Annotated in this window: 223 protein-coding genes, 4 tRNA genes, 3 pseudogenes and 1 riboswitch (2 of these 231 only partly in view); of the genes and pseudogenes, 64 read left to right on the plus strand and 166 right to left on the minus strand. The window is 71.1% G+C overall.

Annotated elements, in window-relative coordinates:
- On the plus strand, positions 1–533 hold the 3' portion of the coding sequence (locus tag ACFQUZ_RS00530) for a hypothetical protein (protein ID WP_377436681.1). It extends 28 nt beyond the left edge of the window; only the last 533 of its 561 coding nucleotides appear in the window; the start codon falls outside the window, past its left edge; its stop codon occupies positions 531–533.
- On the opposite strand, the gene ACFQUZ_RS00535 is transcribed toward ACFQUZ_RS00530, so the two are convergent.
- The 7 genes from ACFQUZ_RS00535 to ACFQUZ_RS00565 all read right to left on the minus strand — a co-directional run bounded on the left by ACFQUZ_RS00535 (position 479) and on the right by ACFQUZ_RS00565 (position 10,696).
- Complete coding sequence (locus tag ACFQUZ_RS00535; protein ID WP_377436683.1) at positions 479–1,249, minus strand: DUF4184 family protein; 771 nt, start codon at positions 1,247–1,249, stop codon at positions 479–481. The genes ACFQUZ_RS00530 and ACFQUZ_RS00535 overlap by 55 nt on opposite strands.
- A 13-nt stretch (positions 1,250–1,262) precedes the next feature.
- The gene (locus ACFQUZ_RS00540) at positions 1,263–2,885 is read right to left on the minus strand and encodes a DUF885 domain-containing protein (protein WP_377436684.1); all 1,623 of its coding nucleotides are present in this window, start codon (positions 2,883–2,885) and stop codon (positions 1,263–1,265) included.
- Positions 2,885–3,301 (minus strand): hypothetical protein, encoded by a 417-nt coding sequence (locus tag ACFQUZ_RS00545; RefSeq protein WP_377436685.1) that lies wholly within the window; start codon positions 3,299–3,301, stop codon positions 2,885–2,887. The genes ACFQUZ_RS00540 and ACFQUZ_RS00545 overlap by 1 nt, the downstream gene beginning before the upstream one ends.
- Before the next feature lie 426 nt (positions 3,302–3,727).
- Positions 3,728–4,765 carry a nucleoside triphosphate pyrophosphohydrolase gene (locus tag ACFQUZ_RS00550; protein WP_377436686.1) on the minus strand — a complete coding sequence of 346 codons (1,038 nt, stop codon included), beginning with the start codon at positions 4,763–4,765 and terminating at the stop codon, positions 3,728–3,730.
- Positions 4,762–5,538: a SurA N-terminal domain-containing protein gene (locus tag ACFQUZ_RS00555; RefSeq protein WP_377436687.1), complete on the minus strand. Its 777-nt coding sequence runs from the start codon at positions 5,536–5,538 to the stop codon at positions 4,762–4,764. Before ACFQUZ_RS00555 ends, ACFQUZ_RS00550 begins: the two co-directional genes overlap by 4 nt.
- 98 nt (positions 5,539–5,636) lie before the next feature.
- Entirely contained in the window at positions 5,637–9,311 is a 3,675-nt protein-coding gene (gene mfd / locus ACFQUZ_RS00560; protein ID WP_377436689.1) for a transcription-repair coupling factor, read from the minus strand.
- Positions 9,312–9,661: 350 nt separating this feature from the next.
- Positions 9,662–10,696: a S66 peptidase family protein gene (locus ACFQUZ_RS00565; protein ID WP_377436691.1), complete on the minus strand. Its 1,035-nt coding sequence runs from the start codon at positions 10,694–10,696 to the stop codon at positions 9,662–9,664.
- Positions 10,697–10,839: 143 nt separating this feature from the next.
- Between ACFQUZ_RS00565 and ppc the strand changes: the two genes are divergently transcribed.
- Positions 10,840–13,626, plus strand: coding sequence for a phosphoenolpyruvate carboxylase (ppc, locus tag ACFQUZ_RS00570; RefSeq protein ID WP_377436692.1), 2,787 nt, complete (start codon positions 10,840–10,842; stop codon positions 13,624–13,626).
- A gap of 4 nt (positions 13,627–13,630) precedes the next feature.
- On the opposite strand, the gene ACFQUZ_RS00575 is transcribed toward ppc, so the two are convergent.
- The 4 genes from ACFQUZ_RS00575 to ACFQUZ_RS00590 are packed head-to-tail and all read right to left on the minus strand — an operon-like array spanning position 13,631 to position 17,143.
- Positions 13,631–14,344: an ABC transporter permease subunit gene (locus ACFQUZ_RS00575; protein WP_377436693.1), complete on the minus strand. Its 714-nt coding sequence runs from the start codon at positions 14,342–14,344 to the stop codon at positions 13,631–13,633.
- Between the two features lie 4 nt (positions 14,345–14,348).
- Entirely contained in the window at positions 14,349–15,314 is a 966-nt protein-coding gene (locus tag ACFQUZ_RS00580; protein WP_377436695.1) for an ABC transporter ATP-binding protein, read from the minus strand.
- Positions 15,315–15,354: 40 nt separating this feature from the next.
- Positions 15,355–16,236: an ABC transporter permease gene (locus ACFQUZ_RS00585; RefSeq protein ID WP_377436697.1), complete on the minus strand. Its 882-nt coding sequence runs from the start codon at positions 16,234–16,236 to the stop codon at positions 15,355–15,357.
- The gene (locus ACFQUZ_RS00590) at positions 16,223–17,143 is read right to left on the minus strand and encodes an ABC transporter ATP-binding protein (RefSeq protein WP_377436699.1); all 921 of its coding nucleotides are present in this window, start codon (positions 17,141–17,143) and stop codon (positions 16,223–16,225) included. The genes ACFQUZ_RS00585 and ACFQUZ_RS00590 overlap by 14 nt, the downstream gene beginning before the upstream one ends.
- A 153-nt stretch (positions 17,144–17,296) precedes the next feature.
- Here ACFQUZ_RS00590 and ACFQUZ_RS00595 point away from each other — a divergent pair, with 153 nt between their 5' ends.
- The 3 genes from ACFQUZ_RS00595 to galT all read left to right on the plus strand — a co-directional run bounded on the left by ACFQUZ_RS00595 (position 17,297) and on the right by galT (position 20,737).
- Positions 17,297–17,893, plus strand: a complete 597-nt coding sequence (locus ACFQUZ_RS00595; protein WP_377436700.1) for a DM13 domain-containing protein — start codon at positions 17,297–17,299, stop codon at positions 17,891–17,893.
- Positions 17,894–17,968: 75 nt separating this feature from the next.
- On the plus strand, positions 17,969–19,498 hold the full coding sequence (gene cysC / locus ACFQUZ_RS00600) for an adenylyl-sulfate kinase (RefSeq protein ID WP_377436702.1): 1,530 nt from the start codon (positions 17,969–17,971) through the stop codon (positions 19,496–19,498).
- A gap of 162 nt (positions 19,499–19,660) precedes the next feature.
- A complete protein-coding gene (gene galT / locus ACFQUZ_RS00605) occupies positions 19,661–20,737 on the plus strand; it encodes a galactose-1-phosphate uridylyltransferase (RefSeq protein WP_377436704.1) in 1,077 nt (358 codons plus the stop codon).
- A 662-nt stretch (positions 20,738–21,399) separates the two neighbouring features.
- Here galT and ACFQUZ_RS00610 read toward each other — a convergent pair.
- The 9 genes from ACFQUZ_RS00610 to purN form a co-directional block, all read right to left on the minus strand.
- Positions 21,400–22,800 (minus strand): RNA polymerase sigma factor, encoded by a 1,401-nt coding sequence (locus ACFQUZ_RS00610; RefSeq protein ID WP_377436705.1) that lies wholly within the window; start codon positions 22,798–22,800, stop codon positions 21,400–21,402.
- 21 nt (positions 22,801–22,821) lie between these two features.
- Positions 22,822–23,214 carry a YciI family protein gene (locus tag ACFQUZ_RS00615; RefSeq protein ID WP_377436706.1) on the minus strand — a complete coding sequence of 131 codons (393 nt, stop codon included), beginning with the start codon at positions 23,212–23,214 and terminating at the stop codon, positions 22,822–22,824.
- Positions 23,215–23,372: 158 nt separating this feature from the next.
- Positions 23,373–24,590: an NADP-dependent isocitrate dehydrogenase gene (locus ACFQUZ_RS00620; RefSeq protein ID WP_377436707.1), complete on the minus strand. Its 1,218-nt coding sequence runs from the start codon at positions 24,588–24,590 to the stop codon at positions 23,373–23,375.
- Positions 24,591–24,852: 262 nt separating this feature from the next.
- Complete coding sequence (locus ACFQUZ_RS00625; RefSeq protein WP_377437463.1) at positions 24,853–25,356, minus strand: DinB family protein; 504 nt, start codon at positions 25,354–25,356, stop codon at positions 24,853–24,855.
- Between the two features lie 71 nt (positions 25,357–25,427).
- Positions 25,428–26,378 carry a malate dehydrogenase gene (gene mdh / locus ACFQUZ_RS00630; protein WP_377436708.1) on the minus strand — a complete coding sequence of 317 codons (951 nt, stop codon included), beginning with the start codon at positions 26,376–26,378 and terminating at the stop codon, positions 25,428–25,430.
- Between the two features lie 148 nt (positions 26,379–26,526).
- Positions 26,527–27,387 (minus strand): bifunctional methylenetetrahydrofolate dehydrogenase/methenyltetrahydrofolate cyclohydrolase, encoded by an 861-nt coding sequence (locus ACFQUZ_RS00635; protein ID WP_377436709.1) that lies wholly within the window; start codon positions 27,385–27,387, stop codon positions 26,527–26,529.
- 102 nt (positions 27,388–27,489) lie between these two features.
- On the minus strand, positions 27,490–28,167 hold the full coding sequence (locus tag ACFQUZ_RS00640) for a hypothetical protein (protein WP_377436710.1): 678 nt from the start codon (positions 28,165–28,167) through the stop codon (positions 27,490–27,492).
- 10 nt (positions 28,168–28,177) lie between these two features.
- Entirely contained in the window at positions 28,178–29,737 is a 1,560-nt protein-coding gene (gene purH / locus ACFQUZ_RS00645) for a bifunctional phosphoribosylaminoimidazolecarboxamide formyltransferase/IMP cyclohydrolase (protein WP_377436711.1), read from the minus strand.
- A complete protein-coding gene (gene purN, locus ACFQUZ_RS00650) occupies positions 29,734–30,354 on the minus strand; it encodes a phosphoribosylglycinamide formyltransferase (protein WP_377436713.1) in 621 nt (206 codons plus the stop codon). Before purN ends, purH begins: the two co-directional genes overlap by 4 nt.
- 309 nt (positions 30,355–30,663) lie before the next feature.
- Here purN and ACFQUZ_RS00655 point away from each other — a divergent pair, with 309 nt between their 5' ends.
- A complete protein-coding gene (locus ACFQUZ_RS00655; protein WP_377436714.1) occupies positions 30,664–31,338 on the plus strand; it encodes a hypothetical protein in 675 nt (224 codons plus the stop codon).
- A gap of 77 nt (positions 31,339–31,415) precedes the next feature.
- Here the strand turns inward: ACFQUZ_RS00655 and ACFQUZ_RS00660 are convergent, their stop codons facing one another.
- Positions 31,416–32,753, minus strand: coding sequence for a DUF6350 family protein (locus ACFQUZ_RS00660; protein WP_377436715.1), 1,338 nt, complete (start codon positions 32,751–32,753; stop codon positions 31,416–31,418).
- 144 nt (positions 32,754–32,897) lie between these two features.
- Here ACFQUZ_RS00660 and ACFQUZ_RS00665 point away from each other — a divergent pair, with 144 nt between their 5' ends.
- Positions 32,898–33,155: a hypothetical protein gene (locus ACFQUZ_RS00665; RefSeq protein ID WP_377436716.1), complete on the plus strand. Its 258-nt coding sequence runs from the start codon at positions 32,898–32,900 to the stop codon at positions 33,153–33,155.
- Positions 33,156–33,220: 65 nt separating this feature from the next.
- On the opposite strand, the gene sucD is transcribed toward ACFQUZ_RS00665, so the two are convergent.
- From sucD to ACFQUZ_RS00680, 3 genes are all read right to left on the minus strand, one after another.
- Positions 33,221–34,108: a succinate--CoA ligase subunit alpha gene (gene sucD, locus ACFQUZ_RS00670; protein WP_377436717.1), complete on the minus strand. Its 888-nt coding sequence runs from the start codon at positions 34,106–34,108 to the stop codon at positions 33,221–33,223.
- 1 nt (position 34,109) lies between these two features.
- The gene (sucC, locus tag ACFQUZ_RS00675; RefSeq protein ID WP_377436718.1) at positions 34,110–35,285 is read right to left on the minus strand and encodes an ADP-forming succinate--CoA ligase subunit beta; all 1,176 of its coding nucleotides are present in this window, start codon (positions 35,283–35,285) and stop codon (positions 34,110–34,112) included.
- A 532-nt stretch (positions 35,286–35,817) separates the two neighbouring features.
- On the minus strand, positions 35,818–36,222 hold the full coding sequence (locus ACFQUZ_RS00680) for a cobalamin B12-binding domain-containing protein (protein WP_377436719.1): 405 nt from the start codon (positions 36,220–36,222) through the stop codon (positions 35,818–35,820).
- Between the two features lie 492 nt (positions 36,223–36,714).
- On the opposite strand from ACFQUZ_RS00680, the gene ACFQUZ_RS00685 reads away from it, so the two are divergent.
- Entirely contained in the window at positions 36,715–37,419 is a 705-nt protein-coding gene (locus ACFQUZ_RS00685; RefSeq protein ID WP_377436720.1) for a M23 family metallopeptidase, read from the plus strand.
- A 283-nt stretch (positions 37,420–37,702) separates the two neighbouring features.
- Positions 37,703–38,491: a M23 family metallopeptidase gene (locus tag ACFQUZ_RS00690; protein WP_377436721.1), complete on the plus strand. Its 789-nt coding sequence runs from the start codon at positions 37,703–37,705 to the stop codon at positions 38,489–38,491.
- 57 nt (positions 38,492–38,548) lie between these two features.
- Here ACFQUZ_RS00690 and pcrA read toward each other — a convergent pair whose 3' ends face one another.
- Positions 38,549–40,957, minus strand: a complete 2,409-nt coding sequence (gene pcrA, locus ACFQUZ_RS00695; RefSeq protein ID WP_377436722.1) for a DNA helicase PcrA — start codon at positions 40,955–40,957, stop codon at positions 38,549–38,551.
- Positions 40,958–41,295: 338 nt separating this feature from the next.
- On the opposite strand from pcrA, the gene ACFQUZ_RS00700 reads away from it, so the two are divergent.
- Positions 41,296–41,607 carry a chorismate mutase gene (locus ACFQUZ_RS00700; protein ID WP_377437465.1) on the plus strand — a complete coding sequence of 104 codons (312 nt, stop codon included), beginning with the start codon at positions 41,296–41,298 and terminating at the stop codon, positions 41,605–41,607.
- Between the two features lie 219 nt (positions 41,608–41,826).
- Here ACFQUZ_RS00700 and ACFQUZ_RS00705 read toward each other — a convergent pair whose 3' ends face one another.
- From ACFQUZ_RS00705 to ACFQUZ_RS00740, 8 genes are all read right to left on the minus strand, one after another.
- Positions 41,827–42,840, minus strand: coding sequence for an ABC transporter ATP-binding protein (locus ACFQUZ_RS00705; protein ID WP_377436723.1), 1,014 nt, complete (start codon positions 42,838–42,840; stop codon positions 41,827–41,829).
- Positions 42,833–43,876 (minus strand): ABC transporter ATP-binding protein, encoded by a 1,044-nt coding sequence (locus tag ACFQUZ_RS00710; RefSeq protein ID WP_377436724.1) that lies wholly within the window; start codon positions 43,874–43,876, stop codon positions 42,833–42,835. The genes ACFQUZ_RS00705 and ACFQUZ_RS00710 overlap by 8 nt, the downstream gene beginning before the upstream one ends.
- Before the next feature lie 11 nt (positions 43,877–43,887).
- On the minus strand, positions 43,888–44,853 hold the full coding sequence (locus ACFQUZ_RS00715) for an ABC transporter permease (protein WP_377436725.1): 966 nt from the start codon (positions 44,851–44,853) through the stop codon (positions 43,888–43,890).
- Entirely contained in the window at positions 44,846–45,772 is a 927-nt protein-coding gene (locus ACFQUZ_RS00720) for an ABC transporter permease (protein WP_377436727.1), read from the minus strand. Before ACFQUZ_RS00720 ends, ACFQUZ_RS00715 begins: the two co-directional genes overlap by 8 nt.
- Positions 45,773–45,911: 139 nt before the next feature.
- Positions 45,912–47,552: an ABC transporter substrate-binding protein gene (locus ACFQUZ_RS00725; RefSeq protein WP_377436729.1), complete on the minus strand. Its 1,641-nt coding sequence runs from the start codon at positions 47,550–47,552 to the stop codon at positions 45,912–45,914.
- A gap of 577 nt (positions 47,553–48,129) precedes the next feature.
- Complete coding sequence (locus tag ACFQUZ_RS00730; protein WP_377436730.1) at positions 48,130–49,200, minus strand: thioester domain-containing protein; 1,071 nt, start codon at positions 49,198–49,200, stop codon at positions 48,130–48,132.
- Positions 49,201–49,431: 231 nt separating this feature from the next.
- Positions 49,432–50,118, minus strand: coding sequence for a response regulator (locus ACFQUZ_RS00735; protein WP_377436731.1), 687 nt, complete (start codon positions 50,116–50,118; stop codon positions 49,432–49,434).
- Between the two features lie 2 nt (positions 50,119–50,120).
- A complete protein-coding gene (locus ACFQUZ_RS00740; RefSeq protein WP_377437466.1) occupies positions 50,121–51,437 on the minus strand; it encodes a PspC domain-containing protein in 1,317 nt (438 codons plus the stop codon).
- Between the two features lie 129 nt (positions 51,438–51,566).
- Between ACFQUZ_RS00740 and ACFQUZ_RS00745 the strand changes: the two genes are divergently transcribed.
- The 3 genes from ACFQUZ_RS00745 to ACFQUZ_RS00755 all read left to right on the plus strand — a co-directional run bounded on the left by ACFQUZ_RS00745 (position 51,567) and on the right by ACFQUZ_RS00755 (position 55,270).
- On the plus strand, positions 51,567–53,327 hold the full coding sequence (locus tag ACFQUZ_RS00745) for a PspC domain-containing protein (protein WP_377436732.1): 1,761 nt from the start codon (positions 51,567–51,569) through the stop codon (positions 53,325–53,327).
- Positions 53,324–53,872 (plus strand): hypothetical protein, encoded by a 549-nt coding sequence (locus tag ACFQUZ_RS00750; RefSeq protein ID WP_377436733.1) that lies wholly within the window; start codon positions 53,324–53,326, stop codon positions 53,870–53,872. The genes ACFQUZ_RS00745 and ACFQUZ_RS00750 overlap by 4 nt, the downstream gene beginning before the upstream one ends.
- 150 nt (positions 53,873–54,022) lie before the next feature.
- Positions 54,023–55,270: a phosphatidylserine decarboxylase gene (locus tag ACFQUZ_RS00755; protein WP_377436735.1), complete on the plus strand. Its 1,248-nt coding sequence runs from the start codon at positions 54,023–54,025 to the stop codon at positions 55,268–55,270.
- Between the two features lie 60 nt (positions 55,271–55,330).
- Here ACFQUZ_RS00755 and ACFQUZ_RS00760 read toward each other — a convergent pair whose 3' ends face one another.
- The 3 genes from ACFQUZ_RS00760 to ACFQUZ_RS00770 form a co-directional block, all read right to left on the minus strand.
- Positions 55,331–56,332 (minus strand): CDP-alcohol phosphatidyltransferase family protein, encoded by a 1,002-nt coding sequence (locus ACFQUZ_RS00760; protein WP_377436737.1) that lies wholly within the window; start codon positions 56,330–56,332, stop codon positions 55,331–55,333.
- Positions 56,333–56,598: 266 nt separating this feature from the next.
- Positions 56,599–57,507 carry an NUDIX domain-containing protein gene (locus ACFQUZ_RS00765; protein ID WP_377436738.1) on the minus strand — a complete coding sequence of 303 codons (909 nt, stop codon included), beginning with the start codon at positions 57,505–57,507 and terminating at the stop codon, positions 56,599–56,601.
- A gap of 177 nt (positions 57,508–57,684) precedes the next feature.
- Entirely contained in the window at positions 57,685–58,632 is a 948-nt protein-coding gene (locus tag ACFQUZ_RS00770) for an NUDIX domain-containing protein (protein ID WP_377436740.1), read from the minus strand.
- A 146-nt stretch (positions 58,633–58,778) separates the two neighbouring features.
- Here ACFQUZ_RS00770 and ACFQUZ_RS00775 point away from each other — a divergent pair, with 146 nt between their 5' ends.
- A complete protein-coding gene (locus ACFQUZ_RS00775; protein WP_377436741.1) occupies positions 58,779–59,132 on the plus strand; it encodes a PspC domain-containing protein in 354 nt (117 codons plus the stop codon).
- A 6-nt stretch (positions 59,133–59,138) separates the two neighbouring features.
- Here the strand turns inward: ACFQUZ_RS00775 and guaA are convergent, their stop codons facing one another.
- Entirely contained in the window at positions 59,139–60,692 is a 1,554-nt protein-coding gene (guaA, locus tag ACFQUZ_RS00780) for a glutamine-hydrolyzing GMP synthase (protein WP_377436743.1), read from the minus strand.
- Positions 60,693–60,703: 11 nt separating this feature from the next.
- The gene (locus ACFQUZ_RS00785; RefSeq protein ID WP_377436745.1) at positions 60,704–61,591 is read right to left on the minus strand and encodes a bacteriorhodopsin; all 888 of its coding nucleotides are present in this window, start codon (positions 61,589–61,591) and stop codon (positions 60,704–60,706) included.
- 147 nt (positions 61,592–61,738) lie between these two features.
- Here ACFQUZ_RS00785 and ACFQUZ_RS00790 point away from each other — a divergent pair, with 147 nt between their 5' ends.
- Entirely contained in the window at positions 61,739–62,446 is a 708-nt protein-coding gene (locus ACFQUZ_RS00790; RefSeq protein WP_377436746.1) for a bacteriorhodopsin, read from the plus strand.
- A complete protein-coding gene (locus tag ACFQUZ_RS00795; RefSeq protein WP_377436747.1) occupies positions 62,443–63,516 on the plus strand; it encodes a Brp/Blh family beta-carotene 15,15'-dioxygenase in 1,074 nt (357 codons plus the stop codon). The genes ACFQUZ_RS00790 and ACFQUZ_RS00795 overlap by 4 nt, the downstream gene beginning before the upstream one ends.
- Before the next feature lie 12 nt (positions 63,517–63,528).
- Here ACFQUZ_RS00795 and ACFQUZ_RS00800 read toward each other — a convergent pair whose 3' ends face one another.
- Positions 63,529–65,235, minus strand: a complete 1,707-nt coding sequence (locus ACFQUZ_RS00800) for an FAD-dependent oxidoreductase (RefSeq protein ID WP_377436749.1) — start codon at positions 65,233–65,235, stop codon at positions 63,529–63,531.
- Positions 65,236–65,431: 196 nt separating this feature from the next.
- On the opposite strand from ACFQUZ_RS00800, the gene ACFQUZ_RS00805 reads away from it, so the two are divergent.
- The gene (locus tag ACFQUZ_RS00805) at positions 65,432–66,559 is read left to right on the plus strand and encodes an LCP family protein (protein ID WP_377436750.1); all 1,128 of its coding nucleotides are present in this window, start codon (positions 65,432–65,434) and stop codon (positions 66,557–66,559) included.
- Positions 66,560–66,775: 216 nt separating this feature from the next.
- On the opposite strand, the gene ACFQUZ_RS00810 is transcribed toward ACFQUZ_RS00805, so the two are convergent.
- From ACFQUZ_RS00810 to guaB, 3 genes are read right to left on the minus strand one after another with little or no spacing between them, the layout of a single operon-like run.
- Positions 66,776–68,224: a M1 family metallopeptidase gene (locus tag ACFQUZ_RS00810; protein WP_377436752.1), complete on the minus strand. Its 1,449-nt coding sequence runs from the start codon at positions 68,222–68,224 to the stop codon at positions 66,776–66,778.
- A 29-nt stretch (positions 68,225–68,253) separates the two neighbouring features.
- A complete protein-coding gene (locus tag ACFQUZ_RS00815; protein ID WP_377436754.1) occupies positions 68,254–69,372 on the minus strand; it encodes a GuaB3 family IMP dehydrogenase-related protein in 1,119 nt (372 codons plus the stop codon).
- Positions 69,373–69,406: 34 nt separating this feature from the next.
- Complete coding sequence (guaB, locus tag ACFQUZ_RS00820) at positions 69,407–70,906, minus strand: IMP dehydrogenase (RefSeq protein WP_377437468.1); 1,500 nt, start codon at positions 70,904–70,906, stop codon at positions 69,407–69,409.
- Positions 70,907–71,166: 260 nt separating this feature from the next.
- Here guaB and ACFQUZ_RS00825 point away from each other — a divergent pair, with 260 nt between their 5' ends.
- Entirely contained in the window at positions 71,167–71,568 is a 402-nt protein-coding gene (locus ACFQUZ_RS00825) for a DUF5319 domain-containing protein (protein ID WP_377436756.1), read from the plus strand.
- Between the two features lie 86 nt (positions 71,569–71,654).
- Here ACFQUZ_RS00825 and ACFQUZ_RS00830 read toward each other — a convergent pair whose 3' ends face one another.
- The gene (locus tag ACFQUZ_RS00830; RefSeq protein ID WP_377436758.1) at positions 71,655–72,617 is read right to left on the minus strand and encodes a LuxR C-terminal-related transcriptional regulator; all 963 of its coding nucleotides are present in this window, start codon (positions 72,615–72,617) and stop codon (positions 71,655–71,657) included.
- A gap of 332 nt (positions 72,618–72,949) precedes the next feature.
- Between ACFQUZ_RS00830 and ACFQUZ_RS00835 the strand changes: the two genes are divergently transcribed.
- Together ACFQUZ_RS00835 and ACFQUZ_RS00840 are read left to right on the plus strand one after the other, a co-directional pair.
- Positions 72,950–73,339, plus strand: a complete 390-nt coding sequence (locus ACFQUZ_RS00835; protein WP_377436760.1) for a WhiB family transcriptional regulator — start codon at positions 72,950–72,952, stop codon at positions 73,337–73,339.
- Positions 73,340–73,719: 380 nt separating this feature from the next.
- The gene (locus tag ACFQUZ_RS00840; RefSeq protein ID WP_377436762.1) at positions 73,720–74,340 is read left to right on the plus strand and encodes a TetR family transcriptional regulator; all 621 of its coding nucleotides are present in this window, start codon (positions 73,720–73,722) and stop codon (positions 74,338–74,340) included.
- Positions 74,341–74,382: 42 nt separating this feature from the next.
- On the opposite strand, the gene ACFQUZ_RS00845 is transcribed toward ACFQUZ_RS00840, so the two are convergent.
- The 3 genes from ACFQUZ_RS00845 to groES all read right to left on the minus strand — a co-directional run bounded on the left by ACFQUZ_RS00845 (position 74,383) and on the right by groES (position 78,366).
- Positions 74,383–76,041 carry a sulfite oxidase gene (locus tag ACFQUZ_RS00845; RefSeq protein ID WP_377436763.1) on the minus strand — a complete coding sequence of 553 codons (1,659 nt, stop codon included), beginning with the start codon at positions 76,039–76,041 and terminating at the stop codon, positions 74,383–74,385.
- Between the two features lie 289 nt (positions 76,042–76,330).
- Positions 76,331–77,977 carry a chaperonin GroEL gene (gene groL, locus ACFQUZ_RS00850; protein ID WP_377436764.1) on the minus strand — a complete coding sequence of 549 codons (1,647 nt, stop codon included), beginning with the start codon at positions 77,975–77,977 and terminating at the stop codon, positions 76,331–76,333.
- A gap of 74 nt (positions 77,978–78,051) precedes the next feature.
- Entirely contained in the window at positions 78,052–78,366 is a 315-nt protein-coding gene (gene groES, locus ACFQUZ_RS00855) for a co-chaperone GroES (protein ID WP_377437469.1), read from the minus strand.
- A gap of 223 nt (positions 78,367–78,589) precedes the next feature.
- Between groES and ACFQUZ_RS00860 the strand changes: the two genes are divergently transcribed.
- The 11 genes from ACFQUZ_RS00860 to ACFQUZ_RS00910 all read left to right on the plus strand — a co-directional run bounded on the left by ACFQUZ_RS00860 (position 78,590) and on the right by ACFQUZ_RS00910 (position 90,267).
- Complete coding sequence (locus ACFQUZ_RS00860; protein WP_377436765.1) at positions 78,590–79,834, plus strand: methyltransferase domain-containing protein; 1,245 nt, start codon at positions 78,590–78,592, stop codon at positions 79,832–79,834.
- The gene (locus ACFQUZ_RS00865) at positions 79,831–80,457 is read left to right on the plus strand and encodes a TetR/AcrR family transcriptional regulator (protein WP_377436767.1); all 627 of its coding nucleotides are present in this window, start codon (positions 79,831–79,833) and stop codon (positions 80,455–80,457) included. The genes ACFQUZ_RS00860 and ACFQUZ_RS00865 overlap by 4 nt, the downstream gene beginning before the upstream one ends.
- Before the next feature lie 122 nt (positions 80,458–80,579).
- Positions 80,580–81,578, plus strand: coding sequence for an ATP-binding cassette domain-containing protein (locus tag ACFQUZ_RS00870; RefSeq protein ID WP_377436768.1), 999 nt, complete (start codon positions 80,580–80,582; stop codon positions 81,576–81,578).
- A 31-nt stretch (positions 81,579–81,609) separates the two neighbouring features.
- Complete coding sequence (locus tag ACFQUZ_RS00875; protein ID WP_377436770.1) at positions 81,610–82,758, plus strand: ABC transporter permease; 1,149 nt, start codon at positions 81,610–81,612, stop codon at positions 82,756–82,758.
- Between the two features lie 10 nt (positions 82,759–82,768).
- The gene (locus ACFQUZ_RS00880; protein ID WP_377436771.1) at positions 82,769–83,878 is read left to right on the plus strand and encodes an ABC transporter permease; all 1,110 of its coding nucleotides are present in this window, start codon (positions 82,769–82,771) and stop codon (positions 83,876–83,878) included.
- Positions 83,879–83,914: 36 nt separating this feature from the next.
- Positions 83,915–84,403 carry a Cys-tRNA(Pro) deacylase gene (gene ybaK, locus ACFQUZ_RS00885; RefSeq protein WP_377436773.1) on the plus strand — a complete coding sequence of 163 codons (489 nt, stop codon included), beginning with the start codon at positions 83,915–83,917 and terminating at the stop codon, positions 84,401–84,403.
- A gap of 282 nt (positions 84,404–84,685) precedes the next feature.
- Positions 84,686–85,777 (plus strand): sugar ABC transporter substrate-binding protein, encoded by a 1,092-nt coding sequence (locus tag ACFQUZ_RS00890; RefSeq protein ID WP_377436774.1) that lies wholly within the window; start codon positions 84,686–84,688, stop codon positions 85,775–85,777.
- Between the two features lie 139 nt (positions 85,778–85,916).
- Complete coding sequence (locus ACFQUZ_RS00895) at positions 85,917–86,729, plus strand: ATP-binding cassette domain-containing protein (protein WP_377436776.1); 813 nt, start codon at positions 85,917–85,919, stop codon at positions 86,727–86,729.
- Positions 86,726–87,988, plus strand: a complete 1,263-nt coding sequence (locus ACFQUZ_RS00900) for a sugar ABC transporter permease (protein ID WP_377436777.1) — start codon at positions 86,726–86,728, stop codon at positions 87,986–87,988. The genes ACFQUZ_RS00895 and ACFQUZ_RS00900 overlap by 4 nt, the downstream gene beginning before the upstream one ends.
- A gap of 25 nt (positions 87,989–88,013) precedes the next feature.
- Positions 88,014–89,189: an ROK family protein gene (locus ACFQUZ_RS00905; protein ID WP_377436778.1), complete on the plus strand. Its 1,176-nt coding sequence runs from the start codon at positions 88,014–88,016 to the stop codon at positions 89,187–89,189.
- A gap of 358 nt (positions 89,190–89,547) precedes the next feature.
- Positions 89,548–90,267 (plus strand): DUF4142 domain-containing protein, encoded by a 720-nt coding sequence (locus ACFQUZ_RS00910; protein ID WP_377436780.1) that lies wholly within the window; start codon positions 89,548–89,550, stop codon positions 90,265–90,267.
- A gap of 57 nt (positions 90,268–90,324) precedes the next feature.
- On the opposite strand, the gene ACFQUZ_RS00915 is transcribed toward ACFQUZ_RS00910, so the two are convergent.
- The 8 genes from ACFQUZ_RS00915 to ACFQUZ_RS00950 all read right to left on the minus strand — a co-directional run bounded on the left by ACFQUZ_RS00915 (position 90,325) and on the right by ACFQUZ_RS00950 (position 98,273).
- Positions 90,325–92,130 carry an ABC transporter ATP-binding protein gene (locus ACFQUZ_RS00915; RefSeq protein WP_377436782.1) on the minus strand — a complete coding sequence of 602 codons (1,806 nt, stop codon included), beginning with the start codon at positions 92,128–92,130 and terminating at the stop codon, positions 90,325–90,327.
- On the minus strand, positions 92,127–93,890 hold the full coding sequence (locus ACFQUZ_RS00920) for an ABC transporter ATP-binding protein (RefSeq protein ID WP_377436783.1): 1,764 nt from the start codon (positions 93,888–93,890) through the stop codon (positions 92,127–92,129). Before ACFQUZ_RS00920 ends, ACFQUZ_RS00915 begins: the two co-directional genes overlap by 4 nt.
- Before the next feature lie 60 nt (positions 93,891–93,950).
- Positions 93,951–94,205, minus strand: a complete 255-nt coding sequence (locus tag ACFQUZ_RS00925) for a hypothetical protein (protein WP_377436784.1) — start codon at positions 94,203–94,205, stop codon at positions 93,951–93,953.
- A 15-nt stretch (positions 94,206–94,220) separates the two neighbouring features.
- Entirely contained in the window at positions 94,221–95,267 is a 1,047-nt protein-coding gene (gene tsaD / locus ACFQUZ_RS00930; RefSeq protein ID WP_377436785.1) for a tRNA (adenosine(37)-N6)-threonylcarbamoyltransferase complex transferase subunit TsaD, read from the minus strand.
- Positions 95,260–95,697: a ribosomal protein S18-alanine N-acetyltransferase gene (rimI, locus tag ACFQUZ_RS00935; protein WP_377436787.1), complete on the minus strand. Its 438-nt coding sequence runs from the start codon at positions 95,695–95,697 to the stop codon at positions 95,260–95,262. The genes tsaD and rimI overlap by 8 nt, the downstream gene beginning before the upstream one ends.
- Positions 95,694–96,464: a tRNA (adenosine(37)-N6)-threonylcarbamoyltransferase complex dimerization subunit type 1 TsaB gene (gene tsaB / locus ACFQUZ_RS00940; protein ID WP_377436789.1), complete on the minus strand. Its 771-nt coding sequence runs from the start codon at positions 96,462–96,464 to the stop codon at positions 95,694–95,696. The genes rimI and tsaB overlap by 4 nt, the downstream gene beginning before the upstream one ends.
- Positions 96,465–96,532: 68 nt before the next feature.
- A complete protein-coding gene (gene ung, locus ACFQUZ_RS00945; protein WP_377436790.1) occupies positions 96,533–97,237 on the minus strand; it encodes a uracil-DNA glycosylase in 705 nt (234 codons plus the stop codon).
- Between the two features lie 58 nt (positions 97,238–97,295).
- On the minus strand, positions 97,296–98,273 hold the full coding sequence (locus ACFQUZ_RS00950) for a helix-turn-helix transcriptional regulator (RefSeq protein WP_377436791.1): 978 nt from the start codon (positions 98,271–98,273) through the stop codon (positions 97,296–97,298).
- 63 nt (positions 98,274–98,336) lie between these two features.
- Between ACFQUZ_RS00950 and ACFQUZ_RS00955 the strand changes: the two genes are divergently transcribed.
- Positions 98,337–99,494, plus strand: a complete 1,158-nt coding sequence (locus ACFQUZ_RS00955; RefSeq protein WP_377436792.1) for an epoxide hydrolase family protein — start codon at positions 98,337–98,339, stop codon at positions 99,492–99,494.
- On the opposite strand, the gene tsaE is transcribed toward ACFQUZ_RS00955, so the two are convergent.
- From tsaE to ACFQUZ_RS00980, 5 genes are read right to left on the minus strand one after another with little or no spacing between them, the layout of a single operon-like run.
- Positions 99,495–99,968 carry a tRNA (adenosine(37)-N6)-threonylcarbamoyltransferase complex ATPase subunit type 1 TsaE gene (tsaE, locus tag ACFQUZ_RS00960; RefSeq protein WP_377436794.1) on the minus strand — a complete coding sequence of 158 codons (474 nt, stop codon included), beginning with the start codon at positions 99,966–99,968 and terminating at the stop codon, positions 99,495–99,497.
- Complete coding sequence (locus ACFQUZ_RS00965; RefSeq protein WP_377436796.1) at positions 99,965–101,074, minus strand: alpha/beta fold hydrolase; 1,110 nt, start codon at positions 101,072–101,074, stop codon at positions 99,965–99,967. The genes tsaE and ACFQUZ_RS00965 overlap by 4 nt, the downstream gene beginning before the upstream one ends.
- Positions 101,071–102,189 carry an alanine racemase gene (gene alr, locus ACFQUZ_RS00970; protein ID WP_377436798.1) on the minus strand — a complete coding sequence of 373 codons (1,119 nt, stop codon included), beginning with the start codon at positions 102,187–102,189 and terminating at the stop codon, positions 101,071–101,073. The genes ACFQUZ_RS00965 and alr overlap by 4 nt, the downstream gene beginning before the upstream one ends.
- A gap of 26 nt (positions 102,190–102,215) precedes the next feature.
- Positions 102,216–103,679: an NAD(P)H-hydrate dehydratase gene (locus ACFQUZ_RS00975; protein ID WP_377436800.1), complete on the minus strand. Its 1,464-nt coding sequence runs from the start codon at positions 103,677–103,679 to the stop codon at positions 102,216–102,218.
- A gap of 10 nt (positions 103,680–103,689) precedes the next feature.
- Positions 103,690–104,058 carry a holo-ACP synthase gene (locus ACFQUZ_RS00980; RefSeq protein WP_377436802.1) on the minus strand — a complete coding sequence of 123 codons (369 nt, stop codon included), beginning with the start codon at positions 104,056–104,058 and terminating at the stop codon, positions 103,690–103,692.
- A 195-nt stretch (positions 104,059–104,253) separates the two neighbouring features.
- Between ACFQUZ_RS00980 and ACFQUZ_RS00985 the strand changes: the two genes are divergently transcribed.
- Together ACFQUZ_RS00985 and ACFQUZ_RS00990 are read left to right on the plus strand one after the other, a co-directional pair.
- Positions 104,254–104,544: a hypothetical protein gene (locus ACFQUZ_RS00985; RefSeq protein WP_377436804.1), complete on the plus strand. Its 291-nt coding sequence runs from the start codon at positions 104,254–104,256 to the stop codon at positions 104,542–104,544.
- Positions 104,541–106,115, plus strand: coding sequence for an alpha/beta hydrolase (locus tag ACFQUZ_RS00990; RefSeq protein WP_377436805.1), 1,575 nt, complete (start codon positions 104,541–104,543; stop codon positions 106,113–106,115). Before ACFQUZ_RS00985 ends, ACFQUZ_RS00990 begins: the two co-directional genes overlap by 4 nt.
- A gap of 121 nt (positions 106,116–106,236) precedes the next feature.
- Here the strand turns inward: ACFQUZ_RS00990 and glmS are convergent, their stop codons facing one another.
- Positions 106,237–108,147, minus strand: coding sequence for a glutamine--fructose-6-phosphate transaminase (isomerizing) (gene glmS, locus ACFQUZ_RS00995; RefSeq protein ID WP_377436807.1), 1,911 nt, complete (start codon positions 108,145–108,147; stop codon positions 106,237–106,239).
- Between the two features lie 142 nt (positions 108,148–108,289).
- A complete protein-coding gene (locus ACFQUZ_RS01000; protein WP_377436808.1) occupies positions 108,290–109,126 on the minus strand; it encodes an alpha/beta fold hydrolase in 837 nt (278 codons plus the stop codon).
- Between the two features lie 94 nt (positions 109,127–109,220).
- Between ACFQUZ_RS01000 and ACFQUZ_RS01005 the strand changes: the two genes are divergently transcribed.
- Positions 109,221–110,408 (plus strand): pyridoxal phosphate-dependent aminotransferase, encoded by a 1,188-nt coding sequence (locus tag ACFQUZ_RS01005; RefSeq protein WP_377436809.1) that lies wholly within the window; start codon positions 109,221–109,223, stop codon positions 110,406–110,408.
- 98 nt (positions 110,409–110,506) lie between these two features.
- On the opposite strand, the gene ACFQUZ_RS01010 is transcribed toward ACFQUZ_RS01005, so the two are convergent.
- Entirely contained in the window at positions 110,507–111,070 is a 564-nt protein-coding gene (locus ACFQUZ_RS01010; protein ID WP_377436811.1) for an NADPH-dependent FMN reductase, read from the minus strand.
- Between the two features lie 449 nt (positions 111,071–111,519).
- On the opposite strand from ACFQUZ_RS01010, the gene ACFQUZ_RS01015 reads away from it, so the two are divergent.
- From ACFQUZ_RS01015 to ACFQUZ_RS01025, 3 genes are all read left to right on the plus strand, one after another.
- Positions 111,520–111,945: a winged helix-turn-helix transcriptional regulator gene (locus ACFQUZ_RS01015; protein WP_377436812.1), complete on the plus strand. Its 426-nt coding sequence runs from the start codon at positions 111,520–111,522 to the stop codon at positions 111,943–111,945.
- Between the two features lie 83 nt (positions 111,946–112,028).
- A complete protein-coding gene (locus ACFQUZ_RS01020; RefSeq protein WP_377436813.1) occupies positions 112,029–112,241 on the plus strand; it encodes an RNA polymerase subunit sigma-70 in 213 nt (70 codons plus the stop codon).
- A gap of 54 nt (positions 112,242–112,295) precedes the next feature.
- Positions 112,296–112,847 (plus strand): Clp protease N-terminal domain-containing protein, encoded by a 552-nt coding sequence (locus ACFQUZ_RS01025; protein ID WP_377436814.1) that lies wholly within the window; start codon positions 112,296–112,298, stop codon positions 112,845–112,847.
- Positions 112,848–112,989: 142 nt separating this feature from the next.
- Here the strand turns inward: ACFQUZ_RS01025 and glmM are convergent, their stop codons facing one another.
- From glmM to ACFQUZ_RS01060, 7 genes are all read right to left on the minus strand, one after another.
- Positions 112,990–114,345 (minus strand): phosphoglucosamine mutase, encoded by a 1,356-nt coding sequence (glmM, locus tag ACFQUZ_RS01030; protein WP_377436816.1) that lies wholly within the window; start codon positions 114,343–114,345, stop codon positions 112,990–112,992.
- Positions 114,346–114,459: 114 nt separating this feature from the next.
- The gene (gene rpsI, locus ACFQUZ_RS01035) at positions 114,460–114,942 is read right to left on the minus strand and encodes a 30S ribosomal protein S9 (RefSeq protein ID WP_377436818.1); all 483 of its coding nucleotides are present in this window, start codon (positions 114,940–114,942) and stop codon (positions 114,460–114,462) included.
- A 20-nt stretch (positions 114,943–114,962) separates the two neighbouring features.
- Positions 114,963–115,406, minus strand: a complete 444-nt coding sequence (gene rplM / locus ACFQUZ_RS01040; protein WP_377436819.1) for a 50S ribosomal protein L13 — start codon at positions 115,404–115,406, stop codon at positions 114,963–114,965.
- A 159-nt stretch (positions 115,407–115,565) separates the two neighbouring features.
- Positions 115,566–115,859, minus strand: coding sequence for a hypothetical protein (locus ACFQUZ_RS01045; RefSeq protein WP_377436821.1), 294 nt, complete (start codon positions 115,857–115,859; stop codon positions 115,566–115,568).
- Complete coding sequence (locus ACFQUZ_RS01050) at positions 115,849–116,121, minus strand: DUF6364 family protein (RefSeq protein WP_377436823.1); 273 nt, start codon at positions 116,119–116,121, stop codon at positions 115,849–115,851. The genes ACFQUZ_RS01045 and ACFQUZ_RS01050 overlap by 11 nt, the downstream gene beginning before the upstream one ends.
- Positions 116,122–116,210: 89 nt before the next feature.
- Positions 116,211–116,621 (minus strand): roadblock/LC7 domain-containing protein, encoded by a 411-nt coding sequence (locus ACFQUZ_RS01055; protein ID WP_377436825.1) that lies wholly within the window; start codon positions 116,619–116,621, stop codon positions 116,211–116,213.
- A gap of 51 nt (positions 116,622–116,672) precedes the next feature.
- Positions 116,673–116,915: a hypothetical protein gene (locus tag ACFQUZ_RS01060; RefSeq protein WP_377436826.1), complete on the minus strand. Its 243-nt coding sequence runs from the start codon at positions 116,913–116,915 to the stop codon at positions 116,673–116,675.
- A 160-nt stretch (positions 116,916–117,075) separates the two neighbouring features.
- Between ACFQUZ_RS01060 and ACFQUZ_RS01065 the strand changes: the two genes are divergently transcribed.
- Positions 117,076–119,622 (plus strand): hypothetical protein, encoded by a 2,547-nt coding sequence (locus ACFQUZ_RS01065; RefSeq protein ID WP_377436827.1) that lies wholly within the window; start codon positions 117,076–117,078, stop codon positions 119,620–119,622.
- 132 nt (positions 119,623–119,754) lie between these two features.
- On the opposite strand, the gene thiC is transcribed toward ACFQUZ_RS01065, so the two are convergent.
- From thiC to ACFQUZ_RS01120, 11 genes are all read right to left on the minus strand, one after another.
- On the minus strand, positions 119,755–121,338 hold the full coding sequence (gene thiC, locus ACFQUZ_RS01070) for a phosphomethylpyrimidine synthase ThiC (protein ID WP_377436828.1): 1,584 nt from the start codon (positions 121,336–121,338) through the stop codon (positions 119,755–119,757).
- A 17-nt stretch (positions 121,339–121,355) separates the two neighbouring features.
- Positions 121,356–122,144, minus strand: coding sequence for a bifunctional hydroxymethylpyrimidine kinase/phosphomethylpyrimidine kinase (thiD, locus tag ACFQUZ_RS01075; protein ID WP_377436829.1), 789 nt, complete (start codon positions 122,142–122,144; stop codon positions 121,356–121,358).
- Positions 122,141–122,773, minus strand: coding sequence for a thiamine phosphate synthase (locus ACFQUZ_RS01080; RefSeq protein ID WP_377437471.1), 633 nt, complete (start codon positions 122,771–122,773; stop codon positions 122,141–122,143). Before ACFQUZ_RS01080 ends, thiD begins: the two co-directional genes overlap by 4 nt.
- Before the next feature lie 68 nt (positions 122,774–122,841).
- Positions 122,842–123,627, minus strand: coding sequence for a thiazole synthase (locus ACFQUZ_RS01085; protein WP_377436830.1), 786 nt, complete (start codon positions 123,625–123,627; stop codon positions 122,842–122,844).
- A 5-nt stretch (positions 123,628–123,632) separates the two neighbouring features.
- Positions 123,633–123,833 (minus strand): sulfur carrier protein ThiS, encoded by a 201-nt coding sequence (gene thiS, locus ACFQUZ_RS01090; protein ID WP_377436831.1) that lies wholly within the window; start codon positions 123,831–123,833, stop codon positions 123,633–123,635.
- A complete protein-coding gene (thiO, locus tag ACFQUZ_RS01095; protein ID WP_377436833.1) occupies positions 123,824–125,125 on the minus strand; it encodes a glycine oxidase ThiO in 1,302 nt (433 codons plus the stop codon). Before thiO ends, thiS begins: the two co-directional genes overlap by 10 nt.
- Positions 125,119–125,745: a thiamine phosphate synthase gene (locus ACFQUZ_RS01100; protein ID WP_377436835.1), complete on the minus strand. Its 627-nt coding sequence runs from the start codon at positions 125,743–125,745 to the stop codon at positions 125,119–125,121. Before ACFQUZ_RS01100 ends, thiO begins: the two co-directional genes overlap by 7 nt.
- Positions 125,740–125,848, minus strand: a riboswitch (TPP riboswitch). (Overlaps the previous gene by 6 nt.)
- A gap of 129 nt (positions 125,849–125,977) precedes the next feature.
- On the minus strand, positions 125,978–126,922 hold the full coding sequence (locus tag ACFQUZ_RS01105; protein ID WP_377437472.1) for an aldo/keto reductase: 945 nt from the start codon (positions 126,920–126,922) through the stop codon (positions 125,978–125,980).
- Positions 126,923–127,007: 85 nt separating this feature from the next.
- The gene (locus tag ACFQUZ_RS01110; RefSeq protein ID WP_377436836.1) at positions 127,008–127,805 is read right to left on the minus strand and encodes a nucleotidyltransferase domain-containing protein; all 798 of its coding nucleotides are present in this window, start codon (positions 127,803–127,805) and stop codon (positions 127,008–127,010) included.
- Complete coding sequence (locus ACFQUZ_RS01115; RefSeq protein ID WP_377436838.1) at positions 127,802–129,481, minus strand: ABC-F family ATP-binding cassette domain-containing protein; 1,680 nt, start codon at positions 129,479–129,481, stop codon at positions 127,802–127,804. The genes ACFQUZ_RS01110 and ACFQUZ_RS01115 overlap by 4 nt, the downstream gene beginning before the upstream one ends.
- Before the next feature lie 62 nt (positions 129,482–129,543).
- Positions 129,544–130,797 carry an MFS transporter gene (locus ACFQUZ_RS01120; RefSeq protein ID WP_377436840.1) on the minus strand — a complete coding sequence of 418 codons (1,254 nt, stop codon included), beginning with the start codon at positions 130,795–130,797 and terminating at the stop codon, positions 129,544–129,546.
- Between the two features lie 54 nt (positions 130,798–130,851).
- On the opposite strand from ACFQUZ_RS01120, the gene ACFQUZ_RS01125 reads away from it, so the two are divergent.
- Complete coding sequence (locus ACFQUZ_RS01125; RefSeq protein ID WP_377436842.1) at positions 130,852–131,607, plus strand: AraC family transcriptional regulator; 756 nt, start codon at positions 130,852–130,854, stop codon at positions 131,605–131,607.
- A gap of 29 nt (positions 131,608–131,636) precedes the next feature.
- On the opposite strand, the gene ACFQUZ_RS01130 is transcribed toward ACFQUZ_RS01125, so the two are convergent.
- The 61 genes from ACFQUZ_RS01130 to ACFQUZ_RS01430 all read right to left on the minus strand — a co-directional run bounded on the left by ACFQUZ_RS01130 (position 131,637) and on the right by ACFQUZ_RS01430 (position 176,992).
- Entirely contained in the window at positions 131,637–132,242 is a 606-nt protein-coding gene (locus ACFQUZ_RS01130) for a class I SAM-dependent methyltransferase (RefSeq protein ID WP_377437474.1), read from the minus strand.
- 12 nt (positions 132,243–132,254) lie between these two features.
- Entirely contained in the window at positions 132,255–133,100 is an 846-nt protein-coding gene (truA, locus tag ACFQUZ_RS01135) for a tRNA pseudouridine(38-40) synthase TruA (protein ID WP_377436843.1), read from the minus strand.
- A gap of 166 nt (positions 133,101–133,266) precedes the next feature.
- A complete protein-coding gene (gene rplQ, locus ACFQUZ_RS01140) occupies positions 133,267–133,845 on the minus strand; it encodes a 50S ribosomal protein L17 (protein WP_377436845.1) in 579 nt (192 codons plus the stop codon).
- 33 nt (positions 133,846–133,878) lie between these two features.
- Entirely contained in the window at positions 133,879–134,901 is a 1,023-nt protein-coding gene (locus ACFQUZ_RS01145) for a DNA-directed RNA polymerase subunit alpha (protein WP_377436846.1), read from the minus strand.
- Positions 134,902–134,998: 97 nt separating this feature from the next.
- Entirely contained in the window at positions 134,999–135,625 is a 627-nt protein-coding gene (gene rpsD, locus ACFQUZ_RS01150; protein ID WP_377436848.1) for a 30S ribosomal protein S4, read from the minus strand.
- A gap of 14 nt (positions 135,626–135,639) precedes the next feature.
- Positions 135,640–136,047, minus strand: coding sequence for a 30S ribosomal protein S11 (gene rpsK / locus ACFQUZ_RS01155; protein ID WP_377436850.1), 408 nt, complete (start codon positions 136,045–136,047; stop codon positions 135,640–135,642).
- A gap of 18 nt (positions 136,048–136,065) precedes the next feature.
- Positions 136,066–136,446 carry a 30S ribosomal protein S13 gene (gene rpsM, locus ACFQUZ_RS01160; protein WP_377436851.1) on the minus strand — a complete coding sequence of 127 codons (381 nt, stop codon included), beginning with the start codon at positions 136,444–136,446 and terminating at the stop codon, positions 136,066–136,068.
- Positions 136,447–136,629: 183 nt separating this feature from the next.
- The gene (gene rpmJ / locus ACFQUZ_RS01165; protein WP_012184307.1) at positions 136,630–136,743 is read right to left on the minus strand and encodes a 50S ribosomal protein L36; all 114 of its coding nucleotides are present in this window, start codon (positions 136,741–136,743) and stop codon (positions 136,630–136,632) included.
- Between the two features lie 90 nt (positions 136,744–136,833).
- Positions 136,834–137,055 carry a translation initiation factor IF-1 gene (gene infA / locus ACFQUZ_RS01170; RefSeq protein WP_007073013.1) on the minus strand — a complete coding sequence of 74 codons (222 nt, stop codon included), beginning with the start codon at positions 137,053–137,055 and terminating at the stop codon, positions 136,834–136,836.
- A gap of 247 nt (positions 137,056–137,302) precedes the next feature.
- On the minus strand, positions 137,303–137,839 hold the full coding sequence (locus tag ACFQUZ_RS01175) for a DUF1707 domain-containing protein (RefSeq protein WP_377436852.1): 537 nt from the start codon (positions 137,837–137,839) through the stop codon (positions 137,303–137,305).
- A 96-nt stretch (positions 137,840–137,935) separates the two neighbouring features.
- On the minus strand, positions 137,936–138,787 hold the full coding sequence (map, locus tag ACFQUZ_RS01180; RefSeq protein ID WP_377436854.1) for a type I methionyl aminopeptidase: 852 nt from the start codon (positions 138,785–138,787) through the stop codon (positions 137,936–137,938).
- Between the two features lie 19 nt (positions 138,788–138,806).
- Positions 138,807–139,460 carry an adenylate kinase gene (locus ACFQUZ_RS01185; protein ID WP_377436856.1) on the minus strand — a complete coding sequence of 218 codons (654 nt, stop codon included), beginning with the start codon at positions 139,458–139,460 and terminating at the stop codon, positions 138,807–138,809.
- A complete protein-coding gene (secY, locus tag ACFQUZ_RS01190) occupies positions 139,461–140,792 on the minus strand; it encodes a preprotein translocase subunit SecY (RefSeq protein WP_377436858.1) in 1,332 nt (443 codons plus the stop codon).
- 271 nt (positions 140,793–141,063) lie between these two features.
- The gene (rplO, locus tag ACFQUZ_RS01195) at positions 141,064–141,507 is read right to left on the minus strand and encodes a 50S ribosomal protein L15 (RefSeq protein WP_377436860.1); all 444 of its coding nucleotides are present in this window, start codon (positions 141,505–141,507) and stop codon (positions 141,064–141,066) included.
- On the minus strand, positions 141,507–141,689 hold the full coding sequence (gene rpmD, locus ACFQUZ_RS01200; protein WP_377436861.1) for a 50S ribosomal protein L30: 183 nt from the start codon (positions 141,687–141,689) through the stop codon (positions 141,507–141,509). The genes rplO and rpmD overlap by 1 nt, the downstream gene beginning before the upstream one ends.
- A complete protein-coding gene (rpsE, locus tag ACFQUZ_RS01205; protein ID WP_377436862.1) occupies positions 141,689–142,303 on the minus strand; it encodes a 30S ribosomal protein S5 in 615 nt (204 codons plus the stop codon). Before rpsE ends, rpmD begins: the two co-directional genes overlap by 1 nt.
- A gap of 32 nt (positions 142,304–142,335) precedes the next feature.
- Entirely contained in the window at positions 142,336–142,725 is a 390-nt protein-coding gene (rplR, locus tag ACFQUZ_RS01210; protein ID WP_377436864.1) for a 50S ribosomal protein L18, read from the minus strand.
- Positions 142,722–143,264: a 50S ribosomal protein L6 gene (gene rplF / locus ACFQUZ_RS01215; RefSeq protein ID WP_377436865.1), complete on the minus strand. Its 543-nt coding sequence runs from the start codon at positions 143,262–143,264 to the stop codon at positions 142,722–142,724. Before rplF ends, rplR begins: the two co-directional genes overlap by 4 nt.
- A 20-nt stretch (positions 143,265–143,284) precedes the next feature.
- Positions 143,285–143,692, minus strand: coding sequence for a 30S ribosomal protein S8 (rpsH, locus tag ACFQUZ_RS01220; protein ID WP_377436867.1), 408 nt, complete (start codon positions 143,690–143,692; stop codon positions 143,285–143,287).
- Between the two features lie 101 nt (positions 143,693–143,793).
- Positions 143,794–143,979: a type Z 30S ribosomal protein S14 gene (locus tag ACFQUZ_RS01225; RefSeq protein WP_007073023.1), complete on the minus strand. Its 186-nt coding sequence runs from the start codon at positions 143,977–143,979 to the stop codon at positions 143,794–143,796.
- A gap of 1 nt (position 143,980) precedes the next feature.
- The gene (rplE, locus tag ACFQUZ_RS01230) at positions 143,981–144,550 is read right to left on the minus strand and encodes a 50S ribosomal protein L5 (protein WP_377436868.1); all 570 of its coding nucleotides are present in this window, start codon (positions 144,548–144,550) and stop codon (positions 143,981–143,983) included.
- The gene (gene rplX / locus ACFQUZ_RS01235; RefSeq protein WP_377436870.1) at positions 144,550–144,864 is read right to left on the minus strand and encodes a 50S ribosomal protein L24; all 315 of its coding nucleotides are present in this window, start codon (positions 144,862–144,864) and stop codon (positions 144,550–144,552) included. The genes rplE and rplX overlap by 1 nt, the downstream gene beginning before the upstream one ends.
- A gap of 82 nt (positions 144,865–144,946) precedes the next feature.
- Positions 144,947–145,315: a 50S ribosomal protein L14 gene (rplN, locus tag ACFQUZ_RS01240; protein ID WP_007073026.1), complete on the minus strand. Its 369-nt coding sequence runs from the start codon at positions 145,313–145,315 to the stop codon at positions 144,947–144,949.
- Positions 145,316–145,406: 91 nt separating this feature from the next.
- Complete coding sequence (rpsQ, locus tag ACFQUZ_RS01245; RefSeq protein WP_377436871.1) at positions 145,407–145,691, minus strand: 30S ribosomal protein S17; 285 nt, start codon at positions 145,689–145,691, stop codon at positions 145,407–145,409.
- Positions 145,688–145,924 (minus strand): 50S ribosomal protein L29, encoded by a 237-nt coding sequence (gene rpmC, locus ACFQUZ_RS01250; RefSeq protein ID WP_377436873.1) that lies wholly within the window; start codon positions 145,922–145,924, stop codon positions 145,688–145,690. Before rpmC ends, rpsQ begins: the two co-directional genes overlap by 4 nt.
- Positions 145,924–146,349, minus strand: coding sequence for a 50S ribosomal protein L16 (rplP, locus tag ACFQUZ_RS01255; RefSeq protein WP_377436875.1), 426 nt, complete (start codon positions 146,347–146,349; stop codon positions 145,924–145,926). Before rplP ends, rpmC begins: the two co-directional genes overlap by 1 nt.
- 3 nt (positions 146,350–146,352) lie before the next feature.
- Entirely contained in the window at positions 146,353–147,285 is a 933-nt protein-coding gene (rpsC, locus tag ACFQUZ_RS01260; RefSeq protein WP_377436876.1) for a 30S ribosomal protein S3, read from the minus strand.
- Positions 147,285–147,791: a 50S ribosomal protein L22 gene (rplV, locus tag ACFQUZ_RS01265; protein ID WP_377436878.1), complete on the minus strand. Its 507-nt coding sequence runs from the start codon at positions 147,789–147,791 to the stop codon at positions 147,285–147,287. The genes rpsC and rplV overlap by 1 nt, the downstream gene beginning before the upstream one ends.
- Positions 147,792–147,831: 40 nt before the next feature.
- A complete protein-coding gene (gene rpsS, locus ACFQUZ_RS01270; RefSeq protein WP_095563690.1) occupies positions 147,832–148,113 on the minus strand; it encodes a 30S ribosomal protein S19 in 282 nt (93 codons plus the stop codon).
- A 12-nt stretch (positions 148,114–148,125) separates the two neighbouring features.
- On the minus strand, positions 148,126–148,965 hold the full coding sequence (gene rplB / locus ACFQUZ_RS01275; protein WP_377436879.1) for a 50S ribosomal protein L2: 840 nt from the start codon (positions 148,963–148,965) through the stop codon (positions 148,126–148,128).
- Between the two features lie 12 nt (positions 148,966–148,977).
- Positions 148,978–149,280, minus strand: a complete 303-nt coding sequence (gene rplW, locus ACFQUZ_RS01280; protein WP_377436880.1) for a 50S ribosomal protein L23 — start codon at positions 149,278–149,280, stop codon at positions 148,978–148,980.
- Positions 149,277–149,957: a 50S ribosomal protein L4 gene (gene rplD / locus ACFQUZ_RS01285; protein WP_377436881.1), complete on the minus strand. Its 681-nt coding sequence runs from the start codon at positions 149,955–149,957 to the stop codon at positions 149,277–149,279. The genes rplW and rplD overlap by 4 nt, the downstream gene beginning before the upstream one ends.
- Entirely contained in the window at positions 149,954–150,616 is a 663-nt protein-coding gene (gene rplC, locus ACFQUZ_RS01290) for a 50S ribosomal protein L3 (protein WP_377436882.1), read from the minus strand. The genes rplD and rplC overlap by 4 nt, the downstream gene beginning before the upstream one ends.
- An 11-nt stretch (positions 150,617–150,627) precedes the next feature.
- Positions 150,628–150,936 carry a 30S ribosomal protein S10 gene (rpsJ, locus tag ACFQUZ_RS01295; protein WP_007073037.1) on the minus strand — a complete coding sequence of 103 codons (309 nt, stop codon included), beginning with the start codon at positions 150,934–150,936 and terminating at the stop codon, positions 150,628–150,630.
- Positions 150,937–151,301: 365 nt separating this feature from the next.
- Positions 151,302–152,495, minus strand: coding sequence for an elongation factor Tu (gene tuf, locus ACFQUZ_RS01300; protein ID WP_377437475.1), 1,194 nt, complete (start codon positions 152,493–152,495; stop codon positions 151,302–151,304).
- 261 nt (positions 152,496–152,756) lie between these two features.
- Positions 152,757–154,853, minus strand: coding sequence for an elongation factor G (fusA, locus tag ACFQUZ_RS01305; RefSeq protein ID WP_377436883.1), 2,097 nt, complete (start codon positions 154,851–154,853; stop codon positions 152,757–152,759).
- A gap of 34 nt (positions 154,854–154,887) precedes the next feature.
- Positions 154,888–155,358, minus strand: coding sequence for a 30S ribosomal protein S7 (gene rpsG, locus ACFQUZ_RS01310; RefSeq protein WP_377436884.1), 471 nt, complete (start codon positions 155,356–155,358; stop codon positions 154,888–154,890).
- 1 nt (position 155,359) lies between these two features.
- Entirely contained in the window at positions 155,360–155,734 is a 375-nt protein-coding gene (rpsL, locus tag ACFQUZ_RS01315; protein WP_014440718.1) for a 30S ribosomal protein S12, read from the minus strand.
- A gap of 479 nt (positions 155,735–156,213) precedes the next feature.
- Positions 156,214–156,828: a phage holin family protein gene (locus ACFQUZ_RS01320; protein ID WP_377436885.1), complete on the minus strand. Its 615-nt coding sequence runs from the start codon at positions 156,826–156,828 to the stop codon at positions 156,214–156,216.
- A gap of 79 nt (positions 156,829–156,907) precedes the next feature.
- A complete protein-coding gene (locus ACFQUZ_RS01325; protein ID WP_377436886.1) occupies positions 156,908–157,267 on the minus strand; it encodes a hypothetical protein in 360 nt (119 codons plus the stop codon).
- 65 nt (positions 157,268–157,332) lie between these two features.
- Positions 157,333–157,659, minus strand: a complete 327-nt coding sequence (locus ACFQUZ_RS01330) for a hypothetical protein (protein WP_377436888.1) — start codon at positions 157,657–157,659, stop codon at positions 157,333–157,335.
- Between the two features lie 171 nt (positions 157,660–157,830).
- Positions 157,831–161,718, minus strand: coding sequence for a DNA-directed RNA polymerase subunit beta' (locus ACFQUZ_RS01335; RefSeq protein ID WP_377436889.1), 3,888 nt, complete (start codon positions 161,716–161,718; stop codon positions 157,831–157,833).
- A 133-nt stretch (positions 161,719–161,851) separates the two neighbouring features.
- The gene (locus ACFQUZ_RS01340) at positions 161,852–165,292 is read right to left on the minus strand and encodes a DNA-directed RNA polymerase subunit beta (RefSeq protein WP_377436890.1); all 3,441 of its coding nucleotides are present in this window, start codon (positions 165,290–165,292) and stop codon (positions 161,852–161,854) included.
- Between the two features lie 582 nt (positions 165,293–165,874).
- Positions 165,875–166,264 (minus strand): 50S ribosomal protein L7/L12, encoded by a 390-nt coding sequence (rplL, locus tag ACFQUZ_RS01345; RefSeq protein ID WP_377436892.1) that lies wholly within the window; start codon positions 166,262–166,264, stop codon positions 165,875–165,877.
- A gap of 57 nt (positions 166,265–166,321) precedes the next feature.
- Entirely contained in the window at positions 166,322–166,882 is a 561-nt protein-coding gene (gene rplJ / locus ACFQUZ_RS01350) for a 50S ribosomal protein L10 (protein ID WP_377436893.1), read from the minus strand.
- A gap of 353 nt (positions 166,883–167,235) precedes the next feature.
- Entirely contained in the window at positions 167,236–167,358 is a 123-nt protein-coding gene (locus tag ACFQUZ_RS01355) for a hypothetical protein (RefSeq protein WP_377436895.1), read from the minus strand.
- A gap of 76 nt (positions 167,359–167,434) precedes the next feature.
- Positions 167,435–168,151, minus strand: a complete 717-nt coding sequence (gene rplA / locus ACFQUZ_RS01360; RefSeq protein WP_377436897.1) for a 50S ribosomal protein L1 — start codon at positions 168,149–168,151, stop codon at positions 167,435–167,437.
- Between the two features lie 62 nt (positions 168,152–168,213).
- The gene (rplK, locus tag ACFQUZ_RS01365) at positions 168,214–168,645 is read right to left on the minus strand and encodes a 50S ribosomal protein L11 (protein ID WP_377436898.1); all 432 of its coding nucleotides are present in this window, start codon (positions 168,643–168,645) and stop codon (positions 168,214–168,216) included.
- Between the two features lie 222 nt (positions 168,646–168,867).
- Positions 168,868–169,584, minus strand: coding sequence for a transcription termination/antitermination protein NusG (gene nusG / locus ACFQUZ_RS01370; protein WP_377436900.1), 717 nt, complete (start codon positions 169,582–169,584; stop codon positions 168,868–168,870).
- 35 nt (positions 169,585–169,619) lie between these two features.
- Positions 169,620–170,003 carry a preprotein translocase subunit SecE gene (gene secE / locus ACFQUZ_RS01375; RefSeq protein WP_377436902.1) on the minus strand — a complete coding sequence of 128 codons (384 nt, stop codon included), beginning with the start codon at positions 170,001–170,003 and terminating at the stop codon, positions 169,620–169,622.
- A 125-nt stretch (positions 170,004–170,128) separates the two neighbouring features.
- Positions 170,129–170,201 (minus strand) — tRNA-Trp (locus ACFQUZ_RS01380).
- A 135-nt stretch (positions 170,202–170,336) separates the two neighbouring features.
- Positions 170,337–170,732, minus strand: coding sequence for a MaoC family dehydratase (locus tag ACFQUZ_RS01385; protein WP_377436904.1), 396 nt, complete (start codon positions 170,730–170,732; stop codon positions 170,337–170,339).
- A gap of 1 nt (position 170,733) precedes the next feature.
- Complete coding sequence (locus ACFQUZ_RS01390) at positions 170,734–171,183, minus strand: MaoC family dehydratase N-terminal domain-containing protein (protein WP_377436905.1); 450 nt, start codon at positions 171,181–171,183, stop codon at positions 170,734–170,736.
- Between the two features lie 209 nt (positions 171,184–171,392).
- Positions 171,393–171,560 (minus strand): 50S ribosomal protein L33, encoded by a 168-nt coding sequence (rpmG, locus tag ACFQUZ_RS01395; protein ID WP_377436906.1) that lies wholly within the window; start codon positions 171,558–171,560, stop codon positions 171,393–171,395.
- Between the two features lie 130 nt (positions 171,561–171,690).
- Positions 171,691–171,763, minus strand: a tRNA-Met gene (locus ACFQUZ_RS01400).
- A 27-nt stretch (positions 171,764–171,790) separates the two neighbouring features.
- Positions 171,791–171,863 (minus strand) — tRNA-Thr (locus tag ACFQUZ_RS01405).
- An 87-nt stretch (positions 171,864–171,950) separates the two neighbouring features.
- Complete coding sequence (locus ACFQUZ_RS01410) at positions 171,951–174,482, minus strand: putative bifunctional diguanylate cyclase/phosphodiesterase (protein WP_377436908.1); 2,532 nt, start codon at positions 174,480–174,482, stop codon at positions 171,951–171,953.
- 39 nt (positions 174,483–174,521) lie between these two features.
- Entirely contained in the window at positions 174,522–174,674 is a 153-nt protein-coding gene (locus tag ACFQUZ_RS01415; protein ID WP_377436909.1) for a hypothetical protein, read from the minus strand.
- 1,005 nt (positions 174,675–175,679) lie between these two features.
- On the minus strand, positions 175,680–176,021 hold the full coding sequence (locus tag ACFQUZ_RS01420; protein ID WP_377436911.1) for a hypothetical protein: 342 nt from the start codon (positions 176,019–176,021) through the stop codon (positions 175,680–175,682).
- Between the two features lie 89 nt (positions 176,022–176,110).
- A complete protein-coding gene (locus ACFQUZ_RS01425; RefSeq protein ID WP_377436913.1) occupies positions 176,111–176,368 on the minus strand; it encodes a hypothetical protein in 258 nt (85 codons plus the stop codon).
- 540 nt (positions 176,369–176,908) lie between these two features.
- Positions 176,909–176,992: transfer RNA gene (locus ACFQUZ_RS01430), tRNA-Tyr, on the minus strand.
- Positions 176,993–177,190: 198 nt separating this feature from the next.
- On the opposite strand from ACFQUZ_RS01430, the gene ACFQUZ_RS01435 reads away from it, so the two are divergent.
- On the plus strand, positions 177,191–177,685 hold the full coding sequence (locus ACFQUZ_RS01435) for a YajQ family cyclic di-GMP-binding protein (protein WP_377436915.1): 495 nt from the start codon (positions 177,191–177,193) through the stop codon (positions 177,683–177,685).
- Between the two features lie 112 nt (positions 177,686–177,797).
- Here ACFQUZ_RS01435 and ACFQUZ_RS01440 read toward each other — a convergent pair whose 3' ends face one another.
- Positions 177,798–178,247 carry a winged helix-turn-helix transcriptional regulator gene (locus ACFQUZ_RS01440; RefSeq protein ID WP_377436917.1) on the minus strand — a complete coding sequence of 150 codons (450 nt, stop codon included), beginning with the start codon at positions 178,245–178,247 and terminating at the stop codon, positions 177,798–177,800.
- A 92-nt stretch (positions 178,248–178,339) separates the two neighbouring features.
- Between ACFQUZ_RS01440 and ACFQUZ_RS01445 the strand changes: the two genes are divergently transcribed.
- Genes ACFQUZ_RS01445 through ACFQUZ_RS01460 form a run of 4 tightly spaced genes read left to right on the plus strand, consistent with a single transcriptional unit; the run spans position 178,340 to position 180,555 of the window.
- Complete coding sequence (locus ACFQUZ_RS01445) at positions 178,340–179,002, plus strand: DUF899 domain-containing protein (protein WP_377436918.1); 663 nt, start codon at positions 178,340–178,342, stop codon at positions 179,000–179,002.
- Positions 178,999–179,517, plus strand: coding sequence for a pyridoxamine 5'-phosphate oxidase family protein (locus ACFQUZ_RS01450; protein ID WP_377436920.1), 519 nt, complete (start codon positions 178,999–179,001; stop codon positions 179,515–179,517). The genes ACFQUZ_RS01445 and ACFQUZ_RS01450 overlap by 4 nt, the downstream gene beginning before the upstream one ends.
- 39 nt (positions 179,518–179,556) lie before the next feature.
- On the plus strand, positions 179,557–179,817 hold the full coding sequence (locus ACFQUZ_RS01455) for a hypothetical protein (protein WP_377436921.1): 261 nt from the start codon (positions 179,557–179,559) through the stop codon (positions 179,815–179,817).
- Positions 179,818–179,850: 33 nt separating this feature from the next.
- The gene (locus ACFQUZ_RS01460; RefSeq protein WP_377436922.1) at positions 179,851–180,555 is read left to right on the plus strand and encodes a hypothetical protein; all 705 of its coding nucleotides are present in this window, start codon (positions 179,851–179,853) and stop codon (positions 180,553–180,555) included.
- Between the two features lie 99 nt (positions 180,556–180,654).
- Here the strand turns inward: ACFQUZ_RS01460 and htpX are convergent, their stop codons facing one another.
- A complete protein-coding gene (gene htpX / locus ACFQUZ_RS01465) occupies positions 180,655–181,533 on the minus strand; it encodes a zinc metalloprotease HtpX (RefSeq protein ID WP_377436924.1) in 879 nt (292 codons plus the stop codon).
- A gap of 346 nt (positions 181,534–181,879) precedes the next feature.
- Here htpX and ACFQUZ_RS01470 point away from each other — a divergent pair, with 346 nt between their 5' ends.
- Positions 181,880–182,737 (plus strand): phosphatase PAP2 family protein, encoded by an 858-nt coding sequence (locus ACFQUZ_RS01470; protein ID WP_377436925.1) that lies wholly within the window; start codon positions 181,880–181,882, stop codon positions 182,735–182,737.
- Here the strand turns inward: ACFQUZ_RS01470 and ACFQUZ_RS01475 are convergent.
- The 6 genes from ACFQUZ_RS01475 to ACFQUZ_RS01500 are packed head-to-tail and all read right to left on the minus strand — an operon-like array spanning position 182,682 to position 189,383.
- A complete protein-coding gene (locus ACFQUZ_RS01475) occupies positions 182,682–184,193 on the minus strand; it encodes an NADH-quinone oxidoreductase subunit N (protein WP_377436926.1) in 1,512 nt (503 codons plus the stop codon). The two genes, ACFQUZ_RS01470 and ACFQUZ_RS01475, sit on opposite strands and share 56 nt — an antisense overlap.
- Entirely contained in the window at positions 184,190–185,779 is a 1,590-nt protein-coding gene (locus ACFQUZ_RS01480) for a NuoM family protein (protein ID WP_377436927.1), read from the minus strand. Before ACFQUZ_RS01480 ends, ACFQUZ_RS01475 begins: the two co-directional genes overlap by 4 nt.
- 55 nt (positions 185,780–185,834) lie before the next feature.
- Entirely contained in the window at positions 185,835–187,790 is a 1,956-nt protein-coding gene (locus ACFQUZ_RS01485; RefSeq protein WP_377436928.1) for an NADH-quinone oxidoreductase subunit L, read from the minus strand.
- Positions 187,787–188,179: an NADH-quinone oxidoreductase subunit NuoK gene (nuoK, locus tag ACFQUZ_RS01490; RefSeq protein ID WP_377436929.1), complete on the minus strand. Its 393-nt coding sequence runs from the start codon at positions 188,177–188,179 to the stop codon at positions 187,787–187,789. Before nuoK ends, ACFQUZ_RS01485 begins: the two co-directional genes overlap by 4 nt.
- Positions 188,176–188,742, minus strand: coding sequence for an NADH-quinone oxidoreductase subunit J (locus tag ACFQUZ_RS01495; protein ID WP_377436930.1), 567 nt, complete (start codon positions 188,740–188,742; stop codon positions 188,176–188,178). Before ACFQUZ_RS01495 ends, nuoK begins: the two co-directional genes overlap by 4 nt.
- Positions 188,739–189,383, minus strand: a complete 645-nt coding sequence (locus ACFQUZ_RS01500) for a NuoI/complex I 23 kDa subunit family protein (RefSeq protein ID WP_377436931.1) — start codon at positions 189,381–189,383, stop codon at positions 188,739–188,741. The genes ACFQUZ_RS01495 and ACFQUZ_RS01500 overlap by 4 nt, the downstream gene beginning before the upstream one ends.
- Positions 189,384–189,476: 93 nt before the next feature.
- Between ACFQUZ_RS01500 and ACFQUZ_RS01505 the strand changes: the two are divergent.
- Positions 189,477–189,761: pseudogene (locus ACFQUZ_RS01505) on the plus strand (Uma2 family endonuclease); the annotation flags it as partial.
- A gap of 65 nt (positions 189,762–189,826) precedes the next feature.
- The gene (locus ACFQUZ_RS01510) at positions 189,827–190,045 is read left to right on the plus strand and encodes a hypothetical protein (protein WP_377437513.1); all 219 of its coding nucleotides are present in this window, start codon (positions 189,827–189,829) and stop codon (positions 190,043–190,045) included.
- Here ACFQUZ_RS01510 and ACFQUZ_RS01515 read toward each other — a convergent pair.
- Entirely contained in the window at positions 190,005–190,721 is a 717-nt protein-coding gene (locus tag ACFQUZ_RS01515) for a TetR/AcrR family transcriptional regulator (RefSeq protein WP_377436932.1), read from the minus strand. The genes ACFQUZ_RS01510 and ACFQUZ_RS01515 overlap by 41 nt on opposite strands.
- A 26-nt stretch (positions 190,722–190,747) precedes the next feature.
- Between ACFQUZ_RS01515 and ACFQUZ_RS01520 the strand changes: the two genes are divergently transcribed.
- From ACFQUZ_RS01520 to ACFQUZ_RS01535, 4 genes and pseudogenes are all read left to right on the plus strand, one after another.
- Complete coding sequence (locus tag ACFQUZ_RS01520) at positions 190,748–191,515, plus strand: CPBP family intramembrane glutamic endopeptidase (protein ID WP_377436933.1); 768 nt, start codon at positions 190,748–190,750, stop codon at positions 191,513–191,515.
- A 55-nt stretch (positions 191,516–191,570) separates the two neighbouring features.
- A pseudogene (locus ACFQUZ_RS01525) lies at positions 191,571–191,702 on the plus strand (DALR anticodon-binding domain-containing protein); the annotation flags it as partial.
- Between the two features lie 93 nt (positions 191,703–191,795).
- Positions 191,796–192,314 (plus strand): SigE family RNA polymerase sigma factor, encoded by a 519-nt coding sequence (locus tag ACFQUZ_RS01530; protein WP_377436934.1) that lies wholly within the window; start codon positions 191,796–191,798, stop codon positions 192,312–192,314.
- A complete protein-coding gene (locus ACFQUZ_RS01535) occupies positions 192,311–193,456 on the plus strand; it encodes a hypothetical protein (RefSeq protein WP_377436935.1) in 1,146 nt (381 codons plus the stop codon). Before ACFQUZ_RS01530 ends, ACFQUZ_RS01535 begins: the two co-directional genes overlap by 4 nt.
- Positions 193,457–193,600: 144 nt before the next feature.
- On the opposite strand, the gene ACFQUZ_RS01540 is transcribed toward ACFQUZ_RS01535, so the two are convergent.
- Together ACFQUZ_RS01540 and ACFQUZ_RS01545 are read right to left on the minus strand one after the other, a co-directional pair.
- Positions 193,601–194,563 (minus strand): NADH-quinone oxidoreductase subunit H, encoded by a 963-nt coding sequence (locus tag ACFQUZ_RS01540; RefSeq protein ID WP_377436936.1) that lies wholly within the window; start codon positions 194,561–194,563, stop codon positions 193,601–193,603.
- The gene (locus ACFQUZ_RS01545) at positions 194,563–195,393 is read right to left on the minus strand and encodes an NADH-quinone oxidoreductase subunit C (protein ID WP_377436937.1); all 831 of its coding nucleotides are present in this window, start codon (positions 195,391–195,393) and stop codon (positions 194,563–194,565) included. Before ACFQUZ_RS01545 ends, ACFQUZ_RS01540 begins: the two co-directional genes overlap by 1 nt.
- Before the next feature lie 129 nt (positions 195,394–195,522).
- Here ACFQUZ_RS01545 and ACFQUZ_RS01550 point away from each other — a divergent pair, with 129 nt between their 5' ends.
- Complete coding sequence (locus ACFQUZ_RS01550) at positions 195,523–196,566, plus strand: glucose 1-dehydrogenase (RefSeq protein WP_377436938.1); 1,044 nt, start codon at positions 195,523–195,525, stop codon at positions 196,564–196,566.
- 92 nt (positions 196,567–196,658) lie between these two features.
- Here ACFQUZ_RS01550 and ACFQUZ_RS01555 read toward each other — a convergent pair whose 3' ends face one another.
- Positions 196,659–197,243, minus strand: coding sequence for an NADH-quinone oxidoreductase subunit B (locus ACFQUZ_RS01555; protein WP_377436939.1), 585 nt, complete (start codon positions 197,241–197,243; stop codon positions 196,659–196,661).
- 144 nt (positions 197,244–197,387) lie between these two features.
- On the opposite strand from ACFQUZ_RS01555, the gene ACFQUZ_RS01560 reads away from it, so the two are divergent.
- Together ACFQUZ_RS01560 and ACFQUZ_RS01565 are read left to right on the plus strand one after the other, a co-directional pair.
- Complete coding sequence (locus tag ACFQUZ_RS01560; protein WP_377437477.1) at positions 197,388–197,951, plus strand: SigE family RNA polymerase sigma factor; 564 nt, start codon at positions 197,388–197,390, stop codon at positions 197,949–197,951.
- A complete protein-coding gene (locus ACFQUZ_RS01565) occupies positions 197,944–199,182 on the plus strand; it encodes a hypothetical protein (RefSeq protein WP_377436940.1) in 1,239 nt (412 codons plus the stop codon). The genes ACFQUZ_RS01560 and ACFQUZ_RS01565 overlap by 8 nt, the downstream gene beginning before the upstream one ends.
- Positions 199,183–199,271: 89 nt before the next feature.
- On the opposite strand, the gene ACFQUZ_RS01570 is transcribed toward ACFQUZ_RS01565, so the two are convergent.
- Entirely contained in the window at positions 199,272–200,165 is an 894-nt protein-coding gene (locus tag ACFQUZ_RS01570) for a GNAT family N-acetyltransferase (RefSeq protein ID WP_377436941.1), read from the minus strand.
- Positions 200,166–200,234: 69 nt separating this feature from the next.
- Between ACFQUZ_RS01570 and ACFQUZ_RS01575 the strand changes: the two genes are divergently transcribed.
- Positions 200,235–201,071: an RNA methyltransferase gene (locus ACFQUZ_RS01575; protein ID WP_377437478.1), complete on the plus strand. Its 837-nt coding sequence runs from the start codon at positions 200,235–200,237 to the stop codon at positions 201,069–201,071.
- A gap of 233 nt (positions 201,072–201,304) precedes the next feature.
- Here ACFQUZ_RS01575 and ACFQUZ_RS01580 read toward each other — a convergent pair whose 3' ends face one another.
- From ACFQUZ_RS01580 to ACFQUZ_RS01590, 3 genes are read right to left on the minus strand one after another with little or no spacing between them, the layout of a single operon-like run.
- Entirely contained in the window at positions 201,305–202,870 is a 1,566-nt protein-coding gene (locus tag ACFQUZ_RS01580) for a pyridoxal phosphate-dependent decarboxylase family protein (protein ID WP_377436943.1), read from the minus strand.
- Between the two features lie 10 nt (positions 202,871–202,880).
- A complete protein-coding gene (locus ACFQUZ_RS01585) occupies positions 202,881–204,203 on the minus strand; it encodes an MFS transporter (protein ID WP_377436944.1) in 1,323 nt (440 codons plus the stop codon).
- A 58-nt stretch (positions 204,204–204,261) separates the two neighbouring features.
- Positions 204,262–204,573, minus strand: coding sequence for an MGMT family protein (locus ACFQUZ_RS01590; protein WP_377436946.1), 312 nt, complete (start codon positions 204,571–204,573; stop codon positions 204,262–204,264).
- 82 nt (positions 204,574–204,655) lie between these two features.
- Between ACFQUZ_RS01590 and proB the strand changes: the two genes are divergently transcribed.
- Positions 204,656–205,765, plus strand: a complete 1,110-nt coding sequence (gene proB / locus ACFQUZ_RS01595; RefSeq protein ID WP_377436947.1) for a glutamate 5-kinase — start codon at positions 204,656–204,658, stop codon at positions 205,763–205,765.
- A 39-nt stretch (positions 205,766–205,804) separates the two neighbouring features.
- Here proB and ACFQUZ_RS01600 read toward each other — a convergent pair whose 3' ends face one another.
- The gene (locus ACFQUZ_RS01600; RefSeq protein ID WP_377436949.1) at positions 205,805–206,467 is read right to left on the minus strand and encodes a TetR/AcrR family transcriptional regulator; all 663 of its coding nucleotides are present in this window, start codon (positions 206,465–206,467) and stop codon (positions 205,805–205,807) included.
- A gap of 125 nt (positions 206,468–206,592) precedes the next feature.
- On the opposite strand from ACFQUZ_RS01600, the gene ACFQUZ_RS01605 reads away from it, so the two are divergent.
- Positions 206,593–207,030, plus strand: coding sequence for a DUF6069 family protein (locus tag ACFQUZ_RS01605; protein WP_377436951.1), 438 nt, complete (start codon positions 206,593–206,595; stop codon positions 207,028–207,030).
- 56 nt (positions 207,031–207,086) lie between these two features.
- On the opposite strand, the gene ACFQUZ_RS01610 is transcribed toward ACFQUZ_RS01605, so the two are convergent.
- The 6 genes and pseudogenes from ACFQUZ_RS01610 to ACFQUZ_RS01635 all read right to left on the minus strand — a co-directional run bounded on the left by ACFQUZ_RS01610 (position 207,087) and on the right by ACFQUZ_RS01635 (position 214,249).
- Positions 207,087–207,899 carry a squalene--hopene cyclase gene (locus tag ACFQUZ_RS01610; RefSeq protein ID WP_377437479.1) on the minus strand — a complete coding sequence of 271 codons (813 nt, stop codon included), beginning with the start codon at positions 207,897–207,899 and terminating at the stop codon, positions 207,087–207,089.
- 121 nt (positions 207,900–208,020) lie between these two features.
- Positions 208,021–209,267: pseudogene (moeZ, locus tag ACFQUZ_RS01615) on the minus strand (adenylyltransferase/sulfurtransferase MoeZ).
- A 109-nt stretch (positions 209,268–209,376) separates the two neighbouring features.
- Entirely contained in the window at positions 209,377–210,225 is an 849-nt protein-coding gene (locus ACFQUZ_RS01620) for a DUF3152 domain-containing protein (RefSeq protein WP_377436953.1), read from the minus strand.
- A 73-nt stretch (positions 210,226–210,298) separates the two neighbouring features.
- Positions 210,299–210,892, minus strand: a complete 594-nt coding sequence (locus ACFQUZ_RS01625) for a DUF3152 domain-containing protein (RefSeq protein WP_377436954.1) — start codon at positions 210,890–210,892, stop codon at positions 210,299–210,301.
- A 400-nt stretch (positions 210,893–211,292) separates the two neighbouring features.
- Entirely contained in the window at positions 211,293–212,282 is a 990-nt protein-coding gene (locus ACFQUZ_RS01630) for an alpha/beta fold hydrolase (RefSeq protein ID WP_377436955.1), read from the minus strand.
- A gap of 83 nt (positions 212,283–212,365) precedes the next feature.
- Entirely contained in the window at positions 212,366–214,249 is a 1,884-nt protein-coding gene (locus ACFQUZ_RS01635) for a hypothetical protein (RefSeq protein WP_377436956.1), read from the minus strand.
- A 1,511-nt stretch (positions 214,250–215,760) separates the two neighbouring features.
- On the opposite strand from ACFQUZ_RS01635, the gene ACFQUZ_RS01640 reads away from it, so the two are divergent.
- The 5 genes from ACFQUZ_RS01640 to ACFQUZ_RS01660 all read left to right on the plus strand — a co-directional run bounded on the left by ACFQUZ_RS01640 (position 215,761) and on the right by ACFQUZ_RS01660 (position 220,943).
- The gene (locus tag ACFQUZ_RS01640; RefSeq protein ID WP_377436957.1) at positions 215,761–216,396 is read left to right on the plus strand and encodes a TetR/AcrR family transcriptional regulator; all 636 of its coding nucleotides are present in this window, start codon (positions 215,761–215,763) and stop codon (positions 216,394–216,396) included.
- 154 nt (positions 216,397–216,550) lie between these two features.
- Positions 216,551–216,775, plus strand: a complete 225-nt coding sequence (locus ACFQUZ_RS01645; RefSeq protein WP_377436958.1) for a DUF3107 domain-containing protein — start codon at positions 216,551–216,553, stop codon at positions 216,773–216,775.
- Between the two features lie 559 nt (positions 216,776–217,334).
- Entirely contained in the window at positions 217,335–219,056 is a 1,722-nt protein-coding gene (locus ACFQUZ_RS01650; RefSeq protein WP_377436959.1) for a DEAD/DEAH box helicase, read from the plus strand.
- A 3-nt stretch (positions 219,057–219,059) separates the two neighbouring features.
- The gene (locus ACFQUZ_RS01655; protein WP_377436960.1) at positions 219,060–220,247 is read left to right on the plus strand and encodes a class I SAM-dependent methyltransferase; all 1,188 of its coding nucleotides are present in this window, start codon (positions 219,060–219,062) and stop codon (positions 220,245–220,247) included.
- Between the two features lie 210 nt (positions 220,248–220,457).
- On the plus strand, positions 220,458–220,943 hold the full coding sequence (locus tag ACFQUZ_RS01660; RefSeq protein ID WP_377436961.1) for a multiprotein-bridging factor 1 family protein: 486 nt from the start codon (positions 220,458–220,460) through the stop codon (positions 220,941–220,943).
- A 10-nt stretch (positions 220,944–220,953) separates the two neighbouring features.
- On the opposite strand, the gene ACFQUZ_RS01665 is transcribed toward ACFQUZ_RS01660, so the two are convergent.
- Positions 220,954–221,934, minus strand: coding sequence for a hypothetical protein (locus tag ACFQUZ_RS01665; protein ID WP_377436963.1), 981 nt, complete (start codon positions 221,932–221,934; stop codon positions 220,954–220,956).
- A gap of 139 nt (positions 221,935–222,073) precedes the next feature.
- Here ACFQUZ_RS01665 and ACFQUZ_RS01670 point away from each other — a divergent pair, with 139 nt between their 5' ends.
- Positions 222,074–223,057: an NlpC/P60 family protein gene (locus tag ACFQUZ_RS01670; RefSeq protein WP_377436965.1), complete on the plus strand. Its 984-nt coding sequence runs from the start codon at positions 222,074–222,076 to the stop codon at positions 223,055–223,057.
- 62 nt (positions 223,058–223,119) lie between these two features.
- On the opposite strand, the gene ACFQUZ_RS01675 is transcribed toward ACFQUZ_RS01670, so the two are convergent.
- On the minus strand, positions 223,120–224,619 hold the 3' portion of the coding sequence (locus ACFQUZ_RS01675; protein WP_377436966.1) for a DEAD/DEAH box helicase. 690 nt of this gene lie beyond the right edge of the window; 1,500 of the gene's 2,190 nt are visible here — the last part of the coding sequence; its start codon lies beyond the right edge, outside the window; its stop codon occupies positions 223,120–223,122.

Below are 224,619 nucleotides of genomic sequence, written 5' to 3' on the forward strand. Positions count from 1 at the left end.
TCAGCTGCGTGGTGACCGGCCACGTCGCGGACGGTGTGCTCGTCCGCCTCACCACAGGGGAGGACGGACTCGTCGAGCGTGACTCGGTGGAGGAGGCGCCACCCGGCCCGGAGCACCGACCGCCGGTGGGCACCACCATCCCGGCCGTCGTCCTGGGAACCAGAGACGGCCGGATCCGGCTGGGCGGTCGTCCGGGATACGTGGCGCTGGTGCGCGAGGTCGACGACCCGGAGGCCATCCTCGGCGCGTGGGCACGGGTGCGAGCCGCCGACGAGGCGTACGCGGAGGCCCGCGGCGAGCTGTTCGACAGCCCGGACGCGGCCGCGGTGCTGCGCTGGGCGCTGAACCAGGCAGCGGACTCGCCGCAGGTGGCGTTCGCGCTACGGGCACTCCGGGACGCTCCGGCGGAACTCCAACTCGACCTCGCCGAGGAACTACGGCGGCTGTCCGCCGACGAACGGCACGGCTACCGGGTACGTCAGGTGCTGGCCGGAGCGGGCCGTGCGGTGCCGGATTCCCTCGGCTCGGACTGAGCCGGTGACCCGAACCGGACGGCTGCCGCGCCGAGCAACAGAGCGACCGCGCCGAGGTGTAACAGCCGGACTCCCAGGGCGGCAACGGTCCAGGCCGCGGGAAGGAACGGGAGCACGGCGAGACCGAGACCCATGGTCACGGCCGCCACGGTCCAGAACAGCCACCGCCGACCCGGTGGCGCCGACCGGTCCGCCCCGACCACCTCGGTACGCCCGGCGAATCGTGCCGCGACCAGGACCGCCACGACTCCCCCGACGACGGTGCTGGTCAGGTCCGAGACGGTCCACCAGTGGATGCCGGTGGCGGCGTGAAAATCCATACCGACCAGGGCGCGCAGCCAGCCGTCGGTGTGGGTCAACCAGTCCCAGCCGAGGTGGCTGAGCGAGCCGACCAACGCGGAACTCAAGGTGATCCACAAGCGATGCCGGTGCCCGCCGATACCCGCGTACGCCCGCCACCGGCCGGGCAGCTGCCGGGCCACGGGACCGACCGTCCGCCGGAAGATCCAGGTGTAGACCAGTGCCACCGGCAGGCACCACCAGATCAGGCCGGCCAGCGAGTGGGTGGGCATCGGCTCGGCGGCGGTGCCCCGGAGCAGGTAGCCGGCGTCGGGGGTGACGGTGCCGGCGCAGAGCGCCACACCGTCGAACCAGCGCGGACGCCACAGCTTGAGCGGCAGCACCGGTGCCGCGTGCGAGGGGAAGGTCAGCGGCATCGCGACGGTCGCCTCAGTCGGACGACAGGAGGGTCCGCAGGTGACGCGGGGGCGGCGAGCCGTGCGCCAGCATCTGGTCGTGCCAGCGGCGCGCCGGCGTGCCGGCCGGACGCGACGCGGCGATCGCGCTGACCTCGCTGTAACCCACGAAGTACGTCGAGAGTTGGGTCGAGGTGAGCAGCGCGCGTCGCCACTTGCCGGCCGCCTCACCCTCCTCCTGGAAACCACGGCGGGTCATCAGGTCCATGCCGTCGGCCTCGGACAACCCTTCGCAGTGCACGAGCTGGTCCAGGATGGCGTTGATGGTCATCCGCAGCTGCATCTTGAGCTGCTGGAGGCGGATCGGCAAGCCGCCGAACCCGGTGCCGACCATCAGCTCCTCGGCATACACCGCCCAGCCTTCGACGAACGGACCGGAGTAGCCGAGCGCACGCACCCGGCTGCTGCCCCGGTACCGCCGGGCGTGGGCGAGCTGAAGGAAGTGGCCCGGCATCGCCTCGTGCACGGTCAGGTTGCGCACCATGTGGTCGTTGTATTCGCGGTAGAACGACGCGACCCGCTCCGCCGGCCAGTCCGCCGGGGTGGGCGAGATGCAGTAGAACGTCGGCAGGTCCGCCGTTTCCAGCGACCCGGGCGGGTCGCAGTAGGCGACCGCGACCCCCCGGGCGAACTCGGGCATCTCCATCACGACGCACGGGTCGTCGATCAACGACACCAGGTCGTGCTCCCGGACGAAATCCGTGCACTCAGCGAGCGTGGCAGCGGCCAGACCGACGATGGAATCGTTGTCCGGCCGGTGCTCGGCGAGCTGGTCCAGCGCCCGGCGGACCGTACCCGCGTCCGCCGGGCCACCCACCAGCTCCGCCGCCGCCGCGGTGATCTCCTCGGTGACCCGTTCCAGATTGGCCTCGGCCCGGGCGAGCACCTCGGTCGCGGGAAGCTCGGTGTCCAGGGTGTGCCAGAGCCGCGCCTCCCACAACCGACGTCCCAGCCGAGGGTCGCGACCATCCGCCCCGTCGGTCGACAACCGGCCGCGCAACCAACCGACGAACGCCTCCAGCTCCCGGATCGCCTCGTCCGCGAGCGGCTGCACCCGGTCCCGCATCCCGGGCGCTGATTCGAGCAGCCGCGGCAGCTCGTCACGGACCAGCGCGGCGGTGCCGGCGAACTGACCGATCGCCGTCTCGACGTGAATCCGCGGCATGTCGTGGAGCGTGTCCCGGGCGGTGGCGAGCGCGTCCGGCACCGCGGCAAGCCGTCCGGCGAGGCTGGTCAGCCGCACGTCCGCCGGGGCGAACGGGCGGTCGAGCACCGCGTGCAGCGCCGCGCCCGGATTGTGCGTCAGCGGATCCCACTCGTACGACCGCACCTCGGTCGCCTCGAAGAGGAAGCGGTCGACATGTGAGGAGAGGATGGCGTGGTCGACTCGTTCCTGGACGTCCAACTGGTCAGGGTCGAGTTCGGACAGCGCGTTGGCGGCGTCGACAAGCATCGCCCCGGTGGCGGCCACGGCGGTGCCGGACAGGTCGGTCAGCCGGTCGTCGAACCGGTGATCACCCGCCTCGGTGGCGAGGTCGGGTCGGCTGGCCAGCAGCGCGTCGACGATCCGTTCGGCGAGCGGCACGAAGTCCTGCATCAGGCGACTCTACCGACCCGCCACCCGGGCCATCCCGGCAGCGCGGCGAGCCGGGCTACCGCGTGGTCCATATCGTCCGGCGGGCCGGCGGCGTACCCGAGCACCAGGCCGGCGGCCCGGACCGGCGCGGGCGCAGCTCGCTCAGCGGCACCGGACCGAGACCGCGGCCCGCGCGACAGCAGCCAGTGCCGTGTCATCGGTGCCGGGGGGCAGTTCGAACACCAGGTGCCGTTCGGCCGCCACGCCGGTGGCACGGTCAGCCAGCCCAGGCGCAATTGCCCGGCGCCGGACAGGCGCTCGGGGTGCTGCTGGTCGCCGCGGGCCTGGCCCTCGGCCTGACCAGCCGGTCCACCGGACTTGCCGGCACCGAACGGCCAGGATTCCACAAGGTTCCGCTGGCATGGCGCCGGCGGCACGTCGACGTTATATGCGGATCGTGACAACGATCGACGGTTTCCGGATGCGTACCGTCTGTGACGTCTCGGTAATCGTCGAGGTGGCCCCGACCCCCCTTTGCGCTGCTGCAGCCTACGCAGCACCCCGGTCGAACTCGAATAATAGTCGATTGTCGATGTTTGTCGTCGACCGTCGTCACTACTGCCAGTTGCTGTTGCATGGGCTACAGCAGCGCAAAGCGCTGCAACCGGGTCGCAGCACGCTCCCGTCATCTGTGACTGTGGGTGTTTCTTGTCGCCAGGCCGACCGGGATTGCCCGGGGGCGTCGCTTCGTGCTTCTTGTCGCAGTCCTTTGCGAGGAGTTCTCGGCGGGTTTGCCCGCCTGGGGTGAGCAGGCAAGGGCCTCCGTTGGGCCCGTCGATGTCGGCGACCGGGAACGGCGGTCGTCAGCGTCGCGGAACGTCGCCTCGCTCAGCGACGCGGACGGCGTCGGCATAGCGCGAGGTGGCGGTCCGCAGCGCCAGCTCCGGATCGAGTCCGGCCTCGTGCGCCCGGGCCACCAGCGCCAGCAGCTCGGCGCCCAGCCGGTCCTGCGGACTCCCGGCCGCCGGCTCGGGCCCCGGCTCCGACCCTGCCCCCGGCCCCGCCTGGACACCAGGTTGCGGCTCGGGCAGCGGCACAGCCAGCCCGGCCCGGGCCGTCCGCTCCAGGATCTTCGTCGCCAGCGCCAGCGCCGGCTGCCCCGTCGCGATCCCGTCGAGCACCGACTCCCGTGGCCTCTCCGCCTGCTTGATCCGCTCCCAGTTGGCGGTGATCTCCTCGACCGTCTTGACCGTCGCGTCCGCGAAGACGTGCGGATTGCGGCGGATCATCTTGTCCACCAGCCCACCCGCGACGTCGTCCACCGTCCACCGCTCGCTCTCGGGCAGCTCCTCGGCCAGCCGGGCGTGCAACACCACCTGTAGCAACACGTCACCCAGTTCGTCGCGCAGGGCCCCCAGGTCGCCGGTCGCGATCGCGTCGTACGCCTCGTAACACTCCTCCAGCAGGTACCGGGCGAGAGTGTGGTGCGTCTGTTCCCGCTTCCACGGGTCCCCGCCGGGCGACACCAGCCGGTCCAGCACGGCGACCGCGTCCAGCAGCCGGGCACCGGGTGGATCCCAGGAGCCGTACATCAGCTCCAGCTCGGCCCGACCCGGCTCCCGGGCCAGCCGCAGCCCCAACTCCCGGGCGAGCGCCTGATCGCCGGCCGGCCCGGCCAGCCACACCGCCGTACCGTGCTCGGCCGCCCCGGCCAGCAGGGCGTCCATCGCGCCGGCACCGACCAGCCGGACCTCGACGCCGGCCGCGCGCAGGGCCACCGTCAGCTCGCTCTCCTCGCCGGCGAGCGTCGGCGCCGCCCGTACGATGTCCCAGGCCGCCGCGGTCAGCAGCCCGGCCGGCAGCCGGGGCGAGGTGACCAGCAGGACGACCCGGGCGGTCACGGCTGCCGCGGCGCCGCGGAGGTCGGGGCGGTCGAGGGCGCCAGCTCGGTTACCGGGCCGGCCCCGTCGACGTACGGCAGCTCGTAGAAGATCGTCCCGTTCGGCCCGGCCACCACGCCCGGCACCGCGAGCGGCAGGAACCGTGGATTCACCGAAACGTCCAGCCGCTTGGCCTCCTCGGCCAGCGCCTCACTGATCGCGGTGTCCCGCTGCACGAACTCGCCGGTGCCGAACAACTGGCGCACCTGCTGGATCGGCAGCCCGGGGTCGATCGCGCCAGCCTTCACCAGAGACTGGTAGACGGCCAGCACCGAGTCGTCGCTCAGCTCGGCGGGTGAGAGCTTGCCGCCCAACGCGGTGTAGATGTCGAGCCACTCGGCCCAGAGCCGGGCGTACTCGGTGTCCGGCGGCATCCGGATCAGGCCGGCGACCCGGTCGGCCTGGTACTGGTCCGGCACGTCGATCTGCTTGGCCTCCGCCACCCGCCGGCCGAGGTCCAGGCCGACCAGGAGATTGACCACGTCCTGCCGGGTCACCGCCGAGCGGAGCTGATCCGGCGACGGCGAGATGTCCGCCTGCCGCGCCTCGGACTCGACGGCGGTGCGGTACCTCGCCTGGGCCTCGTCGTAGATCTGCTCCACCTGGTCGGCGGAAATTCGCTTGTCACCCACGTACACGGCCACGTCCGGCGCGGACCGCCCGCACGCGGAGACGGCGAGGATGCCCACGAGGACGAGCGAGACGACCGAACTGAGACGACGGACACGCTGCATGGCGGTCACTCTTTCATGACCCCCTTCCCGGCCGGGCGACGGCCTCAGGCTCGCCGGACCCTCCTCTCGCTCGCGACTGCGGGGCTCGCAAAACCGGCTCACTCCGCACGCTCGCCGAGGACGTCTTTCAGGAGTTGGCCGCACCACTCCAGCAGCGCCTGGTCGCGCAGCGGGTCGCCGCCGATCCGCCGGGTGCTCGGCCGCGGCACGCTTACCTGGTCGGCGGTCGACTTGTAGACCGCGTCGGGGTGGTAGCGCTTGAGCCGCAACTGCTTGGAATCGGGCAGCGGCAGCGGGCTGAACCGGATGTGCCTGCCCTGCATCGACACGTCCGCCAGTCCGTACCGGCGGGCGAGCAACCGGAACCGGGCCACCGCCACCAGGTTCTGCACCGGGGCCGGCGGCTCGCCGTACCGGTCGGTCATCTCCGCGACGACCTCCCGGAGCCGGTCCGCGTCCCGCGCCTCGGCGAGCTTGCGGTACATCTCCAGGCGCAGCCGTTCGACGCCCACATAGTCGTGCGGCAGGTGCGCGTCCACCGGGAGGTCGATCTTGACCTCGGTCTCCTCCTCCTGCCGTTCGCCCTTGAACGCCGAGACGGCCTCGCCGACCATCCGGACGTACAGGTCGAAGCCCACGCCCTCGATGTGCCCGGACTGCTCGCCGCCGAGCAGGTTGCCGGCTCCCCGGATCTCCAGGTCCTTCATCGCCACGTACATGCCGGCACCCAGCTCGGTGTGCTGCGCGATTGTCGCCAGGCGCTCGTGGGCGTGCTCGGTGAGCGGACGCTCCGGCGGATAGAGGAAGTACGCGTACGCCCGCTCGCGACCCCGGCCGACCCGGCCGCGGATCTGGTGCAACTGGGCCAGGCCGAGCAGGTCGGCCCGCTCCACGATCAGCGTGTTGGCGTTGGGGATGTCGATGCCGGACTCCACGATCGTGGTGCAGACCAGGACGTCGAACTCCTTCTCCCAGAAGCCGACCATCACCTTCTCCAGCGCGTCCTCACCCATCTGGCCGTGCGCCACGGCGACCCGGGCCTCGGGCACCAGTTCCCTGATCCGCCGGGCCGCCTTCTCGATCGACTCGACCCGGTTGTGCAGGTAGAACACCTGGCCGTCGCGCAGCAACTCGCGATGGATGGCCGCCGCCACCTGCTTGTCGTCGTACGCCCCGACGAACGTCAGCACCGGGTGCCGTTCCTCGGGCGGCGTGGCGATTGTGGACATCTCGCGGATGCCGGTGATCGCCATCTCCAGGGTGCGCGGGATCGGGGTGGCCGACATGGCGAGCACGTCGACCGAGGCGCGCAGCGTCTTGAGATGTTCCTTGTGTTCCACCCCGAACCGCTGCTCCTCGTCCACGATCACCATGCCCAGGCTCTTGAACCTGGTGGCCGACTGAAGCAGCCGGTGGGTGCCGATCACGATGTCGGCGCTGCCGTCAGCGACCTGTTCGAGGACCCGCTCCGCCTCCTTCGCCGTCTGGAACCGGGAGAGCTGCCGGATCTCCATCGGGAACTGGCTCATTCGCTCGGTGAACGTGTTGTAGTGCTGCTGGGCCAGCAGGGTGGTGGGCACCAGGACCGCGACCTGCTTGCCGTCCTGCACCGCCTTGAACGCCGCCCGTACCGCGATCTCGGTCTTGCCGTAGCCGACGTCGCCGCAGATCAGCCGGTCCATCGGGACCGACTGCTCCATGTCCCGCTTGACCTCCTCGATGGCGGCCAGCTGATCCGGCGTCTCGGTCCACGGGAACGCGTCCTCCAGCTCCCGCTGCCACGGCGTGTCCGGGCCGAACGGGTGACCCTTGGCCGCCTTGCGGGCCGCGTACAGCTGGATGAGCTGGGCGGCGATCTCCCGGACCGCCTTGCGGGCCCGGGCCTTGGACTTCTGCCAGTCGGTGCCGCCCATCTTGTGCAGCGCCGGCTGCTCGCCGCCGACGTACCGGGAGAGCTGGTCGAGCTGGTCGGTCGGGACGAACAACCGGTCGCCGGGCTGGCCGCGCTTGCTCGCGGCGTACTCGATGACCAGGTATTCCCGCGACGCGCCGTTCACGGTGCGCTGCACCAGCTCCAGGTAGCGGCCGATGCCGTGCTGCTCGTGCACCACGAAGTCGCCGGCCCGCAGCTCCAGCGGATCGATCGTGTTGCGCCGCCGGCTGGGCATCTTGCGCATGTCCCGGGTCGACGCGCCGCGCCCGCCGGTGATGTCGTTTCCGGTCAGCACCGCCAGCCGGGCCGTCTCGTCGAGGAAGCCGTGGTTGAGCGACCCGCAGGCCACCACCAGCTCACCGGTACCGGGCGGGTCGATGATCGTCTCGGTGGTGGCCGCGCCCAGTCCGGCGTCCCGGAGCACCTCGACGGCCCGCTGCGCGGGCCCGTGCCCCTCGAACACCAGGGCGACCCGCCATCCGTCGCCGACCCAGCGCTTCAGGTCGTCGACCACCCGCCCGGTCTCGCCGTGGTAGAGCGGGATGGCCTGGGCTGCCAGGGTGACCGCCACCCCCTCGTCGGGGGTGACCGTCACCGGCTCCGGCTCGTCCATCCAGTCCTCGACCGGTCGCGCCGGATCGGCCTCGGTGAGGCCGAACGGCGAGATCGACCACCATGGCTGGCGCAGCAGCGCGGCGGCGGCCCGCACATCGGCGAGGCTGCGGAACGCGGCCGCGCCGAGATCCACCGGCGCCTCAGCGCCGACCGCCGCCGCCGCCCAACTGGCCTGCAGGAACTCGTCCGAGGTACGAACCAGGTCGTGCGCCCGGGTGCGGATCCGCTCCGGGTCGCAGAGGAGGACGTGGGTGCCGGCCGGCATGCAGTGCAGCAGCAGTTCCAGGCTGTCCGGCCCGAGCAGCGCCGGCGCCAGCGACTCCATCCCCTCCACCGGGATGCCCTCGGCCAGCTTGTCCAGGATCTCGGCGAGTTCCGGATGTGCCTGCGCCAGGGCCCGGGCCCGCTCCCGCACCGCCGGGGTGAGCAGCAACTCGCGGCAGGGCGGCGCCCACAGCTGCGGCACCTGCTCGATGGTCCGCTGGTCGGCGACGGCGAAGGTGCGGATCTCCTCCACCTCGTCGCCCCAGAACTCGACCCGGGACGGGTGCTCGTCGGTGGGCGGGAAGATGTCCAGGATCCCGCCGCGGACCGCGAACTCGCCCCGCTTGGTGACCAGGTCCACCCGGACGTACGCCAGGTCGGTCAGCCGCCGGACGACGCCCTCCAGCGCGGCCTCGACCCCGGTGGCGAGCCGCACCGGTTCCAGGTCGCCAAGCCCCTTGAGCTGTGGTTGCAGCACCGACCGGACCGGCGCCACGATCACCTGGAGGGGTCCGGTGCGGCCGGCGGCGGGATCGCCGTCGTCCCCGCCAGCGGCGGTCCCGCCGGGGCCGGCGACCGGCGGACCGGCGTCCGGATGGGCGAGCCGGCGCAGCACGGCCAGCCGACGACCCACCGTGTCCGACCGGGGGGACAGCCGCTCGTGCGGCAGCGTCTCCCAGGACGGGAAGACGGCCACCCGGTCCGGTGGGAGCAGGCTGCCCAGCGCCGCTGCGAGATCATCCGCCTCCCGCGAGGTCGCCGTGACCACGAGCACCGGTCGGTCGGCCCCACCCTGACCGGTGGCGGCGGCCACCGCCGCCACGACGAACGGGCGGAGCGCGGGTGGTGCGGTCACGTCCAGTCCGTCCGCGCGGGCGTAGTCGCCGCGGGCGACGTCCCGGGCACGGGTCAGCGCGGGATCGTCGAGGGCCGCCGTCAACAGGCCGGCGAGCGTCGTCATGATCACAACCTTCGGGTACGCGGCGGAGTCGACGGGTGGGCTACGGATCGACCGATCGGCGGTGCCGATTCACAGTCGAGCGGGCACGCCGAAAAGTCCCCGCGCCCGGGTCGGGCGGGGGTGCCGGTTCGAGCCTATCTCCAACCAGCGACAATCCGAACGGGGAAGCCGTGTGGCGTGCACGGCGCCGGGGGAGGGCGGGATGGGCGAGGACGGCCGGGACGGGGGCGGCCGCGGCCCGTCCGAGGCGTCACCCGCCGGGGCCGCGACCCAGGCAGCCCGGCACGGAACGATCGTGGATTCGAGGTGCCCCTGGAGGAGCCTCAGGAATCCACGATCCACGTGGCCGGTCAGTAGCGCACGGAGATTCGGCGCTCGGCGGCGTCCACTCGGACGTCGCCGCCGTACGGGAGGATGAGCTGCGGGTCGGTGTGCCCGATGTCCAGGTCGAACACGAGCACAGCGTCCGGGGCGTACTCGGCGACGGCCCGGCGAACGGCGGCCCGCTGCGCCTCGACATACGCCCGCTTCTCCGGCTCGGCGAGCGGCCGGGGGATGTTCCAGGCCTTGGCCCGGCCGACCAGGATCGCCGGGAAGCCGGCGAGCAGTCCCCGCTCCCCCAGGTTGCGCAGCGTCCAGTAGACCTCCTGGTCCGAGGGCATCTCCTCGGAGGTCTCGATCACCAGTACGCGACCGGCGTAGTCGGCGTTCGGCCCGAACCGGCCAGCCTGCGCGATCCAGGACAGGATCTCCAGGTTGCCGCCCCACAGCAGGCCGGTGACCACGGTGTCCGGGCCGGACCACAGCCAGTCCGAGCCGGGGAACATCCGCGGCGCGGTGGTCGGAAACGCGGGATCGCGCCAGTCGCCCGGCTCGTCGGTCCACTCGGCGGCGGCGGTCAGCTCGTACCAGCCGCTGGTGAACAGCGCGGCGCGCAGCGAGTCCATGCTGGCCGGGTGGCTGGCGCCGCCCCGGCCGAGGTGGACCATCACCGAGCCGCCGTGGTAGCTCACGATGCCCAGCCCGTACAGGTGGTGCAGCAGATTGGTGTTGTCCGAGTAGCCGAAGAACGGCTTCGGGTTGGCCCGGATCACCTCGTCGTCCAGGTGCGGGATCACGGTGATCTGGTCGTCGCCGCCGATGCTGGCCAGCACCGCGGTGACCGACGGGTCGGCGAACGCGGCGGTGACGTCGCGGGCCCGGTCCCGCGGGTCGGCGCCCATCACCCGGGTGGTCGGGTACTCGACCGGATCCAGGCCGAGTTCGTCGCGGAGCCGGCGCAGGCCCAACTCGTACACCTCGGGAAAGACGCCCGGCAGCCCGGCGCCTGGCGAGACGATCGCGACCTTGTCGCCGGGGCGGGGTTTGGGGGGATAGCTCACCATGGGTAAACGGTATCGAGGCCAGCAAAGAGTATAAAGACGGCGATAAGGGACTAAATTGGCTCGCCGACGTGGTCGACGGCGCGAGCGATACCATCACAACGTGTCGGACAGCGCTGTCCTTCGTCGCACGGGAGGAGCGCCTGATGACCGACCACCATCACCCGCACGGCCCGGACGCCGCGTTGCGAGCGGACATCCGCCGCCTCGGCACCCTGCTCGGCCAGACCCTGGCGCGCCAGGAGGGTCCGCCGCTGCTCGACCTGGTGGAGGAGATCCGCGCGCTGGTCCGCTCCGATGCCGAGGCCGCCGCGCAGCGGCTCGGCGCGATGGACATCGCCACCGGTACGCAGCTCGCCCGCGCCTTCTCCACCTACTTCCACCTGGCCAACATCACCGAACAGGTGCACCGGGCGCGGGACCTGCGCCGGCAACGGGCCGTGCACGGCGGCTGGCTGGACCAGGCCGCGACCCTGATCGCCGAACGCGGCGTACCGGCCGACGAGGTTGCCGAGGCGGCCCGCCGGCTCGCCGTCCGCCCGGTGTTCACCGCCCACCCGACCGAGGCGGCCCGGCGCTCCATCCTGACCAAGCTGCGGGCCATCGCCGACGAGTTGGACGCCGAGGCGTCCGCCGCGATCCTGTACGGGGCCGCCGACGAGGAGCCGGCCAACCGCCGGCTGGCCGAGTTGCTCGACCTCCTCTGGCAGACCGACGAACTGCGGCTGGACCGGCCGGACCCGACCGACGAGGCCCGCAACGCGATCTACTACCTGCGCGACCTGTACGCCGAGGCGGCCCCGCAGGTGCTCGACGATCTCGCGGACACGCTGCGCCGGTTGGGGGTGGAGACCCCGCCGACGGCTCGACCGCTCACCTTCGGCACCTGGATCGGCGGTGACCGCGACGGCAACCCGTTCGTGACCCCCAGGGTGACCCGCGAGGTGCTGCACATCCAGCACGAACACGGGCTCACCGCCACCGAGCGGGCGATGGAGTCGCTGATCAACGAGGTCTCGGTGTCCCGCCGGCTGCGTGGCGTGTCGCTGGACCTCTCCGCCAGCCTGGCCAAGGACCTCGACGCGCTGCCCGAGGTGGCGGACCGGTTCCGCCGGGTCAACGCCGAGGAGCCGTACCGGCTGAAGGCGCGGTGTGTGTTGGCCAAGCTGGCCAACACGCGCCGACGGCTGCGTCAGGGCACCCCACCGGTGCCCGGCCGCGACTACCGGGGCGCCGCGGACCTCATCGCCGACCTGGAGCTGATGCGCGCCTCGCTGGCCCGCAACTCGGGCCAGCTCACCGCGATGGGTCGCCTCGCCTCGGTGATCCGCACCATCTCGACGTTCGGTCTGCATCTGGCCACCATGGACATCCGTGAGCACGCGGAGGCGCACCACGCCGTGCTGGCACAGCTCTACCAGCATGTCGGCGAGAGCACCGACTACGCCGGGATGAGCCGGACCGAGCGCACCAAGCTGCTGGCCGAGGAGCTGGCCGGGCGGCGCCCCTTGTCCACGGTGGACACCCCACTCACCGAGTCGGCCCGCAAGACATTCGATGTGTTCTGCGCCATCCGCGAGGCCCAGGAACGGTTCGGCGACGAGGTGATCGAGTCGTACGTCATCTCGATGACCCTGGGCGTCGACGACGTACTCGCCGCGGTGGTGCTGGCCCGCGAGGCCGGGCTGGTGGACGCGCACAGCGGCCGGGCCCGGATCGGCTTCGTGCCGTTACTGGAGACCCCGGCCGAGTTGGACTCCGGCGGTGAACTGCTGGACGAGTTGCTGTCCCTGCCGGCGTACCGGGCGCTGGTGGCCGCCCGCGGCCAGGTGCAGGAGGTGATGCTCGGCTATTCCGACTCCAACAAGGAGGCCGGCATCACCACCTCGCAGTGGTCCATCCACCGGGCCCAGCGGGCGCTGCGCGACGTGGCGGCCCGGCACGGCGTACGACTGCGGTTGTTCCACGGTCGGGGCGGCACCGTCGGCCGCGGCGGTGGGCCGACGCACGAGGCGATCCTCGCCCAGCCGTACGGCACCCTGGACGGAGCGATCAAGGTGACCGAGCAGGGCGAGGTGATCTCCGACAAGTACAGCCTGCCCTCGCTGGCCCGGGAGAACCTGGAGCTGACCCTGGCCGCCGTGCTGCAGAGCGCGCTGCTGCACACCGAGCCGCGCCAGCCCGCCGAGCAGTTGGAGCGCTGGGACGCGACGATGGACGCGGTGTCCCAGGCCGCGTTCCGGTCCTACCGGAACCTGGTGGAGAATCCGGACCTGCCGGCGTACTTCTGGGCGGCCACCCCGACCGAACTGCTCGGCGCGCTGAACATCGGCTCCCGCCCGGCGAAGCGGCCGAACACCGGTGCCGGCCTGTCCGGCCTGCGGGCCATCCCGTGGGTGTTCGGCTGGACCCAGACCCGGCAGATCGTGCCGGGCTGGTTCGGCGTCGGGTCCGGGCTGGCGGCCGCCCGGGAGGCCGGACTCGGCGACGTCCTCGCCGAGATGCACCGTGGTTGGCATTTCTTCCGGACGTTCCTGTCCAACGTGGAGATGATGCTCACGAAGACCGACCTGGACATCGCCCGGCAGTATGTCGAGACGCTGGTCCCCGAGCCACTGCATCCGATCTTCGACACGATCCGTGCCGAGTACGAGCTGACCAAGCGGGAGGTGCTGGCCATTACCGCGTCGCCGGCGCTGCTGGAGAACTCCCCCGTGTTGCAGCGGACGCTCGCGGTCCGGGACACCTACCTGCGACCGCTGCACCACCTCCAGGTCGCTCTGCTCCGCCAGTACCGGGAGTCCGGACTGGCCCGCCGGGCGGTGGCGACCGCTCCGGGCGGCCGGCGGGCGCCCGGCGAGGGGACGGCCCTGGAGCGCGCGCTGCTCACCACGGTCAACGGCATCGCCGCCGGCATGCGCAACACGGGCTGAGCCGTCAGCTCGTCTCGCCGGCGACGCTGAACGAGCGCAACCGCCGCACGGCGAGCACCGTGAAACCGATGGCGATCAGCCCACCCATGATCAGGGTGACGGGTACCGAGACCCTCGGTTCGAGCAGCACGGTCGGTGCGATCCGGTCGGCGAGCGCCACGACGTACTGCTGGACCGAGAGGACGGCGGTGCCACGCACCAGGTTGCCGAGCAGCCCCTCCCAGATCAGCACGTAAACCAGCCCGAGCAACACCGGGCGCCGGGTGATCAGGCTCAGCGCCAGGAAGAGGGCCGAGTACACCACCGCGCCGACCGCCGCGGCGGCGGCCATCCCCAGCCCCAACCGGACCGACTCGGCGAGCACACCCGCCACGTACAGCGGGATGGCAGCGGTCACCGCGGTCACCCCCGCCGCGACGCCCAGCTTCGGCAGGATGATCTGCCACCGTGGGATCGGCTTGGTCAGGATGTGCACGATGGTGCCGTCGTCGATCTCCGAGCCGAGCACACCGGTGCCGACGATCAACGCGATGACCGGCAGCACCACCCCGAGCCCGAGGCCGACCAGCACCGGCGGCGCCCAGTCCCGGGGGTCGACCTGCGCCGACCGGCTCAGCACCGCCAGCCCGACCAGCAGCAGCGGCAGGGGCAGCAGCAGCAGGAAGCGGCGGCGGCCGAACAACCCACGGGCGGTGATCCAGGCGATCGTGGAATTCATGAGGTCAGGCCTCCACCAGGTAGGAGAAGACGCTCTCCAGCGATTCGTCGGACGGCAGCAGCCGGCGGACCCGGATGCCGGAGGAGAGCGCGATCTTGGGCAGCTCCCGGGTGAAGCTGCCGTAGTCGCTGGCCCGTACCACCAGCCCGGCCCGATCCAGCTCCACGCCGGTCACCGAGGGCAGGCCCATCAGGGCCACCGCGAGGGCCCGGTCGTCGGTGGACTGGATGGCGAAGACGTGCGGCCGGTTGGTCATCAGCCGGCGGATGGTCCGGAAGTCGCCCGAGGCGGCCAGCCGACCGGCGACGATCACCTGGATGGTGCCGGAGAGCTGCTCGACCTCCTCCAGGATGTGCGAGCTGAACAGGATGGTCCGGCCGGCCGCGCCGAGCGAGTGCAGCAGGTCCATCATGTGCATCCGCTGCCGGGGATCCATCCCGTTGAACGGTTCGTCCAGCAGCAGCACCCGCGGATCGTGCACCAACGCGGCGGCCACCCGGGTGCGCTGCCGCATGCCCTTCGAGTACGTGCCGATCCGGCGGTCCTGGGCATCGGTCATCTCGACCAGTTCGATCGCCCGCCGAGCCGCCTCCTCCGGCCGCGCCAGCTTGTGCAGCCGGGCGCTGGCCAGCACGAACTCGTACGCGGTCAGGAAGGTGTGCACGGCCTCGCGCTCGCTGACCAGGCCGAGGTGGCGGTAGACGTCGGGGTTGCGCCAGCTCGGCGCGCCGCCGACGGTGACCGTCCCGCGCGACGGCGCCAGGAAGCCGGCCATCATGTGCAGCAGCGTGGTCTTGCCCGCGCCGTTCGGCCCGAGCAGGCCGGTCACCCCGGGCCCGAGTTCCATGCTGATGTCGTTGACCGCCACCACGTTGCCGTACCAGCGGGAGACGCCGTCGAGCTTGAGCAGCGTCGGCTCGGCCGGGGCGGACGCGACCGCCGGAGCGGCCGGCGAGGTTTGGACACTCATGACGACTCCTCGCCGCGCTCGCTGTCTGTGCTTCGCTCGCTCATTGGGCGGCCACCTTCCGGTAGCGGGCCAGCAGCAGGGCTACGCAGGTGACCACCAGGGCCAGCGTCACCAGCCCGTACAGCGGGCCGAAGTCGCCGATCCCCAGGTCGCCACTCGATTCGAACAACCAGTCGCCGACGCCACCAACCAGGGTCGCCGGGCTGGCCAGGCCGGCCAGTTGGTTCGCCGTCCGGGACGGCAGCACGGACAGCACCCCGACCACCGGCGTGGTCAGCAGGAACACCCCGACGATCGCGCCGGCGGCCACCGCCCGCCGCTTGACCAACGACGCGACGAGCAGCGCGACGGCCGAGAAGACCACGGCATGGATCGCCAGGTACGCGAGCCCGGGTGCGAAGTCGCCGAACTCCCGCCACACGGCCCCGAGATCGTCCAGGGTGAACGCGATCGCGGCGAACATCAGGGTGAGCGGGCCGGCGAGCATCAAGAACGCCGCCGTGGCCAGCGCACCCCACTTGGCCAACGCGTAGTCGCCCCGGCGCAGCGGCCGGGCGAAGTACAGCGGAAGCACCCCACTGTGCAGGTCGCGGGAGACCAGTTCGGGGGCGACGACCGCGCAGAACAACAGGATCAGCAGGATCAGCGTCTGCGGGAACTGGGCATAGCTGAGCGGCATCTGGCCGAGTTGTGCCCGGATCGCGGCCAGTACGGCCGCCACCACGGCGACGATGCCCACGATCAACCAGGGAAAGATCTTGGCCTTGGCGCTGCGGCCCAGCCCGAAGGCGGTGCGCAGGCTGTGCGCGTACAGCGAGCCGACCACGTACCCGCGGCCGAGCCGGACCCCCTGGTAGCGCTGATAGCCGATGTCGTGGATGACCCCGGCGGGCGCCGGGGTGGCGGTCTCAGGCGTCGGCACCGCTCACCTCCCTCTTCGCGAACAGCTCGGCCACCCGGTGCCGCCGCTGGTCGAGCCGGTGCAGCGGCAGGTCGAGGTCGGCCACCGCGGTCAGGATCAGGTCGTACGTTCCCTCGTCGGCCAGCGGGACGAGCAGCAACCGGCCGTCCCGGCGGACCGGCAGCCGCAGCGTGTCCAGCCGGGCGGCCAGTTCCTCGGTGCCCTCGCTCACCTCGATGGAGAGCACGTCGGTGGCCGAGGTCATCGCCGCGATGTTGGCCGACCGCAGCAGCCGGCCGCCCTCGATGGCGACAAGCGCGTCGCAGATCCGCTCCACCTCGCCGAGGAGATGCGAGCAGACCACGACCGAGATGCCGAACTCGTTGCCGATGCGCTGGATGAGCGTCAGCATGGCGTCCCGGCCGGCCGGGTCGAGGCCGTTCGTGGGCTCGTCGAGCAGCAGCAGATCGGGATCGTGCACCAGCGCCTGGGCGAGCTTGACCCGCTGTTTCATGCCGGTGGAGTAGCCGCCGATCTGCCGGTAGCGCTCCTCGTACAGGCCGACGTGCCGCAGCGCCTCGGAGGCCCGTTCCCGGGCGGCGGTCTTCGGCAGGCCGCTGATCCGCCCCATGTGGGTGACGAACTCGGCGGCGGTCAGGTCGGGGGGCAGGCAGTCGTGCTCGGGCATGTAACCCACCCGGGCCCGAACGGCCGCCGCGTCCGTCGTCGGGTCGATACCGAGCACCCGCGCCGAGCCGCTGGTGGGCTCGAGCAGACCCAGCATGATCTTGATGAAGGTGGACTTCCCGGCGCCGTTGGCGCCGACCAGCCCGACCACGCCCGGTTCGACGGTGACCGTCAGGTCGGCGAGCGCGGTGATCCGGCCCCCGTACGTCTTGGTCAGCGACTGGGTCGCGATGACTGTCACGGGACCAGCCTAGGAAATCAACGCGTCTCAAGGGGGGCACCTCGACCCTGGTCGTCCCCTGATCCTGACCCAGGCGGGATCGGGGTATCGCCGTAATCCTCCAGTAATGCCGATGGGCCGCCCGGCCGGCCACCGGTGCGCTTGACTGAGGTCATGGTCGTCCGGCTCCTCCGTTCACCCCTCACCTGGGCCGTCGTGGTGGTCCTCGCCATCGGCGCGGCAATCGGTCTCTACTGGTTCCAACCCTGGAAGCTGGTCACCGACACCACCGTGGCCGAGTCCCTGTCCACCCCGGCGCCGCCGCCGTCCGCGACGAGCGGCCCGCCCGGCAGCCCCGGACCTTCGGGTACGCCGGAGGCGAGCGCCCCCGGCCCGACCGGCTCTCCGGCGGCCGGCCCCGTGCTGCTCAGCCAGGGTGGGTTCGTCACGCACGAGCACGACACCTCCGGAACGGCCCGGATCGTGCGCCTGCCCGACGGCAGCCGCCGGCTGGAGCTGGTCAACTTCTCCACCTCCAACGGGCCCGACCTGAGGATCTGGCTGACCGACCAGCCGGTGCGGGAAGGCCAGGCCGGCTGGCGGGTGTTCGACGACGGTCGGTGGGTCGAGCTCGGCCGCCTCAAGGGCAACAAGGGCAACCAGGCGTACCTGATCCCGGCGGGTGTCGACCTGACCGGTCTGGGTAGCGTCAGCATCTGGTGCAAGCGGTTCGCCGTCTCGTTCGGCGCCGCCAGCCTGCGCCCGGCCTGACCTGAGGGAGTGGCACTCTCGACCGATCGGCGGTCGGCTGAGAAACTGTGTGCCGATCGGCCAGTTGGGGGTGCGATGAGCAACGGGTGGGTGCTGCCCGATGAGGTGCTGCGCGAAGCGCCGGCGTACACGCCACGGCCACACGAGTTGGCCGACCTCGAACTCCTGCTCAGCGGCGCGTACGCGCCGCTGAGCGGCTTCATGAGCCGGGCCGACCTCACCTCGCTGACGCGCCGGGGCCGGCTCGCCGACGGCACCCCGTGGCCGGTGCCGGTCACGCTGCAGGTGCCGGCCGGGGTCGCCAGTGATCTGGAGCTGGGTGACCCGCTGCGGCGGGCGCTGGTGCTTACCGACACCGAGGGCGCGCCGGTTGCCCTCATGGAGATCCAGGACGTCTGGTCGGGCCGGGAGGGCGTGGCCGGGCTCGGCGGACCGGTGCGCGCGCTCGGCGACGGCGGGCACGGGCCGTTCCAGCGGCTGCGCCGGACCCCGGACGAGGTCCGGGCGTTGCTCCCGCCGGGACGGGTGCTGGGGGTGATCGCCGACCGCCCGCTGCATCGGCCACAGCTCGCGCAGATCGCCCATGCCGCCCGCACGCTCGCCGCGCACCTGCTGGTGCTGATCCCGACCGCTGGCCCCACCCCGGACGGCCTGCCGCCGGAGGTGCTGGTCCGGACCGTCTTCGCGGCCCGGGACCGGATGCCACCGGCCACCCTGATCACGGTTCCGCTGGCTCGCCGCGGTGACGAGATCACGGACGCGCTGCTGCGGGCCAGGGTCGCCGCCGCGTACGGCGTGACCCACCTGCTCTCCACCGGCGAGATGCTCTCCGGCGGGGGGCCGCGAGTGCTGGTGCCCCGGGAGCTGGCGTACGACAACCGGGACGGCCAGTGGCGGTGGCGCGACGACATCCCGCCGCCGGTGCGGCGGCTCGCGTTGCGCTCCGAGGAGATCGACGACCTGCTCGATCGGGGCTTCCCGCTTCCCGAGTGGCACACCCCGCCGGCGGTGGCCAAGGAGTTGGCCCGGGCTCGGCCGCCGCGCCGGCACCGCGGCCTCGTCGTGTTCTTCACCGGGCTGTCCGGCTCGGGCAAGTCCACGATCGCCCGTGGCCTGGCCGACGTGCTGCGGGAGAGCGGCGACCGCACGGTGACCCTGCTGGACGGGGACGTGGTGCGCCGCGAGTTGTCCGCCGGGCTCGGCTTCAGCAAGGCGGACCGGGACCTCAACGTCCGCCGCATCGGCTGGGTCGCCGCCGAGGTGGCCCGGCACCGCGGCATGGCGCTGTGCTGCCCCATCGCGCCGTACGCCAGGGCCCGCCGGACCGCCCGGGAGATGGCGCTCGCGGCCGGCGCCGGGTTCGTGCTGGTGCATGTGGCCACCCCGATCGAGGTGTGCGAGCGGCGCGACCGCAAGGGGTTGTACGCCCGCGCGCGGGCCGGGCTGCTGCCCGGAATGACAGGCGTGGACGATCCGTACGAGGCACCCACGGATGCCGAGCTGGTTCTCGACACCAGCGACATGACCGTCGACGAGGCCATCCAGCGGGTCCTGGTGCACCTCACCGACACCGGCTGGGTGGAGCCGCGCCTACAGCCCGCCTGACGGCCTGGAACCACCCGCCTGATCTGCCGGAAGCCGCCTGGCGCAGACTGTGATCTCCGGCGCGGCGCGGCGCGCGTCGGCCGGGCGGCCCCGGCCGCGTTCCGTTGGCGCCGTGCCGGCGGGCGGTCGCGACCGCGTCGCCGATCGTGGAAGGTGGAACCGATGAAACGCACCTCCGTCGAACTCGCCGACGGGCGTGAGCTGGTCTACTTCGACGAGCGGGAGGACGCCGACCGCAGCGTGCCGGACCGGCGGGACCTGCCGCCGCCACCGCCGGCGTCGGAATTGCGGTACGACCCGCTTGTCGACGAGTGGGTGGCGGTGGCCGCACACCGGCAGACCCGGACCTTCCTGCCGCCGACGGACCAGTGTCCGCTGTGCCCCTCGACGCCGGACCGATCCACCGAAATCCCCGCGTACGACTACGACGTCGCCGTCTTCGAGAACCGCTTCCCGTCGTTCAGCGACCGGCTGGTGGATCTCCCCGCCGAGTTGACGCCGTTCAGCCCTGTCCGTCCCGGCCGCGGCCGGTGCGAGGTGGTGTGCTTCACCGCCGACCACAACGCCTCCTTCGCCGCCCTGTCCCCGGCCCGAGTCCGCACCGTGCTGGAGGCGTGGGCCGACCGGACCAGCTACATGTCCGGGTTGCCGGGCGTCGAACAGGTGTTCTGCTTCGAGAACCGGGGGGTGGAGATCGGCGTGACGCTGCACCACCCGCACGGCCAGATCTACGCGTACCCGTTCGTGACGCCGAAGGGCCGGGCGATGCTCGGTGCCGCCCGCGCGCACGCCGAGCGGACCGGCGGGGCGAACCTGTACGCCGACGTGCTCGCCGCCGAGCGGGCCGCGAAGGTCCGGGTGGTGGCCGCCAACGAGCACTGGACGGCGTACGTGCCGGCGGCGTCGCGGTGGCCGTTCGAGGTGCAGGTCGCCCCGCACCGCGTGGTGCCCGACATCCCGGCGCTGAACGACGCCGAGCGGGACGCGTTCGGGCCGCTGTACCTCGACGTGCTGCGCCGGTTCGACGCGCTGTTCGACAAGCCGATGCCGTACATCTCCGCCTGGCACCAGGCCCCGGTGCGCGACGGCCGGGAACTGGCCCACCTGCACCTCCAGGTGTTCAGCATCCGGCGGGCCGCGGACAAGCTGAAGTACCTCGCCGGTTCCGAGTCGGCGATGGGCGTTTTCATAAACGACGTCGCCCCCGAACAGGCCGCCGCCCGCCTCCGCGAGGTGTAGGCCGACCCGCGACTCACCCGGTCTCTTCGGGACGCCTCGCAGGCGTGAAGCGCCGCCGGGTCGGGCCGGCCGGCGCCGACGCGGCGGCTCTGCTGATGCGCGCCTGCCCGCGGTGTCTGACCACTTCGCCCATGATCGTTGCCACCTTTCGGAGTCGACACGCCGCCCGATCGCACCGTTTTCCTCCTTCGATCATGAGTGCCGTGCCGTGCCGGGCGCGCGGCGTCAGGCGCCCGGATGACGTCGTCGAACCCGGCAACTGTCCGCGAGTCCGGGTCAGTGGCGCAGCAGAACGCGAGTCGCTCGGATACCTCTGGGAATCATGATGACGGAGAGGTATATCGGATCGAGGGTGTTCTTCTCTGACGAGGTAACGCACGGTAGTCGAGGCTCTCGCCCCGCGCGACGACCTGGTTCGCGCCACGCGCCGGCCCGCAACCGGCCGCAACCGGAGGTCGGGGGGTGACGCGCCGCTGAGGTCACGAGGGCGCGGGGGCGCGGGCGCGGGGGCGCGGGCGCGGGGGCGCGGGGGGCCCGGGACAGGGCCCCCCGCTGGGAAGGGACGGCTGGCTGTAGCGACAGCCGGGGGACGCCCGACCGGCACCCGTCTGGTGCCGCCGGCTGGGCAGATCCCCGGAGGTGACTGGCATCACATCCATCCTTTACAACGACGGTGGTCGCTGTCCGGTGACGGGTGCCGCGCCCGACTGGGCGGCCGGCGGGGGCTGGACGGCCGGCGCTGCCGGCGGGGCCTGGACGGCCGGTGCTGCCGGCGGGGCCTGGGCGGCCGGCGCTGCCGGCGAGGAGGCGGCGGCCGGTGCTGCCGTCCCGATCAGCCGGAGTCGTCGCCGGTTGAGGTAGCGCTGCTCGGGCAGGCTCGCGGTCAGCCGCGCGGCCCGCTGGTAATGCTCGATCGCGGCGGCCACCTCGCCGCCCCGCTCCAGCAGATGGGCCCGGACGGCGAACAGCCGGTGATACCGCCGCATGGCGGGATCGGTCAGCAGCGGATCGAGCAGGGCCAGGCCGGCGGCGGCGCCGTGCGCCATCGCGACGGCGACGGCCTGGTTGAGCGTGACGGTCGGGGCGGGGGCGACCCGGCTCAGCATGTCGTAGAGGACGCTGATCTGCATCCAGTCGGTCGACTCGTAGGTCGGCGACTCCGCGTGGACCGCGGCGATGGCCGCGTGCAGTTGGTACCGGCCGAGATGACCCCGCGGCAGGGTCCGTTCGAGCAGCGTGACACCCTCGTCGATCAGGTCGCGTCGCCACCGCGAGCGGTCCTGCTCGGCGAGCGGCACGAGGTCGCCCGAGGCGTCGACGCGCGCGGCCGAACGCGCGTGCGTGAGCAGCATCAACGCGAGCGCGCCGGTCACCTCGTCATGGTCGGGCAGCGTGTGGTGGACCTGGCGGGTGAGCCGGATCGCTTCCTCGGCGAGCGGGACGTCGACCAGGGACTCGCCGGACGTACGCGTGTATCCCTCGGTGAACACCAGGTGGCAGACGTCGAGCACGGCGGCAACCCGGTCGGCCAGTTCCTCGTCCGACGGCATCACGAACCGGGCCCCCGCCTGCCGCAGCACGGCGCGGGCCCGGCTGAGGCGCTGCGTCATCGTGCGGACCGGCACCAGGTACGCGGCCGCGATCTGCGGGACCCCCAGCCCGGCCACGGCCCGCAGACTCAACGCCACCTGCGACGGCCGGCTCAACGCGGGATGGCAGCACAGGAAGAGCAGGCGGAGCGTGTCATCCACCGCCGGACCCGGGTCCTCGTCCACCGCCGGCACGGCCTCGACACCGCCCGGCCGACGGGCTCCGTCGAGCGCTTCGCGGCGGGCCCGGGCCGAGTCCGCCCGCACCCTGTCGATGAGGCGTCGCGACGCCACCCGCACGAGCCAGGCCCGTGGATCGTCCGGCACCCCCTCGGTCGGCCACTGGGCGACGGCGGCCTCGACGGCCTCCTGCACCGCGTCCTCGCAGTCGCCGAGGTCGCCGTGCCTGCGTAGCAACGCGCCGAGGACGTGTGGCGCCTCCCGACGCCACACGTCCTCGATGATCCGCTGCACCGTACGACTCCGGACGGGTTCCTACTGGTCCTCGCCGCCGGGCCACATCATCGGCCGCAGTTCCACCGTCTCGTCGGGGCCGGCGAACCTCGCGGCCACCTCCTCGGCGCGGGCCTGACTCTCGACGTCGATGAGGAAGAAGCCGGCGAGGTGCTCCCGGGTTTCCGAGTACGGGCCGTCGCTGGCCAGCGGCGCGCCGTCCCGCCACCGGTACAGCCGGGCGGCCGCCGGATCGCCGAGCGCTTCCCCGCCGATCAACTCACCGTTGGCCTGCAGGTCGGTCATCACCTGCTCGAACTCGGCCTGCAGCCGCTTGCGTACGTCGTCGGGCAGCTCTCGGTGGGCGGCCAGGTAGTCGCTCGTCGGATGTCCCCACGGCTGGGGGTTGGAGTGAATCATGATGACGTACTTCATGGGGATCACCTCGTCTGGTACGACGGCGGTTCCGTCGCTCGACCGGGACGTCGGTGCGGCCCCGGCGATGTCGACATCGTCCGGGTTATCTCGTGACGTTCCGTGGAACGCCGCACCGGTCGGCCATGGTGTCCGAGGCCGACCGGTGCGTCCAACGATCAGGCGTTGAGCTTGCGGGCCAGGTTGGCGTCGAGCGCGGCCATGAACTCGTCGGTGGTCAGCCACGGGGCGTCCCGGGAGACCAGCAGCGCCAGGTCCTTGGTCATCTGGCCGCCCTCCACGGTTTCGACGATGACCTGCTCCAGCGTGTTGGCGAACTCGGTGACCGCGGGGGTGTTGTCCAGCTTGCCGCGGTGGGCCAGGCCCCGGGTCCAGGCGTAGATCGAGGCGATCGGGTTCGTGGAGGTCTTCTCGCCCTTCTGCCACTGCCGGTAGTGCCGGGTGACCGTGCCGTGCGCGGCCTCGGCCTCGACGGTGCGGCCATCCGGGGTCATCAGCACCGAGGTCATCAGGCCGAGCGATCCGAAGCCCTGCGCGACCGTGTCGGACTGCACGTCACCGTCGTAGTTCTTGCAGGCCCAGACGAAGCCGCCCTCCCACTTGAGCGCGGCGGCCACCATGTCGTCGATCAGCCGGTGCTCGTAGGTGATGCCGGCGGCGTCGAACTCGGTCTTGAACTCGTTCTCGAAGACCTCGGCGAAGATGTCCTTGAACCGGCCGTCGTACGCCTTCAGGATCGTGTTCTTGGTCGACATGTACACGGGGTAGCCGCGGTCCAGCCCGTACCGCAGCGAGGCGCGAGCGAAGTCGCGGATCGAGTCGTCGAAGTTGTACATGCCCATGGCGACGCCGCCGCCCGGGAACTGGGCGACCTCCATCTCCATCGGCGCGCCGCCGTCCGCGGGGGTGTAGGTGATGGTCAGCGTGCCAGGCCCGGGGACCACGAAGTCGGTCGCCTTGTACTGGTCGCCGTGCGCGTGCCGGCCGATGATGATCGGCTGGGTCCAGCCGGGGACCAGGCGCGGCACGTTGGACATGATGATCGGCTCACGGAAGACCACGCCACCGAGGATGTTCCGGATCGTCCCGTTCGGCGAGCGCCACATCTTCTTCAGGCCGAACTCCTCGACCCGGGCCTCGTCGGGGGTGATGGTGGCGCACTTGACGCCCACGCCGTGCTGCTTGATGGCGTTCGCCGCGTCGACCGTGATCTGGTCGTCGGTCGCGTCGCGGTGCTGGATCGACAGGTCGTGGTACAGCAGGTCGACGTCGAGGTAGGGCAGGATCAACTGCTCGCGGATCTGCTTCCAGATGATCCGGGTCATCTCGTCGCCGTCGATCTCCACGACCGGGTTGGTCACCTTGATCTTCGCCATCGGCCGGCGCTCCTCTCTGGGGACATGCTCAAGCAGTACGAGCGTACTGCATAGGACGGCGCCACCCGCACCCGGGCGTGCCACGCGCGGCTCGGCCGCCGTTCAGCCGGCGTCCGCTCCGCACCGGTCCACCACTTCCCAGGTACGCGAAGAGCCATGCCATGATCACGCTATGTCCCTCGTGATCCGGCGTAGCGGCCCTTCCCTCATCCCACCGCCGCACGCGGCCGGCTTCCCCGGACTCACTCCGCTCGGCTGACGGCTACTCCCCCGTCCGGCCGTCGATCGCCTCGCGCAGGATGTCGGCATGACCGTTGTGCCGGGCGTACTCGTCGATCATGTGGTTGAGCACCCAGCGCAGCGAGTGCTCACGGCCGGTGTCCGAGGACCGGCCGACCGCCTCCAGCGGGCGCTCGGCGGTGATCCGGCGGGACCGCTCGACCTCGCCCCGCCAGATCGCGAACGTCTCCTCGCCGGTCGCCGAATCGACGTGGTTGAAGTCCTCCTCGCGATCGTCGGTCTCGGTGAACAGGTCGCCGGGAAACTCGTCGGCGATCACCGCCTGGAAGTACCACCGCTCCACCGTCGCCAGGTGCCGGACCAGGCCGATCAGGCTGAGCCTGGACGACGGTACGGGTCGCCGGCGTAGCTGCTCGTCGGTGAGTTCGGCGCAGTTGCGCAACAGTGCGGCGCGGTGGAAATCGAGGAAACAGGTGAGCAGGGTCCGCTCGTCGACCGTGGGTGGGAGTTCGACACGCTCGTCCATCACGAGCGGAGCGTAGCCACGGGATGCGACAAGGCCCGCCGGCGCCTTCGCCGGCGGGCCCGGTCGACGGCTCAGAGGTTCGCGACGTCGCCCTGCTTGGCGCGGACCGCCTCGGCCGCCTCCTTGAGGCTGGCCAGCTCGTCGGCGTCCAGGTCGGTCTCCACCACGCGGCGGACCCCCTCGGCCCCGATCTCGGCCTCGACGCCCAGGTAGACGCCCGAGATGCCGTACTCGCCGTCGACCCACGCGCAGACCGGCATGACGGCGCCGGAGTCCTCGGCGACCGCCTTGGCCATCCGGGCGGCGGCCGCGGACGGGGCGTAGTACGCAGAACCCGTCTTGAGCAGCGCCACCACCTCGGCGCCGCCGTTGCGGGTACGCACGACCAGCTCCTCGATCTGCTCGGCCGGCATCGCCTCACGCAGCGGCTTGCCGTCCACCGTGCTCTTCGACGGCACCGGGACCATGGTGTCCCCGTGCGAGCCCAGGGTCAGCGTCTTCACCGAGGCCACCGGGACGCTCAGCGCCTCGGCGACGAAGTTGCTGAACCGGGCGGTGTCCAGCATCCCGGCCTGGCCGAGCACCCGGTTCTTCGGGAACTGGGTGGCGAGCTGCGCCATCGCGGTCATCTCGTCGAGCGGGTTCGAGACGACGATGACCACGGCGTTAGGGGCGTACTTGGCCACCTGCTCGGACACCTGCCGCACGATTTTGGCGTTGGTCTCCAGCAGGTCCATCCGGCTCATCCCCGGCTTACGCGGCAGACCAGCGGTGATCACGACGACGTCGGAGCCCTCGATGACCTCGTAGCCCTCGCCGTTCTTACCGGTGGTCTTGCCGACGACCGTGGTCTCGAAGCCCTCGATCGGTCGCGACTGGTTCATGTCCAGCGCCAGGCCCTCGGGCTTGCCCTCGATGATGTCGGTGATCACGACCGTGTCGAACACGTCGTACTCGGCGAGGCGCTGCGCGGTCGTCGAACCGTAGAAACCGGCGCCGACGACGGTGACCTTTTTACCCATGGTCGTCCCACTCTCTGATACCAGACGGGTTTTCCGGACCGTATCAGCCATCGTGTCACCCGGCCGGTCAGGGGCGGTGCCGGTTGACCGGATCACCAGCCTCCGGTGTCGACGGCGGGTCAACCCGCCCGAAGGCGGGGACGATTCCCTACCGCGACTCGGCCCGCTCGACCACGTTGGTGAGCAGCATGGCCCGGGTCATCGGACCGACCCCGCCGGGCATCGGCACGACGGATCCGGCGACCTCGGCCACCTCCGGTGCCACGTCCCCGGTGTAACGGCCCTTGCCGTCCGCGTCGATCACCCGGGTGATGCCCACGTCCACCACCACCGCACCGGGACGCACCATGTCCGCGGTGAGCAGTCCCGGTACGCCGGCCGCCACGATCACGATGTCCGCCGTACGAGTGTGCCTGGCCAGGTCGAGGGTGCCGGTGTGGCACAGCGTCACGGTGGCGTTCTCGCTCCGGCGGGTCAGCAGCAGCCCCAACGGGCGGCCCACCGTGTTGCCCCGGCCGACCACGGCGACCTCGGCCCCGCGCAGCGGGACGTCGTGCCGGCGCAGCAGGTCGACGATGCCGCGCGGGGTGCACGGCAGCGGTCCGGGATAGCCGAGCACCAGCCGCCCGAGGTTCACCGGGTGCAGCCCGTCGGCGTCCTTGTCCGGGTCGATCAGCTCCAGCACCCGTTGGGTGTCCAGCCCTGCCGGCAGCGGCAGCTGGACGATGTAGCCGTGGCAGGCCGGGTCGGCGTTCAGCTCGGCGACCACCGCCTCCACCTGCTGCTGGCTGGCATCAGCCGGCAGTTCCCGGCGGATCGAGGCGACGCCGACCTCGGCGCAGTCGCGGTGCTTGCCGTTCACGTACGCCCGCGAACCCGGATCGTCGCCGACCAGGACCGTGCCCAATCCCGGCGTCACGCCGCGTTCGGCCAGCGCCTTCACCCGTGTCCGCAGCTCTTCCTTGATGTCCGCCGCGGTCGCCTTGCCGTCCAGTACGGTCGCCGTCACGCCTCGATCGTCTCACGCGGGCCAGGGTGGGGGTCCCGGGGCCGGCGGATCGGCGGTCCGACCGGTCGGGCGCCGCACGGTCGGCTCGGGTTGGCCACGGTCTCAGGGGCTGGCCGGCGGGATGTCGTCCACCGAGGTGCCGCGCAGCGGAACCAGACTCCCCCACTTGATCATGGTCCGGATGCGGGCGGCCGCGACCCGCGCCTCGGGGCGGGACGAGCGCCCGACAGCGTCCGCGAGCGCGGACAGTTCGTCGGCCGGGCGCAGGCGCCGGGTGGTCATGTCCGACAGCGGGAGCACCCGCGCCGGCCGGAACCGTCCAGCGGCGAGTTCGTCCGCGCCGACGACCAGCTCGGCCCAGACCGGGCGCGGGTCGGTGACCGACATCAGCGACCGCAGCCGGAGACTGACCGGCACCCGACCCAGGTCGTACTCGGCCGTGGTGCCGCCCCGCTCGGTTACCCGCAGCACGTCACCGACCAGCGAGAGCCGTTCGGCCGCCTCGCGCCGGGTCACCCGGGCCGCCGCGAACGCGAGCAGGGCGGCCACGAGCAGGCCGACGAACACGACGGCCACCACCAACCAGACCCGACGAGCCGCCGAGCCGTCGCGGACCACCAGGCTGGCCCACCACGTCGCGGACCCGACCGCTCCCGACACCAGGGCGATGCTCAGCGTGCGCAGGGCCGCCGCACGCCGGAGCAACCGGGCCCGCCGGGGCGGATCGTCAAGACCATCGAGCGGTACGACCCTCGGGTCGCCAGCTCTCTCCTGGACCACGGGCCCGGAATCAGTGGAAGAAGTGCCGGGAACCGGTCAGGTACATCGTGATACCGGCCTCCCGCGCGGCCGCGACGACCTCCTCGTCGCGGACCGACCCGCCGGGTTGCACCACGGCCCGGACTCCCGCGTTGACAAGCACCGTGAGCCCGTCGGCGAACGGGAAGAACGCGTCGGAGGCGGCCACCGCGCCGCGGGCCCGGTCTGCCCCCGCCCGGGTGACCGCCAGGTGCGCCGAGTCGACCCGGTTCACCTGACCCATGCCCACTCCCACGGTGGCCTCGTCGACGGCGAGCAGGATCGCGTTGCTCTTCACCGACCGCACCGCCCGCCAGGCGAACCGCAGATCCCGCAGCGTCCGCTCGTCGGCCGGCTCGCCAGCGGCCAGCCGCCAACCGCCCGGGTCGTCGCCGGGGGCGTCGACCCGGTCCGCCATCTGCACCAGCACCCCGCCGCTGACCTGCCGCCACTCGGCGGGCGGCGGAGCCCACGCCGGGGCGCGCAGCACCCGCAGGTTCTTCCGGCCGGCGAGCACCTCGACCGCTCCCGGCTCGTAGTCCGGCGCCACGATCACCTCGGTGAAGATGTCCGCGACCTGCTTGGCCAGCTCGACCGAAACCGTCCCGTTGACGGCGATCACCCCGCCGTACGCGGACACCGGGTCGCACGCGTGTGCCTTGCGGTGCGCCTCCGCCACGTCGGCGCCGAGCGCGATGCCACACGGGTTGGCGTGCTTGATCACCGCCACCGCGGGGACGTCACCGAAGTCGTGCACCGCTCGCCAGGCGGCGTCCGCGTCCGCGTAGTTGTTGTAGGACATCGCCTTGCCGTGCACCTGCTCGGCCTGGGCCAGGCCGCGCGGCGCGGCCGGGTCCACATACAGGGCGGCGGCCTGGTGCGGGTTCTCGCCGTACCGCAGGGTGGCCGAGTGCCGCAGTCCGAGGCCGGCGAACCCGGGCCACTCCTGCCCCTCCTCGCCGAGCGCCACCGCGCACCAGTCGGCCACCGCCACGTCGTACGCGGCGATGTCCGCGAAGGCGCGGGCCGCGAGCGCGCGGCGCTGCGCCAGCGTGAAGCCGCCGTCGGCCAGCGCCTGGATCACCATCGGGTACGCGACAAGCGAGGTCACCACGGCGACCGAGGCGTGGTTCTTGGCGGCCGCCCGCACCATGGCCGGCCCGCCGATGTCGATCTGCTCGACGCACTCGTCCTCGGACGCGCCGGAGGCGACCGTCTCGGTGAACGGGTAGAGGTTGGACACCAGCAGGTCGAACGGCTCGATGCCCAACTCGGTGAGCTGCCGGGTGTGCGCCGGCTGCCGCAGGTCAGCCAGCAGGCCGGCGTGCACCCGGGGATGCAGGGTCTTGACGCGCCCGTCGAGGCACTCGGGGAAGTCGGTGACGACCTCGACCGGGGTGACCGGCACGCCGGCCCGCTCGATGGTGGCCGCGGTGCTGCCGGTGGAGACGATCTCCACCCCGGCGGCGTGCAGCGCGCCGGCAAGCTCCGCCAGCCCGGTCTTGTCGTACACGCTGACCAGGGCGCGCCGGATCGGGCGGCGGTCGCTCATGGGATCGTGACCTTTCTTCCGGTGATCGTCCAACCGTCCCGGACCAGCCGGCCGATCTGCTCGACGAGTTGTCGGCGCTCGGCCACCTTGATCCGCTCGGTGAGGGTCTGCTCGTCGTCATCGTCCAACACCGGGACCGTCACCTGGGCCACGATCGGGCCGGTGTCCACACCGGCGTCGACGAAGAACAGCGTGGCCCCGGCGACCTTGACGCCGTAGGCGAGGGCGTCCCGCGGTCCGTGCATCCCGGGAAACGCCGGCAGCAGCGAGTTGTGCGTGTTGAGATAGCGGTCGCCGAAAGCGGCCAGGAAGTGCGGCCCGACCAACTTCAGGAATCCGGCCGAGATGACCAGATCGGGCCGGTGCTCGGCGACGTGCGCGGTGAGGGCCCGGTCCCAGTCCGTCCGGGACGGGTACGCCGACAACTCGGCCACGAACGTCGGCACGCCCGCGTTGGCCGCCCGGTCCAGTCCGGCGATTCCCGTCCGGTCCGCGCCGACAGCCACCACCCGGGCGCCGTACGCGGGGTCGGTCGCCGCGTCCAGCAACGCCTGGAGGTTGCTGCCCGATCCCGAGACCAGGACGACGAGGCGGGCGGCCGGCGCGGGCTCAGTCACGCGTTGCACCCTATCGGTCGGGCCGGCGCTCGGGGGCACCGGTGGCGCGGGCCGGGGCCCGGTAGCGTGGCCTGGCCGGACGGCGGCACCGTCACCGGCATGTCGGCGCGCCGCCGGACCGCATAGCGTGGCACTCTCCGGGTACGCTGCCGGTTCTCGACACGCAGCGGCTGGCGGTCGCGCCGGAGCCGAGGCCGGCGCGCCCGCGGCGCCGTATCCACGCTGTGGACGGGCACGTTCCACCCATCCACCAGCGGACACGATCGTCTACCGTTCGACCTGAACCCCTCTGGATAGAAGGAGTACCACATGCAGCCCGGGTATCCCGGCCAAGACCCGTACGGCCAGCAGCCGTCGTCCGGCCAGCCCCACGGTCAGCAGCCCACCTCGGGCCAGCCGTACGGCCAGCAGCCGTCGTCCGGCCAGCCCTACGGCCAGGACCCGTACGGTCAGCAGCCCACCTCGGGCCAGCCGTACGGCCAGCAGCCGTCCTCCGGCCAGCCCTACGGCCAGGACCCGTACGGTCAGCAGCCCACCTCGGGCCAGCCCTACGGTCAACAGCCGTCGTCCGGCCAGCCGTACGGTCAGCAGCCCACGTCGGGCCAGCCCGGCTACGGCGCGCCCCAGTACCAGGACCCCTACGCCCAGCAGGGCGGACAGCCGTACGGCGCGGCTCCGGGCTACGGCGCTCCCGGATACGGTCAGCCGGGGCAGGGCCAGAACAACACGCTCGGCCTGGTCGGCATGATCCTCGGTATCGCGGCCATCCCGCTGGTGTGCTGCTTCTACCTCGGCATCCCGATCGGCATCGCCGGTGTCGTGCTGGGTTGGATGGGCAAGCAGAAGGCCGAGCGGGGCGAGGCGTCCAACCGCGGCCAGGCCCTCGCTGGTCTGATCTGCGGCGCGGTGGCGGTCGTGCTCGGCATCGGTGTGATCATACTTGCGATCGTCGGGGCCAACATGGACCTTCCGACCACGCCCTGAGTAGGTGTTCCACGGGTGGGGCGCTCCGGTCGAGGACCGGGGCGCCCCACTGTCGTCGTAGGCCCGCGCCCCGCCGTTCAGCGCCTGCCGGTGGGGCGTCCCGGTCGCTCGCGGCTCGCACGCGAGCGGTCCCGGGACGGGCGCTGCCGGTCCAGGACCGGCCCTCGGCCCTCGGGACCGAGCCTGGCCACGACGAACGTCCGGGTCAGCACGGCGCCGACCACCGCACCGAGCGCCAGCACTCCGGCGGCCACCGCCGCCACCTGCCAGGCCACCGGTCCCACCTGGGCGAGGCGACCGGCGCCCAGTTCGCCGCCGGAGGCCACCGCGGCGAGGCCGATCAACACCGCGCCCACCGGGCCGGCGAGGATCGCGGCCGCGAGCAGCGGCCCCCATCCGACGGGTTCGCCCGCCTCGGCAGCCGTCCGCAGCGCCCGCCGGGTCAGCAGTCCACCCGCCGCGGCACCGGCGAGCACCGGCACCGCGAGCAGCAACGCACCGGAGCCGCCGAGCGGTCCGGTGGGCAGGCCGGTCAGCAGCGGTACGGCCGGAAGTCCACCGAGCGTCACCTCGGTGACCCGCACGACCGTACCGGTACCGACCGCGAATCCCGGGCCGAGCAGATAGCTCGCCGCCCAGACGGCGGCGTTCGGCGCGTACGCCGCGCTGACCAGGGTGATACCGGCCTGCCCCCCGACGCCGGTGCGGTAGGCACCGATCATCTCGCTGGCCTCGCCGCCACCCACGGCCACGGCCAGGCCGGCCGCTCCCGCTCCCGCCCCGAGCAGCAGCAGGGCGGCCACCGTCCCGGTCCGCAGCCCGTCGACCACCACCGGCGGGACCCGTCGGGTCAGCGCGCTCGTCGCGCCGGTGGCCGGCAAGGCTCCGAGCAGCGCCGCGATCGCGCCGAACGCGGCAAGCGTGCAGCCGGCGCGGATCGGGTCGGCGGCCGGACCGGAGGCCGCCAGGACGGCGGCGGCAAGCGTGCCGAGCATCCCGTAGCCGAGGCCCACGGCGATCGCGACGGTAACCGCCTGGCGGGGCGAGCCACCGCGCCGCGCGCCGATCGCCCGGGTCACGTGCACGCCGGCCCGAGCCACCCGCCAACCCGCGAGGGCCGCGACGGCGAGTGGGGCGAGCGCCAGCGGGCCGGCCTCGGTGGTCAGCGGGACGCCGTGGCCGAGCAGCCAGGCGGCCAACCCGAGCCGTGCCGCGCCGCCCACGGTGCCGGCGTCGCCGGAGAACCGGGTCAGTCCCATCACCGCCGCCACCGGCAGGTAGCAGACCAACGCCGCCCAGAGCGAGGCCACGCCGGCGGCCACCGCGAGCGGGGCCCGGCGGCGACGTGGCGGCCGGAGGCCGGCGCGGGCCGGCCGAGGCACGGAGTCCGGCTGATCGGGGGTGACGGGTGACATCACGATCTACTCTGGCATGCCCGCGCCGGTCACACGCGACGCCACGGCCACTTGGTCGATCGGCGATTGGGACGGCGGGCGGGCGCCGAAACCGCTAGCCTCTGGCCACCCCGATCTAGAGATCGACGTCAAGCAGGAGGCACCATGACGGCTCCCCACCCGACCGCGGGCACACCCGCCGGCACCGACCGCAGCACTCTCTGGGGTGTGCTCGGCATCGTGATCGGTCTGATCTGCTGCGGAATCCTCGGCATCGTGTTCGGTTGGCTCTCGATCCGCGACGCCCAGAAGTTCGGCAAGTCCCCCGTCCTCGGCTACGTTGCCATCGGCGTCAGCGTACTGAGCATCGTGATCAACGGAATCCTGACGGCGACCGGTAACAACCCTTATCTGAACCGCTGATCGGGAACCGCCGGAAACGACGAACCGGGGGTCGGGCTGTGGCCCGACCCCCGGTTCATGTCGTGTCACCGGTTGGACATGATCTCCCGCATCAACGTGGCGGTCTCGGTCGGCGTCTTGCCGACCTTGACGCCGACCGCCTCCAGCGCCGCCTTCTTCGCGTCGGCGGTGCCCGCCGAGCCGGAGATGATGGCGCCCGCGTGTCCCATCGTCTTGCCGGGCGGCGCGGTGAAGCCGGCGATGTAGCCGACCACCGGCTTGGTGACGTTCGCCTTGATGAACTCGGCGGCCCGCTCCTCGGCGTCCCCGCCGATCTCGCCGATCATGACGATCGCGTCGGTGTCCGGGTCGGCCTCGAACGCGGCCAGCGCGTCGATGTGGGTGGTGCCGATGACCGGGTCACCACCGATCCCGACGCATGTCGAGAAACCGATGTCGCGCAGCTCGTACATCATCTGGTAGGTCAGCGTGCCGCTCTTGCTGACCAGGCCGATCCGGCCGGCCGGGGTGATGTCGGCCGGGATGATGCCGGCGTTGGACGCGTCCGGCGAGGCGATACCCGGGCAGTTCGGCCCGATGATCCGGGTCCGCTCACCCTTCGCCACGTTGTACGCCCAGAAGGCGGCGGTGTCGTGCACCGGAACGCCCTCGGTGATGACCACGGCGAGCCCGATGCCCGCGTCGATCGCCTCCACCACCGCCGCCTTGGTGAACTGCGGCGGTACGAAGATCACCGTGACGTCCGCGCCGGTCTGCGCCATGGCGTCGGCGACGTTGGCGAAGACGGGCAACTCGGTGCCGTCGAAGTCGACGGTCTGACCCGCCTTGCGCGGGTTGACGCCGCCGACCACGGTGGTGCCGGCGGCCAGCATCCGCTTGGTGTGCTTGGAGCCCTCGGAGCCGGTCATCCCCTGGACGATGACCTTCGAGCCCTTGGTCAGCCAGATTGCCATCTCAGACCCCCGTCGCCGCGAGTTCGGCGGCCCGCTGGGCCGCGCCATCCATGGTGTCCACCCGCTGTACGAGCGGGTTGGCCGCGCCGTCGAGGATCGCTCGGCCCGCCTCCGCGTTGTTGCCGTCCAGCCGGACCACAAGCGGCTTGGTGACCTTCTCGCCGCGCTGCTCCAGCAGGGCCAGCGCCTGCACGATGCCGTTGGCCACCTCGTCGCAGGCGGTGATGCCGCCGAACACGTTGACGAAGACGCTGCGCACCGACGGATCGGAGAGCACGATCTCCAGGCCGTTGGCCATCACCGCCGCGCTCGCGCCGCCGCCGATGTCGAGGAAGTTCGCCGGCTTCACGCCGTGCGCCTCACCTGCGTACGCGACCACGTCGAGCGTGGACATCACCAGGCCGGCGCCGTTACCGATGATGCCGACCTCGCCGTCGAGCTTGACGTAGTTGAGATCCTTCTCCTTGGCGGCCTGCTCCAGCGGGTCGACGGCGGCCTGGTCGATGAGCGCCTCGTGGTCCGGGTGCCGGAAGGCGGCGTTGCCGTCCAGCGTGATCTTGGCATCCAGCAGGAGGGCCTTGCCGTCGGCGGTCCGAGCCAGCGGGTTGACCTCGACCAGGGTGGCGTCCTCGGCGACGAACGCCTGCCAGAGCCGGACCGCGATCTCGCTGATCTGGTCGGCCACCTCGGCCGGGAAGCCCGCTCCCGCGACGATCTCGCGCGCCTTGGCCTCGTCCACGCCGGCGTTGGCGTCGATCGGGACCTTTACCACCTTGTCCGGGGTCTCGGCGGCCACCTGCTCGATGTCCATCCCACCGGCGACGCTGGCGATGCACAGGAAGGTGCGGTTCGCCCGGTCGAGCAGGTAGGAGAAGTAGTACTCCTCCGCGATATCGGCGGTCACTGTGATCATGACCTTGTGGACCGTGTGGCCCTTGATGTCCATGCCGAGGATGTCGGTGGCCCTGGCCACCGTCTCGTCGGTGCCGTCGGCGAGCTTGACGCCACCCGCCTTGCCCCGGCCACCGACCTTCACCTGCGCCTTGACGACCACTCGGCCGCCGAGGCGTTCGGCGATCGCACGGGCCTCATCCGGGGTGGTGGCGACGCCGCCGGCGAGCACGGGAAGCCCGTGCCGCTCGAACAGGTCCCGCCCCTGGTACTCGTACAGGTCCACGATTGCGCGTCCCGTCCCGTCTCCGCGGCGCGCCGTCGCGCCGCTACCAGCGTTGAGAAAACAGTGTGCCGCCTGTCATCGCGAGAAGCAGGCCATTGGCGCAGCCTAGCGAGACGCGTGGCATCGGCAACCGACCGGGTACGCGGTGTGCGGTACTGCACAGCGGCAGGTGGAGCACCGCGCCACGGCGCAGGCACGGTTGATTCGGGGATCGGGTCGGGTTCGGAGGCTGAAGGGACGGCGCGACCCACCCGCCCGCCGCCTCGCCCGTCCGGGGCTCGCCGGTGAACGGTGCGTAACCTCGACCACGGGGCGTCGTTGAAGCAGGTGTCGGAGCGCTACGGCGCGAAGACGGGAGCGGCCGATGCCCTGTCGGTCGAGGGGTGGCGGCGGGGCATCGTGCATAGAGAGGCCGGGCGTGTGAGGGGTGCGTCCGGCCTCTCCCCCTTTCCCATTGTTGATCATGGAATGGATCCGCCCCGAAGGGCCGCGCGCCATCCCCACGATCGACGGGTCACGAGGGCGGGATGGCTCAGCCGACCGGCTGGCCGACGTTGGCGCGCACCCACTCCACGATCGACTGGGTGGTCGCCCCGGGCGTGAATACCTTCGCCACGCCGAGCCGCCGCAACTCCGGGATGTCGGCGTCCGGGATGATTCCGCCGCCGAACACCACCATGTCGGTCGCGTCCCGCTCGGCGAGAAGTTCGAGCACCCGCTTGAACAGGGTCATGTGCGCGCCGGAGAGCACCGACAGACCCACCGCGTCGGCGTCCTCCTGGATCGCCGCCTCGACGATCTGCTCCGGGGTCTGGTGCAGGCCGGTGTAGATGACCTCCATGCCGGCGTCCCGCAAGGCGCGGGCCACCACCTTCGCGCCGCGGTCGTGCCCGTCCAGGCCCGGCTTGGCGACGACGACCCGAATCCGAGAGCTCATCAGCGCAACACCTTTCCAGGGGCCGATTGGGGACTGCGTACCTGAACGAACGGTAACCCGACCGCCGAAGGGTCGGGAAGCCGGGACGATCCCGGGGACGTCGGGACCTCGACGGGCGCCGGACGGGTGCCGACGCGTAGGGCGTCCGGCGTCCCGGTTCGCTGCCCACGGCCCGACAGCGAACCCCTAGGGGACACGCCCGGAAGCCGACACGGATGAGCCGAAAGGATGACCCCCCGTGGCACCATGGGTCACTCTGCGCCACTAACGAACCCATCCGCAAATGGTTATGTTATATGTCAATCCCCCTCGGACAGGTGCAGAGCGTGGCGATGAATCCGCGCTGCAACTTGTGAGTCGTCTAGGGGTTGGCTACCGTGTCTGGCGGTTGTCATCCGGTTTTTGACCGAAGCAACCAGGTCAGCCGGGATCCGGACAGGCACCACCGAGTTCCGGCACCGACCGCTTTAACGTCCGATACGGAGGGTGTGCGTGCGTCAGCGCCTGTCGTCTGAGCCCGATCGATATCGCGGCCGTCGCCGTGTACCCACCCCACCTCGTAGCCGTTACGCCGCGGTGGTCACCGGAGCCTTCGTCGGCGCCGGACTGGTCGCCATCGGAGCGAGCGCGCTGCCGGATGCGAAGAGCGTCGACCCCGCGGTTCTCGCGGGCGTCAAGCAGGCCAGCGTCGCCGAGAGCGAGCTCGCCGCCCGCGCGGACGACGCCAACCGGGCATCCCGCGGCTCCGACCGCACCCTCACCGACGCGACCGCCCAGGACGGCTGGGCGCTACCGCTCGCCGACTACGACTTCATCGCCCCGTACGGCGAGCGGTGGGGGGAGACCCACGCGGGCATCGACCTGGCCGCCCCGGAAGGGACGCCGTACGTGGCGGTCCGGTCCGGCGAGGTGGTCCGCTCCGGCTGGTACGGGGGCTACGGCTACGCGATCATCATCCGGCACGAGGACGGCACCGAGGCCATCTACGGCCACTCGTCGAAACTTCTCGTCGAGCAGGGCACCCGGGTCAAGACGGGTGACCAGATCGGCCTGGTGGGCAACACCGGCCACTCGTACGGCTCCCACCTGCACCTCGAAGTGCAGGTCAACGGAGCTCCGGTCGATCCGGTCCCGTGGCTGAACGAGCGCGGAGTGGACATCAAGCTCAAGACGGAGAGTCTCTTCCCCCAGGGGTGAGCTGTCGCTGACCCTGCGCAATGCCGCACTTGCCGCCCAGACCGCTGGTCTGGGCGGTTTTCTTCTGACTACCGCGGGTTGATGTGTCGCTCGCCACACCGACGCATGTGGCCTCCGCCACTGCCGATCTCCCGCGCGTTACCGGTTAGTAGGGGAGGAATCCGGGCATAGCCCGGCCCGGGACCATAGACGGAGATCGTTCTTCTCGGACCCGGCGAATCGACAATCCCCCCTGGTCAACCAGCATGTCCGACGGCCCTTTCCCCCAACCGAAGGCCGGGACGTGCAGGAAGATCTTCAGAACGACCAGTACCACGACACACCGAGCACCGAGACGGACACCGAGCAGGTGGTTCCCGGCCGGCACCGCCGATTCAGCCGGCGAATGTCGCGCCGCACCGGCGCGCTGTTGGCCATCGCCGCGCTGGCGGTCGGCGGCGCGGGCGCCACGGTCCTCACCGTTGCCGACGGCACCCACGACGACACCGCGACAGCCGGCCTCGAAGACCGGGCGCAGGCGGCGGACCGGGCAGACCGGTCCCGCCGTGACCCGGTGCTCAGCCCGTCGGCCTCACCAAGCGCCTCCGCATCGGCGAGCCCGTCGCTCAGCGCCTCTCCCACGGCATCACCGACCCGCAAGCCCGCCGCGAAGGCGACAACCAAGGCCGCGAAGAGCTGGGTGCATCCAATGCCCGGTGCGGACGTCACCTCCTGCTACGGCCCGCGCGGCGGTGTGCTGCACGCCGGCGTCGACCTGGCCCAACCCGCCGGCACCCCGATCCGTGCCGCGGCGGCCGGTTCCGTGGTGAAGGCCGGGGACGTCGGTGACGGGTACGGCATCTCGGTCGTCATCGAGCACAGCAACGGCTACCTGACCCACTACGCCCACCAGAGCCGGCTGGCCGTCAGCGTGGGCGACAAGGTGAGCGCCGGGAAGGTCATCGGTTACGAGGGTTCGACCGGCGATTCCACCGGCCCGCACCTGCACTTCGAGGTGCACAAGGGGCAGATGTGGAACCAGATCGACCCGGCCCCGTACATGCGGGCCCGCGGCGTCTCCCTCGGCTGCTGACGAAGGAGGGTCCTGGTCGACGCCCGACGTCGAGCAGGGCCCTCCCGCACCCGCCCGTCAGAGCTTCTCGATGGGCGCGTGGCGCAGCACCAACCAGAGTGTCTGGTCGCCGAAGTCGATCTGGGCCCGGGCGCTCGGCCCGTGCCCCTCGACCGCCAACACCCGCCCCAGCCCGTAACGCTGGTGGTTGACCCGGTCCCCGGCCGCCACCTTCGGCGGCTGCCGCAGCTCGCTGGCGGTGGTCAGGCGGCTCGCGTCCACCCCGAGCCGTTGGGCGAGCTGGGCCGCCTTCGGCGTACCCAAGGCGTTGCCGCCACCGCGCGCGGCCCCGCCGCGGCCCGCGGACCCGGCCCGGCCGCCCACCCCGCCGCCGGTCCCCGACCAGGAGGTGTACGCGCCCTCGGTCCGCTCCCAGCGGACCAGCTCGACGGGCAACTCCTCGAGGAACCGCGAGGCCGGGTTGTAGGACGGTTGTCCCCACGCCGACCGGGTCACCGAGCGGGACAGGTACAGCCGCTCGCGGGCCCGGGTGATGCCGACGTACGCCAGCCGGCGCTCCTCCTCCAACTCCCGGGTGTCGCCCAGCGAGCGGAGGTGCGGGAACACCCCGTCCTCCAGCCCGGTCAGGAAGACCACCGGGAACTCCAGACCCTTCGCCGTGTGCAGGGTCATCAGGGTGACCACGCCCTGGTGATCGGGATCGTCCGACGGCACCTGGTCGGCGTCGGCGACCAGGGCCACCTGTTCGAGGAACCCGGCCAGGCTGGCTCCCGGCCCGCCCTCGGCGGCCTGCGCCTCGGCCCGCTCGGTGTACTCCCGGGCCACGCTCACCAGTTCCTGGAGGTTCTCCACCCGACCGGCGTCCTGCGGGTCGAGGCTCTCCTCCAGCTCGGTGAGATAACCGGACCGGGTCAGCACCGCCTCCAGCACCTCCTCGGGCGGCGCCGTCGCGGCCAGCTCCCGCGTGTCGTCCATCAGCCGTACGAAGTCGGCGATGCCGTTGGCGGCCCGGGTGGAGATGCCGGGGGCGTCGCCGGCACGGCGCAGCGCCGCGCCGAACGAGATCCGGTCCCGGCTCGACAGCGCCTCGACGCACGCCTCCGCCCGGTCACCGATCCCCCGGCGCGGTGTGTTGAGGATGCGGCGGATGCTCACCGTGTCGTCGTCGTTGACCAGCCCCCGCAGGTACGCCAGCGCGTCGCGTACCTCCTTGCGCTCGTAGAACCGGACCCCGCCGACCACCTTGTACGGCAGGCCGACCCGGATGAAGACCTCCTCGAAGACCCGGGACTGGGCATTGGTCCGGTAGAACACGGCCACGTCCCCCGGCCGGGACTGGTCGGCGTCGCAGAGCCGGTCGATCTCCCGGGCCACCCAGTCCGCCTCGGCGTGCTCGGTGTCGGCCACGTACCCGACGATCTGCTCGCCGGGGCCCTCGTCGCTCCACAACCGCTTCGGCTTGCGGGAGGTGTTGCGGTCGATGACGGCGTTCGCGGCGTTGAGGATGGTCTGGGTGGAGCGGTAGTTCTGCTCCAGCAGGATCGTCCGGGCATCGGGATAGTCGCGCTCGAACTCCAGGATGTTGCGGATCGTCGCGCCACGGAACGCGTAGATCGACTGATCCGCGTCGCCGACCACGCAGAGTTCCGCTGGCGGCAGCCCGCTCGCGTCACCGGCGGTCCCGACCAGTTCCTTGACGAGGGCGTACTGCGCGTGGTTGGTGTCCTGGTATTCGTCGACCAGAACGTGCCGGAACCGGCGCCGGTAGCTCTCGGCGACGTGCGGGTGGGACCGCAACAGGTGCACGGTCGTCATGATCAGGTCGTCGAAGTCGAGCGCGTGCGCCTCCGCCAGCCGGCGCTGGTAGAGCGCGTACGCCTCGGCGAGCGCGCGTTCGTTGGGCCCCTTGGCCCGGTCCGTGAACGCCTCCGGGTCGACCAGCTCGTTCTTGAGGTTCGAGACCTGGGCGGCCAGGCCCCGAGCCGGATATCGCTTGGGATCCAGGTCCAGTTCCCGGGCCACCATCTGCATGAGCCGACGGGAGTCGTCCGCGTCGTAGATCGAGAAGGTGGATTTGAGGCCGGCGTGCTCGTGCTCGGCTCGCAGCATCCGGACGCAGGCCGAGTGGAACGTGGAAACCCACATCAACCGGGCCCGCGGCCCGACCAGGGCGGCAACCCGGTCCTTCATCTCGCCGGCGGCCTTGTTTGTGAATGTGATGGCGATGATCTCGCCGGGATGCACCTGGCGGGCGGCCAGCAGGTGCGCGATCCGGTGGGTGAGCACCCGGGTCTTGCCCGAGCCCGCCCCCGCCACGATCAGCAATGGGGCACCCGAATGGGTGACCGCGTCCCGCTGTGGGCCGTTCAGCCCGGCCAGCAGGGCCGCGGCGTCCAGGCGGACCGCGCCCGGACGGGGAGAGGTGGTGGGAACCGGCGTCGGCGGAGGTTCGAAGAGAGCATGCATCGCATCGCGAGTCTATGCCCGCGGTGGGACAAGCCTCCGCGTCCGCCGGTCGCGCGCCCCGCGGTTCGCCGGAATCCGCGCCGTCCCATCCGGTGGAACGGCTTGCGTCGCCGGGGTGGCTGTGGGCATACTCGACGACGTGACCAGGTACGCGCGCTTTTTTTACTACGGCTCCGGGAGTCCGGCAGCCGTAGGTCGCGCCTGATCATCAGACCTACGAAAGCCCCGGGCTCCTGGAGCCCGGGGCTTCGTCGTCCCGGGATCCGGCCCGCGGCCCGACCACCGCCCAGGGAGCAGCCATGCCGACCCACCTCGCCGACCAGGCATCCGGTCCGCAGATGACCGAACCGCAGGCCACGGCTACGCCGGCCGCCGGAGCGTCCGAGACCGGCGCCGCCGAGCCGGACGCCAGCGAGCGCATCGTCGCGCTCCGGGATCGCATCGACGAGATCGACAGCCAGCTCATCGCCCTGTGGCGAGAGCGGGCCGCGCTGTCCCAGCAGGTCGGCGCCACCCGCGTGGCATCCGGCGGCACCCGGCTGGTGCTGGCTCGCGAGCGGCAGATCCTGGACCGGTTCCGGGACGCGCTGGGCGCGGACGGCACCCAACTGGGTTTGCTGCTGCTACGCGCCGGCCGCGGACCGCTCTGACCCCTTCCCGCCCGCAGGACGGGTCCGCCCCGGCCCCTCCCGCCCCGCTGGCCGCCACCAACGGCCCACACGGGCCGCGTCGGGACCGCCCCCGGCCCCTCCCGCCCCGCTGGCCACCAACGGCCCACCCGGACCACCCGGCCACCCGGCCACCCGTACCGGACGCTCCCCCGGAAACGAACCAGGGCCCGCCCGAACGGACGGACCCTGGCCGGCGACTCAGACCTCGTGGGTAGGCACGATCTCCCGCTGCTCCGCGAAGTGACACGCGCTCGGGTGGTCGATGCCCCTGCGGGTCACCAGGGCAGGCTCCTCCCGGGCGCAGATGTCCTGTGCCTTCCAGCACCGCGTCCGGAACCGGCAGCCCGACGGCGGGTTGGCCGGCGACGGTACGTCGCCACTGAGCCGGATGATCGCCTTCTGCTCGCGGCTCGTCGGATCCGGCACTGGCACCGCCGACAGCAGCGCCTGGGTGTAGGGGTGGGTCGGCCGCTCGTAGATCTCGTCCTCGGTGCCGATTTCCGCGATCCTGCCGAGGTACATGACCGCCACTCGGTCCGACAGGTGCCGGACCACGGACAGGTCGTGCGCGATGAAGATGTACGACAGCCCCAGCTCGCTCTGCAACCGCTCCAGCAGGTTCATCACCTGCGCCTGGATCGACACGTCCAGTGCGCTTACCGGTTCGTCGCAAATGATGATCTCAGGTCGAAGGGCGAGCGCCCGGGCGATGCCGATGCGCTGCCGCTGGCCGCCCGAGAACTGGTGGGGATAGCGGTTCACGTGCTCCGGGTTGAGCCCGACGACGTCCAGCAGTTCCTGCACCCGCCGGCGCCGGCTGCCGCGCGGCGCGACGTCGGGATGGATCTCGAACGGCTCACCGATCAGGTCACCGACCGTCATCCGCGGGTTCAGCGAGGTGTACGGATCCTGCATGACCAACTGGATCTGCCGGCGCAGCTGGCGCAGCTCCGCACCCTTGAGCCCGGCGACGTTGCGACCCTTGTAGAGGACCTGGCCGCCGGTCGGCGGTTCCAGGCTCATCAGCACCCGGGACAGGGTGGACTTACCGCAACCCGACTCGCCCACGACGCCGAGGGTCTCTCCCCGGTGCAGGTCGAACGAGACCCCGTCCACCGCGCGAACGTGCCCGATGGTCCTCTTGAACACCACCCCGCGGGTCACCGGATAGTGCTTGACCAGGTCGCGAACCTCGAGGATCTTCTCAGTCACGGTTCACCAGCTCCTCGGCGAAGTGGCAGGCGCTGGCCCGGGTCGAGCCGAGCGTCAGCAGCGGGGGCACCTTCTCCCGGCACACCGGTTGCGCCATCGGGCAACGCGGGTGGAACGGGCATCCGGTGGGGATCCGCATCAGGTTCGGCGGCAGGCCCTTGATGGTGCGGAGCTGCTGGCCCTTCTCGTCGATCCGGGGGATCGACTGGAGCAGACCCACCGTGTAGGGGTGGGCGGGTCGCGCGTACAGCTCGTGGACACTCGCCTCCTCGACGATCCGGCCCGCGTACATCACCGCGATCCGGTCCGCGACGTCGGCGACCACGCCGAGGTCGTGGGTGATGAGGATCATGCCCATGTTCCGCTCGCGTCGCAGTTCGGCGAGCAGGTCCATGATCTGGGCCTGCACCGTCACGTCGAGCGCCGTGGTGGGCTCGTCCGCGATCAGCACCTCGGGGTCCAGGGCCAGCGACATGGCAATCATGACGCGTTGCCGCATGCCGCCCGAGAACTGGTGCGGATACTCGTTCACGCGCTGCTTCGCGTTCGGGATCTGCACCAGGTCGAGCATCTCGGTGGCCCGCTTCTTGGCCTGCTGCCGGCTCATCCCCTGCCGGACCCGGAACTGCTCGGCGATCTGGAAGCCGACGGTGAAGACCGGGTTGAGCGCGGACAGCGAGTCCTGGAAGACCATGGCGATGCCGGAGCCGCGGATCTTGCGCCGCTGCTCGCCGGACATGCGCAGCATGTCTTTGCCGTGGAAGCGGATCTGCCCGCCGGTCACGAAGCCGGGCGGACTGTCCAGGATGCCCATGATCGCTTGAGCGGTGACGCTCTTACCCGACCCGGACTCGCCGAGCACGGCAAGGGTCTCCCCCGCGTCGACGTGATAGGTCACCCCGTTGATGACCTTCGCGACACCGTCGCGGGTGCGGAACTCGACCCGAAGGTCGTCGACCTCCAGCAGTCGGCCGCCGGGGCGCCCGGGGCCACCGGCGCCCGGTTGGGGGCGGGAGGACACGAGTATGTCGGACAACGGAGTTTCTCCTACCGGAGTTTCGGGTCGAGGGCTTCGCGCACTGCCTCGCCGAGCATGACGAAACTGAGCACCGCGACGACCAGGAAGCTGGCGGGGAAGAACAGCAGATACGGCAGGACCTGGATGTAGGACCGTGCCTCACTGACCATGACACCCCAGGACACCACCGGGGACTGCAGTCCCACGCCGAGGAAGGACAGCGTCGCCTCGGCGCCGATGAACGAGCCGATCAGGATCGTGGAGTAGACCAGCAGCGGAGCCAGACAGTTGGGCAACAGGTGCTTCATGATGATCCGGCGGTTGCTGGCGCCCAGGGCCCGGGCCGCCATGATGTAGTCGGCCTGCTTGGTGGCGAGCACCGAGGACCGCATGATCCGCATCGAGACCGGCCAGGTCAGGATGACCAGCGACATGATCACCAGACCCATGATCTTGACCGTGCTGTTGTTCGAGCCGGGGCTGTTGAACGTGGTCAGGATGACGATCGCACCGAGCACGAACGGCAGGCCGAAGAAGATGTCGGTCAGCCGGGAGAGCAGCGCGTCGATCCAGCCGCCCTTGAACCCGGCGATGATCCCGACCGTGCCGCCCAGCAGTACCGTGCCGATTGTGGACAACACCGAAACCACGATCGAGGCCCGGGCGCCGTAGATCGTCCGGGCGAACTCGTCCCGGCCCAGCATGTCGTAGCCGAACCAGCCGTCACCGCTCGGACCCACCCGCGCCCGGTCCAGCGTGCCGGCTGTCGGGTCGACCGAGGTGAACAGCGACGGGACCGCCGCCATCACCAGGAACAGCAGGATGAGCACCGACGCGATCCAGAACAACGGCTTGCGCCGCAGGTCCCGCCAGGCGTCGCCGAGCAGCCCGCGCGGCTTGTCCGGCCCGCGATTCGACTGACCGTCGTCGGAGGAGCCGGCCAGGGCCGGCTGGTCGGTGGGTGCGGTGCTGACCATCGAGGTCGGGTCACTCATAGCGGATCCTCGGGTCCAGGGCGGCGTACAGCAGGTCGATGATCAGGTTCATCAGCAGATAAACCACCACCAGGATGACGACGATGGAGACCACCGTCGCGCTCTCCTTGCGGAGGATCGCCTGGTAGACCTGACTGCCGATGCCGTTGATGTTGAAGATGCCCTCGGTCACGATGGCGCCGCCCATCAGGCTGCCCACTTCGGTGCCGAGGAAGGTGAGTACGGGGATCATCGAGTTCCGAAGCAGGTGCACCCCGACCACGCGGCGCATCGGCAGGCCCTTGGCGATCGCCGTCCGTACGTAGTCGGCGCGCCGGTTCTCCGCGATGCTCGTCCTGGCCAGTCGGGCGATGTACGCCATCGAGACGCTGCCCATCACGAGCCCGGGCACCAGCAGTTCTGTGAAGGTGGCCTCGCCGGACACGGTCGGCCTGATGATCCCCCACTTGACGCCCAGCAGCCACTGCAGCAGGAAGCCGGTGACGAACGTCGGCAGGGCGATCAGGAACAGCGTGGACACCAGGACGAGGTTGTCGGCGAAGCCGCTGCGCCGCAGGCCGGTGAGCACACCGGCGGTGACGCCGATGAGCGCCTGGAAGGCGACGGCGACAAGTGCGAGCCGCAGGGTGGTGGGGTACGAACTGATGATCAGTTCGCTGATCTCCCGGTTGCCGTAGGTCTCCCCGAGGTCCCCCTGGAGCAGGTTCTTCATGTACGTGCCGTACTGAACGAAGAGGTTCTCGTTGAGGTTGAACTTCTCGTTCATCTTGGCGATGTACGACTCGGGGCACTGCCGGTCACCGCACTTGCCGGCGAACGGGTCACCGGGCACCGACCAGACCAGCCAGTAGATCAGGAATGTGGTCCCGATGAAGACCGGGACGAGTTGGAGAAGCCGTCTCAGCAAGTAACGGCCCATGGGTCGTCCTCCAGATAGGACGCGTCGGACGCCCGACACGAGTGGCGAAACGGTGCCGAGGGCGCGGATCCCGCGCCCTCGGCCGCTACCTACCGGCTCGAACCCGCGGGTGGCGGGCCCGAGCCGGAATCAGCTCTGATCAGGAAAGCTCCACTGAAGACAGGTCGATCGGGCCCTTGGCGCTGGTCTGGACCTTCGCGATCTTCTCGGAGTAACCCGACTGCTGGGCGTAGAAGAACACCACGATCGAGGGGACGTCCCGGTCGACGATCTCGATGGCCTCGGCGAACTTCTTGTGCGCGTCGTCGACGCTCGCCTGGGCGATGCCCTCGCGGTAGAGCCTGTCCACGTCGGGGTTCTTGTAGTCGCCGTCGTTGGATGAACCACCGTAGACGAACAGCGGGCCGAGCCAGTTCTCGACGTCCGGGTAGTCCTGCTGCCAGGCAGCCCGGTACGGGCCCTTCATCTGGCGCTTGTCGATGGCGTCACGGAACTGCGCGAACGTCGGAACGGCGATGGCATTCGTCTCGATGTTGAGCGTGTTCTTGATGCTCTGCGCGACGGCCTCCATCCACTCCTTGTGCGGGCCGTTCGAGTTGTAGTACATGTCCAACTTGCCCTGGAAGCCACCGGCCTCCTGGAGCAGCCGCTTGGCCTCCTCCGGGTTGAACTCGCAGGACTTGCAGTTGCCAGCGACGGCGCCCGGGGTCAGCGGGTTGGCCCAGCTGTCCGCCGGCTTCTTCGAGCCGTCGAAGATCTTGTCGGTGATCGCCTTCCGGTCGACCGCCAGCGAGATCGCCTTGCGAACCCGCACGTCCTGGAACCGGTCGTCGTAGAACGGGAAGTCGATCTTCGTGGTCGACGGGACCGGGACGTCGATCACCCGGTCCGCGAGGTCGACCTTCCACTTGCCACCGACAAGTGCCGACGTCGGCACCTGCTGCAGGAAGTCCAGGTTGCCGGCCTGCAGGTCGTTGTACGCGGCCTGATCGTCCTTGTACAGCCGGACCGTGACGTCCTTGATCTTGACCTTGTCATCGAGCTGGTAGTCGTCGAACCGGGTCAGCTTGATGTCGACGTCGTTCTCCCAGGAAACGAACTTGACCGGTCCGTTGCCGATCGGGTTCTTGCCGAACTCCTCGGGAGTGCTCTTGAAGAACGCGTCCGGCAGCGGCATGAAGGCGCTGTAGCCGAGCATCGTCGGGAAGATCGAGAACGGCGCGCCCAGGGTCACCTCGAAGGTCGTCTCATCGATGACCTTGAGACCCTTCATCTGGTCGACCGCTGGCTTCGGGGCCGTTTGCGGCCCGTCCGGACCATCCGGGTCCTTGGTGTGCACCTCACTGAAACCATCGATCTTGTCGAAGAACGTGGCGTTCGCGGCACCGCTCGGCCCGTACGCGGCCCAGTTCCAGGCCTTGACGAAGTTCTCCGCCTTGACGTCGGTGCCGTCGTGGAACTTGGTGCCCTGCTTGATCTTGATCGTGTAGACCTTGGAGTCCGGCGTCTCGATCGACTCAGCGAGAGCGTTCTCGGGCTCGCCGCCGTCGGACGGGTATCTCACCAGGCCGGTCCAGAGGTGGTCAACGACGTTGCCGCCACCGGTCTCGGTGGTGTTCGCCGGGACGAGCGGGTTCTGCGGCTGGGACCCGTCGATGACGATGGCACCGTCGGCGGTGTTGCCGCCGCTGTCGTCGCCACCGCCACTGCCACAGCCTGCCGCGACGAGTGCGACGGTCGCGCCCAGCGCGACCGCACCCGCTCGCTTCGAGACTCTCATTCGTGAAGCCTCCTCTTTCCTTCTACCTCGGTAAGGCGTGCTGTCCCGCACGCCGGGGATGAACCGCGACAGACCGCGCCGTCGCGTACCGCCGAAGAACTATCGCAGGGCCATCGGTGCGCCTCCGTGCACACCGATGAACCGCCGGTCCTCGCCACCCGAGCGCTGACGCCACGAAGCCCCGGCGCCACGGTGGCCAGGCAGACCTACCGCGCTTTTGAGGGGATCAGCCGGGGCGACTCACGTGAGGGGGTGAGGTGTTGTCACTGTTCCACTATCTGAGCGCCAGGCGAAAGCGCCGTTATCAAGCCGTTAGTCGGCCGGTGCGTCACAGAGACGCGCCGGTCGTCACCTTTCCGTGCCCCGACCAGGATGCAGGCTAGTCCGCCGACCTGGCCGTCAACCACTCGGATACAGGTCATGATCCGGAACGAACCGGCCACCTGGGGTCACTCGGCGCACAAATTTGGACACTCTGCGTACCCGCCGCCGTGCCGAATGATATTCGCCACTTTCGCGCCTCGCCGACGCACCGGTGCCCCCGCCATCGGGCGAGGGCACCGGTGGGTGGTGGCCGTCAGGCGGTGAACCGCAGCCGACGACGACGCACGAAGAACACCGTGACGGCGCCGACGGCCAGCAACACCGCGCCGAGACCCAGGACGATCCCCGTGGAGCTGCCGGTGACCGGCAGGACCGGGCCGCCGGGCGTGGCCGGGCTGGCCGGCGCCGCGGCGAACGCCGCCTCGGCCCCCGCCGTCACCTTCTCGCCAGCGGTACCACCCAGGATCAGCTTCTGCGCCTTTCCGTTCGGGTAGAGGAACACCCGTCCGAACGACACGGATCCCGAACCGGTGGCAGTGACGCTTACCTTGCCGGTTCCCTCACCGACCAGCCAGAACTGTCCACCGTTGACCGTCTCGGTCACCGGCTTGCCCGTCGCGTCGACTGCCTGACCGCCCTCGACGGCCAGGGTGATGGCGCCCGCCGGGCCAGCGACCGTGAACGGACCGGCCTTCGCGCCGGCCGCTGCCGAGGCGGACTTCGGGTCCAGCGTCAGACTGGGCTTCGGCTCCGGCTGATCGGTGGCGTTCTTGACCAGGTAGTCCCGGACCTGCTGGACGACCTGGTACTGGGCCTTGGGAAGCAGTCCCTTGCCGTCCTGCCAGTCGCCCAGCTCCACGCCGTCGCTGAAGTGCCAGACCGCGGTCTGGGTGCCGAAGTACAGCAGCTTGTTGACGGTCTTGCGGTCGACGTTCGTCGGCAGCGTGGCCCCGGCCGCCTCGGCCAGCTTTGCGGCCTCGACGTTCGGGTGGCCGTGGGTCAGCACCCACTGGACCTTGCCGAGGTTCTTCACCTGGGAGGCGTCCCAGGTGCCCTCGCGGTACTCCTTGCCCAACGCGATGCTGGTGTGGAAGTCGATGCAGTAGGCGGTGACCGACTCACCGTCGACCGCCAGGGTGAACGACGAGGTCCCCTTGGCCTTACCGTTCAGGATGAGCTTTACGTCACCGCCCTCGACCTGCGACGGGACGCCGGTGACCGGCGGGTCGGCGGCGGCCGGCCCGGCGACGCCAAGCGTCAGCGCGGCGCCGGCGAACACGGCCAGGGCGGTACGCCCCCAGCGCGCGGCTCTACGTCCGAACATGTCCGATAACTACCTCTCCCCAGGGGGTCGCTCGCGCGGTGCGCCCGCGCGGCGGAAGGACACGCGCCCGCAGGCGGCCCCACATAGGTCCAGACTCCGCGTAACGCGAAAGGGATTATCGACGCCGGAGAGAGGTTTGTCAGCACCCTTCTGCCACATGAATCACATCTGTACCAATGGCCACAAAGTTTGATCAGGCTCAACCGCCCGGTGGTGTCGCAGACGAGCTGCTCAGACGAGCCGACGGTCGGCGGCCCATCGGGACAGTTCGTACCGGTTGGACATCTGGAGCTTGCGCAGCACGTTCGAGACGTGCGTCTCCACCGTCTTGATGGAGATGAACAGCTCCTTCGCGATCTCCTTGTAGGCGTAGCCGCGGGCCAGCAGGCGCAGCACCTCCCGTTCCCGGTTGGTCAACTGGTCCAGCTCGGGATCGGCGACCGGCGCGTCCGGTCGCGCGGCGAACGCGTCGAGCACGAACCCGGCCAGCCGCGGGCTGAAGACCGCGTCGCCGTCGGCCACCCGGCGGATCGCGGCGGCCAGTTCGTCCGAGGAGATGGTCTTCGTCACGTAGCCTCGCGCTCCGGCCCGGATCAACCCGATCACGTCCTCGGCCGCGTCCGAGACGCTGAGCGCCAGGAACCGGATCTGTGGGTGGGTGCGGCGCACCTGGTCGAGCACCGCCCGTCCGCCACCATCCGGCATGTGCACGTCGAGCAACACGACGTCCGGTTCGGCGGCGGTCACCCGGCTCACCGCCTCGGCGACCGTGCTCGCCTCCCCGATCACCTCCACGTGAGCGCCGAGTTCGGCCCGCACGCCGGCCCGGAACATCGCGTGGTCGTCGACGAGAAACACCCGCAGCGTTCGCGGCGCGCCCCGCTCCGTGTCGCGCTCGATCGGCTGGTCGTCGCTCATTCCTACCTGTCCTTTCCGGCCGCGGCGCGATCCGGGGTGGGCAGCGTCAGCCGCACCTCGGTGCCGTCGCCCGGCTCGCTCCGGATCTCAGCCCGGCCGCCATGCCGGTCCATCCGACCAATGATCGAACCACGTACCCCGTGCCGATGATCCTCCACCGCCGTCGGGTCGAAGCCCGCCCCACGGTCCCGGACGAAGACGCTTATCTGGTCCGGCTCGACCTCAGCGTAGAGCGAGACCGTCTGCACCTTGGCATGCCGGGCCGCGTTCACCAGGGCCTCCCGGGCGGCGGCGATCAGGGCGTCCATCCGCTCGTCGGTTTCCCGGTCGCCCACGACGACCGCCTCGACGGTGATGGCGTACGTGTCCTCCACCTCCGCGGCCGCCTGTTCCAACGCCGCCGCCAGCCGCTCGTTGGGCGAGGCGGTCGGCTTGTAGAGCCAGTTGCGCAGCGACCGCTCCTGACCCCGGGCCAGTCGTTGCACCGTCTTCACGTCCCCGGCGTTCCGCAGGATCAACGCCAGCGTGTGCAGCACCTGGTCATGCACCATCGCCGCGAGTTCGGCCCGCTCCTGCTCCCGGATGCGCCCTTCGCGTTCGGCGCGGAGTTGGCTGTAGGTCCGCCACAGCACGGGCGCGACGACCACGCCGACACCGGCGAGGCCGACCATGGCGAAGATGACGCCGTTGAGCACCGCGTCGAAGTTCTCCCGGGGCGAGTAGACGGCCGCGACTCCGATGATCCCCACGGCCACCAGGACGCCACCACCGATGAACCGGAGCACGAAGGCCCGCCGGTCGTTCTCCTCGACCACCGCGCTCAGCCAGGGCACCGGCATCCGCTCGTGCAGCCCGCTGCGGCGCTCCGGTGCCGCCTGGTGCCAGACCACGCCGACCCCGATCGCGATGATCGCCACGAGCCAGCCGGCCGTGCTGGCCACGCCGACCGAGTCGAACAGCAGTACCTGGACCATGATCATCCCAAGGCCGATCGCCACGAAGGGCAGCAACTGCACCAGGTCCCGGCGGGGCGGCGGCCCGGCGGTGCCCGGCCGCAGCGGCACGACCGCCCAGAAAGCCGCGTACAGCAGCAGGCCGAGCCCGCTGAGGCTGAGCAGGACCACGAAGGCGATCCGTACGCGCAGCACCGAGATGCCCAGGTGCTGGGCGACCCCGGACGCCACGCCGGCCACCATGCGGTGGTCGCGCACCCGGTAGAGGCGGGGAGGCTCGGTCGCGATGCTGATCGCTGACTCCCTGGTCGTGAGCCGATGGGTCGGTCGACCCAGCCCGCGGGAATAGGACCACCGGCCGGGCATCTCGATGGTCACACGCCGTGCGGCGGGTGACCACGGGGACGCCCCGGAGCTTGTCCCCCGGCAATCTCAGGGTGGCGTCAGGGTCACCTCCTGAGGTCACGGGGCCCATGCCGGCGGGAGGATCGGGCCATGACCGACGAACCTGCCGTGCCCGGATCCGGCACGCCGGAGGGCGGTCGCCACCCGAGCGTTCCCGCCGCGCCGCGGCCGACGGCCGGGGGCGGACCGTCCGCCGCGCCGCCACCGCCCGGTGCGCCGCCACCGCCCGGCGCGCCGCCACCGCCCGGCGCGCCGCCACCGCCCGGCGCGCCGCCACGGCCCGGCGCCGGCGATCCGCCAGGATCGCCGCCCCATGCCTCCGGACCGCCGCTGGGCGGCGCCGGCTTCACCTCGCGGTACGGGCTGGTGCGACCCCGCGAGGGTCGCTACCTGGCCGGGGTGTGCGCCGCCATCGGTCGGGCCACCAACACCGATCCGGTGTTGTGGCGGGTGCTCCTCGCCGTGCTCGGTTTCTTCGGCGGCATCGGCATCCTTGTCTACCTGGCGGCCTGGCTGATCATCCCGGCCGAGGGTGACTCCGCATCACCGGTGGAGGCCATGCTCGGCCGCGGCCGGTCCAGCATGTCGCCGATCACGGTGCTCGTGCTGGGCGTCGTCGTCGCCGTGTTGTTCGGTCTGATCGTCACGGACAAGTTCCGCGCCGTCCTGCTCGGCGCCGCCATCCTCATCGTGGGTGCGCTACTGCTCAACCGGGATGGCGGCCGCGGCGCTCCCCCACCGGCCGACGCGACCCCGACCTACCCGCCGGCACCACCGGGTACGCCCTGGTCAGCGTCTGTTCCACCGGGTACGCCGGGAAGCCCGCCGTCGGCACACCCCGCGCCGGAGAGCGGCTATCCCGCGGCTCCGTCCGGGGACCCGGGCCGTGCGGCGGAACCGTCGAGCGGGGTGCCGCGCCTCGGTCCCGTCACCGCCACCGGAGCGCCGCACGCCGGCGGAACGCCGTCCACCGTGCCCCACCCGCTCGATTCAGCGGACCAGCTCAGCTATCCGGTCGGCATGTCGGCACCGACCACCGGCGCACCGGCTGGATACGGCGCCGCGACCTGGCCGGCTCCGGCGGCGCAGCCTCCGCCGGACTTCCCTGCCACGACACCGCTGGGACCGACCCTCGACCGTGGCTACCGCCCGGCCTTCGCCCCGCGCGGTCCATTCGCCTCGGCCACGACCGACAGATATCCACCGGTGCCGCCACCGGTAAAGCCGCCGAAGCCGCCGCGGGAGAGGTCGCCACTCGGCGCCGCCACCTTTTCGCTGATCTTCGTGGCGATCGGGGTGGTGGCCGTGCTCGACCTGATGAACGCGGTGCCGGTAGCACCCTCCGCGTACTTCTTCGCCGCGCTTGTCACCATCGCCCTCGGGTTGCTGGTAGGCACGTGGTTCGGTCGGGCCCGGTGGCTGATCGCGCTGGGGTTGGCCGCCGCGCTGGCGCTCGGCATCTCCACTCTCGCCGAGGTCGGCGGGCAGAACGCGAACGTGGGCAGCACCGCGGTCTGGATGCCGACCAGCGACGACGAGTTGGCGGACAGTTACACCAACGCGTTCGGGGACGCCACCCTGGACCTACGCCAGCTGGATTTCGCCGACCGGGACCGGGAGGTCGCGGTGACCGTCCACTTCGGCACGCTGCAGGTGCTGCTTCCGCCCACGGTGGACGCGACCGTGTCGACCGAGGTACGGGCCGGTGACGCCCAGGTGTTCCGGCATCAGTGGAGTGGCGTGGACGTCGGCACCCGTGAGGTGACCGACCTCGGTCCGGACGGCACCGGGGGCGGGAAGATCCGGCTGCGGCTGCGTGTCGACGCCGGCAACGTGGAGGTGCAGAGATGAAGGCCCACCGTACCGACATGGTGTCGTTCACCTTCGCGCTGATCTTCCTGGCGATCGCCGGATGGTGGCTGGTGGCGCAGTTGCTCAATCTCCGGGTTCCGGCGGTGGGGTGGTTCGTCGCCGGCGGGTTGATCGTGTTCGGCAGCCTCGGCCTGCTGGCCGCGCTGCGATCGGGTCGGGGCGGCGGCAACGGCCTCGCGCCGGCGGAGCCGGCTCCGCCACCGGTCGCCGACGGCGGCGGACCGGGCCTCGACGACGACCCCACCTGGCCCGGAGCGCCGGCCTTCCCGCCGGCTCCGGGTCCGACCCGGGCCGAGCCGCACACCGGGCCCGAGCCGTACACCACGACGGAGCCCGAAACCACGGCCGTGCCCTCCCCCACGACGGAGCCCGACACTACGGCCCTGCCCTCCCCCACGAGGGTGTCCGACGAGCTGGCCGAGCCCGATCCCACGCCCGGCCCGCACCCCACGACGGGGTCGCGTACGGCGGCCGACCCGGCCACGCTCGATCTCTCCAACGATCCATCCCAGCACCGGTCGTGACCAGGTCCGACACGGCCGGTACGTCGCGGGCACACCGGTCCCGCCTATGCTGACCCGGGGGGATCCTCCATCGGCCGGCCACGGCTGCCCTTCGGCAACCGCCGTCGCCGCCCTCCGCCAGCCCAGACCTTCCCGAGGAGCACGCCCGAGATGACCGAGTCCCCCGCCGTGCCCGGCACGCCCGGCCATGTGCGCGTCGGCGACCAGGCAGCCCGCTGCCTCACCGCCGAATTCGCCCGGCACCATGGACCGAAGAGCGGTCTTCTGGTGGGTGCCACCGCCGACTCCGCAGTGCTGGCGGCGGCGATCGACGGCCTGTTCCCCGGCGACACACTCACCGTCGTACCGGCCGGCTCGACCGACACCGACGAGCTGCGCGCGCATGTCACGGCGCAGGGTCGGTGGGTGGCGGACCGGGTGCGGGTGGTCGACGCGCTGGCCGAAGCCGACCCGGCGGACGTGGTGGTGTCGGCCGTGCCGTTCACCGGCACCGTCGAGCAGACCCGTGCCACGGTGGAAGCGTTGGTCAAGTACCTCACCGAGGGCGGTGTGCTCAGCGTCGCCGTGCCGGCCACGCCGGGTCGCACCGCGGGCGCGGCCGTCGAGTTCGACAGGCAGGCCGTGCTCTTCGGGGTCGGCTCCGATCTGATCGTCCGGCACCGGCCGCCGCTGCGGGTGCACCGGCTCCGGTACACCCCGGCGCCGGTCACCGCCGCCTCCCGGCTGGCTCCGGCCTACCGGCCGTCCAGCGTACCGCTGACCCGCGGCATGCACCTCGATTCCAACGGTCTGGCTGCGGCGGGCATCGCCCTCGGCCTGGCCGGCCTGGCCCGCCTCGCCCGCCCGAGGTCCCGGCTCTGGATGCTGCCGGCCCTGGCCGCCGCTCCGGTGGCGGCGTTCTTCCGCGATCCCGAGCGGGACGTCCCGGAGGATCCGGCGGCGATCGTCGCGGCGGCCGACGGGCAGGTTCTGTCCGTGCAACACCTGCACGACCAGCGTTTCGGTGACGGCGAATTCCTCCGGGTCGCGGTCTTCCTCTCGGTGTTGGATGTGCACGTCAACCGGTCGCCGGTGGCCGGCAAGGTGGTCGACTACTTCGTCGCCGACGGCGGCTTCGCGGCGGCGATGCGACCCGACGCCGAGCACAACGTCGCGGCGTACACGGTGCTCGACACGGATCGTGGCACCGTGGTGGTGGCGCAGCGTACCGGCCTGATCGCCCGCCGCATCGTGCAGCGGGCGCCGATCGGCGCGCTACTGGCCAAGGGAGAGCGGTTCGGGCTGATCCGCTTCGGCTCCCGCACGGACGTGTACCTGCCCGCCAACGCGGCAGACCCGTTGGTCGCCCCCGGTGACAAGGTGGTCGGCGGCTCGACGGTCATCGCCCGCTGGCGCTGAACCCGCGTAGGCGACGGGCGCCCGATCTGCGGGCGCCCGTCGGATACGTGGTCGCGGAGGTCAGGCGGTACGCCGCTGACGCAGCCACAGCAGCGGCCCGCTGACCAGGTAACCCACCACCACGAGGGCGAAGGTGAGGCGCGCGTCGATAAGCGCGCCGACCACCGGCACGACCCACAGCCACGGCGGCAACTTGATCAACCTGGCCAGCTTGGCGTACGGGAAGCTGGAGACCATCGCGAACGCCAGCAGGCCGACACCGGCGACCTGGACGATGCCCGGCGCCGGAAGGCCGATCAGCACCGCCAGGGCGAGCACCGCGGCCGCCATGGTGGTCGGCACACCGCAGAAGAACCGGCCATCCTTCGGAGACACGTTGAACCGAGCCAGCCGGATCGCCGCGCACGCGGCCACCAGGGCACACGCCACCGCTGCCGCGGCCGTGGAGACGGAGCCGGCGAGCGAGGCGTACACCACCACGGGGGCCGCGAGGCCGAACGAGCACATGTCGGCCAGCGAGTCCATCTGGGCACCGAACGGGCTGGCCACGCCGAGCCGGCGAGCCAATGCGCCGTCCAGTCCGTCGAACACCACGCAGGCGATGAGACAGCCGGCGGCCACCCGGACCTCGCCCTGCATGGCCATGAAGATCGCCAACATCCCCAGCATGAGGCTGGCCAGCGTGCAGGCGTTGACCAGGGCGAAACGCAGCCGACGGGCGACCGTACGGTCGCCGGGGAGCAGCGGGATGGTGCGCGTCGGGCCCGACTCGTCGACGGGCACGGTGGGACCGACCGCCGGGCTCACCGGCAGGACCGGCTCCACCACCGGGTCGATCATCCGGTTCTGGCGGTACCGACCGCCGAGGCGGTGCGTTTCGTCGGGGTAGTAGCTGGAGACGAGACCGGCGTCATCGCCGCTCTCGTGGGCTCGCCGTCCGACCCGGACCAGGAGCACCTGGCGGGCGAACGCCCCGCTACGTCGCAGACCACCTGTCCACCGACGCCCGCCGGGTCGCGGGCTGTCCGCCGCGCGACGCCGACGCCATGGGGATCTCGGCACGTTTCCTCCATCACCGGTGCGACTGGTCCCGCCCCCACGCGGGCCGCCCGGCTGTCTCCGCCACGCCAGCGGGCGTGGCAACGGTTCAGGCGGCCTACACCATCGCACAAACCGGACCGGTTGGCGACAGCGGTCAGCGGCACTTTCTCCCGCAAACAGGACAGGAAGCCTGAATTATTCCTCTATGGGGATGTAACACGTGTCTTCCGGACGACCTAAGTGCTGAGTCTACCGGTTCCATCCAAAGCGGTAAGCGTTCAAGCGCCTTATGTGGTATATAGGCGGATTGTCCGGGCAGCCACGCCGGTCAGCGGCAGCGTCCCCACCTCTGGCCGCGACACCCACGCCGCCCGCGCGGTCGAGCCACCGGCCGCCTCGATCACCCGCGCCTCGGTCGGCGAATCGACGGCCACCCGATAGACCACGCGCACGGCGTGCCAGTCGACCGGATACCCCTCCGGCCCCACGGCCGCCGGGTTGTGCGTGTGGTCCACCTCAAGCAACTCCATCACCCTGCCGAGCTGTCCGGTCTCCTCCACCAGCTCGCGCAGCAACGCCGGAACCGGTTGCTCGCCGTGGTCAGTACCGCCACCCGGCAGGTGCCACCGGCCCGCCCCGGGATAGCCGTCGGCGATCTGGGTCAGCAACACCCGGTCCGCCGGGTCCGTCACCAGCCCGTACGCCCCGAACCGCTGCCCCCGCCGAGGCGGCGCCGGTGCCAGCGGTCGGGGCGGCCGGTCGATCGCGGGATCCGGCAACGGCCCCACCGGACGACCCAGCAGCTCCGCGGTGAACGGCATCAGCGGCAGCCCGGCCAGCTCGTCCTCGGTGAGCCAGGAAGCCAGATCCGTGGTGCCGGTCCGCTCGACTGCCAGCATCCCCCCGGCCACCTCGACGTCGTACACGATGCGGTCCATGTGCCACTCCACGCCGAGGTCGGCGACGCGCCGGACCTCGGCGATGGCCGTCCGGGGTCGCAACGGGCGCACGGCGAGCCCGGTTTCCTCGGCGAACTCGCGGACCAGCGCGGCGGCGGGATGCTCACCGTGCGCCAGACCACCGCCGGGGATCTGCCATACACCGGGAAAGTCCGCGTCGGCCGCCGCCCGGACCAGCAGCACCCGCCCCCCAACGCGGCACAACCCGTACGCCCCGATCCGTCGCCGCCGTTCCACCGCTCCGCCCCCTGATCATGAGGCTAACCTCCCGCACTCCGGCATGCGGGACAGGGGCCCTTTGCCAAATTGATCAAGAGTTTCGCGTCAGGTATCCGCGAGAATCTGACGCGAAACTCTTGATCAACGGGAGTGAAGGCAGTGCGGGTCAACGGGAGTGAAGGCAGTGCGGGGGTGTCAGCGGAGGTGGGCGGCCCGGACGGCCTCCAGCGTCACCTCGGTCAGCTCGTCGACCGGCAGGGCGGCGAGTTCCGCCGGGCCGAACCAGCGCGCGTCGCAGGTGGATCCGCCGACATCGACGACCGACAACGGCGTCGGCCGGTCGATCGCCACCCGGTAGAACGCCCGGACCCCGTGCCAGTCGATCGGGTATCCCTCCGGCCCCAGCGAGGCGGCGTCCCGGTGACTGGCCACGCCGAGTAACTCCACCAGCCGCCCCCGCTGACCCGTCTCCTCAACCAGTTCCCGGATCAACGCCGGACCGGGTTGCTCACCGTAATCAGTGCCACCGCCGGGCAGATGCCATCGACCTGCCCCCGGGTAGCCCGGGGCGATCCGGGTGAGCAGCACCCGCCCGGCCGGATCGGTCGCCACCGCGTACGCGGCGAAGCGCTGCGCCCGGTGCAGGCCATCCGGACCCGGGACGGCGTAGAACGAGGGGAAGTCCGGCGTCTCGTCCGGGCAGAGGTCGATCGGGGCGGCCGGCAGGCCCAGCGCCCGGGCGGTGAACGGGCGCAATGGCAGCGACCGAGCGTCGGCCAGGCTGACCCACCGGGCGAGGTCGGTAGGGCGCCCGATCCGGTCGCAGAGGCTACCGCCCCGCACCGAGACCTGGTACAGCAAGCGATCGGTGTGGATGGTGATCCCCCGGTGCGGCATGGCTCGCATGTCGGCCAGCACGTCGGAGAGACCCGCGACGGTGACCGACAGCCCTGTCTCGGCGGCGGTTTCCCGGACCACCGTGTGATGCGGGTCCTCACCGTGGTCGACAGCGCCGCCCGGCAGCGACCAGACCCCCGGGGTGCCGGACCGGGGGGAGGCGCGGACCAGCAGGACGCGGCCCTGTGGGTGGCGGCAGAGGGCGTATGCCGCGATCTTGCGAAGCGGCTCCAGCGCGATGGTCACGAGTCTGAATTCTCCCCGTCCGGGGCCGGTCGGCCACGATGTGAGTCGGATTCCTGACATCAGCATCGCCCTCAGGGGAGGGATCAGGGTATTGATCCGGGCCCTCACCGAGGCGGTGGACCCATGCCGCGCGGACCGTGGAGAGCATGACGCAGATGCCTCCCCCGCAGCCCCCGTACCGCCAACTCCGCCGCCCAACCACCGACCGCATGATCGCCGGTGTGGCCAGTGGGGTGGGCCGCTACTTCGACGTCGATCCCACCCTGATCCGGGTGATCTTCGCCGTGGCCGGCCTGCTCACCGCGGGCGTCGCCCTGCTCGCGTACCCGATCATGTGGTTCCTGATGCCCGAGGAGCCGGCGGACGCGCCCGCCTGGCCGCACCGGACGGGCGCCGCGCCGGGCTGGCCGCACCGGACGGGCGCCGAACCCGGCAGGCCGCCGTCAGCTACCGGCGCTCGACCGGACCCGCCGGCCGACACGCCACCGCACGCCGCCTGAGAACGGTCACTCCCACTCGATGGTGCCCGGCGGCTTGCTCGTCACGTCCAGAACCACCCGGTTGACCTCGGCCACCTCGTTGGTGATCCGGGTCGAGATACGCGCGAGGACGTCGTACGGCAGGCGGGACCAGTCCGCCGTCATGGCGTCCTCACTGGACACCGGCCGCAGCACCACCGGGTGACCGTAGGTGCGGCCGTCGCCCTGCACCCCCACGCTGCGCACGTCGGCGAGCAGCACCACGGGGAACTGCCAGACGTCCCGGTCCAGTCCGGCCGCCGTCAGCTCCTCGCGGGCGATCAGGTCCGCGGCGCGCAGCACCGCCAGCCGGTCCCGGTCGACGGCGCCGATGATCCGGATCGCCAAGCCAGGTCCGGGGAACGGATGCCGCCAGATCATCGCCTCCGGCAGACCGAGGCTCAGTCCGATCGTCCGCACCTCGTCCTTGAACAGCGTGCGCAGCGGCTCGACCAGGGAGAACTTCAGGTCCTCCGGAAGGCCGCCGACGTTGTGATGCGACTTGATGTTCGCGGTGCCGGTCCCGCCACCGGACTCCACCACGTCCGGATAGAGCGTGCCCTGCACCAGGAACTCGACGTCCCCGTGCGCGGCGATCTCCCGGGCCGCCGCCTCGAACACCCGGATGAACTCCCGACCGATGATCTTGCGCTTGAGTTCGGGGTCGCTGACCCCGGTCAGGGCGTCCAGGAACCGGTCGGCGGCATCGACCACCTTCAGCTTGATCCCCGTGGCCGCCACGTAGTCCTTCTCCACCTGCTCCGCCTCGCCGGCCCGCAGCAGGCCGTGGTCGACGAACACACAGGTGAGCTGGTCCCCCACCGCCTCGTGTACCAGCGCCGCGGCGACCGCCGAGTCCACGCCGCCGCTCAGGCCGCAGATGACCTCCTTGTCCCCCACCTGCTCGCGGATCCGGGCCACCTGCTCGTCGATGATGTTCCGCGCGGTCCAGGTGGGCTCGACGCCCGCCACGTCGTACAGGAAGCGGCGCAGCATCTCCTGGCCGTGCGCGGTGTGGCCCACCTCGGGATGGAACTGCACCCCCGCCCGGCGACCGACGAGGTCCTCGAAGGCGGCGACCGGCGCGCCGGCCGACTCGGCGGTCACCGTGAACCCGGCCGGCGCCTCCGTGACGCAGTCCCCGTGGCTCATCCACACCGGCAACTCGGCGGGCAGGTCGCGGAGCAGCGCACCCGCCTCCGGGCGGGTCCGTAGCTGGGTGCCGCCGTACTCGCGGTTGCCGGTGTGGGACACGGTGCCACCGAGGGCCTGGGCCATCGCCTGGAACCCGTAGCAGATTCCGAAGACGGGCACCCCGGCGTGGAGGACCCCCGCGTCGATCCGCGGCGCATCCGGGGCGTACACGCTGGCCGGGCCGCCGGACAGGATGATCGCCGCCGGGTCCCGGGCCAGCATCTCGGCGACCGGCATGGTGTGCGGCACGATCTCCGAATAGACCCGCGCCTCCCGCACCCGGCGGGCGATCAACTGGGCGTACTGGGCTCCGAAGTCCACCACCAGGACCGGACGAGGCGTGCTCATGGTCGGGGATCCTACCGACCGCCACCGGTCGGGCCGCGTCCGCCGCGACGGTCCGTGACGCCGACTGCGTCCGTGCCGCCGACCGCGTCCGTGATGCCGCCCCGGGGCAGCGAAACCTCGTCGTCGAGAGCGGGTCCGTACCCCTCGGCGACACTCACCCGACGAGCGATGATCCCGAGCAGTACGCCGTACACCACCTTCGAGACGATGTCGGCCACCGTGTAGGTGATCTGCCGGGCCACCACGCCGTCGGCCGTGTCCCACATGGCCGGCATCAGATACGCCCCGGGATAAAGCATCCAGGAGACCAGCACCAGCCACCAGACCATCCGGGCCGTCCCGCGCGCCGACTCGGGCAGCCGGCCCAGGTTGCCGAAGATCACCTTGGCCACCAGGGCGAGCAGCAGCACGAAGAATGCCGTACTGACCAGGCCCCACACCCAGAACGGGGCGTTCCGCTCGACCTCGTAGAACTGTCCGGCGTACCCGGTGTAGACCATGGCCAGACCGCCGACCACGAACGTCACCCAGGCCCGGTGGAACCGGCGACCAGTGACCCCCATGACGACAAGCAGTTGGATCAGCAGCACCGGTACGTCAATCGACCAGTTGACGTACCGGTATCCGTTCGAGAACAGCGTGCCGGACTGGACGAAGGCGCTGCCGTCCCAGCGGAAGGCGGTCACCCACCGCTGGTAGAGCAGGAAGAGTTCGAAGAACGCGGAGATCATCACGACGGCGGACAGCACCGACGAGAACCGGTACCGCGGGGCGATGGAGCCGCGGGTGGCCAGGAAGTAGACCAGCCCGGCCGCCATCACGGCGAAACCCAGGCTGAGGACGTGAGAGACCAGGGTGTACTGGTCCACGTTGTACGAGAAGGTGTTCTCGAAATTCACAATTGCCTCCGTGTGGCGCACCTTTTATGGCAAATGCAATGCTTCGCCCGTTTACCCTATGTGGGGCGGCTCTGGGGACGGCCACGATCACCCATCTCCGGCCGGCGGTGACCGGCGTCCGCAGTTCGGAATCGGCGAGGAGCTGAGATGACCGGCGCGTGGCTGTGGGGCTACGTCTCCGCCATGGCGGCCGGGGCGCTCCTCTTCCTGCGCTGGTCGGCCAGCCCGAAAGGGGTCCCCGCGGTCGAGTACCGGGTGGCGATCGCCGTCCCGGTCTGGTCCGGCCTGTGGTACGCGGTGATGGCCCTCGGTGGCGGCCAGGTCGACGGCGACGGCCATCCGGTCTACTGGGCGCGCTACGTCGACTGGTCGGTGAGCGCCTCGCTGCTGCTGACGGCGCTGGCCCTCACCGCGACGCACGCGCTGCCCCATCGCCACCCCCGGCTGCTGGTGGCGCTGGTCGGGGCGAACCTGGCCATGATCCTCAGCGGCCTGCTCGGCGATCTCGCCACCGACCCATGGCCGCAGTACCTGTTCTTCGGCCTGGGCGCCCTGGGCCTGCTCGCCATCCTCGCCCTGATCTACGGCCCGCTCCGTGCCGTGGCCCGGCGCCAACCTCACCGGCTCTACCGGGCCTACCGCGAGGCGGCGCTGCTGCTCGGTGGGCTGTGGCTCGGCTATCCGGTGATCTGGCTGCTCGGGCCCTCCGGAGTCGGGATGCTCGGCGGCACCGCCGACACCGCCCTGTTCGTCCTGCTGTCCATCGCCTCCAAGGTGGGTTGGGGTGCCCTCGACCTCGCCCGCCTCCGCGAGCTGGGCGCGCGGGGCGAACTCCCGCTCGGAGGTTCCCCGTGACCGCCCCGGCCGCTGACGACGCCGCCCGCACCGAACCCAGCACCCCCGGCGCCGGAGCCAGCTCGGCTCACCCGACGCGGCCCGCCCAGCCGGACCGGTACGGCGCACCGCGTCCCGTCCACACCACCCTGGTGCTCGTCAGGACCGGCACCGCGTCCCTGCTGGCCGCGCTCGCGCTGCTCGCGTCGACCCCCGCCCTGCCCCGGTACGACCAGGCCGCGTCGACGGCGTACCTCCTCGCCGGGCTGCTCCTCGGCCTGCCACACGGGGCGGTCGACCACCTCGTGCCCGCCTGGCTGGCCACCCGGGCCCGCCCGCTGTCCGTCCGCCTGGCGGTGCCGCTCGGGTACGCCATGGTCGCCGCGCTGTCCCTGGCGGCGTTCCGCGCCGCGCCGACCTCGGCGTTGCTCGCGTTCCTCGCGCTGTCCATCGCCCACTTCGGCGCCGCCGACGAGGCGTTCCACGCCGAGCGGGCCGGGCGGCCCATCCGATACTCCGCCGTCGGGGTGCTCGCCCGGGGCGGACCGCCGGTGGTCTTCCCGCTGGCCCTGTGGCCCGGCGCCGTCGACCCGTTGCTCGCGAGGATCGCACCCGGCGTTCCCGCGCTGCTCACCGCCGAAGTTCGGTCGCTCGCCGGGGCCTGCGTACTGGCAGCGGTCGCGCTGACCGCCCTGCGGGAGTTCCGGGCGGGCCGGCGGACCGAGGCGGGGGAGCCGATCCTGCTGGGGCTGCTGTTCGCCGCCGCGCCACCCGCGCTGGCCCTCGGCACCTACTTCGCCACCTGGCACTCGGCGCGGCACGTCGCTCGGCTGTTGCACAACGACCCCGCCAGCCGCGCGGACCTGGCCGCCGGTCGCCTCGGGCCGCCGGCACGCCGCTTCGCCCGACGGGCGGCGCTGCCCAGCCTGGCCGTGGTCGCCGTCCTGGCGGCACTTGCCGGTTTGCCGGGCAGTCCCGCCGATCCGTTACCGGCCACCGTCGCCGTGCTGGCGGCTCTCACCGTCCCGCATGCCGCGCTGGTGGCCTGGATGGATCGGTGGGCGTCACCGCTGGCTGATCCGGCTCCGTGACGGCTCGGCCGGTCAGCGGAGAGCGCCCGGGGCGTCCGCCGGCACGGCCGGCCGGCTGGGCGGGACCGGCGCGATCCGTTGGTACGCCTCGTCGAGCGGCGGGCGAGGATCCGGCTCCCCCCGGTTGGGCCAGAACGCCATCGCCCGCTCGGCCTGGGCGGTGATCGTCAGCGAGGGGTTGACCCCGAGGTTCGCGCTCACCGCCGCCCCGTCCACCACGTGCAGCCCGGGGTGTCCGAAGACCCGGTGGTACGCGTCGACCACCCCGTCGGCCGGCGACGTGCCGATCACCGCCCCACCCAGGATGTGCGCCGTCACCGGCACGTTGAACGGCTCGGTGACCGACCCCCCGGGCACCCCACCGATCTCATCGGCGAGCAGCCGGGCCGCTCGGTTGCCGGCCGGGATCCACGTCGGGTTGGGTGCCCCGTGCCCCTGGCTGGCGACCAGCCGGCGACGGCCCAGCCAGCCGCGCCGGAAGGACGTGGTCAACGAGTTGTCCGCCGACTGCATGACGAGAGCGATCACCGTACGCCGGGACCAGTCACGCACCGAGATCATCCGCAGTGCGTGACCTGGCTGCCGGAACAGCCCGATCAACCAGCGACGCAGCCGGTGGGGTCCGCCGTCGACAAGTGTCGACTGCAACAGACCCATGAGGTTGGCACCGCGGCCGTACCGGACGGGCTCGATGTGGGTCTGCGGATCCGGGTGGAAGCTGCTGGTGATCGCCACCCCGTCGGTGAAGTCGAGATCGCGGGCCCGGGCCGCCGACCGGGAGACCGAGGCACCGAGGATGGACTCCGAGTTGGTCCTGGTCAACGTCCCGAGGGTGCCGGACAACCGGGGCAGCACGCCGGTCGCGCGCATCCGGTGCAGCAGCCGCTGGGTGCCGAGCGCACCTGCGGCGAAGACGACCTGTTCGGCGTGGAAGGTCCGCCGGCGGCGGCGGAGCAGGCCACCGGTGCGTACCGTCTCCACCCGGTAGCCGGCGCCGTCGGCGGCCGGGCGCACCGCGGTGACCGTGGTCAGCGGATGTACCGTGGCACCGAGCCGCTCGGCCAGCCACAGGTAGTTCTTCACCAGGGTGTTCTTCGCGCCGTGCCGGCAACCTGTCATGCAGGCACCGCAGTGCAGACAGCCGGTGCGGTCCGGTCCCGCGCCGCCGAAGTAGGGGTCCGGGACCACCTCTCCCGGCCGGCCGAGGTGCACCCCGACCGGGGTCGGGTGGAACGTGCCACCGACTCCCATCCGGTCGGCCACCGCGCGCATCGCCCGATCCGCGCTTGTGGTCATCGGGTACGTGGTGACACCGAGCATCCGTTTCGCCTGGTCGAAGTGCGGGGCCAACTCGCTGCGCCAGTCGGTGATGTCGCGCCACTGGGGGTCTGCGTAGAACGCGTCCAACGGCTCGTAGAGCGTGTTGGCGTAGACAAGCGAACCGCCACCCACCCCGGCGCCGGAGAGCACCAGCACCTTCGCCGCGCTGCCAGCCCGCCGCCCGGCGGCGCGCAACAGGGTCATCCGCTGGATGCCGTACCAGCCGAGCACCGGAGCCCAGAGGAACCGACGGGCGCGCCAGGAGGTCTCGGGGAACTCGTCGTCGGCGAACCGTCGACCCGCCTCCAGGACCCCGACCGTGTAGCCCTTCTCGGCCAACCGGAGGGCGCTCACGCTGCCGCCGAACCCGGAGCCGATCACCACCACGTCGTACCGCATGGCCCATCATTACCGACCGGTAGCTCTGACGCCACGGTCCATGAAAGATCATCAGATACGCTGCCGCCCCGGGCAACCCTCGACGCCCGCCGATGCGTCTCTACCGGTGCGAGCAACCCATCGGCGCCGCCACCGCCCGGTGTGGTTCACCCCTCGGCGCGACCCGCCCGTCGGCGCGGGTCAGGAAGGACAGGTCGTGCCGGACACCCCACGCGGCGGGCCGGGACGGCGACGGCTGATCCGGCTCGGCGTCGGCCTCGCCGCCCTCCTCCTGCTCGGCGTGGGCACCGTCGGCGTACTCCGGTCACGTCACACCGGCGGGAACACCCCGACCGGCGATCCGGCCGCGGGCGGCACCCCCTCGGCAGCACCGTCCACATCGCCCAGTCCCACGCCCGAGCCCGGCGCCGACATCACCGGACCCCTCACCCTCCTGCTGGTCGGCGTGGACACCCGGATCAGCGTGCCCGGCTGGGAGCCACACGCCGACGCGGTGCTGGTGCTCCACGTCGCCCGCGGCCTCGACCGCGCGTACCTGTACTCACTCCCCCGCGACCTGGTGGTGGACATCCCGGCGTTCGCACCGGCCCGGTTTCCGGGGCAGCGCACCAAGCTGACCCATGCCATGAGCTACGGGAGCCGGGTGCCCGGCCGCCGCGACTCGCCGGATCCCGCCCAGGGCTTCCGGCTGCTGGAACAGACGGTGCTCCGATACACCGGCATCAAACGCTTCGACGCCGGCGCGGTGCTCACCTTCGGCGGCCTGACGAAACTGGTGGACGCCGTCGGCGGCGTGGACCTCACCATCGACCAGCGGGTCGTCTCCAAGCACCGGCGGCCGGACGGCAGCCACCGGAAGCTGGTCGGTGGCGACTACGTCGGTCCGCAGATGGTCTATCAGCCCGGCCCCCGGCACCTGGTGGGGTGGCAGGCCCTCGACTACGCCCGCCAGCGCTACATCACCGGCGGCGACTACTCCCGGCAACGGCATCAGCAGCAGCTCATCAAGGCGCTGGTGGCGAAGATGCTGGATCAGGGGCTGGCCCGCGACGCCGAGCGACTGGAGGCCGTGGTCAGGTCCCTCGGCGACGCGCTCATCCCGGTCACCGGCGGCCGCCGGATCATCGATTTCGGGTACGCGTTGAGCCGCCTGCCACCCGCCGCCATCACCCTGGTCAGCCTGCCCGGCCACGGCGTCGGCCGCGGCGCGGGCTATCGCGGTGAGGCCCTCGACGCGATCGGTGTCCAGTTCCTCGCCGAGCTGCGCGCCGGCCGGGCGGACGCCTTCCTGACCGCCCACCCGGAGCTGGTCGTCAAGGACTGACAGCGGGGCCGGTGCACGACGGCGCCGTCTCGACCGGGTTGCTCGCCGGCGGGGCGGTCATCGGCCTGGTCGGTGCCGGTCCGACGCTGATCGTGGCGGGCGCCGCCCAGGGCGTCGCGGGGCCCCTTATGGGTCGCTATGGTGGGAAAGTATCACAAATTTGTGGCCACACTGCCCGTCCCGAGGCCGGGCTTGCGGCTGCCGTGACCGCTGGGGTCAAAGCGGCTTCGGGGCGGGCGGCTTCGTGGTGCCGTACAACCAGGCGTCGAAGAGCTTGTCCAACTGCTTGCCGGAGATCCGCTCCGCCTCGGCGATGAACTCGTCGGTGGTCGCGTAACCGTCCCGCTTCGCCGCGGTCCACGCCTTGAGGAACCGGAAGAACGCGTCGTCCCCGATCGCCACCCGCAACGCGTGCACGGTCATCCCGCCACGTTGGTAAACGGAGCCGCTGAACAGGCGTTCCGAGCCCGGCTTGCCCGGCGGCACGGTCCATATCGCGTCCCGGGACCGGTCGTACGCGTTGCTGAACTCCCGCGCCGCGGTGGACCGGCCGTCGTGCTCCGCCCACAGCCACTCGGCGTACGTCGCCAGCCCCTCGTTCAACCAGATGTCCTGCCACCGTCGCAACGCGACACTGTTGCCGAACCACTGGTGGGCCAGTTCGTGCGCCACCACGTCAGGGTTCTCGCCCTGCCGGAAGAAGGCCACCGAATAGACCGGGCGGCTCTGCGTCTCCAACGCGTACCGGATCCGGTCGTCGGTGATCACCACACCGCCGTACGCGGAGGCCGGGTACGGCCCGAAGACCGTCTCCAGGTAGTCGGCGACCTTTGTGGTGGCGGCGATGGACCGATCGCTCGGACCCCCCTTGGGCAGGTCGGCGCTGATCGCGCTGAACACCGGGCGGCCCTTGTGCTCGCCGGTGGTCACCCGGTACTTGCCGATCACCACGGTGCTCAGATAGCTGGCCATCGGCACCGGCTCGTCCCAGGACCAGGTGGTCCAGCCGGCCTCGGCGCGCTTTCCGGCGGGTTTGCCGTTGCTCACCGCCACCAGACCGTCCGGAACGGTGATCTCGTACCGGTACTGCGCCTTGTCGGACGGGTGGTCGTTCACCGGGAACCAGGTGCTCGCGGACTCCGGCTGGCCGAGCGCGATCCCCCCGTCCGAGGTGTGCAGGAAACCACCCGAGCCGAGCGTCTCGTTCTCCAGCGGGGCCGGTTTGCCGCCGTACCCGATCTCGGCGGTGAAGCCCTCGCCGGCGACCAACCCCGCGGCCGGCGTGACCACCAGTTCGTTGCCCTCGCGGGCGTGCTTGGCCGCGGCGCCGTTCACCGTCACCGAGCGCACGGTCAGCCCTGCCAGGTCCAGGTTGAACCGGGCCAGGTTCTCGGTGGCGTTGGCCTCGATCCCGGCGGTGCCGGTGAGTTCGTCGGTCGCCGGATCGTATTTGACCTTGAGGTCGTACCGCACCACCTCGTACCCGCCGTTGCCGTAGGACGGGAAGTAGTCGTCACCGGCTCCCGCCGCTCCCGTCACAAAGTCGCGGCTCGGCTCGGCCGCCGGTGTCGACGACGACGGCCCCGGCGACTCGTCCGACGTGCACCCGGTCACCCCGAGCGCCACGGCCAGCAGCAGGCCGACCGCACGCCTTGACGCACCCATCTCTCATCCCCCCGTGTGCCGGAGCCCGGTCAGCGGTCCAGCACCATGCCGACCCGCTGGAACTCCTTGAGGTCCCGGTAGCCGCACTTGGCCATGGCCCGACGCAGACCGCCGAACAGGTTGAGTTGGCCGTCCGGCTGGTCGGCCGGACCATACAGCAGCTTCTCCATCGAACCGAGCGGCTCGTGGGCGACACCGAAGGCCCCCCGCGGCAGCGATGGGTGGCTGGCCGCCGAGTGCCACCACGCCCCGCCCGCCGGCGCCTCCGCGCACCGGGACAGCGGCTCGCCGAGCATCACCGCGTCGGCGCCGCAGCCGAGCGCCTTCGCGATGTCGCCCGAGGTGCGCAGGTCACCGTCGGCGATCAGGTGCACGTACCGGCCGCCGGTCTCGTCCAGGTAGTCCCGGCGGGCGGCAGCCGCGTCGGCGATGGCGGTGGCCATCGGCACCCGGATCCCGAGCACCGACTCCGTGGTGGACCATTCGTCCCCGCCCACCCCGACGATCACGCCGGCCGCGCCGGTCCGCATCAGGTGCAGCGCGGTCTTGTAGTCGGTGCAGCCACCCGCCACGACCGGCAGATCGAGGTCGGCGATGAACTCCTTGAGATTGAGCGGCTCGTCGGTGGTGGAAACATGCTCGGCGGAGACGAGCGTGCCCTGGATGACCAGGATGTCCACGCCGGCGTCCAGGATCACCGGAGCCAGCGCCAGCGTGTGCTGGGGCGACACCCGCACGGCCACCGTGCCGCCGCCGCCCCGCAACTCGCGTACCCGCTCGGCGATCAGCTCCGGCCGGATCGGCTCCGCGTAGATCTCCTGCAACCGCCGGGTCGCCGGGGCGTCCTCGCCGAGCCCGGCGAGCTCCTCGAAGATCTTGGTGGGGTCCTCGTACCGGGTCCACAGTCCTTCGACGTTCAGCACGCCGAGCCCGCCGAGTCGGCTGAGGCTGGCGGCCGAGGAGGGGCTCATCGTGGCGTCGGACGGGTGACCGAGGCAGGGAATGCCGAACTCGTACGCGTCGAGCTGCCAGGCGGTGGAGACGTCGTCGACGTCCCGGGTGCGGCGGCTCGGCACGATCGCGATGTCGTCCAGGTGGTAACCGCGCTGCGCGGTCTTGCCCAGCCCGATCTCGACCACGTCACGCATGAGGAACTCCGAAGGTAGCAGGGGCGATGGTGGGTCAGCGGGTGTGGTAGTTGGGAGCCTCGACGGTCATCTGGATGTCGTGCGGGTGGCTCTCCTTCAGCCCGGCCGCGGTGATCCGGATGAGCTGCCCACGCTCGTGCAGCTCGGTCACCGTCTCCGCGCCCGAATACCCCATGGCCAGGCGCAACCCGCCGACCAGCTGGTGGGCGACCCGGGCCAGCGGCCCCCGGTACGGCACCTGTCCCTCGACGCCCTCCGGGACCAGCTTCTCCTCGTTGAGCACGTCCTGCTGGAAATACCGGTCCTTGGAGTACGACTTGACCTGCCCCCGGGACTGCATGGCGCCGAGCGAGCCCATCCCCCGGTACGACTTGAACTGCTTGCCGTTGATGAACAGCAGCTCGCCGGGGCTCTCCTCGCAGCCGGCGAAGAGGCTGCCGAGCATCACCGTGTCGGCCCCGGCGACAAGTGCCTTGGCGATGTCACCCGAATACTGGATGCCGCCGTCGCCGATGACCGGCACGCCCGCCGGTCGGCAGGCGCGGGCCGCCTCCATGATGGCGGTGATCTGCGGTACGCCGACCCCGGCGACGACCCGGGTGGTGCAGATGGCGCCCGGCCCGACGCCGACCTTCACGCCGTCGGCACCGGCGTCGACAAGCGCCTTCGCGCCCGCGTGTGTGGCCACGTTGCCGCCCACGATGTCGATCGTGGTGTCCTTCTTGAGTTGGCGCACCATGTCGAGCACGGCTCGCTGGTGACCGTGCGCGGTATCCACGATCAGCACGTCGACGCCCGCGTCGACAAGGGCGCGGGCCCGCTTGTACGACTCGTCCCCGACCCCGACCGCGGCGGCCACCCGCAACCGCCCGGCGTCGTCCTTGGTGGCGAGCGGGTACTGCTCGCTCTTCGTGAAGTCCTTTACCGTGATCAACCCACGCAACCGGCCCGAGTCGTCGACGATCGGCAGCTTCTCCACCTTGTGCTGGCGCAGCAGGGCCAGCGCCTCGTCCTTGCTGACCCCCACCGAGGCGGTGACCAGCGGCATCCGGCTCATGATCTCGCGTACCGGGGTATTGCCGTCGGAGACGAACCGCATGTCGCGATTGGTCACGATGCCGACGAGCTGGCCGGCGCCGTCGACCACCGGCACGCCGGAGATGCGGTACTTCCCGCACAGCTCGTCCACCTGGCGCAACGTGTCGTCGGGGCTCGCGGTGACCGGGTTGGTGATCATGCCCGACTCGGAACGCTTCACCAGGTCCACCTGGAGCGCCTGGTCCTCCACCGACAGGTTGCGGTGCAGCACGCCGATGCCACCCTGGCGGGCCATGGCGATGGCCATCCGGGCCTCCGTCACGGTGTCCATCGGGCTGGAGACGAGCGGAATGGTGAGTTCGACGTTGCGGCTGACCCGGGTGACCGTGTTGACCCGGCTGGGCACCACGTCCGATTCACCGGGCTGCAGCAGCACATCATCGAAGGTCAGGCCCAGCGGGACCACCCGGGCGGAGCCGGCGGGTAGCTCCGGCAGATGCCCGCCGAGCTGGTCGAAGTCGTCGCCCTTCGGTGCGTTGTCCACGAGTTGTCCCCTGAGTGGTCGACAGCCGGCTGCCAGCACACCAGGGGCGTGGCGACGATGCTGTTGCGCCCGGGGCGCGGCATCGGCCCACCGGCGCGGCGGCACACGATGGTTCATCGTACCCACGCCCCCCAGTCGACCTCGTCAGGCCCGGCGCTGACCTCGCCGAGCGGGGTGAGCGCGGTGCCCGCCGATGCGACTACGGTGGAGGGGTGCACGACGAGCCCATCGACCCGTTCAACGGCGACCCGGCCGACCCCAGCGCGGGCCTGGACGACCCGGTCGAGGACGACGCGCTCGATCCGCTGACCGAGGTCGAGCGGCAGGACGTGCTGGAGGATCTCGCCGACCTTGAGGTTTACCAGGCATTACTTGCCCCGACCGGGGTACGTGGACTGGTCATCGAGTGCGAGGACTGCCGGGAGCCGCACTACTTCGACTGGGACCTGCTCCGGGGCAACCTGCGACACCTGCTCAACTCGGGCCGGCCGAGGGTGCACGAGCCGGCCTATGATCCCGACCCGGACCACTACGTGACCTGGGAGTACGCCCGCGGCTACGCGGACGGCGTGCACGACACGCTCAGCGACGCCGACGACGGCAAGGACGACTGACCGGGACGGTCGCGGCGCTCGGGGTGACGCCCGGCTCGCGGTGACGCGGGATGCCGGGCTCAACGGCCGGGCGAGACGGGCTGGGGTCAGGCCACCAGACCAGCGCGGAAGCCGGCGGCGACGGCGTGTGCCCGGTCGCGGGCGCCGAGCTTGCGGAACAGCCGCCGGGCGTGTGTCTTGACGGTGTCCTCGGAGACAAACAGCTCCCGCCCGATCTCGGCGTTGCTCTTGCCGTCCGCCATCCCGATCAGCACCTGCATCTCGCGCTCGGTGAGCGCCACCCGCCGGCCACCGGATCCCCGGCTGGCGTTGGTTGCGCTCCGCCGGTCGCCGGCGTACCGGGCATCCGGCGTGGAGTTGGTCCGCACCCCCGGCCCGTCCGGCTCCGTCCCTCGGCCGGATGCCAGGTCCTCGGCCCGCTGCGCCGGAAGCCGGGCCGCGGCAGCCGGATCGACCGGACCCGCCACACCGTCGCGGGGCGCCGTGCCACCGTTCGCCTGCGCCGCGGTCCCCGGCACCGCCCCGGCGTTCGCCCGGGGCGCGGCTCCCGGCGTCGCCCCGGGGTTCGCGGACGTGCCCGGTCCCGCGGCATCCGGCCCGGCCGGTCGAGCGACCGACCGGCTCAGACCCGCCATGGTGCCGTTGCCACCGCGGCCCGGCCCAGGCGCCCGGGCAGCCCGGCCGGGCGCGCTCAGCAACAGCATCGCCCGGGCAACCGCACCGACCAGGTCGTGATCGACGGATGAGATCAGGCCCCGGGCACCGGCTGCCACGGCAGCGGCCGCCACGCCGGGTTCTTCCGCGCCGAACAGCACCACCGCCGCCCCGGGCGAGCGGGTGAGCACCCGGCGGATGAAGCCCACACTGTCCGGCCGGGTCAGCGCTGTGTCGGCGAGGACGACGTCGGCGGGACGTTCGGCGAGCCGGAGCATCACCTCCGGATCCGACACGGCGGTGCGCACCGCCGCGGCCAGTCCCAGCCGGGCCGCGGCGGACGCGACGTGCTGCGCCGCAAGCGGGGTCCGGACACATACGAGCACGGTACGCACGGCGGCCTCCTTCCTCTGGAAGGAGAACACGACAGGCAGTGATCATGACGAGTTTCCGGCTGAACTCCAGCGAACTTTCCGCCCGGATCTACCCGTTCAGCCGATCCGGATCGCCGGTCCTGTCCGATTATCGGTGATTCTTCCGGGCGCCCCTATCACTGTCGACAGCGTGTCGCACCTTGATCTCACCACTTTTCGATCAGGTACGTGTGAGGCCAACACGCGGGGGGTAACGCCCTAGACAGGTCGGAAACGGAGCGCCTGCGCGGCCCGCCGCCCGGATCCGAACCGTCACGGTTGACCACGCGGTGCCGCGCGGGAGGAGGGTGCTGATGTCGAACGTACGCAGACTGCCCGGACCCATCGTCGACCTCTGGGAGTGGCAGCGGCTCGGTGCCTGCCGCGGCCGGGACAGCGCCCAGTTCTTCCATCCCGACGGGGAACGCGGATCCTCCCGCAACCGCCGGGAACTCGGTGCCAAGGCGGTCTGCGGGGCATGCCCGGTGCGCGCGGAGTGCGCCGCGCACGCGCTCGCGGTCCGTGAGCCGTACGGCGTCTGGGGCGGTTTCAGCGAGTCCGAGCGGCTCCGGCTGCTCGCGGTGGGCTGGGAGGACCTGGCCGATCGCCGGCGCAGCCGGGTCGACATCGCCCGACTGGAGGCACGCCTGGGCCGGCCGCACAAGTCCACGATGCCCGCGCAGCGCCAGGCGCCCGCCGCCTGAGCCGCGCAGCACCCCTCTCTCAGACCGCAGCGGGTCGTGACATCGCCGTCACGACCCGCTGTGCGTGTCCGGCCGTGTCGGAGGTCCGGCCGGTCTCAATCGCTTCCCCCTCGGGAATCGTTACCGACACGGCGCTTCCGTACGGCGAGGGTTGTGACGAGCGCGCCGGTCAGCGCCGAGACGGCCCCGGCTATCTGCCACGCCGGCTGGTGTCCCACGATTGGTTCGCAGTTGCCCGTGCACGCGATCGGATCGATGTGCAGCAGGTCCGAGCCTTGGAGGAACCACAGGGCCCCCAGGGCGACCAAAGCCAGCCCCACCACCGATGTCAACATCCAGACCCAACGCAACTCTCGGCCCCCTGATAGTAAGATTCAAACATGACAGACACTATCAGAGAGGCGAACCCGAGTCCGCTTGCAGCCGCCCGGGAACGGGAGCGGATTCGCGTCAAGCGGGACGTATCCACGATCGCGGTCCGACTGTTCGAAGAGCGGGGCTACGACGCCGTCACGATGGAAGATGTCGCGGCGGCGACCGCCGTGTCAGTCGCCACTCTGTACCGCCGGTTCACCACCAAGGAAAACCTGGTCTGCTGGCAGCCCGACGAGCAACGAGCGATGGCCGCACTCCTCACGGCCGTCCAATCCGGCAAGACCCTCAGTGCGGCGGCGACGAGCCTCGCGCGGGAGCTGCCCGACGATGCGATCGACGCCATCGAGGAGACAGCGCGCGTCCGGCTACGGCTGATCGCCGGCCATCCGTCCCTTCAGGCCGCCGTCCAGGAGAAGGCACGGTCTTTCATCGACGAGATCCTCCGGGCGACGGACGCCCACGACGACCGCCCACGACTCGAACGGGAGATCGAGACCCGCTGTGTCGCGGCGGCGCTGGAGGCCGCCAACAACGCGTGGCTCCGTGGAGAGGGATCCCTACGTGCCTGCACGCTTCGGGCCCTTGAGATCCTGACCAAATCCCTTCCCTCGGTGACTGCTGGATGAAGCAGGCGGGCAATAATCAGGATCCAGGTCGCCGAGGACGGCCTAACGCACCGTCACGGTGACGGTGTGCCAGCCGGTCGCACCGTCCGGGGCGACCGGGGACTCCCGCTCCGTCTGCGTCTCCCCCGTCGCGTCGGTGGCCCGGACCTGGAGCACGTGTTCCCCCGGGCTCGCCGGCCACTGCCAGGACCACTGCACCCAGGTGTCGGTGGAGACCGTCGGCGCGAGCGTCGCCTGTTGCCACTCGCCGCCGTCGACGCGTACCTCAACCCGCTCGATGCCCCGGTGCTGCGCCCAGGCCACCCCGGCCACCGGCACCCTCCCGGCGGTCAGCCGGTTGCGCGGCCGCGGCGTGTCGATCCGCGACTGGGTCTTGATCGGGCCGCGCGCCGACCAGCCCCGCGGGACCCAGTACGCATCGAAGTCCGCGAAGCTGGTCAGTTCCAGCTCGGTGATCCACTTGCAGGCGGACACGTAGCCGTAGAGTCCCGGCACCACCATGCGGGCCGGGAAGCCGTGCTCGATCGGCAGCGGCTCGCCGTTCATCCCCACCGCCAGCAGGGCGTCCCGCCCGTCGCGCAGCTCAGCGGTGGGCGTACCGCAGGTCCAGCCGTCCACCGACCTGCCGACCACCTGGTCGGCTCCGACAAGCGGGCCGGCCTCGTCGAGCAGGTCGGCCAGGCGCACCCCGAGCCACCGGGCATTGCCGATAAGTTCGCCACCCACCTCGTTGGAGACGCAGGCGAGGGTGATGTCCCGCTCGATCATCGGTCGGGCAAGCAGGTCGGCGTAGCTCAGGGTAATCGGCGTGCGTACCCGGCCATGGATCCGCAACCGCCAGTCGGCCGGGTCGACCTGGGGGACGGTCAGCGCCGTGTCGATCCGGTAGAAGGCGAAGTTCGGCGTGGTGAACGGCGCGAGCTGGGCCAGCCGCAGGTCAGCCCCCGGGGGCACCGGCGGCGCCGGGCTCACCGGCGCGGGCAGCGTCACCGCCGCCCGCGCCGCGGTGACGCTGCGCCGGGCGGCCAGCCACCGGCCGCCGAGACCTACCACCACCGCGCCGCCGAGGGCGGCCGTCGTCCCGGCGAGAAACCGGCGCCGCTCCGAACGCCATTCCGCCATCTCGTGCTCTCCCGGAGCCTCTGGCCCAGGTCCGCCCCGCGCCGCCGCGAATCCGCCGGGGGTCACGGAAGCGCCCGGCGCCACCGAACCACCCGGCGCCACCGAACCAGCCGGCGCCACCGAACCAGCCGGCATCGGCCCCGGCGCCTCCAGCGGACCGGCCACGAGCAGCCACAGCGTCCCCGCCCCGAGGACTCCGCCGACCAGCGACGGCAACACGGCGGCGGGGCCGGCACCGGGCCGGGTGACCGCCGCGGCGGCGCCGAGCAGGGTGAGCAGCCCGATCCCGGCGTACCCAACGGGTAGGGTCCGCACCGCGCGCATTCCGATCAGCGCGGCGAGGCCGCCGAGCAGGATCGCGGTACCGATCAGCAGGGCCGTCTTGTCGTGTACGCCGAACACGTCGATGCCGAACTGCTTGACCGGCTCGGGAACGGTGTCCACCACCACGGCGCCGACGGCGACCAGGGGCGCCGACCGGGCCCCGGTGAGGACCGCGACCAGTTCCGCCGTGGCCATCGCGACCGCCGCGGCGGCCACCCCGGCCAGCGCCCCGGAGGCGCGCCGTCCCATCGTCATCCGCCCAGTGTTCCGCGCGCCGAGCCGATCGGACAGCCACGTCACCAATCGGTAACCCCCGCCCCGCCCTCGCCGACCCCCACCCGGTCGAACATGAGGTTGCCGGCGCGACACGCCGACGCGGGCACGCCAACCTCATGATCGACGCGAAGGGGACCGGGGCGAGCGCAACGGGACCGGAGCAAGCGCCACGGGACCGGGCGAGGAGGAGCGGAAACGCGTCCGGGGCGTACCGCGTCGCCGAGCGGAAGCTCGACGGGCGGTACGCCCCGGACGGCGTTCTACCGGGTCAGAAGCCCGGGCCGTGCTGGTGGCTGTGACCGTGGCCGTGACCGTGACCACCCGCGGCTGCCGGCTCCGGCTCCGCGGGCTTCTCGACGACCAGGCTCTCGGTGGTGAGCAGCAGCCCGGCGATGGAGGCGGCGTTGAGGACCGCGTTCCGGGTCACCTTCACCGGGTCCAGGATGCCGGCGCCGGCCAGGTCCACGTACTCGCCCTTCGCGGCGTCGAGTCCGTGGCCCCACTTGCTGGCGGCAACCTTCTGCACCACGACGTAGCCGTCCTGCCCGGCGTTCTGGGCGATCCAGCGCAGCGGCTCGACAAGCGCCTTGCGGACGATCGAGACACCCACCTTCTCGTCACCGGTGAGCCCCAGGTCGTCGTCGAGCGCCGAAGCGACCTGCACGAGCGCGGCGCCACCGCCGGGCACCGTGCCCTCCTCGACCGCGGCCTTGGTCGCCGAGATGGCGTCCTCGATGCGGTGCTTGCGCTCCTTCATCTCGACCTCGGTGGCGGCGCCAGCCTTGATGACCGCGATGCCACCGGAGAGCTTCGCCAGTCGCTCGCTCAGCTTCTCCCGGTCCCACTCGGAGTCCGAGGCCTCGATCTCCTTGCGGATCTGGGAGATCCGGTCGGTCACCTCGGTGTCCCGGCCCTTACCGTCGATGATCGTGGTGTTCTCCTTGTCCACCACCACCCGCCGGGCGCTGCCGAGCACCTCCAGGCCGACCTGGTCGAGCTTGTATCCAAGCTCGGGAGCGACCAGCTCCGCGCCGGTGAGGACCGCCATGTCCTGCAGCATCGCCTTGCGGCGGTCGCCGAAGCCCGGCGCCTTCACCGCGCACACCTTGATGGTCTTGCGCAGCGCGTTCACCACGAGGGTGGCCAGCGCCTGGCCCTCCACGTCCTCCGCGACGATCAGCAGCGGCTTGCTGTCGGAGAGAACCTTCTCCAGCAGCGGCAGCAGCTCCTCGATCGCCGAGATCTTCTGCGTGGTGATCAGGATGTACGGGTCGTCGAGCACTGCCTCCTGACGCTCGGCGTCAGTGACGAAGTTCGGCGAGACGAACCCCTTGTCGAACTGGAGACCCTCGGTGACCTCCAGCTCGGTGGCCAGCGTGGAGCCCTCCTCGACGGTGATGACACCGTCCCGTCCGACCTTCTCCATCGCCTCGGCGATCATGCTGCCGATGGTGACGTCCTGCGCCGAGATCGTGGCCACGTGCGCCACCGACTCCTTGCCGCCCACCTCGACGGCCTTTTCCAGCAGCGCCTCGGAGATCTTGGCGGCCGCCGCGTCGATGCCCCGCTTGAGGCCGATCGGGCTGGCCCCGGCCGCCACGTTGCGCAGGCCCTCCTTGACCAACGCCTGGGCCAGCACGGTGGCGGTGGTGGTCCCGTCGCCGGCGATGTCGTTGGTCTTCGTCGCCACCTCCTTGACCAACTGCGCGCCAAGGTTCTCGTACGGGTTGGTGAGCTCGATCTCCTTCGCGATGGTCACGCCATCGTTGGTGATCGTCGGCGCACCGAATTTTTTGTCCAGGACGACGTTGCGTCCGCGCGGGCCGAGGGTGACCTTGACCGTGTCCGCGAGGGCGTTGACACCGTGCTCCAGCAGGTGCCGGGCGTCGTCCGAGAAGCTCAGGATCTTCGCCATGAATGTCCCTTCAAGGTGTCGTAGCCCCGGCCCGGCGAGCCGGTCCGGGGCTACGACACGAGAAACTAGGTCGGTTACTTCTCGATGACCGCGAGGACGTCGCGGGCGGAGAGCACCAGGTACTCCTCGCCGGCGTACTTGACCTCGGTGCCGCCGTACTTCGAGTAGATGACCGTGTCGCCGACCTTTACGTCAACCGGGATCCGGTTGCCGGAGTCGTCGACGCGGCCGGGGCCGACAGCGAGGACGGTGCCCTCCTGCGGCTTCTCCTTGGCGGTGTCGGGGATCACGATGCCCGACGCCGTGGTGGTCTCAGCCTCATTCGCCTGGACCAGGATCCGGTCCTCGAGCGGCTTGATCGCAACCTTGGTCGCGGTAGTCACGGGCATACCCTCCTGGGGTACTTGGTTTCCGAGCCGGCCGGCAAGCCGGACGGCGTCAATCTCTGCCACATGTCCACCGGGCGGGGCCGTCGTCGCGGGTGCCGGTCCGCCTGGCGTTGTCGCCCACGGAACCCCGCGGGCTGGCACCCTCGATGGGAGAGTGCTAATCGCAGGTTATTCCGCGACTAGCACTCCGTCAAGGAGAGTGCCAATCCGACACAATGGTTCGGTGCATCTCGACCAGCTCGCCGCCCTGCGTACCCCCGATGGAGAGCGGGCCCTGGCCGCGGCGGTCGACCTGGCCGGCGGTGACCCGCTCAGCGCGGCGACCGCGCTGCGGACCCGAGGCGTCCCGGCCGGGCTGGCCGCCGCCGCGCTGACCCAGGCCGAACTGCGCCGGCGGGCGGTGGCCAAGTTCGGGCTGGCCGCCGCCACCATGTTCTTCACCCGGGCCGGGCTGGAGCAGGCCACCCGGGCCCCCGTCGCGGACCGGCGGGCCCGCCGACTGCGGGACGCGGGCGTACGGACCCTGGTCGACCTCGGCTGCGGGCTCGGGGCCGACGCGCTCGCCGCGGCCCGCGCCGGGATCCGGGTGTACGGGGTTGAGGCCGACCCGCTCACCGCGGCGCTGGCGGCGGCGAACGCCGAAGCCACCGGGCTGGCCGACCGGTTCACCGTCGAGTGTGCCGACGCCACAAACTTCGACCTGACCGGATTCGACGCCGCGTTCTGCGACCCGGCCCGACGGCGCGGCGGCACCGGACGTCGCGTCTTCGACCCGGCCGCGTACACGCCGTCCTGGGACTTCGTGGTCGGGCTGACCGAGCGGGTCCCGCGCACCGTGGTGAAGGTGGCGCCCGGCCTCGACCACGCGCTGATCCCGGCCGGGGCTGAGGCCGAGTGGGTAAGTGTGGCCGGCGACCTGGTGGAGGCGACACTGTGGTGCGGCCCGCTCGCCGAGGTTCCCCGGCGCGCCACCCTGCTGACGGATCGGCCCCCGGTCACCTCCGGCGTGGAGAGAGCCCGCTCCTGTCGCCTCACCGGCGACGGCACCGCCGAGGCACCCGTCGGGCCGTTGCGGCGCTACCTGTATGACCCTGACCCGGCGGTGGTCCGCGCCCACCTGGTCGCCAGACTCGCCGAGCGGCTGCCCGGCAACCTGGCCGACCCCACGATCGCCTACGTGTACGCCGACGCCCCGGTCAGCACCCCGTTCGCCCGGTGTCTGGAGATCACGGATGTGCTGCCGTTCTCGCTCAAGCGACTCCGGGCGCTGCTCCGGGACCGGCGCGTCGGCCGAGTGGAGATCCTCAAGCGCGGCTCGGCCCTGGATCCGGAGCGGCTGCGGCGCGACCTGCGGCTGTCCGGGGACGAGTCGGCCAGCGTGGTGCTCACCAGGGTGGCCGGCGCACCCACCGTCCTGATCGGCCACCCGGTCGCACCGATGTCCAACGCACGGCCGGAGGGATCATGACGACGCGAAGTGAGCGGTCCAACCAGAAGCGGAGGCAGATCCGGGCCGCCGCTCAGCGGCTCTTCCTGGCCAGTGGCGTGGCGGCGACCAGCATGGACGCGATCACCCTGGAAGCCGGCGTGTCCAAGCAGACCGTGTACGCCTACTACCCGAGTAAGGACGCGTTACTGGCGGACGTGCTGGAGACGCTGATGGCGCAACGGACGGCCGCCTGGGACGCCGAACACCAACCTGCTCACCCACTGCGGACCCGGGCCGAGGTGGCAACCGAACTGACCGGGTACGCGGAGTCGGTCGTCGACACCCTGCTCCAGCCGGAGTACCTGGGCCTGGCCCGGGTGATCGTGGCCGAGTCGGGCCGCAATCCGAAGCTGGGCGCCCTGTTCCGAGAGGCGGTATCCGGTCCCATCATCGCCGGGACGGCCCGCCTGGTGGCCCGCGGCATCGCCGGTGGCGCGCTGCGCCCCGTACCGGTGGAGGACGCCGGTCGCCTGCTGGTCGGCTCGCTGCTCACCTACACGCTGTTGGACGGCCTGCTCCGGCCGGACGGGCCACGGCAGCCACCGGCCGGTGCCGTGGCCCGGCTGGTGGCGCTGCTGTGCGACGGGTTGGCGGCACGCTGATCGACTGAACCCCGGAGGAGCTGGGCATGTCACCCACCCTTGCAATCAAACTGAACGGTTTGGTTTGATTAGCTGAGCCGGCGTGGTCGTCCCCCGGGGCCGCCAGCGAAAGGAGAGGGCACATGAGCACCAGAACGCTGTCAGCACCAGCGGCGGACCTCACGGCCGACGCGGAAGCGGTGCGGCTGACCGCGGTGGATGTCGTGTTCCGCCGGCGCGGCGCCGAACCGGTACGCGCGCTGACCGGGCTCGACCTCACCATCGCCAGGGGCAGCGTCTGCTGCCTGCTCGGACCCAACGGCTCTGGGAAGACCACCACCGTCAACGTGCTCACCGGCCTGCTCGAACCATCCGCCGGCTCGGTCCGGGTCACCGGGCTCGACCCCGGCCGGCAACGCCGTGACGTGCTCCGCCGGATCGCCCTCGTTCCGCAGGAAACCGCGCTGTACGCGGAGTTGACCGGCCGCGAGAATCTTGAGTTCCACGCCCGCTACTACGGCGTTCCCCGGGCCGTGATGACGACCCGCATTGACGAGGCGTTGACCCTCGTCGGCCTGACCGACCGCGCCACGGACCGGACCAGCACCTACTCGGGTGGCATGCAACGCCGGTTGGCGCTGGCCCGGGCCCTGCTCACCGAGCCGGAGGTGCTCATCCTCGATGAGCCCACCCTCGGCGTCGACGTGCAGTCCCGGCAGGCGATCTGGGAACGGATCGAGCAACTCGCCGCCGACGGTCGGACCGTCCTGCTGACCACCAACTACATGGAGGAAGCAGACAAGCTCGGCCGCCAGGTGCTCATCCTCGACCATGGTCGGACGGTGGCACAGGGCAGCCCGGCCCAGCTCAAGGCCGCGGTGACGCGCCAGCGGCTGCGCGTCGCGTTCGCCTCCGCCGGGCAGGCGGAACGGGCCCGGACCGACCTCGCCGACCTGTCCCCCGAACTCGGCTCAGACCAGGACCTCAGCGTGGATCTGCCCGCCGACACCGAGCGCCTGGACTTTCTCCGGCAGGTGCTCGACCGGCTCGCGACGGTTGGCGGTGTCACCGGGTTCCGGTTCGACGAGCCGAGTCTGCAGGACGTCTTCCTGCACGTCACCGGCCGCGCGCTGCGCAACTGACCAGGACCATCCAGGCAGAAGGGACCGAGACGTGCGACCCGTATGGGCCATGGTCCGCAAGGACCTGTCGATCAGCCGGCGGAGCCCCACCTTCCTCGCGATCACCGTGCTGGTGCCGCTCATCTTCGTCGGGCTCTACGTGCTCCTCGTGCGGGTCTCCGCCACCAGTCCGGTCGCGGTGGCACAGGAGGGCTCCGGCCCGCACAGTGCCCGAATGGTCTCGGTGCTGACCGGGATGTCGAGCGTTGACGGCCGGTTCTTCGAAATCCGGACCACCAACCCGGTCGAGGCGCGCCGGATGTTCGACGATGGTGAGGTGGGAGCGGTGCTGACCGTGCCCGCCGACTTCGACGCGCGAGTCGAGGCCGGCCAGCCGGTCTCGCTGCCGTTGACGGTCTTCAACATCAACTCAGATGGCACCAAGAACTTCCAGCTTCGCGCGGAACACGCCGTCCGGCAGTTTGCGGCCGGAGCGCCGAGTCCCGCGTCGGATGCGGGCGGTGGGCGACTGGTCGCGGTGGACGAAACGAGCGCCTTCCAGCGGGACATGCGGATCACCACGTACCTCGGCACCGGCCTGTTGATGTTCGCCGTGCTGTACGCCGCGATGGTGAACACCGGCACCCTGGTGGCCCGGGAGTGGGAGGACCGGACGGCCAAGCCACTGGTGCTCTCCCCTTCGGGTAACGCGCCCTTCATCGGGGGCAAGTGGCTGGCCGCTCTGGCACAGACCGCCCTCAGCCTGGTGCTCGTCCTTGCCGGGCTCGCCTGGCTCCTGGACTATCCGGTGACCGGGCTCGGCTGGCAGAGCGTACTGGCTGTGGCTGCGATCTTCTGTTACGGCGCCGGCTTCGGCGCGCTGATCGGCGTGGCGCTACGCCGGTCGCTGCCCATGATCCCGATCTGCGTCGTCCTCGCGGTGACCCACTTCTTCGCCAGCGGATACGAGTCCTACCTTCGTGGCTTCGCCCATGACGGGGCCGTGGGCTGGCTGTGGCGGCTGACCTCGTGGATGCCGCTCGCGCCGCTCACCGACCAGATCCGCTTCGAGGTGTCCGGCCTGGGCGACGGCGCCTTCGACTGGCCGGCCTTCGGTTGGACGCTGATGGGCGCGGTGGCGCTCAGCACGCTCGCCGTGGCGCGGATGCGTCGTGCCCTGAAGTTCACCCAGGGTCAGTGAGGAGACGACGGTGGAGACAACCCGAGCCGTGGTGGCGGTGACCGCCCGTAACCTGCGCCTGCTGCGTCGCCGGCCCGATCTGCTGGCCCAGGCGGTGCTCGTACCGATCGTGTTACTCATCCTGAACGCGCTGATCTTCGGCGCTGGCGGCGACGACTGGCCGGTAGCCGTCGTGGACAAGGCGAAGTCCGAACGGTCCGCCGCGCTGACGGGCGCGATCAACGAGAGCAGCTCGCGGATCACCCCGTACTTCCGGGTGGTGGAGACCGACCCGGTACCGGCCACCCAGATGATCGAGAATGGCCGCCTCCAGTTGATGATCGAGATCCCGGAGGACTTCGACGCCAGCGGACGGGTCCGGATCAGCACCTACAACATCAACAGCGACGCGACCAAAAATCTTCGACTGCGGGTCGAGGACGCCCTGAACGCTTACGACGCCGACGCGGGCCGTCTCGACCTCGCCGTCGACCTGCGTACGGTCCGGCCGGACGACATACCGCGGACCGGCTTCATCGCCGGTGGCGTGCTGCTGCTCGCGCTCTTCTTCGGCGCCACGTTGTTGGCCGCCAATCTGTTCGCCATCGAGCAGGAAGGACGGACCGCCAAGGAGATCCTGCTGAGTCCGGCGGGTCCGGCGACAGCGGCGCTGGGCGCGCTGATCAGTGGCACTGCGGCCGCCTTCCTCACCGCACTGCCCACCTATCTCACCGCCCGGTTCGCCTTCGGCCTCAACCCGGATCCCGGCGCGCTCCTGCTGGTGGTGTTGTTCATGGTGCCGGTGATGGTGGCCGGCGCGGGGCTGGGCACCCTGCTCGCCCACCTGCTCCGCGTGCACCGCAGCATCCAACCGTTGGTGATCCTCACCGGCATCGCCACCTTCTTCGTGGCGGGTGGTTTCGTCAGCGTGCCCGGCCTGCCTTCGACCGCCCGGAACTTCGCCGCCTGGTGGCCGCCGTCCCGCGTCTTCGAGTGGTCCAACCCGGTACTGCACGGATTCGCCGGCTCGTTCTCCCCCACGCAGTGGGGCTGGGTCATCGGGGTGGCGGTGCTGGGTATGGCCGCCGCGGCGTACGCCGGACACCGGGAACTGGGCACACCGCAGCGCGGCGGCCAGTGACCCCCGGTTCCCGGCACGGGGAGTAGCCTCGATGCCGTGGCGGGCCACCAGACTCCGGCGACGGTGCTGTTGACGAGGCGCGGCATCGCGCACAGCGTCCACCCGTACGAGGTCTCGCCGGACGCCCCCAACTACGGCGCCCTGGTGGCCGCGGCCCTCGGCGTGCCACCGGAGCAGGTCTTCAAGTCGTTGGTGGCCGATGTCGACGTTGGCCTGGCGGTGGCGGTGGTGCCGGTAACCGGGGATCTCGACCTGAAGGCGCTTGCCGCCGCGGTCGGCGGCAAGCGCGCGATGCTCGCGGACCGGACGGTGGCCGAGCGGACGACCGGATACGTACGCGGGGGGATCAGCCCGCTCGGACAGCGCCGGCGCCTGCCCACGGTTGTCGACTCGTCGGCCGTCGCCCTGTCGACCGTTTACGTGAGTGCGGGTCGGCGCGGCTTGCAGGTGCGGCTGTCCCCGGGCGATCTGGTCACCCTCACCGGAGCGGTCACCGCCCGCATCGCCGCCCCCCACTCCCGTTGACACCCGCCGCCCCACTCCCGTTGATATCGCCGCCCCACTCCCGTTGACCAAGAGGTTCGCGTCAGGAGTTCCCGGATATCTGACGCCAACCTCTTGATCAACGTGCCACGGCGGAACCGCGGCCTGACAGCCGGCGGGTTCCGGATCGATGGCGTGCACGTTGCTGAATTGTTATCGCCGCCAACAAACCCATGACCTCGGCCACCTTGTGCGGTACGCCACATCCCTAATACGTTGCCGGACACAACAAACGTTGCCCTCACCCCCGAAAGGACCCGGCACATGCGCAGAGGGATCCTGACCATCGCCGCGGCGGGCCTGCTCGTCACCGGCGGCCTGAGCGCCTGCGGCAGCGACGAACCCGGCGGCGCGGCCGGCGACAAGACCCCCAAGATCGGCGTCATCCTTCCGGACAGCAAGTCGTCGGCCCGCTGGGAGACCGCGGACCGCAAGTTTCTGGAGGAGGCGTTCAAGGCGGCGGGCGTCGAGTACGACATCCAGAACGCGCAGAACGACAAGACCCAGTTCCAGAACATCGCGGAACAGATGATCACCAACAACGCCACCGTCCTCATGATCGTCAACCTGGACTCGGGCACCGGGAAGTCCGTCCTCGACAAGGCCAAGTCGCAGGGCGTGGCCACAATCGACTACGACCGCCTGACACTGGGCGGGTCCGCCGAGTACTACGTGAGCTTCGACAACGAGGCGGTCGGCAAGTTGCAGGGCGAGGGGCTGGTCAAGTGCCTCGCGGAGAAGGGCGTCAAGAACCCGGTGATCGCCGAGCTGAACGGCGCCCAGACCGACAACAACGCCACCCTGTTCAAGGCCGGTTACGACTCGGTCCTGCAGCCCAAGTACGACTCCAAGGAGTTCACCAAGGGCCCGGACCAGTGGGTGCCGGACTGGGACGGCGCGCAGGCCACCACAATCTTCGAGCAGATGCTGACCCAGACCGGCGGCAAGATCGACGGCGTGCTGGCCGCCAACGACACGCTCGGGAACTCCGCCATATCCGTGTTGAAGAAGAACAAGCTCAACGGTCGGGTACCGGTCACCGGCCAGGACGCCGACCTGCAGGGTCTGCAGAACATTCTCGCCGGCGACCAGTGCATGACCGTGTACAAGGCGATCAAGAAGGAGGCGGACGCCGCCGCCGAGCTGGCGATCGGGCTGGCCAAGGGCGAACGCAAGAACACCGGCCAGACCGTGCGGGACCCGGAGGGCAACCGGGACGTGCCAGCCGTGCTCCTCGAGCCGAAGGCGATCACCAAGGAGAACGTCAACGACGTGGTCGCGGACGGCTTCGTCGACAAGGCCAAGCTGTGCGCGGACGCTTTCGCGGCGCTGTGCACCCAGGCCGGCGTGAGCTGACACCGTCCGTCGCACCCGCCCGGTCCGGCCACGACGCCGGATCGGGCGGTCGGCCGGCCACCGCGCCGGGTCGGTTCGCCGGCCCGCCGCACGCCGGCCGGGTGTGCCCGGAGACACCCGCTCGGAAAAGGAGACGCCCGTGTCCGCGACCCCCCTGCTGGAGCTACGCGGGATCGACAAGAGTTTCGGTCCCGTCCAGGTCCTGCGCGACGTCGCCTTCGCCGCCTATCCCGGTGAGGTGACAGCGCTCGTCGGCGACAACGGCGCCGGCAAGTCCACGCTGGTGAAATGCATCAGCGGCATCTATCCCACGGACGCCGGTGAGTTTCTCTTCGACGGCCGTCCGGTGACCATCAACAGTCCCCGGGACGCCGCCGCGCTCGGCATCGAGGTCGTTTACCAGGACCTCGCGCTCTGCGACAACCTCGACATCGTGCAGAACATGTTCCTCGGCCGGGAGAAACGCACCGGCATCGTGCTCGACGAGCCGACCATGGAACAGTTGGCCGCGGAGACCCTCGCCGGCCTCAGCGTGCGGACGGTGACGTCGCTGCGTCAGCACGTGTCGAGCCTCTCCGGCGGACAGCGCCAGACGGTGGCGATCGCCAAGGCCGTGCTGTGGAACAGCAAGCTGGTCATCCTGGACGAGCCGACCGCCGCGCTGGGCGTCGCCCAGACCGCACAGGTGCTCGAACTGGTCCGCCGGCTGGCGGACAACGGCCTCGCGGTCGTCCTCATCTCGCACAACATGAACGACGTCTTCGCGGTGTCCGACCGGATCGCCGCCCTCTACCTTGGCCAGATGGTCGCCCAGGTGCGCAGCACCGACATCACCCACGCCCAGGTGGTCGAGCTGATCACCGCGGGTCGCTCCGGCCACCTCGGCCTGCCCACCGAGACCACCCCAGCCGCCGCGAACGGCGCCGACAACACCCCGGGAGCCGTCCGATGAGCACCACCGTGACCGTACGTGAGGAGGGTCCGCCCGCAGTGGCCCCGACACCGACCGTCGCCAGCCACGCACGCGACTACTGGCGCCGGGTCCGCGGCGGCGACATCGGCGCGCTGCCCGCCATCTTCGGCCTGCTGGTGCTCTGCACGGTGTTCGCGGTGCTCCGCCCGTCGTTCTTCACCGCCGGCAACTTCGCGAACCTGTTCGCCCAGGGGGCCGCGGTCACGTTGATCGCCATGGGCCTCGTCTTCGTCCTGTTGCTCGGCGAGATCGACCTGTCGGCCGGCTTCGCCAGCGGGGTGTGCGCCGCGATCCTGGCCAACTTCGTCACCGTGCTGGGATATCCCTGGTATGTCGCGGTCCTCGCCGCCATCGCCACCGGTGTGCTGATCGGCCTGGTGCTCGGCTCCCTGGTGGCCAAGGTCGGCATCCCGTCCTTCGTCGTCACGCTGGCCGCCTTCCTCGCGTTCCAGGGCATCGTGCTGGTGTTGATCAGCGGCGGCAGCAACATCGCGATCCGCGATCCGGTGTTGGTCGCCATCGCCAACCGGAACCTGCCGCCGCTGCTCGGCTGGCTGCTGGCCGCCCTCGCCGTCGGCGGGTACGCGGCGGTCCAGGTGCTGCGGTACCGCAACCGGATGGCGCGGGGTCTGGTCACCGACCCATTGACGGTGGTGGTCGGCCGGATCGGCCTGCTGGCCCTGATCCTCGGCACGGCCGTGTTCATCCTCAACCTGGAACGCAGCCGCAACGTGTTGATCGTCTCGCTGAAGGGGGTCCCGATCGTCGTCCCGATCGTCGCGGCCCTGCTGGTGCTGTGGACCTTCGTGCTGCGGCGGACGGCCTACGGTCGGCACATCTACGCGGTCGGCGGCAACCGTGAGGCGGCCCGCCGGGCCGGCATCAACGTGGACCGGATCCGGATCTCGGTCTTCGTGATCTGCTCCGGGATGGCGGCCATCGGTGGCATCGTGGCGGCCAGCAGGGCCAACTCCGTCGACCCCAACACCGGCGGCAGTAAGGTGCTGCTCTACGCGGTCGGTGCGGCGGTGATCGGTGGCACCAGCCTGTTCGGCGGCAAAGGCCGGGTGCTCGACGCCGTGCTCGGCGGCGCGGTGGTCGCGGTGATCGACAACGGGATGGGACTGATGGGCTACAGCAGCGGAATCACGTACATGGTGACCGGCCTGGTGCTGCTGCTGGCGGCCAGCGTCGACGCACTGTCCCGGCGCCGAGCCGCCGCCACCGGTAACCGTTGACCACTCTCCGACGCTTGTGACATCGATGCGCGCCGGACCGAGCCAGGACGAGATCCGTCGGCAGAACCTCGGTGCCCTGCTCCGGTACGTCCACATCCACGGACCGACCTCCCGGGCCGAACTCACCACGGCACTCGGCCTGAACCGGAGCACCATCGGCGCCCTCACCAGCGACCTGGCCGCGGCTGGGTTGGTCACCGAGGGCCCCCCGCGGGAAACCGGGCGGGCGGGACGGCCGTCGCTTGTCGTCCGGCCCGATCCCCGGGTGTACGCGTTCGCGCTCAGCGTCGAGGTGGACCGGCTGCGGGCGGCCCGGATCGGGCTGGGTGGAGAGGTGTTCGCCCGGCGGGAGGCGCCCCGGCCGGCCGGGTTGTCCACCGACGCGACCGTGCCGCTGCTCGCCGCCATGGTCAAGGAGATGCGGCAGGTGGTCCCGGACTCGGCGGTCCATGTGGGCGACGGGGTCGCCGTCTGCGCGATGATCCGGCGCGAGGACGGCACGGTCTCGCTCAACTCGGACCCCGACTGGATGACGGCGCTCGGCGAGCGGCTCAGTACCGAGTTGGGGCACGAGCGGCCCGCCGCCGTGGGGAACGTGTCGGACCTGTCCGCGCTGGCCGAGCACACCCGCGGCGTCGCGATCGGTTGCGACAACGTCATCTACCTGTACGGCGATGTCGGGGTGGGGGCCGGAATCATCGCTGGCGGCCGGCGGATCACCGGACACGGCGGCTACGGCGGCGAGGTGGGTCACATGGTGGTCCGCCCGAACGGGCACCCGTGCGGTTGCGGTTCACGCGGCTGCTGGGAGACCGAGATCGGCGAGCACGCGCTGCTGCGGGCCGCGGGTCGGGAGGGCGGCGGCGGGGACCCGGCCGTGTTCTCCGTGGTCGATCCGGCGGCCCGTGGCGACGCGAGCGCCCAGGCGGCGGTACGCCAGGTCGGTGACTGGCTGGGGTTCGGCGTCGCCAACCTGGTGAACATCTTCAACCCCGAGATGGTCATCTTCGGAGGCACCCTCCGCGACGTCTATCTCGCCTCGGCAGCCCAGGTGCGCAGCCGGCTCAACGCGATGGCGCTGGCCGCCTGCCGCGAACACGTCCGGCTCCGCACTCCGGTGCTGGCCGACGACGCCCCGCTGGTCGGCGCCGCCGAGTTGGCCTACGAACGGCTGCTCGCCGATCCGCTCGACGCCGGCTGACCGACGCCGGCCGGGCTGCCGTCGGCGCCGGGACCACCGTCCGCGGCCGGGCCGCCGTCGGCGGTCGGCTGATGGTCGAGCCGCCGCCAGGTACGGCTCGGACGGTGACGACCCGACCGAACATCGCCTGCTTCGCGGTGTCGCCGAACCCGAGCAGCAGGCCGACGACGGTCACCGCGGTAGAAGCCTTTGCAGGGCGACGTCGCGAAGTCACTCCACATGCGAGTGGGAACGGATGAACGATTTCCCGCCCGGCTACGTACCAGTGGACGGCAACGGGACCGAGCGGTTCTCAAGGAAGGTGAGGCGGTATGGCGGGCAACGGATCGGGGCACGGACCGGGGACGGTGAAGCAGTGGTGAACCGCCTGGTCAGCCGCTCTTACCGGGGATTCGCCGCGGCGATGGCCGGGTTCGTCGCCGCGCTCGTCCTGCTGCCCTCCGCCGCGCAGGCCGCGCCGGCCGGCCCGACCCAGCTCACCGCCGCGGACCAGGCCCTGCTGGACGGGGTCCGGATGGCCGGGCTGTGGGAGATCCCCGCGGGGCAGATGGCCGCGGAGAAGGGCAAGCGGCAGCGGGTCCGCGACATCGGTGCCGAGATCGCCAAGCAGCACGTCGAACTCGACCAGCTGGCGGTGGAGGCGGCCAACAAGCTGGGCGCACAGATGCCGAACGAGCCGAACGCCGATCAGAAGCAGTGGCTCAAGGAGATGCAGACCTCCAGTGGTGACCGGTTCGACCAGACCTTCGTCACCCGGTTGCGCGCCGCGCACGGCGCCATCTTCCCGGTGATCGGTGCGGTGCGGGCCAGCACCCGGGATCCGGTCGTGCGGAAGCTTGCCGACGAGGCCAACAAGTTCGTGGGGGACCACATGACGATGCTGGAAAGCACCGGCCTGGTCCGGTACAACGAGCTGCCGCCGCCCGCGCTTCCGGTGACCCAGGACGACAGTGTGCTGGCCCGGGCCCGGGCGAACGCCGGACCAGTGGCCCCGGTCAACTCGACGATCATCTGGGTGGTGCTGCTCGCGGCCCTGGCCACCGGGGCGATAGCCACCATCCGGGTGTTCCGCCGCTGACGAGTTTTGCCGGGCTCCTTCTGACGCGCTGCGTCAGGAGGAGCCCGCTTCGCCTCGTCAGCCGTGCCAGGAGCGCCACAGGGCGGCGTACGAACCGCCGGCCGCGACCAGCTCGTCGTGCGATCCCAGCTCGGCCACCCGGCCGTCCTCCACCACCGCCACCCGGTCCGCGTCGTGCGCGGAGAACAGGCGGTGCGCGATCGCCACGACCGTCCGGCCGCGCAACACTCCGGCCAGCGAGCGCTCCAGGTGTCGGGCGGCCCGCGGATCGATAAGCGATGTCGCCTCGTCCAGCACCAGGGTGTGCGGGTCGGCCAGCACCAGCCTGGCCAACGCCAGCTGCTGGGCCTCGGCAGCCGCGAGCGGATGGCCACCCGCGCCGACCGTCGTGTCCAGGCCGTCCGGCAGCGCCAGCGCCCAGTCCAGCGCGTCCACAGCCGACAACGCCGCCCGGACGGCGTCGTCCGTCGCGTCCGGTCGGACCATTGTGAGGTTCTCCCGGAGCGTGCCGATGAAGACGTGGTGTTCCTGCGTGACCAGGGCGACCTCCCGGCGCAGCCGGTCCAGGGGCAGGTCGGCCAGCGGCGTCCCACCCACCGTCACCGCCCCCGACCGAGGCGCGTGGATGCCGGCGAGCAGCCGGCCGAGCGTGGACTTGCCGGCCCCCGACGGTCCCACCATGGCCAGCCGCTCCCCCGGAGCCAGGTCGAGGCTTATGCCGTGCAGCACATCGCGGCCGGGACGGTAGGCGTACCGCACGTTCGTGGCCCGCAGCCGCCGATCGCCGTCGTCCGACCCCGAGCGGACCGGTACGCCCGAGCCGGCGGGTACACCCGACGCGGAGGCCGCCGGCACGTCCGGATCGGCCGACGCGGCTCGCTCCCCGGGCAGCCGGGCCACCCCGAGCAGCCGGGCCATCGACGCGCCACCCACCTGCAACTCGTCCAGCCAGGACAGCAGCCGGTCCAGCGGCTCGATGAGCGCCTGGGCGTACAGGGTGGCCGCGGTGACCTGGCCCAGCGTCACCCAGCCCTGCAGATGGAACGTGCCGCCGAGGAGCAGCACGGTCACCACCGGCAGGACATAGCTGGCCTCGGAGACCGGCCACGCCACCGAACGGAGAAACAGCGTGTACCGCTCGGCGGCGTACGACCGGCGGATGTCGTCGTCGGTCCGGGCCCGGCGCCGCGCCTGCTGGCCCAGTGCCTCGGTGGTCCGTGAGCCCTCGACGGTGGCGCTGATCCCGTCGGTCAGGTCCGAGTACGCGGCGTTCTCGCGCAGGTAGCCGGCCGGCGCGCGGCGCAGGTACCAGCGGGTCACGACCAGCAGTGAGGGCACCGCCACCAGGATGCTCACCGCGAGCAGCGGACCGACCAGGACCAGGGCGGCAATCAGGAACAGCATGGTGACAAGCGAGACAAGGGTGTCCGGTACGGCGAACCGGACCGTGTGCGACAGCGCCGCGACGTCCCGCGAGGTCCGGGTGAGCAGGTCACCACTGCCCGCCCGCTCCACGGTGGAGAGCGGGATGGCGAGCACCCGATCGACGAACTCCTCCCGCAGGCGGGCGAGCACCCGCTCACCGAGCCGCGCCGAGGCGAAGTAGGCGAACCTGGTCAGCACCGACTGCGCCACCACGAACGCGGCGATAGCCAGCGCGACGCGGTCGACGGTGACGGTGGACGTGCCTCGGGAGATCGCCTCCACCAGGTCACCGAGCAGCCGCGGAGCGGCCAGGCCGGCGACGGCGGCCAGCGCGTGCAGTCCCAGCGCCACCCCCAGCGCCCGCGGATACCGCCGGGCCACCGCCCGGGCGTAGCGGCGGACCTGTTGCCCGTCGGCCACCGGCAACGCGACACTCATCGACCAACCTCGACCTTCTGGGGCACCCCCACCGGCGCGGCGGACTCGGTGTCGTCGTCCTCCGCCTCGGCCCGGCTGACCACCGCCCGATAGCCGGGGACGGCGGCGAGCAGGTCCCGGTGGGTGCCCTCGGCAATCACCCGGCCACCCGAGATGTACGCCACGTGTTCGGTCCGGTCCAGCACCAGCGGACTGCTGGTGCAGACCAGCGTGGTCCGGCCGCGCCGTGCCGGTCCCAGCCGGTCGGCGATGCGGGCCTCGGTGTGCGCGTCGACCGCGCTTGTCGGCTCGACCAGGATGAGAATCTCCGGATCGGCCACCAGCGCCCGGGCCAGCCGGAGCCGCTGCTGCTGCCCGCCGGAGAACTCCCGCCCCCGTTCGGCGACGACCGCGTCCAGGCCGTTCGGCAACGCCTCGACGATGTCCGTGGCGCTGGCCGCCGCGAGCGCGGCCTCGATCCGGTCGTCGTCCGCGTCGTCGTGTGGGTCGAGTTCGGCCCGCAGCGGTCCGGAGAACAGCCGCGCGTCGTTGTCGGCCACCAGGATCCGCCGCCGGACCGTCGCCAGCGACAGCTCCCGCAGCGGTACGCCGTGCAGCGTGACGTCCGCGTCGACGTACCGCCCCAACCGGTCGGCGAGCCGCACCGCCTCCTCCGGGGCGTCGGCCACCAGGGCGGTCAGCCGGCCCGGTCGCAGCGTCAGGCCGGACCCGTGGTCGACCAGCTCACCCGGCGTGTCCGGCACGGCGGTGGGCCGGTCCGGTTCGGTCAGTTCCGGGGACAGCCGGAGCAGGGCGACCACCCGCCGGGCCGCCACGTGCCCCTTGGTGATCTTGTCGATCGCCTCGGTGATGGTACGCAGCGGGCCCACCAGGAACGCCGCGTACCCGTAGAAGGCAACCAACTCCCCCGCGGTGATCTCGCCCCGCAGCACGAACCGGGCACCCAGCCAGGTGACCAGGGCCACGAAGACGCCGGGGAGCAGGATCTGCGCGCCCGCCAGCAGCGAGTCGATCCGGGCCACCCGCACCCCTCGGTCGCGCAGCCGCTGTGACTCGCCGCGGTACCGGTCCGCGAGCACCGGCTCGCCGCCGACCCCGCGCAACACCCGCAGCCCCGAGACGATGTCACCGGCCTGCGTGGTCAGTGCGGCCTCCTGATCCCGGTATGCCCGCTGCCGCCGGTGCAGCGGCCCGATCAGCGCGCCGACGATGGCCAGCAGCACCGGCACCCCGAGCACCACCACGAGGCCCAGCGGCACCGACGCGGAGAGCAGGATGGCGGCGACCGTGCCGATCGCCACCACCGCGCCGGTGCCTCGGGCGGTGATGTCGAGCGCCCCGCCGAGGTGGTTGATGTCGGAGGTACCGATGCTCACCACCTCACCGGCGGCCATCCGCTTCGGCAGCGTCGCGCCGACCCGATTGGCGTGATCGATGGTGACCTGGACTGTCCGGTACGCGGTGGAGAGCCAGTTGGCCACGGCGAACCGGTGCCGGGCGATCCCGCTACCGGCCTGCAGCAGGCCAAGGGTGAGCAGCGCGACGGCCCAGCGGACCAGGTCTTCGGTGTTCCGGCTGGCGATCCCGTCGATCGCCCGGCCGATCGCCGCGGGCATCAGCGCCTGACTCACCGTCCAGAGGACGCCCATCACGATGCCGGCCGCCAGCGTCGGCCAGGTGCGGGCGGCCAACCACAGCAGCAGTCGGGTGGCGGACGTGGACGGTGGGGTGCCGGGATCGGCGACAGGTAGGGCACGCATAGCAGGGGAGAACGATACGAGCGGATCGCCAGGGGCCGCCAGTCGATTACGCCGGACGGGTTAGCGGTCCACCTGCGTGAAGTCCCATTCGTGTGGTGGTCGGGCGACGAGCAGCACGGGCGGTTCCGGCAGCGACCGGGGCCGGCTGCGCCACCGGGAGATGACCACCACCCGTTGGTCGGTGGAGGTGAAGACCTCGCTGCCCATGTGCAACGGGTCGTGGTCGAATTCGGGGAGCGCCGTGTCGCACACCCACGAGATCAGCTCGGCGAAGCCGGCGGGCTCCGCCCGTCCCTCCCACATACGCACGATCACGTCGTCCACCCTCGGCTACCGGCTGACCACGGTCAACGGCATCGCGCTGTCCGCCGGCAGGTCGAGCCGGCTCGGCGCCACTCCCGAGCTGACAAGATGGGCGCCCAGCGCCGCCACCATCGCCCCGTTGTCCGTGCAGAGCTTGGGCCGCGGCACCCGGACGGTGATGCCGTGCTTGCCGGCGCGTTCCTCAGCCAGGCCGCGCAGTCGTGAGTTGGCCGCCACGCCGCCCCCGATGACCAGGGTCGACACCCCGTGCTGGCGACAGGCGTCGATGGCCTTGGCGGTCAACACGTCGCAGACCGCCTCCTGGAACGAGGCCGCCACGTCCGGCACCGGCACCGGCTCGCCGGCTCGCTGGCGGGCCTCGACCCAGCGGGCCACTGCGGTCTTCAGCCCGGAGAACGAGAAGTCGAGTCGATGTTCGACGAGGTCCTTGGCGGCCGTCAGGCCGCGCGGGAAGGCGATGGAGCGCGGGTCGCCGGCTCGGGCCTCCCGGTCGATCGGCGGGCCGCCCGGGAACGGCAGCCCGAGCAGTCGGGCCACCTTGTCGAACGCCTCGCCCGCGGCATCGTCGATGGTGCTACCGAGTGGCGTCACGCCGGTGGCCAGGTCGTCCACCAGCAGCAGGGAGGAATGCCCGCCGGAGACCAGCAGCGCGACCGCCGGTTCCGGCAGCGGGCCGTGTTCGAGGGTGTCCACGGCGACGTGCGCGGCCAGGTGGTTGACCCCGTACACCGGCTTGTCCGTGGCCAGCGCGTAGCCCTTGGCGGCGGCCACCCCGACGAGCAGGGCGCCGGCCAGTCCCGGTCCGGCCGTCACCGCGATCGCGTCGATGTCGGCGAGGGTCACGCCGGCCTCGGCCAGCGCCCGCCGCATGGTGGGGACGATCGCCTCCAGGTGGGCCCGGCTCGCCACCTCCGGCACCACGCCACCGAACCGCGCATGCTGGTCCACGCTGGAGGCGATCGCGTCGGCGAGCAGGGTGTGTCCCCGGACGATACCCACACCGGTCTCGTCGCAGGACGTCTCGATGCCAAGGATCAGCGGTTCGTCAGCCATTTCGCTCCATCACCAGCGCGTCGGTGTTGCTCGGTTGGTAGTAGCCCCGGCGGATGCCCACCGGCTCGAAGCCGTAGCTGGCGTAGAGCCGCTGGGCGGGCACGTTGTCGACGGCCACCTCGAGCAGCGTGGTCCTGGCCCCCCGCCGCCCGGCCTCGGCGAGCAACTCGGCCAGCAGGGCCCGGCCGACGCCGCCGCGTTGCCGGTCGCGCCGCACCGCCATGTTCTGCACCCATGCCTCGTCGGGCGGCTGCATCGCCAACCCGGCGTACCCGACGATCTCCTCGTCGTCCACCGCGACCAGGTAGTGGTGGCCGTTTGCCAGCTCGTTCCAGAACATCGCCGCCGACCAGCGCTCCGATCCGAACAGGTCGGCCTCCATCGGCAGTACGGCCTCGATGTGCCACCACCGCAACGGAATGATCCTCATTGCGACGGCAGCACCGACTTGCGCGCCGTGGCCGCGACCGCGTCCGGCCGGCGCAGGTAGAGCGGGGTGAGCGGCTCGCTGTCCGCCCTGGTCCGGATCCGGTCGGCGGCGAGCCGCGCCAGGGAGTGCGCCGGGGGGAACCGGGGCTCGGGGCGTACCGGTAGGTCGAGCTGCGTCGCGTACCGCACACTGCCGTCCCCGACGGCGGCGACCGCGCCATGGTCGCGGGCCCGGGCCGCGGCGGCGGCTGGCGAGCCCACCTCGGGGCCGAACAGCCGACCGCCCGCGCCGTCGTAGATCCCCCAGTAGATCTCCCGGCGCCGGGCGTCGCTGGCCACCAGCACCGGGCCGGGGCCGCCGTCGGCGTGCGGGCCGACTCCGCCACCGTCGGCGTGCGGGCCGACTCCGCCACCGTCGGCGTGCGGGCCGGCTCCGCCACCGCCGGCGGCCACCAAGCCAATCGCGTCCAGCGAGCAGACGCCGTACGTCGGAAGGTCGAGCGCCTGGCCCATGCTGACGGCGGTGACCAGGCCCACCCGGAGTCCGGTGAACGGACCCGGCCCGGTGCCGGCGACGATCGCTGCCAGGTCGGCCGGCCGGGCACCCACCTCGGCGAGTGCCCCTTGGATCTGCGGCGCGAGCAGTTCGCCGTGCGCCCGCGCGTCGACCACCTGGCGTTCCGCACGGACGGTGACCGTGTCGGGTCCGATCTCGGCGAGCGCGGCGGTAACCGCCGGGGTCGACGAATCCAGCACGAGTACCAGCACGGTATGCACCCTAGCCCGCCCGGTTACGGCGCGTGACGCGGCCGGGCAGTCGCAGCTCGGCGGCCGGGTCAGCGGGCGGACAGGTCCCACTCGACGGCGGGCAGGCCGGCGTCGACAAGCGCCTTGTTGGCCGCGCTGAACGGCCGGCAGCCGAGGAAGCCGCGCGGGTTCATCGGGCTCGGATGACCCGCCTCGAGGACCACGTGCGCCGGGTTGGTGATCAGCTCACGCTTCTTCCGGGCGTACCCGCCCCAGAGTAGGAAGACCACCCGGTGGTCCAGCGCGTCGAGTGCCCTGATGGTCGCGTCGGTGAACGCCTCCCAGCCCTTGCCGGCGTGTGAGTTCGGGGTCGCCTCGCGCACCGTCAGTACCGCGTTGAGCAACAGCACCCCCTGGCTCGCCCACGGGGTCAGGTTGCCGCTCTTCGACACCGGCACGCCGAGATCCTCGGACAGTTCCTTGTAGACGTTGCGCAGCGACGGCGGCACCCGCACCCCGTCCCGCACGCTGAAGCTGAGCCCGTGCGCCTGCCCGGCCTTGTGATACGGATCCTGCCCGAGGATCAGCACCCGGCAGTCCTCCGGCGCGCACAACCGGTACGCCGCGAACAGGTCCGGCAACGGCGGAAAGACCGTGCGGGTCGCGTACTCCTCGGCGACGAACGCGCCGAGCGCCGCGGTGGCGGCCGGGTCGAGGTGCGGAGTCAGCACGGCCAGCCAGGTGGGCGGCAGCAGGCCGGGCAGGTCGAGCGCGGCGGATGGGGTGTCGGTCACGGCCGGCCTCTCGTGCGTCGGGACGGGTGCGAGGAAGGGCCCTTATTAACGCATAGCGCTACGACGAAACCCTCCCTCGCACAGCACGGTGGTAGCGGGCGGCCAGGACGCCGAGCCGGGCCACCAGTTCGGCCGGCGTGGCGACCTCGAAGTCGGCGTCGAGCAGACCGAGGTACACGGCGAGGGTGTCCACGCTGTCGGCACCGCAGGACAGTACGCAGGTTCGCTCGTCGACGGCCTCGACCACACCGACCGCCGGATTGATGCGGTCGGCGATCACCTCCGCCGGGGCGTACACGGTGACCTGGGCCCGGAACCGGAAGCCGGCGCCGGACACCCCGCGCGCCACGTACGCGGCGAGGTTGCCGCCCTCGGGCAGTTCGCGCGGCGCGAACCGGGGACCGGTCGGGGTACGGGGCTCGATCCGGTCCACTCGGAAGGTGCGCCAGTCACCGCGCTCGGTGTCCCAGCCGACCAGATACCACTTGCGACCCCAGGTGACCAGCCGGTACGGCTCGACCGTGCGGACGGTGGCCGTACCGGCGTGCGCACGGTAGTCGAAACGCACCCTCTCGCGGTCCCGACAGGCGGAGGCGAGCGTGGTGAGCACCGCCGGCTCGATCGCCGGCGCCGGAGCGTCGGGTGGGATCGGCACCGTGTAGTCGGCCACCGCGCCCACCCGCTGCCGCAGCCGGGGCGGCAGCACCTGGTCGAGCTTGGCCAGTGCCCGCACCGATGCCTCCTCGATGCCGGTGACCGGGCTGCGCGCCGCGGTACGCAGCCCGACCACGACCGCCACCGCCTCGTCGTCGTCCAGCAACAGCGGCGGCATGGCGGCGCCGGCGCCCAGCCGGTATCCGCCGTCGGTGCCCCGGCTGGCGTGCACCGGATATCCCAGGTCCCGCAACCGTTCCACGTCGCGGCGCACGGTGCGTTCACTGACGTCGAGTCGGACGGCCAGGTCGGCGCCGGACCAGTCCCGGCGGGCCTGCAACAGGGACAGCAGCTTCAGCAGCCGGGCGGAGGTCTCCCACATACGACGAAGTGTGTCAGAACTTCCGGACAGAAGTTGACCGGAAGGGTCCGTAGCGTTGCCGGTATGACGAACGAACTGAGGATCGAGCCGTACCGGATCAATGTCCCGCAGGCGGACCTGGACGACCTCGCCGCCCGGCTCGCCGCCACCCGGTGGCCGAACGAGGTGACCGGAGCCGGCACCGCCTACGGCATGCCGCTCGACGTGGTACGTCGCCTCGTCGACTACTGGCACACCACGTACGACTGGCGGGCCCACGAGGCCAGACTCAACGAGTTCCCGCAGTACGTCGCCACCGTCGACGGGCAGCACATCCACTTCCTGCACGTCCGCTCGGCCGAGCCGGGCGCGACGCCGTTGCTGCTGCTGCACGGCTGGCCGGGCTCGGTGGTGGAGTTCCTGCGGATGATCGGGCCGCTGACCGATCCACGGGCACACGGCGGGGACCCGTCCCGCGCTTTCCACGTCGTGGTGGCGTCGCCGCCCGGATACGGCTTCTCCGGCCCCGCCACCGAGCCCGGCTGGGACAGCGCCCGAATCGCCAACGCGTTCGCCACGCTGATGTCCGGTCTGGGGTACGAGCGGTGGGGGGTGACCGGTGGTGACGTGGGCGCGCTGATCGGTCGGGAACTCGGCATCCTGGCGCCGGTCGGGCTGATCGGCGTCCACCTGTTGCAGATCTTCGCGTTTCCCGCCGCGGACCCGGACCAGGCGGCGGCGGAGCTGGACCGACTCTCCGAAGCCGACCGGGCCAGCATGTCCGGAACGACAGCGGACTTCCAGAGCAAGGCCGGATATCAGAAGATCCACCAGACCCGGCCGCAGACCCTGGGGTACGGCCTCACCGACTCGCCCGCCGGCCAGTTGGCCTGGAACGCGGAGCTGTGGACCGGCTTCGGCGACCACGCCGACCACCTCGACGTCGAGGAGTACCTGACGCACGTGAGCATCTACTGGTTCACCCGTACCGGTGTGTCGAGCGCCCGCCACTACTACGAGGACGCGCAGACCGGTGCCGGTTACCGCGACGAACCCAACACCGTGCCGACCGCGGTGGCGGTCTTCCCGCACGACTTCCGGACGGTGCGGACGTTCGCCGAGCGGGCCAACAACATCGTGCGGTACACCGAGTTCGACCGGGGCGGCCACTTCGCGTACACCACCGACCCGGACCTGGTGGTCGAGGACCTGCGCGAGTTCTTCGCCGAGCTGGGGCGCTAGCTAGAGCCCAGCGAGCCGATCGGCCCAGTCGCCGCCGACCGGCTCCAGGTCGATCAGCCGGGTGTCGTCGTCGCGGCGGTCGATGCGGACCCGCAGGTGCGCGTCGACCAGCTGCTCGACCATCCCCTCGCCCCACTCGACCACGGTCACCGCCTCGTCCATCGAGGCATCCAGGTCGAGATCGTCGATCTCGGCACGCGGATCGGCGGCGTCACCCAACCGGTACGCGTCGGCGTGCACCAACTCGATCCGGCGCCCTCGCTCCGGGTCCGGCCGGTGCACGCGGGCGATCACGAACGTCGGGGACGTCACGTCGCCGAGCACCCCGAGGCCGGTGCCGATCCCCTGCACCAGGGCGGTCTTCCCGGCGCCCAACGGACCGGTGAGCACCAGCAGGTCTCCCGGGCGCAGCCGGCCCGCCAGCCGGCGGCCGAACTCCCGGGTGTCGTCCACGGTGGGCAGCTTCCACGTCATCCCGACAGCCTCGCCAAGAACGTGAGCAACGCGTCGTTCACCTCGTCGGCGTGTTCCAACATCACCACGTGCCCGCTGCCCGCCACCCGTACGAACTCCGCCCGCGGCAGGCACCGCACGATCTCCTCGGACTGCCGCAGCGGCGTGATCAGATCCCGATCACCCACGATAACCAACGTCGGGGTGCCGGCCAGCGCACCCAGCGCCGGATGCCGCGAGTGCAGGTAGAGGGTTCGCAGATAGCGGGCGACCGTCTCGGTGCCGGTGTGGCTGTTCATCTCCTCCACGTACGACACCAGCGCCGGACTCGGCCGCTCGGTGCCGAAGCCGTACCGGCGGGTGAGCAGCCAGGAGACATTGGACGTGGACTGCCTGGCCCGGTCCAGGACCGTCCCGGTGAACCGGGTCGCGTTGTCCAGCACCGGCACCAGCGGCGCGCCGGCCTTGCCGAGCACGGCCGGCAGTCCGAGCCGGGTCTGCCGCACCCAGTTCTCCCGCAACCGGCCGGCCGAGGTGGCCATCAACACGGTGCCGGTGACCCGCTCGCCGAACAGCTCCGGATGCCGCTCCGCCAGCGCCATGATGGTCATGCCACCCATGGAGTGGCCGATCAGCACCAGCGGCCCCTCCGGCACGGTCTGCTCGATCACCTCGTACAGGGCGTCGCCGAGCCGGGCGAGGTCGTACTCGCCGGTCTCCAGCAGGCCGGACCGGCCGTGGCCGGGCTGGTCGTAGAAGACCATCCGGTGCTCGCCCCGCTCGGCGAGCGCCTTGCGCTGGAAGTGGAAGGTGCCCATGTCCAGGCAGAACCCGTGGACGAAGACAAGCGTCGGGCGAGGCGCCGACACCCGCGGCTCGATGATCTCGACGTGCAGGTCGGTGCCGTCGGGCAGCTCGATGCACCGCTCCTCGTCGCACGGTTGCGGCCCGAAGACCTCCTGCGCGTACCGGTCGGGGGCGGCCTTGGAGCGCCGCACGATCGCGCGTTCGGTGGCCACCCCGGCGGCCAGCCCGGCCACCGCCACGCCCACCGCAGCGCCGACCACGCCCGCCAGCTTGGCCACCGAACGCTGTGACGGGACCCCGATCCGCCGGCTCGCCGTCATGTGCCGGACCCCACATAGGTACGCCGCACCCGAACGCCGCCGAACCGGGTGACGATCTCGTAGTTGATGGTGTCCACCGCGGCCGCCCAGTCGTCGGCCGTCGGCTCCCCGTCGGCACCGCTGCCGAACAGGGTGGCCACGTCGCCGACCGCCACCGGATCGTCGCCGCAGTCGAGGACGATCTGGTCCATGCAGACCCGGCCGGCGATGGTCCGGTTGCGACCGGCCAGCCGCACCGGACCGACGTTGGACGCGTGCCGGGGCACGCCGTCGCCGTAGCCGAGCGGGACCACGGCGAGCGTGGTCTCCCGCTCGGTGTGGTAGGTGTGCCCGTAAGAGACGCCGGAACCGGCCGGCACCCGCTTCACCAGCATCACCCGGCCGCGAGCGGTCATCGCCGGACGCAACCCGAACGTGTCGCCGGTCACAGGTGACAGGCCGTAGCACGCGATCCCCGGACGGACCAGGTCGAAGTGGGTGTCCGGCCGGGTGAGCGTGGCCGCGGAGTTCGCCAGGTGACGCAGCGCGGGCCGGACGCCGGCCCGGTCCGCGAGGTCCATCGCCTCGGTGAACGCCGCCAGTTGCCGGTCGATCGTCGGGTGACCGGGCGCGTCCGCGTACGCGAAATGGCTCCACCCGCCGATCACCTCGATCCGACCCTCGGCCTGCTCCTTCGCGGCGGCCTCCAGCAGGGCCGGCCACTCGTCGGCGGTGGCGCCGCCCCGGGACAGGCCGGTGTCGACCTTGAGGTGCACCCGGGCCGGGCGGCCGGCCAGCTCGGCCGCGGCGACCGTCTCGGCGAGCTGGCCCAGGCTGCCCACGCTCAGGTCGACGTCGGCGGTGATCCCGTCGTGCAACGGCAGGCCGGGAGCCAGCAGCCAGGCCAGCACCGGCACGGTGAGACCGGCGCGGCGCAGGGCCAGTGCCTCGTCGAGGGTGCAGACGCCGAGCCAGGTGGCGCCCCCGTCGATGGCCGCCCGGGCGGCCGGCACCATCCCGTGTCCGTAACCGTCGGCCTTGACGACGGCCATCAGTGCGGCACCGGTGCCGGAGAGCATCCGTGCCACGTTCTCCCGAATCGCGTCCAGGTCGATCCGCGCCTCAGCCTGCCACATGCACCCAGCCTACTGATCTGGTCGGATCAGCCGACCGGCACCACGTCGACAAGCGCGGCGGCCACGTCGGGAGCGGTCACCGGACCGTGCCGGGCCGCCGCCCGGCCCGCCAGTCCGTGCAGGTAGGCCGCCGCCACCGCCGCCCGGTCCGCCGGCAGGCCGGCCGCGAGCAACGAGCCGAGCAGGCCGGCCAGCACGTCGCCGGTGCCGCCGGTGGCCAGCGCCGACGTTCCGGTCGGATTGGCGTACGCGGTCCCGTCCGGCGTGGCGACGACCGTCCGGTCCCCCTTGAGCAGCACCACCGCGCCGGTGCGGGCGGCCAGGTCGTGGGCGGCCGCGACCCGGTCGGCGCCGGGTGGGCCGCCCGCCAGCCGGGCGAACTCGCGGTCGTGCGGGGTGAGCACGACCGCCGCCGACCGGTCGCGCAACCGGTCGGCCGGCCGGTCGCCGAGCAGGGTCAACCCGTCGGCGTCCAGCACCACGGGCACCGGCGCCGCCAGCACCTCCGCCAGGTCCGCCGCCGCCGCGTCGTCGGTGCCCCGGCCGGAGCCGAATACCCAGGACTGCACCCGTCCGGCGGCGGCGACCGTGTCCGTGGCGATCACCGAGGGATGGTGGTGCAGCACCTCGGCCCGCGCCCCGCCCGCGTACCGGACCAGGCCGGTCGGGCCGGCCAGCGCGCCGCCGACCGACAGCACCCCGGCGCCCGGGTAGGTGGCACTGCCGGTGGCCACGCCGACCACACCGCGCAGGTACTTCTCGGAGGACGGCGGCAGCTCGGGCCACCACTGACGGATGTCGGAGTCGTCCGGCACCCGGATCGCCGGCGGCGTCGACAGCCAGGGCGTCAAGCCGATGTCGACACGTTCCACCGTCCCCGCCCGGACGGCCGCCGGCCCCACCACGTGGGCCGGTTTGAGGCATCCGAAGGTGACCGTGACGTCCGCCCGCACGGCCGCCGGCTGGCCGTCCCGACCGTCGGGCACGTCCCCGGTGTCCACCTCGACGCCGCTGGGCACGTCCACCGCCACGACGGGTGGCCGGTCTCCGGCCCGGTCGGTCAACGTCGCCAGCTCGGCGACCAGCCGGGCGGCCGGTTCCCGCAGCCCACCACTGGCACCGATGCCGACGATGCCGTCCAGCACCAGGTCAGCCCGGGACGGCAGCGCGTCGGCGGTAATCCCGCCGGCGGCCCGCAACGCGGCCACGCCGCCCGGATGGGCCCGGTCGGGCACGAGGGGCAGTGCGGTCACCCGGGCGCCCCGGCGGGCCAGCAGCGCACCGGCGTACAGGGCATCTCCGCCGTTGTCGCCGGAACCGACGAGCAGCACCACCCGAGCCCCGTAGACGCCGCCCCGGTCGGCGAGCAGCAGCCCGCACCGGCGGGCCAGCCCGGCCGCCGCCCGATGCATGAGGGTGTCCGGCGGCAGCGTCGCCATCAGGTCCCGTTCGGCCGCCCGGACGTCGGCGACCCGCCAGGCACCCCTCACCGCGCGGCCCTCATCGTTCCGCCACCACCATGGCGGAGGCGATTCCGCCGTCGTGCGACAGCGACAGGTGCCATCGGTTGATTCCCCGCTCGCTCGCCACGGTGGCCACGGTCCCCGCCACGGTCAACCAGGGTCGCCCGTCCGGGTCGGCGACGATCTCGCAGTCGTGCCAGTGCAGTCCGCCCGGTGCGCCGAGCGCCTTGGCCACCGCCTCCTTCGCCGCGAACCGGGCGGCGAGCGACTCCGGGGAGCGTGGGTTGCCCGAGCCGGTGACCCGCTCCGCCGTGGTGAACAGGCGTTCGGCCAGCAGCGGCGTGCGGGCCAGGGCGCGGGTGAACCGGTCGACGAGGACGACGTCGATGCCGACAGCCACGATCACGATTTCCACCCTAGGTGGTGGCCGGCGACCCGCGCAGCGGGCTCCCGAGCGGGCCGGCCGGGGACCTTAGCGGGGCACCCGGGTCCGCGACAAGCCCTGTGGATGGTCGGCGGCCGGCGCGACGGCGCGTTGTCCACACCCCGTCCCGTTCCGCGCCGCGGGCACCTAGCGTCCGTGGGCGGTGGAAGGGGGACCATGACGCAGTACGAGATCTCGGTGGACACCGCCGGAGTGCGGGACGCCGCGGCGGCGCTGACCGGGACGGCGCACCGCCTGGGATACGGGCTCGCCGGCTGCCCGGGGTTGACCGTGCCGTCGGCCGGCGCCGCCGGATCCGCGTTGGCCGCGCTCGTGACGGCGGTGTCCGGGTGGCTCGCCGGCGTCGGGGTGGCCACCGCCGCGGCGGCGGACGCGGCCCGGACCGCGGCGGACGGTTATGACGCGGCCGATGACCGGGCGGCCGGGCGGCTCGGCGGCCGCCGATGATGACGTACGAGCAGCTCTGGGCGACCGATCCGGCATCCTGGCGGGCGGCCGGCGCGGCCTGGTGTGCGGTGCCCGGCCTGGTCGACCGGCGGGCCGCCGAGCTGACCGGTACGGCGGATCGGCTGCCCGGGGTGTGGTCGGGTCCGGCCGGCGGGGCCGCGGTCGACCGGCTGCGCCGGCTGCGCGGTGAACTGGTCGGTGGCCGGCCGGTCGGCCTGGTGGTCGATCAACTGCTCGCGGAGCACGCCGACCGGCTGCGTCGGGCCAAGGCGTCACTCGCGGCAACGGTGGGTGTCGCCGAACGGGCCGGTCTGCTTGTCGACCGGGACGGAGTGGTGTCGCGGGGCCCGACGAGCGGTCCCGACGCGGATCGGCTCCAGGCGACGGCCGTCGCCGGTATCCGGGCGGCGCTCGGAATGGCGACCGAGGCGGAGCGGGCGACCGCCCACCGGTTGACCGAGTTGACCGCTGCCGCGGCTGCCGGCTGGCCCGCCGAGCCGACCGCCGGGATCCCGGCTCCGGACACCGCGCCGGCTGCCGTACGCCGCTGGTGGGACGGCCTGCCGGCGGCCGCCCGGCGGTGGCTGCTGGCCAACGAGCCGGCGCTGATCGGCCGGCTGGATGGGTTGCCGGTGACCGTCCGCGATCTGGCCAACCGGCTGCTGTTGACCGGCCTGCGCGCGGACCTACTGGCCCGGCGGGCCGATCTGCTCACCGGCGTCCGTCCGCCGTGGGCGCTCGCCGAACTCCGCCGGGTGTCCGGGGCGATCGCGGGTCTCGACGTCCTGGCCGCCCGGTTGTCCGCCGACACCGGTCCGCGGGCATACCTGCTGGCGCTGGCGACCACGGGAGACGGTCGCGCGGTGCTGGCGGTGGGCGATCCGGACCACGCCGACAAGGTGCTTACCTACGTGCCCGGGATGACGTCGGACCTGCCGGGCGTGGCGGGCGAGCTGGGCCGGGTGGACCGGATGGCGGCCAGATGCGCCGAGCTGGATCCGACCGCCCGGACGGCCGCGGTGCTCTGGCTGGACTACGACGCGCCGGACTTTCTGGACGAGGCGGCCCGCCGGGACACCGCCACCGAGGCCGGGCCTGCCCTGCACCGGTTCCAGGACGGGTTGCGGGTCAGCCACGACGGGCCGCCGGCCCGGCTGACGGTGCTCGGGCACAGCTACGGATCGCTTGTCGTCGGGCTGACCGCCCGAGACCACGGCGTCACCGCCGACGGGTTGATCTTCGTGGGCTCCCCCGGCGTGGGCGTCGACCGGGTTTCGGATCTCGGGTTGCCGGCCGACCGGGTCTGGGCCAGCACCGCCGGAAACGACGTCATCCAGCACTTCGCCCGCCCACCGGTGGACCTGCTGGCCGGGGTGGCGGCGCCGGCGCACCGGTTGGCCACGCCGTACGGCCTGCCGGCCGACGACTTGTGGTTCGGTCGCAACCCGGCCGACGCGGGCTTCGGTGGCGGCACCTTCCGGTCCGGCCCGCACGGGCACGTCGGCTACTGGGACGACGGCAATCCGGCGCTGGACGCGATGGCCCGGATCGCGCTCACTGGGCCGCCGTGACCGGTCCGGCGATGCGCCGCCGGGCCGGGCCGCCGTGACCGGTCCGGCGATGCGCCGCCGGGCCGGGCCGCCGTGACCGGTCCGGCGATGCGCCGCCGGGCCGGTCACGGTGCCCGGGAGGTCATTCGACGGTGACGGACTTGGCCAGGTTTCGGGGCTGGTCCACGTCGTGGCCCCGGGCGTGGGCGATCTCGGCGGCCAGCACCTGCAGCGGGACGGTCGTCAGCAGCGGCGCCAGCAGCGTCGGCGTCCGCGGCACGGCGATGACGTGGTCCGCGTACGGCAGGACGGCCTCGTCGCCCTCCTCGGCGATGACGATGGTCCGCGCCCCCCGGGCCCGCACCTCCTGGATGTTGGAGACCACCTTGTCGTGGAGCATGCCCCGGCCGGCCGGCGACGGCACCACGCAGACCACCGGGGTGCCCTTGTCGATGAGCGAGATCGGGCCGTGCTTGAGTTCCCCGGCGGCGAACCCCTCCGCGTGCATGTACGCCAGTTCCTTGAGCTTCAGCGCGCCCTCCAGTGCCACCGGGTAGCCGACGTGCCGGCCGATGAACAGCACCGTCGGCGCCGACTTGAGGTCGCGGGCCAGTTCGCGGACCGGCTCGATGCCGTCCAGGAGCCGGCGCAGCTTGTCGGGGATCCGGTTGAGCTGTTCGACCACGGCGCCGACCTCGTCGGCGTACTTGATGCCGCGCACCTGGGCGAGGTGCAGGCCGATGAGATAGCAGGCGATGAGCTGGGTGAGGAACGCCTTGGTGGAGGCGACCGCGATCTCCGGACCGCCGTGGGTGTAGAGCACCGCGTCGGACTCGCGCGGGATGGTGGACCCGTTGGTGTTGCAGATCGCCAGCACCCGGGCCTTCTGCTGTTTGGCGTGCCGCAGGGCCATCAGGGTGTCCATCGTCTCGCCGGATTGGCTGATCACAATCACCAGGGTGGAGCGGTCGAGCACCGGGTCCCGGTATCGGAACTCGCTGGCCAACTCCACCTCGCAGGGGATCCGCGTCCAGTGTTCGATGGCGTACTTGGCCACCAGACCGGCGTGGTAGGAGGTGCCGCAGGCGATCACGAAGATCTTGTCCACGTCGCGCAGGTCCTGGTCGCTGAGGCGGACCTCGTCGAGCGCGATTTCGCCGGTCTCGGTGAGCCTGCCGAGCAGCGTGTCGGCGATCGCCGAGGGCTGCTCGTCGATCTCCTTGAGCATGAAATACTCGTGGCCGCCCTTCTCGGCGGCCGAGGCGTCCCAGTCGATGTGGAAGTCCTTGCCGGCGGCCGGCTGACCGTCGAAATCGGTGATCTCGATGGCGTCGGCCGTGATGAGCACAACCTGGTCCTGGCCCAGCTCGACGGCCTCCCGGGTGTGCTCGATGAACGCCGACACGTCGCTGGCCAGGTAGTTCTCGCCGACCCCCCGACCGACCACCAGCGGCGAGTTGCGCCGGGCGCCCACCACGGCACCGGGCACCGCGGCGTCGACCGCGAGCAGGGTGAAGGCGCCTTCCAGCCGGCGGCACACCTCGCGCATCGCCTCGGCGAGCAACTCCGGGCCGTTGGCTGCGCCACCGGCCCGCATCCGCTCCAACGATCGGGCGAGCAGGTGCGCCGCACACTCGGTGTCGGTGTCGCTGCTGAAGACGACGCCGTCGGCCTCCAGCTCGGTCCGCAGCTTGGCGAAGTTCTCGATGATGCCGTTGTGGATGACCGCCACCCGGCCGTCGGGTCCGGGGTGCGGATGGGCGTTGCGGTCGGTCGGACCGCCGTGGGTGGCCCATCTGGTGTGGCCGATGCCGGTCGTGCCATCACCGATGCCGACCGTCGCGGAACCGCCGGGCGCGCTGTCGGTCGGGCGTTCGTTCAGCGCCTTCTCCAGGTTGGCAAGCTTGCCGGCCCGCTTCTCGATGAGCAGCTCGTCCGGGCAGGCGATGGCCACACCCGCGGAGTCGTAGCCGCGGTATTCCAGCCGGCGCAGTCCGTCAAGCACGATGCTCAGGGCCGGCCTGCCGCCGGCGTAGCCCACGATTCCACACATGACCCGCAGCCTAACCCAGTTTCGCTCACAACACATGCTCGAAAGCGGGTGTAACACGCAGCCGTTCTGCTCGTTTCCGGATATTGCGTCGGCCCAGCGGGCAGACCTCATCCCGCGCCGCCTAGCGGGACGAAACCGGCGATCACTCAACCTGGCCGAGGACGAAGTCCAGGAGCGTGGCCGCGAGGTCAGCCGGGGCGTCCTCCTGAACCAGGTGACCCGCCCCGGGGATCACCTCGAGCCGGGCGCCAGGGATGCGGCCAACGAGTTCATGGCCCCTGTCCACCGGGATCCAGGCATCGTCGGCGCCCCAGCACACCAGCACCGGCATGTCGATCTCGCCGTACCGGTCCTGGATCTCGTCTGTGTACCGCTGGTCCGCCTGCGCGATCTGCCGGTAGAACGCCGCCTGGCCGTCAGCCGAGAGCCAGGGCGCGACGAGCCGGTCGAGGGTGGCCGGGCGCAGGCCCGGACTGCTGGCCGAACCGACGTACTCGCGCACCAGGGCGCCGTGCAGGGCCGGCGGAAGCGCTTCGAAGACCTCGGCATTCCCGCCGACGAGCCGGAAGAAGGGAGACCCCCAGGGAGCGAGCGCCACCGGATCCACGAGGGCGAGCCGGCGATACGGGACGTCATGCAGGAGGTGGGCCCGCAACGCGACGGCGCCGCCGAAATCGTGCGCGATAACCGTCGGCGACGCGAGCCGCCAGTGCGCCAGCAGCTCACCCAGAACGTGGCTCTGGGCGGCGAGAGAGACGTCCTGGCCGGCGGTTTTCGCCGACGCTCCATAGCCCGGCATGTCCCAGACGAACACGCGGTGGTGGCGAGCCAGAGCGCGGGCGATGCCGCGCCAGACGTAGGAGGAGAACGGGGTGCCGTGGCACAGCACCACCGGCTCCCGGTCCGGATCGCCGAGACAGTTCCAGCGCACCTCGCCGCTGGTGCTGTCGAACGTCTCCACCAACGGCCAGTCGTCCATCAGGCAGCCCTCCATCCGGTCCGCTCACCCCGCAAGATCCACCGTAGTGCGAGCCGGACCGCCAATCGCCCCCGGTGGGCCTACGCTTGGTCGCGTGACGACGGCCGACATCGACCCCCTCGTCGAGCGGATGCGCCCGTTCGGCACGACCATCTTCGCCGAGATGTCCGCGCTGGCCACCCGGACCGGCGCGGTCAACCTCGGCCAGGGCTTCCCGGACACCGACGGCCCGCCGGAGATGCTGGCGGCGGCAGTAAAGGCAGTCCAGGGCGGAATCAACCAGTATCCCCCGGGCCCCGGCCAACCGGCCCTGCGCTCCGCGATCGCGGCACACCAGCGCCGGTTCTGGGACCTGGACTACGACCCCGAGGGCGAGATACTTGTCACCGCCGGCGCCACCGAGGCCATCGCGGCCGCCATCCTCGCCACCTGCGAGGCCGGGGACGAGGTGGTCTGCTTCGAGCCGTACTACGACTCGTACGCCGCCTCGATCGCGCTGGCGGGCGCGGTCCGTCGGCCGGTCACGCTGCGCCCGGCGGCGGACGGCCGGTACGCCTTCGACCCGGCCGAGTTGCGCGCCGCGTTCGGCTCCCGGACCCGGCTGGTGCTGCTCAACTCGCCGCACAACCCGACCGGCAAGGTGTTCACCCGCGCCGAGCTGTCCCTGGTCGCCGAGCTGTGCCAGGAGTACGGGGCGTACGCGGTCACTGACGAGGTGTACGAACATCTCGTGTTCCCGGACGCCTCGACGCCGCACATCCCGCTGGCCACGATGCCCGGGATGCGGGACCGGACACTGCGGATCTCGTCGGCCGGCAAGACCTTCTCCTGCACCGGCTGGAAGGTCGGTTGGGCCAGCGGCCCGGCCTCGCTGGTCGCCACGGTGCTGCGGGTCAAACAGTTCCTCACGTTCGTCAACGCGGCGCCCCTGCAACCGGCGGTGGCGGTGGCCCTCGGGCTGCCGGACGACTACTTCGCCAGCTTCCTCGCCGGTCAGCGGGAGCGGCGCGACCAGCTCACGACCGGCCTTCGGGCGGCGGGCTTCGAGGTGTACGTCCCGGAGGGCACCTACTTCGTCACGGCCGGCATCACGCCGTTGGGCGGGACGGACGGCATCGAGTTCTGCCGCGAGCTGCCGCGCCGGTGCGGCGTGGTGGCGGTGCCGACCCAGGTCTTCTACGACGATCCCGAGGCCGGTCGGCGGCTGATCCGGTTCGCCTTCTGCAAGCGGCCGGAAGTACTCGCCGAGGCCGCGACCCGGCTGGCCCAGCTCCGCGCATAGTCCCCACTTCGTTGATCAAGAGCACTGCGTCACATCGACGAGGTCGGCGTGACGCAAGGCTCTTGATCAACACGAGCGGCAGGTTCAGCCGTGCGCGGTCAGGGTCGGCGCAGGGGTGCGAGCGCGTCGGCCCAGCCGGTCACCTCGGCGAAGAGCCGGTGGAGCATGGCGTTGTGGTGGTCGCCAGGGGTGAACGTGGTGAATGCCGCGAAGTCGGTGGCGAGTGACAGGCTGACCTGGGTGCGCACGCCGGCTAGCTGGAGACCTGCCGTGATGAGGCGCAGGTGTTCCACCGCGCGGGCGCCGCCGACATTGCTGCCGTAGGAGACGAATCCGGCCGCTTTGTTGTTCCACTCGCCGTAGAGGTAGTCGATGGCGTTCTTCAACGCCGAGGGGATCGATCGGTTGTACTCGGGAGTGACGAAGACGTATCCGTCGAACTCGGCGATCTTCTGGCTCCATTCCCGCGTGTGGGGGTGGGCGTAGGAACCGAGTAGCGGTGACTGTGGCTCGTCGAAGACCGGCAGGCTGTAGTCCTTGATGTCCACCACCTCGACGTCGAGGCTATCGAGCTGACTGCCGTGCTTCGCGACCCACTCGGCCACCTGGTGACCGACCCGGCCGGGTCGGGTGCTGCCGAGGATGATCCCGATGTTCGTCATGCCTGATCCGTTCCTGTCGGAACTGCCGTCCCCCGTGTATTTGGGAGAGGTGGCCTGTTCGGTCCGCTCCAGGCGGGTTCCGGTACCGCGACCGGTATCCGAGTCGCTCGGGGCGCCGCGCCCAGCACGGTGGAGGTGCTGCGTGCCGTCTCACCACCGCCCACCCGGAAGTCATGCTCGTACGAGGCTCCGCTGCCGGGAAGCCGGAACCATCGGCGCCTGATCGTGGTGTCGGCGAACGCGGTGAAGACCTCACCCGGAGGCAAGTCGGGGTGCCGCGTAATCGTGAATGTGTCGTGCCGGACCATGCTGTCCTCCCGCTGTCACGGCCACGAACGGGTGGCCGCACATCAGTTACGATTAGTAAGAAACGTGCGTCCACCGGATTTAGTCCGGCTGCCCAATACGCACTTCGAAGTCAGCTACTGATCCGCGAGGAACGGAAGAGCATGACCCGCCTCCTTGGTGCCGAACTCGCGCAGCGCGGGGTCGCGCCGGACTGCATCCAGACGATCGAACTCGTCCGCGACGTGCTGGCGCGGGTGGGTGACAAGTGGACGCTGCTGACCATCACGGTCCTGACGTCCGGCCCGCTGCGCTTCACCGCGCTGCACGAGCAGGTCGCTGGCGTCTCCCAACGGATGCTCGGCCAGACCCTGCGTGCCCTTGTCCGCGACGGGCTGGTGACCAGGACCGCGTACCCGGAAGTGCCCCCGAGGGTTGAATATGCCCTGACGCCGCTCGGCCGCTCGCTGAGCGAGGCCGTGAGTGGACTCGTGCACTGGGTCCGGGACCACCAGGGCGAGATCGTCCACAACCGCGACGAGTTCGACCGAACGCCTACCGCCAACAAAGCCACCCCGCCCCACGCATAGTCGCGCCCTGTCACTCGCGACAATGCCGATCCGACAGTCAACTTTGGTTGCCATCGCGAATGCCGTCAACTAAGGTTGACGGCATGGAGAACGCGTCCGAGGTCGCCGCGGCGGCCAGCAGTGCCGACCCCAAGATCGGGCTACGGGCCGTCGTCGCCCTGCACCGGCTGGCCGACGCCCTCGAAGTGCTGCAGGTGGACAACGCGCGCCGGCGAGGCTGGTCCTGGCAGGAGATCGCGGGCGCACTCGGCGTGAGTAAACAGGCCGTCCACAAGAAACACGCGGGGAGGCAATGATGTTCGATCGAGCGGTTCACCGACGCGTCGCGCGCGGTCGTCAAGGACGCCCAGTTGGAGGCCCGCCGGCTGCGACACCGACGGATCGGCACCGAGCACCTGCTGCTCGCGCTGCTGCGGCACGGCGACGGCGCCGCGGTCGCGCTCCGCGACGCCGGAGTCACCTCGGAGGCGGTCGAGGCGGCGATCGACCGGTACGTGAGGGAGGCGCCCGGCACTCTCAACGAGGAGGACGCCGCCGCGCTCCGCACCATCGGGGTGGACTTGACGGAGATCCGCGCCCGGCTGGAGGAGACCTTCGGGCCGAACCCGCTGTCTCCCCCGCCTGAGGAGCCACGCCGGCGGTTCGGGCTGCGTCGCCGCCGCACGGCGCGGAACGAACGGGCGGGCGGGCACCTGCCGTTCAGTCCCCGGTCCAAGAAGGTGCTGGAGCTCTCGCTACGCGAGGCGATCCGGCTCAAGCACAAACACATCGGCACCGAACACATCCTGCTCGGCCTGCTCCGGGAGAACGGCGGACTGGGGGCGAGGATCCTCGCCGACGCGGACGTCGAATTCACCGCCCTGCGCGGGTGGCTGGAGACGAACGTCCAGGCGCCGGCCTGAGACCGGGCGGGGGCGCCTCGGCTCAGGAACCCGACCGGGTCACCCGCCGCCCGTCCGAGTCACGATCAAGCGGCTGGCCCGGCGCACCTCGTTACGCCGGGTCACGAGGTCGGGCTGGCCCGGCGCACCTCGTCACGCCGGGTCACGAGGTCGGGCTGGCCCGGCGCACCTCGTCGGCGATCCGCTCCGCCACCGCCCGAGCGGTGTCCTCGGTGGCCGCCTCGACCATTACCCGGACCAGCGGCTCCGTACCGGACGGGCGCAGCAGCACCCGTCCGGTTTCGCCCAGCTCCCGCTCGGCCACCGCCACCGCGTCCCGGACCGTCGCCGCCTCGGCGCCAGCGGTCCGGTCCGCGACCGGCACATTGATCAGCACCTGCGGCAACTTGGTGACCACCCCGGCCAGGTCGGCCAGCGACCGGCCGGTGGCCGCCATCCGGGCCATCACGTGCAGGCCGGTGAGCACTCCGTCGCCCGTCGTCGCGTACGCGGGCAGCACGATGTGCCCACTCTGCTCGCCGCCGAGGGCCAGGCCCGAGGCGCGCAGCTCTTCGAGGACGTACCGGTCGCCCACCTTGGTTTCGACCAGCCGGACGCCCTCGGCGGACATCGCCAACCGCAGACCGAGGTTGCTCATCACCGTGGCGACAAGCGTGTCGTCGGTAAGCGTGCCCGCCTCCCGCATCGCCAGGGCGAGGATCGCCATGATCTGGTCGCCGTCGACCTCCTCGCCGGCCGCGCTCACGGCAACGCAGCGATCGGCGTCACCGTCGTGCGCGATGCCCAGGTCCGCGCCGTGCTCCACGACCGCGGCCCGCAGCCCGTCCAGGTGGTTGGAGCCGCAGTCGTCGTTGATGTTGAGCCCGTCGGGTTCCGCGTTGATCGCGATCACCTCGGCGCCGGCCTCCCGGTACACCGTCGGCGCCACCTCGGCGGCCGCCCCGTTCGCGCAGTCGACCACGACCTTGATGCCGTCCAACCGGTGCGGGACCGTTCCGACGAGGTGCTGGATGTAGTGCTCGGCGCCGTCCAGCAGGTCGTGCACCCGCCCCACACCGGCACCGGTCGGCCGATGCCAGGTGGCGGTCTCGTTGGCCTCGATCGCGGCCTCGATCCGCATCTCGATGTCGTCCGGCAGCTTGTGCCCACTCGCGGCGAAGATCTTGACGCCGTTGTCCGGCATCGGGTTGTGCGACGCGGAGAGCATCACCCCGAGATCGGCCTTCGCCTCGCCCACCAGGAAGGCCACCGCCGGCGTCGGCAGCACCCCGACCCGCACCACGTTGGCACCCGCGCTGGCCAGGCCGGCGACCACCGCCGCCTCCAGCATCTCGCCGCTGGCCCGGGTGTCCCGGCCGACCACCGCGAGCGGCGGGTGACTGCGATCCGTCTCGGCCAACGTGTGCGCGGCCGCGACCGCGACCGCCATCGCCAGCTCCGGGGTCAGGTCGGCGTTCGCCCGTCCGCGTACGCCGTCAGTGCCGAACAACCGGCCCATGCGCCAATAACCTCCGCTGGTGCAGCCATGGATGAAAACGGGACGGCCGGGACCACCACCGTACGAGGGGGGACCCGGCCGTCCGAAAAGATCGAAGATCCGTACGTCGTCAGATCAACGCTTCGAGTACTGCGGCGCCTTGCGGGCCTTCTTGAGGCCGTACTTCTTGCTCTCCTTGACCCGGGCGTCCCGGGTCAGGAAGCCGGCCTTCTTGAGCGACGGCCGGTCGTCCGGCTCGTACGCGATGAGAGCGCGGGCGATGGCCAGCCGCAGCGCACCAGCCTGGCCGGTGATGCCACCGCCCCGCAGGTTGGCGATGACGTCGAAGGCCTCGGCCTTCTCGGTGGTCACCAGCGGCTCGCGGATCAACTGCTGGTGCACCTTGCTCGGGAAGTACGCCTCGATGTCCCGGCTGTTGCAGGTGATCTTTCCGGTGCCCGGGACGATACGCACCCGGACGATGGCCTCCTTGCGGCGGCCCACGGTCTGGATCGGGCGGTCACCGCGAGGGGTCCGGGCGACCGGAGCGGCGGTGACGGCGGGCGTCGGAGCCTCGGCCCCGGCTTCGGCGACGGCGGTCGCGCTGATGTCGGTCATGCTGGTTCCTTCGTCCGCGCTCACTGCGCGATCTGCTTGATCTCGAACGGCACCGGCTGCTGCGCGGCGTGCGGGTGCTCGGCACCGGCGTAGACCTTCAGCTTCTTGATCAGCTGACGGCCGAGCTTGTTGTGCGGGAGCATGCCCTTGACGGCCAGCTCGACCGCCCGCTCGGGCCGCTTGCTCAGCAGCTCCTCGTAGCCGACCTGCTTGAGGCCGCCCGGGTAACCGGAGTGCCGATAGGCGACCTTCTGCTGCCGCTTGTTACCGGTCAGCGCCACCTTGCCGGCGTTCACGATGACGACGAAGTCACCGGTGTCCACGTGCGGCGCGAAAGTGGGCTTGTGCTTGCCACGCAGCAACGTGGCGACATGGGTGGCCAACCGGCCCAGCACGACATCGGAAGCGTCGATCACGTGCCACTGACGCTCGATCTCACCCGGCTTCGGGCTGTACGTACGCACAGGTTTACCTTGTCTCGTCGTCGGTCTGGTGGTCGCGCGCCGGAACACCAGGCACGCCGAGTCGACCAAGCGTACCCGAGGGGGCACGCAGTGGGCCTTGCACAACAGCAGGCAACGATACCCGGCCGTGCCGCACAGGGTCAAAACGGGGGGCCCGGGTCACAGATCCTGCAGGATACGGAGAGCGCGGGAGACTCGTGCCAGGGTGTCCCCGTCCGCGACCTCCACACACTCGGTGAACCATTTCTTCATTGGCGAGGAGAGCCGGTCCGGCATGATCACGAACTCGCCCATCCGGACCGCCAGCGGCGAGTCCCGCAACAGTTCCTCGGCCACCACCTCGGCCACGATGACGATAGGCACGTGCGTGCCGTTGTAGACGTCGGAACTGATCACCAGACCCAGGCGTTGACGGGCGCCCTCGATACGCCAGATCTCGCCCCTACGCAGCACGCCTGCGCCTGCGACCACCAATCGGGCCGAACAGCACCGTATCGACCATTTCACCCTCGCGCTCGTCGGCGAGCGCGGCGCCCTCCAGATCCAGCCCGGCTCGCGTGACGGCGCGGGCGTGCGCGGTGAAGACCTCCCGCAACGCCTTCTCCCTGGCCGCCTGGTCGATCCAGGCGGACAGCGACATGCCGTCCCGCTGGGCGAACCATCTGGCCTGCTCGATCGTCTCATCCGAGAACGAGAGGGTCACCTTGGCCGTCATGCCGGTAAGCGTACCTCCGGTATGACCCGCGGTCATCCGCACGCCGGTTCCGGGAGCCCTCAGCCCGGCCTGGCCGATTCCGGGAGCCCTCAGCCCCGGCTCGCCGCTTCCCGGCGCGCCGGCGACAACGCCGCACCGACCCGCTCGACCAGCAGCGCCATCTCGTACCCGACCTGTCCCACGTCACAGCTGCGAGCGGCCAGCACGGCCATCGAGGAGCCGTCGCTTATCGACATGAGGAACAGGTACCCGCTGTCCATCTCGATGACCGTCTGCAGCACCCCACCGGCACTGAACATCCGGGCGGCGCCCTCGGTGAGGCTGACCACGCCGGACGTGATGGCGGCGAGTTGGTCGGCCCGGTCCGCGGGAAGGTCGCGGGACGAGGCGAGCAGGAGCCCGTCGGCCGACACCGCCACCACGTGCGCGATGCCCGCCACGTTGTCGGCGAAGTTGCTCAACAGCCAACCCATGTCCTGCATCGCCGGTGGCCTGTTCATTGTCGCTCGTCTCCTTCGATGAGGGTGTCCACGACCCACGACCGGGGCTGATCATGCCACAGTGGTCGGTCCACTCACCACGGGCCGGGCGGCCGCGTAGGCGAGCAGGTGGGACGCCTGCGCCTCGGCCGACGTGCCCGGGTGCTCGAACTCCGGCGAGCCACACGCCTCGGTGACGAAGCCGTCACCGTCGACCCGCCCTTCCACAGTGGCGAGCAGATCCAGACCCACGGCAGCGTACCGATCCGGCAGCCACCCGTCGGTGGTCCCGGTCAGACAGGCGTACGCCAGCATCTTCCAGCCGGCCCCACACTGCCACGACGCGCCACCAACCGGCGCCCCACACCGCCGCGCGGGCGGCGTACCACCATCCGGCCGAATGGCCGGGACGACGCCCGCCGGATGACTGCACGGTGGGTGGCGGTCGGTTGCGGGGGCCCGTAACCTGCCCGACGTGATTGGCTTTCGCACCTGGTGGACCGGCTCGGGTCGGCTGCTGGTCGCGGCGCTCGCGATCGGCCTGTCGGCCGGTGCGGGCCAGCTGGGTCTGGCGTACGGGCTCGGTCTGGTGCGGTTCGCCCGCGCGTTCGACGGACCCGTCCGTGATGAATGGCCCAGCCAGCTCACCTGGGTGAGCTGGTTCGCGGCGCTGGCGGCGGTGACCGGCGCGGTGACCGCGCATCTGTTGGCCAGACGTTCCGGTCGGGTCGTGGACACCGGGTTTCAGATCTCGCTGGCGGTCGCCGCCGGACTGGGCGCGGCGGTTGTCGCGCCCCTGTCCATGCTTCCCGCCCGGCTCGCCGACGTGCCCGGCGTCGGGCCGGTCGGCGCGGCCGGCCAGACCGCCGCGCTGGGGGCGGTGGCCGGCGCGCTCGTCGCGTTCGCCGCCCTGCGGTGGGAATCGGTGTCCCGGAACGTCGCGGTCGTCGCCGGGGCGCTCTGGCTGCTCGCCGTCGTTTCGGTGCTGCCGTCACTCGGCCCCACCGACCCCCTGCCCGCGGTACGCCTCGGCGCCCTCGACGCGCCCTGGCTCGGTGATGCCGCCGCCCAGCGGCTGGCCATCCTGCTGCTGCCGGTGCTGGCGCTGCTCGCCGGTGCCGGCACCGCCGCGCTCGCCCGGCACCGCGGCGCACCGGTCCCGGTGGTGGCCACCGCTGGCCTCGCCGGTCCGGCGCTGCCCGCCGTGGCGTACCTGGTCGCCGGCCCCGGCGGCACCTACCAGGCGGCGCCCTACTGGGGAGCGCTGATCGGGGTGGCCGCCGGGGCGCTCGGTTCGGTCCCGGTCGCCGTGTTGCGCTCGCCGGGTACGTCCGGCGAGACCGCGCCCGGCGTCGAACCCGGCGTCGAGGATTCCACGGACTCGGGTTCGCCCACCTCGGGCTCGACGGACGGCAGCGGCGTGGTGCCGGCGGAAGGGCCGGCGACCACGGCGGGCGGTCGTGCCACCCCGATCGAGCCGACGGACATCCTCCGGCCGATCCCCGGCGAGCGGATCCCCGCCACCCCGCGCACCGACTGGGCGGGCCCGCGGCACGCGAAGTCCGTGGAAAGGCCCGCCAATGCGACGCGGCAGGCCGAGTCGGCGGACTCGCCGCCGTCGATGCCCTCGCCGGCCACCGCCCCAAACACCGGACCGGAGGCTGACCGGCCACCGGGCCTCCGGGATCCGGGTACGCCACGCACCGAGACCTTCTGGCCGACGGGATCACCGTTCTCCCCCGATGGTGATATCCGCACCGACGACAGTTGGAACGCCTTCGCGATCGCCGACCGGGCACGCGGCACCACCGGAGAGCCGGGCCGCGCCAACCCGGCCGGGACGCGCGACCGGCAAGTCCCACCATCCCCGGTACCTCAACCCCGCCGAACGCGCCGTGGCGTCACGCGGGTCCCTGAGCCCGAGCCGTCGTCCGTCCGGCGGGACGGAACGTCCGCCCGAGAGCAGGCCGCCAACCATGGCAAGCAGCCAGCCGGCAGCCCGGAAAGGACGGACGGCGGCACGGAAAAGCCCGGCGGCGTCACGGAGAAGCCCCGCGGCGTCACGGAGAAGCCCGGCGGCGTCACGGAGAAGCCGGCTCGGGGCCTGTTCGGCCGGCGCACGGCCCGGACCCGACGCGATGCCGCACCGCCACGGTCGGGCACCGACACTCCCCCGCCCGGCGCCGATGCCTCCCCACCGGGCACCGATGCCTCCTCACCGGTTGCCGGCACGTCCCCGGTGGCCGCCGACACCGCCGGAGCGGCGAGCGGTGGTGTCGCCGACCTGTCGAAAACCGGGGTCATCTCACGGAAGTCGGCCGGATCGGACCCGCCACCCGAGCCAGCCGACCCTCCAGCGCGTTCTGCCGGGCGGGCGGGTTCCGCCGGCAAGGCGCGTTCTGCCGGGCAGGCGGATGCTGCCGGGCAGGCGGATGCTGCCGGGCCGACCGCGCCATCCGATGCCACAGACGCGTCCGGCTCGGCCGCGCCGGCCCGACCCGGCAGACCGACAAACCCAGCGGAGCCGACCGGCGGGCGCGGACGGCCGAAACCGACCGCTCCCGCCGAATCGACCGACCCCAGCCTGCCCACGAGCCACAGCGGCCCGACCGGCACGGGCACGCCGGCCAGCCAGCGTCGCCCATCGGATTCGGTCGCGGACCGCGCTGGCGACCCGGATCCCGAACCCGCTTCCGGTGGCAAGGGTCGCCGTGGGTTGTTCCGGCGCAACCGGTCGACCGGGACCGAGCCGTCGCCCCAGACCAAGCCGACCACGTCGAGCGAGGAACCCGGGACCGGGCGGGGCGCGCGTGGCCGGAGCAAGGGCTCGGACGAGGTGTCGGCCCACGACGAGGAGTACGTGGACTGGGTGAGCGGCCTGTCCGCCGACGCCGACGAGTCGCCCGCCGAGACCAGGAGCCGCCGCTCGCTACGCCGGCCAGCCGGGGGCGACGACGCCAACGCCGCCCCCGATTCCAGCAGTGCTCGCGGGGCCGACCCGGGCAACGAGGCCGGGAGATAGGACTCGATCGACTCGGTATGCGGCATGTCGCGGGGTGGATGGCACCGCAACCCCGCGACATGCCGCACCTTGAGTGGATCACGCATCCAGACGGGGCCGGCCAGCGACTGGGGCCAGCCCACGAACGAGGGATCACGCCATCGGCAGGTAAACCCGCCCGCCCGTGGAGGCGAATTCGGCGGACTTTTCCGCCATTCCGCGGGCCGCGTACTCCTTCAGCTCCTGCGTGATCTTCATAGAGCAGAACTTCGGCCCGCACATCGAGCAGAAGTGTGCCGTCTTCGCGGGCGCGGCCGGCAGGGTCGCGTCGTGGTACGACCGGGCGGTGTCCGGATCCAGCGACAGGTTGAACTGGTCCTCCCAGCGGAACTCGAACCGCGCCTTCGACAGCGCGTCGTCCCACTCCTGGGCGCCCGGATGGCCCTTGGCCAGGTCGGCGGCATGCGCGGCGATCTTGTACGCGATGACGCCGGCCTTGACGTCGTCCCGGTCGGGCAGTCCCAGGTGCTCCTTCGGCGTGACGTAGCAGAGCATCGCGGTGCCGTACATGCCGATCATCGCGGCCCCGATCGCCGAGGTGATGTGGTCGTACGCCGGGGCGATGTCGGTGGTCAGCGGGCCGAGGGTGTAGAACGGCGCTTCGTGGCACCACTCCCGCTGGAGGTCCACGTTCTCCTTGATCTTGTGCATCGGCACGTGGCCGGGGCCCTCGATCATCACCTGGACTCCGTGTTCCCAGGCCACTGTCGTCAGTTCGCCGAGCGTCCGCAGCTCCGCGAACTGCGCCTCGTCGTTGGCGTCCGCGATGGAGCCGGGTCGCAGCCCGTCGCCAAGCGAGAACGTCACGTCGTAGCGGGCCAGGATCGCGCACAGCTCAGCGAAGTGGGTGTAGAGGAAGTTCTCCTCGTGATGCGCGAGGCACCAGGCCGCCATTATCGAACCGCCCCGGGACACGATGCCGGTCACCCGGTCCACCGCCATCGGCACGTACCGCAGCAGCACCCCGGCGTGCACCGTCATGTAGTCGACACCCTGCTCGGCCTGCTCGATGACGGTGTCCCGGAACACGTCCCAGCTCAGCTTCGCCGGGTCGCCGTCGACCTTCTCCAGCGCCTGATAGATGGGCACGGTCCCGATCGGCACCGGCGAGTTGCGGACAATCGCCTCGCGCGTCTCGTGGATCCGCTTTCCGGTGGACAGGTCCATCACGGTGTCCGCGCCCCACCGGGTGGCCCAGGTCAACTTCTCCACCTCCTCGGCCACCGAGGAGGTCACCGCCGAGGTGCCGATGTTGGCGTTGACCTTCACCAGGAACCGGGCGCCGATCACCATCGGCTCGGACTCGGGGTGGTTCACGTTGGCTGGCAGCACCGCCCGGCCGGCGGCGATCTCGTCCCGGACCAGGTCGGCCGGCACTCCCTCCCGGATGGCGGCGAACTCCATCTCTGGCGTGATCAGCCCGGCTCGGGCGTACGCCAACTGGGTGGGCCGGTCGCCGGCGAGCGGGGTTCCCGCGCCGCGCACCGGCGCCACGTCACCACGGGCGGCGATCCACGGCCCGCGCAGCGGCGGCAGCCCGACCTCCGGATCCGATCCCGGACCCGAGGTGTCGTAAAGCCGCACGGGCGGCTCGTCCCCGGTGAGGGTCACCTCCGCGAACGGCACCCGGACGTCTGACCGGTCCCCCGCCACGTACACCTTGCGTCGAGCGTGCATGTGATCGCCTCCTGTGGTCATCCGGACCACCCGAAGTGGTCCAGGGGGCCGCGTCCCGCGCCCAGCTTCCAGTCCCGGCCGCCGGCCAGCGCCCGGGTCACGAACTCCTTGGCGGTGCTCACCGCGTCCGGCACCGGATCGCCGAGGGCGAGCCGGACCGCGACGGCCGCCGCGAACGAGCAGCCGGTGCCGTGGTTGTGCCGGGTCGGTACCCGGGGTGCCCGCAGCACGGTGGTCCCACTCTCGCCGCACAGCACGTCGACCGCCTGCCCGTTGGCGTCCACGTCACCGCCGGTGACCACGACCCACGCCGGTCCGCCGGCCGCGAGCCGCTCGGCGGCGGTCACCATCTCCTCGACCGTCGTCACCGGACCACCGGTGATGGCCGCGGCCTCCGCGCTGTTCGGGGTCGCCACCATCGCGTACGGCAGCAGCCGCTCGACCGCCGTGACCACGCCGAGCCGGTGCCCGCTGGTGGCGACCAGTACCGGGTCGACGACCAGGTTGGGCAGCCGGCCCGCCCGAGCGGCCTCGGCCACCGCGTCGGCGACGGCCGGGGTGCCCAGCATGCCGGTCTTCACCGCACGCACCGAGAAGTCACCGAGTACGGCGTCCAGCTGCTCGGTGACGGTCCGCGGCGGCAGCGGCAGAACAGCCTCGACGCCCCTGGTGTTCTGCGCGGTCACCGCCGTGATCACCGAGGTGCCGTACGCGCCAAGCGCCGCGAAGGTCTTGAGGTCGGCCTGGATCCCGGCGCCACCACCGGAATCGGAGCCGGCGATCGTGAGCACCGTCGTCGGCGTCATCGCGCCGGTCCCGACCGGATGGCTGCCGGACCGGTCCCGGACCGCCCAGCCGAATCCCAGGCCGACAGCAGCGTGGCGACGGTGGCGGTCGGCTCGTCGGCGCGCATGACGGCGCCGAGGACGGCCACGCCGACGGCTCCCGCCGCCCGGCAGGCGGACACCTGTTCGGGGGTTTCGACGCCGCCGAGCGCCACGGCCGGGACCGGGCTGCGGGCGATCAGTCGGCTCAGCCCGCCCGGCCGCAGCGGCGGGCCGTAGCCGGGTTTGGTCCGGGTCGGAAAGACGGGCGAGAGTGTCACGTAGTCCTCCGTGGATAGTCGGGTCAGCTCGGTGGCGTCGTGGCAGGAGCGCCCGACCAACCCCAGCTCGGGTGGCGGGTACGGCCCGGCCGACGGCAGGTGCACCGCCTCCCCGCCGAGCGGATCCGGGCCGGCCACCAGCAGCGTCCCGGCAACCGGGGCGAGGATCGCCCGGAGTTCCACGGCCAGCTCGGCCCGCTGGTCCCGGGGCAGGTCACGCTCGCGCAGCAGCACCCAGCGGGCGCCGCCGTCGACCGCCGCGCGGACAACGTCGGGCAGCGGCCGACCGGCCAGCCACCGGTCGGTGAGGACCAGCAGCCCATCCGGCACCCGGCCGGCCGGACCCGGCCCGATCCGGCCCAGCGCATCCGGTGCGGCCGGATCCGGCACCCGGCCGGTCACAGCTCCGGGCGCCCGTCGTCCGGCGTGGACGCCAGCGCGTGATAGCGACGCGGAATGCGGCCGGCGCGGGAGGCGAGCCGGCCGGCCGCGACCGCGTCGCGCATCGCCGCCGCCATCCCGACCGGATCCTCGGCCCTGGTGACCGCGCTGGCCAGCAGCACCGCGTCACACCCCAGTTCCATGGCCAGCGCCGCGTCGGAGGCGGTCCCGATGCCGGCGTCGAGGATCACCGGCAGCGTCACGCTCTGCCGGATCAACCGGATGTGATGCGGATTGCTGATTCCCAGCCCGGAACCGATCGGCGAACCGGCCGGCATCACCGCGGCGCAGCCGGCGTCGGCCAACCGGCGGGCCAGCACCGGATCGTCGTTCGTGTACGGCAGCACGGTGAACCCGTCGGCGACCAGCCGCTCGACGGCGGCCATCAACTCCACCGCGTCCGGCAGCAGGGTCCGCTCGTCGCCGATCACCTCCACCTTGATCCACGAGGTGTCGAACGCCTCGCGAGCCAGGTGGGCGACCTTCACCGCCTCCACCGCGGTCCGGCAGCCGGCGGTGTTCGGCAGCAGCCGTACGCCACAGGAGGCCAGCATGTCGAGCAGCCCGCCACCGGCCGCCGCGGCGGCGTCGACCCGGCGCAGCGCGATCGTCACCAACTCGGTGCCGGACTCGCGGATGGCGCGTTCCAGCAGGTCGAGGTTGGTGGCCCCACCGGTGCCGAGGATCAGCCGGGAGCCGAGCCGGACGCCGTCGATGGTCAGGCCGTCGGGGTCTGCGCTCATCGCGGTCACCCGCCCTGCGCCGCGGTCAGCACCTCGACCCGGTCCCCCGACCGCAGCGGCGTGGTCGGCCAGTCCGCCCGGCGGACCACCTCGCCGTTGACCGCCACCGCCAGGCCACGGTGCACCGTGGTCAGCGTGTCGACGAGCCCGGTCAGCGTCGTCCCGGACGGCAGCCGCCGGGTCGTCCCGTTCACGGTCAGTTCCATCGGTTTCCCTCCTCGACCGGGTCGCCCGGCCCGCTCAGCCGGTCAGCCGGCGCCTGCCCCGTCGGCAGGTCAGCCGGCGCCTGCCCGGTCGGCAGGTCAGCCGGCGCCTGCCCGGTCGGCAGGTCAGCCGGCGCCTGCCCGGTTGTCCGGCGGACCGGCGCCTGCCTAGCCGCCCGGTCCGGACGCAGCGGCGCCAGCTCCGCCGGCCAGTCGTCGCCAGCCAACGCGCCGCCGGTCGGCTCCCCACCGGTGAGCGCGTCGGCGACCAGGTCGGCCGTGATCGGGGCGAGCAGGATCCCGTGCCGGTAGTGGCCGGTTGCCACGAGGACGCCGGGCCGGCCCGGCAGCGGACCCAGGTACGGCAGGTTGTCCGGCGTGCCGGGCCGGGTGGCGGCACGCGCCTCCGCCAGCTCGTACTCGGCCAGTTCGGGCACCAGTTCGGCGGCGGCGCGGAGTAGATCGAGCACGGCACCGGCGGTGACTGTCAGGTCACCCCGCTCCTCGACGGTCGCGCCGACGACCACCTCGCCGTCGACTCGCGGCACGAGATAGACCGAGCGGCCGTCCGCGTACCCCCGGATCACGTGCCGCACCACCGGCGGTCCGCCGCCCGGCGCGCGGAGCCGGAGCACCTGGCCCTTGACCGGGCGGACGGGCAGTCCGGCGAGCGTCGCGCTACCGGTGCCGGCCGCCACAACCACGACATCCGCGTCCACATCAGACAGACGGTCGACCTGCCGCCGCTCGACCCGCACACCGGCCGCCCGGGCCGCCGCCACGAGCGCCGGCACCAGCCGGCGCGGGTCGACCTGATGGTCGGCCGGGGCGTACGCGCCGCCACGTACCCGCGTGCTGAGCTGCGGTTCGCGGACCCGCAACTCGGTCGGCAGCAGCGGGGTGAGCGGCAGGTCCAGGCTCTGCTGGTACGTCCAGAGTCGCCGCGCCTCGGCGACGTCGTCCGCGGTGAGCGCCACGATCAGGGTGCCGTCGGTGCGGTAGCCGACGTCCCGCCCCCCGGCCACCTCGACCTCGGCCGCGAATGCCGGCCACCGGGCCGCGGCGTTCACCATCAGCGCCGTCAAGTCGCGTTCGCCGAACGTCGCCTCCGCCACCGGGGAGAGCATCCCGGCGGCGACGGCAGACGCCCCGGAACCGGGAGCCGGGTCATACACGGTGACCCGCATGCCGCGCTGGGCGCACCGCCAGGCGATCGCCAACCCGACCGGCCCGCCCCCCACCACCGCGAGGACGGGCTTTCCTTCGCCGCTTCCGGACCGGCCCGCCGTCAGCATGGCAGCGCCCGCAACAGCTCGTCCGTGGCCCGTCCCGGATCGGCCGCGGCACTCACCGCCGCTACCACCGCGACACCGTACGCACCGGCCGCCACCAGCTCCGGCACCCGCGCGGCGGTCACCCCGCCGATGGCTATCACCGGTACGTCCACCGCGGCCGCCACGGCCCGCACACCGGCCGGCCCGATCGGCGCCGGCAGACCGACCTTGGTGGACGTGGCGTGGCAGGGACCGACGCCGAGGTAGCTCGCACCGGCGGTCACCGCCGCCCGCGCCGCGACCGCCTCCCGAGCGGTCGCCCCGAGCACCGCGTCCGGCCCGAGCACCCGCCGGGCCGCGGCGACCGGCAGATCCAGGGCGCCGACGTGTCCACCGGCAGCGCCGGCGGCGAGGGCCACGTGCAGCCGGTCGTTCACCAGGCAGGTGGCCCCCACCGCGGCGCACTCCGCGACCATCCGGCCGGCCAGTTCGTAGGCGTCCCGGTCCGTCGCCGAGTCCTCCACCCGGACCTGGAGCACCAGCCGGGGGCCGGCCTTCGCGAGGGCGGCCCGGGCCACGGCGAGCGCGTCGCGGCCCGGCCGGGTGTCGGTGATGAGGTGCAAACGTCCCAGGGACGGCATGACAACGCTCCTCCCTGCGCCGGCATTACCCGGATCAGGTTCGACGGTCGGGGGCTTCAGCCCCCCTCTCAGCCCGGTGCACCGGGCTCCCGTGGGGTCATTCGTTGCTGACCGTACGGCAGGACGTGCCGATCTGCCAAGGGCCCGCCGTCGGTCGCGCAACGCGTCAACAGGCCCCACTCACCGCGTCAGAGGAGCGGACGCGGCAGGCCAGCGGAGTCCGCGTAGCGCGTCAGAGGATCTCGCGCAGGGCGGCCAGGTCGTCGTCGTTGGGCTGCCAGGCGCCCGCCGCCGCATTCTCCCGGACCTGCTCGGGGCTTGTCGCTCCGGCGATCACCGAGGTCACCGCCGGCTGTCCGGCCAGCCCACCGATGGCCACCTGGAGCATCGACAGCTCACGCTCATCGGCGTACTTCTCGATGGCCTCGATGGTGTCCCACGGCGCGGCGGCGAAGCGCTGCGCGTACCGACCCCCACCGGCCAGCCGGCTACCGGCGGGCGGCTCCTCGCCGCGCCGGTACTTGCCCGTGAGCAGGCCGTTGGCCAGCGGAAAGAACGGCAGCATGCCGAGCCCGAACCGCTCACACGCCGGGATCACCTCGGTCTCCACGTCCCGCTGGAGCAGGCTGTAGTGGTTCTGGGCGCTGATGAACGGGGTGTATCCCGCGGTCCGGGCGGTCCAGTCCGCGTCGGCGATCTGCCAGCCGGTGAAGTTCGAGTTGCCCAGATACCGCACCTTGCCCGCGCGCACCAGGTCGTCCAGCGCCGCGAGGGTCTCCTCGATCGGTGTCCCGGGATCCGGCTCGTGCATCTGGTAGAGGTCGACGTGGTCCATGCCCAGCCGCCGCAGCGACGCCTCCACCGCCCGGACGACGTAGCGCCGGGCGCCCCGGGCCCCGTGGTCCGGCCCGTTCATGCCGGACATGTCCATGCCGAACTTGGTGGCCACCACCACGTCGTCCCGCCGCCCGCGCAGCGCCGCACCGAGCAGCTCCTCGGAGCCGCCGTGCGGTTCGCCGTAGATGTCGGCGGTGTCGAAGAAGTTGATCCCGGCGTCCAGGGCGGCGTCGACCACCGCACGGGTGCCGGCGGCGTCGAGCTTGCGGCCGAAGTTGTTGCAGCCGATCCCCACCACGGACACCACGAGGCCGGAGTCGCCCAACCGGCGATAGGTCATCTCAGTCACGAGATCAACCCTATGCCGGCCGTACGGAGGACATCCGCCGCACCAGCTCGCGCCACCGAGATCCAGGAGACAGGCGCTAAACCGGGAATGCGTCGCGGACCAGTCGGCGGGCCGTGGCCAGGGTGCCGGCCAGCTCCACCGGTGTCCGCCCGATCCCGCCGAGCAGCAGGTGCGCCCGGTCGGCGAAGTCCGCCGGTGCCTCGGGCAGCGCGGCGGTCGCCTCGACCATCCCCTTCTCGTTGATCAACCATGTGCCGGCCCGGGCGTGCAGCGCGTGCGCCAGGATGCCAACCACCCGGAACAGGCAGCCGGCGACGTACGCGGCGTCACCGGCCGCCGCCCCCTTCGCCGCGCCGCCCAGCATGAAGTCGGCCTCCCAGCCGTTGTCCAGGGCCGCCGCGAGGGCCGGCGGGTAGTCACCGGTAGCCGCGCGCAGCGCGGTCAGCTCCCCGGTCGGGTCGGCCAGCACCCGGCACAGCGCCACCTCACCGGGGTACGCGCAGGAGTAGAACCCGAGCGGATGACCGATCTGCCGGCCGATCTCGTACCGGCCGGCCCGGCAGTCCGCCCAGATCCGGTGCACCCGGTCCAGGTCCCGATAGATCCAGTCCACGGCGGTGCCGCCGATCCGCAGCCACCCACCGCCGTCCACCCACGGACCCCAGTCGCCGGGGGACGTCAGCTCGACCGGCCCATCGGCGACCTGGTCGGCGACCGCCTGGAGCCCCGCCACGTCCAACGTCCCCCGGTAGTAGAGCCCGAGATCCCAGTCCGAGTCCGGTCGGTGCCGGCCGCGGGCCCGGCTGCCGCCCAGCGCCACGGCCACCACCCCGTCCACTGCGGTCAGCCGGTCCGGCAGGTCCGCCGGAATCATCCGACGTCCCACACCGGCTCGGTGGTCTCCTTGACCTCACCGTCCCCGGCGAACAGCAGGAACCGGTCGAACGACCGGGTGAACCAGCGGTCGTGGGTCACCGCGATGACGGTCCCCTCGAACGCCCGCAGCCCCGCCTCCAGCGCTTCGGCCGAGGCCAGGTCGAGGTTGTCGGTCGGCTCGTCGAGCAGCAGCAGGGTCGCCCCGGACAGCTCCAGCAGCAACACCAGGAACCGCGCCTGCTGACCGCCGGACAGTGAGCCGAACCGCTGGTCGCCCTGGCCGGCCAACTCATACCGGGACAGCGCCGCCATCGCCCCGTGCCGATCCATCCCGGCCCGGTGTTCGTCGCCCCGCCACAGCACGTCGACAAGCGTCCGGTCCATCAGCTCGGGCCGGTCGTGGGTCTGCGAGAAGTGTCCGGGCCGGACCCGGGCGCCGAGCCGGGCCGTCCCGTCGTGCGCCACCGGCGTCAACGCCAGGCCCGCGTCCACCGGCAGGTTCGCCGGGTCGGGGTCGGTGCCACCGCGGGCGAGCAGCCGCAGGAAGTGCGACTTGCCGGTGCCGTTGGCACCGAGCACGGCCAGCCGGTCTCCGTACCACAGCTCCAGGTCGAACGGAAAGGTCAGGCCGTCCAGCTCCAGCTCCTCGCAGATCACCGCGCGCTTGCCGGTCCGCCCGCCGGTCAGCCGGATCCGGATGTCCTGGTCCTTCGGGGGTACGGGCGGCGGCCCGGCCTCCTCGAACTTCCGCAGCCGGGTCTGCGCCGCCTGGTAGCGGGACGCCATGGCGGCGTTGTACGCGGCCTTCTGCTTGTACATCAGCATCAGCTCGCGCAGCTTCTGGTGCTCCTCGTCCCACCGCCGGCCCTGCTCGTCGAGCCGCTCGTGCCGGGCGACCCGGGCCTCGTGCCAGCCGGCGAAGCTGCCCGGATGGATCCACGCCGAGCCGCCCTCCACGGTCACCACCCGATCGCTCGTCTGGGCCAGCAGCTCCCGGTCGTGCGAGACGTACAGCACCGACTTGGCCGACTCGCGCAGCCGGCGTTCCAGCCAGCGTTTCCCCGGCACGTCGAGGAAGTTGTCCGGCTCGTCCAGCAGCAGCACCTCGTCCGTGCCGCGCAGTAACAACTCCAGCGCGAACCGCTTCTGCTGGCCGCCGGAGAGGGTACGCACCGGCCGGTCCCGGCACACGTCCCACGGCAGGTCGAGCACGATGGTGGTCACCGTGTCGAAGAGCACCTCGGCCTCGTACCCGCCGGCCTCGCCCCAGGCCGACAGCGCCTCGGCGTACGACATCTGTGCCTTGCCGGCCGCGGTGCTGTACTTGCCGCGCAGTTCGGCGGCGTGCAGGGCCGTCTCGGCGGCCGTGACGCGCTCCCCGGCGGCCCGCAGCGGCGGCGTGGCCAGCGACAGCGCCAGGTCGCGCAGCGTCATGTCGTCACCGATCATGCCGATGAACTGCCGCATCACACCCAGGCCGCCGGACCGGGCGACGGTGCCGGCACGGACCGGGAGGTCACCGGCGATCATGCGGAGCAGGGTCGTCTTGCCGGCCCCGTTCGGCCCGACAAGAGCGACCTTGGCCCCCTCGCCGACCCGGAACGACACGTCGGCGAACAGTTCCCGGCCGTCCGGCAACACGTGCCCGACCCCGGCGACGTCGATGTAACCCACGCCGGAATGGTGCCCGACCGGCCGGAGCATCGCCCACCCAATTACGCCAGGTGGGCAACGGTTCATCGGATCGTCGCGCGCTTCCCACCCCGCGGGTCGCCGGAGACCGCGTCGGACTCCCCGGGGGCGTCCGGCCCACCAGGGACGTCCGGCTCCCGCAGGTTACGCAGGAATAACCAGCCGACGAGGGGCAGTGCGGCCAGGGGAACGAGGGCGATCCGCAACGAGGTGGCGTCGGCGAGTGCCCCGACGAGCGGAGTGGCGACCCCACCGACGCTGACGGCCAGGCCCAGTGTGACGCCGGCGGCGGTGCCCACCCGCCCGGGAAGGTAGTCCTGGCCGAGGGTGAGGTGCAGCGAGAAGGGAACGTACAGGCCCGCCGAGGCGAGAGCGACGAACAGGTAGAGCGGCGGACCCGGGACGATGACGACCCCTGCCACGGCGAGACACGTCAGTGCGTAGGACCACCGGACGACAGGCAGGCGACCGTACCGGTCGGCGAGTGCCCCGCCGGTGACCGTGCCGGCCGCGGCGCCGACGTAGAGGACGAACAGCGCCACCGTGCCGGAGACCATGCCCCAGCCCGTGCGCTGGCTGGCGTGCAGGGCGATGAACGTACTGAGGCCAACGAAGACGATCGAGCGGCACACGATGGCACCGGACAGCTTCCCGAACGAGACCCAGTCGTCCAGGCCGGGCGGGTGTGGCGTGCGGGTGCCCGCCGCCTGCCCCCGCCGGAGACCGTCGCGGTGCTGGCCCGGGCCGCGGGGCCGCGCGAGCACACACAGCGCCGCGCCGACGATGGCGGGAACGACAAGCAGCGGCGAGGCGCGCAGGCCACCCACGGCCACGGCGCCGGCGACCAGCGGGGGCGCCGCGGCGAACCCCACGTTGCCACCGAGCGAGAACCAACCCATCGCCGTGTGGCTGCCGCGGCTGACCAGCCGGGCCAGCCGAGCGGCTTCCGGGTGGTAGGCGGCGACGCCGATTCCGGAGACCGCGACGAACGCCAGGGTGAGCGGGTAGGAACCGCTGACACCGACGAGGGCGACCCCAACCCCGGCAAGCAGAGCGCTTGCCGGCAGCAGCCACGGCCGGGTCCGCTTGTCGGCGAGCATCCCGAACACCGGCTGCACGACCGACGACAGCAGGGTGGCGGCCAGGACGACACCGGAGGCGGCGGCGTAGGTGTAGGACCGCTCGATGACGAGGAACGGCACCAACGCGGCAACCGCCCCCTGGTAGATATCCACGCAGGCGTGCCCCAGGGACAACGGGACGATTCGGCCGGTCGGTGCGGACTGGTTCCTGGACACCTCGCCATCGTCGCCGCGATCCACTCTGGCGCGCTTCCGATAAACTGCCAACTTATGTCGGAATCTCGCCACACCCCCAGGGCACCCACCCGCACCCGGGTCCTCGTCGCCGGGGAGCGGATCGACGCACACCACCACGAGGACCACCAGATCGTCTACGCCGGCTCCGGCGTACTCACCGTCACCACTGAGGCCGGCACCTGGTTCGCGGCCGGCAGCCGTGGTGTCTGGATTCCCGCCGGATGCGTCCACGCCCACCGCGCGCACGGCCGCCTCGACCTGCATCTCGTCGGCCTGCCCGCCGACGTCGACCAGTACGGGGTGACGACCCCCACCGTCTTCGCCGTCAACCCGCTCCTCCGGGAACTGATCGTGGCCCATACCCGTCAGCCCGACGACGGCACGCCGGAACGCCAGCGGCTACGGGAGGTACTCCTCGACCAGCTACGGGCGGCTCCCCAGCAGCCCGGTCAACTGCCCACTCCCACCGAACCCCGGCTCTCCACCGTCTGCGACACCCTGTTCCGCGACCCCGCCGACCCCCGGACCCTGGCCCAGTTGGGCGCCACCGCCGGAGCCAGCGAACGGACCCTGAGCCGGCTCTTCCGTCGCCACCTGGGCATGACCTTCCCCCAGTGGCGGACCCAGCTGCGCCTCTACCATGCCCTGCGCATGCTCGCCGACGACATGCCGGTAACCACCGTTGCGCACCGCTGCGGCTGGTCCTCCGCCAGCGCCTTCATCGACGTCTTCCACCGCACCTTCGGTCACCCGCCCGGCGCCCACAACCGCAGACGGACGTCGCGCTAGCGCCCCCACAACCGCACACGGACGCCCTGCTAGGCGTTCACCCGGAGCACCCGGAAGCCCTTCTGGCTGGCCCGGCGCGTCACCTGCCAGCCCTGGTCGGCCAACCAGCGGTGCAGCGAGTCGCCGCCGAGGTTCTTCCCGACTACCAACCAGGCGACCCCGCCGGGCGCCAGGCGGGGCAGCCACCGGCCGAGCATGCCGTGCAATTCGGCCTTTCCGACGTGGATCGGCGGGTTCGACCAGATCTCCGCGAACCTCACGTCCGCCGGAACGCCATCCGGATCTGCCACCCGTACCCGGCCTGCCACGCCGAGTCGATCCGTGTTGCCGGCGGCCAGTTCGCGGGCCCGGGCGTTCACATCCACCGCCCACACGACGGCGCGCGGCGCGGTGGTGGCCAGCACGCACGTGATCGGACCGTAGCCGCAGCCCAGGTCGAGGAACGGGCCCGCCGCGTCCGGTCCGGGCAGGTCGGCCTTGCGCAGCAGCACGGCGGTGCCGGGGTCCAGCCGGTCGGCCGAGAAGACGCCGGTGGCGGCGCGCAGCACGTAATCCCGGGCGCCGATCCGGAACTCGACGTCCCGTTCCCGGGCGGCCGAGCCGGGTTGGGCGGTGAAGTAGTGCTCGCCGGTCACGTCAACCATTGTTCATCCCTCGGTTCCGGCCTCGACGGGCGCCCGGAGCCGGCGGGTGGCGGTGGCCTGCCGGCCGAACTCGGCCGGGTCCTCCGGATAGCCGACGGCAACCAGGGTGAGGCCGTGTGGCGGCACCACTGTCACCTCGCTGGCCCGCTCCCGCCTGCGAAGGAGGCTGCCCGGCCAGTCGGTGGGCCGGCGACCGTCGCCGGCCACCAGCATGGCGCCGACCAGGCTGCGCACCATGGACTGGCAGAACGCGTCCGCCTGCACCGTGCCCACCAGGATTCCGTCCGGGTCGCGTCGCCAGTCCAGCCGGGTGAGTTCCCGCACCGTCGTCGCGTGTTCCTTGCGCCGGCAGTACGCCGCGTAGTCGTGCTCGCCGAGCAGTCCGGCGGCCGCCGCGTTGAGAGCGGCCAGGTCGAGCGGGCGGGGCCAGGCCAGGATCTCGTGCCGGCGCAGCGGCTCGGCGCCGTACGCGGCGTCGGTGACCCGGTACTCGTACCGGCGGAAGGTGGCCGAGAACCGGGCGTCGAAGCTCGCCGGCACCGCACTTGCCGCGTACACCCGGACGTCCGGCGGCAGTACGGCGTTCAGTCGGCGTACCAGCGTCGTGGCCACCGGCTGCCAGGCGCCGTCCGCCAGATCGACGTGGCAGACCTGCCCGGTGGCGTGCACACCGGCGTCGGTCCGCCCCGCCACGGTCAACCCGGTGGCGGCATCCGGCCCGAGGATCCGATCCAGGGCATCGGTCAGAACCCCGGCGACGGTCCGCCGCCCCGGCTGCACCGCCCACCCGGAAAACCCACCCCCGTCATAAGCCACATCCGCCCGCACCCGAACCACTTCGCTACTCATCCCTTCCTCCCCTCCGCGCCCACCTTCTCTCGTTGATCAAGAGGTTCGCGTCGGAACAGGGCTCGATTCTGACGCGAAGCTCTTGATCAACCAGAAGGAATCGTGGGTGGAACGGGGCGGGCCCGGCACCCCATGAGGGTGCCGGGCCCGTCCTGTGTTCGTCCGGTCAGGACTTGTCGTCCTCGCGGGTGGCCGAGGTGTCGGCCTCGTCGCTGTCCGCCCGGGCGGCGGCGGTGTCGCCGGACGCCGACTGCGGCGGCTCGGCGTCCTGGTCCGCAGCGCGGGAGGCGGGCGCCTCCTCGTCGGGCGCGAGCGCCTCGACCTTGTCCTGCTGAGCGGCCTTGCGAGAGGCCGCCTTCTTGGTCGCCTTGGCGGGCGGCGCGGCCACCATCTCCTCGACCAGTTCGATGATCGCCATGGGCGCGGCGTCACCCTTGCGCGGCCCGGTCTTCACGATCCGGGTGTAGCCACCCGGACGGCTGGCGTACCGCGGCGCGATCTGGTCGAACAGTTGGAAGACGACGTCCTTGTCCCGGACGACCGACGCCACCCGACGACGGTTCGCCAGATCACCGCGCTTGGCCTTGGTGATGAGCTGCTCGGCGAGGGGCCGCAGCCGCTTGGCCTTCGTCTCGGTGGTCTTGATCTTGCCGTGCTGGAACAGCGCGGTGGCCAGGTTCGCCAGCATCAGCCGTTCGTGCGCGGGGCTGCCGCCGAGGCGGGGGCCCTTGGTGGGCGTGGGCATCGTTGGTGCTCCTCAGTGGTGGCGGCAGCCGGACTAGAGCTGCTCGGTCTCGCGGTAGTCGTCGGTGTCGTAGTCGCCCTCGCCGAAGGTGTCCACGACCTGCGCCGGGTCGAAGTTCGGAGCCGAGTCCTTCAGCCCCAGACCCATCCCGGCGAGCTTCATCTTGACCTCGTCGATCGACTTCTGGCCGAAGTTCCGGATGTCGAGAAGGTCGGCCTCGGTACGCCCGATGAGCTCACCAACGGAGTTGATGCCCTCGCGCTTGAGGCAGTTGTACGAGCGGACGGTGAGGTCCAGTTCCTCGATCGGCAGCGCGAGGTCGGCGGCGAGCTGCGCGTCCTGCGGCGACGGCCCGATGTCGATGCCCTCGGCGGTCTCGTCCAGCTCACGGGCCAGGCCGAACAGTTCGACGAGAGTGGAGCCCGCGGAGGCGAGCGCGGTCCGCGGACCCATCGACGGCTTCGTCTCCACGTCGATGACGAGCCGGTCGAAGTCGGTGCGCTGCTCGACACGGGTGGCCTCGACCCGGTACGTCACCTTGAGCACCGGCGAGTAGATCGAGTCCACCGGGATCCGGCCGATCTCGGCGCCGGCCTGCTTGTTCTGCGCGGCGGTGACGTAGCCCCGGCCCCGCTCGACGGTCAGCTCCATGTCGAGCCGACCCTTGCCGTTCAGGGTGGCCAGCTTCAGGTCCGGGTTGTGCACCGAGACGCCGGCCGGGGGCTGGATGTCACCCGCGGTGACGTCGCCCGGGCCCTGCTTGCGCAGGTACATGCTGACCGGCTCGTCGTGCTCGGAGCTGACGCACAGCTCCTTGATGTTCATGACGAGCTCGACCACGTCCTCCTTGACGCCGGGGATCGTGGTGAACTCGTGGAGCACTCCGTCGATCTTGATCGACGTGACGGCGGCACCAGGAATGGAGGAGAGCAGGGTCCGCCGGAGCGAGTTCCCCAAGGTGTAGCCGAATCCCGGCTCCAGGGGCTCGATGGCGAACCGGGAGCGGGTCTCGCTGATCGACTCCTCGGACAGAGTCGGCCGCTGGCTGATGAGCATGAGTTCTTCTTTCGTTCGGGGCACCCGCTATTTGATGCCCAAACTTTTCGGTCCCGACGGCGGCCCCGGGATCGGGGCCGCCATCGGGTTGCCGGGCCTACTTGGAGTAGAGCTCGACGATCAGCTGCTCCTGCACCTGCGTGTCGATGACCTGGCGGGCCGGGAGCGAGTGAACCAGAACCTTGAGCTGGCTGGGGATGGTCTCCAACCACGCCGGGACCGGCCGGGAGCCGGCCTCGGCCTGCGCCACGATGAACGGCGTGAGCTCCTTGGACTTCGCCCGCACCTCGACGATGTCGTGCTCCTTGACGCGGTACGACGGAATGTCGACCTTCTTGCCGTTGACCGTGAAGTGGCCGTGCTTGACCAGCTGGCGAGCGTGGTCCCGGGACTTGGCCAGTCCAGCCCGGTAGACCACGTTGTCGAGCCGCGACTCGAGGATCTGCAGCAGGACCTCACCGGTCTTCGCCTGCTTGGACACAGCCTCCACGTAGTAACCGTGGAACTGCTTCTCCAGCACGCCGTACACGCGGCGGGCCTTCTGCTTCTCACGAAGCTGGAGCAGGTACTCGGTCTCCTTGGTCCGACCGCGCCCGTGCTGCCCCGGCGGGAACGGCCGGGACTCGAACGGGCACTTCGGGCCATCGCACTTGCTGCCCTTGAGGAACAGCTTCATCTTCTCCCGCCGGCAACGGCGGCAGTCAGCACCGGTGTAACGAGCCATCTCTTCCTAACCTCTCAGACCCGACGACGCTTCGGCGGACGGCATCCGTTGTGCGGCTGCGGCGTGACGTCGGAGATCTGCCCGACCTCCAGCCCGACGGCCTGCAACGACCGGATCGCGGTCTCCCGGCCGGAGCCGGGGCCCTTGACGAAAACGTCGATCTTGCGCATGCCGTGCTCCATCGCCCGACGCGCGGCGGCCTCGGCGGCCAGCTGCGCGGCGAACGGAGTCGACTTGCGGGAGCCCTTGAAGCCAACCTGGCCAGCGGAGGCCCAGGAGATGACCGCACCGGTCGGGTCCGTGATGGACACGATGGTGTTGTTGAAGGTGCTCTTGATATGCGCCTGCCCGTGGGCGACGTTCTTCCGTTCCTTGCGCCGGACCTTCTTTACAGCGGCTCCGGCGCGAGCCTTCGGTGGCATAAGTCTGTGCGCTCCTAATTACTTCTTGCCGGCCTTCTTCTTGCCCGCGACCGTCCGCTTCGGGCCCTTGCGGGTACGCGCGTTGGTGCGCGTCCGCTGACCCCGGACGGGCAGGCCCCGGCGGTGCCGGATGCCCGCGTAGCAGCCAATCTCGACCTTGCGACGGATGTCCGCGGCGACCTCGCGGCGCAGGTCACCCTCGACCTTGTAATTGGCCTCGATGTGGTTCCGCAGCTGCAGCAGCTCGTCGTCGGTCAGGTCCCGGGCCCGCTTGTCCGGCGAGATGCCGGTGGCGGCCAGGCTCTCCTGAGCCCGGGTCTTGCCGACCCCGAAAATGTAGGTGAGCGCGATCTCCATCCGCTTCTCGCGGGGGAGGTCGACGCCGAGTAGACGTGCCATGTGTGGGCGTACTCCTCGTGGTGTTGTCGCGGAGGTCTCCGCCCGCCCCGCCCCGCCTGCCCAGGCGGGCCCCGGCCTCCGACCGGGGGTCAGCCACGAGTAACGCGTACGCATCTGCGCCTCGGTGCTCGTGGCTGGGACGAGCTTGTTGTTGTGTGCGATCTGCTGCCGCTGGGACTGGGGTCAGCCCTGACGCTGCTTGTGGCGCGGGTCGGTGCAGATGACCATGACCCGGCCGTGCCGGCGGATCACCCGGCACTTGTTGCAGATCCGCTTGACGCTCGGCTTGACCTTCACGGTTGCCTTACTCTCCATCACGCCCGGACGGCGAGGTCGCCGCCGGACTTCGAAGACGGACACGGGACACCCGGCCGTCGTCAGGTTCGGTTACTTGTAGCGGTAGACGATGCGCCCGCGGGTGAGGTCGTACGGCGAGAGTTCGACCACGACTCGGTCCTCGGGCAGGATGCGGATGTAGTGCTGCCGCATCTTGCCGCTGATGTGAGCCAGCACCTTGTGGCCGTTCGCCAGCTCCACCCGGAACATCGCGTTCGGGAGGGGCTCGATGACCCGACCTTCGATCTCGATGGCTCCGTCTTTTTTCGGCATGTCCTCCGCTGTCCTGACGTCGGTTTCTCCGGACCGGCTCGCAACGCCATTTCCCGGGTGGGATCCACCCGGGCCAGCCGCGGCTCCGGCCCCACCGAAGCGCTGAGTGGGCATGCCGGAGTGGACGCTGCGCGCCGATCAGCCAGTGTACGCCGCTGCCGGCATCGACGCCAAACCAGGTCCGGGCCGGCGCGGAGGATCGGGACGGCCGTGCCCCGGGGGCCCGGAACGGGACCGCCCGGGCAGTTCACCGCCGCCGATTGCGCTCGTGCCAGCGTCCATGCCCATGCCAACGGTGCGGCGCACCGCTGAGTAGCCCGGTGATGGTCGTCACCAGGATCACGGCGCCCCAGGGGCCGGCCACCCAGACCGGCCAGAAATACTGCCACTCGCCCGACATCAGGGAGGTGACCAACCAGATCGCCACCGTGATGGCGACCACACTCAGGTAGCTGCTCCAGGTCGCCAGCAGCCAGCCCCTGGTCACCGCCGAGCGGCCTGAGCGGGCGCCCGGCCCACCGGGCGCGGCCGACCCCGCGTCCGGCACCGGCGACGCCGGCTGCGGCGGCGTCGGAGCCAGGCCGGACCGCTCGGGCGGCGCTGTCTCCGGCAGGTCCGTCAGCAGGCCACTCAGATCGTCGTACGTCTTCGCCGCGTACGCCCGCCGCAACCGCTCGTCGTACTCAGGCAGGTCGAGCCGGCCCTCGCTCAGCGCGCCGCGGAGCCGATCGGCGACCGCCTCCCGGTCGGCGTCCGAGGCCCGCATGTGCCCACGCTGATCCATACACCCGAGCATGCCATCCCGGCGCCACCGTCCGCGAGCGCCGATCATGCGCGCGGGGGCACCCATTTCGGGGAAACCGGGGCGGGCGGATGCCCGTCAGGCGGATGGCGAATCGACCGGCTGCCGGGCGGTGACCAGGTCACCGAGGCGACCTCGGCCGCCGTCCACCGAGGTCAACACCCACACCCCGTCGTCCAGCAGGGCGATCGAATGCTCGACATGTGCGGCGACCGAGCCGTCCTTGGTCACCACCGTCCAGCCGTCCGCGAGTTCCACCGTCTTCGGCGAGCCAATGGTGATCATGGGCTCGATGGCCAGCGCCATCCCGGGCACCAGCCGTGGTCCGCGGCCGGGCCGCCCGTGGTTGAGCACATGTGGATCCTGGTGCATCTCGGTGCCGATGCCGTGCCCGCCATACCCGTCGACGATGCCGAACCGGCCGCCCTTGCGGACGGCGGTCTCCACCGCGTACGAGATGTCGGTGAGCCGACCCCGCCCGTTGGCCGCACCGCGCGCCGCCGCGGCGATACCCGCCCACATCGCGTCCTCGGCCACCGTGGCCATCCGGAGCAGCTCCGGCCGCACGTCGCCGACCGCGACGGTGATGGCCGCGTCGCCGTGCCACCCGTTCAGCACCGCGCCACAGTCGATCGAGATCAGGTCGCCCTCGACAAGCACCTGCTCACGGCTGGGGATCGCGTGCACCACCTGCTCGTTGACCGAGGAGCAGATCGATGCCGGATAGCCGTGGTAACCGAGGAACGACGGCGCCGCGCCGGCATCTCGGATGACCGACTCGGCGACCGCGTCAAGCTGCCCGGTGGAGACTCCGGGCGCGACGGCGTCCCGCACCGCGGCCAGCGCGGCCGCCACGACCAGGCCGGCCGCGCGCATCAGCTCGATCTGGTCCGGGGTCTTCAGCTGGATATCCAACTGGTGACGACGCATGAGATAACGACCCTCGTACCTATCCGCCGTACGAACGCAGCGCGTCGATGGCCCGGACCGTGACGTCCTCGACCGGCCCGGTGGCGTCGATGCCGACCAGCTTGCCCTGGGCGCCGTAGTAGTCCACAAGTGGGGCGGTCTTGACGGAGTACTCGCGTAGCCGCTCGGCGATCGTCTCGGGCTTGTCGTCGTCGCGCTGGAACAGGTCGGACCCGCAGCGGTCACAGGTGCCCGGCTGGCTTGGCGCGTCGAACTCGATGTGCCAGATCTTGCCGCAGCCCCGGCAGGTACGCCGGCCGGACAACCGTCTGATCACCTCGTCGTCGTCGACCACCAGCTCCATCACCAGGTCGAGCGCCGTGCCCAGGTCGGCCAGCAGCTTGTCCAGCGCCGCCGCCTGCGGGGTGGTACGCGGAAAGCCATCGAGCAGGAAGCCCTCGGAGGCGTCCGGCTCGGCTAGCCGGTCCCGGACCATGTTGATTGTCACCTCGTCCGGGACCAGCTTGCCAGCGTCCATGTAGCGCTTGGCCTCGACACCCAGCGGCGTGCCCTGTGAAACGTTCGCCCGGAAGATGTCCCCGGTCGAGATTTTGGGCACGGCCAGGTGGGCGGCGATGAACTCGGCCTGGGTCCCCTTTCCCGCCCCGGGGGGACCGACCAGAACGAGTCGCATCTACCGGAGGAACCCTTCGTAGTTGCGCTGCATGAGTTGGCTCTCGATCTGCTTCACGGTCTCCAGACCGACACCCACCATGATCAGGACAGCGACACCCCCGAACGGGAAGTTCTGGTACTGCTGGCTGTCCAGCCAGATGAAGAAGAAGTTCGGCAGCACCGAGATGATCGCCAGGTACAGCGCGCCCGGCAGGGTGATCCGGCTGAGGATGAAGTCGAGGTACTCCGCGGTCGGCTTGCCCGGCCGGATGCCGGGCACGAACCCGCCGTACTTCTTCATGTTGTCCGCGACCTCGGTCGGGTTGAACGTGATCGAGACGTAGAAGTACGTGAAGAAGACGATCAGCAGGAAGTAGGCCGCGATGTACGTCGGGCTGCTCGGCGTCACCAGGTTGTCCTGCACCCAGAGCTGCCAGCCCTTGAGGTTGTTCTGGTCGAAGAACTGGAGCACCAGTTGCGGAAGGTAGAGCAGCGAGGAGCCGAAGATGACCGGGATGACACCCGCCTGGTTGACCTTCAGGGGGATGTAGGTGGAGGTGCCGCCGTACATCCGCCGGCCGATCATGCGTTTGGCGTACTGCACCGGGATCCGGCGTTGCGCCTGCTCGATGAAGACCACCAGCGTGATGATCACGATGACCAGGGCGAGCATCAGGGCGAACCAGCCCCAGCCCTTCGACTCCTTGATCGCCCAACCCTCGCCGGGAAGGCGGGCCGCGATCGAGGTGAAGATCAGGACCGACATCCCGTTGCCGACCCCGCGGTCGGTGATCAGCTCACCCAGCCACATCACCACGCCGGTGCCCGCGGTCATCGTGATCACGAGCGTGGTCAGGGTGAGCCAGGTCGGCAGGCCCTGCCCGTCGGGGATGATCGGGTACTGGTCGCAGAGGTTGTTGAACAGCTGGCCGGACCGACCGAGCGCGACGAACGCGGACGCCTGCAGCACGCCCAGGCCCAGCGTCAGGTACCGGGTGTATTGGGTGATCTTGGCCTGGCCCGACTGGCCCTCCTTGCGGAGCTGCTCCAGCCGCGGAATCACCACGGTGAGCAACTGCAGGATGATCGAGGCGGTGATGTAGGGCATGATGCCGAGCGCGAAGACCGAGAGCTGGAGCAGCGCCCCGCCGGAGAAGAGCTGGAGCAACTGGAAGCCGGCGCTCTGGTCGGAGGACCGGGTGGCCTCGAGGCACTTCTGCACGTTGCTGTACGAGACCCCCGGGCTTGGCAGCGTCGCGCCGAGCCGGTAGATCGCAATGATGCCGACTGTGAACAGCAGCTTCTTGCGCAGGTCAGGCGTGCGGAACGCACTGGCAAAGGCGGAGAGCAACTTCTTCCTCCTGCGCGAGGCCGCCCGCCGGCGGGTCCGAGGCGGGTCGGGGTGGTGTCATCGGGCGACTACCCGATATCCATAGCTGGGATTCGGACTCTAACAGCCCGGTGCGGCTGCGGGCAGGTGTGCCCGGCAACATACACCGTGTCCGATGTCATGCCGGCCGGCGCCACCACGCGATGCCCACGTCACGACGCGGTCCGACCCGGTACGCGTCGCGGCGCCCGCCAGTTGAGTCAACTGAGCGGGCGCCACGACCGGATACGTCCTACAGCTCGGTGACCGAGCCGCCAGCGGCGGAAATCTTCTCCTTGGCCGACGCGCTGAACGCGTGCGCCGACACCTGGAGCGCCACCCCGTTGAGGTCGCCACTGCCCAGCACCTTCACCTGCTGGCCCTTGCGGACGGCGCCCGCCTCGACCAGCTCGGCCGGACCGACCTGCCCGCCGTTCGGGAACAGTTCGGCAAGCCGGTCCAGGTTGACCACCTGGAAGACCACCTTGAACTTGTTCCGGAAGCCCTTCATCTTCGGCAGACGCATGTGGATCGGCATCTGCCCACCCTCGAAGCCCGCGGGGATGTTCTTCCGCGCCTTCGAGCCCTTGGTACCGCGACCGGCGGTCTTGCCCTTGGAGCCCTCACCGCGACCCACACGGGTCTTCGGCGTCTTGGCTCCCGGCGCCGGACGCAGGTGGTGGACCTTGATCGTCATTAGTCGACCTCCTCGACCTTCACGAGGTGGTTCACGGTGAAGATCATGCCCCGGATCTCGGGACGGTCCTCCTTGACCACCACGTCATTGATCCGCTTGAGACCCAGCGAACGCAGCGACTCCCGCTGGTTGCGCTTGGTCCCGATCTCGGACCGGACCTGGGTCACCTTGAGTCGTGCCATCAGGAAGCCACCCCTGCCCGCGAAGCCAACATCGCCGCCGGCGCGACGTCCTCGACCGGCAGCCCGCGACGCGCCGCGACGGCCTCCGGCGACTCGAGGCTCTTGAGAGCCGCGACGGTCGCGTGCACGATGTTGATCGGGTTCGACGAGCCCAGGCTCTTGGACAGCACGTCGTGGATGCCGGCGCACTCCAGCACGGCACGCACCGGGCCACCGGCGATCACGCCGGTACCGGCGCTTGCCGGCTTGAGCAGGACGACGCCGGCGGCGTCCTCCCCCTGCACCGGGTGCGGGATCGAGGAAGCGATCCGCGGCACCTTGAAGAAGTGCTTCTTGGCCTCCTCGACACCCTTGGCGATCGCCGCGGGCACCTCCTTGGCCTTCCCGTAGCCCACGCCGACGGTGCCTTCACCGTCGCCCACGATCACGAGGGCGGTGAAGCTGAACCGACGACCACCCTTCACGACCTTGGCAACCCGGTTGATTGCCACAACCCGCTCGAGGTGCGGCGTCTTCTCGACGGGCGCGTTTCCGCGACCGCCCTCACGGCGGTTGTCGCGGCGACCACCCTCACTGCCACCGGACCCGCCGCCACGGCGCTGTTGACCTGGCATCAGCAGCCTTCCTTCTCTCTCGTGACGGGTTTCTAGAACTTGAGCCCGGCTTCGCGCGCGGCGTCGGCCAGCGCGGCGATCCGCCCCGCGTACCGGTTGCCACCGCGGTCGAAGACGACCTTCTCGATACCGGCGGCCTTGGCCCGCTCGGCCAGCAGCGTGCCGACCTTGCCGGCGAGGGCGCTCTTGTCGCCCTCGGCACCGCGCAGCGACGCGTCCATGGTCGACGCCGACGCCAGGGTGTGTCCCCGGGTGTCGTCCACGACCTGGGCCGTGATGTGCCGCAGGGACCGGGAGACGACCAGGCGCGGACGCTCGGTCGTACCACTGATGTTCTTGCGGACGCGGAAGTGCCGACGAGCCCGCCCGACGGCGCGCTTCGCGGCGACGCCGCGCCGGCGCTTGAGCAGGGTCGCGCTCACTTCTTACCTGCCTTTCCAGCCTTACGACGAATCACTTCGCCCTGGTACTTGACGCCCTTGCCCTTGTAGGGCTCCGGCGGGCGGATCTTCCGGATGTTGGCGGCCACCTCGCCGACCTGCCACTTGTTGATCCCGGCCACGTGGAACAGCGTGGGCCGCTCCACGGTGAAGGTGATCCCCTCCGGGGCCGGGACCAGGACCGGGTGCGAGAAGCCGAGGGCAAACTCGAGGTCCTTGCCCTTGGCGGTCACCCGGTAACCGGTGCCCGCGATCTCCAGCGTCTTGCGGTAGCCCTCGGTCACCCCGACGACCATGTTCGCCACCAGAGTACGGCTCAGGCCGTGCAGTTCCTTGGCCCTGCGCTCGTCATTCGGCCGGTTGATCTGGAGCTGGCCGTCCTCGGCCCGCTCCGCGGTGATCGGCTCCGCGAGGGTGTGCGACAGCTCGCCCTTGGGGCCCTTCACCGTGATGGTGCGGCCGTTGATCGTGACGTCGACACCCGATGGTACCGGGATCGACTTACGTCCAATACGCGACATTATCGATCATTCCCTCGTGATTACCAGACGAAGGCGAGGACTTCCCCGCCCACGCTCCGCTTGCGGGCCTGCCGATCGGTCAGCAGCCCCTGGGACGTCGAAATGATCGCCACGCCCAGTCCTCCGAGCACCCGCGGCAGCTCGTCCGACTTGGCGTACACCCGGAGGCCGGGCTTGGACACGCGCTTGATGCCGGCCAGGCTCCGCTCGCGGTTCTGGCCGTACTTCAGCTCGACGACCAGTCGCTTGCCGACGGCGCCCTCCTCGGGCTCCTCGACGGACCAGGTGGCGATGTAGCCCTCACCCTTGAGCACCTCGGCGATGTTCGCCTTGAGCTTCGAGTACGGCATCGTCACCCGGTCGTGGTACGCCTGGTTGGCGTTGCGCAGACGCGTGAGCATGTCTGCGATCGGGTCGGTCATCGTCATGGAATTCGTCAGCCTTTCTCGCCGGGGTTCCCCGGGCTCGTGGCCCGGGGCCTACGGCGAAGAGGTGATACAGCTATATCCGGTCAGGGGCTCGGGCGGCGTTACCAGGAAGCCTTGGACACGCCGGGCAGCTCACCGCGGTGGGCCATCTCCCGGATGCACACCCGGCAGAGCCCGAACTTGCGGTAGACCGCCTTGGGACGCCCGCACCGCTGGCAGCGGGTGTACGCGCGAACCGAGAACTTCGGCTTCGCGGCCGCCTTGAGGATCAGCGCCTTCTTGGCCATCTCAGTTCTCCTTGAACGGGAAGCCCAGGAGCTTGAGCAGCGCCCGGCCCTCGTCGTCGGTCTTGGCGGTGGTGACCACCGTGATGTCCATGCCCCGCTGCCGATCGATCCTGTCCTGGTCGATCTCGTGGAACACCGACTGCTCGGTCAGGCCGAACGTGTAGTTGCCGTGCCCGTCGAGCTTGCGCCCGTCCAGACCACGGAAGTCGCGGATACGCGGCAGCGCGATGGACAGCAGCCGGTCCAGGAACTCCCACATCCGGTCGCCGCGCAGGGTGACCTTCGCACCGATCGGCATGCCCTCCCGCAGCTTGAACTGCGCGATCGACTTGCTGGCCCGCCGCACCTGCGGCTTCTGGCCCGTGATGGTGGTCAGGTCGCGCACCGCGCCGTCGATCAGCTTGGCGTCGCGGGCGGCCTCGCCCACACCCATGTTGACGACGATCTTGACCAGGCCCGGTACCTGCATCGGGTTCGAGTACTGGTACTGCTCGCGCAGCTGGGCCACGATCTTGTTGCGGTACCGCTCCTTGAGGCGCGGCATGGTCTTCGTTTCGGTAGCCGTGCTCATCACAGGTCCTTACCGGTGCTACGCGCGACACGGACCTTCTGGCCGTTATCGTCGATCCGGTAGCCGACGCGGGTCGGCTTGCCGTCGGAGTCCAGGACCATCACGTTCGACACGTGGATCGGGGCCTCCTGGGTGACGATGCCACCGGTCTTGGCACCACGCTGGGTGGTCTGGATGCGGGTGTGCTTCTTGATCCGGTTCACACCCTCGACGAGGACCTTGTCCTGCCGCGGGTAGGCCGCGATGACCTTGCCCTTGGCACCCTTGTCCTTGCCGGCGATGACGACGACCGTGTCGCCCTTCTTGACCTTCATGCCCGCGTCTCCCTCCGGTCGGCGCGCGCCCGAAGGTCGCGACCGCTGAGCCTGCTGGTTCGCTCGCTGCGCTCGCTCATGGTCACAACACCTCCGGCGCGAGAGAGATGATCTTCATGAACCGCTTGTCCCGCAGCTCACGGCCGACCGGACCGAAGATACGGGTACCGCGCGGGTCACCACCGTCCTTGATGATGACGGCGGCGTTCTCGTCGAAGCGGATGTACGAACCGTCCGGCCGCCGCTTTTCCTTGGCGGTGCGGACCACGACCGCCTTGACGACGTCGCCCTTCTTCACACCAGCACCCGGGATGGCGTCCTTGACCGTGGCCACGATGACATCACCGATGCTCGCGTAGCGCCGACCGGAGCCGCCGAGTACGCGGATGCACAGGATCTCCCGGGCACCCGTGTTGTCGGCGACGCGCAGTCGCGACTCTTGCTGAATCACGTCTATCTCCTATGTCTGCCAGTTCTCGACCGGCCGGACCGGTCGAGCTTGGCGGAACCCTGAGCCTGCTGATGCGCAGCCCGTACGGCTCTTACTTGGCCTTCTCGAGGATCTCCACGATCCGCCACCGCTTGGTAGCGGAGAGCGGTCGGGTCTCCATGATCAGCACCCGGTCGCCGATACCGGCCGAGTTCTGCTCATCGTGCGCCTTCAGCTTGCTCGTACGGCGCATGACCTTGCCGTACAGCGCGTGCTTGACCCGGTCCTCGACCTCGACGACGACGGTCTTCTCCATCTTGTCGCTGACCACGAGGCCCTCGCGCACCTTGCGCCGGCCCCGCTCAACGGCGGTGTTGGTCTTGGTCTCTTCGGTCATGATGCAGCCACCTCAGTCGGCGCGGCCGAAAGCCCCAGCTCACGCTCGCGCATGATCGTGTAGATCCGGGCGATGTCCCGGCGGATGACCTGCAACCGGCGGTTGTTGTCCAGCTGGCCGGTCGCGGCCTGCACGCGGAGGTTGAACAGCTCCGCCTTGGCCTCACGCAACCGCGCGACCAGGTCCTCCTCGGAGAGCTCGCGCAGCTCGCTGGCCTTAACGCCCGCTGCCATCAGGATTCACCCACTTCGCGCGTCACAATGCGGCACTTCATCGGGAGCTTGTGGATCGCGCGACGCATCGCCTCTCGCGCGACCTGCTCGTTCGGGAAGGACATCTCGAAGAGAATCCGACCCGGCTTGACGTTGGCCACCCACCACTCGGGCGAGCCCTTACCGGAACCCATCCGGGTCTCGGCGGGCTTCTTGGTCAACGCCTGGTCCGGGAAGACCGAGATCCAGACCTTGCCACCACGCTTGATGTGCCGGGTCATGGCGATACGCGCCGACTCGATCTGCCGGTTCGTCACGTACGCCGGCTCGAGCGCCTGGATTCCGAACTCGCCGAACACCACCCGGTTGCCGCCCTTCGACGCGCCACTGCGGTCGGGGTGGTGCGGCTTGCGGAAGCCCTTCGGGGGCTTACGCGGCATCAGCATCTGTCAGCCCTCCTGCGCTGAGCTGTCCGATCCGGCCGAGCCGGCCGGAGTAGCCGGCGCGGCCGTGGCCGGCGCGGCGTTGTCGTTGGTGGCCTCCGGGGCGGCGCCGGTCTGCCCGGCCCGTCCGCCCTCGGTGCCGCCGGTCTTCCCGGCCTGCGCGGCCTGGCCGGCCTGCGCGGCCCGACCGGCCTCGGTGCCGCCGGCGGTGGTGCCGGAGGAACCGGACCGACCACGGCGCGGCCGGTCGGGACGGTCGCCGCGGTCACGGCGCGGACGGGACGGTCCGGCCTCGGCCGGCGCCTCGCGACCCGGCACCGCGTCGCCCTTGTAGATCCAGACCTTCACACCGATGCGGCCGAAGGTGGTCCGGGCCTCGAAGAAGCCGTACTCGATGTTCGCCCGCAGCGTGTGCAGCGGAACCCGACCCTCGCGGTAGAACTCGGTGCGGCTCATCTCCGCACCGCCCAGACGACCGGAGACCTGCACCCGGATGCCCTTGCAGGCCGGGTTCTTCATCGCCGATTGCATGGACTTCCGCATCGCCCGCCGGAAGCTGACCCGGCTGGAGAGCTGCTCGGCCACGGCCTGGGCGACCAGCTGAGCGTCCGACTCCGGGCTCTTCACCTCAAGGATGTTGAGCTGCACCTGCTTGCCGGTGAGCTTCTCCAGCTCGCCCCGGATCCGGTCGGCCTCCGCACCCTTCCGGCCGATGACGATGCCCGGCCGCGCGGTGTGGATGTCGACCCGCACCCGGTCCCGGGTCCGCTCGATGTCGACCTTCGAGATGCCGGCCCGCTCGAGGCCCTTGGACATCATCCGGCGGATCTTGACATCCTCGCCGATGTAGTCCTTGTACAGCTTGTCCGCGAACCAGCGCGACTTCCAGTCGGTCGAGATGCCGAGCCGGAACCCGTGCGGGTGAACCTTCTGACCCATTACTCGGCACCCTCCGTCTTGCTCTGCGTGTCAACGGCCTCGGCCTCCGGCGTCGACGTCGCCGGCTGAGCCTTCGGCGCGACGGTCTCCTTGGCCGGCGTCGCCTTCTTCGCCGGCGTCGCCTTCCTGGCCGGCGCGGCGGGCGCGACGGCTTCGACCGCCACCGTGATGTGGCAGGTCCGCTTGCGGATCCGGTACGCCCGGCCCTGCGCCCGCGGCTGGAACCGGTTCATGGTCGGTCCCTCGTCGACGTACGCCTCGCTGACGAGCAGCGCGTCGGGGTCCAGCCGCTCGTTGTTCTCCGCGTTGGCGATCGCGCTGGCGAGGACCTTGTAAACCTGCTCACTCGCCGCCTGCGGCGCGAACTGCAGCACCGTGAGCGCCTCCTTCGCGGGCAGACCGCGGACGAGGTTGACCACCCGGCGCGCCTTGGTCGGCGAGATGCGCACGTACCGCGCAACCGCCCGCGCGCCCGGAAGCACCGGAGCGTCGCCCTTTACTGGCATCGCTGTAACCCCTTGTTCCTCTATCCGTATGCCCGCGGCGTCAGCGCCGGCGGCTCTTCCGGTCGTCCTTCTCGTGACCCTTGAAGGTGCGGGTCAGCGCAAACTCGCCGAGCTTGTGCCCGACCATCGCCTCGGTGATGAACACCGGGACGTGCTTGCGTCCGTCGTGCACGGCGATCGTGTGCCCGAGCATCTCCGGGATGATCGTCGAGCGCCGCGACCAGGTCTTGATGACGTTCTTCGAGCCCTTGTCGTTCTGCGTCTCCACCTTCTTGAGCAGGTGGTCGTCGATGAACGGGCCCTTCTTCAGGCTGCGAGGCATGTCTTATCTCCCTCAGCCGCGCTTACGCGTGGCGTAGCGGCGGCGGACGATCAGCCGGTCACTCGGCTGGCCCTTACGACGGGTGCGGCCCTCGGGCTTACCCTGCGGGTTCACCGGGTGGCGACCACCGGAGGTCTTACCCTCACCACCACCGTGCGGGTGGTCGACCGGGTTCATGGCCACACCACGGACGGTCGGGCGCTTGCCCTTCCAGCGCATCCGGCCGGCCTTACCCCAGTTGATGTTCGACTGGTCGGCGTTACCGATCTCACCGACCGTGGCGCGGCAGCGAACGTCGACCCGGCGGATCTCGCCCGAGGGCATCCGCAGCGTGGCGTACGCGCCCTCACGGCCCAGCAGCTGGATACCGACGCCGGCCGAGCGGGCCAGCTTGGCCCCGCCGCCCGGACGCAGCTCCACCCCGTGCACCGTGGTGCCGACCGGGATGTTGCGCAACGGCAGGTTGTTCCCCGGCTTGATGTCGGCGCTCGGCCCCGACTCGACCCGGTCGCCCTGCTTGAGGTCGCGCGGCGCGATGATGTAGCGCTTCTCGCCGTCGGCGTAGTGCAGCAGGGCGATCCGCGCGGTGCGGTTCGGGTCGTACTCGATGTGCGCGACCTTCGCCGGCACGCCGTCCTTGTCGACCCGCTTGAAGTCGATGATGCGGTACTGGCGCTTGTGACCGCCGCCCTGGTGCCGTGCGGTGATCCGGCCGTGCACGTTGCGGCCGCCCTTCTTGGGCAGCGGCGCCAGCAGCGACTTCTCCGGGGTGGACCGGGTGATCTCGGCGAAGTCGGCGACGCTGGAACCGCGCCTGCCGGGCGTCGTCGGCTTGTACTTACGGATAGCCATTGTCTATACCCCTCAGCTGACCGGGCCGCCGAAGGCCTCGATACGGTCACCGTCAGCCAGCTTCACCATCGCCCGCTTGGTGTTCTTGCGCTTGCCGTACCCGGTGCGGGTCCGCTTGCGCTTGCCCTCGCGGTTGAGGGTGTTCACCGTCAGAACGCGGACGTCGAAGATCTGCTGGATCGCGATCTTGATCTGGGTCTTGTTCGCGTCCGGGTGCACCAGGAAGGTGTACCAGTTGCGGTTCAGCTCGCTGTAGCTCTTCTCGGAGATGACCGGCGCCACGATGATGTCGCGCGGGTCCGCGATGGTCGTCACTTGCCATCCCCCTCAGCGGTCTCGGCCGACGCGCTCTCCGTCGGGCCGCTCTCGGCCGGTACGCCAAGGAACTCGTCAAGCGCGTCCCTGGTGAAGACCACGTCGTCGGCGACCAGCACGTCATACGTGTTGAGCTGACCCGCCTCGAGCAGGTGCACCGACGGCTCGTTGCGCAGCGACAGCCAGTTCAGCTCGTCCGTCGTGGCCAGCACGACCAGGGCCCGGCGGGCCTCGGTCACCTTGCGCAGGGCACGGATCGCGACCTTGGTGGACGGCTTGTCACCGTCGACGAACGCCTCGACCACGTGCACGCGCCCGGCACGGGCCCGGTCGGAGAGGGCGCCGCGCAGCGCCGCCACCTTCATCTTCTTCGGGGTCCGCTGGCTGTAGTCGCGCGGCACGGGACCGTGCACGACGCCACCACCGGCGAACTGCGGGGCCCGGGTCGAACCCTGGCGGGCCCGGCCGGTGCCCTTCTGCTTGTACGGCTTGGCGCCGCCACCGGATACCTCACCGCGGGTCTTGGTCTTGTGCGTGCCCTGCCGCGCGGCGGCGAGCTGCGCTACCACGACCTGGTGCATCAGCGGAATGTTCGCCTGCACGTCGAAGATGTCGCCCGGCAGCTCGACCGAGCCCTTCTTCGTCCCGTCGGCGGTCAACACGTCAACGGTCGTCACTTCGAGGCACCACCCTTCACCTGGGCCTTGGCCGCGGTGCGGATCAGGACCAGCGCGCCCTTGGGACCGGGAACGGCGCCCCGGATCAGCAGCAGGTTGTTCTCCGGGTCGATCGCCTGGATGCGCAGGTTCTGCACGGTGAAGCGGACGCGACCCATCCGGCCGGCCATCTTCATGCCCTTGAAGACCCGGCCCGGGGTGGCGCACCCGCCGATCGAGCCCGGCGAGCGGTGCTTGCGCTCGACACCGTGGCTGGCACGCAGACCGTGGAAGCCGTGCCGCTTCATGACGCCGGCGAAGCCCTTGCCCTTGGTCCGGCCGGTCACGTCGATCGCCGTTCCCTCCGGGAACGTCTCGACGTTGATCTCCTGGCCGAGTTCGTACTCGCTCGCGTCGGTGGTACGCAGCTCGACGAGATGCCGCCGTGGCGCCACACCGGACTTCGCGAAGTGTCCGCTCTCCGGCTTGTTGACCTTCCGCGGGTCGATCGCGCCGTACGCCAGCTGGACCGCGGAGTAGCCGTCCGTGTCGGCGGTACGGACCTGGGTCACGACGCACGGGCCGGCCTGCACCACGGTCACCGGGACAACGCGGTTGTTGTCCCAGACCTGGGTCATGCCGAGCTTGGCGCCCAGGATGCCCTTAACTTGCCTGTCCATTAGTCCGGTCCCTACAGCTTGATCTCGATGTCGACGCCAGCCGGCAGGTCGAGGCGCATGAGCGAGTCGACCGTCTTCGGGGTCGGGTCGATGATGTCGATCAGACGCTTGTGCGTGCGCATCTCGAAGTGCTCGCGCGAGTCCTTGTACTTGTGCGGCGAACGGATCACGCAGAAACGGTTGATCTCCGTGGGCAGCGGCACCGGGCCCGCGACCTGCGCCCCGGTACGCGTCACCGTCTCGACGATCTTCCGCGCCGAGGAGTCGACGACCTCGTGGTCATAGGCCTTGAGCCGGATGCGGATCTTCTGTCCCGCCATGGTGGCTTCTGTTCCTTCTCTCGATGCCGCTGTCTTGCGGGTCTCCGTTGTCTGCTCGGAGCCCACTTCGCCGACCCCCGCGGTCGGGCGTGTCGCGCCTTCTCACGTACCGCGCCGCCTAACTTCAGCGGCTGGTCCCCGTCGCCACCGGATCGGCGGCAACCCGGCGCGCTCGGGCCCGGGGCTTCCCCGCACGGCGGGGAACCCGGCCCCACGAGCGGGGGTCGGAGGCGCCCACGGTCACAAGTTGGGACCCGGACGCCGAGCGAGGGTGGTTGGCCGCACGCAGCCAACCACCCGTCGCCTACGCAACCTGACCAGTATGCCGTACTACCGCACGGGCACGCTAATCGGGGTTACCTTGCTCACTTGATAATCTTGGTGACGCGACCCGCGCCGACCGTCCGGCCGCCCTCCCGGATCGCGAACTTGAGGTTTTCCTCCATCGCGATGGGCTGGATCAGCTTGACGGTCATCGAGGTGTTGTCGCCCGGCATGACCATCTCGGTGCCCTCGGGCAGCGTGACGACGCCGGTGACGTCCGTGGTCCGGAAGTAGAACTGCGGACGGTAGTTCTGGAAGAACGGGGTGTGCCGGCCGCCCTCCTCCTTGGAGAGGATGTAGACCGTGGCCTCGAACTCCGTGTGCGGGGTGGTGGTGCCCGGCTTGACGACGACCATGCCGCGCTCGACGTCTTCGCGCTTGATACCACGCAGCAGCAGACCGACGTTCTCACCGGCCCGTGCCTCGTCGAGCAGCTTGCGGAACATCTCGATGCCGGTGCAGGTGGTCTTCATCGACTTCTCGCGGATGCCGACGAGCTCCACCTCCTCGTTCGGCTTGAGGATGCCACGCTCGGCGCGGCCGGTGACGACCGTGCCCCGACCGGTGATCGTGAAGACGTCCTCGATGGGCATCAGGAACGGCTTCTCGGTCTCCCGCTCCGGCTGCGGAATCGCGGTGTCGACCGCGTTCATCAGCTCCATGAGCTTGTCGGTCCACTCCGGCTCGCCCTCGAGCGCCTTCAGCGCCGAGACGCGCACGACCGGCAGGTCGTCGCCCGGGTACTCCTGGGCCGAGAGCAGCTCGCGCACCTCGAGCTCGACGAGCTCGAGCAGCTCCTCGTCGTCCACCATGTCGCTCTTGTTCAGCGCCACCACGATGTACGGCACGCCAACCTGGCGGGCCAGCAGCACGTGCTCGCGGGTCTGCGGCATCGGGCCGTCGGTCGCCGCGACCACCAGGATCGCGCCGTCCATCTGCGCGGCACCGGTGATCATGTTCTTGATGTAGTCGGCGTGACCGGGGCAGTCGACGTGCGCGTAGTGCCGCGCCTCGGTCTGGTACTCGACGTGCGCGATCGAGATCGTGATACCGCGGGCCTTCTCCTCCGGCGCCTTGTCGATCTCGTCGAACGGCGTGTAGGGGTTGACCTCCGGGTACCGGTCGTGCAGGACCTTGGTGATGGCCGCCGTCAGCGTCGTCTTACCGTGGTCGATGTGACCAATGGTGCCGATGTTGACGTGCGGCTTAGTCCGCTCGAACTTCGCCTTCGCCACTGGTGTCCTCCTGTGGACTTCTTGGAACGTAACGCCCGGCACGCCATTCGGCGTTGGGGACTCTGTCGACAGCCCTTCCGGCGGGACCGGAAGGCCCGTGCTGATCGACCGGCGGACCGCCCGGTCAGCACATGGGTCCTACGGCTTTGAAACCATCAGGCCCGGTTCACGCAGTCCGATCCGTACCAGCCGCGGGCGAGGTTACCCGCCCGCGACCGACGCGGTCTCACCGCCCCGGCATCCGGAGAGTCGAGCCGAAGCTCACTCACCGGTCGCCTTCGCGATGATCTCCTTCGCCACGTTTGTCGGAACCTCGGCGTAGGAGTCGAACTGCATGCTGTAGCTCGCCCGGCCCTGGGTCTTCGACCGCAGGTCGCCGACGTAGCCGAACATCTCCGACAGCGGCACCAGAGCCCGGACGACGCGAGCGCCACTGCGCTCCTCCATCGCCTGGATGATCCCGCGCCGGGAGTTGAGGTCGCCGATGACGTCGCCCATGTTCTCCTCGGGCGTCGTCACCTCGACCGCCATCATCGGCTCGAGCAGTGCCGGGTCGGCCTTGCGGGCCGCCTCCTTGAGCACCATCGAGCCGGCGATCTTGAACGCCATTTCCGACGAGTCGACCTCGTGGTACTGGCCGTCCAACAGGGTCAGCTTGAGGCCGACCAGCGGGAAGCCCGCCAGGATGCCGTACTGCATGGCGTCCTGGGCGCCGGCGTCCACCGACGGGATGAACTCCCTCGGCACCCGGCCACCGGTCACCGCGTTGGCGAACTCGTACGTCGGAGAGTCGCTCCCCATGGGCAGCGGCTCCAGGCTCACGATGACCCGCGCGTACTGGCCGGAACCACCGGTCTGCTTCTTGTGGGTGTACTCGACCTTGTCCACCTTGCGGCGGATGGTCTCGCGGTAAGCCACCTGCGGCTTACCGATGTTCGCCTCGACGTTGAACTCGCGGCGCATCCGGTCGACCAGGATGTCCAGGTGCAGTTCGCCCATGCCGGAGATGACCGTCTGACCGGTCTGGTCGTCGAGCTTGACCCGGAAGGTCGGGTCCTCCTCGGCGAGTCGCTGGATGGCCGTGCTGAGCTTCTCCTGGTCGGCCTTGGTCTTGGGCTCGATCGCCACCTCGATGACCGGCTCAGGGAAGGTCATCGACTCCAGGATCACCGGGTTGGCCGGGTCACAGAGGGTGTCACCGGTGGTGGTCTGTTTCAGGCCCTGAACCGCGATGATGTCGCCAGCCTGGGCGGAGCCGCGCTCCTCCCGCTTGTTGGCGTGCATCTGGTAGATCTTGCCCACCCGCTCCTTGCGGTCCTTGGTGGAGTTGATCACCTGAGACCCGGTCTCCACCACGCCCGAGTACACCCGGACGTAGGTGAGCTTGCCGAGGTGCTTGTCAGTCTGGATCTTGAAGGCGAGACCGGAGAACGGCTCCGAACTCGACGGCTTCCGCTGCATCGGCGTCTCGCCGTCGGTCGCCGTACCCTCGATCGCCGGGACGTCCAGCGGCGACGGCAGGTAGTCGATCACGGCGTCGAGCATGGGCTGGACGCCCTTGTTCTTGAACGCCGAGCCGCACAGCACCGGGTTGGCGTTGCCGGCGATGGTGGCCCGCCGGATGGCGGCCTTGATCTCCTCGGCGGAGAGTTCCTCGCCCTCGAGGTACTTCTCCATCACCGAGTCGTCGACGTCGGCGAGCGTCTCGAGAAGCTTCTCCCGCCACTCCGCCGCGGACTCGGCGAGATCGGCGGGGATCTCCTCCATCGCGTAGTCCTCGCCCTTGACGGTCTCGCCGCGCCAGGTCAGCGCGCGCATGTAGACCAGGTCGACGACGCCGATGAAGTCCGACTCGAGCCCGATCGGGATCTGCAACACCAGCGGGGTGGCGTTCAGCCGGTCGATCATCATCTGCACGCAGCGGAAGAAGTCCGCGCCCGTCCGGTCGAGCTTGTTGACGAAGCACATCCGGGGAACGTTGTACTTGTCCGCTTGGCGCCAGACGTTCTCGGTCTGCGGCTCCACCCCGGCGACGCCGTCATAGACCGCGACGGCGCCGTCGAGCACGCGCAGCGACCGCTCGACCTCGACCGTGAAGTCGACGTGGCCGGGCGTGTCGATGATCTGGATGGTGTGGCCCTGCCACTCGCACTTGGTGGCGGCGGAGGTGATGGTGATCCCCCGCTCCTGCTCCTGCTCCATCCAGTCCATGACGGCGGCACCGTCGTGGACCTCGCCGATCTTGTACGTGATGCCGGTGTAGAACAGGATCCGCTCGGTGGTCGTGGTCTTACCAGCATCGATGTGCGCCATGATGCCGATGTTGCGTACCTTGGCGAGCGCTTCTGCGGCGGCCACTTCAATCCCTACTGTCGTCGTCTCGTAACTGGACTTACCAGCGGTAGTGCGCGAAGGCCTTGTTGGACTCGGCCATCTTGTGCGTGTCCTCGCGCCGCTTGACAGCGGCGCCAAGACCATTGCTCGCGTCGAGCAGCTCGTTCATGAGGCGCTCGACCATCGTCTTCTCCCGGCGGGCCCGCGCGTACGAGACCAGCCAGCGCAGGCCCAGGGTGGTGGCCCGCCCCGGGCGCACCTCGACCGGGACCTGATAGGTCGCGCCACCGACACGGCGGCTGCGGACCTCGAGGGTCGGCTTGACGTTGTCCATTGCCCGCTTGAGGGTGACCACCGGGTCGGTGCCGGACTTATCCCGGCAGCCCTCGAGGGCGGCGTAGACGATCCGCTCGGCGAGCTGACGCTTGCCACGCAGGAGGATCTTGTTCACCAGCTGGGTGACCAACGGCGAGTTGTAGACCGGGTCGGCAACCAGCGGCCGATTCGGAGCGGGGCCCTTGCGCGGCATGTCAGCTCTTCTCCTTCTTGGCGCCGTAGCGGCTGCGGGCCTGCTTGCGGTTGCGGACACCCTGGGTGTCCAGCGAACCGCGCACGATCTTGTAACGCACGCCGGGGAGGTCCTTCACCCGGCCGCCGCGGACGAGCACGATGGAGTGCTCCTGCAGGTTGTGGCCGACACCGGGGATGTAGGCGGTCACCTCGATCTGGCTGCTCAGCTTGACACGAGCGACCTTGCGCAGCGCCGAGTTGGGCTTCTTCGGGGTGGTGGTGTAGACGCGGGTGCACACGCCGCGCCGCTGCGGGCTGCCCTTGAGCGCCGGCGTCTTGGTCTTGCTCGTCTTGGCCTGTCGGCCCTTACGGACCAGCTGCTGGATCGTTGGCACCGGGTTTCTCCGCTCCCTTCGGCCGCACGTGGCGGCCGCGCCGTTCGCCGTAACCGCCCCACGGGCGGCTCTCCTACATTTCCCACCAGGGCCGCATCCGGCGGTCCCGGCACCCGCGGTCGGGCGTGTCGCCCGATCACGGCTCCCTCACGTCATCGCACCCGCTCGGGATGAACACCTGCGCGCGGAAGTCGCGCGCCCTTCTTGTGGCTTGTCACGCGGCACCGCTCGATGGCTCCTGCCGGCACGAGCGCACGCGCGAGTTGCTCGGGCGAACCCGAGCGCAGGAAAAGCGTACCCACCAGGCGAGCACAGGTCAAAACGGGGTGCCCGGGGAGAGCTGTGCGATTGCTCTCGTCCGACCCGATCGCCGTCCCGCCCGATCCATGGGCGACTCCAGTTATCCAGTGTAGCGAACCCGCCCCGAGAACCCGAAGCAAGGGCCCTTCATCGAGGCTTCCGGTACCGGAGACCCCTACTCAGGCGAGGCTGGCGATCAACGCGGCGGCGAAGGCCAGCACGGTGACTCCCAGACCGGCCGCGCCGCAGCCGATGCCGGCCACCGCCAGCCCTCGTCCGGTGAACCGGACCGCCGGCGGCGGTGCGGGCCGGTTGACCTGACGCCGACCGATCACGCCCAGCAGCACCGCCGCGAGGCCGGCCAACGCGCTCGGCACCGCGAAGGCACCCCCTGCCAGAGCGCCCCAACCGTCCCGGGCGCCCAGCAGACCGAACAGGGCCACCAGCAGGGCGACCAGGATGGATCCGATGCCGGCGACCAAGGCGCCCACCGCCGTACCGGCGACCACCGGAGGGACGGCGAGCTGCACCACGCCGAAGGGCGTACCGGGAACCGGATCGACCCGGGTGGTCCGGCGAACCGCGTCTGCCGGGGGCGGCGGCACCGGCGCCGGGGACGGCGTCGGCCAGGGCTGCCGCCCCGCGGACATACCCGCCGGGGCCGGGTCCGCATGCCAGGTCGGAGGGGGCGCGGTGGGATATCCGCCGGCAGCGGGAGGCGGCGCGGCGTTCGGCGACGGCTGCCCGGCGCGGGCCGGCGCGTCGTCCGGCGACGGCTGGGCGTCCTGGGTCACCGCTTCCTCCCCATACCAACGATCACCTACGGGTCCAGGCTACCGTCGCCGGCTCGACGGCGAAGCCGGCCACGCATCGTCAGTCGACGGTCGGCGCGAAGTCGTGCCCCGCCGGGCCGGCGAAGCGCAGGATGCCGATGATCAACCCGATGACGACCGTGGTGATCGCCAGCAGGATGCCGATCCAGGCCAGCCGCTCGCCGCGGCGCAGCAGCGCGCCACCGGTGAGATAGCCGCCGGCCGCGTACGCCTGCCGGCGTGCCTGCCGGGACAGCACGAGCGCCAGGGTTGCCGGGACAACACCGCCGACGAAGAGACCGGTCAACGCCGCTACCAGCCCGAGCGCGAGCACCGTCCGTGCCTTGGTGGAGCGGACCGGATCCGGGTCCAGCGGGTGGCGCGCCGGGCCGCCGGATAGCGCGGTCGAGGTGGTCTCCACCGATCCAGGGTATATCGAGGCGCCGAAGGATCATGCGGACCGCGTGGTGAGCGGACCAGCGTCTGCTACTTGAACCGCAGGCCCCGCTCTTCGGCAATGCGGTCCACGGCCGCTTTGGCGTCCGCGAGCCCGGCCCCGGTCCGCTCCCGGTACGCCTTTACCGCGTGGATCCGCTCACCCCGTTCGAGATGGCGGACCACCTCCGGGTGTTCGGGCGGAACGTCCGGGACGTGCAGGTGAGCCATGACCAGGTCCACCTTGCGCTCGACGGCTGCCAATCGGGCGTGGAGTCGTGCACGCTCCCGCGCCCGCTCCGTCCCCCGCGCCCCGGAGAAGACCGTGAACAGGCCAACGCCCACAACGACGAGCAAGACGATCGCCCACGGATCCATACGATCATCATCCGGCACCCGCCCCGGTCCCTGCCACCACAACATCGGCGGACGGGTGGAATTGTGCTGCGCCAGCCGCCGGGGACTGGGACACCGTTCGACGCAAAGCGCCGGGCGCCCCACGTGGCCGTCCATGACGGCGACGCGGGACGCCCGGCGTCCGTGAACCTCTTAGCGGTACGACCCGAAGTCGAAGTCGTCCAGCGGCACCGCCTGGCCGCTGGCCGGGCCGAACCCGTAGTCGGTCTCCGGGTACCCGGTCATCGAGTACACCTTGGCCTTCGCCTCCTCGGTCGGCTCGACCCGGACGTTGCGGTACTTGCTGATGCCCGTACCGGCCGGGATGAGCTTACCGATGATGACGTTCTCCTTGAGACCGATCAGCGAGTCGCTGCGGGCGTTGATCGCCGCGTCGGTCAGCACCCGGGTGGTCTCCTGGAAGGACGCCGCCGACAGCCACGAGTCGGTGGCCAGCGACGCCTTGGTGATACCCATGAGCTGGGGCCGTCCGGCGGCGGGCTCGCCGCCCTCCGACACCAGCCGGCGGTTCTCCGACTCGAAGACCGCTCGGTCGACAAGCACACCCGGCAGGAACTCGGTCGAGCCGGAGTCGATCACGGTCACCCGCTTGAGCATCTGGCGGATGATGATCTCGATGTGCTTGTCGTGGATGAGCACACCCTGGGACCGGTAGACCTCCTGGACCTCCTGGGTGAGGTGCACCTGCACCGCCCGGGGGCCGAGAATGCGCAGCAGCTCGTGCGGGTCGATCGTGCCCTCGGTGAGCTTCTCGCCGACGCCGACATGATCACCGTCGTGGGCCCGCAGCCGGACCCGCTTGGAGACCTTGTCGTAGACGATCTCGTCGCTGCCGTCGTCGGGCACCACGATGATCTTCCGCGACCGCTCGCCGTCCTCGATCCGGACCCGACCCGGGGTGTCGGCGATCGGCGCCTTGCCCTTCGGGATCCGCGCCTCGAAGATCTCCGTGACCCGGGGCAGACCCTGCGTGATGTCCTCACCGGCGACACCACCGGTGTGGAACGTCCGCATGGTCAGCTGGGTGCCCGGCTCACCGATCGACTGGGCGGCGATGATGCCGACCGCCTCGCCGACGTCCACCGTCTTACCGGTCGGCAGCGAACGGCCGTAGCAGGCCGCGCAGACGCCTAGCTTCGACTCGCAGGTGAGCACGCTGCGCACCCGCACGTTCTCCACGCCGGCGGCGACAATCTTGTCGACGACGATCGAGTTGATGTCCACCCCGCGCTCGGCGACCAGGGTCCCGTCCGGGCCCTTGATGTCGTCGGCCAGGGTCCGGGCGTGCACACCGGTCTCGGCGTGCTCGTGCACGACGAGCTTGCCGTCGACGTGCTCGCCGACCTGCATCGGAATGGCCCGGTCGGTGCCGCAGTCCTCCTCGCGGATGATCACGTCCTGCGAGACGTCCACCAGACGACGGGTCAGGTAACCCGAGTCGGCGGTCCGCAGCGCCGTGTCCGCGAGGCCCTTCCGAGCACCGTGGGTGGAGATGAAGTACTCCAGCACGGACAGACCCTCCCGGTAGCTGGCCTTGATCGGCCGCGGGATGATCTCGCCCTTCGGGTTGGCCACCAGACCACGGATCGCCGCGATCTGCCGGAGCTGGAGCAGGTTACCGCGGGCACCCGAGTTGATCATTTTCCACAGCGGGTTTTCCTGCGGCAGTGCGGTGTCCATCTCCTTGGCCACCTCGTTGGTGGCCTTCGTCCAGATCTCGATGAGCTCGCCGCGACGCTCCTCGGCGGTCATCAGACCACGCTGGTACTGCTTGTCGATCCGGTCGGCCTCGGCCTCGTACCGCGCCAGGATCTCCCGCTTGCGCGGCGGCGCGATGACGTCACCCATGCCGATGGTGACGCCGGACCAGGTGGCCCAGTGGAAGCCGGCCTCCTTGAGACCGTCCAGCGTCGCCGCCAGCGCCACCTTCGGGTAGCGCTCGGCGAGGTCGTTGACGATCGCCGAGAGCTGACCCTTGCGGATCTCGTAGTTCACGAAGCGGTAGCCCGGCGGCAGGGTCTCGTTGAACAGCACCCGACCGAGCGTGGTCTCCACGGTGACCGGGTCACCGGGGGTCCAGTCCTCCGGAGCGGTCCACGGCTCGCCACCCCGGCCGTTGTCCACCTCGGTGACGCCACGCAGCCGGATCCGCACCGGCGCCTGCAGGTCCAGCTCGCGAGCGTCGAACGCCATCCGCGCCTCGGCGTCCGAGCTGAACACCCGGCCCTCACCCTTGCTCCCCGGCGTCAGGTGGGTCAGGTGGTACAGCCCGATGACCATGTCCTGGGTCGGCATGGTCACCGGCTTGCCGTCGGCCGGCTTGAGGATGTTGTTCGAGGACAGCATCAGGATCCGCGCCTCGGCCTGCGCCTCGGCGGAGAGCGGCACGTGCACCGCCATCTGGTCACCGTCGAAGTCGGCGTTGAACGCCGTGCAGACCAGCGGGTGGATCTGGATGGCCTTGCCCTCGACCAGCTGCGGCTCGAACGCCTGGATGCCCAGCCGGTGCAGGGTCGGCGCCCGGTTCAGCAGCACCGGGTGCTCGGTGATGACCTCTTCCAGCACATCCCACACGACCGGCCGCTGCCGCTCGACCATCCGCTTCGCGGACTTGATGTTCTGCGCGTGGTTGAGGTCGACCAGTCGCTTCATCACGAACGGCTTGAACAGCTCCAGCGCCATCTGCTTGGGCAGGCCGCACTGGTGCAGCTTGAGCCGCGGGCCGACCACGATGACCGACCGGCCGGAGTAGTCGACGCGCTTACCCAGCAGGTTCTGCCGGAACCGGCCCTGCTTGCCCTTGAGCATGTCGGACAGCGACTTCAGCGGACGGTTACCCGGGCCGGTCACCGGCCGACCACGGCGGCCGTTGTCGAACAGCGCGTCGACGGCCTCCTGCAGCATCCGCTTCTCGTTGTTGACGATGATCTCCGGGGCACCCAGGTCGATCAGGCGCTTGAGCCGGTTGTTCCGGTTGATCACCCGGCGGTACAGGTCGTTCAGGTCGCTGGTGGCGAACCGGCCACCGTCGAGCTGCACCATCGGCCGCAGGTCCGGCGGGATCACCGGTACGCAGTCGAGCACCATGCCCAGCGGCGAGTTGCGGGTGTTGAGGAACGCCGCGACCACCTTGAGCCGCTTGAGCGCCCGGATCTTCCGCTGACCCTTGCCGGACCGGATGACCTCGCGGAGGTTGTCCGCCTCGGCGTCCAGGTCCATGTTCTGCACCAGGGCCTTGATCGCCTCGGCGCCCATTCCGCCGGTGAAGTACTCACCGAACCGGTCGCGCAGCTCCCGGTACAGCAGCTCGTCGGTGACCAGTTGCTTCGGCTCCAGCTTGCGGAACGTGTCCAGCACCTCGTCGAGGCGGTCGATCTCGCGCTGCGCCCGATCGCGGATCTGGCGCATCTCCCGCTCGCCGCCCTCCTTGACCTTCCGGCGGACGTCGGCCTTGGCGCCCTCCGCCTCCAGGTCGGCAAGGTCGGACTCGAGCTTCGCGGCCCGCTTCTCGATCTCCGAGTCACGGCTGTTCTCCGCCTGGCGCTTCTCCGCCAGGATCTCGTTCTCGATGGTCGCCAGGTCGCGGTGACGCGCCTCGGAGTCCACCCCGGTCACCACGTACGAGGCGAAGTAAATGATCTTTTCGAGGTCCTTGGGCGCCAGGTCGAGCAGATAGCCCAGCCGGCTCGGCACACCCTTGAAGTACCAGATGTGCGTCACCGGTGCGGCCAGCTCGATGTGGCCCATCCGCTCGCGGCGGACCTTGGAGCGGGTCACCTCGACGCCGCAGCGCTCACAGATGATGCCCTTGAACCGGACCCGCTTGTACTTACCGCAGTAGCACTCCCAGTCCCGCTGCGGACCGAAGATCTTCTCGCAGAAGAGCCCGTCCTTTTCCGGCTTGAGCGTGCGGTAGTTGATCGTCTCGGGCTTCTTGACCTCGCCGTGCGACCACTGACGGATGTCGTCGGCGGTAGCCAGACCGATGCGCAACTCGTCGAAGAAATTGACGTCGAGCACTTAATTTCCATCCCTCATACGTCAGGTAACGCTTGTGGCCGTCGCTCGTCGGTCTCCGGGGCCTGCCCGCTCGGCGTCGGGATCAAGCCTGACCGCCCAGAACCAGGTGGGCAGGGCCCTCGGAAACCAACCGCTAAATCTCTTCGACGCTGCTGACGCCCTCGTTCGGACGCCGGGACAGGTCGATGCCGAGTTCCTCGGCCGCGCGGAACACCTCGTCGTCGGTCTCTCGCATCTCCAGGGCCACCCCGTCGCTGGAGAGCACCTCGACGTTGAGGCACAGCGACTGCAGCTCCTTGAGCAGCACCTTGAACGACTCCGGGATGCCCGGCTCCGGGATGTTCTCGCCCTTGACGATCGCCTCGTAGACCTTGACCCGGCCCAGAACGTCGTCGGACTTGATGGTCAACAGCTCCTGCAGGGCGTACGCGGCACCGTACGCCTGCATGGCCCAGCACTCCATCTCGCCGAACCGCTGGCCACCGAACTGCGCCTTACCACCCAACGGCTGCTGGGTAATCATCGAGTACGGACCGGTCGCCCGGGCGTGGATCTTGTCATCCACCAGGTGGTTCAGCTTCAGGATGTAGATGTAGCCGACCGCGATCGCGTCCGGCAACGGCTCGCCCGACCGACCGTCGAAGAGCTGCGCCTTGCCGCTCGCGCCGATCAACTGCTTCCCGTCCCGGTTGGGCAGCGTGGAGTCGAGCAGGCCGGAGATCTCGGCCTCCTTGGCCCCGTCGAAGACCGGGGTGGCCACGTTGGTGTCCGGCTCGGAGGAATCCGCGCCGATCGCCGCGAGAGCCTTCTTCCAGTCCGCGTCGTCGCCCTCGACCTTCCAGCCGGTCTTGGCCACCCACCCGAGGTGGGTCTCCAGGACCTGACCGATGTTCATCCGGCTGGGCACGCCCAGCGGGTTGAGCACGATGTCGACCGGGGTGCCGTCCTCCAGGAACGGCATGTCCTCGACCGGCAGGATCTTGGAGATGACGCCCTTGTTGCCGTGCCGGCCGGCGAGCTTGTCGCCGTCCTGGATCTTCCGCTTCTGGGCGACGTACACCCGGACCAGTTCGTTGACCCCCGGCGGCAGCTCGTCGCCGTCCTCCCGGGAGAAGGTCCGAACGCCGATCACCGTGCCGTTCTCGCCGTGCGGCACCTTCAGCGAGGTGTCCCGCACCTCGCGGGCCTTCTCGCCGAAGATCGCGCGAAGCAGCCGCTCCTCCGGCGTCAGCTCGGTCTCACCCTTCGGGGTGACCTTGCCAACCAGGATGTCGCCGGGCGACACCTCGGCGCCGATCCGGATGATGCCGCGCTCGTCGAGGTCGGCGAGCATTTCCTCGCTGACGTTCGGGATGTCGCGGGTGATCTCCTCCGGGCCGAGCTTGGTGTCGCGGGCGTCGACCTCGTGCTCCTCGATGTGGATCGAGGTGAGCACGTCCTGCTGCACGAGGCGCTGCGACAGGATGATCGCGTCCTCGTAGTTGTGTCCCTCCCAGGTCATGAAGGCCACGAGCAGGTTGCGCCCGAGCGCCATCTCACCCTCGTCGGTGCACGGCCCGTCGGCGATGACCTGGCCGGCCTCCACCCTGGCCCCCTCGAATACGACCGGCTTCTGGTTCACGCAGGAGCCGGCGTTCGAGCGGCGGAACTTGTGCAACAGGTAGGTGCGCCGGTGCCCGTCGTCCTGGTGCACGGTGATGTAATCCGCGCACAGGTCCTCGACCACGCCGCCGACCTCGGCGACCACGAGGTCACCCGCGTCGACCGCCGCCCGGTATTCCATGCCGGTGCCGACCAGCGGCGACTCCGCCTTGACCAGCGGCACCGCCTGACGCTGCATGTTGGCACCCATCAGGGCCCGGTTGGCGTCGTCGTGCTCGAGGAACGGGATCATCGCCGTCGCCACCGACACCATCTGGCGCGGCGAGACGTCCATGTAGTCCACCGCGTTCGGCGGTACGTCCTCGGTCTCGCCACCCTTACGGCGGACCAGCACCCGGTCCTCGGCGAACGAGCCGTCGGCCCGCAGCGGCGCGTTGGCCTGCGCCTTGACGAACCGGTCCTCCTCGTCGGCGGTCAGGTAGTCGATCTGGTCGGTGACCCGGCCGTCGACCACCTTGCGGTACGGCGTCTCGATGAAGCCGAACGGGTTGACCCGCGCGAACGCGGACAGCGCGCCAATCAGGCCGATGTTCGGGCCTTCCGGCGTCTCGATCGGGCACATCCGGCCGTAGTGGGACGGGTGGACGTCGCGGACCTCCATGCCGGCGCGCTCCCGGGAAAGACCACCCGGGCCCAGCGCCGAGAGCCGACGCCGGTGGGTCAGACCCGCCAGCGGGTTGGTCTGGTCCATGAACTGCGACAGCTGCGAGGTGCCGAAGAACTCCTTGATCGCCGCCACCACCGGACGGATGTTGATCAGGGTCTGCGGCGTGATCGCCTCGACGTCCTGCGTGGTCATCCGCTCCCGGACGACCCGCTCCATCCGGGACAGGCCGACCCGGACCTGGTTCTGGATGAGCTCGCCGACCGTACGCAGGCGACGGTTGCCGAAGTGGTCGATGTCGTCAGCCTCGTAGCTCTCCTCACCGGCGTGCAGCCGGCAGAGGTACTCCACGGTGGCGACGATGTCGTCCTCGGTCAGCGTGCCCTTGTTGATCGGCACGTCGATCTCGAGCTTCTTGTTGAACTTGTACCGGCCGACCTTGGCGAGGTCGTACCGCTTGGGGTTGAAGAACAGGTTGTCCAGCAGCGTCTGGGCGTTCTCCCGGGTCGGGGGCTCACCCGGCCGCAGCTTGCGGTAGATGTCGAGCAACGCCTCGTCCACCCCGGCGATGTGGTCCTTCTCGAGGGTGGTCATCATCAACTCGGACCAGCCGAACCGCTCGCGGATCTGCTCGGCGGACCAACCGATGGCCTTGAGCAGGACGGTCACGGCCTGGCGACGCTTGCGGTCGATGCGGACACCGACGGTGTCGCGCTTGTCGATGTCGAACTCCAGCCAGGCACCCCGGCTCGGGATGACCTTGACACTGGAGAGGTCGCGGTCGGAGGTCTTGTCCGGCTGCTTGTCGAAATACACGCCCGGGGACCGGACGAGCTGGCTGACGACCACGCGCTCGGTGCCGTTGATGATGAAGGTGCCCTTCGGCGTCATCATCGGGAAGTCACCCATGAACACCGTCTGGCTCTTGATCTCGCCGGTGGTGTTGTTGGTGAACTCGGCGGTCACGAACAGCGGGGCGCAGTAGGTCAGATCCTTTTCCTTGCACTCCTCGATCGAGGCCTTGACCTCGTCGAACCGCGGAGCGGAGAAGGACAGTGACATGGTGCCGGAGAAGTCCTCAATGGGACTGATCTCGTCGAGGATCTCCGCGAGGCCAGAGCGCGCGTGCGGGTCGTCCGCCGACCGGCCCTGCCAAGCCTCGTTGCCGACGAGCCAGTCGAAGGACTCCGTCTGGATGGCGAGAAGGTTGGGGACCTCGAGGTGTTCCGTGATCCTGCCGAATGAAACTCGGCGGGGAGCGAAAGCGCTCGACGTACGACTGGTCTTCGCAGGGCGGGAAGCTGCCAAGATGCGTCCTTCCGAGGACCGGTGCTGCAGAACGGCTGGTACGCGTGCACTCCAATGGCCCCACTCCAAACGCCCAAACCGGACATTCCGAGCAGGGGTCAAGTCGGAAGGCAGCGCAAACTAGCAGTGTAGCCGAGCGGCTAACCGCTGTCCAGCCCGCCACGGCATTGCGTTGCGGACGTGCCCCGACCCGAGGTCGCCAGGCGCTTCAGAGGGCGCCGTGACACGTCTCCGCACGCTTCCCGCGGCCACCGGCCGGGGTGCTGTCGCGGCTTCCTGGTGCAAGGCCGCTATTACCCCTCGGATGGCTGTCGCAAGCGCGGAAGGTCTTGCTGATGTCAGCGTGCCTGCCCTCGTCGGTCGCGTCAAGGGCCGGAGCGGTTGTCGAGGGAGGTCTTTCCAACGGCGGCCGCCCAGCGACCGGGCTCCGACCGGCCGAAAGACGCGCCCGACGGCGCCGGGCGCGCTGGACCGGAACGGCGGCTGGACCGGAAACGCCGGTGGGCGGCGCTCCGTCGCCGGAGCGCCGCCCACCGGGCCGTGCTGTGAATCAAGGCCTCGCGGACCCGAGCGCACGTCACCTCACTTGAGGGTGACCTTGGCGCCCTCGCCCTCGAGCTTGGCCTTGGCCTTGTCGGCGGTCTCCTTGTTGACCTTCTCCAGGATCGCCTTCGGCGCGGACTCGACCGCGTCCTTGGCCTCCTTGAGGCCCAGGCCGGTCAGCTCACGCACGACCTTGATGACCTGGATCTTCTTGCCGCCGTCCGCGTCGAGGATGACGTCGAACTCGTCCTTCTCCGGCTCGGCCTCGGCCGGAGCCGCGCCCGCGCCACCGCCGGCGGCGGCAACGGCGACCGGTGCGGCCGCGGTGACCTCGAAGGTCTCCTCGAACTGCTTCACGAACTCGGACAGCTCGATCAGCGTCATCTCCTTGAACGCGTCGAGCAGCTCGTCGGTGCTGAGCTTCGCCATGTCTGGCGTCCTTTCCTCAAGAACTTTCAAGACTTGTGGTACGTCGAACCGACCGCGTCAGGCGGCAGGCTCGGCCTGCTCCGCAGGCTCTTCCTTGGCGCGCTTCTCCTGCAGGGCAGCCGCCAGGCGGGCGGTCTGCGCGAGGGGCGCCTGGAACAGGGCCGCGGCCTTGCTCAGGTTGCCCTTCATCGCGCCGGCCAGCTTGGCCAGCAGCACCTCACGGGACTCCAGGTCCGCGAGCCGGGTGACCTCGGATGCCGTGATCGCCCTGCCCTCGAACACACCGCCCTTGATGACGAGCTGCGGGTGGGCCTTCGCGAAATCGCGCAGACCCTTAGCCGCCTCGACGACATCGCCGGACACGAAGGTGAGCGCGGTAGGACCGGTGAACAGCTCGTCGAGGCCGTCGATGCCCGCGTCCGTCGCGGCACGCTTGGCCAGCGTGTTCTTCGCGACGGTGTACGTCGTCTCCCGACCGAGCGAGCGCCGCAGCTGGGTCAGCTGGGAAACCGTGAGGCCCCGGTACTCGGTCAGCACCGTGGCGCCCGCGCCGCGGAAGCGATCGGTGAGCTCGGTGACGGCCGTGGCCTTGTCGGCCCGAACCGGCTTGTCCGCCATGTCCCTCCTCTCTCGTTGCGTCATGCTGGGCCTGTCACCGCCCGGATCGATCCGGTGCGGAACATCGGAGGGACCGCCACAAACGGAAAACGCCCCGGCGCAGGGCGCACGGGGCGACAGCGGCGAACGACGGGTGGTCGACGGACCACACCTTGGGCACGGTCGGCGGACCATGCGCGCGTTGCCGATTTCGCTTACCGCCCTGCGCGGGCCGCCCGCCGCGAGGGACGGGACCTTCGACCGTGCGAACACGGTGACCAGCGGTCTCTGGGTGGAACTTCCCGGCAAGAGTACGGGACCGCAGGGACCACCGGCAAACCGGTCCGGCTCATGGCGTCTCCGGGTGAGCCGGCTCACGCCCGCCGGATCCCGGCCGGCTGGCGGCCCGACCGGCTGCCGGTGACCCGGCCGGCCCGGGCGGTGACCCGGCCGGTCCGGGCGGTGACCCGGCCGGTCCGGGCGGCCTGGCGGGCCACGAACGACGAATCGGGGCGCCCCCACGAATGGGGACGCCCCGATGGCGACCGTGTGTGTTCCGGCGTACCGGTCCGCTCAGGCGGCGGCCGGGACCTCGTGCAGGTTCTTCACCACATTCGGGTCGATCGGAACACCCGGACCCATGGTGGTGGTGACGGTGACCTTCCTGAGGTACTTGCCCTTGGCCGCGGACGGCTTGGCCCGCAGCACCTCGTCGAGGACCGCGGCGTAGTTGTCGATCAACTGGTCCTCGGAGAACGACGCCTTACCGATGATCAGATGCAGGTTGGAGTGCTTGTCCACCCGGAAGGTGATCTTCCCACCCTTGATGTCGGAAACCGCCTTGGTGACGTCCATCGTCACCGTGCCGGTCTTCGGGTTCGGCATCAGGCCGCGCGGGCCCAGGATCCGCGCGATTCGGCCGATCTTGGCCATCTGGTCCGGGGTGGCGATGGCGGCGTCGAAGTCCAGCCAGCCTTCCTGGATCCGGGCGACCAACTCGTCGGTGCCCACCTCGTCCGCACCGGCGGCGGCGGCCTCCTCGGCCTTGGCGCCGGCCGCGAAGACGATCACACGGGCGGTCTTGCCGGTGCCGTGCGGCAGGTTGACCGTGCCGCGGACCATCTGGTCGGCCTTCCGCGGGTCGACGCCGAGCCGCATAGCGACCTCGACCGTGGCGTCGAACTTCGCGGAGGTGGTCTCCTTCGCCAGCTTGATCGCCTCGGCCGGCGCGTACAGCTTGTTCTTGTCGATGGCCTCGGCGGCCTTGCGGTAGCTCTTGCTGCGCTGCATGTTTCTCTACTCCTGTGGTCGCTGGCGGGTCACGTGTCGCCGTGCCCCTCCCACGGTGGAAGTCAGTCGTTGACGGTGATGCCCATCGACCGGGCGGTGCCGGCGATGATCTTCTCGGCCTGCTCGACGTCGTTCGCGTTGAGGTCGGCCATCTTCTTCTCGGCGATCTCGCGGAGCTGGGCACGGCTCACCGCGCCGACCTTGTCGCTCTGCGGCACGCCGGAGCCCTTGGCCACACCCGCGGCCTTGAGCAGCAGGCGGGCGGCCGGTGGGGTCTTCAGCACGAAGGTGAAGGTCCGGTCCTCGTACACACTGATCTCGGCGGGGACGATGTCGCCCCGCTGAGACTCGGTCTGCGCGTTGTACGACTTGCAGAACTCCATGATGTTCACGCCGTGCTGACCCAGCGCGGGACCGACCGGCGGGGCCGGGGTCGCCTGGCCCGCCGGCAACTGCAGCGTGAACGTCTTGACGAGCTTCTTCTTCGGAGGCATGTCTCTTCCTGGGACGTGATCTGGTGGATGTGCACCTGAGGCACCCGCGGCGGGCACGGTCAACCGCGTCGCGAGCGACGTTCTAGGGTAGCGCAGCGCGATGAGCGGCGATCCGCCGAGGTGGTGTGCCGTCGCCCGGAGGCTCGGCGCGACGCCTCCCCCGCGGGCCCGGCGCGCCACCGCGCCACCCGGCCGGTCGGCGCGGAAGCCGCGCCAGCCGACTCAGATCTTGGCGACCTGGTTGAAGTTGAGCTCCACCGGCGTCTCTCGACCGAAGATCGAAACCAGCACCTTAAGCTTCTGCTGGTCAGCGTTGATCTCGGAAATCGTCGCCGGCAGCGATGCGAACGCGCCGTCGGTGACGGTGACCGAGTCGCCGACCTCGAAGTCCAGGACCTTGACCTCGGGCTTGACCTTCTTCTGCTCGGCGGTCTGCACCGCCGGGGCGAGCCATTTGAGCACCTCGTTCAGCGACAGCGGCGCGGGCCGGTCGGCCCGGTCTGTGGCGCCGACGAAGCCGGTGACACCGGGAGTGTTGCGGACGCAGGAGTACGACTCCGGGGTCAGATCCATCCGCACCAGGATGTAGCCCGGGAAGACTTTGTTCTGCACCTGGAGCCGCTTGCCGTTCTTGACCTCGACCTCCTCCCGGGTCGGCACCTCGACCTGGAAGATGAACTCTTCCATGTCCAGGCTCGTGATCCGGGTCTCGAGGTTGGTCTTGACCTTGTTCTCGTAGCCGGCGTACGAGTGCACGACGTACCAGTCACCTGGGGCGTAGCGCAGCTTCTGCCGCAGTTCGGCCACGGGGTCGTAGTCCTCGTCGACCTCCGGCGCGACATCCGGCTCGGCGGCGGCCTGGACCGACTCGTCACCGGCCGCCGTCGCCACCGGCGACTGGTCGTCGGTCGGCTCGATGGTCTCGTCGTATTCAGGCACGCTCGCTCACTTCCGTTTTCTCGCAGCTCGGCTCGTCAGTCGCCGAAGACCCACAACACGCCCTTGGCGAAGGCGAAGTCCAGCACGGCCACGATGGTCAGCACCACCGCAACGAACGTCACCACCACGGCGGTGTAGGTCAGCAGCTCCTTGCGGGTCGGCCAGATGACCTTACGCAGTTCGGCGACGACCTCACGGAAGAACCGCGCGATGCGGCCGAAAATTCCGACCCGCTCGGTTTCCGGCTTGGCCTTCCGGCTGTCCGCCGACTCGGCCCGCTTCCGCGAGCGGGTCGCGGTGCCACCCCGACCGACCGGCTCGTCCTCGTCGTCAACCTCATCCTCGACGACGTCATCGGTCACGCCGTCGTCAAGGCGGTCGTCCGCGGCGTCATCGCCACGCCGATTGCTCTCGGCCACTTCGTCCTCCGTCGCGGGATGTCAGGTTCGCACGTCGGTGGACGCACGTCACATTGCGCTCGTCACGCCGTCCCGGACTCCAGCCGGCGGAACTCCGACCCCCCGGAACGGTCAGGCCCAAGGCGCAGGGGTGACAGGACTTGAACCTGCAGCCTGCGGTTTTGGAGACCGCTGCTCTGCCAATTGAGCTACACCCCTAGGCGGGGCGGACGAACTCCGCCCGGGCACGCACGCCAGAGCGGGGGTCGCTTACCCCACGGCGGACCAGTGTACGGGTAGAGGCACGAGTTTCCCAACCGGTACCGTCCGTGCCCCGTTCCGCGGTTCTCACCGTCAACCGGCCAGCGCGCCCCGGACCACCGCCCGAGCCTGGGAGAGCACCTTCTCCCCCTGGCAGCTCGCGGCCAGGCTGAGCACCGTGCGGTCGTCCGTCGCCTCGCGCACAGTGGCCCGTACCTCGATCTCGGTGCCCTCGTCGGTGTCCGGCACCACGACCGGCCGGGTGAAGCGCACGCTGTATTCCAGCACCGCGTCGGGAGCGCCGGCCCACTCGGCGACCGCCCGACCCACCAGGGCCATGGTGAACATGCCGTGCGCGATCACCCCGGGCAGGCCAACCTTGGTGGCGAACCGGTCGCTCCAGTGGATGGGATTGAAGTCGCCCGAGGCGCCCGCGTAGCGGACCAGGTCGGCTCGGGTGATCCGGTACGTCTTGACCGGCAGGTCCATCTCAGTCCTCCGTCCCGCGTACGACGATCTTGGACCAGACCGTGACGACCGGCTCGCCGGCGGTCGTGGTCACCTCGGTCCGGGTGGTCAGGAAGCCGTGCCCGGCCCGGTTGGTGATCTCTTCGATGGCGCTGGCGCAGACCAGCTCGTCCCCCGCCACCACGGGCCGGGTGTAGGCGAACCGCTGATCACCGTGGACCACCCGGCTGTAGTCGACCCCGATCTCCGGATCGTCGAAGATCCGCTGCCCGGCGGCCGCTGCGACGACGACCGGGAAGGTCGGCGGGGCAACCAGGTCCCGGTGGCCCAGGGCGCGCGCGGCATCGAGGTCGTGGTGGGCTGGGTCGGAGGCTCCGATGGCGGTGGCGAACTCACGAATCTTCTCTCGCCCCACCTGGTAGGGGGCGGTCGGCGGATAGCTCCGGCCGGTGTGGGAAGGGTCCAGCGACATGTCGAGACCCTACCGGTCATCCGTCCAGACGCGATGCTCCGGAGACGCCACCGGCGGGCGCGGGACGCTCGCCGATGGCCACCGCCGGTGTGTGCCTGAGGCCACCACGGGCGTGACATACGCCGCCGCCCCAGCGGTGGGCGCGCTGAGCGGCCCGGATGCCGGAGCGGCGGCGGAAGAACAGTGCGGTCGGCGAGCGCCGACCCGGATCAGCGGGTCTCGCGGTGGAGGGTGTGCTTGCCGTCCCGGGGGCAGAACTTCTTCAGCTCGATGCGGTCCGGGTTGTTACGGCGGTTCTTGCGCGTGATGTAGTTGCGCTCCTTGCACTCCACGCACGCCAAAGTGATCTTTGGACGGATGTCGGTCGCCTTGGCCACGGCGGGGTGCCTTCCTCGCTAAGTGTCAACTACGGCATGCCAGCGTAGACGCTTGTCACGCGGACACGCAAAGCGGGGCGCCTCGTGGCGCCCCTCGCACCGGCCACAGGTTCACGTCCGGTGCTTCACGTAGCGGTGGCCGGACTTGAACCGGCGACACAGCGATTATGAGCCGCTTGCTCTGCCATCTGAGCTACACCGCCGTGAGCGGGTTCGAACAGAACCCTCTGAGCCCCCTTACGGAATCGAACCGTAGACCTTCTCCTTACCATGGAGACGCTCTGCCGACTGAGCTAAGGGGGCCTGCGCGATCTCCCGGAGGACGCGCAGAGGTAAGAGTACACGGCGGCGCCCGGGAGGTGAAATCGGACCCCGGGGACTGCGAGGCCCTCAGGGAACGGCCCGTAATCGACGGACGTCCGCGGCGGTCAACGGCTCTGGATCGGCATGCGCCTCCACCCAGGCGGCCAGCCGTTCGTACGGCAACGGGCGGCTGAACAGGAACCCCTGCCCGATCTGGCACCCGATGTCCTGAAGCAATTCCAGCGTCAGCTCGCTCTCCACGCCCTCGGCCACCACCGCCAGTCCGAACTGCTGGGAGAGCGTCACCACCGCGTTCACGATCGCCAGGTCGACCGGGTCGGTCGCCATTCCCTGGACGAACGAGCGGTCGACCTTGACCTCGTGTACGGGCAACCGGCGCAGATAGGACAGGGAGGAATAACCGGTGCCGAAGTCGTCCACCGAAAGGCGTACACCGGCCTCCCGGAGCCGGCGGAGGGCCGGCACCATGCGGTCGGTGCCGTCCAGCACCGCGTCCTCACGCAGCTCCAGGGTGAGCCGTTCGGCCGGTATCCCGTACTCCGCCAGCAGCGCCTTGACCCGATTCGGGAACTGTGGGTCGGTCAGCGTCCGACCGGACAGGTTGACCGATATGTTCAGCGGGCGGTCCGTGTCCGGCCAGTCGCGGCTGCGACGCAGTCCCTCACGCAGCACCGTCTCGGTCAGCCGGTCGAGCAGGCCGGTGTGCTCCGCGATCGCCACGAAGTCCTCCGGCGCGACGACGCCGTGCGTCGGGTGTTCCCACCGGGCCAGGCACTCGACGCCCACCAGGCGACGGTCGCGCAGGGTCACCTTGGGCTGGAAGTAGACCTCCAGTTCGCCGGCGTCCAGGGCCCCGCGTAGGTCGGCGGCGAGGCCCAGCCGATGCAACGACCGCGACTCCAGCGCCGGGTTGAACAGTTGGACGCCGTCCGGGGTGGACTTCGCGGCGATCGCCGCCACCTCGACGCGCTGCAACAGGAGGGCCGGCTCGGTGCCGTGGTCGGGATCGACCGCCACCCCGGCCGCTGTTTCGACGTCCACCGTTAGTTCGCCGAACACCATCCGATCGCGGATCTGTTCGCGCAGTCGGGCAGCCAGGTCGACGGCCGCCTCGGCGCTGTCCAGCCGCAGCAGGACCAGGAACTCGTCACCGCCGGTCCGCCCGACCAACGCGGAGGAGGGCGCGCTGGCTCGCAACCGGTCGGCCACCTCGACGAGCACCTTGTCGCCGGCGGCGTAGCCAAGCGTCTCGTTGACCCGGCGCAGGTCGTCCACGTCGAACAGCAGCACGGCCACCACCTCGCCCGGGGCCCGGACCTGCACCGCCTCGGTCAGGGCCGCGGTCATCCGGCGGCGGTTCGGCAGCTGGGTCAGACCGTCGTGGTACGCGTCGAAGCGCAGCCGGTCGACCAGGCGCGAGTTTTCCAGCGCGACCGCGACGTGGGCGGCCACCGTCTCCAGAACCGGAATCTCGCTCGGCGTGAAGTGCCCGATGTCGCTCAGCCGGTTGGCCACCTCCAACGTGCCTATCACGGCGGAGCCGGAACGCAGCGGAACGACGAGCAGATCCTTCACCCCGTGCCGGCGCAGATCGGGTGCGATATTGCGATCCGGGTTCAAGCGGGCACCGAACGCCACGGTCTCGCCGGTCCGGTACGCCCGCTCCCGGGCAATCGCCGGAACGTCCGGCTGGTCCAACAGACCTCGTTCGTCGACTCGGGCGGTGAGCAGCACCTCGGGGTGCCGGCCCCGTGCGGGAAGCCAGAGCGTGGCGTGCTCAGCCTGCATGATTTTGCGGACCCGGCCGAGCAGCGCGTCCGGCAACGTGCCGTCCTTGCCGCTCTCGCTCATCGCGCGGGTCAATTCGTACAGCTCCCCCAGGGTGCGATGCTGGCGAACGAACCGAGCGTAGGACCGGTAGACGGCGACGCCGGCGCCGGCCAATACAACCAGCAACAGGGCCGACCATGGCGTCTCGCGCAGCGCGATCAGGATGATCAGTCCCACCACGATGCTCGTCACCCACGCGGTCAGTAACTGAGACGCTGGACGAAGGATGTCCCGCCCCGCCTCCCAGCCCTGGAGCAGGGAAATCACCCCTACCACCGAGCCCAGCCCGATCACGTTGTTGGTGATGACCGCGACGAACAGCGGAAGCCAGGCGGCCGGCCCGCCGCCCGACGACGCGGGCAGCACGGCGTAGACGAGGGCCGCTACGGAGACGCTCGCGCCGGTAGCGGCCACGTTGAACCAGAACTTAGGCGGCGAGGCGCGTCGATACACTTGGGTGACCAACCCGGCCACCGTCCCGATAATCGCGACCAGCAGGGGTGGCAGCCAGTAGAGAGCCACGACGAGCGGGATCTCGGTCAGCGTCAAGGCGAGACCCTGACGAAGCGTGACCACATGGAGCACCGGAACACTGGCCGCCACTATTGCCGCCGCCAGCAAGAGTCCAGCGACCGGCAGGTCCGCGACCTCGACCTTCTCGATCAGCGCGAGAATCGTTGAGCAAACTGCGGCGGTGAGCGCAAGAGGCGCGGTCAACAGCCAGGCATGATCAGTCGAGCGCCGACGCGCAGGCTGTACCCGGCCCATGACCGTCCTCTCGCGCCAGTGCCCGCCTAGGTGGAGCGGCTAGCGGAAAATCACCGGGTTGAACGAGGGGGCCACCCAGTCGTGTCCCATCGTCACGGCGGTGCCGTCGGCCACTCCGTAGGCGGCCACGACGACCGCCACGAAGGCCGTGATCACACCGAGTAGCCGGACCAGTCTGCGACTAGTAGACATCTTGTAACTCCTGTCGGTGCAAGCGGGGGGAGAGGTGGAGATTCCATGATGGTGCCACACCGACGACGGGCAGCATAGCTACCGGCAGCCAAGTACGACGCTTCCGCGAAGGATCGGGCCGTTGGTATGACGCGCATCCCCCAGCCGGTCCAGTTCGTTTAAATTCTCCTTAGAACGATCCCGCCCGGACCACCCGCGCCAATCTGCCAGCGCCGGCCGGCGGAGTAAACCCCAGGCGGTTTTCCTTGATTAGTCCGCTCATCTGGACCAAGTTCCACAATCCGGGCAAGTCACCCCCGGGTCGCGCATCGGCCTTCAGACCCACCGTGGCGCACCAGTGGCTCACTGTACGCCAGCGCTGCATCGGTGCAGGTGTGGCGTGTCTCGCACCACCGCTCACCGATCGCTGAAGGGCGGCCGCCGAAGGAACGCGCCGGTCGGGCAGTTCCGGGGGCGGGATTACGTACGTCGATAACCGAATTGGAGCCCGACCCCGAGTGATCTGCCATTCCTCAAGCGCAGGCGAAGCCTTCCACCGATCCTGGGGACGGCGGACCGCAGGGCCATCCAGCGCCTGCGCTGAAACGGTTGCCCTGCCATGCGCGAGCCTCCCTGGAAGGAGCCATCCTGCGAGCGGAGGAGGACGTCGTGTGGGAAGAGCAGGAGCACGAGCAGTCGGTCATCGATCCGGCAAAGGCTGACGCCTGGGCGAGCGGGAATGGGCGGCGGTTTCCCACACCACCGTTGCCGGGGCGCCCATCTATCGGCGCACTCTGGAAGTGCCTATCCGGCGGTCGTCGCTTGTGGAGTGTCGGCGGCGGGGCGAAGCTGGTCGTCCGCGACCGGCGAGGACGGCGGTAGCGCGTCGGCCATGCCGTGATGTCGGCATCCCGTGGAACGCTACCGGACCGGGACGACCACTCGGAGCGGCCGGTGTGATCCACTCGGGCCGTGGTTACGACGTGTCGGAGTTTGCAACCGCGCCGGCCGGCGATGTGGGCGATCCTATTGTTCGTCGAGTGGTGTCACGGGTGACTGGCTTAGTCCGTAGAGCCTGTTGAGGTCGAGCAGGTGGTGGCCAAGTACTGCTGCCGTTCGGAGGTTGAGCACGAGCACCATGAACACGTTCGGAGTTCCGGACGCGATGAGGACGTGCTGATAGGTGCCGTCGGGCATCCGCCATACGTTTGTTACCTCCTCACGGCTGAAGTCGTGGCCGGCGAAATGATCGTGAGGGATGGCGTCGTAGTAGGGCCAGAAGTCGAACGGAGGACGTCCCTCGACGTCGACGGGTGCTGGCGGCGCCCAGTACGTGGCCTTGAATTCGTCTGCCGTCAGTAGTCGCACTGGGCCATGGTGCCCGCACAACGCCCTGGACAGCACGCCACCCACCATCGGCCCACTGCCCACTGTTGCGCCCTGCCCGACGTTTCCTGCTATCGGAGCATGTCGACGGCGCCAGTGTCCGGATCAACCGCCATGCTGAGCCTGAAGTATCCCCGAGCCTCCGCCTCGTCCTGCGGGACAAAGTCGACGATGAGGTAGCACTGGGGGCCGTTAAGCCCTCGCACCTCATCTTCGTACGGCTCGGAGACTTGCCAGTCTTCGATTCGGAACCCACCTCGGGGCTTGCCGGCACCCATCCGGCTGATGAACTCCGCCGTAGCCAATCCCCGAGCCTCGTCATGATCCATGTCTCCCAGTATCAGCCGACAAGCGAGTGCGTCGCCAATCTTGTCGTTGGAGCGTGTCGTTTCCACCGTCGATGCAGTTGGCGTAGACCCGGAGCAGCACGGCGACCCCGTGGCCCAGGCGCCGGGCCACCTCGGTCGGCGGTACGCCAGCGTTCAGCCAGAGCGACGCCGCCGCGTGCCGCAGGTCGTACGGTCGGCGAACCAGCGGCGACACGACCTGAGCATCGGTGAGTGCCCGTTCTACGGCGTACCCGGGTGCGTTGTAGAAGTCCGACTGCCGGCCAGTCCACACCCCGGACTGGCTTGCCACCGAGCTGCTCCTACGGCCGCCGCAGAAGCCCATGAGACACGAGCACGGACACGGTCAGGCAGCGCGACCAAAGACACCAGGGCGGGCCCAACGTCCACGGAGGCGAAGATCGACCCGCCCACCATCTACCCGCAACCAGCCGTAGACGGCTGGATTCAGCCGGACTCGGCTAGATCAACGACAACGGCCCCCGACCGGCGAAGGCGCTGGTCAGGGGCCGTAATCGCACCTGGTGGCGGGTGAAGGATTCGAACCTTCGTAGCTTTCGCGACGGATTTACAGTCCGCTCCCATTGGCCGCTCGGGCAACCCGCCAGGGCGTGCCACCACGACTAGCGCGGCGGCGGAAGCAAGGATAGCGGTTGCGCCCGGTAGCGGTGCAACCGGGTACCGTCGGCAGGATGTGCCGCCACGAGGCGGACCGGACAACCAAGTCGGGATGCCGGAAGAAGGACGACCAGGACCCAACCCGGCACCGCGACAGCCCAGACCGTAGACCTCAGGAGCATGATCATGGCAGCGAACCCGTCGTTCGACATCGTGAGCAAGGTCGACCGGCAGGAGATGGACAACGCCCTGCGCCAAGCCGAGAAGGAGCTGGGTTCGCGCTTCGACTTCCGCGGCACGGGCGCGCAGATCTCCTGGGCCGGCGAGGAGGCGATCTCCCTCCAGGCGGAGACCGAGGAGCGCGCCAAGGCGGCGCTGGACGTCTTCAAGGAGAAGGTCGTCAAGCGGAACCTTTCGCTGAAGTCCCTGGACTGCGGCGAGCCGCGCCAGTCCGGCAAGGTGTACCGGATCGACTGCAAGGTTCTCCAGGGCATCGCGACGGACAAGGCCAAGGCGATCAGCAAGAAGATCCGGGACGAGGGCCCGAAGGGTGTGCAGGCCCAGATCCAGGGTGACCAGCTGCGGGTGACCGGCAAGAAGAAGGACGATCTCCAGACGGTCATCGCGCTGCTCAAGAGCGAGGACTTCGGCGTCGCTCTCCAGTTCATCAACTACCGCTGAACCGAGCTGGATTATGTTCCGTGACCAGGAGCGGGCGCATCCGCCCTGGTCACGGACAAGGTCCGGTGACAGTTGATTGAACAGGATCGCGCATTTCGGCCACCGTGGCGCCCTACGCGCCTGGGCCGGGGAGCAGGTCGATGTCGGTTGCCCGCATCGACTGGCCGCAGGCGGAGCAGGTCAGCTCGACGTGGCTCACCTCGCCGCAGGCGTGGTGTCGGTGCAGCACCGGCGGCCCGGCCTCACCGGCCAGCCAGCTGTCGCCCCAACGGGCCATCACCAGCAGGATGTCGCACAGTTCCAGCCCTTTGGCGGTGAGCGCGTACTCGTACCGGGGTGGCCGGCTGGAGTATTCCCGGCGCTCCAGGATGCCTTTCTCCACGAGCCCGGACAGTCGTTCGGCGAGCACCTTGCGGGAGATGCCGAGCTGCCGCTGCAACTGGTCGAACCGGCCGGTCCCGGCGTACACGTCCCGCAGGATCAGCGGCGACCAGGGTTCGCCGATGACGTCCAGGGTACGGGCGATCGAGCAGGCCATGGCCCCGAACTGGGTGCGCTGCATGTGCCGAGTCTACGCCACTAGGTTCCCTCAAGGAACTCAGCCTGCTAAGGTCGAGTTCCTTGAGGGAACCCACTACCGAGAGGACCGCGTCCGTGAGACGTCCGCCGATCGTTCCGGCCGAACAGTGGCAGGCCCAGCGCGCGGCCCTGCTGGTACGCGAGAAACACCTCACCCGCGAACTGGACGCGCTCGCGGCGGCCCGCCGCCGGTTGCCGATGGTCCGCGTCGACAAGGAATACCTGTTCGAGGGCGCGGACGGCCCGGTGCGGCTGGTCGATCTGTTCGAGGGCCGGCGCCAACTGATCGTCTACACCTTCATGTGGCACGGCCCCACCGAGCACTGCTCCGGATGTTCGATGTTCACCGACAACATCGGCCACCTCGCCCACCTGAACGCCCGCGACGTCACGCTGGCGCTGGCCTCCCGGGGCCCGCTCGCCGAGCTTCTCGCGTACCGGCAGCGGATGGGCTGGTCGATTCCCTGGTACTCCTCCCTGGGCAACACCTACAACGTCGACATGGGAGGCGGCGACGGCTTCGCGCTCAACGTCTTCCTCCGCGACGGCGACGAGGTGTTCCGGACGTACTCCACCACCAACCGTGGCGTGGAGCGACTCGGCAGCAACTGGACGTTCCTCGACCTCACCCCGTACGGGCGCCAGGAAACCTGGGAGGACTCGCCGGAGGGCTGGCCGCGGTCCGAGCCGTACACCTGGTGGCGGCTGCACGACGAATACGGGAAGGACCCGGTATGACACCCACCGCCGAGTTGCTGTTCCGCGCGTCCGACGCCACTCCGATGAGCATCGACGCGGCCACCGTGAAGCCCTGGCGTCAGGCCGTCGACTGCCTGGCCACGGCGCCGAAGGCCTGGCTTGCCACGGTACGGCCGGACGGGCGCCCGCACGCGATGCCCGTGATGTTGGTCCTTGTCGAAGGCGTGCCCTGCGTGGCCTCCCGACCGCGGTCGCGCAAGGGTCTCAACCTCGCCCGCAATCCGAGCTGCGTCCTCACCATCGCCGGCGAAGACCTCGACCTGGTGGTGGAAGCCGAGGCCGTCCGGGTCGGCGACGAGGCCGGGCTCGGGGAGGTGGCGAGCGCGTTCAAGGACAAGTACGGCTGGGAGTTCGCCCTCCGGGACGGCCGCGTCCACGACGACAGCCTGCCGGGCTCCCCCGAGTACGGCTTCTATCGGCTCACGCCGACCCGGGCGTTCGGCTACGGCGGGGACGGTCTGACCGCGACCCGCTGGCGGTTCGACGGGAACTGAGAGCTGCGAGTAGCCGTCCAGCTTCTACCATCACTGTGGATGGACGGTTTTCCCGAGTCGGTTGACCGGCGACTCGACGCGGCACCTGTCGAGTTCGCCCGGTCTGCCCGTCAGCTGCTCCCGAAATGTGGCGAGTTGCCGCTGACACCGCCCTACGAAAGGGTCCTGCACGCGATCCTCGATCTCGCCGAAGGTGACTGGCGGCGGGTGCGCACGCTCGGTCAGGCCGCGCGAGAGGACTGGCGGGATGTGCTCTGGTGGGCCTCGGGTGGCGCTGGCGGACGATCCGACGAGGCGTGACATGATCAGGATTCACTGATCCGGAGGTGGCCCGTGGATCCCGTCGTCGCCCTGCTGCCCAGTGTGTTCCTCGGGCCCGCGGTCTGGGAGCCGGTGGCCGACCGCCTGCGCGAGCATGGCGTCCGGACGGCCCTCCCGTCGCCGCCACCAATCGGGACGAGCACTCCGCTCGAGGTGCTTGGCTGGTTGGCAGCCGCGCTGCCGAGCGACAGTGAACTCGTCCTCGTCCCGCACAGCAATGCCGGCCTGTACGTGCCCCAGCTCGCGACCCAACACCGGGTGACCGGTTACGTCTTCGTCGACGCGATCCTGCCGCCGTCCACCGGCGGCCAGTTCCCGGTGGCGCCGCCGGCCCTGGCCGAGATGCTCCGGGAGACGGTCGACCCGGACGGGCTGCTGCCCCCGTGGACCGGCTGGTGGTCCGCGCCGGACCTGGACGGCCTGTTCCCCGACGAGGACACCCGCCGACGGGTCGAGACCGGCCAGCCCCGGCTGCCGTACGACTATCTGCTCGCACCGGTCGACATCCCGGCCGGCTGGGACACCGACCCGGGGCGGTACGTGGCCTTCGGCGACGCCTACGCGGACGAGGCCGCGGACGCCGCCGCCCGGGGCTGGCCGGTCAGCCGGCTACCCGGCCGACACCTGCACATGCTGCACGATCCGGACACGGTGGCCCGGGAGATCCTGACCGCGCTGGGCCGCGCGCCGGCCACACCGGCCCCGACGGCGACCTGAGGACGAGCGCGACAGGCGTGGCGCCCCGCCGGCAGGGCTGTCGGCGGGGCTGCCGTTCGCTGGACGGTCCACGGCATGCGGGTGGCCAGCCGTCGGCGGTCAGCGGCGGTACTGGATGGGGCCGGAGTTCCCGGCGATCTCCTCCAGCCGGCGCACCCGCTCCTCCATCGGCGGGTGGGTGGAGAACATCTTGGCGACACCACCACCCTTGAACGGGTTGTCGATCATAAGGTGCGCGCTGTTGGTGAGCTGCCGGTCGGCCGGCAGCGGAAGCTGCTGGGTACCCATGTGGATCTTACGGAGGGCGCTGGCCAGCGCCAGCGGGTCCCGGGTCAGCGCCGCCCCCGAGGCGTCCGCCTGGTACTCCCGGTTCCGGCTGATCGCGAGCTGGATCACGGTGGCCGCGATCGGCCCCAGGATCAGCATGCCCAGCAGCACGGCCGGGTTCGGCGAGTCCTCGTCGTTCCCGCCGAGCGGGATGAACCACAGGATCTGGGCCAGCGCGGTGATGATGCCGGCCAGGCCGGCGGCGACGCTGGAGATCAGGATGTCCCGGTTGTAGACGTGGGACAGCTCATGGCCGATCACCCCGCGCAGCTCACGGTAGTCGAGGATCTGCGTGATCCCCTGGGTGACGCAGACGGCCGCGTTGGCCGGGTTTCGACCGGTTGCGAACGCGTTCGGCTGCATCGTCGGACTCACATACAGCCGCGGCATCGGCTGTCGCGCCTCCGCCGCCAGCTCCCGGACCATCTGATAGAGCGCGGGGAACTCGGCCTCACTGACCGGTTGCGCGCGCATCGACCGCAACGCCAGCTTGTCCGAGAAGAAGTAGCTGATCCCGTTCATCAACAGGGAGATCACGACGGCGATGACCAGGCCGGTGCTCCCGCCGAACCAGTAACCGACGCCCAGGATCAAGGCGGTGAGCAGGCCAAGCAGGGCGGCCGTCTTCAGACCGTTTCGGTGGCTGTGCACGATCACTCCTTCGGTGCGCGGACCACGTACGATCCGCTGCCCGGTTCAACAACTGCCTACCCCGCCATCATCCGGATATAGCTGAGAGTTACCTGAACAGCGCGTACGGGGGTCGGACCGGCACGTCCTGCTCGCCGCCCCGGCTGGCTGCCGACCGGCGCCTTGATCGACTCGATGGCGGTGATGTAGCGGGGTCCGAACGCCCACAAGCCCCCAACATCTCCCACATCGAGTGAATCAACCCGAGGCGCTGGACGGTCAACCCGGCGAGACCCAACGAAGGTCAGTGCCGCCACGGTCCGATCGGCAATGCCAAGCGAACACCGCTGATCTCTAGGGTGGTCCGATGGATGCGCGACGAGACACCCCGCCAGTCGAGCGGGCACGGCCGGTGGGCCGGCTGTTGCTGCCGGCCGCGCTGTTGACCGGCACGGCAGCGGCGATCGCCGGGCTGGCGCCGGGCGGGCTGGGCGATCCGGATCCGGTAAGGGTCAGCACCGGCCCTTCCGCCGAGATGTACCGGAGCGTGGCGTCGCTGGTGGCCGGCACGCCAGAGTGGGCATATCCGATTGTGGCACTGGCCGCCGAGGCGGTGATCGTGGTCCTCCTGCTGGCGGTCGCGCTCCTCTGGTGGGTCCGGCGCCACGAATCCGGCGTGCCGCGTGGGCTGCTGCTCACCCTGGCCGGCACCACCGCGACGTACGCGATCAGCGAGGCGGTCAAGCTGGTCGTGGACGAGGAACGGCCGTGCCGGGCGGTGCCCGGCGTCGGCCCGATCCCCGACTGTCCCGCGATCGGCGACTGGTCCTTCCCGAGCAACCACACCACCGTGGCCGCGGCCCTGGCCGTCGGGCTGGTGCTGGTCCGGTGGCGGCTGTGGCCGGTCCTCCTGCTGGCCGTCGCGGCGGCGGCGCTCCGAGTGGCCGGCGGCGTCCACTACCCGCACGACGTGCTGGCCGGCGCGATTCTCGGCGGCGGCGGCACGGCGGCCCTGCTGGTCCTGGCCGGATTTGGCCGGCCGGCAGCAGCCGGCCAGAAGCACACGGAAACGCCGTCGGCCGGCCATAAGCGCGCGAACACGCCGTCGGCCGGTCGGACGCGCGCCGGCACGCCGGCGGTCGACGCACCACCCGGCACCGCCCGACCGGTCAGCGGGTGGCGACGTCGAGGACGAGCTGCGGCGCGAACCCGAGAACGATCGTGATCGCGGTGGCGACGGCAAGCGCCACCGCCACCGGCCAGGCCGCCCGCCGCGGCGAGGCGCCGGGAATGTCGTCGGCTACCGAGCCGGCCGCCGTCGGGGACGCGTACAGGGTGGCGGCCACCCGGACGTAGTACGCCAGCCCGACCACGGCATTGAGCGCCACCACGACTGCCAGCCAGCCGGCGTCCCCGAGCAGCAACGCCCGCACCACTGTCACCTTGGCGAACAGGCCGGCGAGCCCGGGCGGCAGGCCGGCGAGCCCCACCAGGGCCAGCACGAGCGCGGCGGCGACCAACGGCCGGCGCCGGCCGGCCCCCCGGTAGGCCGCCACCTCGCCCCCGTCGGCACCGGCCGGCCGCAACGCCACCACTGCGCCGAAGGCCGCGAACTCCAACACCACGAAGAACACGGTGTACGCCACGGTGGCCGCCGCCAGCGCGGCATGGTCGCCCCCGACCAGCGACAACGCGCCGAGCGGCGCGATCATATAGCCCGCCTGGGCCACCGACGACCAGGCGAGCAGCCGGATCATCCGGGTCTGCCGCAGCGCCACCAGGTTGCCGACCGTCATGGTCAACACCGCGATCGTGGCGAGCACCGGGCCGGTCCACTCCACCGGCAACGCCGGCATCCCGTCCACCGTGCCGTCCGCCGCCGGCCACGCCGTCGCGGTGACCGCAAGCAACGCCACCACGCCGCCCAGCTTCGACGCGGTGGACAGGTAGGCGGCCACCGGCACCGGCGCGCCGTCGTAGGTCGTGGGCGCCCACGCGTGGAACGGCACCGCGGCCACCTTGAACGCCAGGCCGAGCACCACAAGCACAGCGGCCGTGGAAACCAGCGGCGCCTGCCCGGCCGGCAGATCACCGGCGAGCGCGGCGCCGAGCTGGCTCAGGTGCAGGTGACCGGTGCCGGCGTAGAGCAGGGCGGCGCCGAGCAGGGTGACCGCCGTCGCCACCACGCTGACCACGAAGAACGTCACCGCGGCGGTGGCTCCCGGCAGGCTGGTGCGGCGTGCGCCGACCAGCACGTACAGCGGCAGGGTCAGCGTCTCCAGCGCCACGATCAACGTGATCAGGTCACCGGCGGCGCCCAGCACCACGCCCCCGGTCATCGAGCAGGCCAGCAGGAAGCAGTACTCCCCCGCCGGCACCGCCGCCGACCGAAGCAGCGGCGCGGAAAGCCCGAGCACACCCAGGGTGAGCAGCGCGAACAACACCCCGACCAGGGCCGAACGACCGGACGTCAGGTAGGAGCAGCCGTCGCCCGCGCAGAACGTCAGCCGCCCTGGGGCGACCAGCACCGCCGCCACCCCGGTCGCCACCGCACCGGCGGCGGCCGCCAGCACGGTCACCCGCCACCGGGCCACCGCAAGATCCGCGAGGAGGACCAGCACCGCGGTGCCGGCCGCCAGGTAGGCCGGCAGCAACGCGACGCTGTCCACCGCCTGCGTCATCGCGACCCCCCGCCCGCCGCCTCCAGCAGAGCCCGCACCGGATCACCCGCGAATCCCAGCACCAGCGTCGGAACCAGCCCCACCGCGAGCGCCAGCAGCACCAGCGGTGCCCACGCCACCCACTCCACCCCGGCGAGCCGCGGCCCCAGCCCGCGCACGGCCGGAGCCGCCGGCCCGTGCGTCACCCGACGCAGCAACCGCAGGAAGTACGCGGCCGTCAGCGCGCCGCCGATCGCCGCCAGCACACCGAGCGTCACCCACAGCGCCCCGCCCCGGTCGATCGCCGCGACCACCGCGAACGCCTCCCCCCAGAACCCGGCCAGCCCCGGCAGGCCCAGCGACGCCACCGCGGCGAACGCCAACAACCCGGCCAGTCGCGGCGCGGTTTCCCGCAATCCCCCCAGGTCGGCCAGCGCGCCGGTGTGTGCGCGGTCCTTCAAGCCGCCGACCAGGAAGAACAGCAGCCCGGTGATGACGCCGTGGGCCACGTTGCCGATCAGGGCGGCCTGGATGCCGGTGCCGGTGAGGGTGGCGATGCCGAGCAGCACGAACCCCATGTGCCCGACGCTGGAATAGGCGATGAGCCGCTTCAACTCGTCCTGAGCTAGGCAGACCAGCGCCCCGATCAGGATCGCCGCCACCGCGAGCACGCCAAGCACCGGCGCCGCCCAGCGGGCCCCCTCCGGGGTCACCCCCACCCCGATCCGGATCAGCCCGTAGGTGCCCATCTTCAGCAGCACCCCGGCGAGGATCACACTGCCCACCGTGGGCGCCTGGGTGTGCGCGTCGGGCAGCCAGGAATGCAGCGGCCAGAGTGGACTCTTCACCGCGAAGGCCAGGGCCAGCAGGGTGAACGCGACAAGTTGGGTGGTCCGGGTCAGCCCGGTGCCGCCGGTCAGCGCGACAATGTCACCGGTGCCGGCCGCGGCGACCACCACGAACACCCCGACCAGCAGCAGCACCGAGCCGAACAGCGTGTAGAGGGCGAACTTGCGGGCGGCCGCCCGCTGTGCGGCGTCGCTCGGGCGCGGCATGACATCCCCCGCGTACTGGCGCGGCATCTCGCGGTCGCCACCCCAGCCGGCGATCACCGCGTACATCGGCAGCAGCACGACCTCGAAGAAGACGAAGAACAACACCAGGTCGAGGGCGAGGAACGTGCCGAGCATGCCGACCTCGATGACCAGCAGCAACGCCACCAGCGCCCGGCCCGACGAGTGTGCCGGCGCCCGCCGCACCGTGTAGGCGCAGCAGAGCAGGGTGAGCAGCCCGGTCAACACCACGAGCGGGTACGAGATGCCGTCGACCCCGAGGTGGAACCGCAGATCCAGACCGGGCACCCAGGGCAGGTCCACCTGGTGCCAGGGCAGCACCGGCGGCGGGCCGGTCGCCGACCCGTAGGAGACCCAGCCGAGATCGCGGTCGTGCACCCCGAGCAGGATGAGGAGCAGCAGGGTCACGGCGGCAAAGCCGGCGCCCACCAGCCGGGCCGCCCGATCAGCGCGGGCCGGCGTCAGGGCCACCACGGCGGCCCCGACGGCCGGCACGGCGAGGGCTCCGACCAGCCAGACCTGCCCCGCCGTCATGCCCGGCCTCCGTTGCCGGTGCCGGCCGCGTCGGGCGTCGGTCGCAGCCCGTTGGTCATGACACGCCTCCGATCAGCGCGGCGGCCAGGCCGAGCAGCAGCGCCCCGGCCAGCACCGCGGTCGCCGCCCGGGGCAAGGCGGCCCGGTGCAGCGCGGCCAGCGCGCCACCCAGCCCCACTGTTCCGCGGCCGGTGCCCTCGACCGCGCCGTCCACCACCGACTCGTCGAGCTGGCGAACCCTTCGGCCGAGAGCGCGCACCGGGCGTACCACGATGGCGTGCTGAATCTCGTCGAACCAGAACGCCCGGGCGAAGGCCGGCCGCAGCGGACCCAGGGTGACGGCCGGATCGGCCGCCGGGTCCCGACGCCACCGCCACCAGGCCACCCCGGCCCCCGCCGCGACCAGCAGCAACGGCACGACCAGGTCCGGCGTGAGATGCGCGAGCGGCTCCGGGAACAGCAGGTCGGACGGCTTGTCCAGAGTGGCCGGCCGGGCCGGCTCCAACCAGCCGGCGAACGTCGACGAGAAGGCCAGCAGACCGAGCAGTGTGGTCGGCACCGCCAGCAGCAGCACCGGCCAGCGCATCGTCGGCGGCGGGTCGTGCGGGCGCGCGGCCGGGGAGCGGCTACGGCCCAGGAACGTCACCAGCAGCAGCCGGGTGGCGTACCAGGCGGTGACCGCCACCCCGACCAGGCCGGCCAGCAGCACCAGCCAGCCCACCCATGCCGGGGCCGGGCCGGCGTGCCCGAACGCCGCCTCCTCGGCGGCCACCAGGATGCCGTCCTTGCTCCAGAATCCGGCCAGCGGCGGCACCCCGGCCAGCGCGCCGAGCCCCAACGCGGTGCACCAGAAGGTGACGGGCATCGTCCGGCGCAGGCCACCCATCGCCGACAGCAGCGTGCTGCCCACCGCGTGGATCACCGCGCCGGCGGCCAGGAACAGCAGCGCCTTGAAGGCGGCGTGGCTGAGCAGGTGGAACAGCGCCGCCGGGGGCGACCCGACGGCCAGCGCGCCGGCCAGGTAGCCGATCTGGGAGACGGTCGACCAGGCCAGCACCCGCTTGAGATCGTCCTGCGCGGTGGCCGCGAACGCGCCGAGCAGCAGGGTGATCGCGGCCATGATGCCGAGCACGGCCAGCGCGGCGGGTGTCGCCGCGTACAACGGATAGAGCCGGGTCACCACGTAGATGCCGGCCGCCACCATCGTCGCCGCGTGGATCAGCGCGGAGACCGGCGTCGGGCCGGCCATCGCGTCGGGCAGCCAGGAATGCAGCGGGAACTGCGCGCTCTTGCCGGCCACCCCGGCCAGCAGCAGCAGGCAGGCGGCGGTCAGCAGACCGGCGTCATGGTCGTACGCCAGTACGTCGGCGATCCGGAAGCTGCCCGCGCTCAACCCGAGCAGCGCGATCCCCAGCCAGAACCCGATGTCACCCACCCGGGTGACCAGGAACGCCTTCACCGCAGCCGCGGGTGCCTCCGGAAGCCGCCGGTCATGAGCGATCAGCAGGTACGAGCAGAGCCCCATCACCTCCCAACCGACAAGCAGCATGACCAGGTCGCTCGCCACCACCACCAGCAGCATCGCCGCGATGAACAGGCCCACCTGCGCGGCGTAGGGCGCGTACCGGTGGTCGACGTCGCCGTCACCGGGCGGGCGGCGCAGGTAGGCCACCGAATAGACCTGCACCGCCAGCGCCACCGCCGAGACGGCCACCGCGACCAGGGCGGCGGCCCGGTCGACCCGCACCCCGAAGGTCACGTCCAGGCCGCCGAACTGGATCCACCGGGCGCCGGCCTCCACGCCGTCGCCGGCCGTGGCCAGCAGCGCCACCGACAGGACCAGGGCGACGGCAGCGGCGCCCACACCGAGAGCGATCGGCACGGCCCGGGACCGGGCGACAAACGAACCGTCGGGCAGGCCGCGCGGCGACGGCGACAACAGCAGGCCAGCCAGCGCCGCCACCGCGGGTACGGCCGGAAGCAGCGCGGCGAGGAGCACGGGTCCGGTCACCGGGGCACCACCGGGGCAGGGTCAGCAGGTCCGACCGGTCCCTCACCGGCCGCGATGGCGTCGCCCGGGACGATCTGCTGCGGCGGAACGTCGAGGCGCACCTCGTCCACCGCGACGCTGGACCGCAGCCGATAGAGCTGAAGCACGATGGCCAGGCCGACACCCACCTCGGCCGCCGCCAGCACGATCACGAACAGGGTGAACACCTGCCCGCCGTACGGCAGCGTGGCCCGCACCGTGGTGTCGGCGGTGACCAGGATCAGGTTGACCGCGTTGAGCATCAGCTCCACGGCCATCAGCACCAGCACCGCGTTGCGCCGGCGCAGCACGCCGTACGCCCCGAGGCCGAACAGCAGGGCGGCCGTGACGTACGGGATGACGGGCCTCACCGGCGACCCTCCGCGTCGCGGCGCCCGCCGCCGTCGGCATCGCTGGCGTTGTCCGCGCCGGGGTTCTGGCGGCCGATGTCGTGCCGGGACAGCACGATCGCGCCCACCAGGGCGGACAGCAGCAGCACCGAGAGCACCTCGAACGGCAGCACCCAGGAGCTGAAGATCTCGGTACCGATCCGCTCGGCGTTGCCCGGGGCCGGCAGCTCCACCGACGTCCAGCGGTAGGCGTTTACCAGCAGCAGCGTCAGACCGAGCCCGGTGCCGCCACCGACCAGGGCGGCCGCCCAGCCCGGCCGGTCCAGCTCGGTCGAGGCACCGATCGGAGCCCGGGTCAGCATCACCGCGAACAGCAGCAGCACCACGATGGCGCCAACGTAGATCAACACCTGCACCCAGGCGACAAGTTCGGCGGAGAGCACCAGATACATGCCGGCCACCGCGCTCAGGCAGACCACCAGATAGAGGCCGGCCCGGACCAGGTGCCGGCTGGCCACCACCAGGGCACCGGAGCCGACCGCCACCAGGCCCAGCGCCAGCAGCAGCACGTCGGCGCCCGTCATCCCGGGGACCCCGGGTCGGGGTCTGCGGGCTCTGCGGCCGGAGGCGCACCGGCGGCGGGCGGCGCGCCGGGGGCGTCCTTCGGGCGTACCTCGTCGGGAAGGGACGGACGGGCCGCGGGACGGGCCGGGACCGCGGCCTTGCGCGCGGCGGCGGTCTCCTCCTTGGCCGGCTCGCCGGCGCGGTCGTGCGCCGGCGGGGGCGGCACGGTGGCCATCCACTCGCCCAGGTGGTCCTTGTCGTGCAGCAGGTCGCGGATGTCGTACTCGGCGTACTCGAACTCCGGCGACCAGTAGAGCGCGTCGAACGGGCACACCTCGATGCAGATGCCGCAGTACATGCAGAGGGAGAAGTCGATGTCGAAGCGGTCCAGCACGTTGCGCTGCCGGGGACGGGCGGCGCCGGGCACCGCCACCTCCTCCTTGTGCGAGTCGATGTAGATGCACCAGTCCGGGCACTCGCGGGCGCAGAGCATGCAGACCGTGCAGTTCTCCTCCAGCAGCGCGATGACGCCCCGGGAGCGGGGCGGAAGCTCCGGCGCCACGTCCGGATACTGCTGGGTGGTGGACCGGCGGGTCATCGTCTTGAGGGTGACCGCCAACCCCTTCGCGAGTCCCTCTCCCGGCACGCCCATGCCGCCCATCCTGCCCTGTCCGGCCGGCGCGCGCGACCACCCCTCGCGTCTTCGTGGCGGTACGGTGACGGGCGGGGAGAACGACCTGCCAGAAGGACAGTGATGACACTGGCCGACATCTGCCCGCCCGACGGCGGGTGGAGCGTTGACGAACTCGAATCCTTCCCCGACGACAACCGGCACCGGGAGATCCTGGACGGGGCTCTCCTCCTGCCGCCGTCCCCGAACACCGCCCACCAGAACATCGGGGCCGCGCTTTTCACCGCCCTCTACGACGCCGCGCCCACGAACCTGGAGGTCGTGCCACGCATCGGGCTCCTGCTCTCGCGGTGGCGATACTTCGTTCCAGACGTGCTGGTGGTGGACGCCGCAGCGGTGACCGACGAGTCGACACACTTCGATCCGCAGGTGGTGATCCTCGCCGTCGAAGTCGTCGCCCACGGTTCCAGGCAATGGACCGGGTCACCAAACCGGCACTGTACGCGCAGGCGGGCATCCCGTTCTACTGGCGGATCGAGGTCGAAGACGGCGGTCTGGCCGTGTACACGTACAAGATTGATCCGGCATCGGCGGTCTACACCGAGACGGGCCGGTGGACAAAGGAGATCAACACGGGCGAGCCGTTCCCGGTCAACCTGCCGATCGCCCGGCTGACTCCCCGTTTCCTGTAGCCGCCCGAGGCGCTCGACCGCCAGGGCCGCCGCCGGCCGCGCGGCGGTTGGCGTGGTCGTCTGGCTTTCCGGCCAGGGGCACGGTCGGCGCCCCGGCGGACAGGCCGGCGAAGTGGGCGTCGACCTCGGCGCGGGCCTCGACCGGGGTGAGCGCTCCCGACAGCAGCCGGATCGTCAGCCCGTCCATCAGAGTGGTGATCGCGCTCACCACGGCCGGCACGTCCGCGTCGGCGGCGATGCCGCCGTCCCGCTTGACGAGGGCGGCCAGGCGTTCGAGGTTGCCCCGCAGCTCGACGGCGTTGTCCCGCAGTACGGTCGCGATCCCCTCGTCGATAAGCGATTCGGCGGTGAGCACCAACCAGACCCGCGCCTCGAACAGGCGATCGAGGTCCAGGGGTACGAGTTCCAGCACGGCCAGCCAGAGGGTGTCGAGGGCTGTCGAGCCGGTCGGGATTCGCTGGGCCCGGTTGACGACCCGGTCGGCGAGATGCGCCATCGCGGCCCGGACCATCAACTCCCGGGTAGGCAGGTAGTGCTGGGCCGTGGCCAGCGGCATTCCCGCCTCGCCCGCGACGGCTCGAACTGTCGTTCCGGCCGAGCCCGCGCGGTTCAGCACGGCGCAGGCCGCCGCGCCGAGCCGTCGCCGACGCTCCTCGTGGTCCACCACCTTCGGCATGACGCCCATCCTAGGTTATAGGTCACATGGCCGATATCGGTCGACTGACCTATATAAGCGTGGTGAGTAAGCAGAGCGCCCTGATCGACCCCGCCCCCACACCGTCGCGGACCATGGCCCGGTTCGGCTGGCTGGATCTGGTGATCGTCCTCGCGGTCGGCCTCGGCCTGGCCAACGCGCCGGTGGCGAACCTGCTCGCCCGGGGGCCCGCGGCGCTCGGTGCCTCCGAGATGGTCGCCACCAGCACCGCCTGGCTTTTGATCAACGGGGTCCAGTTGCTGGTCGGCCTCGCCGTGACGTACCGCAGGTTCGGCGCCATCCGAGGCCCGCTGCTGCTGCACCGGCCACGGCTCGGGCAGCTCGGCGCGGCGGCCGGGTGGGGCCTTGGCAAGTCGGCGATCACCCTCGCCCTGCTGATCTTCCTGCCGACGGCGCTGACCGCCGACGGCGGCGGCGAGGGCGGCTACCCGGCCGGCGCCCTACTGGCCCAGTTCACCTTCGCCTTCTTCTTCGGCTCCATCGCGTCCCCGGTGTACGAGGAGGTCCTCTACCGAGGCGTCTTCTTCCAGGGCCTGTCCGCCCGGCTGCCGGCCGTCGCCGCGATCGTGCTCTCCGCCAGCGTGTTCGCGGTGATGCACCTGCCCCGCGGGTTCAACACCATCAGCGCGTTCGTGGCCGGGCTGCTCTTCGCCTGGCTGCTGCACCGGCACCGCAACCTCTGGGTCCCGATCGTCGCTCACGCGGTGAGCAACGGCACCCTGGTCGCGCTCGCCTTCGCCGCCCAGGCCGCCTGACCCAGCGGCTGGCCCGCCTGCCAACGCGGCCCGCTGGCCGCGGCGAGCACCAGCGTACGAACGGTGTCCGGTGCTGCGGGCCGACCCGCCGGTCCTGGCGAGACGGCTGGTGCTGTGCTAGGTGACCGCGCGGGTACTGCGGCAGGGACTGCAACTGCTCGGCATCCGCACCCCCGAGCGGATGTGACCTGGCCGGCGCGAGCCGGAAAACGCGGGGTCGGACGACGCAGCAGACGGCGCCGACCCCGCGTTATGAGGAGCATGACGAGCGGGGACCTACATGGACGTTGACACCCGGCGGGACTTCACCGCCTTCGTGGAGGCGCGGTCGCACGCGCTCTTCCGGACCGCCCTGGCCCTCACCGGGCACCGGCAGCAGGCCGAGGACCTGCTGCAAACGGTTCTGGCCAGGGCGTACCGGAACTGGGGCAACGTCCGCCACGGCCACCCGGAGGCCTATCTGCGTCGCGCGTTGTACCGGGAGCAGGTGAGTTGGTGGCGGCGGCCCATCCGGCGCCGGGAGGTGGTCACCGATCGGCTGCCGGACCGGGCCGGCACCGACCTCACCGACCGGGTTGACCTGAACCTGGCGCTGCGGGCGTCGCTAGACCGGCTGGCCCCGAAGCAGCGGGCGGTGCTGGTGCTGCGATACCTGGAGGGCCTGCCCGACGGGGAGATCGCCGAGATATTGAACTGCAAACCCGCGACGGTACGCAGCCAGGCCGCCCGCGCGCTCGACCGGCTCCGCGCCCACTGCCCGGACCTGGACCACCTTGTCAGTCAGGAGGCTCACCGGTGACGACCCATCTTGAACACGCCGTACGCGAAGCGCTCGACCAGCTCGCCGACGCACCGCCACCACCGGACCTGGCCCAGGCCGCGCTCCGGACGGCCGGCCGGCAACGGACCGCGCGCCGCGCGTCGGTAGGCGTGGCGGCGGTCGCCGTGGCGCTGGCCACGATTCCGCTCACCGTCAGTGCGCTCGACCCGCAGGACAGCCTGCCGGTGGGCGACACCGGCCAGGCGGCAGCCGTCAGGCCGTTCGTCGTGACCGCATACAGCGGGGTGGGCAACCCGGCGGACCCGGGGCCGGCGGACGACTACTCACTGCTGCTCGACCCGGCCACCGGCACGTACGAGAAGGTCCCGTACAACGAGGTGGTGCCGTCTCCGGACGGCAGTCAGGTGCTGGTGCACGAGGGGGACAACAGCCAGGCGCACCCGTCGCGGCGGGGGGTGCTGGACCGGGACACCGGCGTGGTCCGGTGGATGCCGGGCAGCGCCGGCTACACCTCCGGCGCGAGCTGGTCCCCCGACGGCCGGCGGATCCTGGTCACTAACCAGCCCAAGGACGGCAACGGGGCGGGCTTCCTGCTGGTCGACGCGACCACCCTCGTCGTCAAGCCGGTCGAGGTGCCCGACGTCGTCACCGAGAACACCAATGGGCTGACCTTCGTCTGGACACCCGACGGGACCGGGGTCGCCCTGACCCTCACCGCCAACGTGAGCGAGAGCGAGCCGGGCCGGGTGACCGGCATCGGCTTCTATGACCTGTCCGGCAAGGTGTTCCATACCCTCCGCGTCGACGGTGGCGCACTGCACGACAGCAACGGTTTCTCGCCCGAGGGTGACCGGATCGCGCTGGACAACCGGTTCTCCGACGAGAAGATCCAGATCGTCGACGCCACCCACGGCGTTGTCCAGCACGAGTTCTCCGTGCCGCGAAGCAACGGTGTGCTCGGGTGGTATGACAGCGCGCATCTGATCGTGAAGGACTACGGCGATCAGGCAGCCCAGAAACGGCCCAGCCTCAAGGTGGTCGACCTGACCGGCAAGGTCATCCGCACAGTGGAGTTCGCGGAGGGCGCCGACTCCGCGCAGCGGGTGCACGTCGGGTCGTCGGCCGGACTGGGGACGGCCGCCGAGAAACTGGCGTTCTGAGTCCGGGGCGACGGCGGGTGTGCTCTCACCGACCCGCCGTCGCCCGCCCCATGCCCGGACCAGCCGCCGCACCTCGTCGACGGGCACCAGCCGGGTGGGGCGTGGGCCCTTTCTCTACCGCAGGCGTTAACAGGGGGCCCTTCCTTACAGAGCCAGGCGGACGGCGGCGGTGAGGACGAGCTGGCCGAGGGCCACCGGCACCAGCACCAGCCAGCAGAGCCGCTGCAGCTGGTCCTCCCGCAGCCTCGGGTAGGTCACCCGCAGCCAGATCACCACGAACGCCACCGCGAACACCTTGACCAGGGTCCACAGCCAGCCGAGCTGCTCGTCGGCGAACGGTCCCCGCCAACCGCCGAGGAACAGCACGGTGGTCAGCGCCGCGATGACGACGATGCCGACGTACTCGGCAAGCAGGAAGAAGGCGAACCGGAGGCCGGTGTACTCCGTCATGTAGCCGACCACCAGCTCCGAATCGGCGATCGGCATGTCGAACGGCGGCCGGCGGATCTCGGCGAGCCCGGCCACGAAGAAGACCACCATGGCGGGCGCCTGCCACAACAACCACCACGGCTCCCAGGCGTCGACGATGCCGGGCAGGCTCAGCGTGCCGGCCGCCATCGCCACGCTGGCCGCGGCCAGCACCAGCGGTAATTCGTAGCCGAGTAACTGAGCGGCGCCACGCAGCCCGCCGAGCAGGCTGTACTTGTTGGCCGACGCCCACGCTGACATCAGTAGCGAGATCACCCCGACGCCGACGACGGCGAGCGCGAAGAACAACCCGACGTCCAGCGGCTGGGCCACCAGGTCGCCGGGCCCGAGGGGGATGACCAGCAGCACCAGCAGGTACGGCAGGAGGGCGACCGCCGGGGCGAGCCGGAAGACGGGCCGGTCCGCGCCGCGCGGCGCCACGTCCTCCTTCTGGACGAACTTGACACCATCGGCGATGAGCTGCGCCCAACCGTGGAAGGCGCCCGCGTACATCGGACCGAGCCTGCCCTGCATGTGCGCCATCACCTTGTGCTCGGCCTGGCCCACCAGCAGCGGCAGGGTGAGGAAGGCGGCCAGCACGCAGACGACCCGGACCACGAGTTCCAACCAGGCAGGCATCAGGGGCGCTCCACGCCGTCGGCGGGCGGTGCGACGGGCGGCTCCGGCTGGTCCGACACGGACGCCGCCGGACGGCGTTCCGGCGGCTCCGGCTGGTCCGACACGGACGCCGCCGGTGCCGGCCGGTCGGGACGGTCCGCACGCGGCGGACGGGCCGGGCGATCGGCGCGTGGTTGCCGGGCGGGGCGGGCCGACCGGCCAGCCGGGGCCGCGCCCGGGATGGTGCCCGGCGGGGCGTCCGGACCCCACTCACCCGGTGCCGGTACGCCCGGCGGTCGCATCGGCTGGCGCCGCGCCCCACCGGCCTCCGACTCACCCGGTTCCTTCGCGCCCGGCCACGGTTTGGCCACCCGGGAGGCCAGCACGAACTCCTTGCGCAGCGGATGGCCCTCGAACTCCGGCGGCAACAGCAGTGGGGACAGCTCACCCCGACCGGTGAACCGGACGCCGAACATCTCGTGGGTCTCCCGTTCGTGCCAGTCCGCGCCCGGATACACCTCGACCACCGACGGCAACTCCGGCGCGTCGCGCGGCACCCGGGTCCGCACCAGCAACCCGTGCCGGTGCCGGGTCGACCACAGGTGCGCCACCACGTCGAAGCCGTCGTTCAGCTCGTCGACGGCCGACAACCAGTCGAAGTAGTCACAGGACAGCTCGGTGTCCTCGCGGGCCGCCCGGAGCGCCGCGGACCAGGCACCGACCGGCACGTCCACCGTGGCCCGCGCGTACGCCTGGCCGCCGCCCGAGACGCCGGCCCGGACCGGTGTGTCCTCCGCCGCCGACTCCCCGAGCAGCGCGGTGAGCCGTTCGCCGACCTCCTCCGGTGTCATGCAACCGATCCTATGGCCCGCAGGCGCCGATTCCGACCGGCAGGAAGGGTGCGAAGAGTTCCGCCACCCCCGACTGGCTAATTGGTACGTGGCGGGCGTGAAGGGCCGACCGGTGGGAAAGGTTGGCCCATGCGCGCGATAACCGTTTCCCCCGGCTCCGCCGGTTCGCTGCGGCTGGCCGATCTCCCGGACCCACCGCCGCACGAGGGCTCGGTGCTCGTCGAGGCGCTCGCCGTCGGCATCTGCGGCACCGACCAGGAGATCATCGACGGCCAGTACGGCGAGGCGCCGCCCGACTCGGACTCGCTGGTCATCGGTCACGAATCACTCGGTCGGGTGATCGAGGACGCGACCGGCACGCTGCATCCGGGCGATCTGGTGGCCGGCATCGTCCGGCATCCCGATCCGGTGCCCTGCCCGAACTGCGCCGCCGGCGAGTGGGACATGTGCCGCAACGGCCGGTACACCGAGCACGGCATCAAGGGGTTGCCCGGCTTTGCCCGGGACCGCTGGCGCATCGAACCGGCGTACGCCGTCCCGCTGGACCCCACCCTCGCCGAGGTGGGTGTGCTGCTGGAACCCGCGAGCGTGGTCGCCAAGGCCTGGGACCACATTGATCGCGTCGGCACCCGGGCCACCTGGGAGCCGCGAACCGTGCTGGTCACCGGCGCCGGCCCGATCGGCCTGCTGGCCGCCCTGCTCGCGGCGCAACGCGGGCTCGACGTGCACGTCCTGGACCGGGTCACCGACGGCCCGAAGCCCGGACTGGTCGCCGCGCTCGGGGCGACGTACCACAGCGTGCCGGTCACCGAGGTCGGCCTGGAACCCGACGTGGTGGTCGAGTGCACCGGCGCGCCGAGCGTCGTGCTTGACGCCATGTGCAAGGCTGGCCCGAACGGCATCGTGTGCCTCACCGGGGTGTCCAGCGGCGGCCGGACCATCGACTTCGACGCCGGGGCCCTCAACCGGGACATGGTGCTGGAGAACAACGTGGTGATCGGATCGGTGAACGCCAACCGCCGGCACTGGGGACAGGCCGCCGAGGCGCTGGCCACCGCCGACCACGACTGGCTGGGCTCGTTGATCACGCGTCGGGTCCCGGTCGCGGACTATGCCTCCGCGTACGCCCACTCCGCCTCGGACATCAAGGTGGTGCTCGACTTCCAGCGCTGACCCGCCCGCCCGCGGCAGCGCTCGTAGCCCTGATCGCCTTCCGCGACGAGCTGTGCGCCGGCTGCGGACCGGCCCGGGGCGAGGGCCCGCCGTCAGCTCGCGGGCGGGCGCACCGGCGGCGCCGCCAGCGAGCCGACCGACCGGACCGGCGGATCGGTCGACGGCGGCGCGGCGACCGCGGCGGGCGACGCGAGGGGGTCGGGCCGGGACACCCCGCCCAGCCCCGATCCCTCTGCGGCGATCTTGTCCTGGAGCCGGAGGATGCCATGCAGCAGCGCCTCCGGCCGGGGCGGGCAGCCCGGCACGTAGACGTCCACCGGGATGATCTGGTCGACACCCTTTGTCACCGAGTACGAGTCCCAGTACGGCCCGCCGCAGTTGGAGCAGGCACCGAACGAGATGACGTACTTCGGCTCGGGCATCTGGTCGTACAACCGCTTGATCGCCGGCGCCATCTTGTCGGTGACGGTGCCCGAGACGACCATGAGGTCGGCCTGGCGCGGACCGTGCGCGAACGGGATCACGCCGAGCCGGATGAAGTCGTGCCGGCCCATGCTGGTGGCGATGAACTCGATGGCGCAGCAGGCCAGCCCGAAGTTGAAGACCCACAGCGAGTATCGCCGGCCCCAGTTGAGCACGAACCGGATCGGCTCGCCGAGCACCTGCGGCAACTGCACGCCGACTCCCTTCGGTACCTCCGGAACCGACCCTAGCCCACCGGACAACTACCCGACACCGCGCAACGGACGCGCCGGCCGAAACGTGTTACCGCCGTCCGACCACCGGGCTGAACCATCGACGGGGAGGGATGCATGACCTTGATGGCAGACCGCGGCCCAGCCGACTCACCCCCGAGCCAGGTTGCGCCGACGCCGTCGGACGAGCCCCCGGCCCAGCCCGGGATCTCATTCGACGAGTTCTACCACGCGAGCTTCCGAGGACTGGTGGTGCAGCTGACCGCGTACACAGGCGATCTCGGCCAGGCCCAGGATCTGGTGCAGGAGGCGTTCTGCCGCGCGTTCGTCCGCTGGTCGGTGGTGGTGACGCTCGACGACCCGGTCGCGTGGGTACGACGGGTGGCCTGGAATCTGGCCGCCAGCCGCTGGCGCCGGCTGCGCACCGCGCGGAACTACCTGCTGCGGCAACGTGAAGAACATACGCCCGGTCCTGGCCCGGACCGGGTGGCGCTGGTCGCCGCCCTCGCCACCCTGCCTGCCCGGCAGCGCCGAGTTGTCGTCCTCCATCACCTCGCCGACATGTCGATCGCGGAGATCGCCCGTCAGGAGGGCGTAGCCGAGGGAACCGTCAAGTCGTGGCTACACCGCGCTCGCACCACGCTCGCCACCCGCCTGACCGATCAGACTGAGGAGCGCGACCGTGGCTGAGCCAACCGTCGATCTCGACGCCGAGTTCGCGGCCTTCCGGGCAGCGACGCTGCCGCACATCACCCCCGCCGGTCCGGACGCCGTCCGTCGCCGGATGCGCAAACGGCGGCGGGCCATCGTCACCACCATCGTCGCGGCGATGACGACCCTGGTCGTCGGTCCGGTCGCCGGGTACGCCACCCTCGATCGTGCACCTCGTCCGCCGGACCCGGTCGTGGTGGTCACGCCGTCGGGGCAACCGGACCCGTCCGTGAGCCCGCACGCCAGCGCGTCACCGTCAGCCGCCGCCACCTCGCCCGCGGCACCGGACGGCCGGATCAGCCGGACCGACCTGCTCCGGACAAGACTGGACCTGCCGCCCTGGGCCGCCAAAGCCGGGACCCTGTGCGACCGGTCCGACGTCCGGCTCGTCGAGAAAGCCACCGGCCAGGCGGGCCAGCTTCCGCTGACCGCGCACCGGTACGCGGACGTGGACGGCGACGGGGCCGAGGAAACCGTCACCACCATCGACTGCCTGGATACGCTCAACGGGACGTACCAGCAGGTCGTGGTCTTCGACCGGGACACCAGGGGCCGGATCGTGACGCTCGGCCAGGTGGTCCGCACCGACACCACCCGGCAAGCCGAAAGCCACCAGATCGCCCGGATCGCGGACCTCGGTTCCGGCTCCTCCGGCGCCGTCCGGGTGCGGATCGGCGACCTCTGGCCCTTCGACGACGAGTTGGACGAGTGGGTCCAGTGGCAGTGGCGGACGTACCGGTGGACAGGTCGGCAGTTCGCGCAGGTCGCCGGTCCCACCGCCTTCGGCCCCAACCCGCTGTTCAACGATCTTGTCGTCACCGGTGCCACCGACATCGTCCTCACCGCCCGGGATCCGCAGACCCGCGCGGGAAGCACCACGGTGACCGTTCGGAACGCCGGCCGGACCGACGCGCGGAACGCCACCGTCACCCTGCTCGTTCCGGTGGGCTTCGGCCCGGACGGTGCCGGCTGGCCGAACTGCGCCGGTCAGCCGACGGTCGTCGAGGAGGCCACATATTCGATGCTGTCGTGCGGACTCGGCGCCTTGGCGGCCGGCGAGTCACACACCGTGACCCTCGGCGTGGTCGGCCCCGCCGACGATCCTGCCCCCGGCACCGGGAGCGCCACAGTGCACGACATGTACAGTCCACTGCACAGCGTGCCCGACCCTCGGCAGGAGAACAACCGCCGACGTTTCGAAATCCGCTGACCGGCCGCGGCGCCGGGTGATCTCCGGGCGGCAATGGGCAACCCGGTGGCGGGTGCCGATGCCCCCCGACCGGCACGTCATGCCGGCCGCTACAGGTCGCGCAGGCAGGACCACTGGGCGCCAACCGGTCGATAGCCGAGCCGGTCGTTTACCGCCAGCATCGGGGCGTTCGCCTCGTCATTCGAGGTGTACGCCATGGTGACGCCCCGCCCCGCGGCGCGGTGCAGCGCCGCCCGCTTCACCAGCGCGGCCAGCCCGCGACCCCGATACGCGGGGACCGTCGCCGTCATGTCCGACCACATCCGGTCGCCGTCCCGGCGGACGATCGTGAACGCGGCAACCACCCCGTCGACCGTGGCCACCACGCTTCCCGCCAGATCGGTGTCCGGCTCGTCCCAGACGTCGGCCCGCCAGTGGTCGAAACCGATCGCGTCCACCGGTTCGTCGCCCGGCTCATCCGAGGCCGCCGCCACGTAGGCCGGGAAGAACTCCGCCGGCGACCAGTCGGTCAACGGCCGCAGCCGTACCCCGTCGGGCGGTCGCGGCGCGGGCGGGGCCGGGCTTAACGGCAGGCCGGAGTAGCGCACCTCGCGGCTCGGCGTGAACCCGTGCCGGCGGGCGAAGTCGAGCGAATCGGGTTGCGCGAACGCCCGGACTCGGCGGACGCCGAGGGTGCGCAGGTGTGCGAGGGCCGCGTAGAGCAGCGCGGTGCCGGCCCCCCGGCGACGGTGCGCCCGGCGCACACACAGCATGATGTCACCGAGGTCGCCGGTGGAACTGGTGGCGTTGCGGCGTGCGGCGGCTGCGCCGACGATCAGCCAACCGTCCAGTTCGGCGACGTGGACGACCTCGTCCTCCCCTGGTATCGGCTCGGCCAGCATCCGCCGGGTGGACTCCGCCCCGCGGACCAGGTACGGATAGACCGACGATCGCAACGCCACCAGGGCCTCGGCGTCCGCCGCCCCGGCCACCCGAATGATCATGTTCGTCCTCCCCGTAATGATCAGGGTCCTATCATGACCGCGACGGCAACCCGGGAAGAAGGGGATATCGTGCCCAGGACCCTGCGGGTCACCGCCCGAAACGCGTCCTTCCAGCAGTGGCAGGCGCTGCTGGGCAACCGCACCAAGCGGCAGCGGGCCGGCGAGTTCCTGGTGCAGGGGGTTCGACCGGTGACCATGGCGGTCGAGCACGGCTGGGAGATCTCCACCTTGCTGTACGCCGAGCACCGCCCGCCGTCCCGCTGGGCCCGCGAGATCCTTGACCGGGTGCCGGCCACTCGGGTCGCCATGGCCGCCGACCTGCTCGCCGAGCTGGGCGAGAAGGCCGACGAGACGCCCGAACTGCTGGCCGTCGCCAGACTGCCGGCGGACCGGCTGGACCGGCTGCCCGTCGGGCCGGACATGCTCGTCGTGGTCTTCGACCGGCCGACCACACCTGGCAACATCGGCACGCTGATCCGCTCCGCCGACGCGTTCGGGGCCGGCGGCGTGGTCATCACCGGGCACGCCGCCGACCCTTACGATCCGAAGGCGGTGCGGGCCAGCACCGGCTCGCTGTTCGCCGTGCCCACGGTCCGGGTGGGCAGCCACCGTGAGGTGCTCGACTGGGTGGCCGCGCCGCGCGAGGACGGCATCGTCCCGCAACTCGTCGGCACCGACGAGCACGGTGACCGGGACGTGGCCGAGCACGACCTGACCGGCCCGACGGTGCTGCTTATCGGCAACGAGACGCACGGGTTGAGCGCCGCCTGGCGGGCCGCCTGCGACCGGATGGTCCGCATCCCGATCACCGGTACGGCGAGTTCACTGAACGCCGCGACGGCCGCCACTGTCATGCTCTACGAGGCGGTCACCCAGCGCCGCCGCGCGGCGGTGCGGGGCCGATAGCCCGCGCGGGGCGCCGCAGCGGGACTCCAGCGCCGGGGCGGCGGCCAGCAGTTCCCGGCGCTCGCGCACGTCGATTCGGTGCCGCCGGAGGCGTCGGACCGGCTGTCTTTGCGCTGCTGCAGCGGACGCAACACCGGCTGTCCGATTATCGGACGTTGGGTGTTGCGTCGACTACAGCAGCGCAAAGGGCCGCGCTCGGGACCCGACGCCGCCACGCGGGACGCCGGCCGCGGCTACCAGGTGGGGCGTTGCAGCAGGGCGACGAACTCGATCAGCAACCGCTCCCGTAGGGCCGGTGGCGCGGCGTCGAGCAGGGTGTTCACCACCGCCATCCGGGCCGGTACGCCGGCACCGACATCATCCCCCGCCGGCACACCGGCACCAGCACCAGCAATCGCCGGTCCGTCCGGAGCGGTCAGCCCGAGCGTGCCGGCAAGCCCCGCCACCAGCTCCGGCGTCAGTGCCTCCGGGGTCAGGCTCGCCGCCATTGCGCGTACCTCGTCGGGAAGCTGGACCGGCCCGGCGGCCCGCGCGGCGGCGACCGCCTCGCGCAGCGCGGCGCCGAACCCCGCCACCCGGGGCGCGATGCCGGCGGTCACCGTCAGGTGGATGTTCGGCGGCAGGTCGGCGTAGCGAAGCTGCGGCTGGGTGTGCCAGCCGCGGGCGGTCAGCTCGTCGGCCAGCACGAAGACGTCAAGCGCCGGCCCGGCGGCGTCCAGCGCCGGCCCGGCGTCCGTCACCGGTTCGGCAGCGGTGAAGCAGACCACCGTCGACTCCGGTTCGGCGACCAGCCGCAGCCCGGGGACTCCGGTCACGATGCCGGCCAGGTCACGCACCGCGCCCAGGGTCCGCCGGGCCAGCTCCAGGTAACCGGCCTCGCCAAGGTGCCGCAAGGTTGCGTACGCGGCGGCGATCGGCCCGCCCGACCGGGTCGACTGCACCGTCGGGTTGATCATCGTGTAGCCGGGCCAGTCGGCGTACGCGAAGTACTGCGGGGCGCGCAGCGCGGCGTCCCGGTGCAGCAGCACCGACACGCCCTTCGGGCAGTAGGCGTACTTGTGCAGGTCCACCGAGATCGACGTGACCCCGGGTACCGCGAAGTCGAACGGCGGCACCGCCACCCCCAGCCGGCGCAGCCACGGCAGGGTCCAGCCGCCGAAACAGGCGTCCACGTGGCAGCGCACCCCGGCCGCCGCTGCCGCCGCCGCGATCTCCGCGACCGGGTCGATGACACCGTGCGCGTACGACGGCGCCGAGCAGGCCACCAGCACCGTGTCCGGCCCGATCGCCGCGGCCACCTCACCCGGCGCCGGACGCAGGGTTTCCGTCGACACGGGTACGGTGTCCAGCGCCACCCCGAAGTAGTGTGCCGCCTTGGCGAACGCCGCGTGCGCCGTCACCGGCACCACCAGCCGGGGCGCGGTCACCTCCGGACGGGCGTCCCGGGCCGTCTTCACGGCCAGCAGGATCGACTCCGTGCCGCCGCTGGTGATCGTGCCGACCGCCTCCGGGGTAGCGCTTCCCGGTCCGGCGCCGAGCAGCCGGGCAGCCGCGCCGACAAGCGCGTTCTCCATCGCCAGCAGGGACGGGAAGGCGGTCGGATCCAGCCCGTTCACGTGCGCCGACAGGGCGTACGCCGAGCTGGCCAGCTCGTCCAGGCCGGGCACCGCCGACTCGAAGACGTACGCGAACAGCCGGCCGCCGTGGGTGGGCAGGTCACCAGCCCGCAGCGCGCCGATCTCGGCGAGCACCCGGTCCGCCGGCACCCCCACGGCCGGCAGCGCACCTAGCTGTGTCATCTCGCCCCTCTCAGACCTGTTCGCGGTAGTTCCGCATGAGCAGTAGCGCGCCGCCTACCAGCAACGCCGGCAGCACCGTGAAGCCGAGCAGCACGCCCAGCCGCGCGGAGTCGGGCTGGGCGGCCCCGCCGGTGATCGACGGGACGTAGCCGGAAACCTGTAACACCAGCCCGTAGATGCCCGGGCCGAGGGCCAGGCCGAACGTTTCTCCCGCCGTCCACAGGCCGGTGAACACACCCGCCTGCCGCCGCCCGGTGCGTCTGGTGTCGTACGCGATGCAGTCCGGCAGCATGGCCAGCCCGAAAACCTGCTGGCCGGCGTACCCGCAGCCGATGAGGGCAACCAGCAGGTAGACCGCGACGGCCGGCAGGGCCGGCGCCGCGACCAGGCCGAGCGCCCCCACCGCGAACAGCGCCGACGCGACGGTGAACGCGCGCGGCTTGCCCAGCCGGCCGCCGAGCCGGCTCCACACCGGCATCACCAGCAGCGCCGGCGCCACGAAGCAGGCGAACAGCAGGGTGGGGCCGGTCTCCGGATCGCGCAGCACGTGCCGGGCGAAGTAGGTCACCCCCGCCAGCACGGTGGCGATCCCGGCGGCCTGGATCACGAAGCAGATCAGCAGCGCCCGGAACGGTCGGTTGCCGGCGGCGACCGCCAGTTGGGCGCGCAGGCTCGGCTCGCTCTGCTGGATGGCACCGGTGGGGGCGTTCGCGGTGCCGAGGAACGTGCCGAGCACGCCCACCACGATCAGCGCCGCCACGAACAGTCCCATCCACCGGTGACCCGGCAGCCCGCCGCCGCCACCCGTCACCACCAGCGGCGCCACCGCACCGGAGATCAGGATGGCCACCGCCAGCACGGCGATCCGCCAGGTCATCAGCCGGGTACGTTCGGCGTAGTCGTCGGTCAACTCGGCGGGCATCGCCACGTACGGCACCTGGAAGAAGGCGAACGCGGTGGCCGCGGCGAGGAACGTCAGCGCCACCCAGCCGCCGGCGCCCGCCCCGGTGCCGGCCGGGCCGGCGAAGATGGCGGCGAACAGCACCGCCAACGCCAGCCCGCCCACCAGCACGTACGGGCGGCGGGCGCCCCAGCGCGACCGGGTGCGGTCGGAGATCCGGCCGGCCACCGGATTGACAAGCACGTCCCAGCCCTTCGGCAACAACACCAGCAGCGCGGCGACGCCGGCCGCTACGCCCAGCGTGTCGGTGAGGTACGGCAGCAGCAGCAACCCCGGCACGGTGCCGAACGCGCCGGTGACGAGGGAACCCGCCGCGTACCCGGTAACCACTGTGCGGGGCAGGCCGGCGGCCCGGGCCGGGGATGCGGTCATGAAGCCGAAGATTAATCGCGTTCTGCTCCCGGTGACCAGGTGGCACGGCAGGGAACCGTCAGGGCTGGCCCGGCGACCAGGCGGCGTGGCGGATGTCGACCCGGTCCCCGCGCAGCGGGGCGCCCTCGGCCAGCAGCCGGCCCCGCGCCTCCCGCTCGTGGCCGGGAGGCAGCCGGCCGGCGGAGTTGACCACCCGGTGCCAGGGCACTCCGCCGCCGTGCCGAGCCATGATGGACCCGACGAGCCGGGCCGACTCCCGCCCCGAACGGTCCGCGAGGTGGTCGGCGATCGCCCCGTACGACATCACCCGACCCGGCGGGATCCGCTCCACCAGGGCGAGCACCTCCTCGACGTACTCCTCCGGAGTCATCCCCCCACCTTCCCGCGCCACGACCGGCCAGGATATGAGAACCGCGGCCGGCGCGGCGGGACGTACAGCGCAGAATGAGCGGGTGCGCGATGTGGTAACCACGGCCCGACGAATCGTCGTGAAGGTCGGCTCGTCCTCCCTGACCACCGCCACCGGCGGGCTCGACGCGGGACGTGTCGACCGGTTGGTGGCGGCGCTGGCCGGCGCCCTGAGCGACGGGCGGGAGGTGGTGCTGGTCTCGTCCGGCGCCATCGCGGCCGGGCTGGCCCCGCTGGGGCTGCCCCGACGACCGCGCGACCTGGCCACCCAGCAGGCCGCGGCCAGCGTCGGGCAGGGTCTGCTGATCGGGCGGTACGCGGACGGCTTCGCCCGGTACGGCCGGACGGTCGGCCAGGTGCTGCTCACCGTCGACGACGTGACCCGGCGGGCACACTACCGCAACGCGTACCGCACCCTGCGCAAGCTGCTCGATCTCGGAGCGGTGCCGATCGTCAACGAGAACGACACCGTGGCCACCGACGAGATCCGGTTCGGCGACAACGACCGGCTGGCCGCGCTTGTGGCCGCGCTCGTCCAGGCCGACCTGCTGGTCCTGCTCTCCGATGTGGACGCCCTCTACACCGGCGACCCGGACCGGCCGGACTCCCGCCGCATCGACGAGGTACGCGACGAGGCCGACCTGGCCGGCGTGGTGATCGGCAGGGCCGGGCGGGCCGGCGTCGGCACCGGCGGCATGGTGACCAAGGTGGAGGCCGCCCGGATCGCCACCGGGTTCGGCATACCGGTGGTGCTGACCTCGGCACCGTTGGCCGCCGAGGCCCTGGCCGGCGAACCGGTGGGCACCCTGTTCCACCGGGTCCGGCAACGGCCCGCCGCCCGGCTGTTCTGGCTCGCCCACGCCACCGCGCCGCGCGGCCGGTTGCACCTCGACCCGGGCGCCGTGCACGCCGTGGTACGCCGGCGCAAGTCGCTGCTTCCGGCCGGGATCACCGCCGTCGACGGCGCGTTCACCGCCGGGGACCCGGTCGACCTGGTGGACGACACCGGCGCCCCGGTCGCCCGCGGGCTGGTCAACTACGACGCGGTCGAGTTGCCCGGGCTCCTGGGCCGGTCAACTCCGGAACTCGCGGCCGCGCTCGGTCCGGCGTACGAACGGGAGGTCGTTCACCGTGACGACCTCGTCCTGCTGTAGTTGTGTAAGGAAGGGCCCTCCGGACCCACCGGCCGCCGGTCAGCACGCCGGCGCAGCGTCGGCGGACCCGGGAGCCGCTGACCCGGAAGCGGGGCCGTCGTCCAGGAAGGTGCGCGCGACCAGCAGCGCGAAATAGTCGCCGAACTGGCCGGATGACCATTCCCGGTCGACGGTGAGTCGTTCCAGGAAGTCCCACGACATCAGCGCCCAGATCATGTCAGCGGCGAGCTGAGGGGTCCACGGTGGAGCGAGCCGACCCTCCCGATCCAACCAGTCAGCCAGCCGACGGGAACCGGCGCTCCAGCCACTCATGATTCGCTGCCAGACCTCGGCCGCGTCCGCGTCGGTACGGCGGTCGTGCTCCAGTGCACGGGCGACCGCGAGGATGCGTGGGTGAGCCCGCCCGATGTGCCGCGCCCACTCGGTGAGCGCGGTCTCGGCGTCCGGCGCGGCCCAGACCGCAGCCAGTGACTCGGCGAGCCTCTCGGTCTCACCGAAGCTGCGGACCAGTGTGCCGAGCAGTTCCCCGCGGGACGCGAAATGCAGGTAGACGGCGCGGTGCGAGACCCCGGCCCGGTCCGCGACCGCCGCCATCGTGAGGCTTGCGAAACCCTCCGTCTCGATCAGCTCCCGGGCCTGGTCCAGCAGCGCCTGACGGGTCCGACGGCTCCGGGCGGTACGGGGCTCGCCGATGGCGGACACGCGTTCTCCTCGCTCTCGGGGGCGGAGCTTCACTGCTCCTGAAGATACCCTTGACGAAACTTCATGGCGTATGTAGTTTCCTGATATTAGTTCACAACCTCTGCACTTACTGGAGGGAGATCGCCATGAACAGTTCCGCAGGAATGCGACGTCGACAGATCCGCGGTGCCGCCGTCATCGCCGCCATCCTTGCCGCACTGCTGGTCTGGGCCGGCGCGCGGCTCGCCGGCGCGCACCTGCGGGTCCAGCCCGACGGTGCGGCACCGATGGTGGTGGGCCCCGGCATCGTGGCCGCCTTTGCGGCGCAGGCTGCCCTCCTCGGCTGGCTCTCGCTGGCCGTTCTGGAGCGCCTGACGCCAAGACACGCCGCCATCGCCTGGGGCATCCTCGCCGGGATCGTGCTGCTTGTCTCGTTCGTTCCGGTATTAACCGTGACGGCGAGTGGTGGCACCCGATTGGCGCTGGGCCTGATGCACATCGCGGTCGCCGCTGTTCTCGTACCGCCGCTGCTGCGGACCAGCAGCCATGCCACGCAGTCCCGGATGGCGACCGCCCCCGCCTGACTCGGCGGGTACAGCCGATCCCTACCCGCGAAACGGCTGCCGCTGAACCGCCCGGATCAGCGGCAGCCGCGGATCGCCGCCAGGGTGGTGTGTACGGCCAGCCCCTCACCCTCGTCGGTGTCCCAGCCGCCGTCGCTGCGCTGGGTGTCCGCGAGCCGCCTGCTGGCCGCGATCAGGAACCGGTCGTCCACCGGGACGTCCAGCCGGCGCATCGCCGCGGCGATCCAGGCCACCTCACTCGCCGACAGGTCGTCGATCCGGTCCACCAGCACCAGACCGATCCGGGTCGACTCGTAGAACAACTGCTTCCGGTAGAGCACGGCCGCCGTGAGCCCGCCGGCGACCAGGAAGGACGGCCAACTACCGTCCGGTCGGAGCCGGCCCGCGAGGGCCTGCGCGGCGCCGTGGACGACTCCGGCGTACACACCGCCGACCCGGTGGTCGAGCGGCCCGGCAGCCCTGGCGTCCAGCCCGGCGGCGGTGAGCCAGAACGCCGCGTTCGCGGTCAGATAGAAGGCCGCCTCCGGATCGCCGGGCCTGGCCCACGGCGGCGCCTGCTCGGCCAGCGCCGGGTCCTCCTCCCAGGTGCCGTCCTGCCGCTGCGCGGAGGCCAGCCAGTCCAGTGCGTGCCGGGCGGCCGGTCGGGACAGGGCGCCGAGGTCGTCCAGCTCGGCGAGCCGGAAACAGGTGGCGTCGACCGAGGCGATCGCGCCGGCCCAGGTGGCCGGCCAGCCGCCGTCGGGGGCCTGACCGAGCTCGGCGGCATCGAGGATGTCCACCGGCGCGGCCGCGCCGGTCATCAATCGGTGCAGGCGGGCGCGTTCGACCGGGTCGCCGTGCGCAACCACGAAGCCGACGGCCGCGTCCATGTCGATCACGGACGTCACCGTACTGGTCAGCCGCTTGTTACGCCTCGGTAGGTCGGTCAGCCCTGGCGCAAGAAAGGGCACCTTGTTAACGCATAGCGTTAGTAAGGGGCCCCTTCTCGCATCAGTACGCGGGGAGAGAGGGATCGATCTGCTTGATCCAGGAGAGCACTCCGCCCTGGACGTGGACCGCGTTGCCGAAGCCGGCGGCCTTGATCGCGGCGAGCGCCTCGGCGGACCGGACGCCCGACTTGCAGTGCAGCACGATCTGCCGGTCCTGGGGCAGCCGGGCCAACGCCTCGCCGGAAATGATGTCGCCCTTGGGAATCAGCGTGGCACCGGGGATTCGGACGATTTCGTACTCGGCCGGCTCCCGCACGTCGACCAGGAAGATGTCCTTGCCCGCGTCCTGCCACTCCTTGAGTTCCCGGGCCGTGATCGTGGCGCCGAGCGTCGCCTCCTGCGCCTCGGTGGACACCGCGCCGCAGAAGTCCTCGTAGTCCTCCAGCAGGTCGGTAACCGTCGGATTCTCCCCGCACAGCGCGCACTGCGGATCCTTGCGGACCTTGATCTTGCGGTACGTCATCTCCAGCGCGTCGTATACCATGAGGCCGCCGACCAGCGGCTCCCCGACACCGGTAAGCAGCTTGATCGCCTCGGTGACCTGGATCGAGCCGATCGAGGCGCAGAGCACACCGAGCACCCCACCCTCCGCGCACGAGGGCACCATGCCGGGTGGCGGCGGCTCCGGGTAGAGGCACCGGTAGCAGGGTCCGTGCTCGGCCCAGAAGACCGACGCCTGACCGTCGAACCGGTAGATCGAACCCCAGACGTACGGCTTACCGAGCAGCACCGCCGCGTCGTTGACCATGTATCGGGTGGCGAAGTTGTCGGTGCCGTCGACGATCAGGTCGTACCCGGAGAAGATCTCCCGGACGTTCTCCCGATCCAGCGCGGTGTTGTGGATGACCACCTCGACCAACGGGTTGATCTCCCGGATCGTCGCCGCCGCGGACTCGGCCTTCGGCCGCCCGACATCGGACTGGCCGTGGATCACCTGACGCTGGAGGTTGGACTCGTCCACCGTGTCGAAGTCGATGATGCCGAGCGTGCCGACCCCGGCGGCGGCCAGATACATCAGGGCCGGCGAACCGAGGCCACCGGCACCCACGCAGAGCACCCTGGCGTTCTTCAGCCGTTTCTGCCCCTCGACCCCGACATCCGGGATGATCAGGTGGCGCGAGTAACGGCGGATCTCGTCAACGGTGAGCTCGGCGGCGGGCTCGACCAGCGGGGGCAGCGTCACGGTTGGACTCCGTTCGACAGCGGTCTGCGGCGCCATTGTTGCTCGGATCGCCGCCCGGCTGCCATGAGCCGGGACACGCGTCCGGCATCCGGGATCGGGAATAACCGGGCGCTCAGGGTGCGAGGAGGGTCCCCGCGCCTTGGGCGCGAACATGCGCGAACGGCCGCGCCGCAGTCAGGGAACCGGCGGGCCCACGTACCGGTGGCCCCCGACCTGCGGCCATCCGTTCGCCGTACAGCCAGCCAGGCCGTACGTCTGCTGCTGCATCACCGGCGCCGGCGCGTCGATCGCCGGGCACGCCTCATGACCGAAGCCCAACTCGTGGCCGACCTCGTGGTTCACCGCGTACGTCCGGTAGACGGCCAGCGGAGCGCCGTATCCGGGGACGGCCGTCGACCACCGAGTGAGATTGATGATCACCTGACCGGGCAGCCGGCACGAGGTATAACCCTCGGTGGCCAGCCCACCCTCGGCGCACATCCGCTCGGACGTCGTGGCGGTGGCCAGATAGATGGTGAAGTCGGCCGGCGCCGGGCCGGGCACCCGTTGGAAGCGGACGTCTCCGCCAGCGATCCAGCCGCGCGGATCTCCGAGCACCGTGTCCACGGCAGCGGCGAACTCCGCCGGCTGCTGACCGGCTCCGCGCTCGACCGCCACCCGGAAGGACCGGAGACCGCCGGCCACGCCGAGCACCGGACCGCCCGTCTCCGCGTACGCGAACGTCCCCGGTCCGGCCGACGGCACGCTCAACGGGCCGGTCGGCGCGGTGGTGGCCAGCGGCACCGGGTGGACGACGGCCTCGGAGGGCAGGAGTGACGGGCCGGCTCCGGCGGTCTGATCGGAGCGGTCCGGGCGGGCCTCGCTGGTGGCGGCGGGCCGGCCCACGCCGGCGGCAGCCGGATCCGGGCCACGGTCGGGCATCGTCGCGAGCCACCGGTATCCGGCCGCCGCTGACAGGATCAGCAGCAGAGCCACAAGCGCGACGCGACGGCGGTCGGTGAGGGCACTGGACGGGCTGGCCATGACGCCCACAGCAGCACAGCGGACGTGCCAGCATCGACCGCTTCGCCGCGTTTGTCACCCGTACGGCTGGCGTTCAGGCGGCCGACCTGTCCGGATACGGCCACGCGTTGGGCCGGCACCCGTCCAGGAACAGTGTCTGCTGCTGCATCACCGGCGCCGGTCGGCCCCGGCCGGGGCACGGCTGGTGCCCCCGCCCCAACTGGTGACCCACCTCATGGTTGACCACGTAGGTGCGGTACTGCGCCAGCGGCAGCCCGATGGCCACCAGGTGGTCCACCGACAGTCGCCAGCGGTCCAGGTTGATGATGACCTTGCCCGACACCCGGCACGATGTGTACGGCTTCCCACCGACCCGGATGTCGACCCCGCCCTGAAGGCACATCCGGCCGGCGGTCCGCGCGGTAGCCAGATAAACGGTGAAGTTGGCCGACGCCCCGCCGTCCACCCGCTGCAGGCGTAGCCGCCCCGTCGCCGGCCAGCTTCGCGGGTCGCCGAGCGCCGACTCCACCGCCTCGGTGAACGCGGTCACGTCCTCGCCGGAACCCTGCTCCACCGCCACCCGGAATCGCTGCACCGAGCCGGCACGACCGAGCACGGCGCCGGTGCCCCGGGCGTAGCCGAAGGTGCCGGAGCCGCTGGCCGGAACGGCGCCGGTGAGTCGCGACACCGACGCGTCCGGAGCGGACGACGGGTCAGCCGACGACCCGGCGGGGCCCGTCGGGGGCGCGGCCAGGACACCCGCTCGTACGGTGGGGACCGGCGTGGGCGGTCCCGTCGGCGAGGGCGGCGATCCGGGCGTCGGATGTCGTCCGAGGGCGTTGGCCGCGCGCTCCCGCACCCCCGGCACATAGGCCGCGACCGTCAGGACCAGCGCCATGGCAAGCAGCAGCCACCCGAATGGTCGGGACCGCCGTGACCGGAACCGACGCCGCGGCGCCCGACGGCGGCCGCGTCGGCCGGCGGCTGGCCCGCGCCGGCGCGTTCCGGCGCCCGGCCGGCGCCCGGCGGAGGCGGCCGGTCGTGGGGACGCGGACTGAGGCCGAGCCGGCCGAGGTGGGGTCATGCCCTTAAGGTGTCATGCCACCCGCCATTTCGTTGCCCGGCCGCGACGCGTTTCTCATCTCGTCGAGCATGGCGATGGTCGCCCGTGCCACCGTCCGCGGCACCTCGAGCTGCGCCACATGCCCCACCCCGTCCAGCATCAGCAACCGGCTGTCCGGGATCGTCCGGGCCACCTGCGGTGACACCCGCACGTCCACCAACCGGTCCTGCCGGCCGCCGATCACCAGGGTGGGCGCCGTGACCATCCCGGCGATCCGCCACAACGAGCCGGACCCGGGCAGATAGGCGCGCAGGAAGCTGGATACCAGGCCACGGAACGTACGCAGGTAGGCGTGCGCGTAGTGGTCGGCGGTGTACCGGGCCCGGATCTCCTCGATCGCCTCCTGTCGCCGCTGCTCGCAGATGCGGGTGGTGTCCGCGACGCACGCCTCCATGACCTGGCGGGCCATCTCCTCCGGCGTCAGGTGGGTGAGATACCGGGCGGTCAACCGCCGCGCACCGGGGATGGCCAGCAGCGGCAGCATCCGCCCCTGCAACGATCGGCGCGGGTCGAGAAACGGCATGGCCGGCGAGATGAGCGTCAGGGTCCGGACCAGGTCCGGCCGCAACCCGGCGATCCGCACCGCGATGGCTCCGCCGAGTGAGTTGCCGAACAGGTGCACCGGTCCCCGGTCGCTCTGCTCGAGGTAGCGGACGAGGTGCTCCGCGAAGGCCGGGATGGAGTAGCTGCGCCCGGGCTCGCTGCGCCCGAACCCCGGCAGGTCGATCGCCTGCCCGTCGAACCGACCGGAGAGCAGCCCGGCGAGGTCCGTCCAGTTCTGCGAGGAACCACCGAGCCCGTGCACGTACAGCGCCGGCTCAGCGTCCACGCCGGTTGCCGGGGTGTCCCGGACGTACGACACCAGGTCGCCGACCCGCACCCGACGGCCCGGCCACGGCGGTGGGACCTCCCCCGACGGAAGCAGACCCTCGGGTCCGAGCACGGCATGTCTCATGTTCCCTAGTGTGCCCGCGCACGGTCGCCGACGGGTCACCGGAGCGCGGACGGGCCCTTTCGGGAACGCATGGCGTCGGCGCGCTATCCGGCGAGCAGAGCCTCCAGCCGCCGGTTGACCGCCGCGAGCGTGGCGCGCACGATCGCCTGCCGCGGGTCACCGGCGACCAGCGCCGAACCGGCCAACTGCTCCACCCATCCGTCACAGACCAGCAGCACCACCACGGTGGCCACCTCGCAGCTACCGAAGGGCAGCACCGCCGCGTGTTCCACGAAACACCGGCCTTGATCCGGTGTCCGGTCGGCCGACCGGAGCAGCTGGTCGATCGCCAGCGCGGCGGAGGCGGCGCAGAGCCGCAGTACGTACCCGTCCACGGCGGGTCCGGTGGTCAGACCGGTGGCGCGTTGGTCGCCGGCGGAGAGCCGCACCTCGACGGTCGCCTCCAGCCCGAACGTGCTGACCTGCACGTGGTCGATCAGCACCCGGGGGCCGGGCGGACCGTTCGGGTTGAGCGGTCGGGACGGGGCGGTCTCGGTGGTGGTGAGGTGTTGACCGGCCGCGTAGGACGTGCCGGGTGCCCCCACTGGTCCGATGGCGGCGGCCGGCTCCGCTGACCGTATCGATGCCGCATCGACCGGTCGCACCGCCGACCCCGCGTCACGGTTGAGCGGCGGCGCGGAGGCCGGCACCGAATGAGCCGGCGGCGCGGACGCTGGCACCGAATGAGCCGGCGGCGCGGACGCTGGCACCGAATGAGCCGGCGGCGCGGAGGCCGGCACCGAATGAGCCGGCGGCGCGGAGGCCGGCGGCGGCGAAGCCGGCCATGTCGAACCCGGCGGCACCTCGGTGGGCCGGCCGGCCGGCGCTGACGCGCAGGAGGTCGGGCCGCCCACCACGGCCCGGCCGGCGGCCGTTCCCGGTGCGGCAGGGCCGGTCGGGGACGGCCGGCGCCGCTCCGGCGATCCGCTCGGGGACGAACGGGTCCGCTGGTGGCCGCTCTCCAGGCCGGCTGGCGGTGGGTCCTGCGGAGCGGCGGCGAGGCCCATCCGTTCCTGCAGCAGACGGGCCACCTGGCGGCTCACCTCGGCCGGATCGGCGCCGTCCGCCAACTCGAGACGCAGGCTGTGCGCGCCGGCGGGGGTGGTCCGCAGCGCCGCGTCGCGAACTCCCGGCACACCGCGCACCGCACCCAGGATGGCCTGCACGTCGAAGCCGTCCGGTCGTTCGTCGGTCGGCGACGCGGGTTCCTCCCGGCGCAGGTGGGTGGCGATGCGGGCCAGCTCGGGCGCGGCGGCGTGCGAGTCCACCGCGGGTGGTTCCGGCACGGTCGGCACATCGGGTTCGGCGGGGATCCGCTGCGGCAGGATGTCCGCGGGAGTCTCCTGCCGGCGACGACCGGTGCGCTCCGGTCCCGGGGTGCGCGAGCGCCGCGTGACATCCGTGGCTCGCGGGCCGGGGTCCCCGGACGGATCACCGGGCCCGGGTGGCTGATCCGTGGGTCCGTCGCCGCCCCAGTCCGCAGTGCCGCGGTCCACCGGAAACGACGGGCCGGACCGGTGGGTTTCGGGTCGGTCGGAGGGGCGTTGCCCGCGCTGCTCGTCAGCGGAGCCGCCGACCGGCGGGTCGGCGTGCAACTGCTGGGGAGAAAGGGGCGGCGGATACGCGGGCAGGGCGGGTGCCGGAGTATCGGACTGCCCAGCCGCGTCGGCCCCGAAACGCGCCACGGTCGGGTCCGTCCCGGACGGTCGGAACGACGGACGGTCCTCCTCGGACCGTGCCCGCCGCCGCCGGCCGCCGCCCTCGTGGGGATTCAACCGGGCCGGCGGCCCGAGCGGTACGACGTTGTCGACGACATCCTCCCGGGAGGCGCTGACGGGACCGGTGGAGGCGGTGCCCGCCTGGGGGGCCGGGCCGGGCGACAGGTGGTTGGGACCGGGAGCCTGCTCGGTACGGGCGGGACCGGCCACGGAATCAGGAGGGGTGGGACCGGGGGCCGGCTCAGCCGGCGTGGCCCAACCGGGCGCCCAGTCCTCGCGCTGCTGGCGCTCAGCCGGCTCCCGGGTGACCGGCCAGGGCGACGCTCCACCGGTGGCCCACGCGGGTGGCTCCCCGACGGTCCAGGCCGGGGGTTCCTCGGCCAGCCAGGGTGGCCGGCTGGTGGCCGGCCAGGAAGGTTCCCCGGTAACGGACCAGGACGCTCCACGTGTCGGCCGCTCCATTGTGGCCGGACCGCCCGGGGCCTCGCCGGGCGACGCTGGCGGTTCGCCGGCCGGCGGTGCGGGAGGCGGCTCCCACCCGCCGGGCCGATCCGTCGTCGCGGCCTGTCCCCAGCCAGTCTCGCCCGCTCCGGTGAACGGCTCCGGCTCCGGTGTCCCGGGGAACGGCGGTGCCGATGCCGGCCCGCCGGGAGCCGACCGGGTCGGGGCCGGCGGCGCCGACGAAGGCGACACCGGCGGGCCGGAGGCCGGCGGGGCAGGCCCCGACGGCACCGAACCACCGGGCACCTCCGACCGGCTCGACCCGTGGTCAGCGACCGGACCCTCGCCGTACCCCCTGGCGTCGTAGCCGATGGGCGGCGCCGGCTCCGACCGTCGCGGCCACTCGTCGGCGCCGCGGGGCTGCGGAATCCGGGGTTGCGCCTGCCCGTAACCCGGCTGAGGTCGGAAGCCGGGCGGCGTGGTGAATCCACCCCCACCGGACGAAGGCTCGGGATCCCACCCGGGTCGACCCGACCACGGTCCGGCCGCCTCCGAGGGATCAACCTGCGGCTCGTTCGTGGAATGCCGGGAGGGGTCCGTCGCACGCGGTTCGTCCGTCGGAGGGCGCGGCGGTGAACCCGGTTCCGCTGGCCGGACCGAATCGGCCGGTGGGCGTTGCGCGGGCATGGCCAGGCGGTCATAGCTGGATTCGTCGCGCTGCTCGCCGTAGGAGCCGCCGAACGTTTCGCCGGACGGCCCCGCGACGGCTCGCGGAGGTCGGGCGAACCGCTCGTCATGTGCGAAGCCGTTCGCCGGCGATTCGACGGCGAGCCGGCCGGGGCCGGCGGGCTCGCCTCCCCAGCGCGGTTCGGTCGCCTGCTGCCAGGCGGTCAGGGCCGTGCCGGGGTGCGCTCCGGTATCTTCCTCGTCGATCCCGGCTGGCTCCGGCTGGGCGGCCGGGACCCCGCGGTGGGCATCGCGGCCCTGATCGGGGGCTCCGCCCCACCCAGCGTCGCCCCAGCCCTGATCAGCCGGTGCCCAGCCGTTCACGGGCGGGTTCGGCTCATCGCCGTGCCCCGTGCCGCGGCCGGTCCATCCCGGCCTGGCGGCTCCGGGCTGCCCTGCTTCATCCACCGTGCGCTCCTTGTCGCCCTCGCTGAGGCTACCGTGTGGTGGGAGTGGCGATAAGTTGAAGCGGCACGCCTTTTCAACAGTCGCGCAACCGGCGTCGGTCAGTTCTCCTGGTGAAAGACCCGGCGCGTGAAGTTCGGAGGTACCCCATGACAGCTGCGGGCGGCGCACAGACGGCCGGACGCCCCACCCGTCTGCCTCGTTCGGCACGGCGCAAGCAGCTGCTGGCGGCGGCGCAGGAGGTGTTCGTCGCACAGGGCTACCACTCCGCCGCGATGGACGACATCGCGGAACGGGCTGGCGTCAGCAAGCCGGTCCTCTACCAGCACTTCCCCGGCAAGATGGAGCTCTACCTGGCGTTGTTGGACACGCACTGTGACGCGATAGTGGCAACGGTGCGGGACGCCATGGCCAGCACCATCGACAACAAGGAACGGGTCAAGGGGGCGGTCCGCGCCTACTTCGACTTCGTCGACCACGAGAGCGAGGCGTTCCGCCTGGTCTTCGAGTCGGACCTGCGGAACGACCCGGCGGTCCGAGAACGGGTGGACCGGGTCGAGCAGGGCTGCATCGCCGCGATCACGGACACCATCATGTCGGACACCGGGGTGAGCCGGTCCCGGGCCGAGTTGCTCGCCTCCGGGCTCGTGGGTGCGGCCGAGACAGCCGCCCAGTTCTGGCTGGCCAACGGTCGACGGGTGCCGAAGGGGGAGGCGGAAGCGCTGCTGGCCAGCCTCTCCTGGCGGGGAATCGCCAGCTTCCCGTTGCAGGGCGAACCCGGCTGATCCGCACCGGGTGCGGACCGGATCCCGACCTGGGACGGCGGACAGGCGGGCCCGGAGGGCAGCCGATCGAACGGTCGAGCGAGTCGGCCCGACGGGCACCGGCACCGATCGGATAGCCTTTGCGACGGCGTACTTTCCTGGATGAGGAGGACCTGTGGAGGTCAAGATCGGCGTGCAGTACGCGCCGCGTGAGCTGGTCATGGAGAGCGCGCAGAGCCCGGCCGAGATCGAGCGGGTGGTCACCGAGGCGATCGCCGGTCAAGGCACCCTGTCGCTGACCGACGAGAAGGGTCGCCGGATCATCGTGCCGGTGGACAAGGTGGCGTACGTCGAGATCGCCGAGGCGTCGACCCGGGCGGTCGGCTTCGTCGCTCGCTGATGTTCGCGCGGGCCGGCGACTCGGCCGCTCGAAGCGGCGTGACTGAGTGCCACCCCTCTCGAACAGCAGAAACAGGATCGGTCAGATCGGCCTGACCCGGAGCATCCGCGCTCCAAGGTCGAAAACCCCCAGTCGTCGACAGGCGACCGGTTGAGGAGATCGACAAGCTCGGCCTGACCGGCGGGAGTGGGTCGGGGCGTGGGCGCTGACGGTCATGACGCACCTGACCGGCGCACCTCGTCCCGACCGACCGGGTCGTTCCACCGCCATCCCGGCCCCCGATCGTCCCGATCGTCCCGATCGTCCCGCCGACGGTCCCCGCTGGTCCCGCGTCACCGCCTCGACCAGCACACATCGCGCCGTGAGCAGTGCACCTCCCGGCGACTCGGGTACCATGGATGTGTTGCCGTGGGCATCGAGGTCATCAGGACCCGACCCGCGACGCGCGTGCGGCCCGGTCCGGGCTTCGACAAGTCGACGGATCGCGTGGCCCGCGCCACACCAGACGCGCCCTCAGGACAGAGCGGGGCGCACCACGAGAGGGCACCCCCACAACCACATGAACGAGCACACTCACACCACCGAGGCCGGCACCGAGCCGGCAACCGACGAGGCGACCAGCGCGCTGGTCGCCGCCGACGAGGCAGCGAAGGCCCTGGTCGCCGCCGCTCCGGTCCGGCCCGAGGCACCCACGTTCGCCGAACTGGGCGCCCGGCAGGAAACCGTCGACGCGCTCGCCGCGTCCGGCATCACCCGCGCCTTCGCCATCCAGGAGTACGCGTTGCCGATCGCGCTGCGCGGCAGCGACCTGATCGGTCAGGCGCCGACGGGCACCGGCAAGACGCTGGGCTTCGGCATCCCGCTGCTCGATCGGGTGCTGGCGCCGGCCGAGGGCGCCGACGGAACGCCGCAGGCGCTTGTCGTCGTACCCACCCGCGAACTCGGTCTACAGGTCGCCAAGGACTTGGCCGCCGCGGGCCGCACCCGCGGCGTTCGGGTGCTGCCCATCTACGGTGGCGTGGCGTACGAGCCGCAGATCGGCACCCTGCGCAGCGGGGTGGAGATCCTGGTCGGCACCCCGGGTCGGCTGCTCGACCTGGCCAAGCAGAAGCACCTGCGGTTGGACCGCGTCCGGGCGCTCGTCCTCGACGAGGCGGACCGCATGCTCGATCTTGGCTTCCTCGACGATGTCGAGCGGATCCTGGCGATGCTGCCCGACGACCGGCAGACGATGTTGTTCTCCGCCACCATGCCGGAGCCGATCGTCACGCTGGCCCGGCGCTTCCTGCGTCGCCCGATGACCATCCACGCCGGGCACACCGCGGAGACGGGTCCGTCGCCACAGACCCAGCAGTTGGTCTACCGCACCCACTCGCTCAACAAGGTCGAGGTGGTGGCCCGAATCCTGCAGGCCAGCGGGCGCGGGTTGACGATGATCTTCACGCGGACCAAGCGGGCCGCCGACCGGATCGCCGAGGACCTGGACTTCCGCGGTTTCGCCGTGGCTGCCGTACACGGTGATCTCGGGCAGGGAGCCAGGGAACGGGCGCTGCGCGCGTTCCGGGCCGGAAAGATCGACATTCTGGTCGCCACCGACGTGGCGGCCCGCGGGCTGGACGTCACCGGCGTGACGCACGTCATCAACTATGACTGTCCCGAGGATCAGGACACCTACACGCACCGGATCGGGCGTACCGGCCGAGCCGGCGCCACCGGCGTCGCGGTGACCTTCGTCGACTGGGACGACATGCCCCGCTGGCGGATCATCGACAAGACGCTGGGCCTGGACATGCCGGAGCCCCCCGAGACCTACCACACGTCACCGCACCTCTACAGCGACCTGGACATCCCGACCGAGGTGAGCGGAACGCTGCCGACCGCCTCGCGCACCCGGGTCGGGCTCGCCGCGGAGGTCGAGGAAGACCTGGGTGGTCGCACCCGAGGCGGCCGGCGTGGCGAGGAGGACCGTGGTGACCGGTCGCGGCGCCGTCGCCGTACCGGAAAGGACAGCGCCGCGGACGAGCCGGCCACGACCGGCGATGCCGAGGCCACGCGAACGCCCCGCCAGCGGCGGCGGCGACGCGGCGGCCAGGTGGTCGCGGCCGACGAGACCACCGCCCCGGAGCCGGCGGCCGGCGGGGAAACCGCCCCGGCGGGCGACCGGGAAACCAGCGCCGGGCCGGGCACCCGGTCCCGGCGGCGGCGCCGTCGGGGACGTGGTGGCGGCGGACACGACGCGACGCCAGCCGACGCCGGGTCTGACACCGCCACGACCGCCTGACCCATGCCGCAACCGCTCGACACCGCCCTGGCGGAGGTCCGGTCCCTGCTGCTCGGCCCGGACCTCACCCGGGCGGTGGCCGCCGGTCGCCGCCGGGGCCGGGCCCCATCGGTGATACGGGCTGAGCTGCGTCCCGTGCTGCTGAAGTCGGGGACCCGGCTACAGATCGCCACATTCGACGGCGCTCGGCCGCACACCCGCAATGTCGCCGCCGGGGCGGAGGCCGACGCCGCGGTCGACGAGTTGCTCGCCGAGCCGTTCGGCAACTGGCACGTGGAAACCACCGCCACGACCCTCCAGGTACGGATCACCAAGAAGGGTGAGGCGCAGGTCCACCGCGCCGCCGCCGACCGGGGGGACGTCACGCCGGCCGGCCACGACCGGACCAAGGACTACCTGCTCGATCCCGGCGATCCCCTCTTCACCGTGCTCGGCGGCAACGCCGCCAAGCGACGCCAGGTGGACGCCTTCCTGCGCGCCCTGGCCGCCACCCTGCCCGACGACCTGACCGGGCGATTGCGGGTTGTGGACCTGGGTTGTGGCAACGCCTACCTGACGTTCGCGGCGCACCGCTACCTCGCCGGGCGGGGATTGGACGTGCACCTGATCGGTGTCGATGTGCGGGACGACCAGCGACGGCGTAACACGGAACTGGCCGAACGGCTCGGGTGCGCGGACCGGGTGAGTTTCGTGGCGGGCACCATACTGGACGCCGAGGTGAAACCGCCCCCGGATCTGGTGCTGGCCCTGCACGCCTGCGACACCGCCACCGATGAGGCACTGGCCCGCGCGGTGCGTGGGAACGCCCGATGGGTGCTCGCCGCCCCCTGCTGCCATCACGACATCGCGGCACAGTTGCGGCGACAACCCACACCGGACGCGTACGACCTGGTCACCCGGCACGCGATCCTGCGGGAGCGGTTCGCCGACGTGCTCACCGACGCTCTCCGCGCGGCACTGCTGCGGTCGCACGGCTACCGGGTCGACGTGGTCGAGTTCGTCGACTCCCAACACACCCCGCGTAACCTGCTGATCCGGGCCCGGATGGCCGACCCGGCCGGGACTCCGCGACGCGAACGGCTCGGCGACCCCACCGAGCAGGGGCGGCACCACGACGACTACCGACGGCTCGTCGAGCAGTGGCGGGTCACGCCCCGCCTGGAGACGCTCATCGGCAGGCCCACCGGCTGATCAGTTGATCAGCATGCCGTCACTCATTGCTCGGCAGCAGCGCTATGGCCAGCGGATACGTCAACCATCGACAGGGTCGCCTGAGTATTCGGGCAGTCCTCAGTGAGTAGACTCACCACCGACCATGCGTCCGATTGGTAAGTTACTCTCCGCCGTTCCGGCACTAGTCTTTCGACACAACGCGGTCCAATCGGGGAGGACTGGTCGGGAATGGGCGCCGGATCGGACACGCCACAGGAGGCGTTCGCCCGCTTCGTGCGCCGGGCGATCGACGAGGCCCGGCAGCGGCGGGGCTGGACCACCGCCGAACTCGCCGGCCACACCGGACTCGGCCGCTCCACCCTGTTCCGGTGGATGGCCGGCGACTGGCAGGACTACCCGGAGTTGGCCAAGGTCCGCAGCTTCTGCGCCGCGCTGGACCTGCCGGTGGGTGCGGCATTCCGGGCGCTCGGCCTGCCCGGGTCGGCCACCGCCGCTCGCTCCGCCGCCGGACGCTCCGCCGCCCGGGAGGTCGCGGCGAGTCGGTCCCGGAGCACCGGCTCCACGAGTCGCGACCGGGCGGCGACCCGGGTGGACGACGACATCCGGGCCATCCTCGACCGGCTCGCCGACCCTCGGGTCAGCTCTGCCGAAAAGAAGGACATCCGCGACACGCTGCACCACCTGGCCCGCCGTCCGCTCCGCTGGGCGGGGTGACCGGTGAAGATCAGGACACGTCCAGCGTGAATGCCGCCGTCCGGACCACCCCGGCCACCTGAAAGTCAAGGAACATCCGGTACCGACCGGGGCTGGGCACCGCGAGCCAGAACTTCACAGCGCCGCTGACGAGCTGCGGCTCCGGATGCACGTGCAGGTAGGCCAGGTCGCCGTCCCGCAGCGCCACCAGATGCCCGTACGCCCCGAGGTAGGGCTCCAGGTCGGTGACCGGCGCGCCCTGGCCGGACACCCGGAACAGCAGCGGCTGGGCCGCCCCGACCCGTGGCGTGCCCTGGTAGGCCACCGTGAACTCGGCGCTGGTCGCCTCCCGCGCGGCGGCGGGCAACGGTCGGGGCGCGTACCGCCCCGCCACCACGAGATCCACCCCGAGCGTCGCGGCGACCTGCCGGCCAGTCGCGTCGATCGCCGTGAAGTCCGCGTACGCCCGCCAGACCCCGGGCTCGGGCAGGGTGAGCGGGATGTGCCAGTTGCCATCGGCCGCCATCGTCGGATGCAGGTGCTGATATCCCGACAGGTCCCGGCGGACCACGACGAGGTGCATGGGCTTGTCGTGCACCATCGCGAAGCGGGTGACCGGAGCGCCGTCCGCGCCCCTGATGACGTACCGCAGGTCGTGCGACCCACCCGCCGGGAAGGACGTCGTGGCCGGCACCATCGTGAAACCGCCACCGCTCAACGACAGACCACCAACCGCTGCCGGCGCTGCGCTCCCCGGTCCCGAGCCGCCATGGTCGTGCGGGCCGGTGCCCGGCAGGTGGGTGTGGTCTGCCACGGTCGCACCCCCCATGGCGCCGGCCGCGCCGCCGGTGTCCATCCGGCCCAACCCGAAGCCGGTGAGCAGCGCCAGGACCAGTCCCCCGACCAGCAGGCCGAGCCGTAGCCCACCGGAAAGCCGAGGAATCCCGGCCCCGGCCGGCGGTCCTGCGCCGGCCGGGGGTCGGGTGTCGGTGGTGGTCGACTCGCCGGTCATGAGCGCAGAATACGTCGGCCGGCTGGATCTGGACCGACGCGCCCGATCCGATCGAGAGTCGCGCCACCCGCGGGAACCGTCGCCTTCATAGGCGCCAGTCGTTGAACTCCACGTGCCGACAACCACGTCGTCGCGACGGTTGGCCGCGCTCGTTAGCGGACTCACCGTCGCGCTCGGGCTGCCGCCGACCGCCGTCGTAGCGGCGCCGGACCCGGCCGATGTCGAGGTCCGGATCACCGCCGCCGCAGAGCGGCTTGAGATCGTCATCGAGGATTACAACGACCTCAGGGAACGATTACGCGACACGCAGGAGCGGATCGCCGGGCTCGGCGTCGAATTGACGACGCTGGAACGGGACCTCGCCGCCCATCGAGACCGGGTGGGTGACATCGCCGCCTCGGTGTACCGCACGGGCCGGGCCGACACCCTGGCCGTGCTGGCCGTGCTCGACGGAAACACCGTCGACCTCGTCGATTCGCTGATGACCATCCAGAAACTGGGCCACGAGCAGCGCGGTGGCCTGCTCCGGCTGACCGCGGCGCGGGACCGGCTGGCGGTGGCGAGCCGCGAGGCACGGGCACTGGCGACCGAACAGCGAGCGGCGGAACAGCGACTCGGCGCCCGCAAGCGGCAGATCGAGCGGGAGATCGCCGAACTGGAGGCGATGCGCCGGACGTCACGCGCGGGCCGGACCGACGAATCCCCGGGCCGGGCGGCTGGCGCGGACCGGACGACCGCACCGCCGAACGGACACCGACCGTTCCCGGCGAAGGCCGGCCCCGCGGCCACTGCGGTCCGCTTCGCGCACGCACAACTCGGCAAGCCGTACCGGTGGGGAGGCAGTGGGCCGGACGGGTTCGACTGCTCCGGGCTGACCTCGGCGGCCTGGGCGGCGGCCGGCGTCCGACTGCCACACAACGCCGCCCGCCAGTGGCGCGCCGTGTCCCGGGTCAGCCGAACTCAGCTGCGCCCCGGTGATCTGGTGTTCTACTACGCCGACATCCACCACGTCGGGTTGTACGTGGGCTCCGGCAAGGTGATCCACGCCCCCCGCACCGGTGAGCGGATCCGCATCGACGCGGTCGATTACCAGCCGGTACACGGATACGGCCGACCGGGCTGACCCCACGTCGGTGAGATGCAACAAGCGTGGGTGCGGTGAATCCAGCACTGCGTCGGGGGAGGTCAGCTTGCCACCGCGAGGGCGAGCGGCAGCACCTCCGGTGCGCCCGACTGCCGCAGCAGCCGGCTCACAAGCGTCATCGTCCAGCCCGAATCGACCAGATCGTCGACGAGCAGCACCGGACCGGTCAGCCCCGGCAACGTCGCCGCCAACTCCGCCGGCACCTCGAAGGCACCGTACAGCGCGCGTACCCGCTGGGCGCTGTTGCCCCGGGCACCGCCGGAGGCCGCATCCACCGGGCGGACCGCGCCGAGCAGTGGCAGCCGGCCCACCGACGCGATCCGTTCGGCGAGCCCACGCACCAGCCGCGGCCGCCGCCGGGAGTCGATCGCGATCACGCCAACCGGCCGCGTCGGCCACGGATCGTCGCCGTGCGCCCACGCCTTGAGCACCTCGACCACCGCGGTCGCCACGTCGTCGGGAAGCGCGGCGTCCGGAGCCTCGGGGCCGAGCAGCCCTCGCAGCCGGCCGCCCCAGCCAAGGTCGGACAGGCGTCCCACGGCGCGCCCGGACAACGCCTGCTCCGCGGGCGAGATCTTGCCCTTCACCGGTACGCCGACCGCCTCCAGCCCGGTCGGCCACATCTTCTTCGGCGGGATCCCCACCCCCGGGCGGCCCAGGAAGGTCTGTGCGGCACCGCGCGCCGCGGCCGACACCTCGACATCGAAACGTGGGCCGGCGCAGCGGTCACACCGACCGCAGTCGGCGGCCTCGGGATCGTCCAGACAGCTCCGGAGGAACCGCATCCGGCAGCTGGTGGTCCGCGCGTACTCGCGCATGGCCCGCTGCTCGGCGGTGCGCGCCTCGGCGACTCGCCGCAACCGGGCCGCGTCGTAGACCCACGGCTCACCGGTGGCGATCCAGCCACCGCGCACCCGCCGGACGGCGCCGTCCACGTCGAGCACCTTGAGCATCAACTCCAGCCGGGCCCGACGCATGTCGACGACGGGCTCCAACGCCGGGGTGGACAACGGGCGGTCCGGACGCAACGCGTCGAGCACACCACGCACCTGCTCCTCCGGCGGGAACGCGAGCGAGGCGAAGTAGCGCCAGATGGCCGCGTCCTCCGCACCGGGCAGCAGCAACACCTCAGCGTGTTCCACCGCCCGGCCGGCCCGACCGACCTGCTGGTAGTACGCGATAGGGGACGGCGGGGCGCCGAGGTGCACGACGAACCCCAGGTCCGGCTTGTCGAAGCCCATGCCCAGCGCGCTGGTGGCGACCAGTGCCTTGATCTTGTTGTCGAGGAGGTCCTGCTCGGCCGCCCGGCGGTCGGCGTCATCGGCCTGGCCCGTGTACACGGCGACCGGATAACCCCGGGAACGGAGGAACTCGGCCGTCTCGCCAGCGGCCGCCACGGTCAGCGTGTAGATGATGCCGGAACCGGGCAGCCGGTCCAGGTGGTCGGCCAGCCAACCCAACCGGTGCGCCGGGCTCGGCAGGTCGAGCACGGCGAGCCGCAGCGACTCCCGGTCCAGCGGACCGCGCAGCACCAGGGCGTC

Source organism: Plantactinospora sp. GCM10030261 (assembly GCF_042666615.1).
Classification (GTDB): Bacteria; Actinomycetota; Actinomycetes; order Mycobacteriales; family Micromonosporaceae; genus KBS50.

Coding starts and splice junctions, on each gene's coding strand:
- ACFQUZ_RS00905 (WP_377436778.1), top strand. CDS start 88,014: ATGCGCGCCGGACCGAGCCAGGACGAGATCCGTCGGCAGAACCTCGGT.
- rpsJ (WP_007073037.1), bottom strand. CDS start 150,936: ATGGCGGGACAGAAGATCCGCATCCGGCTCAAGGCCTATGACCACGAG.
- ACFQUZ_RS00985 (WP_377436804.1), top strand. CDS start 104,254: ATGACGCAGTACGAGATCTCGGTGGACACCGCCGGAGTGCGGGACGCC.
- ACFQUZ_RS01450 (WP_377436920.1), top strand. CDS start 178,999: ATGACACCCACCGCCGAGTTGCTGTTCCGCGCGTCCGACGCCACTCCG.
- ACFQUZ_RS01050 (WP_377436823.1), bottom strand. CDS start 116,121: ATGACGGCCAAGGTGACCCTCTCGTTCTCGGATGAGACGATCGAGCAG.
- ACFQUZ_RS00565 (WP_377436691.1), bottom strand. CDS start 10,696: ATGGTGAGCTATCCCCCCAAACCCCGCCCCGGCGACAAGGTCGCGATC.
- rpsG (WP_377436884.1), bottom strand. CDS start 155,358: ATGCCGCGCAAGGGCCCCGCTCCGAATCGGCCGCTGGTTGCCGACCCG.
- sucD (WP_377436717.1), bottom strand. CDS start 34,108: ATGGCAATCTGGCTGACCAAGGGCTCGAAGGTCATCGTCCAGGGGATG.
- ACFQUZ_RS01495 (WP_377436930.1), bottom strand. CDS start 188,742: ATGACGGGCGCCGACGTGCTGCTGCTGGCGCTGGGCCTGGTGGCGGTC.
- ACFQUZ_RS01425 (WP_377436913.1), bottom strand. CDS start 176,368: ATGGATCATGACGAGGCTCGGGGATTGGCTACGGCGGAGTTCATCAGC.
- ppc (WP_377436692.1), top strand. CDS start 10,840: ATGACCGACCACCATCACCCGCACGGCCCGGACGCCGCGTTGCGAGCG.
- tsaD (WP_377436785.1), bottom strand. CDS start 95,267: ATGGCTGACGAACCGCTGATCCTTGGCATCGAGACGTCCTGCGACGAG.
- truA (WP_377436843.1), bottom strand. CDS start 133,100: ATGAGTAGCGAAGTGGTTCGGGTGCGGGCGGATGTGGCTTATGACGGG.
- ACFQUZ_RS00655 (WP_377436714.1), top strand. CDS start 30,664: ATGCAGCCCGGGTATCCCGGCCAAGACCCGTACGGCCAGCAGCCGTCG.
- ACFQUZ_RS01105 (WP_377437472.1), bottom strand. CDS start 126,922: ATGACCTATCGCCGGTTGGGCGACTCCGGCCTCGTGGTGTCCGTGGTG.
- ACFQUZ_RS01580 (WP_377436943.1), bottom strand. CDS start 202,870: ATGACACAGCTAGGTGCGCTGCCGGCCGTGGGGGTGCCGGCGGACCGG.
- rplV (WP_377436878.1), bottom strand. CDS start 147,791: ATGCCAGTAAAGGGCGACGCTCCGGTGCTTCCGGGCGCGCGGGCGGTT.
- ACFQUZ_RS00950 (WP_377436791.1), bottom strand. CDS start 98,273: ATGTGGGAGACCTCCGCCCGGCTGCTGAAGCTGCTGTCCCTGTTGCAG.
- ACFQUZ_RS01455 (WP_377436921.1), top strand. CDS start 179,557: ATGGACGGTTTTCCCGAGTCGGTTGACCGGCGACTCGACGCGGCACCT.
- ACFQUZ_RS00620 (WP_377436707.1), bottom strand. CDS start 24,590: ATGGCGAAGATCAAGGTGACCAACCCGGTCGTGGAGATCGACGGCGAC.
- rplK (WP_377436898.1), bottom strand. CDS start 168,645: ATGCCTCCGAAGAAGAAGCTCGTCAAGACGTTCACGCTGCAGTTGCCG.
- ACFQUZ_RS01520 (WP_377436933.1), top strand. CDS start 190,748: ATGGCCGATATCGGTCGACTGACCTATATAAGCGTGGTGAGTAAGCAG.
- ACFQUZ_RS01500 (WP_377436931.1), bottom strand. CDS start 189,383: ATGGGCGGCATGGGCGTGCCGGGAGAGGGACTCGCGAAGGGGTTGGCG.
- mfd (WP_377436689.1), bottom strand. CDS start 9,311: ATGACGACGCTCGCCGGCCTGTTGACGGCGGCCCTCGACGATCCCGCG.
- ACFQUZ_RS00815 (WP_377436754.1), bottom strand. CDS start 69,372: ATGCGTGACGTGGTCGAGATCGGGCTGGGCAAGACCGCGCAGCGCGGT.
- ACFQUZ_RS01530 (WP_377436934.1), top strand. CDS start 191,796: ATGGACGTTGACACCCGGCGGGACTTCACCGCCTTCGTGGAGGCGCGG.
- ACFQUZ_RS01125 (WP_377436842.1), top strand. CDS start 130,852: ATGTCGGAATCTCGCCACACCCCCAGGGCACCCACCCGCACCCGGGTC.
- ACFQUZ_RS01620 (WP_377436953.1), bottom strand. CDS start 210,225: ATGGCCAGCCCGTCCAGTGCCCTCACCGACCGCCGTCGCGTCGCGCTT.
- rpsK (WP_377436850.1), bottom strand. CDS start 136,047: ATGCCACCGAAGGCTCGCGCCGGAGCCGCTGTAAAGAAGGTCCGGCGC.
- ACFQUZ_RS01540 (WP_377436936.1), bottom strand. CDS start 194,563: ATGCCTGCCTGGTTGGAACTCGTGGTCCGGGTCGTCTGCGTGCTGGCC.
- ACFQUZ_RS01640 (WP_377436957.1), top strand. CDS start 215,761: ATGACAGCTGCGGGCGGCGCACAGACGGCCGGACGCCCCACCCGTCTG.
- ACFQUZ_RS00990 (WP_377436805.1), top strand. CDS start 104,541: ATGATGACGTACGAGCAGCTCTGGGCGACCGATCCGGCATCCTGGCGG.
- rpsC (WP_377436876.1), bottom strand. CDS start 147,285: ATGGGTCAGAAGGTTCACCCGCACGGGTTCCGGCTCGGCATCTCGACC.
- ACFQUZ_RS01385 (WP_377436904.1), bottom strand. CDS start 170,732: ATGGACCTGCCGGTCAAGACGTACCGGATCACCCGAGCCGACCTGGTC.
- ACFQUZ_RS01415 (WP_377436909.1), bottom strand. CDS start 174,674: ATGTCTACTAGTCGCAGACTGGTCCGGCTACTCGGTGTGATCACGGCC.
- ACFQUZ_RS01585 (WP_377436944.1), bottom strand. CDS start 204,203: ATGACCGCATCCCCGGCCCGGGCCGCCGGCCTGCCCCGCACAGTGGTT.
- ACFQUZ_RS01510 (WP_377437513.1), top strand. CDS start 189,827: ATGGACCGGGTCACCAAACCGGCACTGTACGCGCAGGCGGGCATCCCG.
- ACFQUZ_RS00740 (WP_377437466.1), bottom strand. CDS start 51,437: ATGCCCGGCCGGTGGTCCTATTCCCGCGGGCTGGGTCGACCGACCCAT.
- ACFQUZ_RS00580 (WP_377436695.1), bottom strand. CDS start 15,314: ATGAGTGTCCAAACCTCGCCGGCCGCTCCGGCGGTCGCGTCCGCCCCG.
- rplL (WP_377436892.1), bottom strand. CDS start 166,264: ATGGCGAAGCTCAGCACCGACGAGCTGCTCGACGCGTTCAAGGAGATG.
- ACFQUZ_RS00800 (WP_377436749.1), bottom strand. CDS start 65,235: ATGCGGTACGACGTGGTGGTGATCGGCTCCGGGTTCGGCGGCAGCGTG.
- rpsS (WP_095563690.1), bottom strand. CDS start 148,113: ATGCCTCGCAGCCTGAAGAAGGGCCCGTTCATCGACGACCACCTGCTC.
- purH (WP_377436711.1), bottom strand. CDS start 29,737: ATGAGCGACCGCCGCCCGATCCGGCGCGCCCTGGTCAGCGTGTACGAC.
- ACFQUZ_RS00715 (WP_377436725.1), bottom strand. CDS start 44,853: ATGAGTGACCCGACCTCGATGGTCAGCACCGCACCCACCGACCAGCCG.
- ACFQUZ_RS01545 (WP_377436937.1), bottom strand. CDS start 195,393: ATGACACCGGAGGAGGTCGGCGAACGGCTCACCGCGCTGCTCGGGGAG.
- ACFQUZ_RS00660 (WP_377436715.1), bottom strand. CDS start 32,753: ATGTCACCCGTCACCCCCGATCAGCCGGACTCCGTGCCTCGGCCGGCC.
- ACFQUZ_RS01590 (WP_377436946.1), bottom strand. CDS start 204,573: ATGACTCCGGAGGAGTACGTCGAGGAGGTGCTCGCCCTGGTGGAGCGG.
- ACFQUZ_RS00840 (WP_377436762.1), top strand. CDS start 73,720: ATGACAGACACTATCAGAGAGGCGAACCCGAGTCCGCTTGCAGCCGCC.
- guaA (WP_377436743.1), bottom strand. CDS start 60,692: ATGAGCACGCCTCGTCCGGTCCTGGTGGTGGACTTCGGAGCCCAGTAC.
- ACFQUZ_RS01470 (WP_377436925.1), top strand. CDS start 181,880: ATGGATGCGCGACGAGACACCCCGCCAGTCGAGCGGGCACGGCCGGTG.
- ACFQUZ_RS00700 (WP_377437465.1), top strand. CDS start 41,296: ATGACCGAACCGCAGGCCACGGCTACGCCGGCCGCCGGAGCGTCCGAG.
- rpmC (WP_377436873.1), bottom strand. CDS start 145,924: ATGGCAGCGGGCGTTAAGGCCAGCGAGCTGCGCGAGCTCTCCGAGGAG.
- ACFQUZ_RS00615 (WP_377436706.1), bottom strand. CDS start 23,214: ATGAAGTACGTCATCATGATTCACTCCAACCCCCAGCCGTGGGGACAT.
- rplF (WP_377436865.1), bottom strand. CDS start 143,264: ATGTCGCGTATTGGACGTAAGTCGATCCCGGTACCATCGGGTGTCGAC.
- ACFQUZ_RS00745 (WP_377436732.1), top strand. CDS start 51,567: ATGACCGACGAACCTGCCGTGCCCGGATCCGGCACGCCGGAGGGCGGT.
- ACFQUZ_RS00755 (WP_377436735.1), top strand. CDS start 54,023: ATGACCGAGTCCCCCGCCGTGCCCGGCACGCCCGGCCATGTGCGCGTC.
- ACFQUZ_RS00720 (WP_377436727.1), bottom strand. CDS start 45,772: ATGGGCCGTTACTTGCTGAGACGGCTTCTCCAACTCGTCCCGGTCTTC.
- cysC (WP_377436702.1), top strand. CDS start 17,969: ATGAGCAACGGGTGGGTGCTGCCCGATGAGGTGCTGCGCGAAGCGCCG.
- tsaE (WP_377436794.1), bottom strand. CDS start 99,968: ATGACGTGGAAGCTGCCCACCGTGGACGACACCCGGGAGTTCGGCCGC.
- rplQ (WP_377436845.1), bottom strand. CDS start 133,845: ATGCCCACGCCCACCAAGGGCCCCCGCCTCGGCGGCAGCCCCGCGCAC.
- ACFQUZ_RS01515 (WP_377436932.1), bottom strand. CDS start 190,721: ATGCCGAAGGTGGTGGACCACGAGGAGCGTCGGCGACGGCTCGGCGCG.
- thiC (WP_377436828.1), bottom strand. CDS start 121,338: ATGCACGCTCGACGCAAGGTGTACGTGGCGGGGGACCGGTCAGACGTC.
- ACFQUZ_RS01110 (WP_377436836.1), bottom strand. CDS start 127,805: ATGATTCCGGCGGACCTGCCGGACCGGCTGACCGCAGTGGACGGGGTG.
- ACFQUZ_RS00790 (WP_377436746.1), top strand. CDS start 61,739: ATGACCGGCGCGTGGCTGTGGGGCTACGTCTCCGCCATGGCGGCCGGG.
- ACFQUZ_RS01330 (WP_377436888.1), bottom strand. CDS start 157,659: ATGGATCCGTGGGCGATCGTCTTGCTCGTCGTTGTGGGCGTTGGCCTG.
- ACFQUZ_RS01475 (WP_377436926.1), bottom strand. CDS start 184,193: ATGACGCAGGCGGTGGACAGCGTCGCGTTGCTGCCGGCCTACCTGGCG.
- thiO (WP_377436833.1), bottom strand. CDS start 125,125: ATGCTGACGGCGGGCCGGTCCGGAAGCGGCGAAGGAAAGCCCGTCCTC.
- ACFQUZ_RS01000 (WP_377436808.1), bottom strand. CDS start 109,126: ATGGACGACTGGCCGTTGGTGGAGACGTTCGACAGCACCAGCGGCGAG.
- ACFQUZ_RS00595 (WP_377436700.1), top strand. CDS start 17,297: ATGGTCGTCCGGCTCCTCCGTTCACCCCTCACCTGGGCCGTCGTGGTG.
- ACFQUZ_RS01630 (WP_377436955.1), bottom strand. CDS start 212,282: ATGAGACATGCCGTGCTCGGACCCGAGGGTCTGCTTCCGTCGGGGGAG.
- ACFQUZ_RS01175 (WP_377436852.1), bottom strand. CDS start 137,839: ATGGATCAGCGTGGGCACATGCGGGCCTCGGACGCCGACCGGGAGGCG.
- ACFQUZ_RS00810 (WP_377436752.1), bottom strand. CDS start 68,224: ATGGGTGCGTCAAGGCGTGCGGTCGGCCTGCTGCTGGCCGTGGCGCTC.
- mdh (WP_377436708.1), bottom strand. CDS start 26,378: ATGGGTAAAAAGGTCACCGTCGTCGGCGCCGGTTTCTACGGTTCGACG.
- ACFQUZ_RS00625 (WP_377437463.1), bottom strand. CDS start 25,356: ATGGACGAGCGTGTCGAACTCCCACCCACGGTCGACGAGCGGACCCTG.
- ACFQUZ_RS00870 (WP_377436768.1), top strand. CDS start 80,580: ATGAGCACCAGAACGCTGTCAGCACCAGCGGCGGACCTCACGGCCGAC.
- ACFQUZ_RS01015 (WP_377436812.1), top strand. CDS start 111,520: ATGACCCGCCTCCTTGGTGCCGAACTCGCGCAGCGCGGGGTCGCGCCG.
- ACFQUZ_RS01060 (WP_377436826.1), bottom strand. CDS start 116,915: ATGCTGGCGTACGCCTGTCTGACCGGGACCACCGACGGGTGGCTGCCG.
- ACFQUZ_RS00955 (WP_377436792.1), top strand. CDS start 98,337: ATGACGAACGAACTGAGGATCGAGCCGTACCGGATCAATGTCCCGCAG.
- rplX (WP_377436870.1), bottom strand. CDS start 144,864: ATGAAGGTCAAGAAGGGCGACACGGTCGTCGTCATCGCCGGCAAGGAC.
- rplJ (WP_377436893.1), bottom strand. CDS start 166,882: ATGGCGGACAAGCCGGTTCGGGCCGACAAGGCCACGGCCGTCACCGAG.
- rpmD (WP_377436861.1), bottom strand. CDS start 141,689: ATGGCACGACTCAAGGTGACCCAGGTCCGGTCCGAGATCGGGACCAAG.
- ACFQUZ_RS00890 (WP_377436774.1), top strand. CDS start 84,686: ATGCGCAGAGGGATCCTGACCATCGCCGCGGCGGGCCTGCTCGTCACC.
- rpsM (WP_377436851.1), bottom strand. CDS start 136,446: ATGGCACGTCTACTCGGCGTCGACCTCCCCCGCGAGAAGCGGATGGAG.
- ACFQUZ_RS01145 (WP_377436846.1), bottom strand. CDS start 134,901: ATGCTCATCAGCCAGCGGCCGACTCTGTCCGAGGAGTCGATCAGCGAG.
- glmS (WP_377436807.1), bottom strand. CDS start 108,147: ATGTGTGGAATCGTGGGCTACGCCGGCGGCAGGCCGGCCCTGAGCATC.
- ACFQUZ_RS01570 (WP_377436941.1), bottom strand. CDS start 200,165: ATGATCATTCGGGTGGCCGGGGCGGCGGACGCCGAGGCCCTGGTGGCG.
- rimI (WP_377436787.1), bottom strand. CDS start 95,697: ATGAGGATCATTCCGTTGCGGTGGTGGCACATCGAGGCCGTACTGCCG.
- rplC (WP_377436882.1), bottom strand. CDS start 150,616: ATGGACAGGCAAGTTAAGGGCATCCTGGGCGCCAAGCTCGGCATGACC.
- map (WP_377436854.1), bottom strand. CDS start 138,787: ATGCGTCGTCACCAGTTGGATATCCAGCTGAAGACCCCGGACCAGATC.
- rplP (WP_377436875.1), bottom strand. CDS start 146,349: ATGCTGATGCCGCGTAAGCCCCCGAAGGGCTTCCGCAAGCCGCACCAC.
- ACFQUZ_RS00680 (WP_377436719.1), bottom strand. CDS start 36,222: ATGAGCTCTCGGATTCGGGTCGTCGTCGCCAAGCCGGGCCTGGACGGG.
- groES (WP_377437469.1), bottom strand. CDS start 78,366: ATGCCCGTGACTACCGCGACCAAGGTTGCGATCAAGCCGCTCGAGGAC.
- ACFQUZ_RS00730 (WP_377436730.1), bottom strand. CDS start 49,200: ATGTTCGGACGTAGAGCCGCGCGCTGGGGGCGTACCGCCCTGGCCGTG.
- rplB (WP_377436879.1), bottom strand. CDS start 148,965: ATGGCTATCCGTAAGTACAAGCCGACGACGCCCGGCAGGCGCGGTTCC.
- rplO (WP_377436860.1), bottom strand. CDS start 141,507: ATGACGATCAAGGTCCACCACCTGCGTCCGGCGCCGGGAGCCAAGACG.
- groL (WP_377436764.1), bottom strand. CDS start 77,977: ATGGCGAAGATCCTGAGCTTCTCGGACGACGCCCGGCACCTGCTGGAG.
- ACFQUZ_RS01185 (WP_377436856.1), bottom strand. CDS start 139,460: ATGCGACTCGTTCTGGTCGGTCCCCCCGGGGCGGGAAAGGGGACCCAG.
- ACFQUZ_RS00555 (WP_377436687.1), bottom strand. CDS start 5,538: ATGCAGCGTGTCCGTCGTCTCAGTTCGGTCGTCTCGCTCGTCCTCGTG.
- ACFQUZ_RS01605 (WP_377436951.1), top strand. CDS start 206,593: ATGAACAGTTCCGCAGGAATGCGACGTCGACAGATCCGCGGTGCCGCC.
- infA (WP_007073013.1), bottom strand. CDS start 137,055: ATGCCGAAAAAAGACGGAGCCATCGAGATCGAAGGTCGGGTCATCGAG.
- rpsE (WP_377436862.1), bottom strand. CDS start 142,303: ATGCCAGGTCAACAGCGCCGTGGCGGCGGGTCCGGTGGCAGTGAGGGT.
- ACFQUZ_RS01010 (WP_377436811.1), bottom strand. CDS start 111,070: ATGACGAACATCGGGATCATCCTCGGCAGCACCCGACCCGGCCGGGTC.
- ACFQUZ_RS01655 (WP_377436960.1), top strand. CDS start 219,060: ATGCCGCAACCGCTCGACACCGCCCTGGCGGAGGTCCGGTCCCTGCTG.
- ACFQUZ_RS01055 (WP_377436825.1), bottom strand. CDS start 116,621: ATGAACAGGCCACCGGCGATGCAGGACATGGGTTGGCTGTTGAGCAAC.
- ACFQUZ_RS00845 (WP_377436763.1), bottom strand. CDS start 76,041: ATGACGATGGGACGGCGCGCCTCCGGGGCGCTGGCCGGGGTGGCCGCC.
- ACFQUZ_RS00535 (WP_377436683.1), bottom strand. CDS start 1,249: ATGCCGCTGACCTTCCCCTCGCACGCGGCACCGGTGCTGCCGCTCAAG.
- ACFQUZ_RS00665 (WP_377436716.1), top strand. CDS start 32,898: ATGACGGCTCCCCACCCGACCGCGGGCACACCCGCCGGCACCGACCGC.
- thiS (WP_377436831.1), bottom strand. CDS start 123,833: ATGGAACTGACCGTGAACGGGACGACCCGGCGGCTGCCGTCCGGGACG.
- ACFQUZ_RS00920 (WP_377436783.1), bottom strand. CDS start 93,890: ATGCGTGCCCTACCTGTCGCCGATCCCGGCACCCCACCGTCCACGTCC.
- ACFQUZ_RS00865 (WP_377436767.1), top strand. CDS start 79,831: ATGACGACGCGAAGTGAGCGGTCCAACCAGAAGCGGAGGCAGATCCGG.
- rpsQ (WP_377436871.1), bottom strand. CDS start 145,691: ATGACCGAAGAGACCAAGACCAACACCGCCGTTGAGCGGGGCCGGCGC.
- pcrA (WP_377436722.1), bottom strand. CDS start 40,957: ATGCATGCTCTCTTCGAACCTCCGCCGACGCCGGTTCCCACCACCTCT.
- thiD (WP_377436829.1), bottom strand. CDS start 122,144: ATGACGCCGACGACGGTGCTCACGATCGCCGGCTCCGATTCCGGTGGT.
- ACFQUZ_RS00575 (WP_377436693.1), bottom strand. CDS start 14,344: ATGAATTCCACGATCGCCTGGATCACCGCCCGTGGGTTGTTCGGCCGC.
- ACFQUZ_RS01560 (WP_377437477.1), top strand. CDS start 197,388: ATGGCAGACCGCGGCCCAGCCGACTCACCCCCGAGCCAGGTTGCGCCG.
- ACFQUZ_RS00965 (WP_377436796.1), bottom strand. CDS start 101,074: ATGACGGCGAGCCGGCGGATCGGGGTCCCGTCACAGCGTTCGGTGGCC.
- ACFQUZ_RS00725 (WP_377436729.1), bottom strand. CDS start 47,552: ATGAGAGTCTCGAAGCGAGCGGGTGCGGTCGCGCTGGGCGCGACCGTC.
- ACFQUZ_RS00775 (WP_377436741.1), top strand. CDS start 58,779: ATGACGCAGATGCCTCCCCCGCAGCCCCCGTACCGCCAACTCCGCCGC.
- rpsD (WP_377436848.1), bottom strand. CDS start 135,625: ATGGCTCGTTACACCGGTGCTGACTGCCGCCGTTGCCGGCGGGAGAAG.
- glmM (WP_377436816.1), bottom strand. CDS start 114,345: ATGGGCCGGTTGTTCGGCACTGACGGCGTACGCGGACGGGCGAACGCC.
- ACFQUZ_RS00750 (WP_377436733.1), top strand. CDS start 53,324: ATGAAGGCCCACCGTACCGACATGGTGTCGTTCACCTTCGCGCTGATC.
- ACFQUZ_RS00735 (WP_377436731.1), bottom strand. CDS start 50,118: ATGAGCGACGACCAGCCGATCGAGCGCGACACGGAGCGGGGCGCGCCG.
- ACFQUZ_RS00835 (WP_377436760.1), top strand. CDS start 72,950: ATGTCGAACGTACGCAGACTGCCCGGACCCATCGTCGACCTCTGGGAG.
- ACFQUZ_RS00540 (WP_377436684.1), bottom strand. CDS start 2,885: ATGCAGGACTTCGTGCCGCTCGCCGAACGGATCGTCGACGCGCTGCTG.
- ACFQUZ_RS01225 (WP_007073023.1), bottom strand. CDS start 143,979: ATGGCCAAGAAGGCGCTGATCCTCAAGGCGGCCGCGAAGCCGAAGTTC.
- rplA (WP_377436897.1), bottom strand. CDS start 168,151: ATGCAGCGCAGCAAGAGCTACCGCAAGGCCGCCGAGGCCATCGACAAG.
- ACFQUZ_RS01665 (WP_377436963.1), bottom strand. CDS start 221,934: ATGACCGGCGAGTCGACCACCACCGACACCCGACCCCCGGCCGGCGCA.
- ACFQUZ_RS01085 (WP_377436830.1), bottom strand. CDS start 123,627: ATGAGCGCAGACCCCGACGGCCTGACCATCGACGGCGTCCGGCTCGGC.
- ACFQUZ_RS01650 (WP_377436959.1), top strand. CDS start 217,335: ATGAACGAGCACACTCACACCACCGAGGCCGGCACCGAGCCGGCAACC.
- rpsH (WP_377436867.1), bottom strand. CDS start 143,692: ATGACGATGACCGACCCGATCGCAGACATGCTCACGCGTCTGCGCAAC.
- ACFQUZ_RS01410 (WP_377436908.1), bottom strand. CDS start 174,482: ATGGGCCGGGTACAGCCTGCGCGTCGGCGCTCGACTGATCATGCCTGG.
- ACFQUZ_RS01020 (WP_377436813.1), top strand. CDS start 112,029: ATGGAGAACGCGTCCGAGGTCGCCGCGGCGGCCAGCAGTGCCGACCCC.
- ACFQUZ_RS00900 (WP_377436777.1), top strand. CDS start 86,726: ATGAGCACCACCGTGACCGTACGTGAGGAGGGTCCGCCCGCAGTGGCC.
- ACFQUZ_RS01610 (WP_377437479.1), bottom strand. CDS start 207,899: ATGGACGCGGCCGTCGGCTTCGTGGTTGCGCACGGCGACCCGGTCGAA.
- ACFQUZ_RS01440 (WP_377436917.1), bottom strand. CDS start 178,247: ATGCAGCGCACCCAGTTCGGGGCCATGGCCTGCTCGATCGCCCGTACC.
- ACFQUZ_RS01480 (WP_377436927.1), bottom strand. CDS start 185,779: ATGACGGCGGGGCAGGTCTGGCTGGTCGGAGCCCTCGCCGTGCCGGCC.
- ACFQUZ_RS01100 (WP_377436835.1), bottom strand. CDS start 125,745: ATGCCGTCCCTGGGACGTTTGCACCTCATCACCGACACCCGGCCGGGC.
- ACFQUZ_RS01660 (WP_377436961.1), top strand. CDS start 220,458: ATGGGCGCCGGATCGGACACGCCACAGGAGGCGTTCGCCCGCTTCGTG.
- rplE (WP_377436868.1), bottom strand. CDS start 144,550: ATGAGCACGGCTACCGAAACGAAGACCATGCCGCGCCTCAAGGAGCGG.
- ACFQUZ_RS01550 (WP_377436938.1), top strand. CDS start 195,523: ATGCGCGCGATAACCGTTTCCCCCGGCTCCGCCGGTTCGCTGCGGCTG.
- ACFQUZ_RS00915 (WP_377436782.1), bottom strand. CDS start 92,130: ATGAGTGTCGCGTTGCCGGTGGCCGACGGGCAACAGGTCCGCCGCTAC.
- alr (WP_377436798.1), bottom strand. CDS start 102,189: ATGTGGCAGGCTGAGGCGCGGATCGACCTGGACGCGATTCGGGAGAAC.
- ACFQUZ_RS01435 (WP_377436915.1), top strand. CDS start 177,191: ATGGCAGCGAACCCGTCGTTCGACATCGTGAGCAAGGTCGACCGGCAG.
- rpsI (WP_377436818.1), bottom strand. CDS start 114,942: ATGACCGACATCAGCGCGACCGCCGTCGCCGAAGCCGGGGCCGAGGCT.
- galT (WP_377436704.1), top strand. CDS start 19,661: ATGAAACGCACCTCCGTCGAACTCGCCGACGGGCGTGAGCTGGTCTAC.
- ACFQUZ_RS01390 (WP_377436905.1), bottom strand. CDS start 171,183: ATGTCGCTGGACCCTTCCCACACCGGCCGGAGCTATCCGCCGACCGCC.